Source organism: Clostridium sp. 1001271st1 H5 (genome assembly GCF_005845215.1).
GTDB lineage: Bacteria > Bacillota > Clostridia > Lachnospirales > Lachnospiraceae > Enterocloster.
This window is the reverse complement of the sequence record NZ_SPHO01000003.1, coordinates 230,687-395,659: the sequence shown is the minus strand read 5'-3', so window position 1 is coordinate 395,659 and position 164,973 is coordinate 230,687. Positions and strand designations below refer to the sequence as shown.

Genomic DNA, 164,973 nt, shown 5'->3' with positions numbered 1-164,973 from the left:
CTGACTGTAAATATATGATGTGTTGAATTGCCCCTAAAGAATTATGGTGTTAAAGTCCAAAGACGGGGTTCCTGGAACTGTTCTGGGAATTGTTCTGGGAATTGTTCTGAGAGCTGTTCTGGCTGTTATTCTGCTGGCTGCAGTTTCTTGAGCTGTTTTCCATGTCGTTGTTGAAGTTATTCTTATTGGACATCTTCAATACCTCCTAAAAACATTCTTATTTAGTTACAGCAATAGTATGGCAGAATTGCACCACTTTTATACGATAAAATAAAAAAAGGTTGCTTTTTTCCATAAAATATATTATAAATAATATGAGGTAAAATGGTTTCCCTTAAACCATGACCTCATCCTTATTAATTATTTATACTCCCCTTGAGAAGCCCCTGGATAGCTCCCCTATCCAGGGGCAACTCTTTGTGTATGAAGGAGTGCAGCCGAATCCACATCCTATAAACCGCCGGTATTTGACGGCTGTTCATATCCCTTCTGTCTGTATTCCACATAAACATTTATGTCATAATCAGAGGAATCCATGGTTAAGTATATATCGGTTGTGCTTGTATTCCATACAGTTCTGTAGCCGGTATACCCAAGTGACAGGGCTGTAGCGCTGTCCAGCATTTCTATCAAATCCCTGTCGCCGCGGCTGCGTATCTTATCTGACGCCGGCTCTCCGTATAATGAATTCAAGGAATCTTTCAGCGCGCCATACATATCTATATAGTAAGACCCCTGCGAAAAATCTTCGGTAAAAATATACAAACCGCTGTGCAATGCTCCATCCACCCCAAAATCATAATATATCTGGGCTTTATATCCGCCCCTGAGCTGTTCCAGTTACAATTTCTAAAATCCGCCCTGCTTTCATTGGTCTGGGAAACAGACAGGGCGCCGTTATTCCTGGCATAATAGGTTACGCTGTCCACAACAACCGATGTATTTGTTATCATTTTTCCGTCAGCGCCAACATAATAAAATATTCCATTATCATCAATCAGTTTATCTTTGGCCATTGTACCGTTCTCATCAAAATAAAACCAGGCCTCCCCGGACTTTGCCCATTTATTGCAGGCCAATGTCCCATCCGTATTATAAAACTTCCAGCTTCCGTCCTATGCCTGTTTCCATTCTGCAAAGGTATTAAATGTACACGCTGCACTTAAAACCAATGACAGTAGGCCAATCTTCCATTTAACTGCCCTCATCACTTTTCCCTCTTTCATTTCGTTTCTGTATCCTGCAGGAAACAGTATACCACACCCTTCACATATACTCACCAAAATACCCTTTAAAATTTTTTGATTTTCCCTTGACTTCCCCTGCAGAACATGGTATGGTTAAGAAGTATTTTTTATAAGATTTTGATTTCACATATTTTTGTAAGTCATTATTCCTATGATGATTTACAAAAATATGTGATTTTTATTTTTATCGAAAAATATAATATTATATTATGGAGGTATCTTTCATGAACAAAGGTACAGTAAAATGGTTTAACTCACAGAAGGGCTACGGCTTCATTACAAACGAAGAGAACGGAATGGATATTTTCGTTCATTTCTCCGGAATTTCTTCCAATGGCTTTAAGTCTCTGGAAGAGGGCCAGCCAGTTACATTTGACATCACAAACAGCCCAAGAGGCTTACAGGCAGTAAATGTCTGCGCCGCATAATAGAGATTGACCTGACAGAGACCGTTTTCCTATGGAGAACGGTCTTTTTTGTTCGGTCAGCCATCCCCCTGCTCCCATGCATCCAGGCCCAAAAGCACAAGGACCCGCCGGATTGCTCCGGCAGGCCCTGCTTATATATATTGAAAATCCTATCCTAACACATTCACTATCTTCACCGGATTCCTGTAATTCCAGTTGGACACGGTAATGCCTGTCCTCTCCGTTGAAGCATGTACAATCTGTCCGTTGCCGATATACATGGCTACGTGGTTGATTCCTCTTCCGCTTCCGTAAAAAATCAAATCCCCCGGCTGCATCTGGTCGGCGCTGACGGCAATCCCCTGCTGGGCTTGTCCGCCTGAGGAGCGGTTCATGGATATGCCTGCTGAATTCTGCAGGACGTATCTGGTAAATCCGGAACAGTCCGTCCCGGTGCGCGGGTCGCTGCCGCCGTACTTGTATCTTCCGCCTACGAACTGCATGGCATAATTCACTACCTGCTGGCGCTTATATGTACCTGAAGCCTCAATGGCGTCCTGCTGTACCTCTGCCATCTCATCCTCTCCTACCTGCTCCACGGTGGCATTACCGGATACAGGCAGAAATCCTTCGGAATCATTGACCCGGACCTTCATCCATCCGTTTCCCATGTCCTCCAGAACTTCGTATTCACTCCCTACCTTGGCTGTCATCAGTACTTCTTCACTGTCTTGGCTTTTGTTAATGTTGACGCTCTCCGCTGTAATGGTGGCCACGTATGTACCTGCTGTGAATCCAGGGCCGATTGCAGCCAGGGAAGTGAATGGGTTCATAACCATCAGCATCCCGCATACAGCTCCTGCCTTTAAAAGGCTGCCTAACATTTTTCTCATTGAAGAAACTCTCCCATCATGGTTTTATGCTGAATGTAGCCGGAGTTTTATTTATTACATAATTGTTACATTCATTACAAATGTATTATATCACAATTTTGTCTTACGTCAACAATTTTAGACATATTTAATATTTCCTTCATTATTTTTAACATTTTATGTAGTGATTTTGAATTAAAAATGAACTTTTCCCCTTTAACAACTCTTCCCGCAGGTCCAAACCAAAAAAAGCCCGCTGTCTCAGGACAGCAGGCTCACAATCTTAACTGGTTTTCTGTAATCATATGGGGAGGTCTTGATTCCCGTCTTCTCTGTGGATGCATGTACCACTTCCCCGTTTCCTATGTACAGGGCTACATGGTTGATACCGCCGCCCCCGGCATAAAACAGCAGGTCCCCCGGCTGCATCTGGTCCTCTGTCACAGCCTTTCCGTAGGAGGACTGTCCTGTGGATGAGTGGGGAAGGCTGATGGATGCCGCCTTGCCCAGCACGTATCTGGTAAAGCCGGAGCAGTCCACACCCTTATTGGGGTCCACTCCGCCGTACTGGTAACGTCCGCCCACGAACTGAAGGGCATACTCAACTACCTGGCGGCGCATCTTGGCATTCTCATCCACGGTTTCATGGGCTTTTTCCACCAATGTGGCATTACCTGATGTCTTTATGTACCCTTCTCTTCCGCCGGTGCGAATCTTGACCCAGCCCTGTTCCGTCCTGCCCAGGACTTCATAGGTCTGCCCTCTCATGACCTGGCCCTGTCTGGCAGAACCCTCGCTGGCGCTTCTGTGTACGTCCACGGCGGGCGCCTCTATCTTCACCACATAGGAGGACCGTGTCTGGACCTCTGCCTGTCTTACGGCTGCCTGGCTGTCCATGGGGTTCATCACCCACAGTCCTGCACACAGGCACATAAATCCCGATGCCTTTATGATTCCTTTCCTTAATCCCCTTATGTTCACGCTGATTCTCCTAACTGCCATCTATTTTCCTGAAAATGTAAATATTACGCAAATATTACGTTTATTAAAATCAGTATATTATTTATTCACATTTTTGTCAAGAAAAAGGAGCTGCTTTTTAACAGCTCCTGTAATATCAGCGTCTTATTATCCGCTGATTATCTTCTGGGTCCCCTGAACATCCACACGGCCAGCATGACCAGCAGCACCGGCCATATATAAGACAGAATCCAGCCGGCCAGTCCCATGATGCCGAAGAACACGGTCATTACCAGGAATATAACCAGGAATACCACCAGCCCGGCAATGAGCCTGACATACCATTTGCTGAAGTCCACATAATGGACCTCCCGGTTCCTGCTGCCAAACGGCTCCCGTTCTTCCTGGCTGCCGCCTGCTGACCCGGTCCGGTAGGCTGCATCTGATTCAAAGGAATCAAATCCGTCCGGCCTGTCCTCGGTGTCTAGGACTGCATCCACTATGGTCCTGGCTATGATTCTAGGGCCTCCCAGACTCTCTATGACCTCATCCTCTGTCTGGCCCCTGGCAGCCTCCTCCATGATATAGGAGTCATAATACCTCAAATTCTCCTGTATGACGGAATAGGGCACCCGTCCTTCCAGCTCGCTTTTTAGTCCCTGCAAAAATTCTGTCCTGCTCATTACTCAACCCTTTCCTTAATCGTTCCCTCTCTGTAGGCAGCTACCAGCTCCTTCAAATCGGCTATCTGTCCTTTTAATTCTTTTCCTTTATCCGTATCAGCCACCATCACCCTGCTCTTTACCTTCTCTACCACGGATACCTTGGGAGTGCTCTCCTTCTTTGGGTCAAAGGGCCTGTGCTCCGCCAGGGCCAGGTGGTGGGAATTATAAATCAATGTATATCCAGCAATGCCCGTGGTGCTCTGGTAAGCCTTGGACAGACCGCCGTCAATGATGAACAGCTTCCCGCCCGCTTTCATGGGCTTCTCCCCGTCCTTCAGCTTTACAGGCACATGGCCGTTGATGATGTGGGAGCCCTCCACGGGTAGCCCGAACTCTTCCAGCAGGCGGTTGCAGAATTCTTCCTTCAGGCTCAGCTGGTAGTAGGGATTCATCACTTCCTTGTGGGTGGATTTATCCTCCACAAAATAATGTTCAAAGGTGGTCATCTTATCCTTGCCGAACACCGGGGATTTTGCCCCGCACCACAGATACCACATCATGTCCATGGCCAGTTCCTTTCCAGGTGTTCCCTCAGGCATGAAATAGGCATTCTGCACCTGCTGGTTAAAGAAGTCCATCAGCTCCTTCCCTCCATAGGATACCCCATTCATGGTAATGGTATCGAAAGAACCATCCTTTTTCATGGGGATACAGCCATGGTAAAGGAGATTGGAATTATAACATTTATAGATGGCTCCATGGGAATACAGGAACCTTATATGCTTATGCAGCAGTTCCCCGTGCTTAAAGGAGGCCTGCAGGGTGCGCAGCAGCTCCTTCTCCCCCCGGCTCAGTTCCAGGGGATTCTTGGGGTCCACGGTGGGGAAATTCATATCCATCATAGGAAATGTCTTCCCGTCTATCACCACGGTTCCCTTCTCAAAATCAATACAGGACAACAGAACCCTGTCGTCCATCTCATACTCGGGATGGCGCTTAATCATGGCGCCCTCCACCTTGAACTGAATCACGGCAATGGCCTTGTGCATCTTGGCAGCCAGACCGGGGTCCACCGCATCATAGATGTTCTCGTCCAGAATCTTGGGCATAAACCGCGTACAGGGGTCCTCCTGGTACACCTTGGCCGCAAACATGGAAAGTGGCCTTAAATTGATACCGTAGCCATCCTCCAGCACATCAAAGCTGTTGTAGCTGATGGCAATGCGCAGCACATTGCAGATGCAGGCCAGATTGCCTGTGGCTGCACCCATCCAGGAAATATCATGGTTCCCCCACTGTATGTCCACATCGTGGAAGCACATGAGCTCATTCATAATGATGTCCGCCCTGGGACCTCTGTCATAGATGTCCCCTATAATGTGCAGATTGTCAATGGTCAGGTTCTGAATCAGGTGGCACAGGGAAATGATGAACTTGTCCGCCGTATCATTCTCAATGATGGAATGTATGATTTCGTTATAGTACAGTTTCTTGTTATCGTCGTTGTAGTCCACGTGAAGCAGCTCGTCAATGATGTAGGCAAATTCCTGCGGCATCTTTTTGCGGACCTTGGAGCGGGTGTACTTGGAGGACACCTCCTTGCAGCTCTGTACCAGGCGGTAGATGGTGATTTTCTGCCAATCCTCGGTGTAGTGCCCCTGCTTCATCATACGGGCCAGGTTCCGCTCCGGATAATAAATCAGGTTGGCCAGCTGTACCTGCTCCTCCTCCGGAATCAGGTGGCCGAATGTCTCCTTGATTTTCTCCCTGGTGATACCGGACGAAGACCGCAGCAGGTGTATGAACGCCTCATACTCCCCGTGCAGGTCGCTGAAAAAGTATTCTGTTCCCTTCGGAAGGCTGCAAATCGCTGTCAGATTGACAATTTCGCTGGTGGCTTCCTTAACTGTGGGGTATTCTTTTGCCAGGAGCTTAAGATATGCCAAATCCCTCATCATCATATTCCCCCAATCCCAATTGCATTTTATTTAAAGTTATAGTAACATATTCTTAATGAAATGAAAAGTTTTTCCAGCTGAACAAAGGTTTAAGATTATCTAAATTTTTTCTAAGGAGAAGAGATGCCAATGGAGGAATTATACGTATTTGGAACAGGAAATGCCCAGGCCACCCGCTGTTATAACACCTGTTTTGCAATAAAGGACGGGGATGAATATTTCATGGTGGATGCAGGAGGCGGAAACGGCATCCTGCGCATTCTGGAGGATATGGATGTGGACCTGTGCCATATCCACAACATTTTCGTGACCCATGAGCACACGGACCATATCATGGGTATTGTCTGGATGGTGCGCATGGTGGCTGCCGCCATGAAAAAAGGGAAGTATGAAGGAGAACTGCAGATTTACTGCCACCAGGGACTGGTGGATACCATCTCCACCATCTGCCGCCTGACCATTCAGGGCAAGTTTTATAAGATGATTGGAAGCCGCATTTTCCTGGTGCCTGTGGAGGACGGCGAGACAGTCCGTATCCTGGACTATGATGTCACCTTCTTTGACATCCTGTCTACCAAGGCCAGACAGTTCGGTTTTACCACCATCCTGAAAAACGGCCGCAGATTCACCTGCGCAGGCGACGAACCCTATAATGCAGAGTGCCGCCCCTATGTGGAGGGCAGCGACTGGCTGCTCCACGAGGCATTCTGTCTGTACCGGGACCGTGAGATATTCGAGCCCTACGAAAAGCACCACAGCACGGTGAAGGAGGCCTGCGAGCTGGGGGAGGAACTCTCCATCCCCAACCTTGTATTATGGCATACCGAGGACAAACACCTGGCAGAGCGCAAATCCCTTTATACATCCGAAGGCAGGCAGTACTATCACGGCAACCTGCTTGTGCCGGATGACGGTGAAATCATTCCCCTGTAACCTGAAGGGTATACGGTATTGCATGGTCATATCATGAGATGCGAAATCACCACGGTTTTATGTTCCGTGGTGATTTTTCTGCTTATATCCGCAAGAAATGTGAAACTTCGCGGATGCAGATATTATATACTGGATAGGGGTGATAAACATGAAGACAAATCTTGAAACCATCCGGGAGGCTGTGGACTATATAGACAGCCATCTGGAAGAAGACCTGACCCTTGACAGCGTGGCCAGGCAGGCAAATTATTCGAAATACCATCTGAGCAAAATGTTTGTAAGCATCACAGGCTTTACCGTACATGGCTACATCCAGAGAAGGCGGCTCACCGAAGCTGCCAGGGCGCTGGTCTTTACCGGCAGGCCCATTCTGGATATAGCCCTGTCCGCGGGATATGAAACCCAGCGTTCCTTCAGCGCTGGTTTTAAATCCGTATTCAGATGCAGTCCTGATGCATTCAGGAAAAGGGGGGACTTCCATCCATTCCAGTTAAAATTCACGGTGGACGGGAAGGATTATCTGAGAGGAGACGCGGTGATGGATATACGGACCGCTGACAGCGAGGCCATCTGTCTGGCCGGCTATTGCAGAAATACGCGCCTGGGATTTTTTGTTATAGGAACCTGCTGGCGGCGGATACATGCAAAAAAGCATCTGATTCCGGGCCGGACCGAGATGGAATTTCTCATTGGGCTCAATGATTACACGAATTGGGATATGGATGGAAAAAGACAGCCGGCCTTTGATTATTATGCTGCCGCCCAAATCCGGGATACCTCTCCCTCTTGTACTGACGCCCAAATCCGGAATGCCTCACGGCCCTTTTCCGGAGTCCGCAGCACCGGCGTCCAGGCAGACCTTCCGGCGGGAATGGTGCGGAAGGTGCTTCCCGCCTCCCGATATATTGTGTTCTGCTTCAGGGGACGGTGTGAGGACAGCCTGCAGCCTGTGGCTGAATACATCTATAAAGTGTGGTTTCCCCAATCCACCTGCCGGTTAAACAGCGAAGCCATGTATGACTTTGCAAAATACGGGGAAAAAACAGGGCAGGACGGAAAGAGTCTGATTGAATACTGGATTCCCATCTTATAGCCAATCTGTGCAAGAATAGTCGAGAATTCCTTTTCCCGGTTCAGTATAATCTTAAATGCAGGAGGTGATATAGATGAAAGAGCGGATAGAAGCAGTCCAGAGAATGCAGGATTATATAGAGAGCCATTGGCAGGAAGCCATTTCATTGGCTGATTTATCGGAAGCCTCCCATTTTTCTCCCTGGTATTCTGCCAGGCTTTTTAAGGAGCTGACCGGACTTTCACCGGCTGACTATATCCGGCGCCTCAAGCTGTCCCGTTCCGCCCTGCGGCTGCGGGATGAGGACTGCAGAATCATTGATGCCGCATTTGACATGGGATTCGGAAGCGTGGACGGGTATCAGAGGGCATTTCACCGGGAATTTGGCTGTAATCCCCGCGAGTACGCCGCACATCCCGTACCCCTTTATCTGATGACCCCCTACGGCGTAAAATACAGATTCATAGAAAAGGAGCCAGTGAATATGGAACAAATTAAAAATGTATTTATTCAGGTCATTGAAAAACCAGCCCGCAAAGTCATACTTAAACGCGGCGTAAACGCAGAGGATTACTGGACCTACTGCAATGAAGCCGGCTGTGACGTGTGGGGGCTTCTCACCAGCATCAGGTCCATCAGCGGGGAACCGGTATGCCTCTGGCTTCCCAGGCAGTACCGCCCGGAGGGAACCTCCCTGTATGTACAGGGTGTGGAAGTTGCCCCGGACTACAGCGGCCCTGTGCCTGAGGGTTTTGATATAATTGAGCTGCCTGCCGCCAGGTACCTCATGTTTCAGGGAGAGCCCTTTGAGGAAGAGGACTTCTGCCAGGCCATTCAGATGGTTCAGACAGCCATGGACCGGTACGACCTGTCGGTCATCGGCCTGGTTCCCGACCCTGAAAATCCCAGGATTCAGCTGGAACCGGTTGGGGCCAGGGGGTATATTGAGATGATTCCGGTAAAACAGGCCCCCTCCCGCGGCTGATACCCGTCACATGCCTGTTGTCTGTCCTTAAGAAGCCTTAACCGCCCGTCTTCCTGAATCCGAATGGATGATGACGCTGACCCTCTTATAAACCAGGGCGGTGAGCAGGCTTACAATGGCTCCCTTCAGTATATTAAAGGGGCCCACGGCCAGGATTACGAATGTCCATACGTTGCTGATAGCAGGGTTAATGGCTGCGCCAGCCGCAATGATGGTGTCAAGGGGCATAAAGTGGGAATAGAAAGGCAGCATGACAACTGCATTGAGTATCACTGCCACGATTGTCATAATCACGGTTCCTGCCGCCATTCCCATAACTGCCCCTTTCTTTGTCTTCTTAAGCCTGTAGATAATACCGGCCGGAAGCACGAGGGAGCATCCAAAGCAGAAATTGGCAAACTCACCCACAAATCCGGTACTGGTTGGCTTCAGTATCAGCTTCACCAAAATTTTCACCAGCTCCATGACAACGCCTGCCACAGGGCCCAGGGCAAAGGTTCCCACCAGCACCGGCACCTCGCTGATGTCCATGCCGTAAAACGACGGTGCTATAAATGGCAGCGGCACCTCAAAAATCATAAGCACTGCCGCCAGAGCGCCAAACATGGCCATGACGGTTACATTCCTTACACTAAGCAAACGATTCTGTTTCATTTTCCTATCCTCCTAGTTATGAGCACTTGGCAGCCGTATTTTGGCTGCTTACGTGCGATACATGTCACCTCCACTTGGTGAGGTCTTTCACGAACCTAGTGGAGTGGCTCGTTATGAGCACTTGGCAGCCGTATTTTGGCTGCTTACGTGCGATACATGTCCTTCGGAATGCGTGCACTATAAAAGCCCCGGATACGCAAATAATCCGGGGCCTGTTCATCTACCGCTTACACATCTTCTTCTCTCATCCAGACTATACTGTCGGTTTTGGAATCGCACCAAATCAGCCGCCATAGCGGGTCGCGGACTATTACCGCCGGTAGGGAATCACACCCTGCCCCGAAGAACTTTATTTTATTATAGCTGCATCATAGCACACATGGAGGCGCTTGGCAATAGGCCGCGCCATAATTTCTGCATTTCAGGCTTAATGTTCGGACTTACTGTTTCCAGACCACTACATCCTCCAGCCCTTTGCGGGGACGGGGGGACGGGGACTCCTCCCCATAGCCAAAGGCCACGGCCGCCACCAGCTCATCCCCGCAGTCCATCCATCTGCACAGCTCCTCATAGGCAAAAAATATGTCGCAAATCCACAGACTGCCGATTCCCATATCCGCTGCTTCCAAAAGCATATTTTCAATGGCAGCACTGACAGACTGGATATTACAGAGCTCATAAATCCGGTCTTCATCGTTCAGGGGAGCAAACAGCCCTTTTCCTTCCGGATTCAAAACAAATATAACCACAGGCGCCTGTTCCATGATTCGGACCGTGTACTCCGCGCCTCCCAGGTGTCTGCTGCTGTCCGGCAGCAGCGCCCGGCCTGTCTTCTCCCGCTGGATGCCGGCCCGGAACGCCTTCAGCATGTCCGCCTTGGCCTGTCCCTGGATAACCATAAATCTCCACGGCTGCCTGTTCTTGGCTGACGGGGCCTTTATCCCGCTTTCTATAATTTTACAGATAACCTCTTCCGGTATCTCCCTGTCTGAAAACCTGCGTATGCTTCTGCGGCTGTCAATTGCATCCATTCCCTGTCTCCTTATTGTTTCCTGGTATGCCAAACTCCTGCGGACACTGCATGCCCATGCTCCCTACTCCCCCATGGCCATCCTGTAAATTTCCATCATCTCTTCCTTGCCCAGTTCCCGTATACCCGGCAGGGTGCGTTTACCCATGTTGGTGCATTTCCAAGCCATCTCTTCCAGGCGTTCTTCCTCCACGCCCAGTTCCCTCAGGGAGGAGGGCATACCCAGACTCTTGTAAAAATCCTCCGTGGCCCGGATTCCCGCCAGTGCCGTGTTCATGGGACAGTCAAAATCCATGTCTATGTTCCACACCTGGACCGCATATTGGGCAAAACGGTTTACATCGGAAGGACACACAAACCTGGCCCAGGATGGCCACAGAGCTGCCAGACCAGCCCCATGGGCAATGGAGGGGTACATGCCGGAAAGCTCATGCTCCAGCTGGTGCACCTGCATGAAGAAATTCCTTCCTGCCCCTGTCAGTCCGTTATGGGATAGGCTTCCTCCCCACATAAGGGCGGCCCTGGCCTCATAGTTATCCGGCTCCTTATCGGCAATCCTGCCAGCCTCCACCGTGGATTTTAACAGGGCCTCGGCTATTCGGTCCGTCAGATTCGTGTCCCTGGTCTTGCTGAAATACCGTTCCAGGGTGTGCATCATGATGTCCACCGTGCCGCAGGCTGTCTGGTATCTGCTTACCGTGCAGGTCAGCTCCGGGTTGCAGATGGAAAACAGGGGGCGGTGGGTCAAGCTGTTAAAACCCCGCTTAAAGCCATTTTCTTCGTTTGTAATCACACAGGAAGCGCTCATCTCGCTGCCGGATGCAGACAGGGTGAGGATAACGCCGACCGGCAGGGCCTTGGCCGGAACCGCCTCCTGGCGGAAATAGGTCCATACATCCACATCCGGATTCCCTGCGCCGTCTGCTATACACTTGGAAGAATCAATCACGCTTCCTCCTCCAACAGCCAGCACCAGGTCCACTCCCTCCCTCAGACACAGGCTGATGCCCTCCTTTGCCTTTGCCAGGGTGGGATTGGCCTGCACGCCCCCCAGCGTTACATACTGTATTCCCTCCGCCTCAAGGGCACCTGTAACCGCATCCAGAAGTCCTGTCTTCTTAGCGCTGGCCCCGCCGAAATGCACCAGCACCTTCTTAAATCCATATTCCTTTACAATCTTTCCTACCTGCAGATGGGTATCCTTTCCGAATATCATCCTGGTGGGTGTGAAAAACTCAAAATTCTCCATTATGTAAACCTCCTTCATGCCGCGTTTATTGCTGTCTTCATTATACATAAATCAGGGGTTTTTTTCCACTTAAATCTGCTGTCTGTTTTTCCCTTGCCCTTCTTTTGCCTCTCCCATTTTCTTTTCCCATCTTCCCCACCTGAAATACCAGGCTCCTGCCAGGGCGGGCAGCAGGGGCGAAAGGGCCTGCCCCAGGCATATTCCCGTAAACCCAAGCCCCATCAGGGAACCCAGCAGCCAGCTGAGGGCCAGGCGCGCCACCACAGAGTCAAACAGGGAGTTGGCCATTGCCACATAGGCAGCTCCCACGCCGGTGGCAAAGGAATCGTAGGTATACATGACCGCATATACCAGACTGTTGGCACAGCAGCAGATGCGCAGATACAGGACGCCGTATTGGACCACAGCCTGGTCAGAAGGCGCAAACAGGGACAGGATGGGGACCGCATATACCTGGACTGCCAGGACCGCGCACAGCGTAACCGCCAGATTAATCGCCAGCCCTGTCCTCACTGTCTCCCTTACGCGTCCCGTCTCACCTGCCCCCATGTTCTGGCCCGTCATGGCTGTCACAGCCTGCCCCACAGCCCAGCAGGGCATGCCTGCAAAGGTATTGACTTTGAGTCCGATTCCCGCAGCGGCAGCCACCTCCATGCCATGGGCATTGAACATACCGGTTATCAGCAGATAGGAGAGATTGACCACCACCATCTGTACGGCGGACGGCAGCCCCACTGACAGAATGGATACCAGCCTGTCCCATTTTACAGCAAAGCTCCTCCGCCTGAAATCAAAGACAAAATCCCGCCTCCGCAGATGAACCACGGAAACCGCAAAGGACAGGCCCTGGGAGAAAACAGTGGCATAGGCAGCGCCCTTTGTCCCCATCCCCCATACCCCCACCAGCAGGATGTCCAGTATGATGTTCACCGCCGTTGCCACCAGGACAAAATACAGGGGGCTCCGGGAATCCCCCATGCCCCGCATGACGGCGCATACAGCATTGTAGCCAAAGACGCAGATGGTCCCGCAGCAAATGATAAACATATAGTCACAGGCATCCTTCATGGCGGCCTCCGGCACGCCCAGCAGTCTGAATACAGGGGGATAGACGGCCAGCCCTGCCAGTGTCACCAGCACTGCAGCCCCGGCCGACAGGGAAAACAGGGTGCCTATGGTTTCCCTCTGTCCCTGTCTGTCCCCTGCGCCCTTGCACCTGGCTGCCAGAACTGTTCCCCCCATGGTCACGCCAGTACAGATGGAATTGATAATAAAACTAATCATGGACGCGTTGCTGATTGCAGCCAGCCCTGTGCTGCCCACCACATGTCCCACCACCAGCATGTCCACGATACTGTAAAAGGACTGAAGAAGATTGGCAAAAAACAGCGGGATTCCAAACCGGATAAGCTGTTTTGTGATATTACCTGCTGTCAGGTCCTGTTCCATAAGATTCATAATATTTTCCTCCGAATAAAGTAAAAGCAGAAGGTCCCGCATTCCTGCGTTAAACCTTCTGCTTCCAGTGTTTCCTGCGCTGAAACCACGCAGTTCCTGCTCCCATGTCCGCTCATGGACATACGTCCCCGGACCGCGCAAAAGGCCGCAGACGAAACATCGCTGCGGCCCGAAAATACATCATTCACTGCACGGCAAAGCCTGCTAATGGAGATACGCTGATTCCATTAGACCATGTACTTAAAAATCAAGCTCTGCCGATGAAGCGCCAGGGACTGTCCCTGTCCTGTCTTTTACTCCGTACAATGCTTCATCTTATCCATTTGTCCGGAGCGCATCCAATACACAGTTTCATGATGTTTAACCTTTTCGAATTCAAATATGATTCTTTTATTGTAACCTGCCGCGCAGGAAGTGTCAAGGCCGGCTTCTCCGCTGATTATACCGCTGATTATCCTGACAGATTATCCCGGAACTCCCTTACCATCTGTTCCTGCCATCCCCCTCCATAGGTCCCCCTGGCCAGCCTGGCCAGTGCCTCGCCGGGGAACCGGCGCCACGACATCTCCTCATGCTTTACCAGGATGGGATAATAGAACACCCCGTTGTCCGCCGCAGCCTCACAGTCTCCCGGGGCATCCCCTATCATCAGCACATGGTCCGGGGCATAGCCTTTTTCCAGCAGGGCGTGTATGCAGGCGGACTTTGACCCGGCGTCCTGGGACAGGACCACGTCCACATATTCCATAAGGCCCTGCCTCTGCCATTCTTCCTCCACGGCCCTCTGGTTGGCGGAGGACACCACTGCCACATCCGCCATCCCGTGAGCCGCCTTAAGGGCTTCCCGCACACCGGCAAAGGCGCGTTTTGCTTCCTCCGGCAGGGTGCCGATTCTCCGGTTTACTTCCTCGGACCATTCCAGAGCCTGACGGTATATCTCTTTTCCGGTCAGGTCCCACTGGGCCTTTACAGCGGGATTTGACAATTCAGCCGCTTCTCCGGTCCATAGGACAAAGGCTTCCACGTCCGGCACTTCCTTATATTTCCTGTCAATCTCTTCCAGAATCATGGCCAGACCCTTGAAGCGGTTGATTCCTCTTGTCATGGTGTAAAGATTAATCTCATCCCAACGCTTCAGTATCTCCGGCTCCCACTGGGAAAGCCCCCATACGGGAATCAGGCAGGGCCCGAAACAGGTTATATGTTTTGTGTCCATGGTATCCATGGCACAGCCGTCTGAATCGACGCAAATCAGATATTCCTTTTGCTTCCTGTATCCCTCTAATATGTCCGGCATCCGAAGCTCTCCTCTCCTTTACGCCACTGCGGATTAACGGAACTGGTACCAGTAGTCCTGTACATCCTGCAGGTTTTTATAGACGAAGTCATAATTAATCATCCAGAGCTTCATATCCTCCAACGGAACATTGCCTTCTGCCGGGGTGGTTTCAGGGCGTACCGGCCATCCTCCGATGGTGTTGAATGGTTTGATTCCATTTCCGTTTCCATCCTCGCCGCCTAACAGATAGCGGATCAGCAGCTTTGCTCCGTTTGGATGGGGCGCTTCGTTTACAACTGCCACAAAGTTCATAAAGGCCACGCCGGATACAGGCTCCATCTTAAGCGGCTCGGATTCGATGTTCCAGCCCTTGTCAGCGCGCTCCCGGTACTTGGAGGATGGTGTGTAGCCAATCAGCTTGGATTCCTTGCCCTCTCCCACGGACTGGATAACCTCGTTGTTGGAGTCAAAAATAACCGGGTCATTTGCCAGTACGCGCTTCATCCAGGCATGTGCTGCCGTTGGCTCGTCGTCAGCCAGCACAATGTCCTCGCCGTAGCACGCCTTATAGGCTTCCGCCATCTCGTCCGCATGCTCCACCATGGTGGTGAACAGCGCCATGTAGCTTACCGTACCGATTGGATTCTGGAGTACAAAGCTTCCCTTCCATTCCGGCTTTGTCACATCCCACCAGTTGGTAATGGGTGTCTCCGTATAGACGCCGGTATTGTAGAACCACCAGTCAGTTTCAAAGTACAGGGGCGTCATATCCTTCAGATATTCCTGGTTCACATTTTTATAAATGGATTCAGGACGGTAATTGTGCAGGATTCCCTTGTTAAAGAAGTTAATCATGTAATCCCCTGTCTGCTCCTTGGAGTGGATTACGTCAGCCGTGCGGATTCCGGAATTATACTCTGTGCCCAGCTTGGTGGACATATCATTAGCATTGATATCATATACCTCCAGAGTCATACCCGGATAATCCTCCTCAAAGCTGGCCTTTACCTTTGCCATACGGCTGGAAATGGAGTAAATGACTACTTTTCCGCCCTCCTCATCCAGTGCCTTCTTATACAGCTCATCCGAGGTTTCATCCTCATACAGGCCGGCATCCACAGCCCACTGCTCCTCCGGTGTGGCCGCCGTATTTTCCCCTGCCGCCTTTTCGCCGGCCTTATCTCCCGCGTCCTCTTTCTGTGCCTCCTTTTCTCCTGATGCTTCCCCGGCCTTGCCCTCATCTGCTGCCTTGGCCGCTGTGGTGTTCTCGGAAGCAGCCTTCGTGTCCTCAATTTTCTCACAGCCCGTAAGTGCAGACGCAGCCATAATGCCTGCCAATGCCAGTGCCAATAAACGTTTTCCTCTTCTCCTCATGATATCTTCTCCTTTATTTTATTTGATTGCATTTCTATCATTTACTGTGCATCCATGACAGCCAGCTTTGCCAGCCTGCCGCTGTCTTTGCAGAATACATTCATCTTATCCGGATTAATCCGCAGCCACACCTTCTGGTCCGGGCTATACTGTTTAAGGCCGTTCTGCTTTGACAGAATACGTTCCCCGCCCACTTCCAGGTAAATGGTTGTCTCTGAGCCGGCAGGCATCACGGAGTATACCTCCGCCTCTATGCTTCCCTCTGCAGGTCCGTCCAATATCTCCACCAGCTCCGGCCTCACCCCCACCACTGCCTCAAAGCTTCCGCTGACCGGAGCAGCCTGGGTAAAGGATGCGCTGCCAAAGGACACAGTGCCCAATACGGATTCCACTGTCATGGTGCCGCCTGACACCTGCGCCTTTCCCGGAAGGAAATTCACCTTTGGATTGCCGATGAAATCAGCCACCCGCAGGGAGGCCGGGTTCTGGTACAGCTCCATGGGAGGCGCCACCTGCTCCAGCACGCCCTCAAAGAAAATGGCTATCTTGGTGGACATGGTCAGGGCCTCTGTCTGGTCATGGGTTACATAGATAATGGTGGTGCCCAGCTCCTGATGGAGCCGTTTGATTTCACTTCGCATCTCGATTCTCAGCTTTGCGTCCAGGTTGGACAACGGCTCATCCAGAAGCAGCACCTCCGGCTCCGACACAATGGCCCTGGCTATGGCCACGCGCTGCTGCTGGCCGCCGGACAGCTCTGACGGATACCGGTCAATAAACGCCTCAATCCTCATCCGCTTTAAGGCATTTTCAACCTTTTTACGTATCTCCTCCTTAGGAACCTTTGCCACCTCCAGGCCAAAGGCAACATTATCAAATACCGTCATATGGGGCCAAAGGGCATAGGACTGGAACACCAGGTTTAAATGGCGCTTTCCCGGCTCCTCATAAAACTTTTCAGGCGCATTGACAATCTCCCTGTCCCCCATGTACATATATCCTTCCTGGGGTTTCTCCAGGCCGGCCACCACGCGCAGCGTAGTGGTCTTGCCACAGCCGGACGGCCCCAGCAGGGTCATGAACTCCCCGTCCTCAATCACCAGGTTGATGTCCTTTAACACATGGTTCTTGCCGTAATATTTATTGATTCCTCTTAATTCAATTCTGCTCATCTTTCATATCCTCCTGCATTAAAAGCCCTTGGTGATATCCGCGTCCGTAAAGGTATTGGCAAACCAGTAGACGAAGAATACCAGTACAAACATAACGATGGTCACGGCACTTGACAGCTGTATCAGGTTCTCTGCCGAATAGGCATAGGCCATATAGGGCAGCGTCTGCTGGCTGGGCGTCATGAGTATGACTATCAGGTCCAGTTCCTTCATGATGCTGATGAACACCAGCATGAATCCGCTTATCATACCGCCCTTTGACAGGGGGAACACAATCTTAAAGAACCTGCGCAGGAATCCTGCATTTTCCACCTGGGCGGCCTCCTCAAGCTCCGTACTGATTTGGAGCATATTGGACGTTCCTGCCCTGGAGGCAAAGGGCATGTTCTTCACCACCGCAATCAGCACCAGCAGGGCAAAGGACCCGTACAGGGACGGCACCAGGGTGATGCGGTAGCCGAACATTTCTATTTTCTTGGCCGTTGCAAAGAGGGCCAGGTACATGGCGCCAAAGGCAATGGACGGAATCAGGTAAGGTATAAACACCAGCTGCTCCACCAGCTTTCCTGAGAACAGCTTGCGTCCCCTGGAATTGATATAGCCGATGAGCTGTCCGAACACGGTTGCGAACAGGGAGGTAAGCACCACCAGCTTAATGGTATTGACCACGTATTTCATAAACTGCGGATTCTTAAATATGCCCGGCTCACCCTGGTCGATGGTGGGAACCGAACCTCCGGTCCAGTAATGAAGGGTAAAATTGCTGAGGCTGTAGTTGCCCGGCTCCAGCATAAAGGACTGGTACAGCAGGATGACCACCGGGAACACCACGGCCACCGCAATAAAGGCAATGAGGATTCCAACAATGACCGGTCTCCACTTTCCCAGTCTGATGGGATTGCTCCTGCTTCCCTTGCCTCCGATGGTACTGAAGGATTTTCTGGAGCCAATGGCCTTCTGGTTCAGGAACACGCTGAAGGATGCAATGGCAATGAGAATCAGGGATATGGCAAACGCCACCCGGTTCTGGCCGTTCTGAATGGAGTTGTACATGGTGGTGGATACGGTGTAGTATCCAATCTTAAGGCCTAAAACCGATGGTACGCCGAAAGTACCCATGGCCTTTGAAAAGGTCATGATGACTGCCGACAGGATGGCCGGCATCACCAGGGGAAAGGTAATCTTTGTAAGTATCCTGGCCTTGCTGGCTCCCAGGATTTCCCCCATTTCCTCCAGTTCTGAGTTGATGGAGCTGAGGGCTGAGGACACCAGCAGGTAGGCGTAGGCGTAATAGTGGATGACCAGCACCACGATAATGGCAAATGGCCCGTAAGCCAGCCAGTCCGGCGTCTGGATTCCCAAAAATCCCAGAAGACCCTGGGCGCCGCCCACACGCTCATTCTTGAAAATGGTAAGCCATGCCATGGACTTGCACCAGGATGGTATCATATAGGGAATGATAAGGGCCAAAGAAAAGAATTTCTTATAGGGCAGGTCGCTGCGGACCATGAGCCATGCCAGCAGGGAGCCCAGGGTGATTCCAAAGGCAGCCGTGCACACGGATATCAATAAGGAATTCTTAAGGGGCGTCCACAGCATTTTCTGGGAAATGCTGCTGGTCAGGACCCGTTTCCAGTAATAGAGGGTAAACATCCCCTCCTGGCCCCCGTCCACTCTGGCTGCATCCGCGCCTGCCAGGGTAAGTGTCTGTATAATCATCTGTCCCAATGGAATCAGAATCAGATAAACCATGAATACCACGGAAATGACCACCATGATATTGTAAGGATTCTTTACAATGCTTCCTGCCTGGTTCATAAGCCGGCGTTTCCTAGAAAACTCCGGGACGCCGCCTTTTGTTCCGGCCTTTGTGTCTGTCTGCATACTGCCTGCTCCTTTCTGTTGCCTGCATACTCTTTCATATCAGCCCTTGGTTTAACCCTTGGTTCAGCCCTTGCAGGAACGCCGCTCCACCAGCCGCGGTTCCAGTTTTACGGAAGCCTTGCCCCCCACAGGCGCACCCTCCTCCACCATTCCCAGCAGCAGCTCCACGGCTGTTTCCATCTGTTCTTCGTGGGAAACCGCCACCGTGGTCAGCTCGATGTAGGGAAGCTCCTCTGTTATATTATCAAATCCAATGAGAGAAAAATCCTCAGGTATGCGGATTCCATTCTCCCGGCATGCCTTGACAATCCCGTTGGCCGTGGCATCGCTGGCAGCCACGATTCCGTCCGGCATGGCCAGTCCGCTCTGAAGGAAATGCTTGAAGTGGTTGTATCCCCTCTCAAAGCTGGTCCGAAAATCCAGATTGCATTCATATATCTGGGCGGGAATCCGCTTTGCCCTGGCTGTCTCCAGAAAACTGGTTGCCCTGTACCGGTGGGCCAGACGTTCCGGCTTAAATCCTACAAACAACAGGTTACGGCATCCCCTGGATATGAGATACTCGGTAGCTATCCTGCCTGCCTGTTCCTCGTCAGCGCAGACATAGGGAATCCCGCACTGGCCCGTAAGCTCATTGAGCGCCACCATGGGTACATTGTGTATGAATTCGGCCATGCTCTCCGTGCTCCTGGGACCAATGGGGAATATGAGGATTCCCTCCACCTGGTGTTCCGCCAGGAGCTTCAGATAATCCCGCTCCGCCTTCAGTTCCCGGAAGCTGTTGCACAGCAGCACCTGGTAGCCTCTCTTGTGGGCAGCGTCCGATGCCTTCACCATGAGTTCGGAATAAAAAGGGCTCATGATATCCGGCATGATAATGCCTATGGTCTGGGTCCTGCGCTTCACAAGACTCCGGGCCAGGCCGTTGGGCGTGTAGGAAAGCCGTTCGCATACCCGGAGTATCCGGTTCCGGTTTTCCTCACTGATACCGTCCATCCCGTTTAATGCCCTGGATACAGAGGCGATGGATACCCCTGCCTCCCTGGCAATATCTTTGATTGTTACTTGTTTCATAATAGGCCTTCTCCCCAATTCTCCTGTTAAAGAATGGTTTTCGTAAACGTTTACGTATGAAAATATTATACCATCAGCGGGATTTTCCCGCCATTTCCAGAACCAACAAAATGCACAGGTACCCCTATGCATTTTGCATAATAATTTAGACATTTTTTCGTAAATTTTACGGCCGTATACGTTTACGGCCAAAAGAAGAAAGTTTTTCTTTTGTATAAATTGCCCCCGCCCCCCTGATTCATGCATAAAACGGCATGGACAGGCATAAGATTGCTTTAGGACCCATATTTCCCGAAAGGGTGTCAGGAGGCGGTATATCATGAGATTCTTCCGAATGCTCCGGGAGCATTTACATATCAGTACAAAGACCGTGATTTACGGTGAAATGCTGGTGCTGAGCCTGCTGTGTCTCGGTATCTTCCTATTTAAGACAGACCCGGGCCAGGCAGTGATGAGCCAGGCCTCCAGGCTGGCCGGATACATGAATCCCCTGGAAAGCATGGACGGCCCAGGCCCGGACAAGGCAGGGGCAGATAAATACAAGGATAAAAGCAATACCCATAACGCAGACCAAAAGAAGGATTACATCAAATGGGTGGACTTCGGCGTCACTTCAGAAGCAATGAACCAGGCATTCCGCCTTGATGTGGACACCTGTCAGGCAGATATCCATCTGAACTGGGTGGATTTACTGGCCTATCTGGGAACCCGCTACGGCGGAGACTTTTCCAAATACAAAGCGGAACACATGACTGCGGTGGCTGAAAAGCTGAAAAACGGCGAAACCACCATGGAAGAACTGACAAAGGACATGAAATACTACTCCTACTACCGCCAGGCTTACGGGGCTGTATTGGACGGCATGGTAGGGCAGTTTGAGGCTGAAATTCCTGCGGGCGAGGCCCCGGCTGCCTATCTTCCCTCGGGCGTGGCCGGAGGCACTCCCGGGGACCCTGCCACGGTGTGGGTGACAAAATACGGACTCAAGGCTTTTTCCCCCATTGCAAAAGGCTTTCCCTACAGTGATTTTGACGACTTCGGCGTGGCCCGCAGCTACGGCTTCAAGCGCCAGCACCTGGGCCATGACATGATGGGCCAGGTTGGAACACCGGTGGTTGCCGTGGAATCCGGCTATGTGGAAGCCCTGGGCTGGAACCAGTATGGCGGCTGGCGGCTGGGAATCCGGAGCTTTGACCACAAGCGCTACTATTATTACGCCCATCTGCGCAAAAATTACCCCTACCAGTCCGGGCTGGAGGTAGGCAGCGTGGTGCAGGCCGGGGACATTATCGGCTATCTGGGACGCACCGGATACAGCCATACGGAAAATACCAACAACATCGACGAACCCCATCTCCACTTTGGCCTGGAGCTGATTTTTGATGAATCCCAGAAGGACAGCAACAATGAAATCTGGGTCAGCTGCTATGAGCTGGTAAAATTCCTGAACCTGAACCGCTGCGAGGCAGTGAAGGTGGAGGGAACAAAGGAGTGGAAACGGGTATACGGCATCAGGGACCCGCTGGTTCCGGCGCAGCCGGCTACGCCGTCCCAGGCAGGGCCTTTGGCGGAATCAGCAGAAAAACCGCTTTAGCTCACTCCCGCCGGGCGGCGTCCCTTCCCATATCCTGTATTCCGCCAAAAAGGCGCATCCTCTTTTGCATGTCACATGCAAAAAAGCTGCGCCTTTTATTTACCTGCGGTGCCCATTACCCGCGGCCTGTCTCACACCCTGGTCCCATCGTCCCTTATACGGACCACCGTTTCATCCACGGCTTTCTTTCTCTCCCACCACAGCCACGCCGCCGTTCTTTAAAAACTCCGACGGCGTCACATTGGTGTATTTTTTAAACACGCTGCAGAAATGTTTATACTCGCTGAATCCCAGTTCGTCCGATATCTCATAAATCCGCATGGTGCCCTGGTTCAGCATGTTCAGGGCTTTTTTAATCCTGTACTGGTTTAACAGGTCCACAAATGTGGTGTTAAGCCCTGCCTTCAGCTTCCTGCTGAGATAGCTGGTGCTGACCCCCAGGCTTTCCGCCACCTGGTTGATGCTCACCTTTTCCTTATAATGCTGTTTGACGAACTCATAGGTCTTCTTTACGTAGGGGTCCATGCTGTTCTTTGCGCTGTCAAATATCTTCCACTCGTCATAAACAGTCAGAATCCTGTCCTGGGATATCTTCTCGATTTTCTCGTACTTGCTGGCATAGGCTATCTGCTGCCGGATTTTGTCCAGGGATTCCTTTAACTCATCCTCGTCCACAGGCTTTAGCAGATAGTCCGTAACCCCCATATGGATGGCCTGCCGTGCCAGTTCAAACTCCGAATAGCTGGTCAGCACCAGACTGTAAAAATGCTGTTCTTTTATGGCTGTCTCTATCATCTTAAGCCCGTTCATCTTAGGCATCTTGATGTCGGTCAGCACTATATCCGGCTGTTCCCTCCGAATGGTTTCCAGCCCCTCTGCCCCGTCCTTGGCCGTGCCCACAATGATGCAGCCCATATCCAGCCAGTTCAGGGCAAAAGTAAGCCCCTTTCTGATGATTTCCTCATCCTCCACAATCACTACTTTTAATAACATGACAGATTCCCCCATCTTTACGCCGGGAGTGTGCATCACTCCTCACATGGTACCCGGAGCGTCACCACTGTCCCCTCTTCCATTTTACTGTCAATCCCAACTCCATACCTGCTTCCATACACCAGGCGTATTCTCTTATGGACATTATAAATACCGATATGGTCTGTCTGGTTCTGCCCCTGTTCCAGATTGGCCCTCAGCTCCCCTAAGAGCTCAGGCCGTATTCCCACGCCGTTGTCCGCTATGATGACGGAAAGGACGCTGTTTTGTATTCTGGTCCGGATGCGAATCTCCAGACAGTCCCTGTCCTCTCCAAAACCGTACTTAATGGAATTCTCCACAATAGGCTGCAGGGTCATCCTTGGTATGGACGCACCCTTGCTGCCCTCCTCCAGGTCAATGCTGTATTTTAACCGGTCCCCGTACCGGTACAGCATAACCTGCAGATACCGGCTAATGAAATCCATCTCCTCCTTCACCGTCACCACATCCTTGCCGTTCTGGATGCTGTAGCGCAGCATCCTGGACAGGCTGACCAGCATTTTCTCCGCCTCCCCCGGCCCGAACTTTATCATATACCGGATGGATTCCAGGGTGTTGAAGAGAAAATGGGGGTTGAACTGGGACTCCAGAATCTGGACCGTTGCCAGCATATTTTCCTTTGCCAGCTCCTGATGCCTGGCCAGCAGATGGCGTATGCTTCCAATCATGGTGTTGAAGGAATGTCCGATGCGTTCAAACTCATCCCCGGAGGTGATTTCCAGGGACACATCCAAATCCCCCTTCTCCACCTGGTCCAGGGCGCCTATGAGGTCGTATATGATTTCCGTTTTCTTGTCCGCCACCTTGCCCGCGCTGCGGTAAATGGCCAGGGTCACTGCCAGTGCCAGGAACCCCACCAGCACCAGGGACATAAAGCACAGCTGTACAAAGGAAGTGCAGTCATATATGACCTGTACTGAGGCCTCCTTATCCAGCACGGACACGCTGTTGGTATAGTACCATCTGTTATCCAGGTGCACCAGGTTGCCGCCGTCCCGGAATTCCTCCACCAGCTTGCCCCGGTCATTCTGAAACCTGGACACTCCGTCTGTGAACAGCCGGTTGAACTTATTAATCAGCAGCACGGGCTGCTCCATGTTTCCCAGCCGTTCCTTAAAGGCATCGGCCTTCAGCACAAAACCGCTGTAGCCCTGAAGCCTGCCGTCCTTTACAACGGTCTGGAACATGAGCCACGCCGGAAGCGCCCTGCCGTCCACCACCGTGTTGTCGTAAATGAAGATACAGTCATTTTTACTGTCATTCCGGTCCGTTGTGTTCCAGGGCAGGTAATTGCCTATGTACTGTATGACGCTGGCCTGGCTGTTGGTGGAGAAAACCAGATTCCGTTCCTGGTCAAACAGGTAATAATCCCCCCTGTAGACCTGGCTGTTAAGGAACCGGTAAATGTCCGACACGGTCTCCGTCTTATAGGAGGGCTGTCCCTTAAAAAGCCCCACATCCAGGGTCCCGGCCACCTTCTTGTTCTCGTCCACATAGCTGTCAATAACGCCCTCAAACTCCCTGGAAAAATGGTCCTGCATGGTGCTGCTCTTGCGGATAATCTGCTGGGACCCCACTGCGGTAAACACCAGAAGAAGGACCACCAGCGATATAAAACAAGGTGCAAGCGCATGGAAAATCAAACTTTTCCGGATTTCGTCCCTGAAACATGTTTGTTTTCGCTTCTTCATACGCCTGCACCTTTTACCGTTAATTTTGTACAATACTGCACAGTTCAGTTTATCATATGACAGCTACATTGTCACGTCCTTATTGCCTGACACCTTGAAGAAGATGAGCAGGGATACCACGGTGGTAACTGTCAGTATGGTTGCCAGGGCAGCGGCGGTACCGTAGCTGGCCCGGATAACCTCATTGTAAATGGCCACTGACATTGTCCTTGTGTTGGCCGTATAGAGCATGACGGAAGAACTGAGTTCATTAATCAGCGTAATCCAGCTTAATATGGCGCCGGACGCAACGCCGGGAAGCATCATTTTCGCCGTCACCTTTACAAAGGACATGGAGGGCGAATCCCCCAGGCTGATGGCAGCCTCCTCCATGCTCGGGCTGATTTGATAGAGGATGGCGGAGCTGGAGCGCAGCGTATAGGCCTGTCTCCGGATGACCAGGGATATAACCATGATGATGGCAGAACCAGCCAGCATCATAGGAGGATGGTTAAATGCAATCAGCAGCGTGATACCAAGGACAGAACCCGGTACGATGTAAGGGAACATGGCGATGGTATCTATTGCGTTGGTGAGCCAGCTCTTGCGCCTCACTGCCAGGTAAGCAATGAGCATGCCCAGGACCACGATGATTACAATGGCTGCCAGGCAGTACAGATATGTATTCTTGATGGACTGGATGGCAGTGGAAAACACCTTGCGGTAGCTTTCCAGGGAAAAACCATCCACAAACACCTGCATCTTGGTAGCGCGGAAGGAGGTATACACAACCATGCACTGGGGTATGATGGAGGTGGCTGCCAGCAGATAGATAAACAGGTGGATGAAAAATCCCTTGATGCCATGGACTTCCTTGGGCTGGATGGGCCTCATGGAGCTCATGGTAAAGGACTTGGTGTTCACATACCATTTCTGCAGCAGGAACACTGTCGCAGTGACTACCACCATGATGGTTGCCATACATGCTGCAAAGTTGGCGGAGCCTCCTGTCTCTCCCACGAACTCGGAATATACCAGGGTAGGCATGACGCGGTATCCCTCGCCAATCAGGGCAGGCGTACCAAAGTCAGCCATACAGTTCATGAACACCAGCAGGGCTGCCGCTATCAGGGTCGGGGTTACCAGGGGCATGATGACGGTAAATACCTTTTTCAGTCCTCCGCATCCCAGGCTCTCCGCGGCTTCGGACAGGGCCACGTCTATCTTCTTAAGGGCCCCCGACACATACATATAGATAAACGGATACAGCTTAAGGGCAAACACCAGCAGCATTCCGCCAAAGCCGTAAATGGACGGCATATGGATACCCAGGCCCTTTAAGAACTGGGTCACGGTTCCGCTTCTACCCAGAAGCAGTATCCAGGAATAGGCGCCGATGAAGTTGGGGCTCATCATTGAAATGATGAACAGGATTTCCAGCACTCCTTTACCCTTAATCTTATAGAACGACATAAAGTAGGCCAGGGGTACCCCCAGTACAATGGCTACCACAGTCACGCTGAAGGTCAGCTTAAACGAGTTGAGCAGTGCGCTTTTATAGTATTTCTTTGAAAAGAACCTGGCATAGTTGTCAATGGTCCACACCCCTGTCTCCGTGTCCTTGAAACCGCTTAAGAAAAGGCTGATAAGCGGATAGAGAAGGAAGAGGGCAAACAGGGCAATGATGACCACTGTCACGATGGTCCAGAAGTCCCACCTGATTTTCTTATTCGTCATATCTCTTCACATCCTTTATCAGACTCTGTTCCATGTCCTCGGTGAACACGTTGATTTTATTGGGGTTCGGTCTAAGGCGTATCTTTTCTCCCACTCCGAAGATGCGGTCCACATGGCCCAAATCCTGGGAGTATTCAATGCTGGGCTGGTCATCCAGCACCATGCCGTCTTCAAAGCGCAGGAAGTAGTTGGTGTATTTGCCAAGGAAGGTCCTGCTGATGATTTCGCATTCCATGCCTTCCGGATTCAGGGAAAATTCCTCGGGACGGACAGACACCACCACCTTCTGCCCCTCTGCCACTGTATCCACCAGGTTGGGCATTTCCACATGGTACCCGTTTGCAAACACAACCGAAGGCACGCTTCCCTGTTTTTTTATGGTTCCGAAAAAGAGATTGGAATGGCCGATAAAGGTGGATACAAACGCATTGTAGGGCCTTGCATAGATGTCCTGGGGACTTCCAATCTGCTGGATAATGCCCAGCTTCATAACTGCAATCCTGTCTGAAATGGCAAGGGCTTCCTCCTGGTCATGGGTCACGTAAACCGTGGTAATACCCACCTGCTTCTGCACATCACGGATGGCGCTGCGCATCTCAATACGCAGTTTGGCATCCAGATTGGACAGCGGCTCATCCATAAGAAGCACCTGGGGATGGATAACAATGGCCCTTGCCAGGGCAACTCTCTGCTGCTGGCCGCCGGACAGACGCTCCGGCAGACGGTCCTGGTATTCATCAATTTTTACCACCTTCAGGATTTCATCCACCCGCTCCTTCATGTGGTCCTTTGGCACCTTGCGGATTTTCAGGCCATACTCCACATTCTGACGGACCGTCAGATGGGGAAAGATGGCATAGCTCTGGAACACCATGCCGATGTTCCTTTTCTGGGCCGGTATATCATTGATGACCTTGTCGTCAAACTGAATGGTTCCCCCTTCTATGCTGTTAAATCCGGCAATCATGCGCAGCAGGGTGGTTTTGCCGCATCCGGATGGTCCCAGCAGGGTAAAGAATTCACCATTTTTTATATAGGCGGACAGGTCCGGTATAATGGTCAGGTCCCCATATTTTTTCACTACATTGTCAATTCCAATTGAAACACTCATACGTTTCCCCTCAATTCCTCTAAAATGAAGGGGGCTGACATATTAAGCCACGCCCCCGATGTATGTACTGTTATGCAACACCTGATGTCCGGATTTGTTTACTCTGTAAACAGCTCCTTAAACGCATCCAGCCACTCAGACTTGTGTGCCGCGGTGTCTGTCTCGTCGTCCTGGATTACCTTAATCTGGTCCATGGGAACCATGGCGTCTCCTGCCTCCACATCCTTGCGGATGGTTCTTCTGTACTGGGTATTATTCATGAATTCCTGTACGTCCTTGCTGGTGAGCCAGTCCACAAACTTCTGGGCATTGGATTCATTGGGGCAGCCCTTGATGATGTATACGCCGTCGCCGCGGAAGATAACGCCTTCGCTCATATAAACGGTCTTGACCGGCGCGCCGGCGCCCACATACTGGGCAGAACCCTGCTCAAAGGTAAGTCCCACGGTGTATTCTCCGTCTGCAACGCCCTTATACACTGCGGAAGAACCGCCTAACAGCTTGCCGTCCAGCTGTGCACAGAACTGTTTTACATAGTCCCATCCATTGTCAGGATTGCCGCCGCCCATTGCGTAGAGCATGTTTACCAGATGCTCAAAGGAAGAGGAGGAGGCCGCAGGGTCTGCAAATGCAATCTTGCCCTTTAATTCAGGATTCAGCAGGTCCTCATATCCCTCAATCTTGATATCGCCAATCAGGTCCGTATTCACCATGATAACAGACGGAATGGTGTCAAAACGTGTCAGATTGCCCTCTGTGTTCTTATACTCATCATAGAACGCATCCTCGTTGGTTGTGACGTAATCCGCAAAGTATTCGCTCTTATTCTTCACGGTTCCAATGGTCCCTGACCAAAGGATGTCTGCCTGGGGGTTATCGGCTTCTGTCTGGATTCTCTTAAGCGCGTCGCCGGTGCCCATGGCCAGGCACTCAGCGTCAATCCCCGTGTCCTCCTCGAACATGGCCAGCATGGAATCAATCATGGACTCTGTAAGAGGGCTGTAGATAATCAGCTTCTCGTCGGCTGAACCAGAGCCTCCCTCTTCCTTCTTTGCCTCAGCAGACTCATCCTTCCCTGCCTCTGCACCTGCCTCTGCCTTGGGCGCCTGGGTGTCAGCGCCTTTCTCTGTTGCAGAACCTGAACCGCCTGAACAGCCTGCCAGGCTGACAGCCACTGCTGCTGCGCATAAAACCGGAATTATTCTTCTTTTTTTCATTACCTTTATCCTCCTTTAAACTTTGTTAATATGGTTTATGTTTGATATAAGAAATCAATAGGTTCCCGCTTCCTGTCCGCTTAAAAGCCTGAGGGCGGAGCTGGTGCCTATACGGTCGCATCCTTCCTCCAGGAACATTTCCAAATCCGCCCTGGTCTTCACGCCTCCCGCAGCCTTAATCTTCACGCCCTCGCCAATGTATTGCTTAAATAACCTGACATCCTCAATCCTGGCACCTGCTGTCCCGAATCCCGTGGAAGTCTTTATATAGTCGGCCCCACCGTCCGTTACGCATTTGCACAGTTCTCTTTTCTCATCCTCTGTCAGATAGCAGGTTTCGATGATTACCTTTACCACATGGTTCCCCGCTGCCTTTTTGACCGCCTCGATTTCACGTGTGACCCTGGCAAACCCGCCGTTTTTCACATCACCGATGTTTACCACCATGTCCACTTCCCCGGCTCCGTCCGCCAGGGCCTTCTGGGTTTCGTAAACCTTTGTCTCCGTGGTGTTGTATCCCAGCGGAAACCCGATGACCGTGCACACATTCAGCTTGTCCCCATAGGCTTCCGCCACCCGCTTTACATAGCTGGGAGGTATACAGACGGAAGCCGTATGGTTTTCAATGGCTTCCTCACAGAGTGTCCGTATTTCATCCCATGTTGAGACTGCCTTTAACAGCGTATGGTCCACATGGACCAGAATCTCTTCCCTTGTCATACCCATCCCCCTGTCTTTTCCGTGTTTGTTTGTAATCTCATTATATCCTCTCACTGCCGCCTAAACCATCCGTAATCCTGGCAAATTGTCCAATATTCTGAACTCATCCTGTGTTTTTGTATATATTGTAGATAATTCATAGTCTTGATTATCCATTGGATATTTTCTGATGGAATTTATTGTGAAATATGATAAGATATATACAGAACCTGATTTTATTACAGGCGGACGGCCGCCGGCAGACAGCCCTGTCCCGGTCCTCCGATGACAGAATAGGAGGCATCCATGTTCGGTAAAAAGAAAAAAGCAGAAGTGTTTATGACCAACAATCTGGAATTGTACGCCACCGTACAGCAGGCCCTGAAAGCCGGACAGATTCCTTATGAAGTAAAGGTTGTCAATACAGGCGCCCGGAGCAGGCGGACCGGCATGCTCATGGGCAGGCTGGGCGAACGGCTTGAGCTGGAAATCCAGTACTATATTTATACCCCCAGCGAATATGCTGAGAAGGCTAAGTACGTGATTGACGAGTATAGGAAAAAACAAAAAGGCTGAAACGTAATCAATCCGCCGATTACTGTTCCAGCCTTTTTATTTTTCAGCTGTACCTCCGCCTGTAGGAATTCTGAATATAATAATGCAGGAGGACCGGCCTTAACTGAAATGTTTCCAGAACCCTGCTCCGGTGTGGAAACGCCCAAAACCAAAATCCACGGTAAAGGCCAGCCATTCCCGGACCATGTAATGAGGCAACAGGATACCGGAGAAGGGGGCTGCAATCCCCGTCACATGCTCCCCGCCTGCGGCCCGGGCTGTCACCACGGCCCGGAACACATGGAAGTTGCTGGTTACAATGCCCACCCGTTTGTCTGTTCCACCTATGAGTTCATAGCTGTTCTTTATATTTTCCGCCGTTGTGGTGGAGTGTTCCTCCTTCACAAGCCGGTATGGGGCGATTCCCTCCGCCTCCATAAGACGGGCCATGCACTCTGCCTCAGTTATGGCCTCCCCAGGTCCCTGACCTCCGGAAAGCACTGCTTTGGCACCCGGGTTTTCCTCAAGATACCGGATGGCTGTCTCTGTCCTGGAGCGCAGGGCCGGACTGGGCTCCTCCCCATACACACCGGCTCCCAGCACAATCAGATAGTCTAACCCCGCTGTCCCCTTTGACATGACACCGGAAAAAACCAGCGCCTCCACTGCGCAAAAATACAGAACCGCCGCCAGAAACAAAGCGCCTGCAGCACGCCTGCTCCATCTGTGTCTGAACCAGGTCCGTCCCTGTCTCTTCATCCGCCAATCCAGAAAACCGGCTGCTGTGAGCAGAATTCCCACTGCCATCCAAATCCAAAACGCGGACAGGCGGAAACTCCTAAGGATTCCGCCCAGAATATAATAAACCATACAGAGACTTCCGGCAGCCATAAGGCATATGGATTTTATGTTGCGCTGCGTTCTTCCTTCTCTCTTCATTCATTCCTCCCCTGTTCAATATCACCTCTTTCGTACCACAAACCAGCGCTAAATACAATAGCTTTACGGAAATTGTAAGTTTTAACCGCCGCTTTACCTGTTCCGTATTATCATAAACCATGCCCCCATGCCAGAAGCAGCTCCACGTCCTCTGCGATTCCCCTGCAATCATCCGCTGTCTCCATGCCGTATTCCACTACCAGGTCAGCCTCAGGCGTATATTCCCTGGCCCATGTCAGAAAGCTGCGGACATCCAGGGTTCCGTCACTGATTCGCCTGTGGCTGTCGTGTATCCCGTCATTGTTATGAACATGGTATGCCAGAATCTGCCCCCGGAGGCGCTCCATGACACGGCGCAGGTTCCAGCCATTGGCATGGGCGTGGCCGATGTCTATGAGTACCGGGTAATGTTCCCCCTGGCACAGGGAAACAAATTCCTCCTCGTCCAGCAGCATGTTGTTCCGGTCCATGACCCCTGCATTCTCCACGGCCACCGGTATTCCAAAGCTGAAAAACAGCTCATCCACCCTGCGGTAATTCATGCAGGAATCCCGAAGCATCCTCTCCTTATCCCCAACCGCACAGTTATTGTGATGGAATACCATATAGCGGCTGTTCAGTTTCCTGCAATAATAAAGGGTCTGTTTCACCAGTTCCATAGTATCCCCATACTCCGGGGTTCCCTGGGGAGCTGAATGCTCCGCCTTGTAATAGGGACCGTGAAAGCTGATGGGAACGCGGCTCAGAACACCCATGCTTTCCTCCAGAAGAGGAGCAAATGTCTCCCGGTGGAACATGGGAAATACCTCCACCCCCACCCTTCCCTTCCACGTTTCCACATAGGGCAGAATTCTCTTAAACTCCTCTGCCTTATACATATTGGTACTGATGAGCAAAGCCATTGGTGTTCTCTCCCTTCTTCCCTGCGCCTTTTTGGACAATATATGGCTCTTTGGCAGCCCTGAGCTGTTCAGGATAGCCCAAAGATACCTGGGTCGCCCTGTCAAAGAGATGAATTCTGTCAAAATCAGGCCGGATGAAGACCATCTCCCCCGGAGCCGGGATATCCCCCTCGCTCACAGCAATGAACTCCATATTATCCACCTGCACATATACGCCGTACCGGTTGCCGTAATCCTCCACGTACCTTACAATTCCCTCCAGGGTGTTGTCCTGGTGCCTGCGCATCAAAGCCATGTGCTCCGGCCGGATTCCAAGAAACAGGCGGCCGGACTCATTGCGGGAGGCCAGTCCTGACCACATGTCCGGCAGCCATACAACCTGTCTTCCAATCACCAGCGTTCCCTTTGTATAGGATGCCTCCACAATATTCATGGAAGGGGAACCAATAAACCTGGCGGTAAATACATTGGCGGGGCGGTTGTATACATTGGACGGGGTATCCAGCATCTGCATTTTTCCTTCATGCATCAGGGCAATACGCTGCCCCACGGTCATGGCCTCAATCTGGTCATGGGTTACATAAATCATGGTCTGACGGTACATCTCATGGATTTTCACCAGTTCCTTCCTGGCCCTCAGCCTCAGCTGGGCATCCAGATTGGAAAGGGGCTCATCCAGCAGGAAATAATCCGAACGCTTTACCACTGCCCTGGCCAGGGCAACCCTCTGGCGCTGGCCGCCGGAAAGGTCCTTTGGCCTGCGCTCCTCCAGTCCCTTCAAATCCAGCATATCCAGAACCTCCGAAAGCCTGGTCTTTATCTCCTGCGGATTCATCCTGTGGGCCTTTAAGCCGTAAATAATGTTATCCTTCACCGTCATGTGAGGAAACAGGGCGTAGTTCTGGAATACCATGGACACATTCCGCTCCCCGCAGGGCACATGGTTTACCAGGCGGCCGTCCATATACAGGTTTCCTCCGCTGAGCTTCTCCAGGCCCGCAATCATCCGCAGGGTGGTGGACTTGCCGCAGCCGGATGGTCCTAACAGTATCAGGCGCTCTCCTTCCCTGATTTCCATATTTAAATCCTTCACGATTACATTTTTATCATACGCCTTAACCACATGGTCGAATACTATGTTTTTCATTTCTTTCTCCTTATTTGATGCCCTTAACCTTTGATGCCCGACATGGCAAAGGTATTGATGATATACCGCTGGAACAGGATGTACAGACCCAGAGGTATAATCATGGTCATGACAGAAACAGCCATAGCTATGGTAAACTCCGTCCCTCCCTCTGCGCTTATATACATCTGCAGGGCCAGGGACAGGGTATAATTCTCCTTGCTTTTCAGTATGAGAACCGGCCACACATATTCATTCCAGGAATTGATGAAGAAAATAATTCCCGTGGAAATGATGGAAGGCCGTACCAATGGGATGATGATATCCCTCATGATTTTCAGATTCTTCACATTTTCCATCCTGGCCGCCTCAATAAGCGCCCTGGGGATTCCCCGCATGGACTGGCGCAAAAGGAAGATTCCCAGCACATCCGCCAGCTGGGGCAGGGCCACGCCCCATATCTTATCACTGAGACCCATTCCGGAAATCATCAGATAGTTAGGAATCATGGTAACGGTAAAAGGAATAAACATGGTGGCCAGCATGATGAAGTACAGGATTCCCTTGCCCTTAAAATCAAAATACACAAAGGAATAGGCTGCAAACAGGCTGGTGACGGTCTTAAAAACAGTTACAGTGGCAGCAATCAAAAAGGTGTTCATTGTTATCCTTAAAAAAGGCAGCCTGCTGAATACATGGATGTAATTCTGCACCGTGGGCCTGGCCGGAATAATCTGGAACACTGTATTAAAGGCGTCCTGCATGGTCTTAAAGGAGTTGGACACGGCAAATACAATGGGCATCAGGAGAAGGAACACGGCGCACAGGAGAAGCAGGTGCCACCCTGGCTGCATTTCTTTAATTTTCATAATATACCCCCTTTTCCACAAACCGGAATTCCAGAAGCAGCAGTGCGATGAACAGCACCATGGTAATCACCGACACGGCTGACGAGGTGCCGGTGCGGTACAGGGTAAACGCCTCATGGTAGGACATGTATATCAGGTTGGAGCTGGCGTAGTTGGGACCGCCCTGGGTCACTACCTTGATGGGAGTGAACACATACTGAAGTCCCTGTACGATGGTGGTGATAAACACGTAGATTCCGGTGGCCGAGCTCATGGGAACCACCATGTCCCGGAATATTTTCCACAGAGGAATATTGTCCAGCCTGGCCGCCTCAATGACCTCTGAGGATACCCCCGACACACCGGCCAGGATGATAATAAAATTATAGCCGAATACCTTCCAGGAGGTGATTACGCTCAGCACCGCAATGACCCACCCCTCTGTCTTTGACCAGAAGGGAAGGGACAGGCCAACGTATTTGAGCACCAGGGCCGCCGGGCAGGAAATCGGATTCAGAATCCAGATATACAGAATGGACCCCACCACCAGAGATATGACGCTGGGCAGGAAAAACACTGCCTTATAAAAGCCCTGTCCCTTCCTAATCACCGCCGACAGGATAAAGGAAAGAATGTAGGGCAGAACAAAATTCAATACCAGCAGCACAAGGATATAGACAACCGTATTGCCTGCAATCTTCCAGGAATTCGGGTCCTTAAAAATAGCCGTATAGTTGGCCAGCCCCACAAACTTCTTCACCGGCTTCACCATATTCCACTCAAAAAAGCTGAGATAGATTGTATAAAACAATGGATAAAACATGAATACTGCAAACACTGCCAGGGATGGCACAAGGAAGAGGTATCCCAGTAATGTCTGCTTTTTTTCTTCCTGATTCAATCTGCTTTTACCTCCATAAAGAGACAGGTACCCCCATATGTATTCCGGGGATACCCGCTCCGATTTATTGTAAATGGCTGTATGCCGGCCCGTTACTGTACTGCCAGCAGCTGGTTGATGGCATCCTGTGCTGCCTTCATGCCCTGCTCTGCCGTCACCTGTCCGCCCAGAATCTGGTCCCTCATATCAAGGAGCATCTGCTCTGCCTGAAGGCCTGCATCTCCCGGAAACGCGGTCCAGGGTACCACTCCGTCCATCTGTTCAATGGCTGCGTTCATCATCTTGTTTTCAGCCAGAAATGTCTTAAGTCCGTTCTCAGCCTCAGCCACATCCTTTCTGGGCGGCACATAGCCGGTCCCCTCTGTCCAGGCTGCCATAGACTCCACGCTGTAGAGGAACTTTTCAAATTCCCACGCTGCCTTGACCTGGTCGTCGCCCTGGGCCGTGATGGCCAGGAAGCATCCGCCTGCCGGAACCATGCGCTCCCTGTCATTCCACAGAGGGGACTTTACGGTTGCAACGTCAAACTGCGCGCCCTTCTGCACGGAAGCCCTTCTGGCGATGGTGGTGTAGAGCATGGCGCAGTTGCCGTCAATAAAGCTCTGGCATCCCTCCTCCCAGGAGATATGTAAGGCTGTCTGGTCCTTCACCATGTCAGCCATCAGCTGCATGGCCGCAATTGCGTCCTCCGTGGCAAAGGCAGCCTCCTTTTTGCCCTCTGCATTGGCAATCAGCATCTTTGCGCCGCTGCTCTCAATCAGTCCCTGCTGCGCCCAGAAATCCGCAGGCTCCTGCATATAAAAGCCGTACTTTCCGGTCTTTTCCTTAATGGTCTTTGCAAACTCCCTGACCTCCTGCCAGGTAGCCGGGCCTTCTTCCGGAAGTCCTGCCTCCCTTAAAATATCCTTATTGATATAAAGCACCGGATTGCTTAAGGAATAAGGAATGCCCACCTGTGAGCCTTCGCTGTTTACGGCCAGCCCCAGTACATTGGGAAGGAATTTGTCCTTTAGGAAACCGGCATCCTCCTTATCGAACCTGTCGATGGCATCCTGAGGGGACACATAGGAAAAGTTATTGGAAAAGTAATCCAGAAACGCCCAGCCAATCTGCACCAGCGCCGGGGAACGGCCCGCGGCAGCCTCTGCCTGAAGGTTCTGCATCAGCCCCTTATACATGTCCGGATTGTACTTTGCCACTACCTGGATATGGTCGTTGCTTTCGTTAAACTGCTTAACCAGCTCGTCTACCACCAATCCTCCCTGGGTTTCTGCATTGCAGTGCCAGTATTCGATAACTGTCTTTCCATCGGATGAGCTGTTTCCATCCGCACCGGTTCCTGTTCCGTTCCCGGCCTGGTTTCCCGCCTCTGCTCCGGCCTGTGCCGGGGATGAGCCTGCGGCGTCCTGGGTGCTGCTTCCCGTTGCGGCTGCGCCGCAGCCGGATAACACAGCCATTGCAGCTGCCAGGACCAGTGCTGTCATTGATTTCACACTTCTTTTCATTTCTCCGTTTCCTCCTAATCATTCCGTGGTATGTCCTTAATCTTAAAGATTGAATGTAAATTCCGGAAGATGAATTCTGTAAAATCTTTGCAAGGATTTGGAAAACAGCTGGAAGCAACATAAATGCACAAATCAAAAGAGGGCTGCGTCACCATCCAAATCAGGTGCCGCAGCCCTCTTACTCTATTCATTGCATCAGTCCTCAGCCCAGCCTGTGTATAAACAGCCCGCTCCGAAGCTTTGGCTCAAACCAGGTGGACTTGGGAGGCATGAGAAGACCTGCGTCAGCCACTGATAACAGTTCTTCTATGGAAGTGGGATACATGGAAAAGGCCACTTCCATGTCCTCATGCACCCTGCGTTCCAATTCCTTAAGCCCTCTGATTCCTCCGATAAAATCAACCCGCTTATCAACCCTGGGGTCCCCGATTCCCAGAACCGGTCCCAGAAGCTGGTCCTGAAGGATGGACACATCCAGTCCCTTCACCGGGTCGCTGCTCTCAAACTCAGGCTTTATCCTGAGGCTGTGCCATGTATCCCCAAGGAACATGCCGAACGTGCCTTTTTCACTTGGCCCGGACGCAGCCTCCCCGGATTCTTTGCATTCAGTAAGCTCAAAGCGCTCTGAGACAGCAGCCAGGAACGCATCCTGACCCAGACCGTTTAAATCCTTCACTACCCGGTTGTAGGGCAGAATCTTCAGCTCCTCGTCAGGAAACAATACGGACAGGAAGTAGTTGAAGGGTTCCCTTCCCGTATAATCCGGATTCTCTTCCCTCCGCTTAAGCCCCACCTTTACAGCCGACGCAGCCCTGTGGTGGCCGTCTGCAATGTAGGTGGCCGGTATTGCCGCAAATGCATCCTCCACAGCCTGCACCAGGTTCCTGGCGCCAATCATCCACACCCTGTGGCGGATTCCGTCCTCTGACACGAAGTCATACAGAGGCGCATCCTCCTTCACCCGGGCCACCAGGTCCTTCAGTTCCTGGTTCTGCCTGTAAGCCAGGAAAATGGGGCCTGTGTGGGCGTTGGTGGTATCCACATGGCGGATGCGGTCCAGTTCCTTATCCTCCCTGGTATTCTCATGTTTCTTCACCACACCGCCCACATAATCATCAATGGAGCAGCAGGCCACAATGCCGGTCTGGCTCCTGCCCTCCATGGTGAGTTCATAGAGATAGTAATTTTCCTCAGGATCCGTCACATAGACCCCTTCCTCAATCTGACAGTCCAGCAGTTCCCTGGCCTTGTCATAGACGCGGCTGTCATAGGTGTCCACATCATCCGCAAACTGAGTCTCGGCCCGGTCAATGTTCAGGAAGGAAAGGGGATTTCCCTTCACGGCCTCACAGGCCTCCTTCCGGTTATACACGTCATAAGGCAGGGCCGCTACCCTGGCAGCCTTATCCGCCGACGGCCTGATACAAATAAATGGTTTTACAACTGCCATCTTTTCTCTCCTGTCTGAAATCCGTTTGTCACAACCCATGCCCGTTCATGTCCGGACCGCGGTTATTTCACCACACGCACCCTGAGCACGCCTTTGATGGTGTTCAGTTTCTGGATGGTGGAATCCTCTGCCTTGTGTTCCAAATCCAGAAGTGTGTACGCATACTTATCCCGGCTCTTATTGGTCATGTCGGAAATGTTCATGCCCTGTTCCGCCAGGATTGCCGTAATCTGTCCAATCATATTGGGAATATTCATATGAAGCACAGCCACCCGGCATTCTGCCTGGCACATGCCCATGTCACAGGAGGGAAAGTTGACGGAGTTCTTGATGTTACCGTTTTCCAGGTAATCGGTCAGCTCCTTCACCGCCATAATGGCGCAGTTGTCCTCAGACTCCTTTGTGGAAGCGCCCAGATGGGGAAGCAGGATGACCCTTTCCATGTTGGCAACCTTTGGATTGGGGAAATCGCTGACATAATAGCGCACCTTACCTGCATCCAGGGCAGCCGCCATATCGTCGTCATTGACCAGGGTATCCCTGGAGAAGTTTAGGATTACAACCCCATCCTTCATGATAGCCAGTTTTTCCTTGTTAATCATTCCCCTGGTGGAATCCATAAGGGGCACATGGATAGTGATATAATCGCATTCCTGGAAAATGATGTCCGCATTGGTAATATGCTTTACATTTCTGGACAGTCTCCAGGCTGCATTAATCGAAATATACGGGTCATATCCGTATACCTCCATTCCCAGATGGGTGGCTGCATTGGCAACCTCTGCGCCGATGGCTCCCAGGCCGATGACGCCCAGCTTCTTGCCCTTAATCTCACAGCCCGCAAATGCCTTCTTGCTCTTCTCTGTATCCTTGGTGATGTTGTCATCCTCCGCATTGGCCTTGCACCACTCGATGCCGCCCACAATGTCACGGGATGCCATGAGCATACCTGCAATCACCAGCTCCTTTACGCCGTTGGCATTGGCTCCCGGTGTATTGAATACAACGATACCCTTCTGCGCGCAGGTATCCAGCGGAATATTGTTGACACCGGCGCCCGCGCGGCCCACTGCCAGCAGGTTTTCCGGAAGCTCCGTATCATGCATGGAAGCGCTGCGCACCAGAACAGCGTCAGCCTCCGCCATGTTGTCTGTCATCTCGTAGCCGGCCGGAAACAACTCCGTGCCGCACTTTGCAATCGGGTTCAAGCAATGAATTTTTTTCATAATCAACCAACTCTCCTCTATTTTCCCAAGACTTTTATTTCCTGTGCTTCTTCTCGAAGTCAGCCATGAATTCCACCAGCTTCTCCACGCCCTCCGCAGGCATTGCATTATAGATGCTGGCGCGCATGCCGCCCACGGTCCTGTGTCCCTTCAGATTTTCAAAGCCTGCTGCCTTTGACTCCTTCACGAACAGGGCATCCAGTTCCTCATCTCCTGTCACGAAGGGCACGTTCATCAGGGAACGGTCCTTCTTAACCACAGTCCCCTTAAACAACCGGCTTTCATCCAGGAAATCATAGAGGATTTTAGCTTTCTTTTCGTTGTATTCCTTCATGGCTTCAAGGCCGCCTCTGGCCTTCAGCCACTTGAATACCTTTCCGCACATATAAATACCGTATGTAGGCGGTGTATTGTACAGTGACTCCGCGTCCGCATGGGTCTTGTAGCGGAGCATGGTGGGGGTTTGGGGCAGCACATCCTCTGTCACCAGGTCCTCCCTCACAATCACGATAACGGTTCCCGCCGGTCCCACATTCTTCTGGGCGCCTGCGAAAATCAGGCCGTATTTTGTCACATCCACAGGCTCGGACAAGAAACATGAGGACTGGTCAGCCACCAGAAGCTTTCCCTTTGTGTTGGGAAGATTCCAGTACTTGGTGCCGTAAATAGTGTTGTTCTCACAGATATACACGTAGTCTGCATCCTCGGATACAGGCAGGTCGGAGCAGTCCGGAATATAGCTGAAGGTCTTGTCAGCACTGGATGCAATGGCATTGGCCTTTCCGTAAATGCCGCCCTCCTGGTAAGCCTTCTTAGCCCACTGTCCGGTAAGGATGTAATCCGCCACCTTATTCTTCATCAGGTTCATGGGCACCATGGCAAACTGCTGGGATGCGCCTCCCTGAAGGAACAGCACCTTATAATTATCCGGAATATGTAAAAGAACCCGCAGGTCTGATTCAGCTTCCTTTATGATGGTGTCATAGGCCTTTGACCGGTGACTCATCTCCATCACTGACATTCCTGTTCCCCTGTAATCCAGCATTTCTGCTGCGGCTTCCTTCAGAACGTCCTCCGGCAAAACAGCCGGTCCTGCTGAAAAATTGTAAACTCTGCTCATCTCGCTCTCCTCCTTAAATGGTTGTACTTGCTGCACATATCCTCTTTAATATATATACACAGAGGACTCCTCCATATGCGGAACCAGGCACAATATCACGCCATACCGCATACAGAGAAGTCACCTGACTGTATACTACATCGTATATCTGTCCCACCTGTCCAGGCACTTTATCAAGCTAATCTGATAACGCAGCCAAGATATTAAAGACTACTATACACTGTTTTTAATTAATTTTCAAGTCCGTATCGTCAAAAGCATCTGCAATCGGCGCACCCGGCGATACCATGGGGAATACCTTATCATCGCAGCTAATCTGACAGTCAATGACCACAGGTATGTTTAACGAGATAGCCTCCCTGAGCACAGGCTCCAGCTCCTCCTTCTGGGTCACGCGGTAAGCCCTGGCTCCCATGGCCTCTGCTATCTTCACAAAGTCCACTGAGTCATTCAGTATGGTCTGGGAATAGCGCTTGCCGTAAAACAGGGTCTGCCACTGGCGTACCATGCCCAGCACATGATTGTTTACAATGACCTCCACCACCGGGATATTGTACCGGGTGGCCGTTGCAATTTCATTCATGTTCATGCGGAAACACCCGTCTCCGGCAATATTGATAACCGTCTTGTCCCTGCATCCCATCTTTGCGCCGATGGCAGCGCCCAGGCCGTATCCCATGGTTCCCAGTCCTCCCGAAGTGAGGAGGGTGCGGGGCTGGCGGTACTGGTAGTACTGGGCCGCCCACATCTGATGCTGTCCCACCTCGGTGACAATGACTGCGTCCCCTCCGGTCACCTCATTGATGGTCTGTACAATGAACGGTCCTGTGAGCACATTCTTATCATAGCGCAGGGGATACATATCCTTCATTCGCTCAATGTGGGCAATCCACTCGTCGTGGTTCACCGGGTCCAGCCTGGCGTTGAGCTTGCGCAGGATAACCTTTACGTCGCCGATGATACTGGCGTCCACCTTAATATTCTTGTTAATCTCAGCCGGGTCAATATCCAGCTGGAGAATCTTTGCATTCTTTGCAAACTTGGAGGCATTGCCGGTCACACGGTCGCTGAACCTGGCACCCACCACAATCAGCAGGTCGGCCTCGGTTATGCCGAAGTTGGAGGTCTTGGTGCCGTGCATGCCCACCATGCCTGTGTACAGCTCATCGGCCCCGTCAAAAGCACCCTTTCCCATAAGGCTGTCTGCCACCGGCGCCTGAATCTTATGGGCAAATGCCCTCAGTTCGTCGGATGCATTGGACAGCACAGCGCCGCCGCCGACAAAGATAAAGGGCTTTGCTGCCTTTCGTATCATCTCCACAGCCCGGTCCATATCCTGCTCTGTGATGGTGTCGCTCTGACGCACGATTTCCTCCGGTACCTGCTTCTCATACTCACAGAGCGCAGCTGTCACATCCTTGGTGATATCCACCAGCACAGGACCCGGACGTCCTGTCTGGGCTATGGTAAAGGCCCTGCGGATTACCTTTGCCAGACGGTTCACATCCTTGACAATGAAATTATACTTTGTAATGGGCATGGTCACGCCCGTAATATCGATTTCCTGGAAACTGTCCTTGCCCAGCAGGCTGTTGGTCACGTTACAGGTAATGGCCACCACGGGCACGGAATCCATATAAGCGGTAGCGATACCTGTCACCAGGTTGGTCGCGCCGGGACCGGATGTGGCCAGGCACACGCCCACCTTGCCGGTGGCCCTTGCGTAGCCGTCAGCTGCATGGGAAGCCCCCTGCTCATGGGATGTCAGGATGTGGGTGATTTCATCCTGGTGCTGGTACAATGCATCATATATATTCAGGATAGCGCCGCCCGGATAACCGAAAACGGTGTCCACACCCTGTTCCTTCAAACATTCAACTACAATCTCTGCCCCCGTCAATTTGCTCATATATACTGCACTCCTTTTCTTCATGTTATTTCATGATGCGCGGCCCTGCCGGCACTGCCGGACAGCCCGGTACCACTGGCCGCGAAACCTATTTTACCTGCAGCACAGCTCCCTTGTCAGCGGAAGTAACCAGGGAAGCATATCTTGCCAGGTAGCCGGTGGTAACCTGCGGTGTGCGCGGCTGCCACCTGGCCTTCCTGGCTGCCATCTCCTGGTCGGATACCAGCACGTCCAGCTTATGATTGTCTATATCAATGGAGATGATATCCCCTTCTTCCACCAGGGCAATGGGTCCGCCCACCGCTGCCTCAGGTGAGGCGTGGCCGATGGAAGCGCCTCTGGAAGCGCCGGAGAAACGTCCGTCCGTAATCAGGGCAACCGAGGAACCCAGTCCCATACCTGCAATGGCTGAGGTTGGATTTAACATCTCCCTCATGCCCGGGCCTCCCTTAGGCCCTTCGTAGCGGATGACCACCACATCCCCTGCCACAATCCTGCCGCCCTTAATGGCGTCAATGGCGTCCTCCTCGCAGTCAAATACCCTGGCGGGTCCCTCATGCTTCAGCATCTCAGGCGCAACCGCAGAGCGTTTCACCACTGCGGAGTCCGGGGCCAGATTGCCCTTTAAGATGGCAATGCCGCCGGTCTGGCTGTATGGATTCTCCGCCGGACGGATGACCTCCGGGTTCTTGTTGACGCAGTCCTTTATATTCTCTCCCACGGTTCTTCCCGTGACAGTCATGCAGTCCAGGTTCAGAAGTCCCTTCTTGCTGATTTCCTTCATTACCGCATATATTCCCCCCGCCTCGTTTAAATCCTCTATGTAGGTGGGTCCTGCCGGCGCCAGATGGCACAGGTTGGGGGTTCTCGCGCTGATTTCATTGGCAATATCCACATTCAGCTCCACGCCTGCCTCATGGGCAATGGCCGGAAGATGAAGCATGCTGTTGGTGGAGCATCCCAATGCCATATCCATGGTCAGGGCATTCATAAATGCTTCCTTTGTCATGATATCCCTGGGGCGTATGTTTTTCTCATACATCTCCATCACCTTCATGCCTGCATGTTTAGCCAGCTTGATGCGCTCGGAATAAACAGCGGGAATCGTGCCATTTCCCTTAAGTCCCATGCCCAGGACCTCGGTGAGACAATTCATGCTGTTGGCCGTATACATACCGGAACAGGAACCGCAGGTAGGACATGCCTTTGCCTCAAACTCCTTCACGTCCTCCTCTGACATATTGCCAGCCGCATAGGCGCCCACTGCCTCAAACATACTGGAAAGACTGGTCTTGTGCCCCTTCACATGGCCGGCCAGCATGGGACCGCCGCTTACAAACACGGTCGGCACATTAATCCTGGCCGCAGCCATCAGCAGCCCAGGAACATTTTTATCACAGTTCGGAACCATGACCAGGGCGTCAAACTGATGGGCCAGGGCCATGCACTCCGTTGAATCCGCAATCAAATCCCTGGTTACAAGGGAATACTTCATACCAATGTGTCCCATGGCAATACCGTCGCAGACAGCAATGGCCGGAAACACCACCGGAGTACCGCCGGCCATGGCAACGCCCAGCTTCACTGCATCCACAATCTTATCCAGGTTCATGTGCCCCGGAACTATCTCATTATAGGAACTAACTATACCCACCAGAGGCTTCCTCATCTCTTCCTCTGTCATACCAAGCGCATTAAACAGGGACCTGTGGGGCGCCTGCTGCATACCTGTCTTAACTGCATCACTTTTCATGTCCTATCCCCTTTCATCTAAATCCAAATTATCCAATCTGTTCCGCAATCAAATCACCCATTTTACAGGTTCCCACCTTGGTGCATCCCTCCGACATGATGTCGCCGGTGCGGTATCCCTGGGTCAGCACTGCCTGCACTGCCTTCTCAACCGCATCCGCCTCACGGTCCAAATCAAAGGAATAGCGGAGCAGCATGGCGGCTGAAAGAATGGTGGCAATGGGATTTGCCATATCCTTGCCCGCAATATCAGGCGCAGAGCCATGGCTTGGCTCATAGAGGCCGAATTTGCTCTCATTCATGCTGGCGGAGGACAGCATTCCGATGGAGCCTGTAATCATGCTGGCCTCATCTGAAAGGATGTCCCCAAACATGTTCTCCGTGAGAATCACATCAAACTGTCCGGGATTCATAACCAGCTGCATGGCGCAGTTATCCACCAGCATATGCGACAGCTCCACCTCCGGATAATCCCCGGCCACTTCCTCCACTACCTTCCTCCATAACCTGGAAGAATCAAGGACATTCGCCTTATCCACGCTGGTCACCTTCTTCCTGCGCTTCATGGCTATGTCAAAGGCCTTAATGGCAATCCTTCTGATTTCATTTTCATTATATGTAAGGGTATCCACGGCTGTCATGACGCCGTCCACTTCCCTGGTATACCTGTCCCCAAAGTAAAGGCCGCCCGTAAGCTCCCTCATGATGACCATATCAAAGCCATCCCCTATAATCTCCTTCTTCAGGGGGCATGCCTGCGCCAGCTCCTTATAGAGATACGCCGGCCTGATATTGGCAAACAGCCCCAGCCCCTTGCGGATAGCCAGAAGCCCTGCCTCCGGCCTGAGATTAGGCGCCACATCATACCACCGAGAGTTGCCCACATCTCCGCCAACCGCTCCCAGAAGCACTGCATCGCTCTTCCCGGCTGTCTCCAGTGCCTCCTCTGTCAGCGGAACCCCATAGGCGTCAATGGAGCATCCCCCCATCAGAATTTCCGTATAGCCGAACGAATGGCCGTACACCTTTCCCACCCGGTCCAGCACCTTCCTGGCCTCTCTCACAATCTCCGGTCCAATCCCATCACCTGGAATCACAGTCACATTATAATCCATGTTGCATATCTCCCCTATCTTCTATTCTTTATGGTTATATCTACCCATAGTAATATAATTTCTTTCAATCATATATCATTTGAAAAGGTATTTCAACCTTTCCAGCGGAATTTCGCCATAGTGGAATATACAAGTTTGGAATTATTATCATAAACAAAAGTTATGGGGCAACGGTTCCCCCTGCCCTTACACCTCCCGAATCAGACAATACTGTTTCAGCTCAAAGTGCTTCTCCAATACTCCGAAAACCTTAAACCCAAAGTGTTCATACAGCGGCACATTATCCGGATTATGAGTCTCCAGGGATATCATAAGCTTGTGCTGGTCAGCATACCGGATGACCTCATCCAGCAGCAGGGCGGCCAGGCCGTGGTGCTGCATATCCGGCCGGACAGCCAGATAGATAATGTGAATCCGTTCCGTCCGGTGGAGCTGGGCCGTCCATCTGGAGTTGAGATAATCCTTGCCCAGCATGAATTTCCACAGGGTCTTAAGGCTGGGGTCCTCCTTAATCAGGAACTCATCGGTCCGCAGGGAAGCCCATGCCTCTGCCAGGTAATAGGTCAGAGGGTTATAGGGCTCTGATTCATCGGAAACAACCAGCAGGGAATTCATCTCAGGGCTGTCCGAGTATATCTCGCAGGTTTCGTAGAATTCTGTCAGGTCACAGGCAAACAGCTCCGGCAGAAGCCGTCTGCGTATCTCCTCATCCGGAATCAGTTTACAGTATAATGGGTCGTGTTCAAAACACCCGGTCAGAAGTTCCTCCAATCTGGGCAAATCCTCCTCCTTGACCCGGTATAATTGTGGGCTTTCCATCTCTCAGTTACTCCTCCTGTATTTTAATCTCATTTGTATATAACTTTCCTGCCGCGTATTATGCCCCGGCTCCGCGCCCAGCCGTAATAAGACCTGCATCCGCCAGCTGTGCCGCCTGCCCTATGGCCTCCAGAAGCTTATAGGCGGATGCAGTCATGTACCGTATGTCATCCTCATAACAGCCAAGCTGGTCCTGCCGCGCCCTGACAAGGGCTGCGTATTCTTCCTGTGTATCCGTCTTTCCATGCAGCGCCTTGGCCTTCAGGCTCTCAACCAGGCCAAACAGGTTCTGGTGATGGACAATCCTTCCCGTCCCCCATTTCAGACGGCCCGGAGGCTGGTTCAGGACGTATTCCGTAAAATAGGTATAGACTTCCTCATCAAACAGAAATGCATAACGGTTGTTGTCTATGGTATACACAGCCTCCAGTGCGCCGCTCAAATCATGATTTTCAAGGCAGGCAATGGCCCTGTCCATGGCCCTTACATTTTCCTGGACAGCCTGCTGCGGAAAGAGCACGTCATCGTGCCAGCTCAGCCGCACAAAGTAATCCTGTTCCTTTTTAAAGATGCGAAGAAGCGCCCGGTTCAGGGGCGCGCACCCGGCTGCCAGTTTCAGGGCTGCTGCTTCCTCTCCCCGGTCCAGCAGACAGCCGTATGCGCGGTTGATTTCCCGTATTCTTCCATACAGCGCATTTCCTGCGGCCGACGCCTGCTCCAGCGCGGAAAACAGCCCGGGCCGGTCTGCTTCTGACCCAGGGCAGGCATTGCTGTCAACGCTGCGCCCGGCCCCCTCAAACAGCCCTGAGAAATTCATAGGCACCGCGGCTGTCCTGTCAAAAGCAAGGACAAGACCGGCATACATCTCATGATGGAACCGGTACACCGGTTCCTGATAAAAATTCTCATTGTCGTACTGGGAATGGTAATGCGTCTCCATGAATTCCCCTGAGCTGAAATCGTTGACCATGGAGGGTATCCCGCCAATGGCCATGGAGAAATCATCGGACCAGGTCTGTATGGGACTCAGCACTTCCACTCCTCCGGGGTATGGCTGGCAGGTCAGGGAACCTGCCGTTCCATCCTGTGCTTTTGTGCTCCCATTTATTCCCATACGCTTTAAAAAGTCCTCCAGAAAATCCGCATATTCATACACGCACCGCACAGCATCCTTCCTGCCATGGGCATGGGCCGGCAGTTCAAAGTTCAGGTCCGCAATAACCTTTCCCGCCCAGTCGGGCCTGGCTGTAAATACCTGCTCATAGGCGCCGGTGGACCAGTCGTATTTGGAATTCACCACGCCCCATTCCTCTGCCGCCATAGCGCAGAATATAAGGGTCTTCCTGGGCTTATAGCCTGATTGCAGCACGGCCCTGGCTATGCCCAGCATCATGGCCACCGCAGCGTTGTCGTCCTGAAATCCGCTGAAATAGGAGTCGTAATGGGCTGTCAGAAGAATCATTCCCTCCTCCGGCCCGGGTATGGTTCCTATAATGTTATACGTCTCCTGGTCCCTCAGCACCGTAGATGAGGCGTCCAGGCGCACCTGCACCTGGTTTTCCCTTCCCATGGCCGCCTTCAGCACAGCAGCGTCCGCACGGGACATGGAAAAGGCGGGCGCATCTGCAGGCCCCGCTATGTCCTGGGCGTTAAGGGCTGTGTCGTGTATCTCCCCATATCCCTGTTCCTGGACCGCAATCAGGGCGGCAGCCCCCTTCAGCCGGGCCTGGTACACGGGATAATTAATCCACCACTCATCCCTCTGGTTGATATCAATGAGAACCAGCTTTCCTGCCGCATCCACATTCCTGTAATCCGCCGCAGTACCCTTTCCCAGGTATACCAGGCTGAATTCCCGGAATCCGCCGGTATGGAAATCCGTCTGGTAAGCCCCTAACTGGAACTCATAGTCCCTGCCCTCACGGTCCGTAAACTGCATCACCGCCTTCTCAAACTCCCAGCTGTCCACAGTTATCCTGTCCTTGTGTACATCCGCAAGTCCCAGGGACTTCATCTCCCGGACCAGCATCTCCCCTGTCTCAAACTCTGCCCCGGACCCGGCGGTTCTGTATCCCAGCACCGGATTGGTCCGGTACTGCTCCATCCGCTTGGCCAGGCAGTAGGAGTACCCGGTGTCTGTCTCCCTGCGTATACGCTCTCTCCATTCTTCCTCATTCACCACGCATCACCTCAATCACCTCAAAAATAGCTGTAGGAGTACATTCCTATACTCCTACAGCGCCATATCTTCCATGTTCAGTTGTTTTACTGGTTAATCTTTGCCCCGTCTTCCCCTACCAGATAGGCATCCGGCGTCAGACAGTTGGTCAGCATCTCTCCGTTGTCAGCACAGTAGTACTCCTTACCGTCCCACTGTACCCATCCGGTCGCCATGTAGCCCTCAGCGTCAAAGAAATACCACTTATCGCCTATCTGCTGCCAGCTGCTGACCGGATAGCTGCCGTCTGCATTGCGGTACCACCATCTTCCGTTCTCAACGGCCTGTACCCATTCCCCGTTTCCTCCCGTGGGATTCTCCCTGAATTGAGCCGCCTTTTCCTCCGGTATGTAGGTGCTGGGAGATTCCGTCCAGTTTCCCTTTTCCTTGCTGTCAAATTTGCTGACAGGCCGCACCCTGACTGTGTAGGCTGTATTGCCCTTCTGCAGGCGCTCACGGCAGTTGCACGTATTTGTGTTCACCGTCATGACAGCTCCCACCGCCTTGTCGTCCCTGTACACGCGTACCTCATAGCTTCCCGCTGCCGGTATGGCATCCCAGGCGGCTATTCCCTCCTCTGTAAGGACCACATTGGCCAAATCATGAAGGGAGGTGTTCAGGGCCTGGAGCTCCACCTCCATCAGCAGGGTGGTGCTGGAATCCTCCCGCTTGGAGTTTTTAAACTCAGCTCCGCCCTTTATGGTCACCTTATCCTTTGGAAGGGACTGGAAATAATAATCATCGTTGGCTGTCAGGGTAATCTGAATTCTGGGAATGGTATCCTCCCGCCATTCCACATCGTCATTCAGAATGTCGTAGCCATCCACAGAGTACTTATTACTGCTGGTCTCAATCTCTATCTGCTCGTCTCCGAAATCCGTATCCGGCTTTATCTCAGCTTTTATGGTCAGGTTTATGGACTTAATGGGCTTACGGCTGGCGCCGTATGCAGGAAACACCATCAGGGCGGCCAATACTCCTGCTGCGGCCACCATTAAATTCCGCTTCATGTGCAGCATATTACATTTCCTCCTTTTCCGTTCCTATATAACCCTACTTTATCCAGTTTTACCTGCTGTGTCAATATACATTTCCTTAAGATTCCATGGAGACTTCCGGTCAATCCCAGCCCTTCATTTTACCTGCCAGGACCTGATACTGCTGCTGCATCTCATGGTATTTATCCAGGATAGGCCGTGAGCGCAGTCTGACCGCTTCCATGATGGAATCGTAATTCTCCACAAACATGGATACAATGACTGCATCTATCAGGCCCTTTCCCGCCATATCCTCCAGGACGGACACTGTCTTTTCCTTTGAAAATGCATCCTTATAGCTTCTGGTTCCTGTCAGGGCGCTTATGATATCAGCCACCGCCACAATCCTCTGGAGCGTATCCAGGGACTCAGCCGCCAAGCCCTGGGGGTAACCGGAACCATCCAGCTTCTCATGGTGGCGCAGGGCAATATTCTTTACCCTCTCAGACACACTGGCCCCCAGTATATGCCCGGTCAAATCCACATGGGTCCTCATGACCCTCATGGCCTGAGGGCTCAGCTTACCCGGATATTCCAGTATCTCCACCGGAATTCCTATTTTCCCCAGGTCATGGAGTATGGCGCCGCAGGTCACATCCCTGACCTCATCGTCGCTGTCCAGGATACGGACCGCCAGTTCCTTGCTGATGACCGTGGTGGTGATGGTATGGGTCACTGTATGGGGGCTTCTGAAGTCAATAACATAGGTCAGCATCCGCAGAAGCGCCTTGCGCTCATCCTCTGAAAAAGGCTCTTCTTCCATGGCGCGGTCAAACTGGGCAGACACTTCTTCGGGCAGGCAGTAATCCTGGCCCTGGACAGCCAGACGGTCCAGGACTTCCGGTCCCAGGCGCCTGAACAATTCAGCCGCCCTGGGGCTGTAGGACAGCCCTTCCTGCCTTCTCAAAAATTCCACGAACCGCTGGTACCCGCCTGTGTATCCCGATGACCCAAAGTAAATGTCCGCCCGGTCGGCCAGATTGATGATTTGGGCTGCCTCCCTGATTCTCTCAGGCACATCCTCCAGCTTTCTCAGCCGGTTCCAGGGCATATGGTGATACAGGATGACGGAAGCCCAATCCCCAAAGGGGGTAAAATAATGGAAAAACAGATATCCGTAAATGGAATGATTCCATACTTCCTTTGTCTCAAACTCCACCATCCTGTCGATTTCGTCGGTTTTATATGCGCCGATATCATGAAGAGCAGCGAGAATCAACAGGTTCCTTGCCTCCAGCGGCGTATAGGAGCCGTCCTCCTTCAGCATCTGGAACACCAGATAGGAAACACGCGCTCCATGTCCAATCAGTCTTGGGTCCACCAGATTAAAGGCCCTTCTTGCAATATTAATCAAATCCTTGTTGCCCACAGGCAGGGAATATTCCGGCATAATAACTCCTTTTCACACACTCCAGCTTATAATTCTCTGCCTTTTATTTTCACATAAAGCCTGCCATAAATCAAGTCCAAACCAGCTCCATTGCAAAAGGGAATGTTTACTCTCATTCCCACTTAAAATACCGGAGGGAAATCCCGCTGCACACCAGGAAGCACACTGCCATGTACAGACAGGATTTCCACACGTCCTCCGCCGGCTGCCCCAGGGAAACAGCCTTCAGCAGCTTGACGGCCTGGGTCAGGGGAAGGATATCTGCAACCCGCTGCAGGGCAGGCGGCATCACCTCATAGGGCAGGGTGGTGCCGGACAGGGCCAGCATGGGAAAATACAATAGGCTTGCCGCAATGCCTGCAGTCTTCACATCCCGCGCAACGCCCCCCACCATTATGCCTATGCTGAATACAGACAGCATGACAAACAGGAACACAGCCATGTATGCCGCCGCCGAGCCTGCAAAGTGCGCTCCGAAAAACAGGACTGAAGCCATATAAACCAGCACCAGGGCCGCCAGGGAGTAGACTGCATAGACCGCTGCCTGGACTGCCAGAAGCAGGGCCGGGCTGGCTGGCGTTACCTGATACCGCTTCAGTATCTTCTTCTGCCTGTATTCCGAAATCACCAGGGGCAGCCCCATAACGCCGCCTGCGCAGACCGCTATGGTGGTGACAGCCCCAAAGGATTGCTCCAGGAACGTATATCCTGCCCCCGGATAGGCAGGCTTACTGCCATAAATAATTCCCAAAAGTGAAATGATAACCAGGGGCATGCAGAGAGCAAATATAACCATATCCATACCCCTGACGGATAGTTTCAGCTCTGTTTTCAATATAGTATAAAACCGTTTCATCTGTTTTCCTCCTGTGTCCACCACAAATACGCATCTTCCAGGTTGCTATAAGGACTGTTGTCCACTGCCTCCTTAACGGTTCCCTCAAAGGCAAAATTTCCGTCCTTTAAGATACCGATTCGGTCACAGAGCATTTCCACCTCGTCCATGAAATGGGATACCAGGCATATGGTAAGGCCCTGTTCCTTCATTTCCAAAAGGCATTTCCAGACCTCCCTGCGGGCTTTTGTGTCCAGCCCCGTTGTCAGCTCATCCAGGAACACCGCCCTGGGACCTGGTATAAGTGCCAGAATAATAAAAAGCTTCTGTTTCTGTCCGCCTGACAGCTGGCCAACCATGGCGCCGGCCTTGTCCTCCAGATTAAACTGCCGCAGCAAATCCCGGTAATCCGCTGTTTTCTCATACAGGCAGGCAGTCTCCTCACAAAGCTCTCTTACCTTGATTCGGTCCGGATAATTTGCTTCCTGGAACTGCACCCCCACCTGTTCGAACAGCTGTCTGCGCTCCTTCACAGGGTCAAAACCCAGTATCCGGACCGTTCCCGCATCAGCCCTCCTGGTTCCCAGCATACATTCCACAGCCGTACTCTTTCCTGAGCCATTGGCCCCCAGCAGTCCATATACCTGGCCCGGCCTGATTGTAAGGCTCAGGTTCTCAATTACCTTTTTACCGGAATAGGACTTGCTCAGTCCTGAAACCGTCACCGCTTCTTCACAGCCAGCAGTATTCCCATCCTTCCATTGTTGTGCCTGATTCATCATTTTTCCGCCTCCTTGATTCATGTGTATCAGAATATTAGCATAATTCCAGGGTCTGGTGGATAAGTGTAGGCTTTTCCGGAATAGGTTCCCGCTGGTGCCTGCTTTCGGTTCTCACAGCTGATTACCATGTCCCATCTCCATCATCTTCCTTATCTGCGATTCCACATACCCTGCGTTCTCCCTGGCCTCCGCCAGGGAAGTGAGCAGCTTATCGCAGGCAGTGATGATATCGTCGTCCCCGCCGGGCGTATCAATGATTCTCCGGATATTGGCGGACGGATTCCCGGACAGGGCGTTTAACATCCGCAAAATAGACGAAAGGGAATAGCTGGCGCACCGGAGGGAGCGTATGATGGCCAGCCTCTTAATATCTTCCCCTGTATAAACCCGGTAACCGTTGGCTGTCCGCCTGACGGAAAACAGGCCGTTAAGCTCCCAGTTCCTCAGCGTGTCAATGGTAACTCCCAGCATATCCGCTGCTTCCTTTCTTGTGTACACAGCCTGGCCGCAGCCATTTTCAGGCCAGGGGCCTTTTATGCCTGCAAGCAGTGCCCGGCATGTCCGGACAGCCTCCTCTGCATGTTTCATCTCCCGGTCCAGCTGGGTGCTGTAACTTTTTGTCATCTCCAATGCCTTCCCATAATCCCCTGACGCTGATGTCTTAATGATGGCCACTGCCTGTTTCCTCAGTCCGTTTTGCAGGACCTCCACCCGCAGGGCCGCCCTTGCCAGCTTAAACTGCTCCACATGAAGCTCCGTAAATATCCGGTAACCGCTGCCTGTCCTCTCTGCCTTTGGAATCAGGCCGTATCTTTCATACAGACGCACGGTGTTAACATGAATTCCAAACATCCTTGCCAGGTCCACTGTCCTGTATGTCTTCATAAAAATGCACCTCCTCTCCCTTTATATCACAGTCTCCAACCCTGGTGTTATAATGTAGGGTTCTCTCTTTCAGCACAAAATCTGCAGTGCGAAATGAAAAAGCAGGTTCCGAAGAACCTGCAAAATACACCGCCATCAAATCCAGATGGCAAAATCATCATAGTGAAAAATTCCGCTCCCTTAAATCTCACTGATGTGATGATACACAATCCTCACATAATCCTCCGGCTTCTGGAAATCCAGTTTCAGGGCCAGGCTGCCATGATTCTCCCTGAATTGGTCCCATAACACCTTCTGGGCAGCGTATGACTTGTTGATATCCCGCCATTTTCCATCCGGACATACGGCGTTGACTGCGCCGCTGCACTGATTCACAATCTGCAGGAATCCATTCATGTTCAATATAGTAAGTTTTATCACAATCCAACACCTCCAGGAATATGCAGCCCCTTCCATGACCGTGGGAAGAAGGTGCCATACCCTCTTCCTACTATCATTATAGTGCATCACATTACCCAAAGATATCGAATTGCTGTCATCTTATATTACTATTCCGCCACTTTAGCCGGTACTCCTTGGGGCTGCATCCCATGCAGCTGCGGAATACCTTGCCGAAGTAACTGCTGCTTCCCAGGCCGCAGGCCTGGCATATGCCGGTGATGGGCTCATTTCCCTCGGCCAGCATCCAGCAAGCCCGCTGAAGGCGGTAGCTGGTCACATATTCTACCGGGGTCATATTCAGGCAGTCCTTAAACACTCTGAAACACTCCCGCTCACTGATGAAGGCGGACGCCGCAATCTCCTTTACCGACAGCTTATCCCCGCAGTGTTTGTGGATGAACGCCATCATAATTTTTATTTTCTGGCTGGACCGGCTGCTGTATCTGGTGCTTTTCTCCATGGTCCCTGCCAGTGAAAGGAGACTGCACCATATTTCGGACAGGGCTGCCCGCAAACGGATTTCATAGCCATACTCATCCTCCGATATCTGAAAGGACCGCCGCAGGGCTTCCAGGACAGGTCCGTGGGCCGGCTGGTCCGGGTACAGCCCGATTATCTCTATCTGGGACAAGGTCACAAGGGGCGATACATACTTCCGGTCAATGATGCTTCCGCTCTGACCGCTGATTAGCAGCGGGTTAAAGATGTGAAGAAGGGTAGCCACCTCCGCCCCATCCCTTGCCCTGGACATATGAAGCACGTTTGAATTCACAAAACCCCCTGAGCCGGCAGTGAAAACCGTCCTGCCCTGAGGCGTATCATATTCCAGGCTGCCCTGCTCCATGTAAAACAGCTCCACCTCTTTGTGCCAATGCCAGGGGGATTGTCTTCCCGCGCACTTATCCAACTCCACATAGGAAGCAATGTAGGGAAATTCCGCCGAGATTCCCGGCAGTTCCTCTTCATAGCTTCCCGGTTTAAGCTCAACTTTACGGATTACCTTCATAGCAGCCTCCTGTTCCGGAGCCTTATTGCGGGGCGCCCATATGTTCCAGGAACATCCGTACCTCCTGATATTCCCATCCCATCAGTTCTTTCACATCGTGGGAGAACGCCTCTGCGTTCCCCTCCTGCAGATGCCGGCCTGCCAGAGCCACAATGCCTTCATATTCCATGTGTATGTCCCTTTCCTTCAGGCGCAGCAGCACAATGGGATACCCCCATACAATCAGCTCCCTTAGCTTTTTGTAACACTCCTTTACCAGATTCAGCCCGCAGCTTTGTTCAATGAACCCAAGCACCACCTCAAAGGCCATATAGCTTTTCCGTTCTTCCCTGAGCTGGCAGACATCATGTTTCAGCTTCTCCACAACATACGCCGGCGCATGCTCCAGTGTATACAGCACCACCTGTTTTATGGTCAGCATCATCAGCTGCAGACTTTCAATATACAGCTTCATACCCTCCCTTATTTCCGGATTGGCCAAATCCACCCCCTCCGGCTCTGTCAGGACAAGGGTCCCCTTTCCGTGAAAGGACCTGGTCATGCCCATGCTGTCCAGAATGGACAGGGTACGCCTCACCGTATTCAGGGACACCTCATAATGCTCCGCCATCCGCGGAAGAGACGGCAGATAGGTTCCCGGCGGATAGATTCCCTTCTCAATTCCCCACAGGATGCGGGATGCAAGCGTATACCTCAGCTGGGGACGCTGCCTGTAAATATTCCAGTAAAAAGGAACCTGCTTCGCATCCTCCATGCCGTACTCCGACTGCGCCTGCTCTATGAAAGAAAACAAATCCGTCACAGCGCGGCCATAGGACGCCTCAAAGGACTGTCCCAGCAATGAAATGACATCATCCCTGGACAGTCCGTCCAACTCCTGGTCCGTGAACTTTTTCCGGGATTCCTGGTCAGACAGATAAGCGAACCTTATATAACGCACAGTCTCCCAATAGAGATTAAGAAACAGGCGGTTGTCCAGCGCCCTGAATGCCAATATATAAAACTCCACCGGCATGGATACGGCTCCTGCCTCCGGGTGCTTCATATTATATAAAAGGGATTCCCATTCCTCATCCTTCCACCGGTTCAGACCTTCCCGCCACAGCGGCTCAAACAGCAGCTTTCCTGACTGGGCCAAATCCACGATTCCCATTTTCCTCGGCACAAAATACCTGGCTGCATTCTCCCTGAATCCGGCTGGTCCTGCTTTATAAATCACCTTAGGTGTCTTTCTCGGTTCAACCCTTATATATCCTCTGTTCTCCAGGGAGGTCAGAGCAGCCCTTACGGTTGCCTGCGCCAGATGGAACATCTGGCATATTTTCTTTATGGACGGAAGACTTTCTCCATATTTATAATATCCATAAAGAATCCTGGCCTCAAAATATTCATATACCAGCCTGTTTAAACCACTGTCAGCTTTCATCCTTTCACCTCAAATACTTATATATCATCTGCTCCAGCACACCGGCGTCTATGGGTTTTGCAAAATGTGCTGTCATTCCGGCGCGAAGGGCGTTCTGAACATCCTCTGCAAATGCATTGGCAGTCATGGCTACGATGGGTATAGAGGCCGCATCCTCCCTGTCCAGACGGCGGATAGCCCTTGTGGATTCATATCCATCCATCTTTGGCATCTGCACATCCATCAGAATCATGTCGTAATAATGTTCAGGGACTTGTCGGAACCGTTCCAGGGCTTCCTCCCCGTCACAGGCTTCCTCCACCTCCACTCCCATCTCCTCTATCAGGGTTCTGGCAATCTCACGGTTCATTTCATTGTCTTCCACCAGAAGGATACGCCGGCCTGTAAAATCCGCCCGGCCTGTAAATCCGTTCCATTCCTGCCCTTCCTTTTCACCGCTCAGCTCGCTGAGAAGGTAGCATATCTTGGACCGGTAAAAGGGCTTTGCCAGAAATGCGGATACGCCGGCTTCCCTGGCCTCTGTCTCAATTTCCGCCCAGTCATAGGCAGTCAGCACAATGACGGGAACCTCTCTTCCCACCTTCTGCCGGATGCGGCGGGCCACTTCCACCCCATCCATATCCGGCATCTTCCAGTCCACAATAACCAGGCGGAACGGGTCCTCTGAATCCTTCAGCTCCAATACCCGCCTTACTGCCGCAGCACCTTCCGTGACAAACTGAGGACGCAGTCCCATATCCCCTAAAAGCTCCGCCGCATTCTCACAGGTCTGTTCATCATCATCCACAATCAGACAGTGGATGCCTATCCATTCCTCCGGCACCTCCTCAGGCACTGCATCCTGAATCAGCAGGGGAAGGGCCACTGTGAATACAGAGCCTTCGCCCGGCCTGCTTTCTACTATGATATCACCATTCATTAAATCTATCAAATTCTTAGTAATGGCCATTCCCAGACCGGTCCCGGTAATCCGGCTGCTGGTGGAGTCCTGGGCCCGTTCAAAGGGCTGGAACAGCTTGCCCACAAATTCCTCGCTCATACCGATTCCTGTGTCCGCACACCGGAACACATAACGCCCATATCCTCTTCCTACCCCCCGTTCCTGCTTCACCTCCACATGGATGCTTCCCCCTTTTGGGGTGTACTTGGCTGCATTGCTCAGGATATTAATATATATCTGACGGATTCGGAGGGCATCCCCCACCACATCCTCACTTTTCAGGGTTTCCAGATGCACATCCATTTTCAGGCAGTTGGCCTCGGCCTGGGGACGCACCAGTTCCACTGATTCCGCCACCAGCTCAGCCAGATTAAAGGGTTCCTCCCGTATGGATAGCTTCCCGCTCTCGATTTTTGACATGTCCAGCACATCGTTAATCAGACTCAGAAGATGCTTGCTGGACAGGCTGATTTTCTTAAGACATTCCATCACCCGTTCCCTGTCGCTGAGATGGGCGGTGGCAATGGCCGTCATGCCTACAATTGCATTCATGGGAGTCCGTATATCATGGCTCATATTGGACAGGAACCGGCTCTTGGCCTCGCTGGCCGCCCTGGCGCTGTCCAGCGCGCTCTGAAGGGCGCGGCGTTTCTGTTCCTCCTCATAGCGCTGTTCGTCAATACGGCGTGAAATCAGGATTGCCAGTTTATCCTCTGAATAGGGATTATCCACATGGATAATCTGTATGGATACCCAGTGATACCTGCCGTCCCCAAGCATCTGCCTTACATCCAGGAACACCTCGCTCTTCTCCCGGCCAAGGGTCCTGTTCAAATTCTCCGCCGAAAAACGCCGGCCAAATTCTTCCTGATGTTCCGGATGAATCGAGGACGCAGCGTCCTCAAAAAGCTGGCTGTAGGACTCCTGACAGCCCAGATTCAGCATCAGTCCCTCTTTTACATAGATAAAGTTTAATGTATCCTTAGTCAGGTTAAGACTGACAATCACCGGATATGCATTGGAAATGGCCCCTACCAGGGTAAGGCGTTCCTGCAGCTTCTCCCTCTCCGCCTCCTCCTCCGCCAGTTTTACGTCCGTGATGTCGTGGATAGCTGAAATCAATACAGGGCTTCCATTTTCATCCAGGGTCCTCTCCACGATTCCGGCTCCCCAGAAATACCCATTATCCGCAGTAATCACACGTATCTCAAAGATATTCTTTCTGCCGCTTTCTGCCGTATCCCTAAACAGTCCTGCCAGATTTTCATAGTCCTCCCGGTGTACCACATCGCGCAGGCTTTTTCCCTTCATGGCATCATTGGATGCCCCCTCAGGACACCGGAGCAGCCTCAGCCCTTCCTGATTCAGCTGGAGGAAATCATAGGGGGAATCCACAGACATCAGGGCAATTCCCTCGGGCACCGCATTGTACAGGCGGCTGATATAGTCAGCCTGGTTCCTTAATTTCCGGTTGGTCCTGTTGGCATAACGCAGATAAAAGGCCAGCAGCAGGGCAATCCCCAGCAGGATACAGCCAATCAGGGTAAAAGCACGCACAAGTATCTCATTTGTCTGGGCATTGACCACATCCCGGGGAATAATGGAAATCAGGTACCAGTCGGATTGGAGCTTCAAAGGCACATAGCAGAATACGGTATCCTCCCCCTGATAGCTGAAGGTTGCCCAGCCCGTATACGAATTCTGAAGGGACTGGGAAAACTGTTCCAGACTCTCACGGCTGTTCCGGGTCTCCGGCAGCATATCAAACAGGTTCTTGACTGTTTTGTTGCTGTTTGGATGGGGAGAACGAATCAGCACATCCCCTTTCAGGTTGACCACATAGGAAAATCCGGCATTATTATAGAAAGACAGGGTAAAGCTGTCCACAATACGTTCCACTTCATATTCCTTTACCAGGTATCCCTGCACCCCGTCCTGCAGCGTAACCCGGACAAACAAATCAAACACATTGACACCGGTGACACTGCTGATATGGGGGTCAATGATGCCGTTCTTCCGGTCCGTACCGTCAAGCGTTTCCCTTGCCCCTTCGTCAATCTTCCCATACGCGGGAATACAGGCCCCGTCCGGCAGATACAGGCTGATTCCACTTTCTATCTGGGAATAATAATCCAGCAGAAATCCCAGTTCCTCCTGCTGTCCGGAAGCAAATCCCTTGAGATTCTCCGCCACAGTCCCCATGGACTGGTAATCCTCCGTAAGCTGGATTTTCAGGGTGTTGCAGCCCTGCTGCGTGCTCTCTATGATGGTCTGGACAGACTGTTTCCACAGCTCCTCCTTGACCTCATGTATGAACAGGAACGTCAGGGCGCAAAGCACTGCCCCCACCAAAACAGCAGCCAGGGCAATCTTCTTTTTTATACCGGTTCGGTTCCTGTCCATTACCATCCTCCCATTCTCCCTGCTGCCTCCTGGTCCATCCATTCCATGGTATCATCCAGGGTTTCCCCTGCCATCAGACGTTTGGACGCCTCCGCTGTCAGGTCCCATATGGGCAGTTCCAGAAGCCCATCCGTCCCGATGACAGTCCTTCCTGACTGATAACAGGCGACCATGGGCTGCATCTCTTTTACGGACGACGGAATCCCTTCCTTTAAAGGACTAAAGGAGGACTGCTGGTCCGCGAACTTCTGTATGTTCTCAGGACGGGTAAAATATTCCACAAAAACCAGGGCTTCATCTATATGCTGGCTGTCCCCATTGACGCTCAGGCGCGTATCTGCATTGATGACCACTAGTCCGCCGTCCTCCAGCACAGGATAAGGGACCACCTCAAAGTCAAAATCCGGATTCATGCCCTCCACCCGGCCGGCCGCCCATGCCCCAGTCAGCATGAATGGGGACTCTCCTTTTACGAATTCTTCCAAATCATCCGAGGTCTTTTGGGTCTTCAATGCCTTTTGGGCATCCACATAACCATTGTCAAGGAACTCCTTGACCAGAGAAAAACCAGGAGTCATATAGAGGCTCAGCTTATCCTTCCCCTCATTCAGGCGGCCAAAAATATCCCTTTCCTGTTTTTCCTGATACGCCGGATAAAAACTCAGGCCAATGGCCAGGGTCTTCAGCGAGATATCATTGTTTGCTATAACCGGAGTAATGCCCTGTTCCTTAAAATAACCGCAGACCTGCCTCCATTCCTGAAGGTTCTCCGGTATTTTCTGCTTATGTTCCTTCAGCAGTTTTTTATTGCAGTAAAGCCCAAATCCCGATACCGTGGTGGGAATCCAGTAAATCTTTCCATGCTCATCCATCTGGCCGAGCATGGAGTCGCTGTAGCCCCGGATGGTGTCAAGACCGGATAAATCCACCAGCAGTCCCCTGGCCTGCATCTCTAACAGGACATCGTGGTTCACCATGAACACATCGTCGCCTTTGCCTGCATCCATCCTCTTTTCCAGGGCTTTGTAATAGTCGTTTCCCTTAAGGCTTTCATAGGATACCCTGATGCCTGGGTTCTCCTTCATGAAGTCCGACAGGATTTCCTCAATGACCGTTACATTTTCCGGCTCATATTTATTGCCGAAGAATGTGATTGTGGTGACATCCTCATCGGGCACCTGGATATTGACAACCTTATTCCCAGTACTGCATCCCCCCAGCATAAGGGTACATGCCAAAAATACCGTGCCAAGCCCTGCCATCCGTCTATTCATATCATATTCCTCTCTTTGATTCCCCTAAGCAGGAGTCCTGCTTCCGCCTAACTCTGCTCATATATATTCTAGCATGATACATCCCATGGCACAATCTCTTTTTTACTCTTATCCCTCTGTCACGGGCGGTTTGCGCTCCGCCCAAAAAAAAATGCCCCAAACCCGCATGAACACTACATTCTTGCGGGTTTTAGGGCATTTATCTTTCACTCCGGACAATTACTTGGCGTAATCCGTAACTCTTGATTCACGAATCACATTTACCTTAATCTGTCCCGGATATTCCAGCTCGTCCTCAATCCGTTTGGAAACATCTCTTGCGAGCAATATCATATCATCATCGCTGATTTGTTCCGGAACTACCATGATACGAACCTCACGGCCTGCCTGAATGGCAAAAGACTTGTCCACTCCCTTAAAGGAATTGGTAATATCTTCTAATTGTTTCAATCTGTTTGTATATGTCTCCAGCGTCTCACGTCTTGCACCAGGTCTTGCAGCAGATATGGTATCGGCTGCCTGTACAATACAGGAAATGAGGCTGGTAGGTTCAACATCGCCATGATGGGATTCCACCGCGTTCAGTACAGTGGCAGATTCCTTATACTTCTTACACAGGTCTGCGCCCAGCTGAACATGGGTACCTTCCATGTCATGGTCAACGGATTTACCAATGTCATGTAATAAACCGGCACGTTTTGCTAAACGTACATCCACTCCAAGTTCTGATGCCAAAAGTCCTGACAGCTGGGCCACCTCGATGGAATGCTTTAATGCATTCTGGCCATAGCTGGTCCTGAATTTCATCTTACCAAGTAACTTAACGAGTTCCGGATGAATTCCATGGATGCCAACTTCAAGACAGGCTGCTTCGCCCTCTTCTCTCATGTTGTTCTCCACTTCCTTCTGTGCCTTCTCTACCATCTCCTCGATTCTGGCCGGATGAATCCGTCCGTCCACAATCAAACGCTCCAATGCAATTCTAGCAACTTCTCTGCGTATTGGGTCAAATCCGGATAATACTACTGCTTCCGGGGTATCATCGATAATCAGTTCCACACCGGTAAGGGTCTCAAGGGTACGAATGTTACGGCCCTCTCGTCCAATGATGCGGCCTTTCATCTCGTCGTTAGGAAGCTGTACAACAGAAACCGTTGTCTCAGCCACATGGTCTGCAGCACACCGCTGGATGGCAGTCACCACTAAATCCCTGGCCTTCTTGTCAGCTTCTTCCTTTGCCTTGTTTTCAAGTTCCTTAATTAATTTAGCTGTGTCATGTTTTACATCATCTTCAACAGATTTTAAAAGATATTCTTTTGCCTGTTCGGAGGTTAGACCGGATATCCGTTCCAGTTCCTGTATCCCCTGCTCATACTGGGCTTCCACTTCTGCAGTACGTTTACTGAGAATGTTTTCCCTCCTGACCAGGTCCGCCTCCTTCTTTTCCAGGGCATCTGCCTTTTTTTCAACGTTTTCTTCCTTGCTTAATACACGTTTTTCATAACGTTGAAGTTCCGCTCTTCTTTCCTTGGTTTCCTTCTCTAACTCATTTTTCGTCTTTAAAGATTCTTCCTTGGCTTCCAGGAGAGCTTCTCGCTTCTTTGTCTCTGCGGTTTTTAATGCTTCATCTATTATTTCCCTTGATTTCTCTTCTGCACTTCCTACCTTGCTGTCATACTGCTTCCTCTCGTAATTGCGTGCAGCAAACCAAGTAATAATAGCCACAACTATCATAACGATAATCATCATCATAGGGACCATTATCTGTGACACAGGAGCACCTCCTTATTTAATTTTCATTGTACGAACTACAACATATTAATTTTATACTTTTTTCAGAATTATGTCAAGTATCTTCCCCTTATTTTCCCGCAGAGACAGACAATATAGACAAATTGCAATAGGCCCTATTCCTGGTTTTCAGCGGTTTTAATCTCCCTCATCACCCTGTTTATCACCTCAAAGGAGTATCCCTTCCGCCCTAAGAAGGCCGCCAGACGGCCTTTTTCCTGGTAGGAAGCCTCCTTTCTGCCCCCCAGGCGCTTGGCCAGAGCCTGTCTGGCTGATTCCTCCTCATCCACAGGCGATTGCTCCAGGGCCTCCTCTATATAAGAGGAATCCACGCCCTTTTGCTGCATCTCATACACCATCTGGCGGCGGCTCTTTTTCCCGGCATAGGAGCGCACATAGCTCTGGGCATAGGCACTGTCATCCAGAAAATGATATTCCTTCAGGAAATCCGCTGCATGGTCCACTGCCTCCCTGGGATATCCTGCCTTCCCAAGTTTTTCCTTCATCCACTTCTCGGTCTTTCCCGAATCCTTTAATAAATGCAGGGCATATTCCTTGGCCCTTGGACGCAGTACATCCCTGAGTATTTCCCCATAGACCCTGTCTTCCAGTTCCCTGCCTTCCTCTATCCTGTACCGTTCAACCTCACCCCTGTATAAAACAAAGGCAAAGCCTTCCTCCAGGAAGACTTTGCTCTTTCTCTTATCTACAGGAATGACGGCTGTGACCATCATACCAGCTCAGGGGCATCTGCTTCCCCTGCTTCCGTTTCCATTGGTTTGGCGGCTGTCCTCAGGACCTCGGCAGCCTCCATGGCCTCCTCTGCACCGGGCAGCTCATACTTTGACCTAACTTTGGCCTCCACCTCAGCGCAGATGGCCGGATTATCAGACAGGTACTGCTTGGAATTCTCACGTCCCTGGCCAATCTTAGCTCCGTTATAAGCAAACCAGGCGCCGCTCTTCTCAATGATGTTCTCCTTAACTGCCAAATCCAGGATATCGCCTTCCTTGGAAATGCCCCTGCCAAACATGATATCGAACTCAGCTTCCTTAAAAGGAGGCGCAATCTTATTCTTCACCACCTTTACCCTGACACGGTTGCCGGTGACCTCTCCGCCCTGTTTTAAAGTCTCTATCCTGCGGACGTCCAGACGCACGGATGCGTAGAACTTCAGGGCCCGTCCGCCGGTGGTTGTCTCCGGATTTCCAAACATAACGCCAACCTTCTCACGCAGCTGGTTGATGAAAATGACAATACAGTTGGACTTGCTGATAACAGCGGTAAGCTTCCTCAGGGCCTGCGACATAAGCCTGGCCTGAAGGCCCACATGGGAATCGCCCATCTCGCCGTCAATCTCGGCCTTGGGAACCAGGGCTGCCACGGAGTCCACAATCACGATATCCACGGCGCCGGAACGCACCATGGTTTCGGTAATCTCCAGGGCCTGCTCACCGTTATCCGGCTGGGAAATGTACAGGTTATCAATATCCACTCCTATGTTCCTGGCGTATACAGGGTCCAGGGCATGCTCTGCATCAATAAAGCCTGCAATGCCTCCGCGCTTCTGCACCTCTGCCACCATGTGAAGAGCCACCGTGGTCTTACCGGAAGACTCAGGTCCGTATACCTCCACAATCCTTCCCTTGGGAACTCCGCCCAGTCCCAGGGCAATATCCAGGCTGATGGAGCCTGTGGGAACCGTCTCAATATTCATATTGGCCCTGGAATCCCCCAGCTTCATGACAGAACCCTTTCCATACGCCTTCTCAATCTGGGTAAGGGCAGCATCCAGCGCCTTTAGCTTCTCATCTTTATTCATATCGCGGTTGATTACATTACTCTTTTCTTCTCTGGCCATAGTATCCTCCAATGCCTTCTATACGAACAAACGTTCTCTAATAGTTACAATAATAGTATAGTTCACCCAAAATGTCAACCTCTATTTTCCCGCCACGCCCCTTTTTCACGCTGGTTTCATACTACTCCCAAACCGTTTTCCTGTCTGCATTACTAATGTGAATTCCGGGCGAACCGCCCCTTACAGGTGCCTGTGCACGCACCCCAACGCCTGCTCAAAACATGCAGTGCCAAAGCTGTCACGGCAAGAAATGCCGCGGAAGTAGTATCAGAATACCATAGAATCACAGAGATTGCAAGAAGTTTTGCCGGATAATCCGGCGCGCTGTCCGGCCGGCCGCCCTGCATGGCAGGGAACCGCCCGGCCGGCCTACCTTCCTCCGGACAACACGTAATAGACCCCGGGCAGAAACCGCCTCATGGCGTTTCCAATCAGGGTGCTGACTGCCGCCATAAACGCAGGCATCAGGATAAATACGGTCAGGGCTATAACCTCACTTCCGGGGAATAAGACCGCTGCAGCCTTATTGATGAGCCTTACCCAGGCAAAATGGATGGCATACAGGAAAAAGTTATGCTTCATCCACTCCCTGGCAGCCGGAAGCTTCGCTGCCTTTACAGCCAGGACAGCTGCGCAGACTCCCCACAGCCTCCAGCACACAGTGAAAAGAGGCCGCGCCCACAGCAGGCCCTCAGGGCGGCCCAGGTACCGGAGCAGAACCATGGCCAGCAGCAGGAACGCTGCGGCCGCCATGTTTCCTCCGGCCCCGGCCTTTTCCTCTATTTTCCTTCCCCAGGTATCCCTGTGAAGGCTCACCCAGGCAGCGGTGCAGAAATAAAACAGGGCGTCCAGGTTAAGGACCGGCATGGCCCGGTTCATCCACAGGCCCCAGGCCATGATTCCCAGAGCAGCAGCTCCCGTGGCATTTCCCCGCATCACGGCGTAAATCAGGGGCGCCAGCGCCACCAGAAGTATCAGCTGGAACAGATACCAGAACACGGGATTATAGGCATAGCACACAAGAGCCTCAAAGAGCCCGGCCCCTGTAAATGGTACAGGGGACTTTCCCACCACCCCTGCCAGGCCGGGCAGGCGGGTGGCTGTCACATAGCCCATATAATACAGAAAATTCCACAGAAGATAGGGCAGCACCAGGCTCCTTACCCTGGAACGCCACTTGGGTATGAGTTTTTCCCAGCTGAAGCCGCGGTAGAACAGATAGGAAGACACCATGAAAAAGCCCGGCACTGCTATCTGTCCCAGACTCTCTCCCAGTATATGTTCTATCCGCGCCACCTCAAGGGCTGCCTCCGGGGTCCCCATAAACAGCTCCCCGTTAAAGGAATGCACCCATACCACCAGCAGGCTGAACAGGAATGTCAGCCAGTAAACCTTGTCGCGGAACTGCTTTTCTTCCATAATATAATATCTTCCCCCTGTCCATGGCATTGCCGGATATCCAAAAAGGCCGTCCCCGCAGCCTGCCGAAGCGCCGCGGCATACCCCGGCTGGCAGATACTAGGAAAACGGCCTTTTATCCTTTACATCATGTTCCTGTTAACTGCGGTACTGAGCCAGCAGCCTGTTGATACGCTTGGTAGGCGTCAGCAAATCGCTCAGGGATGCGTCATGATTCAGGTTGTCAATGATTAGGGCAATATACTTGCTCATATCCACATTAATATAGTAAGGTCTCTCAAGAAGGTCCGGGGTCTGGTATACCAGATTAGTGGTCAGTATCCGGTCAATGATTCCCTTATCATAATACTCGTCGAACTTTGTAAGTCCCCCTGTAAACAGACCAAAGGTGGCGCATACAAAGACCTTCCTGGCCTTTCTGCGTTTCAGCTCCTTGGCCACATCCATGACACTGTCCCCGGAGGAAATCATATCATCGATGATAAGCACATCCTTGCCTTCCACACTGGCTCCCAGGAACTCATGGGCCACAATGGGATTACGTCCGCCCACAATTTTCGTGTAGTCGCGGCGCTTATAGAACATGCCCATATCCAGTCCCAGCATGTTGGCAAAGTACACGGCCCTGCCTGTACCTCCCTCATCCGGGCTGATAACCATCATGTGGTCGCTGTCAATCTGCAGGTCCGTCTCATTCTTCAAAAGATATTTGAGGAACTGGTAGATGGGCTGCACTGTCTCAAATCCTCTTAAAGGAATGGCGTTCTGGACCCTGGGGTCATGGGCGTCAAAGGTAATGATATTCTCCACTCCCATATTTACCAGTTCCTTAAGAGCCAGGGCGCAGTCCAGGGATTCCCGGCCGGAACGCCTGTGCTGGCGGCTCTCGTATAAGAAAGGCATGATTACGTTAATCCTGTGGGCTTTGCCTGCTGCCGCTGCAATCACACGCTTCAGGTCCTGGAAATGGTCATCCGGCGACATGTGGTTGGTCATGCCGAACAGGGAATAGGTCAGACTGTAGTTGCATATATCTACCATGATATATAAGTCGTCGCCTCTTATGGACTCCGTCACCAGCCCCTTGCCCTCGCCTGTACCAAACCTGGGGGTAACGGCATTGATGATATAGGAATCCCTCTGATATCCGGAAAATGCTATGGTAGACTTGTGTTCGCTCTCCCGCTCCCGTCTCCAGTCCACCAGATAAGCATCCACCTTATTGCCCAATTCCGTACAGCTCTTTAACGGAATCAATCCCAACGGACCAACGGGAATGGTTTCAATGATTTTCTCCTCATACAACATGGTTAACATCCTCCTGTTTTTTGCCCCAGGCATCTTTGCCTGGACCGGCATATACTTTTATACCATCATTCTCCATGATTCGTCAAGGCCCTTCCGGCCCGGAAATGTCTTTCTTATACGTTACTTTTTTAACAGTCTGATATCTCCCCCATATAATGGAATGATTCTGTATCCGCTCATGATTCTGGATGTAACCCGGTCCGTATAGGAATCCCTGAGACGCGCCAGTGTCAGGTTGGTGGAAATGATGGTGGAACGGCTCATGTTCATCCGCTCATTGATACAGTAAAACAGCTGGGAGGATGTAAAGCTGTTGTTCAGCTCTGTTCCCAAATCATCAATGATGAGAAGGTCGCAGTCCAGGATGAACCGGTACATATCCCTCATTTCCTCTGCATTATCATAGTCGAACTTATTCCTGGAAAACACCTCGAAAAGGTCGCTGGCCGTCAGATAGATAACGGAGTGGAAACTGTCCATCAGCTCCCTGGCAATGCAGTTGGTCAGGAAGGTCTTTCCCACGCCGGTGCTTCCTGTAAACAGCAGGTTGTCATGTTTCTTATCAAATTCCCGCACAAACTCCCTGCACCCCTTTACCACCCGCCGCATGTATGCCGCGTTGGTAATGCCCAGCTGGGGAAGTATCTCCGTATCGTCATAGTATTCAAAGCTCAGGGACTTGAAATTCTCCCGTTCAAGCACATCCTCCAGATTGGACTGGGCATGCAGAAGCTTCATCTGGGCCTGAAGGAAACAGTGGCACTTATGGCCGTCTATAAGCCCTGTGTCCCTGCAGTCCGGACACCTGTAATGAAGCTCCAGATAATCGTCCGGATATCCGGCTGCCCTGATGATAAGGGACTTTTGCTCACGCAGGTCCTTAAGGTCCTCCTTCAGCCTGTCCAGGGCACTTTTATCCCCCTCCAGCAGCTTTTTAGCGCACGCCACGGAACGCTCTGCGATTTCCGCCTCCAGCTGCCTTACCACCGGAAGCCTGGCATAAATCTCTTTGCGCCGCTCCTCCAGTTTATGGTGGTTCTCAATCTGCTGCCTTCCATACTCCCTCATGATTGCATCGTACTGGGAATTGCTCAGTGCCATGGTTCACTCTCCTTATGTGTATTGGGACTTGTGACACACGCTCTAAGGCGTGTTTAAAAACGGCTGCCCGTCATCTGCCCTATGGCTGCTGTCCCACCCACTCCTTTACCTGCTTTAAGACCAGGGCATCATAATCCGTATCCCTCTGCTTGAAATTGTGGAACTGGTTGGATGTATTCTTCCTGGCGCCGGAGCCCTGTCTGGCCGACGAGACAGCGGAATCATACTTCTGAAGCCTTTTCTCCCTGGACTCGCCGCTCTCTTCCCTGGCAGCGGTACGCCTTGCATCCTGGTCCTTTACGTCGGCCAGCCCCCTGACTCCGGCCTTTTTCCAGTCCGACAATATCTTGTCCGCATACTGGAAACTGGGGTTGTGGATGGCTGTAATGGTCCTGTTGCAGGCCTCCAGCACCACGTCCCTGGTAAACCCGTAGTCCCGGAACCACTTGTCCATCAGCTTCTGTTCCGGCGCAGCCGGCTTCCTGCTGTTGATGCCGAACGCCTTCATGACAGCAAAGGAATCCCGGTTGTAGGAAGCGCAGTAATCCTTTGCCTCCTGGGCTGTCCTGATGCCCTTTTCATGCCAGCTCATGGCCACTGTCTCAATGTAGCGCACCGAAATATGACCGTTCTGCACACAGTATTCCACCAGGTACTCCAAAAGCTCGCTGCTCATGGACAATCCCTCATACAGATAAGCGAATACCTGACAGTCCCTGGGGGTAAAAACCTTATTCATATACTTCTGTGCGATGTAGAGAAGCTGGGAAAATTCCTCATCCTGGGCCAGGCGGTTCACCTGCTCCGCAGAGTAGACCGGAGCGCAGCTGTCCTCCTGATTCACGGAATCAGTCATTGTCTCCCGCTTAAACGGAGCGCCCTGCTGCTCGGGAACCTCTGCCCGGCCCCCTGACTGCGCCCGTTCCCGGATACATGCCTCAGGCTGCGGGCGGACCTGCTCCGCCAAAACCGGCTGCTCCCTTTCCGGGGCAGTGAGGACGCCGGCCTTTTCCCAATAGGAAAGAGCCCTGCGGACATCAGACTCCGTGTGGTTCAGGGCATCCGCAATCAGCTCTATGGTAATCTCCTTCCCCTGGTGGCGAAGCACATAGAGATACACCTTCACATATTCACCATTGGCAGCAGCCATATATGTATCAATGAATTCATTGGCCACAGCCGTGACCGGAACACTCCATTTATCCTTCATATTTCCACCCATCCCTACCACTCCTTGCTTCATTCTATCATAACACATCCACCTCCAAAAGAAAATAGGCGCAGTTTTGCACATATTTCGTTGTGGATAATGTGGATAATGTGGAAAAATGGTGGACATAATTGTCCCCGTTCTTCATAAAACCCCATTTTTACCGTATAAATCCAAGATTTTTTAAATCGTGCGACATTTTTTTATGTTAATCAAAAAATCCACATAGCTTCTTTACATAAAATGTTGAAAACTATGTGGATAATGTGGATAACTATTGTCCTAACAGCTTTTCTCCTACTTTTACAATATCTCCGGCCCCCATAGTTATCAACAAATCGCCGTTCATACAATTTTCCAAAATAAATGTTTCAATCTCATCAAAGGAAGGAATATAGTGCACACTGGTACCCAGCTTCTCAATCCGCTCCGCCACATCCCTGGAACTGACTCCCAGGGTATCTGTCTCACGTGCAGCATAGATATCCGCCAGTATCACCTCGTCCGCAGCAGACAGCGCCTCCGCAAACTGGTCCAGAAACGCCCTGGTCCTGGTATAGGTGTGGGGCTGGAACACGCACCACAGCTTCCTGTGGGGATAATTCCTGGCAGCCGCCAGGGTGGCCCGTATCTCCTGGGGATGGTGTGCATAGTCGTCGATAACAGTGACTCCTCCGACCTCTCCCTTTTTCTCAAACCGTCTGTCCGTGCCTGTAAATCTTCCCAGCCCCGCCATGATGGCGTCAAAGCCTGCTCCCAGCTCCAGGGCAACGGCAATGGCAGCCAGGGAATTATATACATTGTGCTCTCCTGTGACGCCCAGGGTGATGCGGTTCACCACCTCTCCCTGAATCACCAGGTCATAAGAAGGCCTGGCATATCCGTCGTATGTTATGTTCCGGGCAGTATAGGTACTGGAAGGGTCCTTCCCAAAGGTGACCACCCGGCACTTAAGGCCTCTGGTAATCTCCTCCGCCTTCTCGATGGAGCTGTTCACCACCAGAAGTCCCTTGGACGGAAGCTTCTCTGCAAACAGCCGGAAGGAATGGCGTATGTCCTCAATATCCTTGAAGAAGTCCAGATGGTCCTCCTCAATATTCAGTATAACCTCCATGGTGGGATAAAAGGACAGGAAACTGTTGGTATATTCACATGCCTCCGTGACAAACAAATCCGGCCCGCCCACTCGGATGTTGCCGCCTATGTCCTTAAGGATGCCTCCCACGGAAATAGTGGGATCCATGTTTCCCGCCAGAAGGATATCCGTAAGCATGGATGTGGTGGTGGTCTTGCCATGGGTGCCCGAGATGGCGACAGCCTCCTTGTAATTGCGCATCAGCTCACCTAAAAGCTCTGCCCGTGAAAGCATGGGAAGCCCTTTATCCCTGGCCGCCCTGAACTCCGGGTTATCCTCATGGATAGCCGCCGTATACACGACCACGTCAATTCCCGGCTCCTTCTCAATATTGGCGGCCCTCTGTCCGTAGTATACCCTGGCTCCCTTTTTTTCAAGGTGCTCTGTCAGTCCTGTCTCATGGGAATCAGAGCCTGATATGGAAAATCCCTCATCCAGAAGAATCTCCGCCAGGCCGCTCATGCTGATGCCTCCAATTCCAATGAAGTGTACGTGTTCCGGTTTATTAAAATCTATCTGATACATAATCAATAGTCCTTCCCTGTGCCTGTCATCCATTTTCCCGCACAAAAATATCTCTTCCTTATTATATCAAAAAAAATTCGAAAAGCTATATAAAAAATGGAGAAATACCGGCTCCCCGGCATTCCTCCATGACAGACCTGATATATGATATGCACTCAGGCTCCTGCCTGAGCCTGCATACCCCCAAAGTCCTTCTCTGATTTTTCCTTAACAGTTTATCCCGGTATTGTACCGGCAGGCCGGCTTACGCTGCCTGCTGCTTAAAAACCAGATTTTTATATCGCTCCAATGTAACCATCAGCACATTGCCCAGCACTCCCACGGCCAGCACTTCCCCGATGCCCACTGTGACCATTGCCACCGGAATCAAATCCGGGGAACCGTAGGCATAACGCAGCACCCACGGAATGATGATGGCATTGGACAGGATAGGCGGCAGGCATACACACCATTTATGCCTGCGCAGGTACCAGGAACCGGCTGCCCCAATCAGGGTTGCCAGGCTTCCGAACACCATGTCCCACGGACTTCCCAGCATCAGGTTGGACAGGAAGCACCCTGCAAACAGTCCCGGCACTGCTGCCGGCGTAAAATAGGGCAGGATGCACAGGGCCTCAGATACCCTGAACTGAATTGCCCCAAAGCTGATTGGCGCAAATGCCACGGTCAGGGCCACGTACACGGCAGCTATCATGGCGCCGTGTGCCAGATGGTACATTTTCTTGTTGCTCTCTCTCATATTCGGTTGTCTCCTTTAGTTTTGTTTTAGGTGTGGAAGGTCTCGAACACACCGGTCGTTGTTGCAGATTGTCCCGGTAAATGCTGATGAATACTGGGAATCTGCGGCCTTATTGCAGGGGATAGTGTAGCATATTTTGGGCGGGAATGCAAGCCATACCCCATTTTTACCCCATCAGACGTCCCAGGATGGCCTTTAAGGTCTGCGGCCTGGAGGATTTTGACCTGATGGCGGCGGATTTTTACCAGTATAGAAAATGAATTAACCTTGAATTGCCCTCCCAAGACATGCTATGATTGAACCAGCAAACACAAGAGGTAAAATCATGAAACCAATATTCAAAAGCAGCCTGATTAAAGACGTGGTAATCAGTTATGTCTGCATGATTGTGTTCCCAGTCATGATTATCCTGGGCCTGGTGTTCCTGGCTGCAGGGAGATACATCTACCGGGCTGCCACGGAGTCCGTAACCGTGACCCAGCAGGCGGTTCTGGAATTATACCGGGAAGAGACCCGCAGTTCAGCCCTGGCCCTGTCCCGGGTGGTCAACATGAACGGAGGCACCACCATACGGGATGCGGCGGGACATGACGCACAAAAGCAGGAACAGGCCCTGGAACAGCTGGATACCATGTATCAGATGCTGGCCGCGCCTGAATATAAGATTCTGGACATCCATATTTACCGCAGGGATGGCTCCGCCATCATTCCCAAGGGCGAGATGCGCTACAGCGTGGACGAGCTGCGGCAAAAGGAATGGTATCAGGCCGCTGTCAGCAATCCGGGACTGGTACACACCGCCCTGGTGGACGAAGACTATTTTTACCGCATCCGTTCTGCCCGGGAGATTCTGGAGATATCCGCCTATGCTCCCGGGGAGGATACGCAGGCAGAATGCATTGTCCTCTACCGGATATCAAAAATACCGGATTCCATTAAAAACTACAACAAAAACGGAAAGCTGGGAACCATCTGTCTCATCAACAGCCAGGGAAACATCGTGGCAGCCCCCGGTCAGAAAAACCGGATTCCGTCTGCTGTCATGGAAAAAATCCGGCAAAACGCAGCAGACCCGGCTGGCTCAGCCCGCCCCGCAGCCAGCAGTCATCCTGCAAAAAATAACCATGTATCCGACGGCGGCCGGCAGCAGATTTCATACCGCGGCATACGGTATATGATTCTGCCAATGCCTGAGCCAGGATACTATCTGGTCAGCGCGGTCAACGAAACCTCACTGTTCGGACAGTTCACCCTGTTCTCACTTATCAGCATGGCTGTCATCCTGTGTGTGGTCCTGATGTTCATTTTCTATTTTAAATGGTACATGAACCGGCTGCTGATTCCGCTGGGCCATCTGACGGAAGGCATGAGGGAGGTGGAGCACCGCAACCTGGACACGCAGGTGGAAATGTGCAGACAGCAGGATATTGCCCGGATGATAGCCACCTTCAACAACATGGTGGAGCAGATTAAAAAGCTGATTCATGACAAGGAACAGATTGAAAAGGAAAAATACCAGGAAGAGCTCCATACCCTCCAGTCCCAGATGAATCCCCATTTTCTCATGAATACGTTGAATACATTAAAATTCATGGCCATCTCAGCCCATTATACCGGTATGCAGGACATGGTGGTGGCCCTGGAAAATATTCTTGCAGCAGTGCTAAACCGGGACGGAGGATTCTACCGGGTCCGCGATGAGCAGTCTGTGCTGGAGAGCTATATCTATATCATGCAGTTCCGCTACATGGACAGCTTTGAGGTGGACATGGACTTAAATCCCGCGGTTCTGGACTGCAAGGTGCCCAAGCTGATTCTGCAGCCTATTGTTGAGAACTGCATTACCCACGGTTTTGACAACCTGGGCGACCGTCTTGGCAGGATAACGGTTGCCGGGACCATACGGGAAGGAAACCTGATTTTTGAGATTACTGACAACGGCAAAGGCATGGACCAGGATACCATCCGTCAAATCCTAGGAGATACAGAATCCCAGGAACCTTCCGGTTCCCCGGAATCCCCCGGCCGGCCGGAACACCCCCGGCGCCGTACCATTGGCGTAAGCAACACGGACAGGCGTTTAAAGCTTAATTTCGGTCCCCGGTACGGAGTCTCTATCCAATCGGAACCAGGGGCATATACCAGGGTCACGCTGACCCTGCCTGTCATAACGAATACAACAGAGGATGAGGACCATGTACACAGTACTGATAGCTGATGATGAAGCAATTGTAAGGATGATGCTGAGTTCCATGATTGACTGGGATGAGATGGAGCTCAAACTGGCCGGCTGCGTATCCAACGGCCGGGAGGCCCTGGCTTATCTGGAACAGCATCCGGTGGACATCCTGATTACAGATATACAGATGCCGGTCATAGACGGTCTGGAGTTAATCCGCCGGGTGAAGGAATTTCATACACAGCCGGAAATCCTGGTTCTCAGCGCATACAATGATTTTCCCTATGTGCGCCAGGCCTTTAAGCTGGGCATCTATGATTACTGCCTGAAACGGGAAATCCATGAGGAGATGCTGAAACGGCATCTGTCCAATATGAAGCAGCTCCTGGCCCAAAAGGGCAGGACCCGGGCTGACGGCGGTGAAGGCATCCAGGACCGGAAACAGCTGTTGTCCCGGCTTCTCCGCGGGGAAATCCAGCCTGAAGCAGCCGGGCTCCCTGACTGTTATTACATGGTCTGTTTTTCAATCCAGAGATGTCAGGAAATCAGGAAGAACTTCGGCAGTGATTTTGACCGGAATTTCCATGTCTCGCTGCTTAATCTGGCCGGACAGATTTCACAGATTGCAAACCACGGCGTTATCGTGCCGGACCATGTGACCAATCTGGTCATGGTCTATGAAACAGGCACCTCTGACAGCCAGGGACAGGCCCTGGAAGGCCTTCTGCGGGTCTGCCGGCGCCTTCTCAATGCCTGGAAGAACTACATGAACGTGGAGGCATCTGCAGCCGTGAGCAGCCTGGCCCAGGGGCCCTCTTCCTTTGAGGAAAAACTGGCCGAAGCAACCATGAACCTGACCATGAAGTATATCATGAAATCCCAGAACCTGTTTTCTTCCCTTGATTATTCCCGCTTTCCCCTCCGGGAGGCAGTGGCCCGGGAGAGCGAATTCCAGGAGGTCATACAGGCCCTGAAATCCAATAACACGGCGCGCTTTGAGTCTGCCCGTTCCCTGCTTCTGGTGCGCATACAGGAATCTCCGGTGCGGCAGGCAGGCCTTCTGGCGCTCTATCTGGCCTACCATATCGCCGCCTCCCTGGTCCACCAGCTGGAGGACACGGACTATGTATACAGCACCAGCCTTCTGGAGGAGGTGACCAGGCTCAGGACCAGCCAGGAAGTGTGCATATGGACCGTGAATTTTCTCAGCGACATGAAGCGCTATGTCCAGTTCCACTACCAGTTTGATTTCCCGGACGAAATATCCAGGGCCATCAATTACATTGACAGCCACTATTATAAACCGGACCTGACCCTCTATGAAGTGGCCTCGGAAGCCGGTTTCAGCGAAAAGTATTTCAGCACGCTTTTCAGCCGCAAAATGGGAATGTCCTTTTCCAGCTACATGAAGCATCTGCGCATACACCACGCCAAAACCATGCTGAAAGAAACCAGCATGAAACTGAAGGAAATAAGCGAGGCCGTGGGCTACAACAGCGTGGAATACTTTGTGCGGGTATTTTCAGCCCAGGAGGGGGTGAGTCCCTCCGCCTACCGCAAACAGAGCCGTACCATTGTACAGTGAATCGAACCTTTTTTCATTGTTTTCATCCCCTGGAATTGTTACACTGAATCTGACAAAAGCAATCACATAGGAGGAAGCTATGAAAAAGAAAAGATATTTGTTAGGCGCAGTGGCCCTCACGGCAGCCCTGGCCGCAACAGGCTGCGGCGGCAGCGGTTCCCAGACAGCGGACAGCGCAAAGAATCAGGCAGACGCAGGTAAGGAACCAGGCAGTGCGGATTCCGGCAGCAAGGACTCCGGCAATAAGGACAACAGCGGCGCCGCAGAGGCGGACAGAAACATTTCCTGTACCCTGACCCTGGCCACCTGGGATGTGGCGGCTGCCAAGACCTTTGAGGAACTGGACATGGAAGGACGGTTCCAGGAACTCTATCCAAATGTGGAAATCGACATTGAAGAATTCAACGCAGAACCAGAGTACTTCAATTCCATGAAAATCCGTTCCTCTGCATCCGAGCTTCCCGACCTGATGTTCCACAAATCCGACAGCATGAACCAGTACTCCGAGTACCTGGCGGACCTGACGGATACAGAAGCCAACAGGAACAACCAGATTGCCTCCGAGTATGCGGTGGACGGCAAGGTCCTGGGCATACCGGACCGCAAGGCAAACGATTATGTATATTACTGGACCGACATGTTTGAGGAGGCAGGGGTAGAGGTGCCTGCTACCTGGGATGAATTCGTGGAGGTCAGCGAAAAGCTTCAGGAACATTTCGGCCCTCAGGACCCTGACTTCGGCGCAATCTGTATGGGCGCAAAGGATGCATGGCCCACCTATCCCCTGATGGAATATGGCCCCGCCGCACAGAGCGGAAACGGATATTACTGGGATGCCATGACAAAGGAGGATGCTCCCTTTGCAGAGGGCACCGACATCCACACGGTCTACGGAAAGATTTATGACCTGTTCCAGAAGGGCGTGCTTGGAAAAGACCCCTTAGGCATCACCTACGACCAGAGCCGCGCTCTCTTTGCAAAGAAAAAAGGGGCCATGACCTTAAACAGCCCCATGTTCCTCACTGCATATAAGGCAGACGGCTATGACACCGCAGGTATGTCCACCTTCTACCTTCCTTTCCGCGATAACAGCCAGGAAGATTTCAATCTGGTAACACAGGGAGACTGTTTCCTGACCGTAACCAACAACTCTGAAAACCCGGAAGTTGCAAAGGCATTCCTGGAGTTCTATTTCAGCGAGGCCTGGTACCCGGATTATATTGCCTCCATCAGCAGCGACAGCACCATGACTCCCTATGCAAAGGAGCTGGACCCTGTGCTTCAGACTGCATCCCAGCTTCAGCCCGAAGTGAAATTCGTGACCTATGGGGCCGGCGGCAGCGACTTTATCAACATGGTATCTGAGACCAAGTTTGACTGCAAGCAGCTGGGCGTGGAGATGCTGACAGACGGCTTTGATTATGCAAAGCGCTGTGAAGAGCTTAACCAGACCTGGGCGGAAGCCAGAACCAAACTGGGCCTTAAATAGGAGGACAGGTATGAACAGGCTCAACCGAAAAAGAATCACCTTTTTAAGCCTGTCCCTAGCAGTTCCGGTCATTCTGTTATGTGTATTTGTGGTTTATCCATTCTGGGAGCTCATTCATATGAGCTTCCTGGAATGGGACGGCGTTGCCTCCCTGCGCACCTTTACAGGGCTTGACAATTACACACAGCTCTTTTTCAAATCCCCGGAATTCTGGCAGGCCTTCCGCAACAATTTAACGTACCTTCTGATTCATGGAATCATGATGCCTGTGGAGCTGGTGCTGGCAGTCATGCTCTCCAGCCGCTTTAAGGGCTCAGGTTTTGTCAAGGCCATTATCTTCCTTCCTTTTATCATCAACGGCGTGGGTATCTCCTACTCCTTTTCCTACTTTTTTTCGCCTGTGGAAGGCGGCTTCAACTATATCCTGACCAAGCTGGGTTTGGGAGGCCTGATTCAAAGCTGGCTGTCCGACCCTAAAATCGTAAACTATGTGCTGGCCTCCGTATCCATCTGGCGTTATATGGGCTTTCACATTGTTCTGTTTATGGCAGGCCTTTCCTCGGTTCCAAAGGATATGATGGAGGCTGCCGTTGTAGACGGCGCCAATGCATGGCAGCGTCTGAGATACATCCAGCTTCCGGCTATCCGTACCGTTATTGATTTCATGCTCTTTGACGTCATCAACGGCAGCCTGCAGATGTTTGATATCCCTTATATCATGACCGCAGGAGGGCCGAACGGGGCATCCAACACATTTTCCATCTACACCATTGACACGGCCTTTAAATACAACAACTTCGGAATGGCCTCCTCCATGGCCGTAATCATGATATTTATGATTGTATGTGTACAGATTGCCCAGCGCTTTATCACAAACAGATTGAGAAGGAGGGACCGGCATGGCGCATAGAAAACTATCCCTGGCAGGAAAATATGCCGTATCGCTTATCCTGGTCCTTATGGTTTTCCTGCCCCTTCTGGTAACCATCATAAGCTCCCTGAAAATCCCCGGAAGCCTGGATGCCCAGTCTCCGCTGTGGATTTCAGCCAAGGACATGACCCTGAACAATTATCTGAGCGTATTCAAAGAACGGTATCTTGTCAGAGCCTTTACCAACACCATCAAGATTGTTGCTGTCAGCATTTTCTTCAATGTGCTGGTGGGCTCCATCACCGCCTATTGTCTGGAACGCTTTGAGTTCCGATTTAAGAAAATCATCTACATCCTGTTTTACCTGGCCATGATGGTCCCCACCAATATTGTGGAGATTGCCAGATTCCAGGTTATCCGGGGCATGGGGCTTTACAATACCCTGGGTGCGCCCATTGTCATATACATTGCCGCCAACCTGATGCAGCTTTATATCTACCGGCAGTTCATTAGCGGCATATCCGTTTCACTGGACGAAAGCGCCATGCTGGACGGCTGCGGATACTTCAGGATATTTGCGCAGATTATCTTCCCGCTGCTGACACCGGCCACGGCCACTCTTGTCATCATCAAGACCGTGTCCATTGTAAACGACATGTACATACCCTATCTGTACATGCCCAAGAATCAGAATAAAACCCTGACCACCTTCCTGATGCGTTATGCAGGCGCACAGCAGAATTCCTGGCCCCTGCTTGCAGCCGGAATCATCGTGGTGGCCCTTCCCACTGTGCTCCTGTATATCTTCTTCCAGAAATACATCATAGAGGGAATCACGGCAGGCGCCGTAAAAGAATGATACAAGGAGATGAATTATGGACAGACCTGTTTTATGGAACCTGAACTGGAAATTTTACGACTATTTTGAGGAAAGCCTCCTGACAGAGGATTCCGGCTGTTTCGCAGATGTGAACCTGCCCCACACGGTAAAGGAACTGCCCCTGAGCTACTTCAGCCATCAGGAGACAGCCATGATAAGCACTTATGTGAAAACGCTCCCTGTTACCCCCCAAATGCTGGAAAAGCGAATCATTCTGGTTTTTGACGGTGTCATGACCTATTTCGAGCTCTTTGTCAATGGCCAAAAGGCAGGGGAGCACAAGGGCGGCTACTCAAAAAGCATGTTTGACATTACCGGCTCATGCACAGAGGGCGTTAACCGGATTGTACTGCGGGTGGACAGCCATGAACGCCCGGACATTCCTCCCTTTGGATATGCCATTGATTACATGACCTACGGCGGGGTTTACCGGGATGTGTGGCTCTACAGCTGCAGCCGCGTATTTGTGGAACGCGCCTTAATCCGCTATGACCTGGAGGACAAAACCGTTATCCTGAAACCCGAACTGTTCCTGGATAACAATGGCCCGGAATGCTCCTGCACGGCTGACATCTGTCTGAGGGACAGGGAGGGAGGTGTTGTCTCCTCCTACAAACGCCCCGTTAACGCCGCACCAGGCAGAACCAGCGTTACCCTGGAGCCCCAGTGTATCCCGTCCCCAATTCTCTGGGACCCGGACAACCCTTACCTCTACACGGTTGATATAACCCTGGAATCTGAGGGCCAGATACTGGACAGCCACCATGTGAGAACAGGCTTCCGCACCGTTGCCTGCACACCGGACGGGCTTTTCATCAACAACAGGAAAATCAAGATAATGGGGCTGAACCGCCACCAGTCCTTCCCCTATGTGGGCTATGCCATGGGCAGGCGGGCCCAGGAAAAGGACGCCGACATCCTGAAGGATTACCTCAATGCCAACACGGTCCGCACCTCCCATTATATGCAGTCCGAGTATTTTCTGGACCGCTGCGATGAGATTGGTCTGCTGGTGTTTTCAGAGATACCCGGCTGGGGCCACATTGGCGGGGAGGAATTTAAAAGGGTCATGATGCAGGATGTGGAATCCATGATTTTGACCCAGTACAACCACCCCGGCATCTTCATCTGGAGCATACATATCAACGAATCCCTGGACGACGATGAACTGTATACCAGGGCCAATGCCCTGGCCCATAAGCTGGATTCCTCGCGCCCCACCACCGGCGTGCGCTATATCACCAACAGCCATCTTCTGGAGGATGTGTACTCATTAAATGATTTCACCTACTCGGACTGCGACCCGGACGGCACAAAGCTGTTCAAGGGCCGCCAGGAAGCCACCGGCCTGGAATACCCGGTTCCCTTTATGATTACCGAATTCTCCGGGACAGCGTTTCCCACCAAGCTCTGGGACAGCGCGGACAAACGCACCACTCATGCCAGGGCCTATGCCAGGGTATACAGCCATTCAAACCTGTCCAGGGACCTGATGGGCATCATTGGATGGTGCGCCTTTGACTATAATACGCATGCTGATTACGGTTCAGGCGACAAAATCTGCTACCACGGCGTCATGGACATGTTCCGCATCCCGAAATACGCTGCCTATGTGCTGCGCAGCCAGAAGGACCCGGAGCAGGAAATCGTGATGGAGCCCACCACGGAATTCTCCAGAGGTGATAACAAGGGCAACCGGCTGGTGTCCCCCTTCATGGTGCTTACCAACTGCGATTACATTGAGGTGGAGATGTACGGAAAGGCCCCTGTCCGCTATTATCCCGACAACCGTTATATGGGCCTGGACCATCCGCCCATTGAAATCCAGGAGGAAATCGGCGTATGGCAGGATTTGTGGCAGGATGGGAAAATCACCGGCTACTACAAGGGAAAGGCTGTCATCGAAAAGAAGTTCCTGCGTGATTCCTGCTTAAGCACTCTGGAAGTCACTGCCGACGATACGCAGCTGTATGGAGATTATACAGATACCACCCGTGTGGTATGCAGGGTTGCGGACCAGGCTTCCACTACCCTGGTGTATTTCCCCGGCGTCATCCAGGTGCAGGCAAAAGGTCCCATCCAGATAATCGGACCTGCAGTGATTCCGGTAAGGGGCGGCTACGCTGCTTTCTGGGTTAAAACAAATCCCCAGCGTTTCTCCGGAAATGCAGAAACTGCAGAACTTGACATCCAGCTGTCAGAAACACCGCTGGAGAAGAAATGTGTGAAGATAGATGTGGTAAAGTCTGATATATCGGTAGGTTAAAAGGTTATTCCATATGTAAGGCCCGCATGGGCACGGCTTATCATACCGTGTCCATGCGGGCCCCTATAATACTATCATTAAATCCTGATTCAAATCCCTTTATCTAGTGCGGCATTCTTCCATATACCGCGGCATCCCCTGGCCACATACCAGCTGGGTTCCATTCCTGATAATACTTGGCGAACCGTCAACGCCGCATGCAAGGCCATATTCTCAAGACTTCTGCATTTAAGCACAAAAAAACCAGTATATGGTTTATTATAACAATCCATATACTGGCCTGTTCACTTCTATTAGTTATGCTCCCCGCAGCTATGCCCGTGACCATGGCAGTTATGTTCCCCGCCCTCATGGTGATGGTTGCACATGGTATTCGGGTCATAATCCAGGTTTCCGTTCAGCAGGGCTTCCACTGCCTGGTCCGCGTCCCCGGATGCGCCCGGATACAGTTCGATTCCGGCCTGAGCCAGAGCTGTCCTGGCGCCGCCGCCGATTCCTCCGCAAATCAGCACCTTTACCCCAAGGTTCTTTAAAAACACAGCCAGGGCTTCGTGGCCGCTTCCGCCGGTTCCCACTACCTGAGAGGACAGGATTTTCTTATCCTCTGTGTCGTACACCTTGAACTCCTCTGTATGGCCAAAATGCTGGAATACCTGTCCGTTTTCATATGTTACCGCAATCTTCATTACAATCTCCTCCTGGTTTGTTATTACAGCGGCGTCTCCGGCACCCGCGTTTCCCGCAGTTCTTCCCGCAGCAGTTCCCTCCGTCCGGACACAGCCAGTAATTGCCGCCCCGGATTTCCAGCCTTCTTCCATTGACCAGGCAGTCAGCCAGCTTTTTCCTGGCTGAATTATACACGGCCTGGACCGTGGTCCTGGCCACCCCCATCTGGCCTGCGCACTCTTCCTGGGTGCAGTCCAGCCAGTCAATGAGCCGGATGGTTTCATACTCCTCCAACGTGAGCTCCACCACGCTGTCCAGCTCCCGGTCCAAAGGGCCGAATGTGTCTATGGTGGGCACGGAACAGATTCTTCTGGCTTTGTACGGTCGCGCCATATGCCTTCTCCTTATCCGCTGTTTCATTTTTGACTTATGTCAATAATTATAAGGTAATTTATGACATATGTCAATATTGATTTTCCATCTTATTTATCACAAGATACAGCTTCATGTATACGGCTCCTGTAAAACAAAACCATTTCCCCCATCCAATATAACAGGGCCGCCTTCTGACCATACAATGTATTCAGAAAACCGCCCTGTTATGATTCTTTCCTTGTCCGCGGGCTTTGACTTTGCAAAGCCCTCCTATGAGTACGACGGCAGGAAAACCTGTCCCAGGCTTCCCATCAGGTGTCCCAGTCCCAGGCTGGTCACCATGGCCTGCTCAATTCCCGCCATCTGCCCGGAATCCAGATGTCCTATGTACTCCTTCAAACGGTTCCGGTCAATGGTGCGAATCTGTTCTGCCAGTACAGTGGAATCCTGCTTTAAGCCGCCGCGCATCCTGCGTATACACACATGGGTGGGGATGGCTGCCTTGGTTGAACGGCTGGTGATGGCTGCCACGATTACGGTTGGGCTGTATTTATTCCCCACATCATTCTGGATAACCAGCACGGGCCGGATGCCTCCCTGCTCAGAACCCACTACCGGCGACAGGTCCGCGTAATATAAATCCCCTCTCAGGATGGTCTGGTGCACGGTCTGGTTCATGTTCTTATTCTCTCTATACATAATCATTACCTCACTGATTCATTCATGGTGTTTTCTAATGGAGAGTATCACCATCTCTGAGGTAATTAATCATATAAGGGACAACCTTTTTGATATTTAACAGCGTATGCCATCCAGACAGGCACTGGCGGTTCCCCTTCCTTCAACCGCAGGATTCCATATACACAATATCTCATAAAAACAGCACATACGCTGTCATCAGTATAAGCCCTGCTCCCAGCATCATGAATCCATATCCCATGCTGGAGTAAATCATATGCAGAAGCCTTACATCCTGGGCCTGCCTGAAGAAGCGGCTGGACTCTCCCGGCACCACCACCTGGTTCCTTTCCGGCTTTTTCATAAACAATGGAAGCGGGCCCTCGCAGACCGCGTTGGCGCATCTGGCCGCCAGAGCTCCCAAAAACGGCAGGATGGTAAGGACCAGAGGACGGTATATCCTGTCCTCCAGGTTCAGCCATGAGGGCCATTTGTCCACATAGACCCTGGCGCCGTCCTCCCCTGTCTCCATGAGATACCTGCGGATAACCAGCACATACACCAGAATTCCGATTGAAATACTGATGCAGGCGCCCCTGAGATTGGCTGCTGAAAAATACTCCACCGGATGCGGGACCTCTGCTCCCCTTAAAAACGGGCGGCTGATGTCTGCCATCCTGTCCATAATCCGGTGAGGAGCCATTCCCATAAGCGGAAGGAGGAGCGCAGACCCTCCCAGTGCAAAGCAGGCAGCCGTGCCCGCGTACTTCCGGCCGGCTGCACGGTCCTCTCCGTCTCCATGCTCCCTGCCGTCTCCATGCCCCCTTTCCCGTCCATCCATCTCCAGGCCCGGCTGCGCCCTTTCCAGGAAAATGGCTGCAAACAGTTTTGCCATATAGGCAACCGTAAGACCGCCTGCCAGGAGAAAGGCCCATTCCAGCACCTGAAAAGGCCGGACACCGGCCCCCTGTCTGCCCAGCATCTCCATATACTCCACAATGCTCTCATGCAGCAGCGTCTTGCTCACATATCCGTTCCACAGCGGAATACCGCATAGGCCATAGGCACCCATGGCAAAAACCAACATCAGGAACGGTTTATTCCTGCCATATCCCCGTATCTCATTTAAATCCAGCTTGTGCAGGTTCATATAGATGCAGCCCGCTGCCATGAACAGCACCAGCTTAATCATGGAGTGGTTCACCATATGCAGCACGGTTCCGCTCACAGCCAGCCCGTTCTCCTCCCCCGTAAGGCACTGCATGGCGCAGCCCGTAAGGATAAATCCAATCTGGGACATGGAGGAACAGGCCAGGGTACGTTTTAAATCAATGGAAAACACGGCCAGTACGGCTCCCAGCACCATGGTCACTGCCCCCGGCAGTAAAAGGACCATTCCCCAGACCGGGTCATGCCGGAACATGGTCACGTTAACCACCAGAATTCCGAACACACCTGTTTTGGTCAGGATGCCCGACAGAAGCGCGCTGGCAGGCGCAGGCGCAGCCGGATGGGCATTGGGCAGCCATACATGCAGCGGATACATTCCCGCCTTTGCCCCGAATCCGGTAAGCAGCAGTCCTCCTGCCAGATACAGGGGCCATGTTCCGCCTGTCATGTTCCGGAACTGTTCCAGGCTATCCATGGAAAGCGTTCCTGTACCGGCCGCAATCATGAATATGCCAAACAGTGCGCACAGGCCCCCTATAACCGCTATGGCCAGATATGTCCTGGCAGCCCTTCCCGCTGCCTCCGTTTCCTCCTGTATGACCATGACGAAAGAGGTAAGGCCCATTATCTCAAAAAACAGGAACAGTGTGAACAGACTGTCGGACAGGAACACCCCCATGGCTGCCCCGCAGGTTAAGAGGGAAAAAAGGCAGTATCTCCCGCGGTTGCCGTGATGTGCAAAATATTCCATGGAAAACAGGGTGGTCATCATCCACATGAAGGCTGCGATGGTGCCGTACAGCCATCTGAATCCATCCGCTCTCAGCCATATCCCCATCTCACAAAATCCGGCCCATGAAAAAGCTGCCGCACGGTTCCCCGGATAAAGGCAGAGCATACCTGTAAACTCAATAACCATGGCAGCCGATGCAAAAACATCCCTGTGCCGTTCTTCTTTTCCTGCCAAAAGGCTTAAAAATGCTGCCAGAAAAGGCCAGGCCACAGCCCCAAACAGCCATACATTTCCTTCCATTCCCGCTACCTCCTCCGTTCTTCCTACAGTCCTCCTGCCGCAATCCGGTCAAACACATGAATCAGCGGACCTGACCACAGGCCCAGCACCATGCTCATGGCAGTGATGACAACCAGCGGAAGCTTCATGTTCCAGTTAGGGTCACATCGGTTGTTCCAATGGGGGTCCTCCTTCCCCTCTGCCGGAAACCAGGCCGCCCCTATGATGAGTACCATATAAAACAGGGTGAAAAAGGCGGATATAATCAGCGCTGCCACTCCCAGCACACCCATTCCCCCAGCGCCGGCCGCAGCCGACCCGAGCATAAACTTGCTCACAAAGCCCGCAAAGAGCGGAACCCCCACCAGCCCTAATCCGGCCAGGGTAAAGCAGGTCATGGTGACCGGCATAGCCCTTCCTGAGCCCCGCAGCTCATACACATACTCCCGTCCCCCCTTGTACAGGATGGCGCCTGCACAGAAGAACAGAGTAATCTTCATCAGGGCGTGGCATACCATGTGGGTCAGCCCTGCGGACAGCCCCGCCGGAGTCATGAGCATGACTCCCATAAGGATGTAGGACAGCTGGCTGACCGTGGAATAGGCCAGCCTGCGCTTCAAATGCTGTGTGCAAAGAGCCCTTAGGGAGCCATAGAGAATGGTAATGCAGCAGGTGCACAGAACCGCTGCCTGAACCTTTGTGCCTATGAGGAATCCGGCCCCGAAGCACCAGTACACCACCCGTATCAGCGCAAACACGCCTCCCTTTACCACCGCCACTGCATGCAGAAGGGCAGATACAGGAGTGGGGGCCACCGATGCAGCCGGAAGCCAGCTGTGGAACGGAACCACCGCCGCCTTTACCCCAAAACCAAAGAAGGCCAGGACAAATGCACCGTACAGGTGACGCCTTTCCTCATGGGACAGCCCCTGGGGAATCACGCCGCCCCAGGTAAAATCCAGGGTGGCTCCGTATTCATGAAGGCTGATAATGCTGACAAACACCATGGCGGCTCCTGCCATGGACAGAAGCAGGTATTTCTTGCCCGCATAAATGGCCCTGGTATCCATGGCGTGCATGACCAGTGGCAGGGTGGCCAGGGTCATGAGCTCATAGAAAAAGTACAGGGTAATGAGGCTGTGTGACAGCGCCACCCCTGCCACCACTCCATATGTAATGGAAAAATATCCGAAAAACTTATTTTCCTTTCCCTCATGCTTCATGTACTCAAAGGAGTAAAGGGTGGTCAGCGGCCACAGAACTGCAATGAGACAGGCAAATACCCCGGACAGGCCGTCCAGTCCCAATGATATGTTCATCCTGCTGCCAAAACGGTACAATACCAACGGCTGCACTGGCCCCTTTGCCACCAGCACCCCAATCAGCACCGAGGCAGAAAGGATTCCTCCCATAACCAGCACCTCCCGTTTCCAGCGCTCCTGGGGACGCAGTCCAAGTACAGCTGCGCCAGTCACTATGGGAAGAAGCACCGGCGCCAGCAGATAATACGGATTCACACCCATCCCTCCTTTCATACCATTGCAGAGGCAATGCCCCTGAGACATTCAAACACAGGATTCCCGACAGCGCCAAGCACCAGCAGAGATATCCCCAGCACAGCCAGAGGCATCCCCATAAACAGGGATACCGTCACAGCACCGGCACCGCTCCATCCGCCCTCTCCCCATTTGCCTGCTTCTGGTTTATCTGCTTTCGGTTTGGCCGAATCCTGCCAATCCCTGCCCGGAAAAAATGCCTCCACAATGACCGGAAACAGATACCCGGCTGTCAGGAGGGCGCTGACCATAAGCACCACAGGACCCAGCCAGACGAACAGGCCCGCCCCTGCCCTCATGGCCCCCACAGCCAGATGCCATTTGGCCAGAAAGCCTCCTGCCGGCGGAATTCCCACCAGGGACAGGGACGCCAACGCGAAACATACCATTACAGACGGCATCCGCCTCCCCATTCCCTTCAGGTCCTTTATCCTGGTGCAGCCCGTCTTGCAGATGACAGCTCCGGCGCAGAGGAACAGGGCGTTCTTTGCCAGGGCGTGGAACACCATCTGGAGCAAAGAACCATACAATCCCTCCATGGACAGCAGGAATACGCCGAACAGCACATAGGACACCTGACTGAAGGAGGAACAGGCCAGACGCTTCTTCAGTTTCTTTTCTTTATAAGCCAGCATAGAACCGGTAAATATGGTAAGAACAGCCATGGACAGCAGGACATACTGCACCCACGTCCCCCGCAGGATTTCAGGTCCGGCCATATGGTACACCACCCGGATAACCGCCACCACCCCGGCCTTGGTAATCAGGCCCGACAACACGGCGCTGGCAGGCGCCGGCGCAACCGGATGAGCGATGGGCAGCCATGGATGAAGGGGCATAAGCCCGGCCTTGCAGGAAAATCCGGCTGCCATACAGAAAACAGCCGGCAAAACAGGCCCCGCCTCCCCCATCAAAATCCCGCCTGCCCTAAAGTCCGTTCCGAAGGCATACCGGCGGAAAAAAAAGTATCCTCCCAGTGCAATGGACGCGCCCAGCATGGAATAGGCCAGATATACCATTCCCGCCCGGAGGGCTTCCCGTTTCCTGGAATGGAACACCAGCGGAACACTGAAAAATGTCATCATTTCAAAAAACAGGTACAGGGTAACGAAATTCCCTGCATAGGCAACTCCGGTCAGGGCTCCCAGGGACATGATGAGACAGCCGAAAAAACGCGCCTCTTCTGTTTCGTGTTCCATGTATTCAAAGGCAAAGAAAACCACCAGAACCCATATAAGGGATGCCAGCCCGGAAAACAGCGCCCCGATTCCGTCCAGCTTAAAGCACAGCTCCATGCCCGGCCCGATGTTCCACAGGGGCAGGCGCATTTCCATGCAGTTCAGGATGGCAAGCCATGAACAGACCGCCTCCCCCAGGGACAGGACCGCTGCGGCTGCCCGCATCCTGGTCCGCCCCGGATTCCATATCCAAAGGGCAGCGCCGGAAATTACAGGAAACAGCACCGGCGCCAGCATCCACATTTCTCTCATGTCCTATGTCCTCTCCTTTTCCAATGGTTCCCCTGCTGCCGGGGTTACCCAAAATTGGCAAGCCCTGTCTCTATCATCCGTACCACAGGGCCGTAGCATGTTCCAATCAGCACATTTCCGGCCATGAAACATGCCATGGCCGCCGCAAAATGAAAATCCCTTACAGGTTCCCCCACCTCAGGCACAGCCGCATCCACCAGACCCGCCGCCTCATAGTCGGCTTTTTCCGGCCCGCGTTCTGAAAACACGATGATGATAAGCGGTATGTAATACATGGCATTAAGGACCGTACTGACAGCCAGGGCCCCCAGCACCACCACAGCCCGGTTCAGGTCGTGGAATGATGCCATTGCAAAGGAAATCTTGGAAATAAATCCTGAAAAAAACGGAATTCCTATCATGGCCATGCTCCCTACCACAAGTCCGATACCGGCTGCCGGATTCCGCCTTGCACTTCCCCTGAGGGCCGCTATCTCCCTTTGATGGCCGGAACAGTCCATAAGTCCCCCTGCAGCTGTAAACAGCATGGGTTTTGTCACTGCATGGACAATCATATGGAGTACTGCCGCCGCCAGACCAGCCATGGTTCCCATGCCGATTCCCATGAAGATATATCCAATCTGGGCAATGGAGGAGTAGGCAATGACCCGCTTGACCATGTGCTGCTGCAGCGCCTTCACGGAACCAATGACCATGGCCAGGATTCCAAACACAAAGAGCAGGTCGTTTACCCGCAGCCGGATAATCAGGTCCATTCCCATAATACGCATATACACCTTGAGAAGAAGAATAATGTACCCCTTTAAGACCAGACCCGACAAAACAGAACTGGATGCAGCCGTTGCATTGGCATGGGCTCCGGGAAGCCAGGAACTGAAAGGGTACAGGGCGCTTTTTACCGCCAGTCCCGAGGTCATCATCACCAGGGCCATTTTAAGGGGAAACAAATCCTTTCCTGACAGCGCCAGCTCCCTCACCGCCCCTGCCATGGGCTCCATAAGGAGATGGCCTGTCTGGCAGTATAAAAGGGCAATGGAAATAAGGATGAGCCCGCTTCCCACCAGGCTCATGATGAGATAGCGTATGGCTGCCGCCGCTGTCTCGCCGCTTTCCTTTGCGCACACAATAGCGCAGGCTGAAATGGTATTGATTTCTATGAATACATAAGCAGTGAAAAGGTCATTGGTATAGATGAGTGCCAGAAGGGAGCTGAACAAGAGATTCATCATCACATAGTACAGACCGGCCCGCTCCGAAGGTATGTCATGTTCCAGTGACCGTTTATTGGCAGCCACTGTAAGGAACATTACAATGGAAAAAACCAGGCTCATAAGCGCTTCCAGAGCGCCTGCCCTGACCTCATTGCCCCAGGGCGCCGGAAAATGTCCCATCATGAAGCAGAAACGGGTTCCGTCAGACGTATATCCCAACAGCAGGCCGGACATCACAGCCACGGTCCCCACCAAAACCAGGTGGAGAATCCTGGCCCCTTTTTTGCCCCCCAGAAGGGGTGTCACAATTCCTCCTGCCATCATGATGAAGATACTGAAAAATGGAATGTTCTCAACCAGCCTCACCGTCTGTGTCCTCCTGTCCTTCATACAGCATGTCGTCCAAATCCAGGGTTTTATAATAGTGGTGGAATCTCTGAATCAGCGAAAAGAGAAAGGCCGACACACTGACCGACACCACGATTCCCGTCAGCACCAGGCCGCTGGGAAGGGGATTGATGAAGCCTTCCGCAGCTGTCCTCCCGTCTGCAATCGGCGCCCTGCCGCCGGTTATGTACCCCTTGGCCGCCAGAAACAGATACACGGACATATCCATGATGTTCAGCCCGATGGCCTTCTTAATCAGGTTTTTCTGGAGCAGCAGCATGGTAAATCCAATGGAAAACAGAATCATGGCCGCTGTCTCGTAGTAATTGGTCACAAGTGCCTGCATCGTCACACCTCCCCTTCCCGGAACAGGGAATAAAAGCAGTACATGGTCCCGGCCACCACCAGTCCCACGCAGATATCCAGGGGCAGTATCAGCCCTGCACTGAGTATATCCCCCGGTTTGCCCAAAGGAATGCCGGATTCCAGGTGGTTGGCCCCCATGAAAAAGGAATAGCCTTTGGAGAGGGCGTATACCATCAGAGCGCTGCTGCTCATCACAGTAAAGGTCCTGAAGCTGAACAAACGGTGAATCCGCTGGTATCCAAATGCATTGGCATACAGAATGAGTCCCGCCCCCATAACCGTTCCTCCCGAGAACCCGCCCCCCGGAGACAGATGGCCGTTGAGCACCACATAGACGCCGAACATGAGAATAAAGGGAACCAGCAGTCTGGCCACCTGTTCCAGTATGATATCCCGGTCTGCTTCCTGCTCCCCCTCCTTGCCTCCGCCGGTTTTCCCGGCGGGCCTGCCTGCAGGTCTGCGCCGCATAAGCGCTATAACGCTGGCAGCCGACAGGAATAACACAACTGATTCTCCAAATGTATCAAAGGCCCGGTAATCCAGTATGATGCCTGCAACCGTATTCACAGCCCCTGTCTCGGCCAGGCCGTTTTCCAGGTAACGTCCAACCACCTCATTATTGGCAGGATTGTCCGCTGCCCCAAAGGCAGGCAGATGGGAAACCATCATAAGGAGTACTGCCATTCCTGCCAGGCAGATTACCTGTGCCACGGCCCGGTAGACGCTGCCGAACACACGCAGGGCATGTTCCTCTGTAAATTCCGCCAACCTGCGCCCCATGGTCCGCTTTGCAGTCCGGACCGCCGCCTTCTCCGCAGTCTGTCCCCAGGCCATTTTGCGGCCGGACGGACTATATGCACCCGCTTCTTTATCATGGCCTGCCATACCGGACGCAACCGCTTCCTCATCATGGCCCGCCATACCGGACGCAACCGCTTCCTCATCATGGCCTGCCATACCGGACGCAACCGCTTCCTCATCACGGTCCGCTCCGTTCTCCACCCAGTCCACAAATGCGCGCAGCCCGCGCTTACCGCTGCTCTCACTCACTGTCTTCCCCCCTTAACCCGTTTACCTTATACAGTGTGATAAAAAGAAGGATTCCCGTGACCCCTGCGCCCACGGCAGCCTCTGTAATGGCCAGGTCCGGGGACTGCAGAATCACCCAGATGATGCTCATGATAAGGCTGTTGGCCATGAACAGGATGGCTGCCACCAGTAAGTTCCTGCACAGGAACACGCTTAGGGAACAGGCCATGAGAAACAGCAGGAGAATGATTTCAACCACCTTCATATTCAGACACCCCGCATTCCTTCCCAAGGTCCGGATTGCTCCTGGCCTCTGCCCTGGCCACCATGTGGGAGGCAGCGGGATTGCCAATCCAGATAAACAGGAGAATCAATCCGATTTTAGCTGATTCCATGCTCCACCCGTTGGAGAGCATTAAGCCGGCCAGTATAAGCATGCTTCCCAGGGTATCGCATTTGGCAGCCACATGAATCCGGTTCAGTGCATATTCAAACCGGAATATGCCAAAGGTCGCCACACACAGCACAAACACTCCCAATATAATGAAAACTCCGCCTGCAGCCAGACGTATCATGATTTTGCCCCCTTTCCTGCATATTCCCTTCCTGCATGTTTCTCTCCCGCATTCCCCTTTCCCCGGTTCATCCGCTGGTCCAGCAGCTTTGTCAGCACCACAAAGGACAGGAAGCTGATGAGGGCGTATATAAGGCAGATATCCACCAGGTAGTCTTCATGGAATACCTTTATCAGCAGGGCGATTATGAGAACGGTCTTGGTCCCTATCATATTGATGGCAATGAGCCGGTCAGAGAAGCGCGGCCCCAGCACGGCCCGCACAAGGCATAATACCATATTGACGCTGAGTATAATGACCGCCAGAATCAGGATGCCTGTAAACATCCCTTCTGCCGCCGCCATATATGCCCCCATATCCCTTCCTCCTTCACTTTATCTCCTCAATCCTGGCCAGCTGCCTTGCCACATGCCAGTCCTTAAGCCCTTCCGCCATTTGTTCCGTCAGGGCGTGGACCCACAGCACATCATCCTCCACATCCACCGTAATGGTACCCGGTGTCAGGGTAATGGCGTTGGCCAGGGCGGCCCTGGCTCCGGCACTCTTTAAGTCTGTTTTCACAGGTACCAGACAGGGCGTGATTTCCATATGGGGTGACAGCACGATACGGATGATTGCCACATTGGCTTTCACCACCTCCCAGGCCACAAGGACCAGAAATACCAGAACATGACCCAGCCGTTTCAGGAGAAGCAGGTCCCCTGCGGGCCGGTAGCCCAGAGCCAGATACCCGAATCCGTATATCAGTCCGGCCACCGGGATTCCCAATGCCAGAATCTCAGCCGTGACCCTGCCGTTCAGAAGAATCCACAGCAGATACAGCAGCAGATACATTTCCTTTCCCTCCCCCTTGGCTTATAAACCGGCAAAGGGCTGCCGCCTGTTATAGCAGCAGCCCATTCCTCTCATCCGGGAGTGCCGGTCAGCGTTTTACAAAATATCCCTCTTTCATGATTACGTCCATGTTTTCAACAGCAATTGCACGGATATTCTCTAATGGGTTGCCGTTAATAACTAACAGGTCCGCGCTCTTGCCCTCTGTCAGGGAGCCGGTCACATTGTCCACCTTCAGCATCTCGGCGCCCACCTTTGTGGCTGCCACAATGGTATCCATCTCACTGATGCCTGCCTTCTCCACAAAGGAGTACATCTCGCCGATGGCTGTTGTTCCATATGGTGTAAGGCTGGAGCAGAAGGAGTCGGAACCAATGGTAAGGCCGATGCCCTTTGCTTTTGCTTTCCTCAGGTTAGCGTATACGCGGTTCAGCTCCTTCTCCGCCACGGTTTCGCCGGGATACTGGTCATGTACTTCCGGGATGTATGGCGGAGCATAGGTCTTGAACCACTCATTTAAGAACTGGATGGTAGGACAGAAATAGATGCCTTTTTCTGCCATGATATCCAGACACTCGTCGTTTAAAGTCTGGCCGTGGATAATGAGATGCACGCCTGCCCTTGCGGAATCCAGGGCGCCGCCGTAGCCCTCTGCATGGGACCATACCGGGATGCCTACCATCTTGCATTCATCCACCACTGCCTGAATCTCTTCCAGTGTGTAATGCTGGTCTAATTTCTGGTCCCAGCGCCAGATGCCGCCGCCTGTTGACCAGATTTTGATTGCATCCGGACTCTGGCGCAGTCTTCTTCTCACCGCCTTGCGCAAATCCCATGGTCCGTCCACACGCTCAGCCCATGGATGGGATTCATCGTTATAGTAGCTGGGGAGCTTGTGGGAATCGCCGTGACCGCAGGTACGGCAGAAACCAAGTCCGGTTGCAACCACTCTGGGGCCCTTCATGACGCCGGCTTCCACCATATTGCGGATTTGGATACCGGAACGTGAAATCTCGCCAACGGTTGTAAGGCCGTTCTCCAGACACTCATGGGCCTGCTGTACGGCCACCACTGTTTTCTGTACCACATCCTCCAGCACCCAGTCGCTGTCATCATCTGTCAGGTTTCCTGAGAAATGCAGATGAGAGTCAATAAGACCCGGCATGATGGTCTTGCCTGTAATATCCTTTACCTCGTAGTCAGGTCCGATTTCCCTGTCTGCTCCGGCATATGCAATCTTGTCATCCTCTACCAGCACCAGACTGTTCACCACTGGCTCTGCGCCGGTACCGTCAATCAGTAAACCGCCTTTAAAAGCTACCTTTTTCATTAAATAATCCTCCTTTATTTTATGTATATTGATGTTTGAACCGCTATTTTGCTGCGGCTGCCGCCTTACTGTTTCCCTTTGCCCTGGTAACAGCGCTCAGCCCCAGTCCAATGACCAGCCAGGCAACCACGATGGCCCACTCTACCGGCTTAAGAGCCGCAGGGCTGAAGGGAACCACCATAAGGCCAATGATAATGGTGCCGGCCAGACATGCCATGCAGATGCCCGCTTTTCCGCCGGGAACCTTGTAGGGTCTTGGAAGGTCAGGCTCTGTGTAGCGCATCTTAAGGCAGGCAAAGCTTACCATGGTGCAGGAGAAGATGAATGCCAGCGCCGACACATTGGTCAGGGATACCAGCATGTTCTTTCCCAGGAAAGGACCCATGATGGTCAGGACTGCCAGTACCGTGTTGGCCATCTTTGGCGCCCCGCTCTTTTCATCCAGGACCGCAAAGCTGTCCGGAAGCTGTCCCTTGCGTCCCATGGCCAGCATGATGCGGCTGGTAGCTCCATAGAAGGAGTTCATGGGGCCCATGGGGCCTAATGTTGCTATTATCAGCATTGCCACATACAGAACCATGTTGATATTCTTAAGACAGGCCAGGGCCGGAACCGTGCTCTTTATGAATTCAGTCCACGGTATAATGGTTCCGAAGGAATAGATGCATACCATGTAGAAACCGCCTGCTGCCAGAAGGGCCATGCTGATGACCTTGCCGAACTTATTCCAGTCCAGGCCTTCCGCTGCTTCCTCAGCCTGCTGGGGTATGGTGTCAAATCCGGCGTAAAAGAACGGCGTCATGACCAGGACTGAGATAATGCCTGCAAACATGTTATTTGCGCTTGTCACTGTGGATGGTCCTTCCACCTGTGTAAAGGAGGGAAGGATATTGGATGGTCCGCCTTTGACAAAGGAGATTCCCATTGCCAGAAGCATACCCGCCAAAAGGGCCTTTGTCAGGAACGCCTGCAGCTTTGCGGCTGCGCTGGCCCCCCGGAAGTTTAAGAGAATCACATAGACTGCAAATCCCAGCGCTATGACAGTGGGGAACAGGTACACATCCGCCCCCATGATGGTATAGAGCTTTACCGCCCTGAGAATGGGGAACAGGCCCCCGAACATATCGGATACTAACGTGGAGATGGCGATGGCCTCCCATGGACAGAGGATACCGTTTCCCAGTGCCAGAAACCATCCTGTTATGTATGAGACATTCCGCCCATAAGTCCTGTCCACGTATTCGATGATTCCTCCGGATATGGGGATGGCCGCCGTCAGCTCCCCGAACACGGCTCCAATGGGAAGTAAGAACACGGCTCCGATGGCAAATGCAATCATGGCCGCTATGGGTCCGCCTCCAATCACCATCCAGTCACCTACCAGAAGCACCCAGCCGGTACCGATGATGGCCCCGAATCCAATGGTAAAGAAATTCCATATGGACAGGGTCTTTTTCATTCCGCCTGCATCATTTCCATTTGGTCCAGACATAAAATCCGTTTCCCCCTTTTTCTTGTTTTTCATTTTGTTTTCCAACTCATATCCCCATTTTACACAAGGAAAAAAATAACACAATACTTTGTGCACAATCGATAATTTCACTGTAATAATTGGTCAAAAATGTATTTTTCGTCCAAAACTCCTATTTACAATACCACTGAAAGAATTGTATAATCGTTATGCATTTAACTAATTTTTGGGGGGTAAATGGTCATGTTCAGAATTGTACTTTGCGACGACAGTCCCGCAGACCTGATGGTGCTGTGCGGACACCTGGAACAATTAAAAGAAAAACGGCCTGTGGATATTATATCCTATACAGACGGCCTGGACCTGCTTAAGGATTATAAACAAAAGGGATTCTGCGACATCCTGGTGCTGGACATGCGCATGGAGACCATGGGCGGCATTGAGGTGGCAAAGCACATACGCCAGCTGGACGACGAGGTTCCCATCCTTATTGTGACAGCCACCGTGGATTATGCGGTGGAGGGCTACAAGGTGGGTGCCTTCCGGTATATCGTAAAACCGGTGGACCGAAAAGACTTTCTGTCTGCTGTGGAAGAGCTTCTGGACCGGCAGCAGAAAAAGCAGGCATCCATCTTCTCCTTTCCCAGCATCAGCGGCACCACAAAGCTGATGACCGACCATATCTATTATCTGGAGTCGGATTTAAGGACCATCCGCGTGGTTGCAAAGGAAGGCACATTTACCTTTACAGGCACCATCAGCTCCCTTGAGGAACAGCTCCGCCCCGACGGCTTTATCCGGATTCACAAGAGCTTTCTGGTGAATGTAAGCCATATTTACAACATATTCAAAGATTCCGTCACCATGGACAACAAGGACGTGCTTCCCATGAGCAAACACAAACGCAAGGAAGTAAACCAGGAGTTCTTAAGCTATATGGAGGCCAACCTATGATAAACTTCTCAATCTGCATGGAGGGGAACCTATGATGAGCGTCCTCCAGCATGCCTGGGTCAGCTTCGTGCTGTCCGTGGCCGAAACCCTGATTCTTTACTGGCTGTGCAGCAACTTCCTGCACCGTAACCTGCGTCCCGCATCACAGTACACCGTGGGCATCCTGATTTATTTCGTATTCCAGTGGATGACCTACTGGTTCAATGCGCCTTTATTCAGCATGTGTATCTTTTACTGTGCCTTCACAATGCTGGTAAGCTGTATTTTTTTCACGGATTCCCTCAGAACCAAGGTGCTGGTGGCCTATCTGTTCGTGGTGCTCAACTACGCCTGTAAGCTGCTGTCCGCAGTTCTGGTACGCTCCCTGCACGGCGAGCCCCTTCCCTCGGAGCCCAACTTCCTGATTCAGAGTCCGCTGGCCCAGATGACGGCCTGTGTCCTGTTTTTCTTCTTTACCCTGCTGTTCATCCTGTGCCGCAACATGAGGAAAAGCAATAAGGATACCCTTTACAATGCCATCTCCTTCCTGGTACCCTCTGTGATTCTGTTCATCACCATCCAGATTTTCCACATGAAGGACAGCGTATCCCACTTTTATCTGGAGATATCGGGAATCCTGTTCTGCTCCTCCATGTTCCTGTTCTACCTGGTGGACGACTATGCCATTATAAATGAGGAAAGCCAGAAAAACATGATTGCGGACAAGCTCCTGACCATGCAGTCCTCCTACTATCAGAAGGTGGAGGATTCCCAGCGGGAAATCACCTCCCTGCGCCATGATTTAAAAAAACACCTCCATTCCCTGGTGGTGTTTTTAAAAGCAGGCCAGTATGACCAGGCCCTGACGTATATTGAACAGATTTATGAGTCTGCCAACGGCATGAAGGTGCCCCTCACCGGCGGCAACAGTATGGTAAACATTCTGGTAAACAACGCAGAACAGCAGGCCGCGGCCTGTAACGTTCCGCTGACAGCCAATATCATGGTGCCTCCTGAACTTCCGGTTGAAAACGTGGACCTGTGCATCATCCTGGGCAATCTCCTGGACAATGCGCTGGAGGCCTGCAGCCGCATGGGCAAAGGAGCCCAACGGTTCATCCACACGGAAATCCGCTGCCGGAAGGCTTTCCTGATTATCAGCATCTCCAATTCCTACAACGGCCAGCTGCGCATGGAAGGCAACCGGTACGAGAGTATGAAGATTGGGGAGCAGTACTGCGGAATTGGGCTTTCCAACGTTTCCACGGTCATCCATAAATATAACGGCGACATGAAAATCAGCCACAACAACGATGTGTTTACGGTATCCGTCATGCTGCCGCTGGTACAGAGGTAAGGGCTGGTCCCTTTCGTTCCCTTACTGCAGTTCCCTGCATATCTCCCTGTAGGTATCCCCATATATACTTCCCTTATTCCATATAAAGGCAAAATCATGCTCCATCTGGAAGTCTCTTAAGTCCAGCTCCCTGAACGCCCCTTCCTTCAGCCCTTCCTCCACCGCTGTCCGGTACAGGAAGGTGATTCCCGCGTCCTTTTCCAGCAGCTGGAGAATCACATGCATGCTGCCGATTTCCGTAATATGGGAAAAGTCGGACAGGCGGATGTTCCTGATATCCAGATTCTTCTCCAGAATATCCCTGGTTCCCGACCCGGGCTCCCTTATGAGCAGATGCTCCTCCAAAAGGTCCCTTAACTGGACCGGCTCCCTGTTAAACACATGTCCGGCAGCGCATACAGGGATGAACGGCTCTGTCCTGAAAACCATGGAATCAAAATCCACATCATCATAATACCCCTCAACCAGGGCAAACTGAATCTCACCGGAAACCAGCTTGTGCAGAAGCTCGTCCGTGTTATTGATGACCACACTGATACGGTCGTCCGGGTGGCGGTGGATATAGCGGGCCAGGGGCGCTGATATCACTGACTCGCCAATGGTCCTGGTGGTGCCGAACCGAAGGCTCAGGCCTCTTCCCACTCCCTCCAGCATCTGTTTGCGCAGAAAGACTTCGTCGTTCTTAAGGGTGGTGGCTGCGTGGAGCAGCCTTTCTCCTGCCGGTGACAGGTGTATCTTCTTTCCCTCGGACAGAAACAGCTTGACCTGATACATATTTTCCAGATACCGTATATGCTGCGACACAGCCGGCTGCGTAATGTGCAGCGCCTCCGCGGCCCTTGTATAATTCATGTGCTCGCACACAGCCAGAAACGTATAAACCCTGAAATCCAGCACCTGATTCCCTCCTTTGTTTCCGCCGGCAGTGCAGCCTTCCCTATTGATTCTGCCGCCGGCCCCTCTTTTTTGTCTTTATTCATTTCCCCTAATCATAACACATTCTTATTAAAATATAAATATATATAATTTTACTTTATGCTTTCCATAAGTTACCATATAAACCGTGTGCTGCGCTCCATATACGGCACACATCCATGATTAAGTTATAGGGAATATGAGGAGGAAAAAGAAATGGCATCATTACAAAAGAAATGGAAAGGACTGGCATTCTGCATGCTGTTGGCTGTCCCTTCCTGGTTTTTAGGGAAAATGTTCCCCATCATAGGAGGCGCTGTCATTGCCATCATTGCAGGCATGGTCATAGCCGTATTCATGAAACAGAAAGACGGGCTGGAGGACGGCATCAAGTTTACCTCCAAAAAAATACTGCAGTGGGCTGTCATTCTTCTTGGCTTTGGCATGAACCTGAACGTGGTTCTGGAGACGGGAAAGCAGTCCCTGCCCATCATCGTGTGCACCATCACCACATCCCTGGCAATAGCCTTTGTGCTCCATAAGCTCATGCACATACCATCCAATATCTCCACCCTGGTGGGGGTGGGCTCTTCCATCTGCGGCGGCTCTGCCATCGCGGCCACGGCGCCTGTAATCAATGCGGATGACGAGGAGGTGGCCCAGGCCATATCCGTGATTTTCTTCTTCAATGTACTGGCGGCCATCCTGTTCCCCACCTTTGGTAAGTTCCTGGGCTTTGACACTGCATCCGGCAATGCCTTTGGCATCTTCGCCGGAACAGCCATCAATGATACATCCTCGGTCACTGCAGCCGCAGCTACCTGGGACAGCATGTGGAACCTTGGGGCGGCCACCCTGGATAAGGCGGTTACGGTAAAGCTGACCAGAACACTGGCCATAATCCCCATCACCCTGTGCCTGGCATTCATCCGGACCAGGAAGGAGGAAAAGACAGACCAGGCCCTCGGCCAGTCCGTAAGCTTTAAGGATATCTTCCCGTTTTTCATCCTCTACTTTATCGGCGCCTCCGTCATCACCACCCTGGCCATGGGCGCAGGGGTTCCCGCCTCGGTCTTTTCCCCTGTCAAGGAGCTGAGCAAGTTCTTCATCATCCTGGCCATGGCAGCCATCGGGCTGAACACGGACCTGGTGAAGCTCATCCGCACCGGCGGCAAACCCATCCTCATGGGAGCCTGCTGCTGGGTGGGAATCACTGCAGTGAGCCTGGGGCTTCAGAGTGCGCTGGGAATCTGGTAAAATACATAAAAGCATTGAAAGGGGCCTCCCGCCTGCTGGTATGAACCGCAGGCCGGGAGGCCCCTTTTGTCACGCATGATATTTAAGTTTTGTCTCCACCAGGAAATCCACGCCCAGTTCATCAGGCTCTCTCCTCACCTCTGTATTTTCCCGTTCAAAGAGGTCCGGATACTTGGACAGCAGGGACCGCTCCTGGTTCACAAGGCGGTTCAGATGGAAATTCAGTATGGCGTGAAGCCGTTCCCAGTCCTTGGCCAGGATGGCGTCCGTTATCTCCTTATGCTGTTTAAGGGCCTCCCTGTCAATACCCTGGTCCGCCATGGCCAGCAGGCGGATCCGCATGTAATGGCCTGAGTTGGCGGATATGATATCATTGCAGTATCCCTTGTTGACCCCCACATAAAAAATGGAATGAAAGTACATATCCTCCGCCAGAAACGCCCGTATGTCCTCCTCCTCCACAATCCGCTCCTGACGGTCCAGGGACATCTCCAGCTCAGTGATGGCCTTTAAGTTACACACTGCCATAAACTCCAGTATCACCTTCTCCTCCACGCATGTCCTGAGAAAGCGTTCGTTGAGTACCTTGTCATAGTTAATCTTGGATATCATAGTTCCCCGCTGGGGGAGAAAGGTGATAAGTCCTTCCTTGGAAAGGCTTATGAGGGCGTCCCTCACCGGTGTCCTTCCCACCTGATATGACTCGCTGATGTCCTTAATGCTGAATATCATCCCGGGACGCAGCTTCAGGTTCAGAATGTCAGTGCGCAGTACGTCATATATGTTGTCTTCCGGATTCCTGCTGTCTGTGCTGCCCATAGAACTCCTCCTGTCAAATTTCTGCTACCTCCCTGTACATGTTCAGGGCTGTCTCTGAATTATAATTATAGTACAAAAGGATATCTAAGGCAAATGGGGAATAGGGAAAACCATTTAATTTTTTAGAAAAATACATTCCGGCTATTTCCGACAGGGCTCTGATGGTGGAACGGTTCTCAAATCCAAGGATTTTCCACAGCCGTATCTTCTCGGTCCTGGTATAAATGGCCTCATCCTCCTCTTCCAGATAGTGGAAAATCTCATGGCCCAGAATCAGGTCCTCCAGCTGCCCGCGGGTGGAAAACCCGTCCAGGGAACCGCCCTCCACTGCCTTATCCAGCGGTTCCCTCATAATCTGTATCAGGTCAGGAGGGGTGAAAAGGGCAAATAGCACCCTGTCCGCTATCTGCCCCTTTTCCAGGTATTCCACCCTAAGTCCCAGTCTTCCGGCAATCTCCCGGGGATTCGAAGTTCCCATCTGGTCCATGATTTTGTCCGCTGTCTCACAGCCGCAGCAAACAGCCTTTTCTATCATTTCCTTTTTCCGGGCGCAGTCCACCTTATCCCGGAGCACATCCCTGGAGAATGCGTACATTCCCCAGGTCATGTCGTCCACCGCAGACAGCCCCTTCATCATTTCCCGCAGGCTCATCGCTTCCATACATTCGACCTCCCGTCCGGGCCCATTGTCTGTTCAGCGGGTCCGCGCCTTAATTCTGCTTAATGTTGGCAGCCACCACCAGGATTTCCTCATCCGGTTCCAGGGAGGATACCTCCAGGTCCGTCAGCAGCTCCAGCTGTTCAAAGTCCTGGGCCGTAAAGTCCATAACCCTGGCGCCCATGCACAGGTAGTAATCCGGTCTGGCAATCAGTTCTGTCTGGTATACTGCCATATCGTCCCAGAGCTGCTTCAGTGCGTCCAGATAGGCTGCGGCCGTGGTCTTTAAGCACATGGCCCTTCCTCTCTGTACCTTTATGAATCCCTTCTTATCCACAATGCGGACAGCCCCAGGGGTTCCCGGCTCTGTTTTTTCACCGTACACATAGAAGTAGGGCGATGTTGCCAGAAGCTCCGTATCCCCATCCGCCAGCCTCATATCCTCTGCTGCCAGGTGCCTTGCCTCGGACTCATCGCATTCCTTTAACAGGTCCGCTGTCTTTACTTCTGTGGAGCCGGTGGCAATGGCTGTCACCTTGGATGTCTGAGGGTCTATTTCTATGTGAATCTCAACGGATTCTGCTGTTGCGCCTGACTCAATGGCTTTGTTAAGGGCCTCATTCTTAATGGCCCGTATATCGTCCTTGGATGGGGACGGCATAATACGCTCCACCACGTCCCGGACCATGGACAGGGCCACGCCGATGGATGAAATGACCTCTGCGTTCTCCGGTATGGAATACTTTACGCCCATCTTGTTGCTGAAATATACAATCAGGGAAGCTGCTCCGCCGCCAACGCCCACCAGGGATATCTGGTCCTTTTCCAGCTTATATTTCTCAGCCAGTTCCAGAATCACAGGTTCAATCTTGGCATAGGCCTTCTCCATGATTTGCTTTGCAATTTCCTCCACGGAGGTGCCGCAGTAGTCCGCCAGCGCCTTCATGGCCTTTCTGGCTGATTCCACGTTGCCGTAGGAGAAATGCTCCGGTTTTACCAGTCCCAGTACATTGGCGGCGCAGGAGTTGGTAATGGTCACAGCGGAACCGTCCTCCATCCGGATTCTCACATAGTCGTCCGGGTCCCCCTGCTTGGGTGAGAAGAATTCCACCTTTGGCCCCCTGATTTTATCCGTATCCGTGAACACGGCATAGTCCAGTCCCGCAATGTGGGCGGAACGCGGTCCCACGTCCACCACGCCCTGCTTATTGGCCCTGACCATGGAACCGCCTGCCACGCCCAGAACCCGCACATCCAGGGATGAGATATAGGTGGCGTGACCGCCTACAATGGAATAGTCAATGGCCGGACGCCCGTTCTTGATGACGCCGATGTTGGTGGTGGTTCCGCCCACCTCAAAGTACACTCCGTTGGAAGCCCTCAGATACATAAGGGAGCCCATGACAGAGGCAGCCGGGCCTGACAGCATGGTGAGCACGGGCCGCTTCTTCATTTCCGTAATCTCCATGACTCCGCCGTCGCCTCTCATAATCATCAGGGGCACATGGACGCCTGCTTCCCGGACAGAGCCTTCCGTGGAATTGGCTGTATCCAGCATCTTCGGAAGAATGGATGCATTGATGGCAGCGGTCCTGGTCCTTCTAGTAAGGCCGTAGAGCTTGGTGATGTCGCTGGCCATGGTGGTGGGGATTCCCTTTGCGCTGGCAGCCTCATACACCTCTGCCTCGGGGCCTCCGTCGTCCACGCCGAAGGCCATGGAGGACACCAAGACCTGGGCCCCTGCCTGCTGCATGTTATTTATGGTATCTTCAACAACGGCCTTGTTCATTTTTTTCACGTTGATGAAGTCATTTACAATTTTAATTTTCTTCTGGTTTCCCAGGTCGATATCATCCAGCTTTGTCTGTTTCTTTGCCAGGAAACCTTCCAGGCCTCCCTTTGCCATACCGATAACACCCACCGTTGCCACATCGCCCTCAATGAGGGCATTGGTTGCCTGGGTGGTGGAGTGGGCCACGAATACCACATCGTCCGGGCTGATTCCATTTTCATTCAGGCAGTTCTCAAAGGACCTGACCACACCTGCAGCCACGCCTCTGGGGTCGTCGTGGGTGGTCTTGACGGAAGATTTTCCGATAATCTCATGGGTGGCATTGTCAATTGCCACTGCCTTTGTGTGGGTACCGCCCACGTCTATACCCATTCTAACTGATTTACCCATCCTAAAACCTCCTTATCTCAAATCATTAAACCGTTATTTAAGGGGAGCCGGCATAAAATCTGCCGGCTCCCGCTTACATCTACATCAGGCCGCCGTACAATACGAATACTGCCGCACAGCAGATAATGCCTACAATCCATCCGGTAGGAATGGACATCTTCATGTAGTCCTTGGTGGAAACCTTGGTATATCCAAATCCCCATGCAACCCAGGACTGGGTGATATCCAGATGCTGGGGAGCAATGGTAGTCACTGCAAACAGCGGGTACAGGAAAGCCACCGGTGCATTGGGAAGGGTTGCCACTACAACTGCCAGAATTGCGGTTCCGCATCCAACCAGGTTCATGGGGCCGCGGAAGAAGCCAAGAGGTGTCAGCACAGCAAACACAATGGCCAGGGTAATGGCTGTGGTAGGTACAAATCCGCCCAGGATTGCGGTAAAGTAAGGCGCTGCATAGGTTGCCGCGTTATTGAACATGGCCAGGGTAAGCAGGAAGCCCACCATGGGAGCCACATCAATGGAACCATCGGTAAACAGCTTTGCAAAGAGACGGCAGATTTCAGAATAGCTGCCCTTCATCTTCCCTGTTGTAATCAGTGCATAGATACCGGAGAGGCAGAATCCCAAAATAATAGGAATCTTGAAAAGCACCACGCCCAGTACAGGAAGGATAACGGAAATCCAGGAAATGGCCGGAGCATTGTCGCCTGCTGAGGAAGCAGTTGCCGCCCAGGCATGGGCTGCCTTTTTGTTCATGGAAAGGTTAGCCACCACCAGCACTACCACAATGGCAACCACCATGCAGGTAACGCCAATCTTAAAATAATCATTGTAAGTGTAATCCGCCGCTGCCGCATTAAAGCCCGCATATATGGTCTGATACTGCTGGAAATTGACGATATTTCCAAAGATGCCTGCCATAATGGAGCCCATAAAGCTGAACATGGCCACAGGAGCAGGGATGCCCAGTGAAAGCAGGATGGGCAGTACAATGACCGCGATGGAAATAACAGGTCCGATACCGGTCATGGACATAAAGATAATGGCTGTAACGATACACAGAAGCGCCATGGTGATTCTGGGCTTATCGCCTCCCAGCTCAACCACCTTGCGAATCAGGGTAGCCGCTATGCCGGTGTCCACCAGTACCCTTCCGAAGAACGCGCCAAAGAATACATTAACCAGAATGGACTTTGCATATCCGGCAGGACCTTCCGCATATACATACTCCAGCACCTGGATGAATGTTTTGCCTTCCATGGCCGATGTGGGTGAAAATACATTACCGATGACTGCCAGGGCAGTCCAGAACGTTGCCATGACCGCAAATCCCACCATCAGGTTGAACCCCTTCACACAGTACCAGACCATGCCTAAGAAGGACAGAATCATGATAATACCGATAATTACATTGATGTTCATACGAACCCTCCTTTGATGAAAATAGTTAAACGCTCCCCTGCAGAAACTCCCTTATGCCTCTGCTTTTTCTGTACCGGAGCGCGGGGATAACAGCAATGAAGCTTCGGACACTCCCCTGACTGCATAACGTCCGGGCCACCCAGCCCTCCGGTTACATCCGCACCTCAAATTCATTATCTCTCCCTTGTTTCTGATACTAATATATTAGTACTGATATATTAGTTTGTATAGAGTCATTTTCCACTGTTTTTTCTTTTATTTTTATACATTTTATACAAAAATATCAGTTTTTACACATGGTTTTTACACCTTTTTAGCGTTCTTTTAACACATCATTCTCCCAAATAATTCAAACTAATATATCAGCTCGTCCAACAAAGTAAGTGAACATAAAAAACGCCATATAAAATCCCTCCACATATCACCGACAAAAACAAAAAAACAGCATGCCAGGACAGATGGCATACCGTTAGTTACGGAGGACTCCATTATCTGATTATCATTAACATTAGCCAGAGCTATTATTTCCCTTCCCCGGATGTAAATATCCAGTGTATGTCTGGGATATGCAGTGGGTGAGAGCCGGGAATGCAGGGCGGGAGGTGGCTTTGGAGCAGTTCGGAGAGACTTAGGCGCAAGGGGCGGGAAAAGCCGGGGTTGCGCAGGGCGCTCCACGCCCGGAGCAAAGCAAACATGGAGCCGAACTCATCAGGAGTTCGGCGTAATTTTTGCGGTCCCCGGGTTTTCCTGTCCCTTGCGCCTTAGTCTCTCCCACTGCGGAAACGGTCACCTCCCGCCCTGCATTCCCGGCTCTCACGAACGCGACCCCCCAGCCATTCACAGCCCCATCATTCACAGCCCCATCTCCCTCCTCCCCTTCTCCAAAGCCCTCAGCGTGCTGTCATGAAGCACCTCCTTCTTATACTGGTCCTGGGACAGATAGTAGGAATAGAGGATATCCGTCATAAGGAGAATAGGGAACTGGGGAGAAATCACATTGCCATGATTCAGGTGGAGCAGGGAGGGAAGAAGCACCACCTCGTCGCAGAAAGCATCAAAATCAGGCTTGTTCCTGGCTGTGAGCAGCACAGTCCTGGCCCCCCGCTTGTGGGCCTCCTCCAGAAGGTATAATACCTCCTCCTTCTCGCCGCTGATGCTGACGCCGAATACAAGGCAGTTCTCGTCCTGGAACACACCCCTCATGCGCATCATATCGCTGTGGTCCATGGAGGTGATGTCCAGGCCAATCCGCATAAAGCGCAGCTCCATCTCCCTGGCAGCCAGGCCTGAGCTTCCTGTTCCGCAGACAAACACGCGGCCTGCCTTGGCCATGTACCGGCACACCCGTTCTATCTGCTTTTCATTTACCAGGTTATAAGTCTTATTGAGAAGCTCCTGGTAAGCATTGAGCACAGTCCTGGTGTTGCCTGTCATGGAATCCTGCCTGACCACAAAGTTCTCCTCGTACTGGTAGATGAATTCCCTGTAGCCTCTGAATCCGCACTTCTTGGCAAACCGTGACAGGGACGCCTCCGACACAAACAGACGGCCGGCCACTGACTTGGCCGAGAAATCCATCTGCTCCCTGTTATAGATGAAAAAATCCGCAATGCTGCGCTCCACCGTAGTAAAATTCACATAATTGGATTCTATAACCGGTATCACTGATTTCAGATATTCCATAATACCTCCTCCTGGCTCAGCCGAAAGCCTGTCTGAAATAAATGCAGGTCAGCTCCGGTTCTTTCCCTGTCTCTCCAGGAAATGATAGTAGGCCCCCCGCATCCCTGCGTCGTTCTGGTGCTTTGCAAAGGCCAGCTCCGTCTTCTCATATATGCTGGCAACCAGATACCGTGCAAGGGCCTTTTCCAGTCTGGGCCGCAGATATTCCTCCTGGGCCATGATTCCTCCTCCCAGCACCACAATCTGTGGGTTCAGCACATAGCATATATTGGAAATGCCTCTGCCCAGCACATCGCACATCTGGTCAATGGCTTCCCCGCATACCGTGTCCCCTTCCCCGGCCAGCTGGAAGATGCGGTAGCCGTTCCACTGTGACTCAGACTCTCCCTTGGCGGCAGCCACCCGCTTTACCAGTATGCTGGCAGCTCCCAGTGTCTGGAAATCGCTTCCGTCCATGTGCATGTAGCCCACCTCGCAGGCGCTGTTGCTCCACCCGTGGTATACCCTGCCGCCGAGGATAATGCAGCCGCCGATTCCGGTTCCAACCGTCAGACACAGGGCTGACCGGGCCCCTGCCGCTGCCCCGGACACAGCCTCGGCCAGACCTGCGCAGTTCACATCATTTTCCACCTCGCAGGGAATACCGAATTCCGCCTCCATGCCGGCCTTGATTTTCGTTCCCGCATATCCGGGAATCAGGGGAGCTGCATAGAATATCTCCCCCTTCTCCACATCCACCATACCGGCAGTGGACACACAGATTCCCTCTGCCTTCCAATACTTCAGGTAATCCGCCGCAATCCCCAGGACCTTCTCCAAAAGGGCCGGTCCGCCCTTCCATGCCTCGGTTGGCGTCTTATCCTTTGCAAGAAATGTTTCATTTTCATCCAGCACTCCGTGCTTGATTTCCGTTCCTCCGATATCAATGCAAATATACTGTTTCATTCCGGCACCGCTCCTTTTAACCTTCTTTTTGTCCTGTCACTATCCTGCCGCAAAAGGCAAACCTGCCCCGGGGCACAGTTGGATGGTCCGCTGCGCTCAGGGTCTTTGGTTTGCCTCTGTCTCCGGTTCTATATGTTTTTAATTGTCAATCCGCACCTTAAATATGGCCTTCTTGATTTTTTCAGATTCATTTACAGCCACAGCTGTGCGGTGCCCGTCCTCCGGGTAGCAAATCAGGAAATCCCCTGCCCGCAGCACCACATGGCTGTTGGGCTCACCGTCCATGGGAAGAAAGTCATCCTTCTCCACAAATTCTTTCTGCTCCATGTTCTCTATAAAGTTTAAATCAATCTGCTCCTGCCCGTCAAGCATTAAATGCACATCCAGGTAATTCCTGTGGGCTTCCCAGAAACGGTTCTCCGGCCGGGTCGTCTCATATTCCACCACATTGACAAACAGCCGCCCGCCGTCAATGGGATGGCTGCCCTTTTCATAGGACGCCAAATCATGCTCCTTAGCATAGGCAAAGCATTCCTTTAAATTTTCAGGAAGAAAGGCATAGGTCTTTTCCTGGGTGATGTTTCCAAATATCATGATTACCTCCTGTTAATGAATCATTAATTGTGGTAAATCGTTGCGTCTTTTACTGGTTTGGATGTATCCCCGTCCATCTTTCTTGTAATCATGCTCACCGGAATTCCCACTACCAGGGAGATGGCGATGGAGATGATGGAATAGGACCAGATGGATACGGAACCTGCGGGAGCCATGTACTTGATGCAGACCATGGTGACGGCTGCCACAAAGAATGCCACGTAAGCGCCCTTTGCATTGGCCACCTTTGTGAATGTGCCCAGGGCAAATGTACCGCCCAGCACGCCCAGTACCAGTCCCATGAAACCGTTGAACCACTCATATGCTGACTTGATTTCACCGTTAGCCAGTACCATGGACACCAGGATAGCCACAATGCCCACTCCCAGGGATACGTACTGTGCAATCTTTGTCTGAAGGGCAAAGCTCATTTCCTTCTTGGAAAGACGCTCCTGGATATCCAGGGTCCAGCTGGTTGCCACGGAGTTAAGTCCTGTGGACAGAGTGGACTGGGATGCTGCATAGATGGCTGCCAAAAGCAGTCCTGTGATGCCTACCGGAAGCTCATATGCAATATAGGAAGCGAAAATCTGGTCCTGCTGTGCTGCAGGCGGAAGCGCGTTCTGGCTGTAGAACACATACAGGCCTGTGCCGATGAGGTAAAATACGGTTGCAATGAAGATGGACAGCGCGCCGTTGGTCAGCATCATCTTGTTCAGTTTCTTCATGTCTGTGGTGGTGGTGAAACGCTGAACAATGTCCTGGCTGGATACATAGGAGGAACAGGTGTTAAGACCCGCTCCCACAATCAGCAGGAATACACTGTCCTTCAGTATATTCGCATTGAAAATAGGCTGGTCGGCTGCCAGGAACTTGCCTCCTGCCATGGACTGGAAAATGGCTCCGAATCCGCCGTTAATTCCATTGGCCAGATAGAACAGGGCAAAGGTAACGCCTACCAGAAGAACGCTGCCCTGGATAAAGTCGGTCCAGAGAACGGATTTAAGTCCGCCTGTGTAGGAGTAAATAATGGCAATCACACCCATGGCAATAATCAGAATATTTACATTGATGCCGGTAAGCTTGGAAAGTACCATGGACGGAAGATACATGATGATGGACATACGGCCCACCTGGTATACGATGAACATGACAGCGCCCAGGACACGCAGGCCCTTGCTTCCGAAACGGATTTCAAGATAATGGTAGGCAGTGTCAATGTCCAGCTTGCTGTAGATTGGCAGGAAGAATTTAATGGTAATGGGGATGGCCACAATCATGCCCAGCTGTGCGAACCACATAATCCATGTTCCTGCATAGGAGTTTCCTGCCAGGGACAGGAAGGAAATGGGACTTAACAATGTTGCGAATATGGAAACGGAGGTAACCCACCACGGAATGGTGCCGTCTCCCTTAAAGAACTCTTTCCCCTTCATCTCCTTTTTGGAGAAGAAGAGTCCGGCAAATAATACAGCCGCAAGATAAACAACCAGGATAATCAAATCAATTGTAGTAAAACCCTGCATAAATTAATCTCCCTTCTTTACTATACGGAAAACCCCGGGAAATATCCTCCTTATCCCAATGGTTTCCGGTCCGGCGCCGGTCCTTTCTCCCTCCAGAAAGGACCGCGGACCATTTACTTTTATCTCCGGCGCCCCACTGTGTCAGCAGCTGTGAACCGCGGGTCCGGCGTCTGCCCCAGGAGCATGCCCGGTCTTAGCAGTATGCTGCAACTGCTTCCTTCACCATGCGGGCTGCCTCCTTGGCAATGGCAAGGTCAGACTCAATGAGCTGCGGAAGCGGCTCCCTGACTCCGCCCAGGTCCAGGGACTCATTGATGCGCAGCATCTCTTTAATCATGCCGTACATGTTGCCGTGTCCGGAACACATCTTATAGATGATGTCGTTGGCAGCGTACTGCACCTTCATGGCCTCTTCCATCTTTCCTGCCTTTACCAGCTCATCCATCTTAAGGAACAGCTCAGGCATGGCGCCGTAGGTTCCGCCGATTCCGGCCTCTGCGCCGATGACACGGCCGCTGATGAACTGCTCGTCCGGACCGTTGAAAATGATGTAGTCATCCCCGCCTGCCAGCTTGAACATCTGGATATCCTGCACAGGCATGGAAGAATTCTTGACGCCGATGACCCTTGGGTTCTTCCTCATCTCGGCAAACAGGCTCTGTGTCAGGGCCACGCCTGCCAGCTGCGGTATGTTGTAGATAATAAAATCCGTGTTGGGAGCTGCCTCGCTCATGGCATTCCAGTAAGCGGCAATGGCATACTCCGGCAGGTGGAAGTAAATGGGCGGGATGGATGCAATGGCATCAACGCCAAGGCTTTCAGCATGCTTTGCCAGCTCCACGCTGTCCTTTGTATTATTGCAGCCCACATGAGCAATCACGGTCAGCCTGCCCTTGGCGGCTGCCATCACATTCTCCAGCGTAATCTTGCGGTCTTCCAGACTCTGGTAGATGCACTCTCCTGAAGAACCATTGACATAAACACCCTTTACGCCTTTTCTGATGTGGTACTCGGTCAGTGCCCTTACCCTCTCCGGGCTTACATTCCCCTCCTCGTCGTAGCATGCGTAGAATGCAGGAATAACACCTTTGTACTTTTCTAAGTTTGCCATAATCTTACTTCTCCTTTCAATGACCCGTTCGGTCCCCTTTATATAAAATGGTTAACATGTTTGTACTAATCCAGCGCCTGTGCAAAGGACTTTGTAATCAGCTGCGGCCTGGTGATGATGGAACCTACCACCACGCTGAAGGCCCCCAGCTCAATGACCCTCTTTGCCTTTTCCGGCGTATTGATGTTCCCCTCCGCAATGACGCGGTGTTTTACCTTTGCCACAATCTCACGGATAATTTCAAAATCATTGGATTCGATTTTCAGGTTTCTGCTCTGGTCCGTATATCCCACCAGTGTGGTTCCGATAAAATCAAATCCCAGCTGGTCGGCATGAAGGGCTTCCTCCACCGTGGAGCAGTCCGCCATCAGCAGCTGGTCCGGATAGGTTTTCCGGATTTCACTGTAAAATTCATCCAGGGTCCTGCCGCCCGGCCGCAGGTCCACCGTGGCGTCCAGGGCAATGATTTCCGGTTTGACTTCCATCAGCTCGTTGATTTCCTTCATGGTAGGCGTGATGTATACCTTGCTGTCCTCGTAGTCCCGTTTCACAATGCCAATGACAGGCAGGTCAACCTGGGTCCGGATTTCAGCGATGTCCTCCTTGGTGTTGGCACGGATGCCGAATGCTCCGCCCTCCTTTGCTGCCAGGGCCATCCGGCCCATGATAAAGGACGAATGAAGCGGCTCATGGGGCAGGGCCTGGCAGGATACAATCAGTTTCCCCTTCAGGCTCTCTACTTTTTCGTTCATATGCGTTCCTCCTTGTTATGAGCACTTAGCTTGTTATCAGTACTGAGCGGCTCTGTTTGTTCCGGCCGCTTATCTCTTGTAGCCTTAGTATAGCAGGTTTGATTTTATTTTCAATAGACTTGGATTGTTCAGAAAGTTCTTTCATTATTTTTAAATCAGGGTGCCATATTATACAAGTTTTCAACAGTTGATTTGGATATTATGCACAATAAAACGTTCCTTGTTTCTTCATAAATACAAAAAGGAAGCCTACAAGGCTTCCTGACAGCGCTCCCGGTACTGGGCCGGCGTTTCCTGGGTATGCTTTTTAAAAAACTTGGAAAAATAGTTGGGGTCCTCAATGCCCACACTGCGGGCCACCTCGTATATCCTCTGGTCCGTGCCCTCCAGAAGCTTTTTGGCAGCCTCTATGCGGATGGACACCAGATAATCCATGAAATTAATTCCCATGACAGACTTAAACGTCCTGCTGAGATAGGAGTTATTAATATAGTTAATCTTGGAAATCTTGGCCAGTGATAAGGTGGAATCATCCATATGCTCGTTCATGTACTGGACAATCCGGTGGACCAGCATGGTGTTCTTCTTATTCATGTATTCTTCTATCTGGCAGACCGTAAAGTCCGTAAACTGCCTTATATACGTTTCAATCTCCCCTGCCCCGGTCAGTCGGAGTATCTTCTCATAGGGAAGGTGGTCCGTACTGTATATCTCTATATAAGGGATTCCATTGTCGCTAAGAGTGGACAGGGTCACGTTGACAATGGAATAGGATATGACAAGATAGTCTGAAAGACTGCTCTCAGGCAAACCCTTAAGTGTCCCATAGGCCGTATCCACCAACTGCCGCACCTTATCCCCGGCAGGTATCCCCAGATACAGGGGAAGTTCCTCTGTCAGGGTCTGAATCAGCTCCTGCAGACCTCCCATGTCGGATTCACTGCCTGATGAGAGAAAGGCCTGGTTGTGGCTGTAGCTGGCAATCATAGCGTTTTTGTAGGCCTGCTTATAGCTACATCGTATTTCCTCCAGGGCATCCACGGGATTCCCGCAGCCGGCATAGATTCCCATGGACAGTTTTTCCTTAATCAGGACAGTGAAATGGGCTCCGTAGGACATAAGGCTGATTTTTTTATTCTGGCTCAGGAGAATCAGGTTCTGGTGTATGTCCTTTAGCAGCATCACATCCGTTAGGCGGCTTACTGCTGCGGACAGGATTTCCATGCACTGCTGCCTTCTCAGCTCGTCCTCCTCCGGGTCATTGTGCTTCTCCGGCATCAGTACCATCACATTGTAGTATCCTGCCTCCCGGCTCAGAGGGATGTCATAGTACCGGATAGTTTCCCACAGATTTTCCTGGTCCGCCTTGTTTAGAAGCAGATTGTTCAGGAAATTCTGGACAATCAGCATCCTGGACTCCGCAATCCTCCTCTTAAGCCCCTCGAACTCAAAGACAGCCCTGCGCTCCTCCATGATATCCGCCCGTACGTCCTTCATGACCTCAATCAGCTCCGCCCTCCGTATGGGCTTTAGCAGGAAGCTCTTAATCCCAAGCTCCACGGACTTCTGCGCATACTGGAACAGGTCATGGGCAGTCAGCACAATGACCACTATCTGGGGGTATTCCTCGGACAGCATCTGCGCAAACTCCAGACCATTGATATAAGGCATCTCAATGTCGGTGATAACCACATCGGGATGTTCCTCCCCTATGAGCTCCATGGCCTGGTTGGCGCTGGCCGCGTCCCCCACGGGCTGGTATCCGATGGACTGCCAGTCCACAAACACCCTGAGAAGTTTCCTGGTCTTCTCCTCGTCATCCACAAACATTACTTTTAAAAGCTGGTCATATTCTGTCTCCATGGTCCTCTTCTCCCCCGTAAGTCACCGGCAGAAGGAATGTGACTTCCGTCCCGCCCTCCGGCACGCTTCTAATCTGGTAGGATGCCTGCTCACCGTATATCAGTACGATTCTCTGTATGGTGCCAATCAGGCCAATCCCGGTTCCCGACACGTCAATGTCAATATTCCATATTTTATGATAGTCCTGAAGTTTTGACAAGGTAAGCCCATCTATGCCCACTCCGTTGTCCTGAACCTGTATTTTCATCCGGCTCCCCTCCTCCGGCCCAATCCGGATACGGATACGCCCGTTTCCGCCCATTGGTTTGATTCCGTGATACACGGCATTTTCCACCAGGGGCTGGAGAATCAGGTGGGGCACCAGTACCCTGAGGCAGCTTTCATCCACCTGGTATTCCACGTCAAACAAATCCCCGTACCTGAGCCTCAAAAGCGTTACATAATCACTTACAATAGCGGTCTCCTTTTCAACAGAAATCATCTGCTCTCCCTGGCTCAGGCTCTGCCGGTAAAAGCTGCCCAGGGTTTCTATGGCCTCATAGGTCTGGGATGGCTCCTCAGTCAGGGCCATATAACCGATGGCATCCAGTGTATTGTAAAGGAAATGGGGCTTTACCTGTTCAAACAATGCATGGAGCTCTGCCTTTTCCTTGATTTTCTGCTCCTCCACCAGCCTGGAGAGCAGGGAGGATATCTCATCCACCATGTTGTTATAATTTGTCTGTAAAATCCCAATCTCGCTTTTTGGATATTTTACGGGTATCTTCTTGAAATTCCGGTCCTTCACCGTGTTCATCACGCCAATCAGCGCATAGATAGGATTGGATACGGACTTGGATATATAAAGGGACCCAAAAAGCATCAGCACCACATTCACCAGGAAAATAAGGGTGGCAATCAGAAACAGGTCCCCAAAGGTGCTCCGGTTTACCTGATAAGGTATCCTGGCAATCAGGCGCCATCCATAATCCGGCAGGTAAAGGGCGGTGGTATACTCCCCATCCCCCTTCCGGCTCACCAGAAGGTTCTCCCTATTGCAGGTTCCGGCCAGCTGCTTGAGGGAATCATGGTATTCGAAACCGGACGTGCCTGCAATCAGGTTTCCATCCTGGTCCATCAGTCCTATCATAGCCTGGCTGCCATAAGCTGCCGCGCCGCAGATGTCCGCTATGGCGTCCGTGGGAATATTCATGATGATGAATCCCTGGGGCTTCTGGGTCTCCAGGCTGTTTATGGCCCGGATGACGGATACAAATCTGGAATTATATCTTTTATAGAAAATGCCGCCCGCCTCATACTCCAGTATATAGCTTCCCCCTGCTTCCAGGGCCCGTTTGTACCACGGACACTTTAATGTGGAATCCACGCTGAGCCTCTTCATGTCATGCTTATCAACGCCATACAGATGGGCCGAAAAATCCAGAAGATAAATGGACTCCAGATAGTGGTTGCTGTCAAGGGCGGTAAACAGCATATTGTCATATGTCTTTCTGTCCTCAGGTCTTGGAAGATGATTTACCACATCCAGGGTGCCTCCCTTTAACAGCATGTTAAAATCATCATTCACATTGAGGACCATCTCGTCCAGATTGTTCCTGACCGCGGTCACCATCTGCACCGAGGACTGCTCCATCATGGAATCCTCCTGTTTGCCGGCTGCCCATGAATACAGGGAATAGGTCAGAAAAAAACTGATTAGGAAAAAAAACACGAATACAGCCATGATTCTTCGTGAAATATGCTCATGGAACAACCAGTCACCGGCCCCTTTTATGTTCTCACATAATCCTTTCATATACGTCCCCATAACCGGCTAATGCCGGACGCTAAAACCGGTTTCACCCAGCCCTACGTCCAGCACAGTCTCAGTCTCTCAAGTATATTGTTTACCTGTTCCCCGCAGGTCCCCATGTTCAGTCTGAAATACCCTCTGCCGGCCTCCTTAAAATGAGTGCCCATAAGCGGTATCAGGCGGCCCTTTTCTTCCAGCAGACCCTGCATATCCTCCTCGGATAAGCCGGTGCGTCCGTATCCAATCCACATGAGATAGGTGCCGTCAGGCACATAGGCGTCCAGCCAGGGCAGTTCCCGGCTGATGAATGACTGGGCCGCCTTAATGTTTTCATAAATCTGCGCCCGCATCCCGCTCATCCACTCCCCGCATTCCCTGTAAGCCGGTTTAAGGATGTCGGCCGCAAACACATTGGGGTTGTGAAGCCCCCACCGGTCTATGGTTTTTGCCATGGCGCGGCGCATTTCCGGATTCGGCAGAATGATGTTGGAAAAAATCAGTCCCGGGACATTGAAGGTTTTTGTCAGGGAATTGAACACAATGGCCTTTTCCTGTTCCGGATTATCATACATCTTCAAGAGGGGCGTATACACATGGCCCGGCCACACAAAATCCCCGTGTATATCGTCTGACAGCAGAAGCAGGTCATGGCGTCTGCAAAAGGAAATAATGCCTGACAGCTCCTCTTCCTCCCACACTCTGCCCGTGGGGTTATGGGGATTGCAGAGGATGTATGCCCTGGTTCCCTGGTCCGCCAGACGCTCCAGACCGTCAAAATCAATGGTAAACCGCCCGCCTTCGAAAATCAGGGGACTTTCCTTTAAAATCCGGCCCCATTTTTCCACCGCCCCTGTCAGGGCGGGATAGGCCGGCGTGTTCACAATAATAGAATCCCCCGGCTCCGTAAAGGTATCTACCGCCATGTTAAGGGCCATGTTGATTCTGGGGGAAAACAGCACCCACTCCGGCTCTGCCTCACAATGGTACTGCTCTTTCATCCAGCCTGCAATCAGCTTCTCATATTCGTCCGGCAGTTCGGTATAGCCAAAGACGCCATGGTCCAGTCTTCTTTTCATGGCATCCAGAATCTGCTTTGGCGGCGCCAGGTCCATGTCCGCCACCCCGCAGTACAAATACGCCGGATTGTCTTTATAATCCTGTCTGTATTTAGCACAAAGAGTGTCATACCGGTCCGTTACATATCTTACTTCCATCCTGTTTCCCTCCTGTCATCTGCTCACTCTTCCTTTAACCCGTTCATCCTGTCTATGAATTCCCCGGGTGTAATATCCCCCCTGAAGAGAAGCTCCAGGCTGTCCAGGTATCTGGCTGCATCGGTTCCCTCCAGAAGATTATCCCACCATATGGTATAGCTGCGGGCGTGGTCCGTATACTCATGAATCTCCTGCATAAGCGGGTTCAGTCCGGCGTCCCCGGTGTCCACATTGATATAGGGAAGGTCGTTTGACTTGCATTTGTAAAGCTCCACAGCCAGCCCCATGGCCAGATACTCCGCCAGGTCCACGGTGAGATCCGGGTCCTCTGTCCGGCTGCTCACTGCGAAAGCGCTGTCCGGCCCTCCGGTGAAATCATATATGGTGGATTTCCCGGACCCGGTTTCAGGAAAGGGTGCGGCCTTCACCTTGCCGGCCACCCTGGATGTCTCCCGGTAGACACGGGATGAGGTCCAGCTGCCGTTGAGATACATGGGGGTCTGTCCCTGCATGAACAGGGCCTCCGCCTCCTCCCGGAGCGCAGTGGCGGAATCAGCTGTAAATGCCCCCATATCCACCAGTTGCCGCAGTTTTCTGGCAGCCTCCAGAAATCCCGGGTCGCTGTAATCCGTCCGCTTTGCAGCTGCATCCGCAACCTTTTCAGGACCCACTTCCCTCAGTGCCAGAAGGTCATAGTACATGGCAATGGTCCATGGCTCATTGCCCCCCACGGGCATAGGCGTTATGCCGTTATCCACAAATGTCTGGCATACCTGGACAAATTCGTCCCAGGTCACAGGTATTTCCAAACCAAAACAATCCATCATCTCCATGTTGTAATACATCATGGCCACGGAACTGTCCAGCGGCAGCGCATATGTCCCGCCGTCAAACTGAATTCCCTTCATCATGGCATCGTTCAGATGACTCTGGAAATCATCGCTGTAATACCGGCTTACCTCCAGCACCTTGCCCGCGTCCACCATGGGTTTCAGAAACTCATGGCTCCAGGTATAAAAGATATCCGGAAGCTCATTGGCAGCAGCCGCTGCCTTAATCTTCGTCTTATACCCTTCATTTTCAGCTGTATCCACCTGTATAACAACATTGAATTTTTCCTCTGCCTCCCTGGTCAGCTGCTCCATGATACGCGCTGCCTGGTCGTCATCGCTTCCATAGATATGCCACAGCCGTATAACTGGTCTGTCCCCCGGCACGCCCTCTGCAGCAGCCGGAACTTCCGGCGGAATCTCCGCCCGGACATCCCAGTCCTTTTCCGACCTGCTGCACGCCCCTATTCCAAAGACAGCGGCCAAAACCAAAATCCATATTGCTGAATATCTCAAACCCCTCATACCTTCCCTCACAGCCTTCTCAGACACACTCTATCCCTTCACTGCCCCGGCAGTAGCTCCTTCCAGTATTCGCCTGGAACAGAGGACGAACATGATAAGAATAGGAATAACCGACAGTGCAACTCCTATGTATACGGTTCCATAATCATTCTTATATACGCCCTGCATCTGCTGCACCAGAATGGGCAGCGTGAATTTGTCCTGTGAGAACAAAAGGATGGACGGCTTCACAAAGGCATTCCAGGATTCCACAAAGGTGAAAATGGCCTGGGTTGCCACCCCCGGCATGATAATTGGAAAAATGATTTCATTGAAGATACGGAACTCCCCGCACCCGTCTATGCGTGCGCTCTCAATCAACTCGTCCGGTACATAGGAATCAATGTACTGCCTGTTCCAAAATACCATGGCCGGCGGTGCAAAACAGGTGATAAGAAGGGCTGCGTAATTGTCCAGCAGATGTATGTTGTTCATAAGCTGGAAATACCCGATGATGCCCAGCTGGCCCGGAAGCATCATGGTGGCCAGCACCAGCCAGAATAACTGCTTGTTGTACTTAAATTTATATTTAGCAAAGCCGTAGGCGGTCAGCGCGCCTACGTAAACCGTAATTATTGTGCTGGCAAGGGAAATGAAAAGACTGTTAAGAAGCCCCTTCCATATGTTTACATTGGCAGCCAGGTGCTGGTAATTGGTCTTTAGAGATTTTCCCGGCAGCATCTGAAAGGAGGTGGCCAGTGCAGCGTTGTCATGGGTACAGTTGATAATCATGTTGTAAAAGGGCACAATGCAGATTACTGCCAGCAGGACCAGAACCCCATAGGTCAATGCCCGGAAACATTTCGTTTTTACACTGTACGTCTTAAGTTTCTTTTCTTCCATCTAAAAATTCCTCTCCTTCCCTGCCGTATATTTCATAAATATAAGCGAAAATACAATGATGATGACAAACAGGCCGTACGAAATAGCGGAGCCATATCCATAATCATAATTCTGGAATGCAATGTTGTACATATACATGACCATGGTCAGCACGGATTTGCTTGGTCCGCCTGTTGCCCCCGCAAAGGTGAAGGGCAGGTCGAAAAGCTGGAGTCCTCCAATAATGGATGTGACAAAGGCGTAGGTCATAATATTTCGCAGCTGAGGCAGCACAATATGGAAAAAGGTCTGAAACTTATTGGCCCCATCCACCTCGGCCGCCTCCATAATATCATACGGTATGCCCTTGATTCCGGCTGTAAATATGATGGTGTAATAGCCGAAATACTGCCAGAACAGCACAAAAGCAACTATCAGCTGGGTAAACAGCCCGTTCATCTTCCAGTTGACAGGCTCTCCTATGATATGCAGGGCCATCAAAAGCTTGTTTACGCTTCCCGCCTTAAAGTCAAACAGCAGGCTGAACAGGACGCCCAGGGACACAGCGGTCACCAGGTTCGGAAAATAAAAGATGGTCTTAAACATGTTCCCGCCCCTGAACCGGTGCTGATTCAGCAAGAAGGCCAGAATCAGGCCGAATATCATCTGGGGCGCCATGGCCAGCAGGGCGATGAATACTGTATTGAAAATGGATTTAAAAAACACTGTATCATTTAAAAGGCGCCTGTAATTCGCAAGGCCGGTAAAGACAGATGCCCCCAGGCCGTCCCAGCTGTGAAAGCTGAGTTTGAACGTGTACAGTATGGGATACAGTGTAAAGCATAAAAATATAATAAAATACGGCAGGATAAAAAGCAATCCCCGATTGCTCTTATCCAGGCTTCTCTTTTTAGAGGGTTGTATACTCTTACCCTTCTCCGTCATGAAATCCTCCCATCCAAAGGCAGGTCAAAGGTCTTTTGCAGGCCCCGTCCCATCTTTTCGTGAAACAGATGCAGGATATGAATCAGCTCACACCCTGCATCTTCTGGTTATTTACAAATTAGTCAGTCACAATCCGGTATGCCATTATCCGGCACGCTAGTCAATTACAATCTCAGGATAAATACGCTGCATGTCTTCCTTGAATCCCTGGCACGCCTCCTCCGGGGTTGCGCCGCCGCCTGCCAGTAAATCCATCTGGGCAGTCATGCTGGTCCATGCCTGGCGGTCATATTTGGTCATAGGGTCTGCCTTCACATTCATGGCCGTGTCATAGAAGCTCTGGAAATACTGCTGGTCGCCTGTGACAATGTCCGTATGTCCTTCTTCAATACACTGCTCGATTGCCGGTATGTAAGCCGGGAAATCGCCTAACTGTCCTGCCAGGCCATTGACCAGGTAATCCTTGTCAGCGGTCATTGTCTTCACCCACGCATAGGCTGCTTCCTTGTTTTTGGAACCGGAGTATATACCGTACCAGGTACCTCCGTTCTGGTAAGGCGCAGGAGCTTCCATATAGCCCCATGTATCTGCTGCCTTCTCCATCTCTCCCTCAGGGATGCCCGGTTTGATACAGAAATTAAGAGCCCAGCTCGGCAGACCAATGAGGATGAACATATCCTGTGAATACATGCCTGAGGTCCAGCCTGCCGACCACTGGTCTGCCCTGGCATCCACATTGTTGTCAACCACGCGCTGCATCAGGTTGAGCTGTTCCATCAGGAAATCGTCGGAAATAATATGGTTGTTCTCATCCACCCACGGAGCGCCTTTGTAGGAGCAGTAAATCTGCTCAACCGTCTCAATATCATCCAACAGCCCTATCTTGCCGCCGGATTTCTCATACACCTGCTTTCCCGCTTCGATGATGGAATCCCAGTCCTTTAACATCTCATGTAATTCTTCTGGATTATCTGTTCCCAGATATTCTCTTGCCAGAGCCTTCTTGTACCAGAAGCCGCCTGGTGTGGCCTGGTAGGACAGTCCCCTCAAATTTCCGCCCGCATCCCTGGACAGCTCGTCCACATAGGGAATCATGTCTTTGGACAATGCCTCTGCGTCGTAATTTTCCGTACTCAGGTTCTCCAGAAGGTCGGTATTCTTGTACATGCCAAAATCCGAAATCTCAAAGGTAGCTACATCCGGTGCATTGGTGCCTGTTCGGAATGCATTCTGAAGCTTTGTGCGGTACTCGTTGCCCGGCATGACAGTGACAGTCACCTTTACGCCCGGAACACGCTTATTGAATTCCTCCACGTAGAAGTTCATCTCGCTCTGGCTCAGGTTGGTCCACACATTGATTTCCCCGGTGGCTCCGGACACATCCACGTCAGCCGCGCCCTGGTCCGAAGCCCCTGTCTTTCCCTCCGCTGACTGTGAGGATTCTTTGGCAGGCGCCTCTGTCTTCGAAGCTGCCTCTGTCGGCGCAGGCGCTGAAGAACCGCATCCTGTCAGCGTACCTGCCAGCAGTGCCGCTGTTGTCAATAAAGCTAATGGTCTTTTTTTCATGATAATTCCCCTTTCTATTCTGCATTCCGTGGATTTTCCCGGAATGTTGCTGCCTTTCTCCTGATACATCTAAAATGGGCGTAAATCTGTGTGTCTGTCCACCATACACACAAACTCGCTGATTAACTCAATACAGTCCTCCACATCGTTCAGGGAGCACACCTCAGCCGGCGTATGCATATACCGCAGCGGCAGGTTCACCAGAGTTGCAGGCACGCCATGCCCGCTGATATGTATGGCGTCCGTATCTGTAAGAGTCCTTCCCGGCGTAATGACCGGCTGTGTACGGATACCCAACCGACCGGCCGCCTGTTCCAGCATCCGGTTCATCACCAGATGGCCCATAGTCCCCACACAGATTCCGGGGCCGCCTCCCAGGGCCACTCTTCCGCGTACAGCATCATTTCCACCCGGCCCGTCGCTGGCAAAGGTCACATCCACCACAATGGCCATGTCCGGCCTGATACTGGCCCCGGCCCAGGCGCCGCCGCCAAATCCAGTCTCCTCACCCACGGTTGTGACGGCATAGACTCCATTCCTGCATCCCTTTTCCTTTGCACGCCTCAATGCCTCCATAACAACGAAAGCGCCGGAACGGTCATCCAGAGCCCTGGAGGTGATGCAGTTCCCCAGAAGGGGCCTCCAGTCCGTATCAAACACAATGCCGGAACCCACAGGTGCATATGTCCCGGCCTCCTCCCGGTCCCTGGCCCCGATGTCGATAAAAAGGTCCGTATCCAGCAGTTCTTCCTTTTTCTGCAATTCAGCCGTGCTTGCCACAGAGCCGTATATCAGTTCCTTTCCCGTATCAATCCGCACCTTCTGTCCCAGATACATCCGCGGAGTGATTCCTCCCACCTTGGCTGCCCGCAGGAAGCCTTCCTCTGTATGGGCCGTAACCATGAGCCCAATTTCATCCATGTGGCCTGCCAGCAGAATCTTAAATCCGCTGTCCGGGTTCAGTATGCCGGTCACATTGCCGTTTACCTCACACCTAACCGTATCCGCAAAGCCTTCCATATAATCCGCTGCTATTTTCTGGATTTCTGTCTCTCTGCCCGACACTCCCTGTGAGGAGAGCAGCCGGTACAAAAACTCCTGTTCCATTTCATCCCCCCATCTGAATACGCTTTTGATTATATCTTTTTTCAGGTCGCGGATGAATAAAATAAATTGATGGAAAACTGTATGATTTTGACTGAATTACACCCGGATTTTTGTTCCGGATGTCGGAGATAGGGTAGAAATGGTTTTTAGAATGGATATCTTTGACTTTTTATAGTAATCTTTTTACCACTGTATGTTTTAGGCCGCCTTTAATCATCAAAAAAGGGTTAGCGGAAATCAGAATCTTCTTCTGAATTCCGCTAACCCCCTCATAACACACTGTCCAGCCGTTTCTTCATTGTGTCAGGATTTTATATGCTGCAGTACACCGCTTTCCGTCATGGGCAATTCCAATGCACACCACCTCACCGGACAACCCGGCAAAATATTTCTGGTCTTCTATCTGCTTCAGAGCTTCATTCTGCAGCTTTTCAATATTATTTCCTTGTTTAAACTCAATAATCACATGGGGCAGAGATACTTTCAATGATTTTAAAATGATATCGCTTCTTCCTGTTCCGGATTCCAGATTACTGCTGACCTGATACACCCCCCTTAGCGTCATGCACATTCCCAGGAAAAGCATATGATACGCATTCTCTCTGGCATCCATAAAGCTCGTACAGGTAATAACCAGGTTCCTGTATATATCCAAAAAACGATTTATGTCTTTATGTGTCAGTGCCTGAAACATTTCCTGCAATCCCTGGCCTTCGATACCTGCGATTTCCGTTACCAATACCAAAAATTCCGACATCACCTCTTCATTGGGAATACGGATAACTGCTGAATTTGCGTCGATGCGCTTCTCCACTGTCACATACCCGGCATTGACAAGAAGTCCCCACAAACTATAATTACTCTCACGTTCCGTATACGAAGTATCCAGATTGAGCCAAACAGACGAAGAACCTCCTGCAGCCAATACATCAAAATCCTCCCAAAAGCTTCTGCTGGCTTTTTCAAGTGCCTGCCGTACAAGATAATTAGAGGGTGTATTGACCCAATAGTGGTCTAAAAATCCACTGTCCGCATAATTAAGTATGGACCATGGATTATATATCTCATCCTCTCCAAACCGGTATCCATCATACATCCGTTTCACACCGTCATCCAGACTTCTGCCATAATACCTTAAAAGTGTGTCTGCCTCCCTGCTGGTAAGCCCAAAATATCTTGAATACCGTCCATTCATAACTGTATATATTTTAGGATTATTCAGCTGCGAAAATATACTTTCTTTGGCAACTCTTTGTATGCCCGTCAAAATAGCCTGCCCCAAATCAGGGTTGCCTTTTAATCCTGCCCCATAAAATGCAGAGAAAAAGTCCCCCATATCATCATGATATCCATGTTCATAGCTGCTGATTATTGGCTGGTCGTACTCGTCGATAATCAATAATGGTGGAATTCCATAAAATTCATGAATCATCCGGGTTAAATCCGCAAGCGCAGTTGTCATGTACATGGCTGACAAATCACGGTTCTCCAGCATTCCTAACATCTGCTCAAACTGGCGGACCGAATAGGGCTTTTTCTGCGCTGTATCATCCAAATCAAACAGCTCTGCAAAACGGTTAAATTCACGGGCCAATTCCGCGCGAATCTGATAGGTCAGGAAATCCATGTTCTTTCCCTTGCAATTTCTGAGCGATAAAAAAATGACCGGACAGCTGTTAAGCTTTGACGCATAATCGGTATCCATGATATCAAGTCCCTGAAAAATAGCCCTGCTGTCTGCGTTTACATCAAAAAATTCCCGCATCATTGTCATATTCAATGTTTTGCCAAATCTGCGCGGCCTTGCAATTAATGTAACTTTATCACCGCTGTCAAGAAAATCCTTAATTATCATGGTCTTATCCACATAATAATAGCCGTTCTCACGCAATTCCCTGAATTCATCATTTCCAATAGGCAGTTTTTTCATTATGACTTCCAGCCTTTCCTGCTTTCTTATATAAAATTATAGCCGTTCTGAAGATGATTTACAACAAAAATTCCTCCCGCATCCGTTTCCAGACAATGAATCAAAAAACTGCCTCCCGGCCGGAAAACCCATTATTTCCCGCCAGGAGTCAGCTCTCTTTCTAAAATCTCTTAATTTTCTTAGACGGCGTCTTCTCAAACTCCGTTTCCCTGACAATCAGGCTGTAGATTCTCTTATAAACCGGCATATCCTTATTAAACCCGTCAATCAATTCCTGAAGCTTTCCCCGTATATCCTTAATATGCTTTTTCTTCGCATACTCGTAATCCGGGAATATCTCCGCCTCGATTATCTTATCCTTTTCCCGTACCAGAATTTCCTTCACCAGTTCCGAACGGCTCAGCTCATTTTCCAGCTCCTCCGGAGACACATTCTCACCGTTGGCCAGGATAATCAGGTTTTTGCGGCGGCCTGTGATATAGACAAAATTATCCTCGTCCACATACCCTAAGTCCCCTGTCTTAAGCCATCCGTCCTCCAATGTCTCGGCTGTCTGTTCAGGCATCTTGTAATAGCCCTGCATGACGCTGGAGCCCCTTACCCAGATTTCCTCGTCCACAACCCTGGCCTGGCAGTTGGGAAGAAGTTTTCCCACTGAGCCCGTTTTATTCTCCCATTCCAGGTTGGTGCTGATGACAGGAGAACACTCAGTCATTCCGTAGCCCTGAAGGATGGTAATGCCGTATTCCTTAAAACGGTCTATATAGTCCGGGTCCAGATAGGCCCCGCCGCTGCAAATGATTCTCAGATTGCCTCCAAAGGCAGCCTTTGCCACCATCTTTTTGGGTATCAGGTTTCCGGCATCCTTAAGCTTACCGTAAATGGACTCAATGACAAGGGGGACCAGCAGCACAATTTCCGGCTTAAACAGTTTCATGTTGCGCTGTACATGCATGATGGAATCATTGATGCAGATAATCATTCCTATGTAAAGTCCCTTTATGATGTCCATGGTCAGGCAGTACACATGGTTGATAGGCAGCAGGGTCATGGACACGGTACCTGCAGGTATCTTCATGTCCAGGCAGACCGCATTGTCAGTCAGATTCCTGTGGCTCAGCATGACTCCCTTGCTCTTCCCGGTGGTGCCTGAGGTAAAGAGTATGGTGCAGAGCTGGTCCGGGACAGGCTCTGTCTCGTATGCACCGGCATTTTCCGCTATGAGGCAGGACAGCGACAGCACATCTCCCGTCTGCTCACAGGCCTGCATGGAAACCACATGCCTGATACCCGGGCATTTTTCCTGAACAGCCTCTGCCACGTCGGCCCGCAGTTCATCGTACACCAGCATTTCCACATCCGCCCTGTTTAAGAGCTCATAAATGGCTTCCGCCGGAAGCTGGGAGTCGATTGGCACTGCCACGCTGCCGCTGTTCACGATTCCAAAATAGGTGACAATCCACTGGTAGGTGGTTGCGCCTATGACGGCAACGTGCCTGCCCTTCATTCCAAGGGCTTCCAGAGCGCGGCTTACGGCCATGGAATCCAGGTTCACCTCATTGTATGACTTATCAATGATTTCCTTCTTTACCTTGTACCGGAATGCTGTCTGCTCTCCATAAGCCTCTGCGCCGTGCCGGATTACATCCCTTAATGTCTCTGCTGCCATATCTTCCTCCTGCCCTTACGGCCTACTCTGCCTGCAGGGACTGGATATAATCCGCTGCATCCTTTACGGTCTTTACGTTGACCACTTCCCGTTCCTCTACTTCCACGTCGAATTTCTCCTCAATCTCTCCCACCATGCTCATGAAATCATAGGAGTTGAAACCCAGGTCCTCGATGAACCTGGAGTCCTCCCCAATGGTCTCCGGCGCCACATCCACATATTCACAGATGATTTCCTTTAATTCTTCAAACATATCCTTGTATCCTCCTTATTGTTATTTTCCGTTTTCTGTTCCAAATATATACCGGCTTACACCATCTCCAGGATTTCCCCCACCGTGCGCTCCGGGTCTTCCACGCCCCGGAAGATAATCCTGCAAAGGTAGTAATAGATGTACTCCAGCTTCTCCGGCGTCACCACGCCGGTCTGGTACTCAAAACCAAAGTCCAGTCCGTTGTCCTCCGCCCTGTGGCTCACCGTAAGATACAGGGTGTGGGCAGCCACGCCGTTGGAATAGCGGGCGGTCTTGTACTTGATGTCCCCCAGCTTGTCCAGGCCGGGCCCGTCGTACTTCATGGCCAGCGGCTGATAGGTAAGGCTCAGCGGCTCATAGGTCTGCCCGTCCTTAAGGTTATAATAATCATGCCTGTAGTTGAAATACTCCGACGGACTGTAATTGGCATGGCGGAAGTACTGGTTCTGGGCATCCCTTATCTTAAGCAGACCCTCCATGAAGGTGTCCTCCCTGGGCACAATGGTCCTGAAGGGGAAACAGTGAATCCTGCTTCCGCCGCAGCGCTTCTCCGACAGGGTTGCCCGTCTGGAAATGGTGGTTGTGATGGAGACATCATCCTGGTCATTTTCCTTCTGGAGATAGGTCCGAAGGCCCATTAGCAGAAGACAGGTCATGGAAATACTGTATTTCTCGCAGAAATCCAGCAGATGGCCGGAGGGTTCCCCTTCCAGGTGGAAGTTAGTGATATTGGCCTCCACATTATCCGAGGTGTTGGTAGCTGCCCGCAGCCCGGGGTTGCGGACGGCCTTTCTCTCATCCAGCAGCTTCCCCGGACCGTATATATCCGTGAAAATGGGTTCGGAGGAAGCAATCAGCTCCTGGAAAAACTCCCTGTCCTTTTCGCTGGCCCTGCTTCCGGCCTCATAGGCCAGGTCCTTTTCCAGCTGCCTGATATAGGAAGACATCTCCTTTGGATGGTCCACTTCCTCATAGAACCTGCTGGCATACAGCTCAATCACATCCCGGAAGAACAGAATCAGGGACTGGGCATCCATGGTCATGTGGTCCACGCAGATGTATAAGCCCTGATACCCATCCGGCATTTTAATCATCACAATGTGGTGCATGGGGGAATCGTAGCGCTCAAAGGGAATCTCAGTCCACTCCCTGAGCTTTTGCTCCGCGTCCTCCTCCCTCCAGCCGGTGAAGTCAAAGTGCTCGATTTCCTTTGTCTCCTCCTTCACCACATACTGGTAGATATTACCCTCCTTGTCATGGGTAAAGCGCAGACGCATGGTATCGCAGCGGGCAATGGCCTCTTTAATGCAGCTTTTAAGCACCTCCCAGTCCAGGTCCACCTGGATGGTCAGGCTGGACCCGATGTTCAGCACCTGTTTTTTAGGACAGTATTTCAGGCAGTAAAAGTGAAGCTTCTGCGCTGATGTCAGCGGGTATACCTTGTAGCCTTTCCTTGTCTTCATACTTCGTTCTCCTCTTTTCCAAAAGCACGGGCAATCAGTTTCTCAACTGCAGCTTCATAGCGGTCCCTATCCTTATAGTAAGCCTCTGCATGGCTGGCTCCCGGTATAACCAGCAGCTCCTTGGGCGACCCGCAGGCCCCGTACAGCTCATACACCATGGAACATGGCACAAAGGTGTCCCCATCCCCGTGTATGAACAGGATGGGAATGTGCGCCTTCTTTACCTCTTCCCTGGCATTGCATTCATCCAGCCCGTATCCTGCCTCGCTTCTGGCCATGCGGTCCGCAATCTGCATCACGGGAAAGGCCGGCATGTGGTACATGCTCCTCAGCACATGGCTGAACACTTCCCAGGCAGATGTGAAGGCGCAGTCGGACACAGCCCCCCGGACCTGCCTTGGAAGGTTTAATCCCGTGGACATCAGCACGGTTGCTGCTCCCATGGAAATGCCGTGCAGCATCAGCTCGCAGTCCTCACCCAAACGCCCCACCACGTACTCCATCCATTGCCTGGCGTCATGGCGGTCCAGACATCCAAAGCCAATATAGGTGCCCTCGCTTTTGCCGTGGGCCCGCTCATCCACCACCAGCAGATTAAAGCCGTGATTCAGATAAAATCTTGCAATGGACGTGTAGTCATTGAGTCCTTCGCTGGTATAGCCGTGGAAACACACCGCCGCCTTCCTGGAACCTTCACAGCCAAAAAAGGTGCCATGGAGCCTGAGCCCGTCCCCGGATGTTATGTACACCTCTTCCTGAGGCTGTCCTGCCAGCCATTCCCTGCTGGCGCGGATACCCGGTATATAGGCGTCCCAGTCCGTACCCGCCATTTTCCGGGTCCTGTCGCGCTTTGCATTTCCCCGGACCACGGTCCGATGGAAGAAATATCGGGCAATGCCGTATTCCCCCGCCGCTCCTGCTGTTGCCAGTCCCAGTATCCATCCTTTGATTCCCATATGCTTCACTCCTTAATGCTTCCGCCTATACAAACTTCTGTAACATCAATGCCTTTTCCAGACTTCCCTCAACCTTCAGCTTTCCTGTTGTAAATGCAAAGACCGGGTCCAGCTTTCCCGATGCCAGTCTGATAAGTGTATCTGCGGAACAGATAAACGTTGCGTCCCTGTCGTAATACTCATATGGCTCCACACTGAGACTGCCGTCCTTTACCTCTGCATAAAACGCGCCCGCGCCCTCGCCTGTAATATTAAACTGAAACGCCAGATGCTCCTCCACCCTGCTCACATCCGCTTTCATGAAAATTTCCTTTACCTTTACAAATACTTCTTCGTAGCTCATACTGCCTCTCCTTTTTCATCCGCCGCACAGACGGATATGATATATGACTGGTAAACCCTGGACTGGTAAAACCTCCAGCCAGGAATACTCCCTTTTACGCCGCCCTTTTCCAGGTAAAATGTGATATCCCCCAGAGGGAAGGCCAGCCCCCGGCCAATGGCCTTGGCAAAGCTCTCCTTAAGCGTCCACAGGCGGAAGAACCGTTCCTGCCGCTCTGTCTCAGAGGCTGCCGACATTACAAAGCTGCGCTCAGCTTCGGAACACATGCGCCGCATCAGACTCCCTTTAAACGGACGAATCCGTTCCGTATCCACGCCCAGCACGCTGTCCCCAATGGCACAGACTACCAGCCCCTCTGTATGGCTGATATTAAATTCCACGCCCCCGGCCCCTTCAAGATACGGCTTTGTACCTGCCTGGGCCATTACCTCCCAGGTCCGTCCGTACTCCTTCAAAAGACCGAAGTTCAGCAGACTCCTGCCCAGTAAATGTTCCCGCTCCCGGTTATAAAGAGTGCCGCCGGGCTCGTATGAAGCCAGATAAATCATGAGGTTTCCTCCTGAGGTTCCATTCAGCGCATTTCCGGCGGGGTCCTGCCCCATGCCATTGAATTCCTTGTTTTCCAATATTTCGACCAGTGGTCGAACCGGAATTAAATTAAACATAACATGTTTTCGACCGCCAGTCAAGTCTAGCGTTTTCATTTATATTCTGCTATACTTGGATGTATTCTAAAGAAAATACCGAGGATTTTTTATGCAAAACCATAATAAAAAGGAGATGATACTGGATGCCATGCAGGAACTTATGGGTTCCTCCAATGTCCAGGCCATTTCCGTCAGTGATATTGCCCAAAAAGCCGGTATCGGGAAAGGAAGTATCTATTACTATTTTTCTTCCAAGAACGATATCATAGATGCAGTGATTGAGAGGAACTACTCCCGCGTCCTGGACAAAGGCAGGGAGCTGGCTGCATCCTCCCGCCTGGATGCCTTCCAGAAACTGGAAATCATATATCACGCCTGTCTGGATTCCTCTATGGAATTAAGGCGCCGCGAGGAGATACGCACCTTTAACGAGCAGCAAGAAAGCGCCTTCATACACCAGAAGTTTTCCCGCATCATCATTACCAAGCTGAAGCCCATACTGGCAGACATCATCCGGCAGGGCGTACGGGAGGGCAGCATCCAGTGCAGCTTTCCGGAGGAAACAGCCCAAATCGTACTGACCGTGCTGACCATCACCCTGGACAATCATCTGATACCCTCGGACGAGGCGGAAATCGGCCGGATTCTGGCTGCCTTTACAGAGATGCAGGAAAAGGGCATGGGAATCCCTTGCCACACCCTGCAGTTCCTGATGCGCAAAATCTGACTCTTATCTCCAATAAAAGGGCTTTTCTCCCACTTTGGGCGGAAAAAGTCCTTATTTTTCTACTTTTCCCTATCCTTTTTTCCCATTCTGTCTTATAATATCAATGGTTTAACGGGCTGGCAGATGTTTCCAGCCCTATTGAGATATCAGCGCCCATTTTTATATTCATCCACAGGTTCCGGGCGCAGAGAGGATAGAGAGGACTATGAAAGATACACTGAAACAGGCTGCACGAAAAATCCTGCTGGTGGTCCGCGACATTGCGGTCAGCCTCCTGGGCATCACAGGCTGGCTGTTCCACGCCCTTCTGGCCGTGATTACAACCGGGTTCATATTGGGAGCCATCCTGTGCCTGCTTATCTATGCCAAGGTCAGGCCGGACCTGGACCAATGCCGCGAACTGGCGTATGACAAGCTGGCCCAGATGGAACGCACGGATTTCTCACAGCTGTCCGACACGGTAATCTACGACAAGGACGGCAGGCAGATAGGACTTATCAATGCCGGCCACTACCAGTATGTGGGCATAAACGGCATCAGCATGAACATTCAGAATGCATACATTGCCCAGGAGGACCGGCGCTTTAAAAGCCATACAGGCGTGGACTGGATTGCCACCTTCCGTGCCGGTCTGGCTCTGGTGAAGCACAGGGGCCAGGTTACCCAGGGAGGGAGCACCATCACCCAGCAGGTTATTAAAAATACATACCTGACCCAGGAACAGACCTTCACCCGTAAGATTGTGGAAATGCTGCTGGCCCCTGAGATTGAGAAAAAATACTCCAAGGCAGATATCATGGAGTTTTACTGCAATACCAATTTCTATGGCCACCAGTGCTATGGCGTGGAAGCTGCCAGCCGCTATTATTTCGGCAAGCATGCAGCTGACCTGACCGTGGAGGAAGCAGCTGTCCTGGTAGGCATCAGCAACAGTCCCTCGGCCTACGACCCGGTAGCCCATCCAAAAGCTTCCCTTGAAAAGCGCAACGACGTGTTAAAGAGCATGAATGAAATAGGCGAACTGTCCGATGAGGATTACGAAAAAGCCCTGTCAAAGCCTCTAACTGTGGTCAAACAGGAATCCGAAGGCACGGATGAGAACTATCAGAGCAGCTACGCCATTCACTGCGCTGCCCTGGAGCTGTTAAAAAAGGACGGCTTCGAGTTCCGCTACACCTTTGAGGACAAGGATGACTACAATTCCTACATGGAACGGTATACCACTGCCTATACGGAAAAGTCGGACCTGATCCGCGCAGGCGGCTTCAAGATATATACTTCCCTGGACAGCAGTCTTCAGGACATGCTTCAGGCAGACATTGACCAGGGTCTGGCCTCCTACACAGAACTGCAGGACAACGGCAAGTACGCCCTCCAGGGCGCAGGCGTCATTGTGGACAACCAGTCCAACTATGTGGTGGCCATTGTGGGCGGCCGGGGAAATGAGGACCAGTTCAACCGGGCCTACCTAAGCGCCAGACAGCCGGGCAGCACCATTAAACCCCTGATTGATTACGGCCCTGCTTTCGACACCGGGGAGTATTATCCCACCCGCATGGTTGACGACCACAAATGGGAGGACGGGCCCTCCAACAGCGGCGGCAATTACCATGGAAACGTTACGGTCCGGGAAGCCCTGAACCGCAGCCTCAACACAGTGGCCTGGCAGATTCTGGAGGACATCGGTGTAAATTACGGACTCAGCTATCTGGGTGAAATGGAGTTCCAGAAGCTTACATATGTTGACAACGGCGTACCCTCCCTCAGTATCGGAGGCTTTACCAACGGCGTCCGTGTAGTGGATATGGCAAAGGGCTACAGCGCCCTGGCCAATTACGGGGTTTACAACGACCGCACCTGCATCACCCAAATCATCCATGAGCACGACGGCGACCTGACCAAGGATTTGACGCCTGCCGCCAGACAGGTTTACCGGGATGATTCCGCCTTCATGCTCACCGATATCCTGAAAGGCACCATGACCTCCCCCTACGGCACCGGACGGGGACTGGAACTGGATAACGGCATGCCGGCAGCCGGCAAAACAGGAACCACCAACAGCAGTAAGGACACCTGGTTCTGCGGCTACACCCGCTACTACACCACGGCTGTGTGGGTGGGCTACGACATTCCCCGCAGGATGCCCGGTATCTACGGCAGCACCTACGCCGGGAAGATATGGAAAAATATCATGAACCAGATTCATGAGGGATTAGAGCCCTGGGATTGGGAGCAGCCTGAAAGCGTGGAACGGAAGGCTGACCCCAGGACAGGAATTGAAGATTATTTCAGTACCACGGCTGAGTTCCGCGCCCAGCAAAGCCTCCACCAAAAGGAGCAGGAACAGCTGACCAGGCAGCTGGAGCAGGATATCCTGGAATTCACCACAAGGGAAATCAGTTCTGTGGAGGATACCTATGCGGTTAAGAGCCAATACCAGGACATTACCTCCCGCCTGCCCCTTCTGGACGACGGGGAGCTGAGGGCCGGTATGCTGGAGCAGGTGGAAGACCGATACGACTATTTTGCAGGAATCATCAGCCAGATGGGAGACACCATTGCCCTGTACGAGAAACAGAAGGCCATTGACGATGCCAGAGCCAGGGAAGAGGCTGAAAAGCAGGCTGAGGAAAACCGGAAACAGGCTGAGAAGGATACAAGGAAAAACGAATTCCTACAGGCCCTTCAGGCTGTGGAGGAACTGGAATACCAGAAACGGGACGCCCAGGACCTGGTACAGGATGCCATCGGCAAGCTTTCCCTGGTGGCCGGGGACCCGGAACAGCAGGCGCTTTCCGACCGGCTCCAGGCAGCCATCACACGGATTTCCGCCCTGCCCACAGAGGACCAGTGGAATGCATCCCAGGCAGAGAGCAGGGCTGCCGAGGAGGCAGCCATGAAGCAGGCTGAACAGCAGGTACAGGTGCAGCAGAACCAGCTGCGCTCCTCCTTAAACAGCGAGAAATTCAAGTGGAACAACATGGAATACTACGGACCAGGAGGCAGACCGGATGATGAAAACTGATTCACACAAAAAAACAGGACAGGCTGATACCAATCCCTACCGCATGCCGCCCAGGCGCTGGTTCCTCACATTCATGTGCATGAACATCCCCATCGCCGGGTGGATTTACCTGCTCTGCCTGGCCTTTGGTAAAAAGGAAAACCAGCTGCGTGACTTTGCCAAGGCTTATCTGGTTTATAAGCTGGTATTCCTGGCGGCAGCTCTGGTTATCCTGGGAATTCTGGTATACGTGGGGCTGGACCTGGCCGACAAGCTTCTGGCTTATATGGAAATGCTGTAGTACCGGGTTTACATCCCGTATCCATTAAAACAAAAAAAGGTTCTTTCTGAATCTTTGGATATTCCAAAGAGCAGAAAGGACCTTTTTCTATCCTCCGCTTATACTGTCCCGGCAGACCTGAGAAGCGCAAGCTCCTCCTTAAGGGCCGCAATCTCAGCTTCATAAGCTTCTATCCTGCGGTCTTTTTCCTCCAGAATCTTCTTCTGTTCCTCCACAATGCGCTCAATCATATTGCGGTCCATCATACCCTCTATGATGTCCCTCAGAGCATCCACTGTGTCGCCCGGAGTCTTTCCCTCCTCATCAATGGTAATGTCCGCATATTTCTCATAATAGGGCACACGCTCATTGTAAAGGTCCCGAAGGGTAAAACCCGGCTTCAGGGCAACGCCGCGGTCCACCACATTGCCAATGCGCTTTTCCATCTCCTCATAGCTCATCTTCAGATAAACTACTTCGCTGATTTCCTTCAGATGCTCCATGGCCTTTTCCCCGTATATGACACTGCCGCCGGGGGCAATGACAGAGAGGGCCACATCCAGTCCGGCATTAATCCTCTCCTCCACCTTCAGGAATCCGTCCATGCCCTCTTCCGCAATGATTTCCTTTAAAAGCTTGCCTTCCTTTTCCTGTATCACAATGTCCACGTCCACAAAGGAAAATCCCAGCCTTTTGGCCAACAGGACCCCAATGGTGCTCTTGCCCGAGGACGGCATGCCTATCATGGTAATATTCGGTTTCACGTTTATTTCCTCCTTGCAGTCTTCTTTTTAATCGGCTTCTTCACCGAATATCCAAAGCTTCCCAGCTTCTTTCCCAACTCAAAATACTCACCGTGGGAATAGCTCACCAGCCCTGATGCATTGAGATTAAATTTCCCCCTGTCGTCCATATACTGGTTGTCAATGGTCACTCCCAGCACCTGGGCAATGAACATATCATGACTTCCCAGTTCCTTTACTTCCACCACTCTGCACTCAATGTTCACCGGACTTTCCTCCACCCCCGGCGCCTTCACATACCTGGATGCCTGCGGTGTAAGCCTTGTCTCCTTAAACTTATCCACATCCCTGCCGGACCTGACGCCGCAGTAATCCGTGGCCCGTACCAGCCGTTTATTCACCAGATTGATTACAAATTCTCCGGTATCCTTGATGATGCTGTGGGAAAAGCGCTCTTTGCGCACGGATATGGACACCATGGCCGGGTCTGAACATATGGTGCCCGCCCAGGCCACTGTGATGATATTAGGAGTCTCCCCCTCTCTGCCGCAGCTGACCATAACGGCCGGCACCGGGTAGAGCATGTTCCCTGGTTTCCAGTATTCCTTTGACATATCATATTCCTCCTGCCCTAATCCTGCTCTGCCAGCATCAGCTCCGGAATCAGCTGCTTCTTGCGCGATACCACTCCGGGCAGACCCAGCACCGGTTCCTGCTGTTGTGTTGCCTCCTCCATATCCAGGTGAAATGCCTTGGCCGCCAGCTGCACCGCGCCCTGCCCGTGGCAAATCAGATTTGTGGATTCCATCAGTATGTTGGTCAGCATGAAAAACACCATATCCAGGCTGTTGCTCTCCTTTGCCTTTTCCATATATCCCAGCATCTTCGCCTTCAGGGTATCCAGCTCTATGTCATTTAAGGACGTAATCTGTCCCACGCCAATCAGCGCCTTGCCAACTGAGAATTTCTTAAAATCCTGGTAAAATATCTCCTCGTCGGACTTATCCTTCAGATTACTGCCGGCTCCGAACATCTCCATGGCATATTTCTCAATATCCAGGCCCGCAATGGAGGCCAGGGACCTGGCTGCCATCTCATCCACCGGGGTACAGGTCGGAGAGCGGAACAGCAGGGTATCCGACACAATGGCGCTGCACAGCAGTCCGGCAATCTTCGGCTCAATCTCCACCTTATTTTCCAGGTACATCTGGTAAATGATGGTGGCCGTACAGCCCAGGGGCTGGTTGCGGAAAAACACCGGAGCCATGGTCTGGACGGTTCCCAGCCTGTGGTGGTCGATGATTTCCATGATTTCAGCGCTCTCAATGCCTGCCACTGCCTGGCTCTTCTCATTGTGGTCCACCAGGATTACCTGCTTGCCCTTGGCGCCCAGCAGGTTCCTGCGTGAAATCATGCCCAGATACCTTCCCTCCTTGTCCAGGATGGGGAAATCCCGGTACCGCTTGCTGGCCATGACCTCCCGGATTTCATCCGTGTAATCATCGCTGTTAAAGGTAATCAGATGCTCCCTGGTCATGAAATAGCTGATGGGCATGCTCTGGTTAATCAGACGGGCCGCCGTATACGTGTCATAGGTGGTGGCAATAACCGTGCATCCCCTGTCCTGGGCAATCTTCTTAATGGTCATGGACACGCCTGCTCCCTCACACACAATAATGCAGTCAGCCCCCATCTCAATGGCGCAGAGCTGTGACTCATAGCGGTTGCCCAGTATGACCAGGTCATGGGGTTCAATGTAAAATTCCATCAGGTCAGGATTGGCGGCTGCAATCAGCACCTTTCCCCTGTCAAAATACACGTCCGCATTTCCCACCACCAGGTCGGCTTCCAGCGTCTCAATAATATTGGAATACTGGGTATTGGCTTTAGACAGGATGCTGCTGTCGTAAATATTCATATAGGTCTTTGTGATATCGCCCACCGTGATAAGTCCCACCAGGGTGCCGTCGGGCCTGACCGAAGGAATGGTCACCACATTGTTTTCCTGCATGATATTCCATGCTTTTTTTAGGGAAATATTGTCCGCCACCCCTCTGGTCTTCCTGATTTCAATGTCCTTTACCTGGGTCCTCACATCCTCCACCAGCTTGGGCTCCTCCATGCCAAAGTAGTCCAGGACAAACTTAGTCTCCCCGTTCACATGGCCTGCCCTGGCCGGAACATAGGCATCCCCTGTAATTGCCCTCTTTAAGTTGGCATAACAGATGGCCGAACAAATGGAATCCGTGTCAGGATTCCTGTGTCCGATGACCGTTGTCTTTCTCTTTAATTCCTGTTCCATTTTCTCTCCCTCGATTCTGCATCTATGGTAATATATAATGTTTCATAATCTGTTTACAACAAATTCACATTTCGTTCACATTTATTTTTTATACTATTTTCATAAGAACAAGTTACATTTACAAATGATAAATAGTAAAATTGCACATAGATTTTTCATAATTGCCCCGGTTGTTATACAATCGGGGTCTCCTCATTTTATAAGGCGTTTTCAAGCTGCCATGAGGCTGAAAGCCCCCGGCTTATCTTTATACTGTATACAAGATACTTCCCGCCATTTCAGTATATCAGACCGTATTTCTTTTTTCAACTACAACCTAAAAGGGACGTCCCCTCCGCCACCATGGCGGAAGCCGTCCCTTTCCAACCTCTGCGGGCCGCTTAAGCTCATATGCTTTCAAAGCCCGTATCTCATCAAAGCTCATATACCTGGTCACAGGTGAAATCCGGAAGTGAGGAACTGCTGTCTGCCTTTTTCGTCTTCTTTCCGCCTTCATCCGTATAAAACACTTCCCTGTCCTCCACATAATAGGCATAATCACCGTCAATCTTGTAGGCCTTTTCATCGGTCTGTACCTTACCTGATTCATTGACCAGATAATACGTTCCCTCCACCTTGTAAACCTCATACCGGGAATCCCCGTCCGCTGTCACCAGCAGTCCGTTATAGTACAGGAATCCATCCTTTTCTCCGCTGAAGCCAGCGCCCTTATTGGACCCGGAAGTGTTGAAGTAGAAGGTGCAGCGCTTGCCGTCGTCATCCGCAATGCCGGTATTCCTGCCGGTGCGCATCCTGCCGTCAGACCCTTTCTCTCCAAAATACCCCACCATCACACGGCCGCCGGAAACAATCTTAACCAGACCGTTCCTTCTGCATCCATACTGATTCACAAAATAATTCTCACCGTCCACCCGGATTGTGGCCGCATTCATGGTGGCGATACCGGTCTTAAGGTATGCGGGAGTGCCGTTTTTCTCAAAGTAATACCACTCCTTATCCCCTTCCTTAGGAAGCTCCTCTTCCCCTTTCCTGGAGATGGCTGCCCCGTCGCCGGAATCACCCGGATGTTCAGATAGCTGTTTCCACTGTCCCTTTGCAATGGCTCCGTCGTCCTTACCGCCCAGATACACAAAGCGGCTGATGCCCGTGGCATCGTCACTGTCCGCTTTTTCCTTCACAGCATGCCAGCCAGTGAGCATGACTCCATTCCGGTCAAAATAAAACTTTTCTCCGTGGATTGTCTCCTGGTCATAGCTGCCGGTCAGGGAACGCTTGGCCTTGCCGTTATTCTGGAAGAAAAACCAACGGGAATTCTCATCCGCCTTCTTATACTCCTTGGATATATCACCAATCTCAGGCAGGTTATCCTCATCAAATTCCAGGCATACCCATCCCCGTCTCATGGCCCCGTCGTCCTTGCCGCCCAGATAATAGATATGATCGCCCTCATAAAACCAGCCCGTGCGCATCTTACCGTCGCTGTCAAAATTATAGCGGCCGTCTCCCACGTTCTTCCAGCCTTCCTCTGTCTTGCCGTTCCTGCCCAGGAAATACCAGCCCTCTTCCTTCAGGCCGTCCCTTCCGTCTGTATGGACCCAGGAATTCTTCACCATGACTCCCTTGTCATCCACATAATATGTATTCTCAATCCAGGTACTCTTTTCAATCTCCCCGTCGCTTCCCAGGAAGTATGATTTTCCGTCCCGGGTCCTCCATTCATTTGTCACATAATTTCCCTTGGTATCCACGAATTTGAGGACTCCGTCTTCTGTCTTCCACCCGGATTCCGCTCCCAAAGCAGTACCGGCAGCCATTATCCCCATCAGTAATCCTATGGCCCATCCTGTCAGCATCCTTCGTCTGGTCATATCCTCCACCTCCTTATAGTATCATTTTATCAGATAACGGAGGGAAATAACAGGATGAGAAAGGGGAAAAATTATGTAAGAATTACTTAATTTTTATTTATCAGGCAAAGATTGAAAATTATATGAACACCCGATGGAAAAAATGTGAAATCAGTGCTAAAATGTATGTTACGATTCAGTCCCGCAGAAATCAAAATAAGAAGAAATACCCGTTTAGAAAGGAGTCACCCAAATGCCAGACACAGCTGTCACCATCCGTACGGCAGAGGAAGCAGACGCTGCCGCCCTTCTGTCCATATATGCACCCTATGTGGAAAAAACCGCCATTACCTTTGAATATGAGGTCCCCACGGTCCGGGAATTTAAAAACCGCATCGCCTCCACCCTGAAGCGGTACCCCTATCTGGCCGCTGTCCGGGATGGACGCATCCTGGGGTATGCCTATGCATCCGAATTTAAGGAAAGGGCTGCCTATGACTGGGCTGTGGAGACCTCTGTCTATGTGTCGGAGGACGCACGGCGCACCGGCGCTGGCTCCCTTCTCTATGAGGCATTGGAGGACTGTCTGAAACGTCAGAATGTCATCAATGTCAATGCCTGTATCGCCTACCCCAATCCCGGCAGCATTGCCTTCCACGAAAAACATGGCTACCGCACCGTAGGACATTTCACCAAATGCGGTTATAAACTGGGCCGGTGGTGGGATATGGTATGGATGGAAAAAATGCTGGGCCCCCATCCGGCGCAGCCGGAGCCGTTTATACCGGCGGACAGGCTTTAGTGCCTGCTTAATTCGGTTTTGCCTCCCAGGCGTCCGGCCGCCCGCTACTTCCCCGGCCGCCCGCTACTTCCCCAGCCGCCCATATATCCCGGCCATCCGCCTGCAGCGTTTCACAATATCCTCATCCAAATCTTCCGCTCTCATCCTCCACCGCCAGTTCTTTCCCAGGGTAGAGGGCTCATTGATTCTGGCAGCGGTATCCAATCCCAGATAATCCTGGACCGGAATCACAGCCAGGTCAGCCACGCTTCCAAGGGCAGCCCTGATTAAATCCCAGTGCATTTCCCCCTCCGGCGTGCAGCCGGAGCCTATGTACTCCCTGACAAAATGCCTGTCATGTTCATCCAGGGATGCATACCAGCCCTCTGCGGTGTCATTGTCGTGGGTGCCTGTGTACACCACACAGTTGGTCCCGTACTTATGGGGCAGGTAATCACTGTCCTCACCTGCGTCAAAAGCAAACTCCAGCACCTTCATCCCAGGAAATCCGGTATCCCTCAGCAGCTGCCTTACAGTAGGCGTAAGGAATCCCAGGTCCTCTGCAACGATGGGCAGCTTGTCCCCGCCGAAATGTTCCTGCATCTTCCGGAAGATTTCAATTCCCGGCCCCTTTTCCCAGCGGCCAAACTCCGCTGTGGCATCGCCGTAAGGAATGGCGTAATACTCGTCAAATCCCCGGAAATGGTCCACCCGCACCAAATCATACATGCGGAAACAGTACTCCATTCTCCGCATCCACCAGGCAAATTCCGTATTCCTGTGGTAATCCCAGTTATACAGTGGATTCCCCCACAGCTGTCCTGTGGCCGAAAAACCGTCCGGCGGACAGCCTGCCACTGCTCCGGGCATATTATTGCCGTCAAACTGGAACAGTTCAGGATGCGACCAGCTGTCGGCACTGTCAAATGCAACGTAAATAGGGATATCCCCTATAATCCGGATTCCCTGCTCATGGGCATATCCCTTAAGCGCATCCCACTGTTCCTCAAATTTCATCTGCTGGAATTCATAAAATCCAATCTCATCCGTCAGCTTGGCCCTGTATGCCTCCAGCGCCTCCGGCTTTCTCAGGCGGATTCCTTCATCCCACAGGTTCCAGCTGCAGGAATCAAAGTGGTTCTTTACCGCCATATAGAAACAATACTCCCTGGTCTCATGCCCCAGCTTTTGGACTGCCAGGCCATGGACCTGCTCCGCGGCCCGTCCGTCCTTCCAGCGCTCATAGGCTTTTCTCAAAAGGGGAAACCTTCCATCGTATATCTTCTTATAATCAATGTCCCTTTCATTACTTCCAAAATCCACATCCCGGCACTCCTCCTTTGTGAGAAGCCCTTCCTCTGTCAGCTTTTCCAGGTCAATGAAATAAGGATTGCCTGCAAAGGCCGAAAAGGACTGATAGGGCGAATCCCCAAACCCGGTGGGACCCAGGGGCAGAATCTGCCACCAGCTCTGGCCCGCTGCCTTCAATGTATCAATAAAATCATATGCTTCCTTAGAAAATGCCCCGATGCCATACCGCGAAGGCAGGCTGGCAACCGGAAGCAGCATACCGCATTCCCGCATAATGATAATCTCCTTTATGTCCGGCGCACCCGTTGGCTCCGGAAAATACCGCTTCATTTTATCACACTTTCACAGCACCTACAAGTAATTATCCCCTTTCTTCCGGTATTCCCCCGGCGTCTTACCGTACTTTCTCCGAAACAGCCTGTTAAAATAGGATATATTATCAAACCCGCATCTCTGGGCCACGGCCGTCACCGGCTCCGTGGTGGTAAGCAGCATTCCCGCTGCTTTTTCCAGACGGAATTCATTGAGATACTGTGTAAACGGCACCCCCATATATTGTTTAAAATACTTCATAAAATGTGAATTACTGTAAAAGCAGAGCTGCGCCCCGTCCTCCACGGTTATTCTCTCCCCGTAGTGTTCCTCCATGTACTCCAGCAGCCGCTTCATCCTCTCCCTGGATTTGCGCGGCTGCCCCGCTGCTCCCGGTCCCCGGATACCTGCAATCAGGCCCAGAAACCAGAACAGGGCCCCCTTTACCCCCATCTGGTAGGCATAGCTCTTTTGACCGCACAGCTGGTCCATTTTCCTGATACATTCCATAAAGGCCGCATAATCCGGCAGCCTGTCTGTAATATGAAGGGGCTCCCCTATTCCCCCCTCTGTCATGGGCCGCAGAAAATCATAGGTGCACAGGTCTGATTCATCCGTCATGAGCATGGAAGGGAGGAAAATAATATTTTCATACTCCATCACCTCAGAACCGCACCGGCTGATGCCGTGAAGCTGCCCAGGAAAAACCACCACAGCCTCCCCCTCCCGCGCTTCATAGGGCTCCATATCCACAGTCACCATGCCGCGCCCCTTTTTTACAGCAATAATCTCCATATCCTCATGCCAGTGAACCGGGACCTGCCTGAAATCCGCAGGAATGGAACAGGGGTAAATGTTAAAAGGGAAATCCTTTCCCGCATGTTCTTTTACCTCATGGTAGCCATATTCCCCGTGCCGGCGATTCCCATAATCCCCGCGCCGGCTGCTTCTGTCCTGCTCCCATGCATCTTCCCCCTGAGCTCCAGCCCTGCCATCCCCCTGATATCCGCTCCCCATTTTAAGGACGTCCTGCATTTGTAAACCACCTTTTTCGCATTTTTGATAGTATTGTACTATATCATCACATAATTATGCAAGATTTTCTTTTTCCATCCCATTATAATACAGACAAACGTACAATCATGCCGCAACGGGCGCACCTTAGGGAAAGGAATGCAAATCATGAATCAAAACCAATTGGAACAAATGCTGACAGAAGCATGCAAAAAAGATATTTCAAGCTGTACCGACAAAGAGCTGTACACCGGACTGCTCTGTCTGGTAAATAAACTGTCCGGGGACCGGGAATCCGCCCAGGGCAAAAAGAAATTATACTACATTTCCGCTGAATTCCTCATAGGAAAGCTGTTATCCAACAATATGATAAACCTGGGCATCTACAGCCAGGTGAAATCCATTCTGGCAGGCCACGGCAGGGACCTCTGCGTCCTGGAGGAGCTGGAGCCGGAACCATCCCTGGGCAACGGCGGGCTGGGCAGGCTGGCAGCCTGTTTCCTGGACTCCATCGCCACCCTGGGGCTGAACGGGGACGGTATCGGGCTGAACTACCATTTCGGCCTGTTCAGGCAGTTATTCAGGGACAATCTCCAGATCGAGGAACCGAATCCATGGATGGAACATACCTCCTGGCTCAACAGGACTAATGTCACCTACCAGATTCCATACAGGAACTTTACCCTTACCTCACGGATGTATGACATTGAGGTCACCGGCTATGGCAGCCGCACCAACAAGCTCCATTTATTTGACGTGGAGACCGTGGATGAATCCCTTGTGGAGGAAGGGATTTCCTTTGACAAGACCGATATCAGGAAGAACCTGACCCTGTTCCTCTACCCGGACGACAGCGACAGGGCAGGCCAGATACTGCGCATTTACCAGCAGTACTTCATGGTAAGCAACGCTGCCCGCCTCATACTGGACGAGGCAGCGGCAAAGGGCTCCACCCTTTACGACCTGCCCGACTATGCTGTTATCCAAATCAATGACACCCACCCCACCATGGTCATTCCCGAACTGATTCGTCTTCTCACCACGGAGCATGGCATGGAAATGGATGACGCCATCCAGGTGGTGATGAATACCTGCGCTTACACCAACCACACCATCCTGGCGGAAGCCCTGGAGACCTGGCCCATGGACTATTTTAAGGAAGCGGTTCCCCAGCTGATACCCATTATGGAAATACTGGATGACAAGGTGCGCAGGAAATTTGAGGACCCATCCGTATATATCATTGACAAGGGCGACCGGGTTCACATGGCCCACATTGACATCCACTACGGTTTCAGCGTCAACGGCGTGGCTGCCCTTCACACGGATATACTGAAGAACAATGAACTGAATCATTTTTACAGGCTCTACCCGGAGAAATTCAATAACAAGACAAACGGCATCACCTTCCGCCGGTGGCTGCTTCACTGCAACCCCCAGCTGGCAGGCTATGTGTCGGAACTCATTGGCGATGGTTTTAAGAAGGATGCATTTGAACTTAAGAAACTGGATGACAAGGCATTTACAGCCAACATAAAGACCCTGCACCGTCTCTTAGCCATCAAGGACAGTAAAAAGCAGGAGCTGGCAGACTACCTGAAGGATACCCAGGGCCTGGACATTGACCCCAAATCCATTTTTGACATCCAGGTAAAGCGGCTTCACGAATACAAGCGCCAGCAGATGAACGCCCTTTACCTGATACACAAATACCTGGAAATCAAGGGGGGCAGCAGGCCCACCACTCCCATCACAGCCATTTTCGGAGCCAAGGCAGCGCCTGCGTATACCATTGCAAAGGATATCATCCACATGATACTCTGCCTCCAGCAGGTCATTGACCAGGACCCGGACGTAAATCCCTGGCTGAAGGTGGTAATGGTAAACAACTACAATGTAAGCCTGGCTGAAAAGCTGATTCCTGCCTGCGATATCTCAGAGCAGATATCCCTGGCCTCCAAGGAAGCCAGCGGCACCAGCAACATGAAATTCATGCTCAACGGAGCCGTGACCCTGGGTACGGACGACGGAGCCAATGTGGAAATCCACCAGCTGGTGGGCGACGGCAACATCTATATATTCGGCGAATCCAGCGAGACAGTCATCCGGCGGTACGCAGAAGGCAGCTACTGCTCACGTTCCTACTATGAGGCAGACCCGGACCTTAAGAAAGCCGTTGACTTCATCGTCGGCCCGGCCATGCTGTCTGTTGGTTCCAGGGAGCATTTGGAGCGCCTGTACAGCGAGCTGCTAAGCAAAGACTGGTTCATGACCTTCCCTGACTTTAAAGCCTACTGCCAGACCAGGGAACAGGCCTACTGCGACTATGAGAACCGGACTGCCTGGGCCAGGAAAATGCTAATCAATATCAGCAGGGCCGGTTATTTCTCATCTGACCGTACCATTGAAGAGTACAACCGGGATATATGGAAGCTGGACACAGGGCTTGTACCATAATTTGTAATAAAATCGGAAGGATTTTCATAAAATGTTCAAAGTCTTATGCTATCTTATGTGTTATACTAGTACAATGGTATAATGAAACATGAAGAAGGAGCATAATCATGAAAAAACTGATTACGGCCACGGCGCTTTTCCTGGCAATTGCCACAGCGTCCGGGGCCGTCCCCTATAATGCGGCAGATAACTCTTTCTCCGCCTTTGCAGTAGGCCCCGGCCTCAACAACCTGTCCGTCAAGGATGACAAGGCATCCTACCAGTGGGCTCTGAAAAATGACGGCCAGGCACAAAAAATAGTCCAGGAACTGGATATCGACTCCCTGGACCCGGCCTATGTTCACAGAAACAAACGCGGAAAGGTGGACGCCATCGCCCTTCCCCCGCTGGAACCGGCCAATATCCTGACCAGCGCCATTGACGCCGTCCCCGGGATTGACATCAATATCCAGCCTGCATGGCAGGCCTACGCCCGGACAGAGACAAAGCGTCCCCTGACCGTGGCGGTCATTGACACCGGGGTGGATATCTCCCATCCGGATTTACAGGGCTCCATATGGGTCAACGAGGATGAGATTCCCGGAGACGGCATTGACAATGACGGCAACGGGTTTGTGGACGATGTAAACGGCTGGAACTTTTACAGCAACAACGGCCAGGTATATGAAGGCGCGGAGGATGTCCACGGCACCCATGCGGCAGGCACCATTGCGGCGCCCAGGGATAACGGCGGCATTGTGGGCATCGCTGACAATCATTATGTGAAAATCATGCCGGTAAAGGCCCTGGGCGGAACAGAGGGAAAGGGCTCCCCCGAAAATGTGATTGCGGCCATCAAATACGCGGAAGCCAACGGAGCCCAGATATGCAATCTGAGCTTCGGCTCCCAGAACTGTACGGAAGAGTTCAGGGCAGCCATCCGGGACTCCGGCATGCTGTTCATTGTGGCTGCAGGCAACGGGGATGACAACGGCATCGGCTACAACATAGACGCCTCCCCCATTTACCCTGCCTCCCTTCCCTTTGACAACGTGATAACCGTAGCCAACCTGATGTTTGACGGCACCCTGGATGAGAGTTCCAACTTCGGCCCCGGCAGCGTGGATATCGCTGCTCCCGGCACCTTCATCCTGGGGATTACGCCTGACAATGGATATGCTTTTATGAGCGGCACCTCCATGGCAGCCCCCATGGTCACCGGCGTTGCTGCCATGCTCTATACATCCAGGCCGGAATTAAGCCTGACGGACATCAAAAACATAATCCTGGCCTCAGCCCGCAAGATGGACAGTCTGAATGGCAAGGTATTATGCGGCGGAATGCTGGATGCGGGCGGGGCTATGCAGTGGGGACGGCAGTAAGGCTCATAACACACAGGCTATATAAAAAGGCAGCCCCCATATCTGCAACAGATATGAAAGCTGCCTTCTTCTATTTCTTCTATTTCATCTGTACCGCTGTGTATTTCTTCTTACTTCTCCACCATGGTTCTTCTGCACAATTAAACCGGATAAGCCTTGCTGTCCTTGTCGGCCACACTGCCATCCACCTTGGTCTGCTGGGCAGCCCTGTACTCGAAGAAATCCTTGGCCACTGCCGGGAACAGCGCATAGCTGAGGACATCCTCATCCTGCTGCTTCCACTGTGCGCATTCCTTCTCAAACTGAGGAAGCTGCGGAGCAAGCAGGTCTGCCGGACGGCAGGTAATCGGCGTCTCGTCTCCGATAATCTTTTTCTGTACTTCCGGATTAAAGGGCTTAACAGTCTGGCCGAATTCACCCAGCATGATTTTCTTGGATTCCTTGGGAACCATCTTATAGCGCTCGCCCATGATAACGTTCATAACAGCCTGGGTACCCACAATCTGGGAAGACGGGGTAACTAACGGAGGCTCTCCAAAGTCCTTACGCACTCTCGGAATCTCCTCCAGAACCTGACGGTACTTGTCTTCCTGTCCAGCCTCTTTTAACTGGCTTACCAGGTTGGAAAGCATGCCGCCCGGCACCTGATACTGGAGGGTCTTGATATTAACGCCCAGTACCTTCGGGTTCAGAAGGCCGCTCTTAAGGGCCTGCTCACGTATGGGCTGGAAGTGGTCTGCAATCTCGGCCAGCAGTGACTGGTCATAGCCCGTATCATATGGTGTGCCGCGGAAAGTCTCCACCATAACCTCGGTAGCCGGCTGGCTGGTTCCCAGGGCCAGAGGCGACATGGCGCAGTCAATGATTTCACATCCTGCCTCCACTGCCTTTAAGTAGGTCATTGAAGCAACGCCTGATGTGTAGTGGGTATGCAGGTCGATTGGAAGCTTTGTTCCTTCCTTCAGGGCCTGTACCAGCTCTGCCGCCGCATATGGAGTCAGCAGTCCTGCCATGTCCTTGATACACAGGGAATCAGCGCCCATGTCCTCAATCCTCTTGGCAATATCCTTCCAGTAGTCCAGGGTGTAGGCATCGCCCAGGGTGTAGCACAGTGCAATCTGCGCATGTCCTTTTTCCCTGTTGGTGGCCTTTACAGCTGTCTCCAGGTTGCGGATATCATTCAGACAGTCAAAGATACGGATAATATCAATACCGTTGGAAATGGACTTCTGTACAAAGTACTCCACAACATCGTCTGCATAATGGTTATATCCCAGGATGTTCTGTCCGCGGAACAGCATCTGCAGCTTGGTGTTCTTAAATCCGTCTCTCAGTTTCCTCAGTCTCTCCCATGGGTCTTCCTTCAGGAAACGGAGGCAGGAATCAAAGGTAGCTCCGCCCCAGCACTCAACCGCATGGTAGCCTACCTTGTCCATCTTATCAATAATGGGCAGCATCTGCTCAGTGGACATTCTGGTCGCAAGCAAAGACTGGTGGGCGTCACGAAGGACGGTTTCCACAATCTTCACTGGCCTCTTCTCTATCTCTGCCATAGTTCTAATCCTCCTCGTTTAAAATCTAATGTCATTATACCCCAAAGATTGCCATGAAAGTACCGGCCGCAACTGCTGTGCCGATAACGCCTGCAACGTTTGGTCCCATTGCGTGCATCAGCAGGAAGTTGGTGGGGTCTGCTTCAGCTCCCACTTTCTGGGATACACGGGCTGCCATAGGAACTGCGGACACGCCGGCAGAACCGATAAGCGGATTAATCTTTCCTCCGGTAATCTTGCAGAGGAGCTTGCCTAAAAGAACGCCGCCAATGGTTCCGAAGATGAATGCAGTCAGGCCCAGGGCAACAATCTTGATGGTAGTCACATTTAAGAATGCATCCGCACTGGTGGTGGCGCCTACGGATGTACCCAGCAGGATAACCACGATATACATCAGGGCGTTGCTTGCCGTATCAGCCAGCTGCTTTACAACACCGCTCTCGCGGAACAGGTTGCCTAACATCAGCATACCTACAAGGGGCGCTGTGGACGGCAGAATCAGACAAACCACGATGGTTACGATGATGGGGAACAGAATCTTCTCCAGCTTGGATACGGGACGAAGCTGCTCCATCTTAATCTTGCGCTCTTTTTCAGTTGTCAGCAGCTTCATGAACGGCGGCTGGATAATGGGCACCAGCGCCATGTAGGAATAAGCTGCAACTGCAATGGGGCCCATAATCTGGGTCTGCCCCAGCTTACTGCACAGGAACAGGGATGTAGGGCCATCTGCACCGCCGATAATGGAGATGGCGGCAGACTCCTTGCCTGAGAATCCCAGCAGGATAGCCAGGAAATATGCGGAATAAATGCCCAGCTGTGCCGCAGCGCCCATGAGGAAACTGATTGGGTTTGCGATAAGGGGGCCAAAGTCTGTCATGGCTCCAACGCCCAGGAAGATAAGGGATGGTAAGATACTCCACTCATCCAGCTGGAAAAAGTACCACAGAAGTCCGCCGGTTCCGTTGGACGTCTGCTCCGGAGAATACATGATATCCGGATAAATATTAACCAGCAGCATACCGAATGCAATCGGAATCAGCAGCAGGGGTTCAAATCCCTTTCTGATAGCAAGGTATAAGAACACCAGGGCCACTGCTATCATTACATAGTTGCCTGCTTCCAGATGGAAAAAGGCCATCTGATTCAGCAGGTTATTAATTATATTGCCAAAATCCATAATGTTCCCTCCATAATGAATCCCACATTGCTATGGGCTCATCTCTATAGTTAGTTCAGAGTAGCTAATACCGCGCCAGATTCAACGGAATCGCCGGTGGACGCATTAATGCTGGCAATGGTTCCATCCTGAGGAGCTACGATGTCGTTTTCCATCTTCATAGCTTCCAGAACCAGGATTACGTCGCCCTTTTTCACAGCCTGTCCCACAGCTGCCTTAACAGCCACTACCTTGCCGGGCATGGGTGCGGATACGCTGACGGAACCTGCTGTTCCTGCTGATGCTGCGGGTGCAGGTGCTGCTGCAGGCGCCGGAGCTGCCGCTGGTGCTGCGGGAGCCGCAACGGGTGCTGCAGGTGCTGCCGCAATGCCGGATACAGCGCCTTCTTCTACGGTTACTGCATATGCTTTACCATTAACTGTGATTGTATAATTCTTCATGATTTCAATTCCTCCTGAATGAAAATAGTTATGGAACGTTTCCCGTCCTCTTATCTGCCTTTCGACCTCTGTACACGGCGGATGGAACGAACCACCAGTCCGTTAGAAGAAGTTCCCTCATATACTGCAATGGCTGCTGAAATCACTGCCACCAGTTCTGCATCGCCCATCAGGTCACCGCCTGCGGCTGGTGCGGGAGCCGGCGCTGCCGCCTTAACCGGTGCAGGTGCCGCCGGTGCAGGCTCTGCCTTTGTATTCTTTCCTGTCTCCCACTTGTGGATGAACTTAAAGCAGGCAATCAGCAGGCTGATAAAGATAAGAACCGCGAACACGGTGCCTATGCCGATTACCGCATATACCGTTGCTGTCTCCATCAGCTGTCCGATGGTCTTGCCCTCTTCTTCATTAGAAGCAAGCTCCGTAAACTCAGCGTCCACAATCTGCTGGGAAATCATATTCAGATTCATGACATACTGCATGGAACCCTCGGTGAAGGCAACAGGCAGCATAACGGTGTATGAACCATCTGCCATCTGTACCACGCTTGCGTCGTCAATATCAATGCTCCTGACTTCTCCCAGTTCCTTCCTTGCATTAATCTGCTCGTCACAGATGGCTGCCATGACTGCATTTCCCTGGGCCTCTGCCATAACCTTCTGTGCAATCAGCCCTTCCGTGCTGACGCCCAGTGACTGGACTGCTGTCAGCTTGGCGTACTCCGCCATCATATCATCTGCAGGAGTTCCATCCGTGGCAATCCGGGAAGCTGCCGCGGTTTCCTCCTGTTTTGCTGAGCAGGCCGACAGGCTCAACAGGCAGGCGGCCATCAGAACTGCTGCTGCCACTCGTTTCATTAATCGTCTCATATACCTGTCACCTCTCTTTAAACCGTGCCATGCTTCTTAGACGGACGGTCCTCTCTCTTTGTGAACAGCATTTCAAAGGCTGCGATTACCCGCTGGCGGGTCTCACCTGCCTTGATTATGTCATCTACATATCCTCTTCCCGCTGCTGCAGCAGCGCTGGACTGAAGTGCAGTGTACTCTGCTGTCTTTTCATTGATGAGTGCGGCGGCATCACCGGATGCGGCGATTTCCTTGGCATACATAATTTTAACTGCATCGGATGGATTCATCATGCCGATGACAGCGTTTGGCCATGCATAAACCACATCAGCGCCAATGGACTTGCTGCCCATGGTCAGGTATGCGCTTCCGAATGCTTCCTTGACAACTACCGTTACCTTGGGAACGCTGGCATTTGCATATGCATAGGTAAGACGCGCAGCAGCTTTTGCAATCCTTCTCTCGCTGCACATCTTGGCCTTGTAGCCCTTTACATTCACCAGTGTGAGCACAGGAATGTTGAATGCGTCGCAGAAATTGATGAAATCAGTGGCCTTGTCACAGCCCTTGCCGGACAGTACAGGCTCAAATGTCTCCTTCTTTTCGCCGTTCTCATAGAGTTCCGTACGGTTTGCCACACAACCGATGGTTGTCCCGTTCAGGCGGATGAAACCGGTCACCATGGAAGGCTCATAATTCTTCTTAACCTCCATGAAGAAGCTGTTATCGGATATCAGTGTCAGGGCCAGGGCCGTGTCACCGGTGCATCCCTCGATATTATCGCAGATACGGTTTAAATCATCCTGGCACTCGCCGTATGACATATCGTCCTCATTGTTGGCGGGAAGGATGGAAACCAGGGCGCGTATCTGGGCGATGATGGAATCCTCGTCTCCTGTGAAATCTGCCAGTCCGGATTCCCTGCTCTGGAAATCTGCGCTGGAGGTATCACACTTCTCTTTATAATTGCCGTCAATGGCATTAGGTGAATTAACAAACAGTTTGCCGGACTTCTCTTCCATGAAGGTGAAATCTGTGATGCCGGCAGATACTGCCATGCCGCCGCCGCAGGTTCCAAAGATTGCTGTTATCTGAGGAATCACGCCGGAAGCCATGGTCTGGCTTAAGTACAGCTTGCCGAAGCCGTCCAGGGCATCGGTCGCCTCCTGAAGACGCAGACCTGCACAGTCTACCAAACCGATTACAGGTGCTCCCATCTTCATTGCCATGGAATAGATGTTGCAGATTTTCTTTGCATGCATTTCGCCCATGGAGCCGCCTAATACAGACGCATCCTGGCTGTATACATACACCAGGCATCCGCCTATGGTACCGTAGCCGGTAACCACGCCGTCAGCGGGGGTCTCCTGCTCAGTCATGTTAAAGTCAGTGCTTCTGGCCTTTATATAGGCTCCGACTTCAACAAAACTGTTCTCATCAAGCAGGGCTGCTATGCGGCTGCTTGCTGAAGTTTGTGCTGAATTACTCATTTTCCAGTCCTCCATCATTCATAAGTTTAACAATATCTAAGCAACGGAAAACCCATTCTCAGGCCCGCTGCAAAAAAAAGCAGAAATATTGCCACATACAATTATAATAATAAATTTGTCAAATAGCAAGCTCTTTTCCTCGAAAAAGGTGAAAATATTAACGAATTTTAAGATTCGTAAATACGAAAAGAGCTGTGGCTTTCACAAAATATGTGAACAGCCGCAACTCTTTTTTGTTACAAACCCATTATTCATTTAGCCCATGGAAAAAAATTTGTCATGAATGACCTGTACGGCCTTCTCCGCATCCTTTTCATCCACCAGTACGGATATCTTAATCTCGCTGGTGGATATCATATTGATATTGATGTTGGCGTCGTAAAGCGCCTCAAACAGGGTTGCCGCCACGCCGGGATGGTTAATCATGCCGGCTCCCACCACGGAAACCTTTGCAATATGGCTGTTGGTCTCCAGGCGGCCAAAGCCAATGGACTCCTGATGCTCCCTTAACAGCACGGCTGCTGCCTCCAGGTCGGACTGGGCCACGGTAAAGCAGATGTCCTTGCCTTCCTCATGACCGATTCCCTGTAATATGATATCCACATTAATATGGTTCTGGGCCAGCAGGGAGAACACCTTAAAGGATGTGCCAATCTCATTGGGCACCCCAATCAGGGCTATCCTTGCGATATTTACATTCTTAGCCACACTGCTGATATATGATTTCTCCATGCGTTTTGCAACCTCCTTCACCTTTGTACCCGGATGCCCTGTAAAGCTTGAGAGCACCTCCAGCTTTACATTGTATTTCTTTGCCATTTCCACGGAACGGTTGTGGAGCACCTGGGCCCCCAGGGTAGCCAGCTCCAGCATCTCATTGTATGTAACCTCATCCAGTTTCCTTGCGTCCTTCACAATTCTTGGGTCAGCCGTATACACCCCGTCCACATCCGTGTATATCTGGCACAGGTCCGCCCGGAGGGAGGCAGCCAGCGCAACCGCCGACGTATCGGAGCCGCCCCTGCCAAGGGTGGTGATGTCCTCGTAACGGTTAACTCCCTGAAATCCTGTGACAATCACGATTTTCTTCTGATTCAGCTCTGTCTCAATGCGCTCCGTGTCCACCTTCTTGATTCTGGCATTCCTGGCAACGGTATTGGTAACCATACCGGCCTGCCATCCGGTCAGGGAAATAACCGGGTATCCCAGCGCCTCCACCGCCATGGCGCAGAGGGCCACGGACATCTGCTCCCCGGTGGACAGCAGCATATCCATCTCCCGGTTGGAGGCAAGGGGATTGATTTCATTTGCCTTCTCAATCAGCTCGTCGGTGGTATCCCCCTGGGCGGACAGCACCGCCACCACCTGGTTGCCGGCCTTGTATGTATCCGTGATGATTTCAGCCACATGGCGCAGCCGGGCGGCATCAGCCACAGAGGTTCCTCCGAATTTCTGTACAATTAAGCCCATATGTCATTCCTTTCGTCCATACATTGTATCCCGCCAAAAAGCGGCGGCCCCAAAGGCCGCCGCCAGCAAGCGCTTATATTTAAATATTTTACACGCTGGATTTTGTTTGTCAACCAAATCCGGCCTTATCTGCTATTTCTCCAGGTTCTTCCACTTGAAGTCCGGAACCACATCCGACCACTTATTAATGCCGATAATTGGCTTTGCAAACTCAGTGGCCTCCAGGGTGGCGTTCTTCTTGTCGATATCCCGGAATACCTGCCATATCTTCTTGCGCTTGGTAGCCACAATCAGGTTGGGCTGGTTCATGTCGCACTCCCACAGACCAAACTTCAGTCCGTCTTTGGCCTCAGAGGGAGCGTCCACCTGACGGCTGACCGTGTAGGCATCAATATACGGATTGCTGTCCACCAGGTAATAGGAATAGGCGTAAGCCGCAGCCTGAATCTCCGGAATATTGCCCCTGGTGGGGCTGTAGGATGTAAAGCCCTGCTCCGTAAGGATGATGTGGCGCACATTGCCTGCAGGCGCCCTCAGGGTATCCTGTACGAAGTAATCCGTCAGCACGTTTAAGTTGGCAAAATTGATAACCGGTGAATTGAAGTCATTTGTAAACAGTCCTGTGAACTGCGGGTCATCCCAGAATTCCGGCTCTGTCATGGGGCATGGATAGGGATGATAGGCCAGGCCCCAGTCCATCTGCCCCTGGGTGTTGGCTATGGAGTTAAAACTGTCCACTATCTCCTTGCCTCCGTATTTAAGCTTGCCGTCAATCTCGTTCATCCAGTTATAGTCCAGCGAGAAATATACCCGGTCATTGGCATTGGTGCTCTTAATGGCTGTGTAGATAACGCGGAAAGCCTTCTGGTATGCCTTCACATAGTTTGTCAGGTCCATGGGACCCATGTAGTTCCACTGCTGGTTGTTAATCTCATTGCCGATAATCCAGTTCGACACCTTCCCGTAATTGGGGTTATCGCCGCTGTAATGCTGGGCCAGGAAGGAGGCGATTGCCTTTGTCTGGTCAAATCCGGCCTCGGTTTCAGCATTGAACATATAGTAGAATGCATTGGAATTCTTCTGGGTGCCGGGATACACCAAATCCGGCGTATTGGGGTTCCAGTCATTGAGCAGGATAACCGTTACAGTCATTCCCTTGTTTGACAGCGCGCTGATGGTCTTGTCATAAGCGTCCACCACGCCTTTGTTAAAATGGTAGGTCTTGCCGTCATACTGGTATTCAATTCCCGTTCCCATAATCTGGGAAAATGCAATGTTGGTGGTGACATGCTTCACGCCCAGGTCAAAGGCATCGCTGAGCATGTCAATCTCAATCACAAGCCCCTTTTTGGTCAGCGGGTCGTTAAAGGGCGTCTGGTTCCCGGCAATCAGCTCAGGGTTGGTTATGTAGTGGGGCTGGCTGACCTTTGTAAACCTGGTCCCGTCAAATACAGCCAGGACAAACCGGCTGTAGAGCTTATCCTGGGGTGTGCCCAGGTTCAGGGGCACGCTTACCGAGGCGCCGCTTAAGGCCGGGGCGGAAGCAATAAAGTCGCTGCGGCTTCCCAGCTCTTCCTCATAGGGCTGCATCTCAAATACATAGACGTTGCCGTCCGTGCCCGTCGCATCCCCGCTGCTGGAAAATCCAATCTCTACGTTCTGTTTATCTCCTGAAATCTTACAGGAAGTAATCTGTCCCGCCACCAGCGGCGTAAATGCCTGGGCCTCTGCCTGGCTCTCCGCCTGGGCCGTGGCTCCAAAGGCCGTAAAGCTTCCCATAAATGCCGCGCCGCACAACAGGGCCGCCGCCAGGGTCAGGGCCTTACCTCCTTGAATGAATGGTTTCTTCATTTATGAATTCCTCCCAACTTTCTCCAAAATAGGATACATGATACATCATACATAAATAAGTTTACTTTTTCACTGAACTTTTTATTACATGTCTCTTAATTTTCCATCTGCTGGGAGTGACGCTTTTACGCGGCTCATACGCTTCTATCTGCTGGAAACCTTTCCTTCCGCCAATTCATAGAGCCTGTCGCACACCGACGCCAGCTCACTTTCATTGGGTGAACAGTATACAACTCCGATTCCCCTGCTCTTTGCAAACTCCAGAAATTCCCTGACCGAATTCCTCATCAATATATCCGTGCCCGAAAACAGATTGTCCATGACAATCAGCCTTGCCCTGGCTATAATCCACTTATACAGGGCCACGTTCAGCTGGCACCGGTGGCTCAGCGTCTCTATGGGACGTTTCAAATCTTCCTCCCGGATGTCCAGCAATGCCAGGTAATCACAGGCAACCGCCTGCTCCAGCTTCTCCCGCACCCCCACTCCGGGTGCAAAGTATTCCAGACCGGCAATGGTCAGGTTTTCGGCAACATCCAGCTTTGGAAAAAGGCTCTTCTTGTAATCCTCAATATATCCAAAGCCGTATCTGACCATGTTCTTCCTTCCGCCTGACAGCTCCACCTGACGCCCGGCCAGCCAGGCGCTTCCCGATTCCACCTTCAGTTCCCCGCTGAGAAGCCGCACAATTTCCCGGCAGTATGTTTCCTCCGGATGGATGAAGCCCACCACCTCGCCGGGGCACACGTGAAAACTCACGTCCCGCAATTCCCTGGCCCGCACCTCCCGTACCGCGAGAAGCTCTGTTCGCCCGCTGCGTTCTGCCTGGGACCGGGTGATTTCCCGTCCTGCCTTCCGGTTCCCTCCGATTATAATGCGGTCAATTACCTGCCGGTCAAATTCCTCCCGGAACAATACCGCCGCAAGGCTCCCTTTTCTCAGGATGGCCAGACGGTCCGCTGCATCCAGCATGATTTCCGGTCTTGTGTCTATCCACACAATGGAGACGCCCCTCTCCTTAAGCCGCGCAACAAGCTCCTTCATATACTGGATTTCCTTCAGTGTATAATCCCTTGCGATTCCGTCCAGCACCAGCACCTTCATGCCGGCGCAGCAGGCCCTGCATATCTCTATGGTATGGCGCTCCATCAGGCTTAAGCTGCCCACAGGGGCCTGGAGCCTGCACTCCACCCCCAGCGCCTTAAGGGTTTCCCTCATGCGGATGGTTCCCTGCCTGGCCGGAAAGGCCAGGCAGCCCTGTTTCTGCAGCAGACACAGGTTTTCTTCCACGGAAATATCATTGATGACCGATGTCTTATACCGGACGCAGAATATTCCGGCGGTCTGGGCCTGGCGGATGGAGGCAAAGGCTGCCGGTCTGCTGTCCACATACATCCTTCCCCCGCTCATGGAAGTCCTGCCGCTGATGATATCCGCCAGCACGGACTTGCCGCTTCCGCTGAGTCCTGCAACGCAAAGCAGCTCCCCCTTGTACAGGGAGAGACTGATATCCTCCAGGGCCTTTATATCCCCATATGCCTTTTTTATCTCATCCAGCCGTATCTTTTCGATTCTCATGACTCACCGCCCTTCGAATCAGCGGCAGTGGGAAGAATGATTTCCACAATGGTGCCAATGCCCGCCGTACTGTATACCTTGATTCCGTAGTCATCCCCGTAATAAAACTTAATCCTCTGGTTCACATTGGGAAGGGCAATTCCGGTATTCCCCCGCTTTCTTATGTCCCTGTCCTGCCGGTAAATATGACTGCCTTTGGCCAGCCTTTCCCTGATATCATCCACCTGCTGCTCCGTCATGCCCATGCCGTTGTCGGCAATGCGGATAATGAAGCGTTCCTGTGTGCTGTAAGCGTACACGCTGACCTGCCCCCCTCCCACCTTTGTCTCCAGCCCATGGTGGATGGCGTTCTCAATCACAGGCTGTATGGTGAGCACAGGAAGCTTGTACTGCAGCAGTTCCTCATCCTCTATCTTCTGCTGGTATTTGAATTTGCCCGGAAAGCGGTATCCCTGAATCAGCAGATAATTTTTCACATTGCCCAGCTCATCCTTAAGGGTGGCCATCTCCCCGGGCCTGCTTATGCTGTACCGGAACAGCATGGACAGGGACTCTGCCATCTGGGCTATGTCCTCTGAATCCCGTATAATGGCCATGCTCCGGATGGTATCCAGGGTATTGTAGAGGAAATGGGGGTTAATCTGGCTTTGCAGGGCGTGGATTTCTGCCTGGGACGCCAGCATCTGGGAGGTATATTCATTTTCCACTGACTGCTTTACATACTGAATCAGACGGTGTATGGGCCTGCCGCCTTTTAAATCCGCCATATGGCTCTCAGGCTCTGCAATCATTTCAGAAATCTTCTCTATCTCCCGCAGAGGGCCCAGGAACCGAACGCAGAACACTGCCAGCATCACTGCCTGGTACAGGAAAAACAGCAGCAGCACAAAAATTCCTGTCCTGGTCCTAAAAGGCCCGAATAACAGGAAAAGAAACAGAAGCATCACAACGATACGGTCTGCCAGCAGCAGATAAAAATAGGAACGGTTGGTCTGCAGCTTCCTCATCATAGGCACCACCCATCAAACATAAAACCTGCGGTACTGCGTTGGTTTCACACCGGTCATTTTGGAAAAAAGCTTGCTGAAATGCCGTTCATCCTGATACCCCACCAGACAGGCAATCTCTCCGATGGACTTCTCAGGGCTCCTGAGCATTTCCTTTGCCTTGTCAATGCGCACATCAATCAGGTACTGGGTCAGGGTCTGGCCTGTCTCCTTTTTGAACATGGCGCTCAGATAGGCGGGGTTCAGAAACACGATATCGGCAATGTCATTGAGGGTGATATTCTCACTGTAATGCTCGCCGATATACTCCTTAATCATCCGCACAGGGCGGCTTCCCATGCCGTCCTTCTGCCGCTGGCACAGCTGGCAGCTCACATTGATGTAATCCGCCCATACCTGTTTCAGCTGATTCAAGGCAGTGCAGTTTTCCAGCCGCCTGATATACGGCTCGGTATCGGGAATCTCATAGTCCTTCATAATGTCTGAAAATACAAGGCCGGCCCTCTTTAGCATCTCCTCCAGAAAGCCGTAAAGCCTGTAATACCGGTACTGTCCCTCCACCGCCCGGTTCATGGCCTCCTCCCCTATGAGCACAAGCTTCCCCGGCGCCAGAAGCGGAACCTGCCGTTCCAGCTTTGCTTCAAATTCTTTGGGAAGGGCATAAGAATCCTTCTTATAATTCTCCGGCAGCCTGTCATGGCGGATAACATTTCCCACGCCCAGGTCAATGCGCAGCATCACGGATTTCACAGCCGTGTCCAGGGAAGCCGGCAGGTATTCCGGGGAGGAAACACGGCTGCCGATTCCCACTGTCATCTCAAACAAATCATTCTTGTATTCCGTGCGCTCCAGCATCTCCTCCAGTTCGGAGCATATGTGGTCCAGGGCAGGCTGGCCGCCGTCGTAGTTCAGGCAGATATAGCCCCAGGACCGGCTGATGATGAACTCCGTATCATGGCAGCAGGCCTTCAGCTTCCTCATGATTTTAACGGTTATGGTCTCAACGGCCTGTTCAGGCACCTGGTATTCGGAATCCGACACACAGTCCAGCTTGACTGCCGCCATGGTGAAACAGCTGCCCCTGAAATCAAAGATATCCTTAGTTCTCCCAGACCTCAGCGCCTGGCCAAACTGCACTCCATCCCCCACCAGAAGATTCTGCAGAAGGTTCTTGCGCAGTATCCCGTTGTTGGCCGCCAGCCGGTCCTCCATACGGTTAAACTGCATCTGCTGCTCCTTCCTGCTGGCCCTCTGGCTCTCCAGCTTGGTAAGGACATCGTTCAGCTCATCCTTCCTGACAGGCTTTAACAGGTAGTCCGACACGCCGTACTGAATGGCGCTTCTGGCATACTCGAATTCACTGTATCCGCTGATAATCACAAATTCCACGGGAATCTGCTCTTCCCTCACATGGCGTATCAGGTCCATTCCGCTCATTCCCGGCATCCTGATATCTGTTATCACCACGTCCGGCTTCAGCCGGCGCACCATTTCCAGGGCAGTGATTCCGTCCCCTGCCTCCCCTATGATTTCCACATCTGTCTTCTGGCGGTCAATCAGGCTTTTTATCAGCAATATAATATTAATCTCATCGTCAGCAATCAGAACCTTCAACAGACTTGTCCCTCCCCAGACCATCATCCATTCTTGGCTGCCCGGTTGGATGCATACCCGTCCAGCGCCACTGCAAACAGGATAAAGATGCCAATGACAACCTGGTGCCAGAAGGTGTTGACGTTCAGCAGGCTCAGGCCGTTCTTAATGGTTGCCATGAGTATTGCCCCAAAGGCAGTGCCCACCATATTTCCCTTTCCTCCCGACATGCTGGTTCCGCCTATGACCGTGGCTGCAATGGCATCCATCTCATACGCATTACCGGCCTCAGGCACAGCGGCCTCGCTTCTGGACGCCAGTATCACGCCCACTATGGCGCAGAGCACTCCGCTGAGCATGAATACCAGAATCTTTATTTTATCCACATTGATTCCCACCAGCTTGGCCGCGTCCTCGTTGCTGCCGATGGAAACCGTATATCTCCCAAACTTTGTCTTATAGAAAAGATAATAACATACCAGAAGAATAATCAGGGTGAGAATAATTGGAAATGGGATGACCCCGATATATCCCTGGCCCACAAACTGGATTTCCGGATATTTCAGTCCATAGAGAGGGATTCCCTTTGTGTACACATAAATCAGGCCGCGCAGTATGCTCATGGTTCCCAGGGTGGCAATAAAGTATGCTATCCTGAGCTTTGTCACCAGAAGGCCGTTAATCAGACCAATGAATGCCCCCAGCAGGATTACCACGCCAATGGCCAGATAAATATTGTAGCCGCCCAGTATCATGGCCGCCAGTACCATGCCGCTGATTCCCACCGTGGAACCCACGGACAGGTCGATTCCTCCCAGGGAAATGACAAAGGTCATTGCAAAAGCCACAATGGCCGTATAAACCGCCTGCCGTATCCCAATCATGATATTGGAGAATTTCAGGAAATTAGGGCATGCAATGCTGAGTCCGATGAACACCACCAGATACATGCCTATGATTCCCACCCCGTTTACATTGAGTACATTTTTTAATGCTTTATTTTTCATATGCCCTCCATTATATCAGATATAAGAATTACAATCAAATACAGCTACACGGAGTAATGCTTGATTTCTTCCGTTGTGGCTGATGCTGCATCCATGGCCTTAGTCACCCTTCCCTGCTTCATCACAAGAATCTTATCGCAGATGCCCAGGACCTCCTCTTCCTCTGAGGACACAATGACAACGCCGTTTCCCGACTTCACGCATTCACCGATGGCTTCATAGACCTCTGTCTTCGCGTTTACGTCAATTCCCCTGGTAGGTTCCTCCAGGAGGAACACATCCCCTCCCATCATCATCCACCTGGCCAGCATTACCTTTTGCTGGTTTCCTCCGCTCAGCGCGCTTATGCACTGCCTGGTTCCCTTTGCCTTTACCCGCAGCTTTTCCATATAATCCCCAGAGGCCCTGTTCTCCAGCCTGCGCGTCAGGGTCCTGCCTCTGGAAATCTGCTTCAGGGACGCGATGGTTATATTCCATGCTATGTCCTGCTTCAGGAAAAGGCCGTCCACCTTCCGTTCCGCCGGAACAAATGCAATTCCCGCGTCCATGGCCGCCCTGATTGCGCCGGCCTTAAGGCTTCCTCCATGTATCCTCACCGCCCCGCTGTCATAGGCCATGGCTCCGAACACAGCTCTTATGACCTCGTTTTTACCGCAGCCTTCCAGGCCGGCCAGGCCTAATATTTCCCCTTTGTGAAGTTCAAAGGAAATGTCCTCGAAAAGTCCCTTTTTTGTAAGCCCCTTCACCTCCAGCAGGGTTTCCCCCATGGGGACCTTTGTTTTTGGATACTGGTTTTTCAGTTCCTTTCCCACCATGGCCGATATGATTCGGTCCACCGTATAATCCTTCACATACCCCTCCGACACCTTCCGGCCGTCCCGCAGCACACTGACCCGGTCGCAGATTTCCATCAGCTCATCCAGGTGATGGGAAATGAATATGATGGAGTGTCCCCCTTCCTTCAGCCGCCTGATAACCTTGAACAGCTGCTCCCTGTCGCCTGCCTCCAGGGCCGCAGTCGGTTCGTCCATAATGATAATCTGCGCATCCGCGTACACGGTTCTGGCTATCTCCACCATCTGTTTCTGGGCCAGGGGCAGATAGCGCAGGGGCCTGTCCAAATCCATGTCCACATTCAGGCTTTCCCTCAGGACCTTGCCTGCAATCTCCCTCATCTGCTTTTGCTTCAGGTGCGATACCAGGGACCTCCTGTCGGTCAGTTCCCGGTTCAGGAATATGTTCTGCACTGCATTCAGGTCCGGCATCACGCTTAATTCCTGGTATATGGTGCTGATTCCCAATCTCTGGGCATGGGATGCATTCTGGATATCCACCTTATTTCCGCCCAGAATAACGGAACCCTTATCCATCCTGTGGATTCCGCACAGTATCTTTATCAGGGTGGATTTACCGGCCCCGTTTTCACCGATAAGCCCCAGGACCTCGCCTCTGTGAAGAGTCAGGTCCACTCCCTCCAGCACCCTTACGCTTCCAAAGGATTTATAGACACCCTCCATTTTTAAAATAACATCTTTTTCTGAAAACATCCATCCACCTCGCTCTTACTATTCATACCACTCAAAGGGCGCCTTCCTGTATGTCCCGTACTGGTCTATGTCATGACTGAAAAGCACCTGGGCGTGATACCTGTTTTCCAGCTTCCGTATGCGGTCAATGGTCCGCTCAAATCCTCTTGTATCATAGGCCAGCCCCGGGTACTGCATGGGCGGACCGTAGTTCATGGCGGTATTGACAGCGTCCGATGCCACAATATAGTTCCCGCTTCCCGGCAGGGTCACCAGCAGCCCCATCATCCCATAGGCATGGCCCGGTCCGAAATTCAGGACGCGGATGCCCGGATACAGCTCCATTTCCTCCTCGTCCATGGTTTCCCAGTTAAGTTCCGCTGCCAGCCAGGCCTCAATGTCCTTTTTTATGTAGCCGCCCGAGGTCCTTCCCAGTCCGTACATGCGCATGGTCTGGGTGAATTCCTGGTCGCTTACCAGAATCCTGGACTTTCTGAAAAATTCCAGTCCCCCTGCATGGTCCTCATGGAGATGGGATACCACCACCCACATAATATCGTCAGGCCTGTATCCCAGACTCTCCAGGGCATTTACCACAAAATGGCTTTCCTCCAGGGCCACCGGGGTCCGTTTCCTGTTTCCCATATCCCACCGTTCTGTCATGGCCCCGGGATGACAGCCCGTATCAAACAGGACAGGTCCCTCCTCATTTTCTATGAGCACATAGTAGACCGGCGATTTTACCCAGCGGCTCATTGTCTCCCTGTGCTCTGCATCCGCCAGTGTGGGCATGGCCACCATATTGGCCAGGTCGCATTCAATCATACCTCCCGGTATAATAAACATCCTCTTATTCCCCATACAGATTCCTCCTGATATAAGACGGGCACAGCAATCATCCCTGCTGTGCCCATGAGTCCCTGATTATTCAAATATTACCCGGTCCAGCTCGCCTATGTTGTTCTTGTCATATACCTTGGAAGGCCGGTTGATTACCTTTTCCACGTTCTTGCCCTCGATGCAGAAGTCGTTTACGGCGTCAATGATATCCATGCCCGTTCCGTACTCACCTACGTCGATGGTGGCGGTCATCTCATTGTTTTCAATTGCTGCCACGCCGTCCTTGGTGCATCCGTATCCGATGGTGTCAATCTGGTCTAACAGCCCTCTCTCCTTGATGGATACCAGGCCGCCCAGCACCATTTCATCGTAATCGCCGAAAATCAGGTTGATGTCAGGGTTGGAGGTAAGGATACTCTCGGTGACGCTCTGTCCCTTTTCCCTTGTCCAGTCAGCTGTCTGGGAAGCCACAATCTGTATATTGTCCCTGCCCTGGATTCCCTCCTTAAAGCCGTCGATTCTCATGGTGTTTACAATGCCTGCATAACCCTCCAGAACCGCCAGCTTCACATCCTTGTCCCCGTAATGCTCTGCCACGTATTTGCCGATTTCCAGTCCGGCGTTGTACTGGTCGTATCCAATGCTGGATACATAGTAAATATTGTCCTTGTCCAGCTCCGTCATATTAAACAGGAATACCGGAATATCCGCCTCTGCCGCCGCCCTCAGATAGGGGAGCATGGAATTATCACTCTCCGTTGCCAGGGCAATGGCATCCACTCCCTGCTGTATCATGCTCTCCATGATGTTGCCCTGCTCCGTGATGGTGCTTGTGTTGCTGGAGGGAGCCTGTACCAGCAGTTCTATATCCAGCCCCTTATCCTCTATCTGTTTCTTTGCTCCGTTTATGGTCATGGTATAGGCTGTGTTCATAGTAACCGGAATCAGCCCCACCTTCAGGGTCCTGTCCTTGATGGAGCGCGGCTGGACAGCATACCCTACGCCTTCCGTGCTTTCCGTCTCAGTTTCCCGGCTCTCCTCCGCCTTGGTTTCCTCCGCCTTCTCTGTCTGCTTTGTCTCCTCCTTGGCCTCCTGTGTCTGGGCTGCAGCGGCAGTCTCTGCCGGCTTCTGGTTGGAAGTGGCGCACCCCATCAGAGAGATTGTGGTTGCTGCTGCAAGCAGCAATGCTAGTCTTCGTTTCATCCCGTTTTCTCCTCCTGTACATTTTATACAACTCTTAGTTATTTTCTACACACCAATCATACATTATGCACAGTTGTCTTTCAATGAGGTGATTTTTATATTTTGTGGGGTGTTTTTAGATGTTTGGACACTCCGAAGTCACTGCGCCGTATTTTACCAGCTGCTGTCCGACTCATCCCCGCTGTCGGATTCGCTTTCCTCTCCGCCCGGATGCATGTTGAACATAAAACTGTAATCCCGGCCGCTGTCAGGCACCCATTTTCCTCTGTAGGATGAATAATCAAAATATGAATCAAATTCACCTCCCGGGCTTCTGACTTCGAATACCACCGGAATTCTGCCTGCTTCCTTAATGGTCCTTTGTATACTTCCCGTATGCCCGCCCACGGTCAGCCTTGAATACACCAGATATGTATATGTATTTTTAAAGATTTCATCTGTCATTCCCGGCAGCCTGCGCACCGCCGTTTCCAGGTCTTTCATCATGACTGTACGGTTGGAGGCATAGGCCAGAAGTTCTGCCGGAGCCATCCTTGGCATCAAACCCCAGGTGTTCTTTACCTGAGGCCCTGTAATATCCGCCCTGGCGTCAGCCATGTAAATACCGGCCAGATGGGTAATGGCACACAGGATATAGTTATATATCTCCTTATCCAGCTCACTCGCCACGCCTTCGGAAGGTATATAGGAAGCGTCATAAGTCCACCACAGACTTCTTCCGTATTCCTCAAAGAAAGCCCGGATTTCATCAAACCCCATGCCGAAGGATATCTGGTTGCTTCTGCCGGCGTCCTTTAATGCAAAAAAGCTGTGCAGTACTTTTATTTTAAATTCCTTCAAATCAGCATTCTCCTCCAGGTCCGTGTAAACAGAAAATCCACCATTGACCTGTTTTGCAGTCACCTGGTACAGAACCGCTCCCTGCTCTGAGGAGTAACGCTCCAGAAAGTCCTCCAGAAACGCCATGATTCTGAGATTCTGGTTCCGTTCTTTATCCTGTCCTATTTTGAGAGGCTCTGTAATCATTTCAATGGTCCTGGTTGTATCTCCCATATCTGAGAACAGACGGATTACCGTATCTGCCCCATGCATTACTTCTAAAAAGGTCATGCTGTCCGGTGATTTTTTCAGGTCGAAACATACCTTATAAGGCAGTTCGCACTCCATGCCAAAGGTCCATTCTTTATGGCTGCTGTATTTTCCACTCATTATATCCTGCTCCTTATATTTTATTTAGAAAAGCTTTTCTGAACCCAGTATAACCCGGATGCCGCCCCGGGCGCCCATAGTTGGCATGGATTGCATATTTCCGGTCATCTGCGGTTCACGGCAAGACCGCACAGCAGCGCATCCGTTCCCGCACAAAAAAAGCCCCGGCAGAGGATTCTCTCATCCTCCGCCGGAGCTTTTTCATATTTCACAATGCCTCATCCGGCCTCCGCCACCCGGAAGCCCTTGGACTCCAGCATATCCCTGCACTCCCCATCCAGGTGCATGCAGTATACTTTGTGTCTCAGCTCCTTTGGAACCGTTTCTTCCAGGACGCCCACGTAACAGTGGCTGGGATGGGGCGGATTGTGAAGGGATGTGTCGTGGTACACGGCGTCCAGCTTCCCCTCCTTAAGCATTCCGGCAATCCGCTCCGGCATCCGGGCGGAATCACCGCTGTAATAAATACGCCTTCCTTCCGCCTCCAGAAGATATCCGAAGCAGTCCATGTTGTCCGCATGCTCCACCGGCACCGGCTCTGCCCTGACACAGTCCACTTCACCCGGAAGCTCCCGGTAATAATCGTAAAATCCATCCTTGATGCCCATAAGCCGCAGCAGCTCCACCACGGTGTCCCTGGGATGAATGACGCTGATTTTTCTTCCCAGAATACAATAATTGTAAGAAATCAGGGAGCCCAGGCTTCCCACGTGGTCTGCGTGCAAATGGGTCAGCAGCACATATATCTGCCTGTATTCCCTGAGATTGCTGCGTTTCATCAGAAGCTCGTAAACCGTTTCGCCGCAGTCCACCAGAAACAGGCATCCCTCCGCCTCAAACCAGGCGGATGTATTTCCCATGGCAGGATTAAAGGCGCTGCCGCATCCGAAAAAATGCAGGTCTAAATATTGTTCCATAACGCTCCTCCTCTTATGCTCTCTCATGCCCTCCTTTATTCCTTCATCACTCTTTGATTCCGGCGCTGACAAAGCTGTTCATAAACTGCTTTTGCAGGAAGAAGAACGCTATAAGCAGCGGCAGGATAATGATGAAGGTGGCTGCACAGACATTGGCCCACTGCATGTTGGCCTCCTTGGACTTTGCGAAGATGGCAAGTCCCACGGTCAGTGTACGGTTGGAGGGTGAATTGGTCACAATCAGAGGCCACAGGTAATTATTCCAGTGATAGCTGACGGAAATGACCGCAAAGGACATATAGGCGGGCTTTGCGCAGGGCATATACACCCTCCAGATGGTCTGCCATGTGTTGGCCC

General features: G+C 51.8%; 139 protein-coding genes, 1 pseudogene and 1 riboswitch (1 of these 141 running past the window's edge). Of the genes and pseudogenes, 21 read left to right on the top strand and 119 right to left on the bottom strand.

Annotation, left to right across the window (positions count from 1 at the left end; translation table 11 throughout):
* Positions 1-49: 49 nt before the first annotated feature.
* The 3 genes from FGS84_RS30725 to FGS84_RS06795 all read right to left on the bottom strand — a co-directional run bounded on the left by FGS84_RS30725 (position 50) and on the right by FGS84_RS06795 (position 1,079).
* A complete protein-coding gene (locus FGS84_RS30725) occupies positions 50-193 on the bottom strand; it encodes a hypothetical protein (protein WP_171042552.1) in 144 nt (47 codons plus the stop codon).
* 257 nt (positions 194-450) lie between these two features.
* A complete protein-coding gene (locus FGS84_RS06800) occupies positions 451-693 on the bottom strand; it encodes a hypothetical protein (RefSeq protein ID WP_138306931.1) in 243 nt (80 codons plus the stop codon).
* Between the two features lie 26 nt (positions 694-719).
* A complete protein-coding gene (locus tag FGS84_RS06795) occupies positions 720-1,079 on the bottom strand; it encodes a hypothetical protein (protein WP_138306929.1) in 360 nt (119 codons plus the stop codon).
* A gap of 392 nt (positions 1,080-1,471) precedes the next feature.
* On the opposite strand from FGS84_RS06795, the gene FGS84_RS06790 reads away from it, so the two are divergent.
* Complete coding sequence (locus FGS84_RS06790; protein ID WP_138306927.1) at positions 1,472-1,675, top strand: cold-shock protein; 204 nt, start codon at positions 1,472-1,474, stop codon at positions 1,673-1,675.
* 149 nt (positions 1,676-1,824) lie between these two features.
* Here FGS84_RS06790 and FGS84_RS06785 read toward each other — a convergent pair whose 3' ends face one another.
* The 4 genes from FGS84_RS06785 to FGS84_RS06770 form a co-directional block, all read right to left on the bottom strand.
* Complete coding sequence (locus FGS84_RS06785; RefSeq protein ID WP_138306925.1) at positions 1,825-2,547, bottom strand: NlpC/P60 family protein; 723 nt, start codon at positions 2,545-2,547, stop codon at positions 1,825-1,827.
* A gap of 240 nt (positions 2,548-2,787) precedes the next feature.
* On the bottom strand, positions 2,788-3,528 hold the full coding sequence (locus tag FGS84_RS06780; RefSeq protein WP_138306923.1) for a C40 family peptidase: 741 nt from the start codon (positions 3,526-3,528) through the stop codon (positions 2,788-2,790).
* A gap of 137 nt (positions 3,529-3,665) precedes the next feature.
* Positions 3,666-4,169: a DUF1700 domain-containing protein gene (locus tag FGS84_RS06775; RefSeq protein ID WP_138306921.1), complete on the bottom strand. Its 504-nt coding sequence runs from the start codon at positions 4,167-4,169 to the stop codon at positions 3,666-3,668.
* On the bottom strand, positions 4,169-6,106 hold the full coding sequence (locus FGS84_RS06770) for a fructose-1,6-bisphosphatase (protein WP_138306954.1): 1,938 nt from the start codon (positions 6,104-6,106) through the stop codon (positions 4,169-4,171). The genes FGS84_RS06775 and FGS84_RS06770 overlap by 1 nt, the downstream gene beginning before the upstream one ends.
* Before the next feature lie 132 nt (positions 6,107-6,238).
* Between FGS84_RS06770 and FGS84_RS06765 the strand changes: the two genes are divergently transcribed.
* The 3 genes from FGS84_RS06765 (at position 6,239) to FGS84_RS06755 (ending at position 9,099) form a co-directional block, all read left to right on the top strand.
* The gene (locus FGS84_RS06765; RefSeq protein ID WP_347563800.1) at positions 6,239-7,042 is read left to right on the top strand and encodes an MBL fold metallo-hydrolase; all 804 of its coding nucleotides are present in this window, start codon (positions 6,239-6,241) and stop codon (positions 7,040-7,042) included.
* Between the two features lie 148 nt (positions 7,043-7,190).
* Positions 7,191-8,135 carry an AraC family transcriptional regulator gene (locus tag FGS84_RS06760; protein WP_138306916.1) on the top strand — a complete coding sequence of 315 codons (945 nt, stop codon included), beginning with the start codon at positions 7,191-7,193 and terminating at the stop codon, positions 8,133-8,135.
* A gap of 73 nt (positions 8,136-8,208) precedes the next feature.
* Positions 8,209-9,099 carry an AraC family transcriptional regulator gene (locus FGS84_RS06755; protein WP_138306914.1) on the top strand — a complete coding sequence of 297 codons (891 nt, stop codon included), beginning with the start codon at positions 8,209-8,211 and terminating at the stop codon, positions 9,097-9,099.
* A 27-nt stretch (positions 9,100-9,126) separates the two neighbouring features.
* Here the strand turns inward: FGS84_RS06755 and FGS84_RS06750 are convergent, their stop codons facing one another.
* The 9 genes from FGS84_RS06750 to FGS84_RS06710 all read right to left on the bottom strand — a co-directional run bounded on the left by FGS84_RS06750 (position 9,127) and on the right by FGS84_RS06710 (position 20,273).
* The gene (locus FGS84_RS06750; protein WP_138306912.1) at positions 9,127-9,753 is read right to left on the bottom strand and encodes an ECF transporter S component; all 627 of its coding nucleotides are present in this window, start codon (positions 9,751-9,753) and stop codon (positions 9,127-9,129) included.
* A 232-nt stretch (positions 9,754-9,985) separates the two neighbouring features.
* A riboswitch (FMN riboswitch) is annotated at positions 9,986-10,104 on the bottom strand.
* 89 nt (positions 10,105-10,193) lie between these two features.
* Entirely contained in the window at positions 10,194-10,784 is a 591-nt protein-coding gene (locus tag FGS84_RS06745; RefSeq protein ID WP_138306910.1) for a nitroreductase family protein, read from the bottom strand.
* A gap of 63 nt (positions 10,785-10,847) precedes the next feature.
* Positions 10,848-12,032, bottom strand: a complete 1,185-nt coding sequence (locus tag FGS84_RS06740; RefSeq protein WP_138306908.1) for an iron-containing alcohol dehydrogenase — start codon at positions 12,030-12,032, stop codon at positions 10,848-10,850.
* Between the two features lie 69 nt (positions 12,033-12,101).
* Positions 12,102-13,490: an MATE family efflux transporter gene (locus tag FGS84_RS06735; protein ID WP_138306907.1), complete on the bottom strand. Its 1,389-nt coding sequence runs from the start codon at positions 13,488-13,490 to the stop codon at positions 12,102-12,104.
* Between the two features lie 451 nt (positions 13,491-13,941).
* Positions 13,942-14,787 (bottom strand): HAD hydrolase-like protein, encoded by an 846-nt coding sequence (locus FGS84_RS06730; RefSeq protein WP_138306906.1) that lies wholly within the window; start codon positions 14,785-14,787, stop codon positions 13,942-13,944.
* A gap of 33 nt (positions 14,788-14,820) precedes the next feature.
* The gene (locus FGS84_RS06725; RefSeq protein ID WP_138306905.1) at positions 14,821-16,143 is read right to left on the bottom strand and encodes an ABC transporter substrate-binding protein; all 1,323 of its coding nucleotides are present in this window, start codon (positions 16,141-16,143) and stop codon (positions 14,821-14,823) included.
* A gap of 41 nt (positions 16,144-16,184) precedes the next feature.
* Positions 16,185-17,315 carry an ABC transporter ATP-binding protein gene (locus FGS84_RS06720; RefSeq protein WP_138306904.1) on the bottom strand — a complete coding sequence of 377 codons (1,131 nt, stop codon included), beginning with the start codon at positions 17,313-17,315 and terminating at the stop codon, positions 16,185-16,187.
* A gap of 18 nt (positions 17,316-17,333) precedes the next feature.
* Entirely contained in the window at positions 17,334-19,199 is a 1,866-nt protein-coding gene (locus FGS84_RS06715; RefSeq protein WP_138306903.1) for an iron ABC transporter permease, read from the bottom strand.
* 63 nt (positions 19,200-19,262) lie between these two features.
* Positions 19,263-20,273, bottom strand: a complete 1,011-nt coding sequence (locus FGS84_RS06710) for a LacI family DNA-binding transcriptional regulator (RefSeq protein ID WP_138306902.1) — start codon at positions 20,271-20,273, stop codon at positions 19,263-19,265.
* 319 nt (positions 20,274-20,592) lie between these two features.
* Here FGS84_RS06710 and FGS84_RS06705 point away from each other — a divergent pair, with 319 nt between their 5' ends.
* Complete coding sequence (locus FGS84_RS06705; protein ID WP_138306901.1) at positions 20,593-21,867, top strand: M23 family metallopeptidase; 1,275 nt, start codon at positions 20,593-20,595, stop codon at positions 21,865-21,867.
* A 171-nt stretch (positions 21,868-22,038) separates the two neighbouring features.
* Here the strand turns inward: FGS84_RS06705 and FGS84_RS06700 are convergent, their stop codons facing one another.
* The 6 genes from FGS84_RS06700 to deoC all read right to left on the bottom strand — a co-directional run bounded on the left by FGS84_RS06700 (position 22,039) and on the right by deoC (position 29,357).
* Complete coding sequence (locus tag FGS84_RS06700) at positions 22,039-22,860, bottom strand: response regulator (protein ID WP_138306900.1); 822 nt, start codon at positions 22,858-22,860, stop codon at positions 22,039-22,041.
* 35 nt (positions 22,861-22,895) lie between these two features.
* Positions 22,896-24,593, bottom strand: coding sequence for a sensor histidine kinase (locus tag FGS84_RS06695; protein WP_138306899.1), 1,698 nt, complete (start codon positions 24,591-24,593; stop codon positions 22,896-22,898).
* Positions 24,594-24,656: 63 nt separating this feature from the next.
* Complete coding sequence (locus tag FGS84_RS06690; protein WP_138306898.1) at positions 24,657-26,309, bottom strand: iron ABC transporter permease; 1,653 nt, start codon at positions 26,307-26,309, stop codon at positions 24,657-24,659.
* Positions 26,299-27,420, bottom strand: a complete 1,122-nt coding sequence (locus tag FGS84_RS06685) for an ABC transporter ATP-binding protein (RefSeq protein ID WP_138306897.1) — start codon at positions 27,418-27,420, stop codon at positions 26,299-26,301. The genes FGS84_RS06690 and FGS84_RS06685 overlap by 11 nt, the downstream gene beginning before the upstream one ends.
* 98 nt (positions 27,421-27,518) lie before the next feature.
* On the bottom strand, positions 27,519-28,637 hold the full coding sequence (locus FGS84_RS06680; RefSeq protein WP_138306896.1) for an ABC transporter substrate-binding protein: 1,119 nt from the start codon (positions 28,635-28,637) through the stop codon (positions 27,519-27,521).
* A gap of 54 nt (positions 28,638-28,691) precedes the next feature.
* Entirely contained in the window at positions 28,692-29,357 is a 666-nt protein-coding gene (deoC, locus tag FGS84_RS06675) for a deoxyribose-phosphate aldolase (protein WP_138306895.1), read from the bottom strand.
* A 285-nt stretch (positions 29,358-29,642) separates the two neighbouring features.
* Between deoC and FGS84_RS06670 the strand changes: the two genes are divergently transcribed.
* A complete protein-coding gene (locus FGS84_RS06670) occupies positions 29,643-29,912 on the top strand; it encodes a hypothetical protein (protein WP_138306894.1) in 270 nt (89 codons plus the stop codon).
* Positions 29,913-30,011: 99 nt separating this feature from the next.
* Here the strand turns inward: FGS84_RS06670 and FGS84_RS06665 are convergent, their stop codons facing one another.
* From FGS84_RS06665 to FGS84_RS06505, 33 genes are all read right to left on the bottom strand, one after another.
* Positions 30,012-30,830: a YdcF family protein gene (locus tag FGS84_RS06665; RefSeq protein WP_138306893.1), complete on the bottom strand. Its 819-nt coding sequence runs from the start codon at positions 30,828-30,830 to the stop codon at positions 30,012-30,014.
* A 110-nt stretch (positions 30,831-30,940) separates the two neighbouring features.
* Entirely contained in the window at positions 30,941-31,732 is a 792-nt protein-coding gene (locus tag FGS84_RS06660; RefSeq protein ID WP_138306892.1) for a TIM barrel protein, read from the bottom strand.
* Entirely contained in the window at positions 31,701-32,879 is a 1,179-nt protein-coding gene (locus FGS84_RS06655) for an ABC transporter ATP-binding protein (RefSeq protein ID WP_138306891.1), read from the bottom strand. Before FGS84_RS06655 ends, FGS84_RS06660 begins: the two co-directional genes overlap by 32 nt.
* A 23-nt stretch (positions 32,880-32,902) precedes the next feature.
* Positions 32,903-33,727, bottom strand: coding sequence for a carbohydrate ABC transporter permease (locus FGS84_RS06650; RefSeq protein WP_138306890.1), 825 nt, complete (start codon positions 33,725-33,727; stop codon positions 32,903-32,905).
* A complete protein-coding gene (locus FGS84_RS06645) occupies positions 33,717-34,607 on the bottom strand; it encodes a sugar ABC transporter permease (protein WP_138306889.1) in 891 nt (296 codons plus the stop codon). Before FGS84_RS06645 ends, FGS84_RS06650 begins: the two co-directional genes overlap by 11 nt.
* 92 nt (positions 34,608-34,699) lie before the next feature.
* Complete coding sequence (locus tag FGS84_RS06640; protein ID WP_138306888.1) at positions 34,700-36,112, bottom strand: ABC transporter substrate-binding protein; 1,413 nt, start codon at positions 36,110-36,112, stop codon at positions 34,700-34,702.
* Positions 36,113-36,314: 202 nt separating this feature from the next.
* Positions 36,315-37,562: a DUF1015 family protein gene (locus tag FGS84_RS06635; RefSeq protein WP_138306887.1), complete on the bottom strand. Its 1,248-nt coding sequence runs from the start codon at positions 37,560-37,562 to the stop codon at positions 36,315-36,317.
* 62 nt (positions 37,563-37,624) lie between these two features.
* Positions 37,625-38,788: a phosphoglycerate dehydrogenase gene (locus FGS84_RS06630; protein ID WP_138306886.1), complete on the bottom strand. Its 1,164-nt coding sequence runs from the start codon at positions 38,786-38,788 to the stop codon at positions 37,625-37,627.
* A 34-nt stretch (positions 38,789-38,822) separates the two neighbouring features.
* Positions 38,823-39,908, bottom strand: a complete 1,086-nt coding sequence (gene serC, locus FGS84_RS06625) for a 3-phosphoserine/phosphohydroxythreonine transaminase (RefSeq protein ID WP_138306885.1) — start codon at positions 39,906-39,908, stop codon at positions 38,823-38,825.
* A 226-nt stretch (positions 39,909-40,134) separates the two neighbouring features.
* The gene (ilvB, locus tag FGS84_RS06620; protein ID WP_138306884.1) at positions 40,135-41,817 is read right to left on the bottom strand and encodes a biosynthetic-type acetolactate synthase large subunit; all 1,683 of its coding nucleotides are present in this window, start codon (positions 41,815-41,817) and stop codon (positions 40,135-40,137) included.
* A gap of 88 nt (positions 41,818-41,905) precedes the next feature.
* Positions 41,906-43,570 (bottom strand): dihydroxy-acid dehydratase, encoded by a 1,665-nt coding sequence (gene ilvD / locus FGS84_RS06615; protein ID WP_138306883.1) that lies wholly within the window; start codon positions 43,568-43,570, stop codon positions 41,906-41,908.
* Between the two features lie 28 nt (positions 43,571-43,598).
* On the bottom strand, positions 43,599-44,684 hold the full coding sequence (gene leuB, locus FGS84_RS06610) for a 3-isopropylmalate dehydrogenase (protein ID WP_138306882.1): 1,086 nt from the start codon (positions 44,682-44,684) through the stop codon (positions 43,599-43,601).
* 186 nt (positions 44,685-44,870) lie between these two features.
* Positions 44,871-45,503, bottom strand: a complete 633-nt coding sequence (locus FGS84_RS06605; RefSeq protein WP_138306881.1) for a GNAT family N-acetyltransferase — start codon at positions 45,501-45,503, stop codon at positions 44,871-44,873.
* A 58-nt stretch (positions 45,504-45,561) separates the two neighbouring features.
* Positions 45,562-47,682 (bottom strand): M28 family peptidase, encoded by a 2,121-nt coding sequence (locus tag FGS84_RS06600; RefSeq protein ID WP_138306880.1) that lies wholly within the window; start codon positions 47,680-47,682, stop codon positions 45,562-45,564.
* A gap of 86 nt (positions 47,683-47,768) precedes the next feature.
* A complete protein-coding gene (locus FGS84_RS06595; protein ID WP_243129877.1) occupies positions 47,769-48,731 on the bottom strand; it encodes a hypothetical protein in 963 nt (320 codons plus the stop codon).
* A 109-nt stretch (positions 48,732-48,840) separates the two neighbouring features.
* Positions 48,841-50,148 carry an HD domain-containing phosphohydrolase gene (locus tag FGS84_RS06590; protein ID WP_138306878.1) on the bottom strand — a complete coding sequence of 436 codons (1,308 nt, stop codon included), beginning with the start codon at positions 50,146-50,148 and terminating at the stop codon, positions 48,841-48,843.
* Positions 50,149-50,260: 112 nt separating this feature from the next.
* Complete coding sequence (locus FGS84_RS06585) at positions 50,261-51,004, bottom strand: ABC transporter permease (protein ID WP_138306877.1); 744 nt, start codon at positions 51,002-51,004, stop codon at positions 50,261-50,263.
* Positions 51,001-51,762 (bottom strand): ABC transporter ATP-binding protein, encoded by a 762-nt coding sequence (locus FGS84_RS06580; protein WP_138306952.1) that lies wholly within the window; start codon positions 51,760-51,762, stop codon positions 51,001-51,003. The genes FGS84_RS06585 and FGS84_RS06580 overlap by 4 nt, the downstream gene beginning before the upstream one ends.
* A gap of 114 nt (positions 51,763-51,876) precedes the next feature.
* Complete coding sequence (locus tag FGS84_RS06575; RefSeq protein WP_138306876.1) at positions 51,877-52,650, bottom strand: MerR family transcriptional regulator; 774 nt, start codon at positions 52,648-52,650, stop codon at positions 51,877-51,879.
* Between the two features lie 180 nt (positions 52,651-52,830).
* The gene (locus FGS84_RS06570; protein ID WP_138306875.1) at positions 52,831-53,070 is read right to left on the bottom strand and encodes a hypothetical protein; all 240 of its coding nucleotides are present in this window, start codon (positions 53,068-53,070) and stop codon (positions 52,831-52,833) included.
* Positions 53,071-53,185: 115 nt separating this feature from the next.
* Complete coding sequence (locus FGS84_RS06565) at positions 53,186-54,097, bottom strand: AraC family transcriptional regulator (RefSeq protein WP_138306874.1); 912 nt, start codon at positions 54,095-54,097, stop codon at positions 53,186-53,188.
* A 22-nt stretch (positions 54,098-54,119) separates the two neighbouring features.
* Positions 54,120-55,523, bottom strand: coding sequence for a GntR family transcriptional regulator (locus tag FGS84_RS06560; RefSeq protein WP_138306873.1), 1,404 nt, complete (start codon positions 55,521-55,523; stop codon positions 54,120-54,122).
* Between the two features lie 4 nt (positions 55,524-55,527).
* Positions 55,528-58,866, bottom strand: a complete 3,339-nt coding sequence (locus FGS84_RS06555) for a response regulator (protein WP_138306872.1) — start codon at positions 58,864-58,866, stop codon at positions 55,528-55,530.
* Positions 58,866-60,140, bottom strand: a complete 1,275-nt coding sequence (locus tag FGS84_RS06550; protein WP_138306871.1) for an ABC transporter substrate-binding protein — start codon at positions 60,138-60,140, stop codon at positions 58,866-58,868. Before FGS84_RS06550 ends, FGS84_RS06555 begins: the two co-directional genes overlap by 1 nt.
* 219 nt (positions 60,141-60,359) lie before the next feature.
* Entirely contained in the window at positions 60,360-61,901 is a 1,542-nt protein-coding gene (rny, locus tag FGS84_RS06545) for a ribonuclease Y (RefSeq protein ID WP_207739863.1), read from the bottom strand.
* Between the two features lie 146 nt (positions 61,902-62,047).
* Positions 62,048-62,665 (bottom strand): regulatory protein RecX, encoded by a 618-nt coding sequence (locus FGS84_RS06540; protein WP_138306869.1) that lies wholly within the window; start codon positions 62,663-62,665, stop codon positions 62,048-62,050.
* Positions 62,662-63,753: a recombinase RecA gene (recA, locus tag FGS84_RS06535; protein WP_240305767.1), complete on the bottom strand. Its 1,092-nt coding sequence runs from the start codon at positions 63,751-63,753 to the stop codon at positions 62,662-62,664. Before recA ends, FGS84_RS06540 begins: the two co-directional genes overlap by 4 nt.
* Before the next feature lie 408 nt (positions 63,754-64,161).
* The gene (locus FGS84_RS06530; protein ID WP_138306867.1) at positions 64,162-65,211 is read right to left on the bottom strand and encodes an acyltransferase; all 1,050 of its coding nucleotides are present in this window, start codon (positions 65,209-65,211) and stop codon (positions 64,162-64,164) included.
* Positions 65,212-65,349: 138 nt separating this feature from the next.
* A complete protein-coding gene (locus FGS84_RS06525) occupies positions 65,350-66,519 on the bottom strand; it encodes a ribose-phosphate pyrophosphokinase (RefSeq protein ID WP_138306866.1) in 1,170 nt (389 codons plus the stop codon).
* Between the two features lie 120 nt (positions 66,520-66,639).
* Positions 66,640-67,620, bottom strand: a complete 981-nt coding sequence (locus tag FGS84_RS06520; RefSeq protein ID WP_138306865.1) for an ATP-binding protein — start codon at positions 67,618-67,620, stop codon at positions 66,640-66,642.
* Positions 67,621-67,699: 79 nt separating this feature from the next.
* A complete protein-coding gene (locus FGS84_RS06515) occupies positions 67,700-68,842 on the bottom strand; it encodes a DnaD domain protein (RefSeq protein ID WP_138306864.1) in 1,143 nt (380 codons plus the stop codon).
* 262 nt (positions 68,843-69,104) lie between these two features.
* Positions 69,105-70,490 carry a UDP-N-acetylmuramate--L-alanine ligase gene (gene murC / locus FGS84_RS06510; protein ID WP_138306863.1) on the bottom strand — a complete coding sequence of 462 codons (1,386 nt, stop codon included), beginning with the start codon at positions 70,488-70,490 and terminating at the stop codon, positions 69,105-69,107.
* Positions 70,491-70,734: 244 nt separating this feature from the next.
* Positions 70,735-71,229, bottom strand: coding sequence for a QueT transporter family protein (locus FGS84_RS06505; RefSeq protein ID WP_138306862.1), 495 nt, complete (start codon positions 71,227-71,229; stop codon positions 70,735-70,737).
* A 325-nt stretch (positions 71,230-71,554) separates the two neighbouring features.
* Here FGS84_RS06505 and FGS84_RS06500 point away from each other — a divergent pair, with 325 nt between their 5' ends.
* The 6 genes from FGS84_RS06500 to FGS84_RS06475 all read left to right on the top strand — a co-directional run bounded on the left by FGS84_RS06500 (position 71,555) and on the right by FGS84_RS06475 (position 80,499).
* Entirely contained in the window at positions 71,555-73,447 is a 1,893-nt protein-coding gene (locus FGS84_RS06500; protein WP_138306861.1) for a histidine kinase, read from the top strand.
* On the top strand, positions 73,425-74,993 hold the full coding sequence (locus FGS84_RS06495) for a response regulator (protein ID WP_138306860.1): 1,569 nt from the start codon (positions 73,425-73,427) through the stop codon (positions 74,991-74,993). The genes FGS84_RS06500 and FGS84_RS06495 overlap by 23 nt, the downstream gene beginning before the upstream one ends.
* Positions 74,994-75,072: 79 nt before the next feature.
* Complete coding sequence (locus FGS84_RS06490; protein ID WP_138306859.1) at positions 75,073-76,482, top strand: ABC transporter substrate-binding protein; 1,410 nt, start codon at positions 75,073-75,075, stop codon at positions 76,480-76,482.
* A 10-nt stretch (positions 76,483-76,492) separates the two neighbouring features.
* Positions 76,493-77,392, top strand: coding sequence for a sugar ABC transporter permease (locus FGS84_RS06485; RefSeq protein ID WP_138306858.1), 900 nt, complete (start codon positions 76,493-76,495; stop codon positions 77,390-77,392).
* The gene (locus tag FGS84_RS06480; protein ID WP_138306857.1) at positions 77,382-78,212 is read left to right on the top strand and encodes a carbohydrate ABC transporter permease; all 831 of its coding nucleotides are present in this window, start codon (positions 77,382-77,384) and stop codon (positions 78,210-78,212) included. Before FGS84_RS06485 ends, FGS84_RS06480 begins: the two co-directional genes overlap by 11 nt.
* A gap of 16 nt (positions 78,213-78,228) precedes the next feature.
* Positions 78,229-80,499, top strand: a complete 2,271-nt coding sequence (locus FGS84_RS06475) for a glycoside hydrolase family 2 TIM barrel-domain containing protein (RefSeq protein WP_138306856.1) — start codon at positions 78,229-78,231, stop codon at positions 80,497-80,499.
* 293 nt (positions 80,500-80,792) lie between these two features.
* Here FGS84_RS06475 and FGS84_RS06470 read toward each other — a convergent pair whose 3' ends face one another.
* The 15 genes from FGS84_RS06470 to FGS84_RS06400 all read right to left on the bottom strand — a co-directional run bounded on the left by FGS84_RS06470 (position 80,793) and on the right by FGS84_RS06400 (position 94,670).
* Positions 80,793-81,185, bottom strand: a complete 393-nt coding sequence (locus tag FGS84_RS06470) for a NifB/NifX family molybdenum-iron cluster-binding protein (protein ID WP_138306855.1) — start codon at positions 81,183-81,185, stop codon at positions 80,793-80,795.
* Entirely contained in the window at positions 81,163-81,558 is a 396-nt protein-coding gene (locus FGS84_RS06465) for a DUF134 domain-containing protein (RefSeq protein WP_138306854.1), read from the bottom strand. The genes FGS84_RS06470 and FGS84_RS06465 overlap by 23 nt, the downstream gene beginning before the upstream one ends.
* Before the next feature lie 252 nt (positions 81,559-81,810).
* Entirely contained in the window at positions 81,811-82,239 is a 429-nt protein-coding gene (locus FGS84_RS06460; RefSeq protein WP_138306853.1) for a type II toxin-antitoxin system PemK/MazF family toxin, read from the bottom strand.
* 172 nt (positions 82,240-82,411) lie between these two features.
* Complete coding sequence (locus FGS84_RS06455; protein WP_138306852.1) at positions 82,412-84,421, bottom strand: proton-conducting transporter membrane subunit; 2,010 nt, start codon at positions 84,419-84,421, stop codon at positions 82,412-82,414.
* Positions 84,422-84,444: 23 nt separating this feature from the next.
* Positions 84,445-85,917, bottom strand: coding sequence for a proton-conducting transporter membrane subunit (locus FGS84_RS06450; protein ID WP_138306851.1), 1,473 nt, complete (start codon positions 85,915-85,917; stop codon positions 84,445-84,447).
* Positions 85,918-85,931: 14 nt separating this feature from the next.
* Complete coding sequence (locus FGS84_RS06445) at positions 85,932-87,446, bottom strand: proton-conducting transporter membrane subunit (RefSeq protein WP_138306850.1); 1,515 nt, start codon at positions 87,444-87,446, stop codon at positions 85,932-85,934.
* 44 nt (positions 87,447-87,490) lie between these two features.
* Positions 87,491-89,023, bottom strand: a complete 1,533-nt coding sequence (locus FGS84_RS06440; RefSeq protein WP_138306849.1) for a proton-conducting transporter membrane subunit — start codon at positions 89,021-89,023, stop codon at positions 87,491-87,493.
* Positions 89,010-89,390 carry a cation:proton antiporter subunit C gene (locus FGS84_RS06435; protein WP_138306848.1) on the bottom strand — a complete coding sequence of 127 codons (381 nt, stop codon included), beginning with the start codon at positions 89,388-89,390 and terminating at the stop codon, positions 89,010-89,012. Before FGS84_RS06435 ends, FGS84_RS06440 begins: the two co-directional genes overlap by 14 nt.
* A gap of 2 nt (positions 89,391-89,392) precedes the next feature.
* Positions 89,393-90,460, bottom strand: coding sequence for a hydrogen gas-evolving membrane-bound hydrogenase subunit E (gene mbhE / locus FGS84_RS06430; protein ID WP_138306847.1), 1,068 nt, complete (start codon positions 90,458-90,460; stop codon positions 89,393-89,395).
* Positions 90,453-90,704 carry a hydrogenase subunit MbhD domain-containing protein gene (locus FGS84_RS06425; protein ID WP_138306846.1) on the bottom strand — a complete coding sequence of 84 codons (252 nt, stop codon included), beginning with the start codon at positions 90,702-90,704 and terminating at the stop codon, positions 90,453-90,455. The genes mbhE and FGS84_RS06425 overlap by 8 nt, the downstream gene beginning before the upstream one ends.
* Positions 90,691-91,014 carry a monovalent cation/H(+) antiporter subunit G gene (locus tag FGS84_RS06420; RefSeq protein ID WP_207739854.1) on the bottom strand — a complete coding sequence of 108 codons (324 nt, stop codon included), beginning with the start codon at positions 91,012-91,014 and terminating at the stop codon, positions 90,691-90,693. The genes FGS84_RS06425 and FGS84_RS06420 overlap by 14 nt, the downstream gene beginning before the upstream one ends.
* Positions 91,011-91,370 (bottom strand): monovalent cation/H+ antiporter complex subunit F, encoded by a 360-nt coding sequence (locus FGS84_RS06415; RefSeq protein WP_138306845.1) that lies wholly within the window; start codon positions 91,368-91,370, stop codon positions 91,011-91,013. Before FGS84_RS06415 ends, FGS84_RS06420 begins: the two co-directional genes overlap by 4 nt.
* Before the next feature lie 13 nt (positions 91,371-91,383).
* On the bottom strand, positions 91,384-91,848 hold the full coding sequence (locus FGS84_RS06410) for a Na+/H+ antiporter subunit E (RefSeq protein ID WP_138306844.1): 465 nt from the start codon (positions 91,846-91,848) through the stop codon (positions 91,384-91,386).
* An 88-nt stretch (positions 91,849-91,936) separates the two neighbouring features.
* A complete protein-coding gene (locus tag FGS84_RS06405) occupies positions 91,937-93,178 on the bottom strand; it encodes an amidohydrolase family protein (RefSeq protein ID WP_138306843.1) in 1,242 nt (413 codons plus the stop codon).
* 43 nt (positions 93,179-93,221) lie between these two features.
* Positions 93,222-94,670: an APC family permease gene (locus FGS84_RS06400; protein ID WP_138306842.1), complete on the bottom strand. Its 1,449-nt coding sequence runs from the start codon at positions 94,668-94,670 to the stop codon at positions 93,222-93,224.
* Between the two features lie 222 nt (positions 94,671-94,892).
* Between FGS84_RS06400 and FGS84_RS06395 the strand changes: the two genes are divergently transcribed.
* Positions 94,893-95,603 (top strand): LytTR family DNA-binding domain-containing protein, encoded by a 711-nt coding sequence (locus FGS84_RS06395; protein ID WP_138306841.1) that lies wholly within the window; start codon positions 94,893-94,895, stop codon positions 95,601-95,603.
* Between the two features lie 31 nt (positions 95,604-95,634).
* Positions 95,635-96,939, top strand: a complete 1,305-nt coding sequence (locus tag FGS84_RS06390; protein ID WP_138306840.1) for a sensor histidine kinase — start codon at positions 95,635-95,637, stop codon at positions 96,937-96,939.
* A gap of 21 nt (positions 96,940-96,960) precedes the next feature.
* Here the strand turns inward: FGS84_RS06390 and FGS84_RS06385 are convergent, their stop codons facing one another.
* A complete protein-coding gene (locus tag FGS84_RS06385; RefSeq protein WP_138306839.1) occupies positions 96,961-97,836 on the bottom strand; it encodes a LysR family transcriptional regulator in 876 nt (291 codons plus the stop codon).
* A 234-nt stretch (positions 97,837-98,070) separates the two neighbouring features.
* Here FGS84_RS06385 and FGS84_RS06380 point away from each other — a divergent pair, with 234 nt between their 5' ends.
* Complete coding sequence (locus FGS84_RS06380; protein WP_138306838.1) at positions 98,071-99,111, top strand: YeiH family protein; 1,041 nt, start codon at positions 98,071-98,073, stop codon at positions 99,109-99,111.
* Between the two features lie 69 nt (positions 99,112-99,180).
* Here FGS84_RS06380 and FGS84_RS06375 read toward each other — a convergent pair whose 3' ends face one another.
* The 25 genes from FGS84_RS06375 to FGS84_RS06255 form a co-directional block, all read right to left on the bottom strand.
* Complete coding sequence (locus FGS84_RS06375) at positions 99,181-99,930, bottom strand: GntR family transcriptional regulator (protein ID WP_138306837.1); 750 nt, start codon at positions 99,928-99,930, stop codon at positions 99,181-99,183.
* Positions 99,931-99,943: 13 nt separating this feature from the next.
* Complete coding sequence (locus FGS84_RS06370; protein WP_138306836.1) at positions 99,944-100,591, bottom strand: hypothetical protein; 648 nt, start codon at positions 100,589-100,591, stop codon at positions 99,944-99,946.
* Between the two features lie 49 nt (positions 100,592-100,640).
* On the bottom strand, positions 100,641-102,770 hold the full coding sequence (locus tag FGS84_RS06365) for a hydantoinase/oxoprolinase family protein (protein WP_138306835.1): 2,130 nt from the start codon (positions 102,768-102,770) through the stop codon (positions 100,641-100,643).
* A gap of 79 nt (positions 102,771-102,849) precedes the next feature.
* Positions 102,850-104,193 (bottom strand): citrate transporter, encoded by a 1,344-nt coding sequence (locus FGS84_RS06360; protein WP_138306834.1) that lies wholly within the window; start codon positions 104,191-104,193, stop codon positions 102,850-102,852.
* A gap of 852 nt (positions 104,194-105,045) precedes the next feature.
* Positions 105,046-105,876 carry a MurR/RpiR family transcriptional regulator gene (locus FGS84_RS06355; protein ID WP_138306833.1) on the bottom strand — a complete coding sequence of 277 codons (831 nt, stop codon included), beginning with the start codon at positions 105,874-105,876 and terminating at the stop codon, positions 105,046-105,048.
* Positions 105,877-105,924: 48 nt separating this feature from the next.
* Positions 105,925-106,821, bottom strand: coding sequence for an ROK family protein (locus tag FGS84_RS06350; RefSeq protein ID WP_138306832.1), 897 nt, complete (start codon positions 106,819-106,821; stop codon positions 105,925-105,927).
* 138 nt (positions 106,822-106,959) lie between these two features.
* Positions 106,960-107,415 (bottom strand): YhcH/YjgK/YiaL family protein, encoded by a 456-nt coding sequence (locus FGS84_RS06345; RefSeq protein WP_138306831.1) that lies wholly within the window; start codon positions 107,413-107,415, stop codon positions 106,960-106,962.
* A gap of 23 nt (positions 107,416-107,438) precedes the next feature.
* On the bottom strand, positions 107,439-108,941 hold the full coding sequence (locus FGS84_RS06340) for a sodium:solute symporter (protein ID WP_138306830.1): 1,503 nt from the start codon (positions 108,939-108,941) through the stop codon (positions 107,439-107,441).
* Between the two features lie 193 nt (positions 108,942-109,134).
* The gene (locus FGS84_RS06335) at positions 109,135-110,052 is read right to left on the bottom strand and encodes a dihydrodipicolinate synthase family protein (RefSeq protein WP_138306829.1); all 918 of its coding nucleotides are present in this window, start codon (positions 110,050-110,052) and stop codon (positions 109,135-109,137) included.
* A 65-nt stretch (positions 110,053-110,117) separates the two neighbouring features.
* Positions 110,118-110,804, bottom strand: a complete 687-nt coding sequence (locus tag FGS84_RS06330) for an N-acetylmannosamine-6-phosphate 2-epimerase (RefSeq protein WP_138306828.1) — start codon at positions 110,802-110,804, stop codon at positions 110,118-110,120.
* Positions 110,805-111,053: 249 nt separating this feature from the next.
* Positions 111,054-112,667 carry a response regulator gene (locus FGS84_RS06325; RefSeq protein ID WP_138306827.1) on the bottom strand — a complete coding sequence of 538 codons (1,614 nt, stop codon included), beginning with the start codon at positions 112,665-112,667 and terminating at the stop codon, positions 111,054-111,056.
* Positions 112,651-114,462: a histidine kinase gene (locus FGS84_RS06320; RefSeq protein WP_243129875.1), complete on the bottom strand. Its 1,812-nt coding sequence runs from the start codon at positions 114,460-114,462 to the stop codon at positions 112,651-112,653. The genes FGS84_RS06325 and FGS84_RS06320 overlap by 17 nt, the downstream gene beginning before the upstream one ends.
* Before the next feature lie 53 nt (positions 114,463-114,515).
* Complete coding sequence (locus tag FGS84_RS06315; protein WP_138306825.1) at positions 114,516-115,673, bottom strand: aminotransferase class I/II-fold pyridoxal phosphate-dependent enzyme; 1,158 nt, start codon at positions 115,671-115,673, stop codon at positions 114,516-114,518.
* A 23-nt stretch (positions 115,674-115,696) separates the two neighbouring features.
* Entirely contained in the window at positions 115,697-117,019 is a 1,323-nt protein-coding gene (locus tag FGS84_RS06310; RefSeq protein ID WP_347563799.1) for an extracellular solute-binding protein, read from the bottom strand.
* 39 nt (positions 117,020-117,058) lie between these two features.
* Positions 117,059-117,910, bottom strand: a complete 852-nt coding sequence (locus FGS84_RS06305) for a carbohydrate ABC transporter permease (RefSeq protein ID WP_138306823.1) — start codon at positions 117,908-117,910, stop codon at positions 117,059-117,061.
* The gene (locus FGS84_RS06300; RefSeq protein WP_138306822.1) at positions 117,911-118,834 is read right to left on the bottom strand and encodes a sugar ABC transporter permease; all 924 of its coding nucleotides are present in this window, start codon (positions 118,832-118,834) and stop codon (positions 117,911-117,913) included. It abuts the gene before it with no gap.
* Positions 118,835-118,990: 156 nt separating this feature from the next.
* Entirely contained in the window at positions 118,991-120,400 is a 1,410-nt protein-coding gene (locus FGS84_RS06295) for an extracellular solute-binding protein (protein ID WP_138306821.1), read from the bottom strand.
* Positions 120,401-120,469: 69 nt separating this feature from the next.
* Positions 120,470-121,507: a M20/M25/M40 family metallo-hydrolase gene (locus tag FGS84_RS06290; RefSeq protein ID WP_138306820.1), complete on the bottom strand. Its 1,038-nt coding sequence runs from the start codon at positions 121,505-121,507 to the stop codon at positions 120,470-120,472.
* A 295-nt stretch (positions 121,508-121,802) separates the two neighbouring features.
* The gene (locus tag FGS84_RS06285) at positions 121,803-123,437 is read right to left on the bottom strand and encodes an AAA family ATPase (protein ID WP_138306819.1); all 1,635 of its coding nucleotides are present in this window, start codon (positions 123,435-123,437) and stop codon (positions 121,803-121,805) included.
* A gap of 160 nt (positions 123,438-123,597) precedes the next feature.
* Positions 123,598-125,106, bottom strand: coding sequence for an AMP-binding protein (locus FGS84_RS06280; RefSeq protein WP_138306818.1), 1,509 nt, complete (start codon positions 125,104-125,106; stop codon positions 123,598-123,600).
* A 22-nt stretch (positions 125,107-125,128) separates the two neighbouring features.
* Entirely contained in the window at positions 125,129-125,359 is a 231-nt protein-coding gene (locus FGS84_RS06275; protein WP_138306817.1) for an acyl carrier protein, read from the bottom strand.
* Between the two features lie 56 nt (positions 125,360-125,415).
* Entirely contained in the window at positions 125,416-126,822 is a 1,407-nt protein-coding gene (locus FGS84_RS06270; RefSeq protein ID WP_138306816.1) for a condensation domain-containing protein, read from the bottom strand.
* A complete protein-coding gene (locus FGS84_RS06265) occupies positions 126,819-127,778 on the bottom strand; it encodes an alpha/beta hydrolase (protein WP_138306815.1) in 960 nt (319 codons plus the stop codon). Before FGS84_RS06265 ends, FGS84_RS06270 begins: the two co-directional genes overlap by 4 nt.
* A 25-nt stretch (positions 127,779-127,803) precedes the next feature.
* Positions 127,804-128,121 carry an SCP2 sterol-binding domain-containing protein gene (locus FGS84_RS06260; protein ID WP_138306814.1) on the bottom strand — a complete coding sequence of 106 codons (318 nt, stop codon included), beginning with the start codon at positions 128,119-128,121 and terminating at the stop codon, positions 127,804-127,806.
* Complete coding sequence (locus FGS84_RS06255; RefSeq protein ID WP_243129874.1) at positions 128,118-128,786, bottom strand: 4'-phosphopantetheinyl transferase superfamily protein; 669 nt, start codon at positions 128,784-128,786, stop codon at positions 128,118-128,120. Before FGS84_RS06255 ends, FGS84_RS06260 begins: the two co-directional genes overlap by 4 nt.
* Before the next feature lie 91 nt (positions 128,787-128,877).
* On the opposite strand from FGS84_RS06255, the gene FGS84_RS06250 reads away from it, so the two are divergent.
* The 3 genes from FGS84_RS06250 to FGS84_RS06240 all read left to right on the top strand — a co-directional run bounded on the left by FGS84_RS06250 (position 128,878) and on the right by FGS84_RS06240 (position 132,800).
* Positions 128,878-129,495 carry a TetR/AcrR family transcriptional regulator gene (locus FGS84_RS06250; protein WP_138306812.1) on the top strand — a complete coding sequence of 206 codons (618 nt, stop codon included), beginning with the start codon at positions 128,878-128,880 and terminating at the stop codon, positions 129,493-129,495.
* Between the two features lie 205 nt (positions 129,496-129,700).
* Entirely contained in the window at positions 129,701-132,520 is a 2,820-nt protein-coding gene (locus FGS84_RS06245) for a transglycosylase domain-containing protein (RefSeq protein WP_138306811.1), read from the top strand.
* Positions 132,507-132,800: a hypothetical protein gene (locus tag FGS84_RS06240; protein WP_138306810.1), complete on the top strand. Its 294-nt coding sequence runs from the start codon at positions 132,507-132,509 to the stop codon at positions 132,798-132,800. The genes FGS84_RS06245 and FGS84_RS06240 overlap by 14 nt, the downstream gene beginning before the upstream one ends.
* A gap of 248 nt (positions 132,801-133,048) precedes the next feature.
* On the opposite strand, the pseudogene FGS84_RS06235 reads toward FGS84_RS06240, so the two are convergent.
* From FGS84_RS06235 to FGS84_RS06220, 4 genes and pseudogenes are all read right to left on the bottom strand, one after another.
* Positions 133,049-133,525 (bottom strand): annotated as a pseudogene (locus tag FGS84_RS06235) (shikimate kinase); the annotation flags it as partial.
* Between the two features lie 20 nt (positions 133,526-133,545).
* Positions 133,546-134,136: a flavin reductase family protein gene (locus FGS84_RS06230; protein ID WP_138306808.1), complete on the bottom strand. Its 591-nt coding sequence runs from the start codon at positions 134,134-134,136 to the stop codon at positions 133,546-133,548.
* Positions 134,137-134,153: 17 nt separating this feature from the next.
* Positions 134,154-135,824 (bottom strand): putative manganese-dependent inorganic diphosphatase, encoded by a 1,671-nt coding sequence (locus FGS84_RS06225; RefSeq protein WP_138306807.1) that lies wholly within the window; start codon positions 135,822-135,824, stop codon positions 134,154-134,156.
* 413 nt (positions 135,825-136,237) lie between these two features.
* Positions 136,238-137,692: a cell wall-binding protein gene (locus FGS84_RS06220; RefSeq protein WP_138306806.1), complete on the bottom strand. Its 1,455-nt coding sequence runs from the start codon at positions 137,690-137,692 to the stop codon at positions 136,238-136,240.
* 232 nt (positions 137,693-137,924) lie between these two features.
* Between FGS84_RS06220 and FGS84_RS06215 the strand changes: the two genes are divergently transcribed.
* The gene (locus FGS84_RS06215; protein ID WP_138306805.1) at positions 137,925-138,473 is read left to right on the top strand and encodes a GNAT family N-acetyltransferase; all 549 of its coding nucleotides are present in this window, start codon (positions 137,925-137,927) and stop codon (positions 138,471-138,473) included.
* Between the two features lie 63 nt (positions 138,474-138,536).
* On the opposite strand, the gene malQ is transcribed toward FGS84_RS06215, so the two are convergent.
* Together malQ and FGS84_RS06205 are read right to left on the bottom strand one after the other, a co-directional pair.
* Complete coding sequence (gene malQ, locus FGS84_RS06210; RefSeq protein WP_138306804.1) at positions 138,537-140,036, bottom strand: 4-alpha-glucanotransferase; 1,500 nt, start codon at positions 140,034-140,036, stop codon at positions 138,537-138,539.
* 78 nt (positions 140,037-140,114) lie between these two features.
* A complete protein-coding gene (locus FGS84_RS06205) occupies positions 140,115-141,092 on the bottom strand; it encodes an AraC family transcriptional regulator (protein ID WP_347563798.1) in 978 nt (325 codons plus the stop codon).
* Positions 141,093-141,257: 165 nt separating this feature from the next.
* Between FGS84_RS06205 and FGS84_RS06200 the strand changes: the two genes are divergently transcribed.
* Both FGS84_RS06200 and FGS84_RS06195 read left to right on the top strand, forming a co-directional pair.
* Positions 141,258-143,546, top strand: a complete 2,289-nt coding sequence (locus FGS84_RS06200; protein WP_138306802.1) for a glycogen/starch/alpha-glucan phosphorylase — start codon at positions 141,258-141,260, stop codon at positions 143,544-143,546.
* A gap of 107 nt (positions 143,547-143,653) precedes the next feature.
* Positions 143,654-144,907, top strand: a complete 1,254-nt coding sequence (locus FGS84_RS06195) for a S8 family peptidase (protein WP_138306801.1) — start codon at positions 143,654-143,656, stop codon at positions 144,905-144,907.
* Positions 144,908-145,047: 140 nt separating this feature from the next.
* On the opposite strand, the gene FGS84_RS06190 is transcribed toward FGS84_RS06195, so the two are convergent.
* From FGS84_RS06190 to FGS84_RS06105, 17 genes are all read right to left on the bottom strand, one after another.
* On the bottom strand, positions 145,048-146,460 hold the full coding sequence (locus FGS84_RS06190) for an oxaloacetate decarboxylase subunit alpha (protein WP_138306800.1): 1,413 nt from the start codon (positions 146,458-146,460) through the stop codon (positions 145,048-145,050).
* A 34-nt stretch (positions 146,461-146,494) separates the two neighbouring features.
* Positions 146,495-147,640 carry a sodium ion-translocating decarboxylase subunit beta gene (locus FGS84_RS06185; protein ID WP_138306799.1) on the bottom strand — a complete coding sequence of 382 codons (1,146 nt, stop codon included), beginning with the start codon at positions 147,638-147,640 and terminating at the stop codon, positions 146,495-146,497.
* Between the two features lie 50 nt (positions 147,641-147,690).
* Positions 147,691-148,080 carry a biotin/lipoyl-containing protein gene (locus FGS84_RS06180; RefSeq protein WP_138306798.1) on the bottom strand — a complete coding sequence of 130 codons (390 nt, stop codon included), beginning with the start codon at positions 148,078-148,080 and terminating at the stop codon, positions 147,691-147,693.
* Between the two features lie 50 nt (positions 148,081-148,130).
* Positions 148,131-148,946, bottom strand: a complete 816-nt coding sequence (locus tag FGS84_RS06175; protein WP_138306797.1) for an OadG family transporter subunit — start codon at positions 148,944-148,946, stop codon at positions 148,131-148,133.
* A gap of 17 nt (positions 148,947-148,963) precedes the next feature.
* The gene (locus tag FGS84_RS06170; RefSeq protein ID WP_138306796.1) at positions 148,964-150,415 is read right to left on the bottom strand and encodes a carboxyl transferase domain-containing protein; all 1,452 of its coding nucleotides are present in this window, start codon (positions 150,413-150,415) and stop codon (positions 148,964-148,966) included.
* Between the two features lie 255 nt (positions 150,416-150,670).
* On the bottom strand, positions 150,671-151,885 hold the full coding sequence (locus tag FGS84_RS06165) for an aspartate kinase (protein WP_138306795.1): 1,215 nt from the start codon (positions 151,883-151,885) through the stop codon (positions 150,671-150,673).
* Between the two features lie 132 nt (positions 151,886-152,017).
* Complete coding sequence (locus tag FGS84_RS06160; protein WP_138306794.1) at positions 152,018-153,736, bottom strand: DUF5722 domain-containing protein; 1,719 nt, start codon at positions 153,734-153,736, stop codon at positions 152,018-152,020.
* Between the two features lie 144 nt (positions 153,737-153,880).
* Complete coding sequence (locus FGS84_RS06155) at positions 153,881-155,314, bottom strand: ATP-binding cassette domain-containing protein (RefSeq protein ID WP_138306793.1); 1,434 nt, start codon at positions 155,312-155,314, stop codon at positions 153,881-153,883.
* Positions 155,311-156,324 carry a sensor histidine kinase gene (locus FGS84_RS06150; RefSeq protein WP_138306792.1) on the bottom strand — a complete coding sequence of 338 codons (1,014 nt, stop codon included), beginning with the start codon at positions 156,322-156,324 and terminating at the stop codon, positions 155,311-155,313. Before FGS84_RS06150 ends, FGS84_RS06155 begins: the two co-directional genes overlap by 4 nt.
* Positions 156,325-156,336: 12 nt before the next feature.
* Positions 156,337-157,935 carry a response regulator gene (locus FGS84_RS06145; protein WP_227146410.1) on the bottom strand — a complete coding sequence of 533 codons (1,599 nt, stop codon included), beginning with the start codon at positions 157,933-157,935 and terminating at the stop codon, positions 156,337-156,339.
* A gap of 23 nt (positions 157,936-157,958) precedes the next feature.
* Positions 157,959-158,921, bottom strand: coding sequence for an ABC transporter permease (locus FGS84_RS06140; RefSeq protein WP_138306791.1), 963 nt, complete (start codon positions 158,919-158,921; stop codon positions 157,959-157,961).
* Between the two features lie 44 nt (positions 158,922-158,965).
* Positions 158,966-160,438: a sugar ABC transporter ATP-binding protein gene (locus FGS84_RS06135; protein ID WP_243129872.1), complete on the bottom strand. Its 1,473-nt coding sequence runs from the start codon at positions 160,436-160,438 to the stop codon at positions 158,966-158,968.
* Between the two features lie 48 nt (positions 160,439-160,486).
* Positions 160,487-161,308 carry an N-acyl homoserine lactonase family protein gene (locus tag FGS84_RS06130; protein ID WP_138306789.1) on the bottom strand — a complete coding sequence of 274 codons (822 nt, stop codon included), beginning with the start codon at positions 161,306-161,308 and terminating at the stop codon, positions 160,487-160,489.
* 63 nt (positions 161,309-161,371) lie between these two features.
* The gene (locus FGS84_RS06125; protein ID WP_138306788.1) at positions 161,372-162,490 is read right to left on the bottom strand and encodes a sugar ABC transporter substrate-binding protein; all 1,119 of its coding nucleotides are present in this window, start codon (positions 162,488-162,490) and stop codon (positions 161,372-161,374) included.
* 153 nt (positions 162,491-162,643) lie between these two features.
* Positions 162,644-163,699 (bottom strand): hypothetical protein, encoded by a 1,056-nt coding sequence (locus FGS84_RS31380; protein WP_243129870.1) that lies wholly within the window; start codon positions 163,697-163,699, stop codon positions 162,644-162,646.
* Positions 163,700-163,917: 218 nt separating this feature from the next.
* On the bottom strand, positions 163,918-164,616 hold the full coding sequence (locus tag FGS84_RS06110) for an MBL fold metallo-hydrolase (protein ID WP_138306786.1): 699 nt from the start codon (positions 164,614-164,616) through the stop codon (positions 163,918-163,920).
* Between the two features lie 46 nt (positions 164,617-164,662).
* Positions 164,663-164,973, bottom strand: the final stretch of a protein-coding gene (locus tag FGS84_RS06105) for a carbohydrate ABC transporter permease (RefSeq protein WP_138306785.1). Its footprint extends 505 nt past the window's final position; the window shows 311 of its 816 coding nt (coding positions 506-816); the start codon falls outside the window, past its right edge; its stop codon occupies positions 164,663-164,665.

What these genes read in the sequence shown, in the direction of transcription:
- FGS84_RS30725 (WP_171042552.1), bottom strand. Translation starts at nt 193, where the DNA reads ATGTCCAATAAGAATAACTTCAACAACGACATGGAAAACAGCTCAAGA.
- FGS84_RS06790 (WP_138306927.1), top strand. Translation starts at nt 1,472, where the DNA reads ATGAACAAAGGTACAGTAAAATGGTTTAACTCACAGAAGGGCTACGGC.
- FGS84_RS06785 (WP_138306925.1), bottom strand. Translation starts at nt 2,547, where the DNA reads ATGAGAAAAATGTTAGGCAGCCTTTTAAAGGCAGGAGCTGTATGCGGG.
- FGS84_RS06780 (WP_138306923.1), bottom strand. Translation starts at nt 3,528, where the DNA reads ATGGCAGTTAGGAGAATCAGCGTGAACATAAGGGGATTAAGGAAAGGA.
- FGS84_RS06775 (WP_138306921.1), bottom strand. Translation starts at nt 4,169, where the DNA reads ATGAGCAGGACAGAATTTTTGCAGGGACTAAAAAGCGAGCTGGAAGGA.
- FGS84_RS06770 (WP_138306954.1), bottom strand. Translation starts at nt 6,106, where the DNA reads ATGAGGGATTTGGCATATCTTAAGCTCCTGGCAAAAGAATACCCCACA.
- FGS84_RS06765 (WP_347563800.1), top strand. Translation starts at nt 6,239, where the DNA reads ATGGAGGAATTATACGTATTTGGAACAGGAAATGCCCAGGCCACCCGC.
- FGS84_RS06760 (WP_138306916.1), top strand. Translation starts at nt 7,191, where the DNA reads ATGAAGACAAATCTTGAAACCATCCGGGAGGCTGTGGACTATATAGAC.
- FGS84_RS06755 (WP_138306914.1), top strand. Translation starts at nt 8,209, where the DNA reads ATGAAAGAGCGGATAGAAGCAGTCCAGAGAATGCAGGATTATATAGAG.
- FGS84_RS06750 (WP_138306912.1), bottom strand. Translation starts at nt 9,753, where the DNA reads ATGAAACAGAATCGTTTGCTTAGTGTAAGGAATGTAACCGTCATGGCC.
- FGS84_RS06745 (WP_138306910.1), bottom strand. Translation starts at nt 10,784, where the DNA reads ATGGATGCAATTGACAGCCGCAGAAGCATACGCAGGTTTTCAGACAGG.
- FGS84_RS06740 (WP_138306908.1), bottom strand. Translation starts at nt 12,032, where the DNA reads ATGGAGAATTTTGAGTTTTTCACACCCACCAGGATGATATTCGGAAAG.
- FGS84_RS06735 (WP_138306907.1), bottom strand. Translation starts at nt 13,490, where the DNA reads ATGAATCTTATGGAACAGGACCTGACAGCAGGTAATATCACAAAACAG.
- FGS84_RS06730 (WP_138306906.1), bottom strand. Translation starts at nt 14,787, where the DNA reads ATGCCGGACATATTAGAGGGATACAGGAAGCAAAAGGAATATCTGATT.
- FGS84_RS06725 (WP_138306905.1), bottom strand. Translation starts at nt 16,143, where the DNA reads ATGAGGAGAAGAGGAAAACGTTTATTGGCACTGGCATTGGCAGGCATT.
- FGS84_RS06720 (WP_138306904.1), bottom strand. Translation starts at nt 17,315, where the DNA reads ATGAGCAGAATTGAATTAAGAGGAATCAATAAATATTACGGCAAGAAC.
- FGS84_RS06715 (WP_138306903.1), bottom strand. Translation starts at nt 19,199, where the DNA reads ATGCAGACAGACACAAAGGCCGGAACAAAAGGCGGCGTCCCGGAGTTT.
- FGS84_RS06710 (WP_138306902.1), bottom strand. Translation starts at nt 20,273, where the DNA reads ATGAAACAAGTAACAATCAAAGATATTGCCAGGGAGGCAGGGGTATCC.
- FGS84_RS06705 (WP_138306901.1), top strand. Translation starts at nt 20,593, where the DNA reads ATGAGATTCTTCCGAATGCTCCGGGAGCATTTACATATCAGTACAAAG.
- FGS84_RS06700 (WP_138306900.1), bottom strand. Translation starts at nt 22,860, where the DNA reads ATGTTATTAAAAGTAGTGATTGTGGAGGATGAGGAAATCATCAGAAAG.
- FGS84_RS06695 (WP_138306899.1), bottom strand. Translation starts at nt 24,593, where the DNA reads ATGAAGAAGCGAAAACAAACATGTTTCAGGGACGAAATCCGGAAAAGT.
- FGS84_RS06690 (WP_138306898.1), bottom strand. Translation starts at nt 26,309, where the DNA reads ATGACGAATAAGAAAATCAGGTGGGACTTCTGGACCATCGTGACAGTG.
- FGS84_RS06685 (WP_138306897.1), bottom strand. Translation starts at nt 27,420, where the DNA reads ATGAGTGTTTCAATTGGAATTGACAATGTAGTGAAAAAATATGGGGAC.
- FGS84_RS06680 (WP_138306896.1), bottom strand. Translation starts at nt 28,637, where the DNA reads ATGAAAAAAAGAAGAATAATTCCGGTTTTATGCGCAGCAGCAGTGGCT.
- deoC (WP_138306895.1), bottom strand. Translation starts at nt 29,357, where the DNA reads ATGACAAGGGAAGAGATTCTGGTCCATGTGGACCATACGCTGTTAAAG.
- FGS84_RS06670 (WP_138306894.1), top strand. Translation starts at nt 29,643, where the DNA reads ATGTTCGGTAAAAAGAAAAAAGCAGAAGTGTTTATGACCAACAATCTG.
- FGS84_RS06665 (WP_138306893.1), bottom strand. Translation starts at nt 30,830, where the DNA reads ATGAAGAGAGAAGGAAGAACGCAGCGCAACATAAAATCCATATGCCTT.
- FGS84_RS06660 (WP_138306892.1), bottom strand. Translation starts at nt 31,732, where the DNA reads ATGGCTTTGCTCATCAGTACCAATATGTATAAGGCAGAGGAGTTTAAG.
- FGS84_RS06655 (WP_138306891.1), bottom strand. Translation starts at nt 32,879, where the DNA reads ATGAAAAACATAGTATTCGACCATGTGGTTAAGGCGTATGATAAAAAT.
- FGS84_RS06650 (WP_138306890.1), bottom strand. Translation starts at nt 33,727, where the DNA reads ATGAAAATTAAAGAAATGCAGCCAGGGTGGCACCTGCTTCTCCTGTGC.
- FGS84_RS06640 (WP_138306888.1), bottom strand. Translation starts at nt 36,112, where the DNA reads ATGAAAAGAAGTGTGAAATCAATGACAGCACTGGTCCTGGCAGCTGCA.
- FGS84_RS06635 (WP_138306887.1), bottom strand. Translation starts at nt 37,562, where the DNA reads ATGGCAGTTGTAAAACCATTTATTTGTATCAGGCCGTCGGCGGATAAG.
- FGS84_RS06630 (WP_138306886.1), bottom strand. Translation starts at nt 38,788, where the DNA reads ATGAAAAAAATTCATTGCTTGAACCCGATTGCAAAGTGCGGCACGGAG.
- serC (WP_138306885.1), bottom strand. Translation starts at nt 39,908, where the DNA reads ATGAGCAGAGTTTACAATTTTTCAGCAGGACCGGCTGTTTTGCCGGAG.
- ilvB (WP_138306884.1), bottom strand. Translation starts at nt 41,817, where the DNA reads ATGAGCAAATTGACGGGGGCAGAGATTGTAGTTGAATGTTTGAAGGAA.
- ilvD (WP_138306883.1), bottom strand. Translation starts at nt 43,570, where the DNA reads ATGAAAAGTGATGCAGTTAAGACAGGTATGCAGCAGGCGCCCCACAGG.
- leuB (WP_138306882.1), bottom strand. Translation starts at nt 44,684, where the DNA reads ATGGATTATAATGTGACTGTGATTCCAGGTGATGGGATTGGACCGGAG.
- FGS84_RS06605 (WP_138306881.1), bottom strand. Translation starts at nt 45,503, where the DNA reads ATGGAAAGCCCACAATTATACCGGGTCAAGGAGGAGGATTTGCCCAGA.
- FGS84_RS06595 (WP_243129877.1), bottom strand. Translation starts at nt 48,731, where the DNA reads ATGAAGCGGAATTTAATGGTGGCCGCAGCAGGAGTATTGGCCGCCCTG.
- FGS84_RS06590 (WP_138306878.1), bottom strand. Translation starts at nt 50,148, where the DNA reads ATGCCGGAATATTCCCTGCCTGTGGGCAACAAGGATTTGATTAATATT.
- FGS84_RS06585 (WP_138306877.1), bottom strand. Translation starts at nt 51,004, where the DNA reads ATGAAACGGTTTTATACTATATTGAAAACAGAGCTGAAACTATCCGTC.
- FGS84_RS06580 (WP_138306952.1), bottom strand. Translation starts at nt 51,762, where the DNA reads ATGAATCAGGCACAACAATGGAAGGATGGGAATACTGCTGGCTGTGAA.
- FGS84_RS06575 (WP_138306876.1), bottom strand. Translation starts at nt 52,650, where the DNA reads ATGAAGACATACAGGACAGTGGACCTGGCAAGGATGTTTGGAATTCAT.
- FGS84_RS06565 (WP_138306874.1), bottom strand. Translation starts at nt 54,097, where the DNA reads ATGAAGGTAATCCGTAAAGTTGAGCTTAAACCGGGAAGCTATGAAGAG.
- FGS84_RS06560 (WP_138306873.1), bottom strand. Translation starts at nt 55,523, where the DNA reads ATGAAAGCTGACAGTGGTTTAAACAGGCTGGTATATGAATATTTTGAG.
- FGS84_RS06555 (WP_138306872.1), bottom strand. Translation starts at nt 58,866, where the DNA reads ATGGACAGGAACCGAACCGGTATAAAAAAGAAGATTGCCCTGGCTGCT.
- FGS84_RS06550 (WP_138306871.1), bottom strand. Translation starts at nt 60,140, where the DNA reads ATGAATAGACGGATGGCAGGGCTTGGCACGGTATTTTTGGCATGTACC.
- rny (WP_207739863.1), bottom strand. Translation starts at nt 61,901, where the DNA reads ATGGTCCCTATGATGATGATTATCGTTATGATAGTTGTGGCTATTATT.
- FGS84_RS06540 (WP_138306869.1), bottom strand. Translation starts at nt 62,665, where the DNA reads ATGATGGTCACAGCCGTCATTCCTGTAGATAAGAGAAAGAGCAAAGTC.
- recA (WP_240305767.1), bottom strand. Translation starts at nt 63,753, where the DNA reads ATGAATAAAGATGAGAAGCTAAAGGCGCTGGATGCTGCCCTTACCCAG.
- FGS84_RS06530 (WP_138306867.1), bottom strand. Translation starts at nt 65,211, where the DNA reads ATGGAAGAAAAGCAGTTCCGCGACAAGGTTTACTGGCTGACATTCCTG.
- FGS84_RS06525 (WP_138306866.1), bottom strand. Translation starts at nt 66,519, where the DNA reads ATGTTGTATGAGGAGAAAATCATTGAAACCATTCCCGTTGGTCCGTTG.
- FGS84_RS06520 (WP_138306865.1), bottom strand. Translation starts at nt 67,620, where the DNA reads ATGGCACTGAGCAATTCCCAGTACGATGCAATCATGAGGGAGTATGGA.
- FGS84_RS06515 (WP_138306864.1), bottom strand. Translation starts at nt 68,842, where the DNA reads ATGGGTGGAAATATGAAGGATAAATGGAGTGTTCCGGTCACGGCTGTG.
- murC (WP_138306863.1), bottom strand. Translation starts at nt 70,490, where the DNA reads ATGTATCAGATAGATTTTAATAAACCGGAACACGTACACTTCATTGGA.
- FGS84_RS06505 (WP_138306862.1), bottom strand. Translation starts at nt 71,229, where the DNA reads ATGAGAGAGAGCAACAAGAAAATGTACCATCTGGCACACGGCGCCATG.
- FGS84_RS06500 (WP_138306861.1), top strand. Translation starts at nt 71,555, where the DNA reads ATGAAACCAATATTCAAAAGCAGCCTGATTAAAGACGTGGTAATCAGT.
- FGS84_RS06495 (WP_138306860.1), top strand. Translation starts at nt 73,425, where the DNA reads ATGTACACAGTACTGATAGCTGATGATGAAGCAATTGTAAGGATGATG.
- FGS84_RS06490 (WP_138306859.1), top strand. Translation starts at nt 75,073, where the DNA reads ATGAAAAAGAAAAGATATTTGTTAGGCGCAGTGGCCCTCACGGCAGCC.
- FGS84_RS06485 (WP_138306858.1), top strand. Translation starts at nt 76,493, where the DNA reads ATGAACAGGCTCAACCGAAAAAGAATCACCTTTTTAAGCCTGTCCCTA.
- FGS84_RS06480 (WP_138306857.1), top strand. Translation starts at nt 77,382, where the DNA reads ATGGCGCATAGAAAACTATCCCTGGCAGGAAAATATGCCGTATCGCTT.
- FGS84_RS06475 (WP_138306856.1), top strand. Translation starts at nt 78,229, where the DNA reads ATGGACAGACCTGTTTTATGGAACCTGAACTGGAAATTTTACGACTAT.
- FGS84_RS06470 (WP_138306855.1), bottom strand. Translation starts at nt 81,185, where the DNA reads ATGAAGATTGCGGTAACATATGAAAACGGACAGGTATTCCAGCATTTT.
- FGS84_RS06465 (WP_138306854.1), bottom strand. Translation starts at nt 81,558, where the DNA reads ATGGCGCGACCGTACAAAGCCAGAAGAATCTGTTCCGTGCCCACCATA.
- FGS84_RS06460 (WP_138306853.1), bottom strand. Translation starts at nt 82,239, where the DNA reads ATGTATAGAGAGAATAAGAACATGAACCAGACCGTGCACCAGACCATC.
- FGS84_RS06455 (WP_138306852.1), bottom strand. Translation starts at nt 84,421, where the DNA reads ATGGAAGGAAATGTATGGCTGTTTGGGGCTGTGGCCTGGCCTTTTCTG.
- FGS84_RS06445 (WP_138306850.1), bottom strand. Translation starts at nt 87,446, where the DNA reads ATGAGAGAAATGTGGATGCTGGCGCCGGTGCTGTTTCCTGTAATTTCC.
- FGS84_RS06435 (WP_138306848.1), bottom strand. Translation starts at nt 89,390, where the DNA reads ATGCAGGCACTTGTGACCAATTACTACGAGACAGCGGCCATGATTCTG.
- FGS84_RS06425 (WP_138306846.1), bottom strand. Translation starts at nt 90,704, where the DNA reads ATGAAGGTGGTTGAAATCATTCTCCTGCTGTTTCTCATGGCCTGTTCC.
- FGS84_RS06420 (WP_207739854.1), bottom strand. Translation starts at nt 91,014, where the DNA reads ATGATACGTCTGGCTGCAGGCGGAGTTTTCATTATATTGGGAGTGTTT.
- FGS84_RS06415 (WP_138306845.1), bottom strand. Translation starts at nt 91,370, where the DNA reads ATGGGGGCATATATGGCGGCGGCAGAAGGGATGTTTACAGGCATCCTG.
- FGS84_RS06410 (WP_138306844.1), bottom strand. Translation starts at nt 91,848, where the DNA reads ATGTATCTGCTGCTGTATCTGCTGTGGATTCTTCTGAACGGCAGGGTC.
- FGS84_RS06405 (WP_138306843.1), bottom strand. Translation starts at nt 93,178, where the DNA reads ATGAAAAAGGTAGCTTTTAAAGGCGGTTTACTGATTGACGGTACCGGC.
- FGS84_RS06400 (WP_138306842.1), bottom strand. Translation starts at nt 94,670, where the DNA reads ATGTCTGGACCAAATGGAAATGATGCAGGCGGAATGAAAAAGACCCTG.
- FGS84_RS06395 (WP_138306841.1), top strand. Translation starts at nt 94,893, where the DNA reads ATGTTCAGAATTGTACTTTGCGACGACAGTCCCGCAGACCTGATGGTG.
- FGS84_RS06390 (WP_138306840.1), top strand. Translation starts at nt 95,635, where the DNA reads ATGATGAGCGTCCTCCAGCATGCCTGGGTCAGCTTCGTGCTGTCCGTG.
- FGS84_RS06380 (WP_138306838.1), top strand. Translation starts at nt 98,071, where the DNA reads ATGGCATCATTACAAAAGAAATGGAAAGGACTGGCATTCTGCATGCTG.
- FGS84_RS06375 (WP_138306837.1), bottom strand. Translation starts at nt 99,930, where the DNA reads ATGGGCAGCACAGACAGCAGGAATCCGGAAGACAACATATATGACGTA.
- FGS84_RS06370 (WP_138306836.1), bottom strand. Translation starts at nt 100,591, where the DNA reads ATGGAAGCGATGAGCCTGCGGGAAATGATGAAGGGGCTGTCTGCGGTG.
- FGS84_RS06365 (WP_138306835.1), bottom strand. Translation starts at nt 102,770, where the DNA reads ATGGGTAAATCAGTTAGAATGGGTATAGACGTGGGCGGTACCCACACA.
- FGS84_RS06360 (WP_138306834.1), bottom strand. Translation starts at nt 104,193, where the DNA reads ATGAACATCAATGTAATTATCGGTATTATCATGATTCTGTCCTTCTTA.
- FGS84_RS06355 (WP_138306833.1), bottom strand. Translation starts at nt 105,876, where the DNA reads ATGGAATATCTGAAATCAGTGATACCGGTTATAGAATCCAATTATGTG.
- FGS84_RS06350 (WP_138306832.1), bottom strand. Translation starts at nt 106,821, where the DNA reads ATGAAACAGTATATTTGCATTGATATCGGAGGAACGGAAATCAAGCAC.
- FGS84_RS06345 (WP_138306831.1), bottom strand. Translation starts at nt 107,415, where the DNA reads ATGATATTTGGAAACATCACCCAGGAAAAGACCTATGCCTTTCTTCCT.
- FGS84_RS06340 (WP_138306830.1), bottom strand. Translation starts at nt 108,941, where the DNA reads ATGCAGGGTTTTACTACAATTGATTTGATTATCCTGGTTGTTTATCTT.
- FGS84_RS06335 (WP_138306829.1), bottom strand. Translation starts at nt 110,052, where the DNA reads ATGGCAAACTTAGAAAAGTACAAAGGTGTTATTCCTGCATTCTACGCA.
- FGS84_RS06330 (WP_138306828.1), bottom strand. Translation starts at nt 110,804, where the DNA reads ATGAACGAAAAAGTAGAGAGCCTGAAGGGGAAACTGATTGTATCCTGC.
- FGS84_RS06325 (WP_138306827.1), bottom strand. Translation starts at nt 112,667, where the DNA reads ATGGAGACAGAATATGACCAGCTTTTAAAAGTAATGTTTGTGGATGAC.
- FGS84_RS06320 (WP_243129875.1), bottom strand. Translation starts at nt 114,462, where the DNA reads ATGAAAGGATTATGTGAGAACATAAAAGGGGCCGGTGACTGGTTGTTC.
- FGS84_RS06315 (WP_138306825.1), bottom strand. Translation starts at nt 115,673, where the DNA reads ATGGAAGTAAGATATGTAACGGACCGGTATGACACTCTTTGTGCTAAA.
- FGS84_RS06305 (WP_138306823.1), bottom strand. Translation starts at nt 117,910, where the DNA reads ATGGAAGAAAAGAAACTTAAGACGTACAGTGTAAAAACGAAATGTTTC.
- FGS84_RS06300 (WP_138306822.1), bottom strand. Translation starts at nt 118,834, where the DNA reads ATGACGGAGAAGGGTAAGAGTATACAACCCTCTAAAAAGAGAAGCCTG.
- FGS84_RS06295 (WP_138306821.1), bottom strand. Translation starts at nt 120,400, where the DNA reads ATGAAAAAAAGACCATTAGCTTTATTGACAACAGCGGCACTGCTGGCA.
- FGS84_RS06290 (WP_138306820.1), bottom strand. Translation starts at nt 121,507, where the DNA reads ATGGAACAGGAGTTTTTGTACCGGCTGCTCTCCTCACAGGGAGTGTCG.
- FGS84_RS06285 (WP_138306819.1), bottom strand. Translation starts at nt 123,437, where the DNA reads ATGAAAAAACTGCCTATTGGAAATGATGAATTCAGGGAATTGCGTGAG.
- FGS84_RS06280 (WP_138306818.1), bottom strand. Translation starts at nt 125,106, where the DNA reads ATGGCAGCAGAGACATTAAGGGATGTAATCCGGCACGGCGCAGAGGCT.
- FGS84_RS06275 (WP_138306817.1), bottom strand. Translation starts at nt 125,359, where the DNA reads ATGTTTGAAGAATTAAAGGAAATCATCTGTGAATATGTGGATGTGGCG.
- FGS84_RS06270 (WP_138306816.1), bottom strand. Translation starts at nt 126,822, where the DNA reads ATGAAGACAAGGAAAGGCTACAAGGTATACCCGCTGACATCAGCGCAG.
- FGS84_RS06265 (WP_138306815.1), bottom strand. Translation starts at nt 127,778, where the DNA reads ATGGGAATCAAAGGATGGATACTGGGACTGGCAACAGCAGGAGCGGCG.
- FGS84_RS06260 (WP_138306814.1), bottom strand. Translation starts at nt 128,121, where the DNA reads ATGAGCTACGAAGAAGTATTTGTAAAGGTAAAGGAAATTTTCATGAAA.
- FGS84_RS06255 (WP_243129874.1), bottom strand. Translation starts at nt 128,786, where the DNA reads ATGTTTAATTTAATTCCGGTTCGACCACTGGTCGAAATATTGGAAAAC.
- FGS84_RS06250 (WP_138306812.1), top strand. Translation starts at nt 128,878, where the DNA reads ATGCAAAACCATAATAAAAAGGAGATGATACTGGATGCCATGCAGGAA.
- FGS84_RS06245 (WP_138306811.1), top strand. Translation starts at nt 129,701, where the DNA reads ATGAAAGATACACTGAAACAGGCTGCACGAAAAATCCTGCTGGTGGTC.
- FGS84_RS06240 (WP_138306810.1), top strand. Translation starts at nt 132,507, where the DNA reads ATGATGAAAACTGATTCACACAAAAAAACAGGACAGGCTGATACCAAT.
- FGS84_RS06230 (WP_138306808.1), bottom strand. Translation starts at nt 134,136, where the DNA reads ATGTCAAAGGAATACTGGAAACCAGGGAACATGCTCTACCCGGTGCCG.
- FGS84_RS06225 (WP_138306807.1), bottom strand. Translation starts at nt 135,824, where the DNA reads ATGGAACAGGAATTAAAGAGAAAGACAACGGTCATCGGACACAGGAAT.
- FGS84_RS06220 (WP_138306806.1), bottom strand. Translation starts at nt 137,692, where the DNA reads ATGACCAGACGAAGGATGCTGACAGGATGGGCCATAGGATTACTGATG.
- FGS84_RS06215 (WP_138306805.1), top strand. Translation starts at nt 137,925, where the DNA reads ATGCCAGACACAGCTGTCACCATCCGTACGGCAGAGGAAGCAGACGCT.
- malQ (WP_138306804.1), bottom strand. Translation starts at nt 140,036, where the DNA reads ATGCGGGAATGCGGTATGCTGCTTCCGGTTGCCAGCCTGCCTTCGCGG.
- FGS84_RS06205 (WP_347563798.1), bottom strand. Translation starts at nt 141,092, where the DNA reads ATGGGGAGCGGATATCAGGGGGATGGCAGGGCTGGAGCTCAGGGGGAA.
- FGS84_RS06200 (WP_138306802.1), top strand. Translation starts at nt 141,258, where the DNA reads ATGAATCAAAACCAATTGGAACAAATGCTGACAGAAGCATGCAAAAAA.
- FGS84_RS06195 (WP_138306801.1), top strand. Translation starts at nt 143,654, where the DNA reads ATGAAAAAACTGATTACGGCCACGGCGCTTTTCCTGGCAATTGCCACA.
- FGS84_RS06190 (WP_138306800.1), bottom strand. Translation starts at nt 146,460, where the DNA reads ATGGCAGAGATAGAGAAGAGGCCAGTGAAGATTGTGGAAACCGTCCTT.
- FGS84_RS06185 (WP_138306799.1), bottom strand. Translation starts at nt 147,640, where the DNA reads ATGGATTTTGGCAATATAATTAATAACCTGCTGAATCAGATGGCCTTT.
- FGS84_RS06180 (WP_138306798.1), bottom strand. Translation starts at nt 148,080, where the DNA reads ATGAAGAATTATACAATCACAGTTAATGGTAAAGCATATGCAGTAACC.
- FGS84_RS06175 (WP_138306797.1), bottom strand. Translation starts at nt 148,946, where the DNA reads ATGAGACGATTAATGAAACGAGTGGCAGCAGCAGTTCTGATGGCCGCC.
- FGS84_RS06170 (WP_138306796.1), bottom strand. Translation starts at nt 150,415, where the DNA reads ATGAGTAATTCAGCACAAACTTCAGCAAGCAGCCGCATAGCAGCCCTG.
- FGS84_RS06165 (WP_138306795.1), bottom strand. Translation starts at nt 151,885, where the DNA reads ATGGGCTTAATTGTACAGAAATTCGGAGGAACCTCTGTGGCTGATGCC.
- FGS84_RS06160 (WP_138306794.1), bottom strand. Translation starts at nt 153,736, where the DNA reads ATGAAGAAACCATTCATTCAAGGAGGTAAGGCCCTGACCCTGGCGGCG.
- FGS84_RS06155 (WP_138306793.1), bottom strand. Translation starts at nt 155,314, where the DNA reads ATGAGAATCGAAAAGATACGGCTGGATGAGATAAAAAAGGCATATGGG.
- FGS84_RS06150 (WP_138306792.1), bottom strand. Translation starts at nt 156,324, where the DNA reads ATGATGAGGAAGCTGCAGACCAACCGTTCCTATTTTTATCTGCTGCTG.
- FGS84_RS06140 (WP_138306791.1), bottom strand. Translation starts at nt 158,921, where the DNA reads ATGAAAAATAAAGCATTAAAAAATGTACTCAATGTAAACGGGGTGGGA.
- FGS84_RS06135 (WP_243129872.1), bottom strand. Translation starts at nt 160,438, where the DNA reads ATGGAGGGTGTCTATAAATCCTTTGGAAGCGTAAGGGTGCTGGAGGGA.
- FGS84_RS06130 (WP_138306789.1), bottom strand. Translation starts at nt 161,308, where the DNA reads ATGGGGAATAAGAGGATGTTTATTATACCGGGAGGTATGATTGAATGC.
- FGS84_RS06125 (WP_138306788.1), bottom strand. Translation starts at nt 162,490, where the DNA reads ATGAAACGAAGACTAGCATTGCTGCTTGCAGCAGCAACCACAATCTCT.
- FGS84_RS31380 (WP_243129870.1), bottom strand. Translation starts at nt 163,699, where the DNA reads ATGAGTGGAAAATACAGCAGCCATAAAGAATGGACCTTTGGCATGGAG.
- FGS84_RS06110 (WP_138306786.1), bottom strand. Translation starts at nt 164,616, where the DNA reads ATGGAACAATATTTAGACCTGCATTTTTTCGGATGCGGCAGCGCCTTT.